Raw genomic sequence first — 230,686 nt, 5'->3', positions numbered from 1 at the left:
CATGCAGCTCGCGGCTCCCTTCTGCATCGGAATGCTCGGCTGGTACGCCTGGTATGAGACTGGCAAAAAATTCTGGCTCTTCGATCTCTACTTCTTCGGCGCAGCTGCCACCTTGGCAAAAGGCCCCGTAGCTCCCTTCCTCGCGCTGGCCATCATCCTCCTCTTCGCTGGCCTCCGTCGCGAGTGGTCTCTTCTTCGCCGCACCATCTGGATTCCCGGAGTCATCCTCTATCTGGTCATGGTGCTGCCTTGGTACATTGCGGTTCAAAAGCGCAACCCAACCTTCTACCGCCTCTTCTTTCTTGAACACAATCTCGAACGCTTCGCCACCAACCGCTACCAGCACCACCAGCCCTTCTGGTATTACCTAGCAGTCCTCCTCATCGGCCTCATGCCATGGACCGTCATCGCCATCCGCGCCCTGGCCGACTCCATCGAAGTCTCCATCGCCGAGTGGAAGGTACGTCACAACCCCCAGCGCTACCTCGGCCACACCCGCGCCGGCGACGCCTTCCCCGAGTTCCTGGTCCTCTGGGCACTCTTCCCCATCGTCTTCTTCTCCTTCTCCGGCTCCAAACTTCCCGGCTACATCCTTCCCTCCATTCCTCCACTGACCATCCTCACCGCCGACTATCTCAACCGCAGCCGCCGCCAGGGCCTCCCGCAATGGCTCATCTGGGCCCACGCCGCCACCTGCGGCCTTCTCGTGTTTGTCCTGGCTCTCGCCCCTCAGCACATGAAGTACGAGACGTTCGTACCCTCCGCGCAGTGGCTGCTGATCGCAGGCGCCGCCGCTCTCGCCTTCGGAGCGGTAGTCTTCCTCACCATCCGTCGTTGGGGAATTCCGCAGGTCTGCTACGTAACCCTGCTTCCAGTCCTCGCAACCCTCGTCTTTCTCCTAGGCTTCTACGGCAAAGAGCTCGACATGAACTATTCTGCCCGCCCCCTCGCCCGCGAGATCCAGCTACAAGCACCCGAGGTGAAGCTGGTAGCTACCGACATCAAGCGCGACATGGACTACGGCCTTGCCTTCTACCGCGACCAGCCTATGATCCACTACAGCGCCGATGGCGTTCCCGATGCGGAGCACATCCTCGTCATCCGCTCCAGCGACGCTGGCGATCTCGACCGCTGGCTCGCCGGGCGCGTCTACAAACCCTTATTCCTCTACGAATCGCAAGGGATCGAAGTCTACCGCGTCTACGCTCGCCCACCGGTCTCCCCTGACATCGTCCCTCCCAACCAGCCGGAGAACCATCCCCACCACCCACCCAAGACCCGGAGACACATCACCGGCTGACCACACTCTACACAGAGGGTTGATCCGGCATGACACCCGGGGTGCCCGCACTAACACTCACCCATCCCACCAAAATTCCTATAAGCTCGACGAAAGACCTCCCACAGGTATGGCCGTCGCGACCCAACTCGAGATACTGGACCTTCGCCACTTTTCGGCGCGCCAGCTTCGTCCTCTGCTCGAAACCGAGTCGCGTGTCTGGGAGCAACGCCTTCGCTGGAACTATCAAAGCTCCACCGAACTCCTCCTCCAGTACCTCGACTCCCGCATCCTGCCCGGCTTCGTCGCACTCGACCGGGGACGAATCTGCGGCTTCACCTTCTGCGTCTACGAAGGCCAGAAAGCAGTTGTCGGTGACGCCTTCGCCATCGCCAACGATACGGCGCAGATGCTTCAAACCACTCACACCCTGCTCCACCAGCTGCTGCAGCTCCTGCAAAACTCTCCCGGCATTCAACGGATCGAGTCCCAGCTCCTGCTCTACGACGCCGGCTCCATCAACGAGGTCTTCCTGACATCCGGCTTCACCATGTATCCCCGCCTCTTCATGGAGTGCGATCTAAGCACATCGACAGACGCCCCCCAAGCTCCCCCCGAACTGAATCTTCCCGCCACCGTTGAGCTGCTGCGCTGGTCCACCGATCACTATCAGGCCGCAGCCGAACTGATCCACGAGTGCTACCTGGGCCACATCGACGCCCGCATCAACGATCAGTACTGCTCCCTCCACGGCTCACTTCGCTTTCTCCACAACATCGTCCGCTTCCCCGGCTGCGGCGTCTTTGAGCCGAACGCCTCCTGGGTTCTTCGCGATCGCCACAACGGCTCCATCGTCGGAATGTTGCTGTGTTCCCGCGTAGCCAGCGACGTCGCCCACATCACCCAGCTCTGCATCGCCCCCGCCTGGCGAGGCCACGGACTTGGACGAACCCTTCTCAACTATTGCATCGATCATCTAACCCGCGCCAGCTTCGCGGCCATCACCCTGACCGTCACTGAAGCCAACCAGCAGGCCGTCAAGCTGTACGAGAACCACAGCTTCTTCACTCGCCATCGCTTCGATGCCATGGTTCTCGACCGGACGAATCAGACATCCTGAAGCGCACGGAAACTCACGCCCGACCAACGGGAGGAGAGACAATGACCACACCACCTAAACAAGGTATACAAGTCACGAAGTGACCGCCCCACGCGGAGTGGGCCCGTCCGGCAGGACACCTCACCAAGATCAAACAGCAAATCTCTCCGCACTCCGAGCCTTCTTCTTCGCAGCCTCTTCCTCTCGATCCTTAGGTGGCGCATTAGTCTCAAGCGACGCCAGCAGACGCCCAGAGATTAGTGATATCTCCTCCACCGCAGACTGAAAAGCATCTTCGTTCGCCTTCGACGGCTTCGTAAAACCGCTGATCTTTCTCACAAATTGAAGCGACGCATCGCGAATCTCTGCGTCCGTCACAGGAGGATCGAAGTTGAACAGTGTTTTGATATTCCTGCACATTGCTTCACCTCATCGCATAGGCGAATTCACTACCGAATTTTATTCCACGTGATAGTTAGGCGCCTCACGCGTGATGATCACGTCATGAACGTGACTCTCTCGCAGCCCGGCGTTCGAGATCCGAATAAACCGGGCGTTCGCCTGCAACTCCGCGATCGTGCCGCATCCCAAATACCCCATCCCTGAACGCAGACCGCCAACCAGTTGATACACCATGCCCTCAAGCGGCCCACGATGCGGCACTCGGCCCTCAATCCCCTCCGGCACAAACTTCGCCAGCCGGTTCGAGCCGCCGTTCTCCCGAGCCGTCAGCGACGGCCTCTCCGTACTCGCAGCATCTTCCATATCGCTCTTGCCCTGGAAGTACCTCTCACCCGATCCCTGCGCCATCGCCGACAGCGAACCCATCCCGCGATAAGCCTTGAACGAACGCCCCTGATAGAGAATCGTCTCCCCGGGACTCTCATCTACTCCAGCAAACAGCGACCCCATCATCACCACGCTTGCCCCAGCCGCAATCGCCTTGGTCACATCGCCCGAGTACTTGATCCCACCATCCGCAATAATCGGAATCCCCCGCTCCTTACCCGCGCGATAAGCCTCTGAGATCGCCGTAATCTGCGGCATCCCCGCGCCCGTCACCATCCGCGTCGTGCAGATCGAACCCGGCCCGATCCCCACCTTCACCGCATCGGCTCCCGCATCCATCAACGCAATCGCGCCTTCATAGGTAGCAATATTTCCTGCCATCAAATCAATCTGCGGAAACCGCCTCTTCACCTCACGCACCGCCTCCAGCACCCGCGACGAGTGTCCATGCGCAGAATCAATTGCCAGCGCATCCACCCGCGCCGCAACCAGAGCCTCAGCCCGTTCCAGAAAATCCCCCGTAGCACCAATCGCACCCGCCACGCGCAACCGCCCCTGCGAGTCCTTCGAAGCATTCGGATACTTCAACTTCTTCTGAATATCCTTGACCGTGATCAGGCCCTTCAGCTCATAGTCGTCATTGACCACCAGCAGCTTCTCCACCCGATGCTGATGTAGAATCTGCTCCGCCTGCTCCAGCGTCGTACCCACCGGCACCGTAATCAGATTCGTCTTCGTCATCACCGAGTCGATCGTCAGATCCGTCCGCGAGACAAACCGCAGGTCGCGATTGGTCAAAATCCCCACCAGCCTCTTGTTCTTCGTCACCGGCACGCCCGAGATCTTGTATCGCCGCATCACCTCCAGCGCGTCCGCGATGGTCTGCTCCGGTGTAATCGTCACCGGGTCCACGATCATCCCGCTCTCCGACCGCTTCACTTTATCGATCTCCCCCGCCTGCTGCTCAATCGTCAGGTTGCGATGCACCACCCCTAACCCACCCTGCTGCGCCATCGCAATCGCCAGCCGCGCCTCCGTCACCGTATCCATCGCAGCCGACATCAGCGGCGTACTCAGCGTGATATTTCGTGTCAGCTGCGTCTGCGTGCTCACCTGGGTAGGAACAACATCGCTGTAAGCGGGCACAAGAAGAACGTCATCAAACGTAAGGGCTTCGGGTACGGGGGAGCTAATCATAATTTTTATAGGTTCCAGTTGTGATGGTTGAAAAGCGATAGGCCATGCGGCAGCAAGCCTGAATTTCGCGGGATTTCATCGATTGTAGAGTCGCCTACCGCCCATAGCAAATTGGATGGTCTGATTTCACGAAAGTTTCTTAGCCGTCCGGGCGCACCCCAGTCCCCTTCGGGCCGGGACGCCCATTGAATTACGGCAAAAGGAGATGTATCATTTGAGTTGCAGACGATTTTGTTCCGTCGTAAGAATGAGAGCCGTGACCGCACCGGTGATTTGACGGAAGAGATGAGTGGGCTAAAGCCCACTTTTTATTTGCTCTAAAAACGTTTGTGCACGCGGGACCACTGAACCGGAAATAAGCGCTTATGTCAGTCCAGTTAGACCAAATTCGAGCAACCGCGGAGCGTGTCGCAGCCTCCCACAACCTGGAACTCGTCGATCTTGAGTTTCAAGGAGGGGCCAAATTCCGCACCTTGCGCGTCTTTGTAGAGAAAAACGCAGCAGAACGAGCCAAACTTGCAGAACTCGCCGCAAATGAAGCCGTTGCAGATCTTCCCAAGGGAGTGCCGGTCGAAAGACTCTCCGGCGTCACCCATGAGGATTGCGCTGTCTTTGCACAGGATTTCGGCACCGTCCTCGATGTAGAAGACCTCATCCCGGGCGCAGAGTACACCCTCGAGGTCTCCTCTCCGGGCCTCGAACGCAAGCTGTTCCGCCCCGAGGACTACATCCGGTTTCAAGGCAGTCTGGTCAAACTCCAGACCTTCACGCCGGTGAATAAGAACAGGCAGTGGCAAGGCCGTCTCGCCAAATTTTCAAACGGTGTCCTGACGATCGACCTCTCTGCCGTCAAACAGAAGGGCAAGGCAAAGAAGGCTGTGACAGAATCGACCGTCGACATCGCCCTGGCGAACGTCGAAAAGGCAAATCTAGTCGCAGAGATTTAGAGGCTGCTCGAACGGAAGCAATCCTCTGAATTGGCAAAACCAACAGAGACAAATCCGGATACCTTTCGGACAAGAGCAAGGAAGAGTGAACAATGGCAAGTGTTCTGTATCAATCGATTGAGACGTTGAGCCGCGATAAGGGTATCGAGCCCGCAGTAGTCGTAGGAGCCGTGGAAGACGCCATCGCGCTCGCCACGCGCAAGTACTACAAGACTCAGGAGAACATGCGCGCCGAGATGGACCGCGAGACCGGCGAGATCCGCGCCTACGTCTTCAAGACCGTCGTCGAGACGCCCGAGCAGGTCGAGGATGACATCAACCAGATGACCCTCGAGCAGGCCCGCGAGCTCGCCCCCGAGGTTGAAGTCGGCGGCGAACTGCGCTTCTACAAGGACACCACCCCGCTGGGTCGCATCGCCGCCCAGATGGCCAAGCAGGTCATCTTCCAGAAGGTCCGCGAAGCCGAGCGCGACACCGTCTTCAACGAGTACAACCATCGCGCCGGCGAGGTCCTCAACGCTACCGTCAAACGCCTCGAACCGATGGACGTCATCTTCGACCTCGGCAAAGCCGAAGCCCGCATGCCTAAGCGCGAGCAGTCTCGCCTCGAGCAGTTCGCCGTCGGAGAGCGTGTCCGCGTCGTCCTGCTGCGCGTCGACCGCGCCGCCAAAGGCCCGCAGGTCATCGTCTCCCGCGCCGCCCCCGCCCTTGTTCAAAACCTCTTCCAGTCTGAGGTTCCCGAGATCTACGACGGGACCGTGACCATTCGCGCCATAGCACGCGAAGCCGGCGAGCGCACCAAGATCGCCGTCATGAGCCGCGATAAAGATGTCGACCCAGTCGGCGCCTGCGTCGGCATGAAGGGCATGCGCGTTCAGTCCATCATCCGCGAGCTGCGTGGTGAAAAGATCGACATCATCGAGTTCTCGGAAGAGATCACCACCTTCGCCGAGAAGGCCTTACAGCCCGCCAAGGTCAGCCGCGTCTCCATCACCGATCTCGCCGACAAGCAGATCGAGGTCATCGTCGACGACACCCAGCTCTCTCTCGCCATCGGCAAGAAGGGCCAGAACGTCCGCCTCGCCGCTAAGCTCCTGCAGTGGAAGATCGACATCAAGAGCGAAGAGGAGAAGCGTCAGGAGGTCGAGAGCCAGATGCAGGCCATGAGCGGTGGTCCCACGACCCCGATCGAGCAAGTCTCCGAACTCGGCGAGACCATACTCGAAAAACTCATCGCCGCCGGCATCACCACCGTCGAAGCTCTAGCCGACATGACCCCCGAGCAGCTCGAAGAGGTCCCCGGCATCGGCGAAAAGACCGTCGAAAAGATCTCGGTCGCCGTTCGCCACTACTTCGGCCAGTACGAAGAAGGCGAAGAGCGTCCTGCTGTCGCCGCCTCTACCGCATCTGATGCTGAAGCAACAATATCCGAGGAGGACACCATGGCAAAGACACCCGAAGCGATTCTCGCCGAAGAGGCTGGAATCGGCACCGCCCGCGAGGTCAACGACCTCTCCGCCGAAGACATCGCCGACGCCGAAGAGGCCGAATCGGCCAGCGATGCCTTCTCGGACAACGATGCACGCGAAGAACAGATCGAGTTGGATAACGACAGCGTGGACAGCCTGGTAGAAGAAGCCCAGGAGCACTCCGATGAAGGTATCGACGATGGAAACGATCGTGGTTAGCCAGTTCAACCACGCGCCACAGCACTCCCTGGATCACGGACTCTCGAAATCCAGTGAGAGCACTTACAATAAAGATTCCTGCAACGATGAGGCTGCTATGAACAGCTAACCGCGCAGGGCAAGCGAAAAGGGACGGATGAGCAAAGTTCGAATTAACGATCTGGCACGAGAACTGGAAGTAAAGAGCAGGCCAATCCTGGACGCGCTCGAAGCCATTGGCGTGTCTGGAAAGACCCACTCCAGCTCGATTGAAGCCGATCAGGCCGAAAGAGTTCGGGACTACTTCAAGAACGGCGGAAGAAGCGGTGCCAGCCGGCAGCAGCAGGCCGACAATAAGCCGAAGTTCGACCTCTCCAAGGTCTCCAAACCCGGCGATGCCCTCAAGGCGATCCTCGAGCGCAAGCAGGCCGAGGCCACAGCCAAAGCCGCGCCCCCGCCGCGCCCAACCGCCGTCGTTGCGCCGCCTCCCGCCTCAGCCCCGGTTGCAGCCGTACCGCCTCGCGTCGTCGCAGCACCACCCACGGCCCCGGTCTCCTCTGCGGCACCTGCCCAGACTGGACCGGCAGCGCCTCGCCGCATCGTGCCTCTGCCTCGCCAAGGCGCAAACATCGTCGCTCCCGCGCGTGGCCCGGCTATCGCCAGCAAGCCGCCCGTCGGCCCTGTCATCGCGCGCCCGCCAGCCGCTGCTTCTCCAGTCGCCGTCTCTCCAGCCACGGCACCACCATCGGCTGGCCGCTCGGTAGTAGCAGCGGCCCCCGTAGTGGCTACCCCACTAGTAGCAAAGCCTGCGCCTCCGTCTGCCCCAGCCGCAGAAGCGGTGCCGACGCCAATCCCGGCAGCCCCGCCAGTCGAAGCGGCTCCCGCTGCACCAGTCATTGAAGCTTCAGCGCCTCTAATTGAACCCGAGGCCGAAGCCGCTCCAGCAGCGCCAGCTCCGCCTGCCGGCCCCCCAGCCCGTCGCGTCATTATGCCGCAGACCGGCCCGCGCCCCATCTATACCGCGCCTCCAGTGGCCCCTGGCACGCCTCAACGCGGCCGACCTATCTTTGAGCGTCCACGGCCGCAGTCGCCCGGCGCTCCCGGCTCCCGTCCCATGTCCTCGACGGCTCCCGGCGCACGCCGTCCGATGCACCCCACGCGCACCTTCCCAGGCGGCCCGTCCGGCCCCGGCGGTGCACCAGGACGTCCCGGCTTCACCCCCGGTGCCCGTCCCGGATTTCCTGCGCGTCCCGGCTTCGGAGCACGCCCAGGCGGCCCCGGTGGGCCCGGCGGAGCACCTGGCGTAATGCCCGGCCCTGGCGAAAAGCCAGGAATGCGCCCAGCAGCACGCCCAGCCTCACGCCGCGGCGGACAGCGCTACGAAAAGACCAAGGAAGGCCCGATGAAGGGCTTTCAGCCGCCACCACGCTTCGGCAGCGCGCAGATCTCCCGCGAGCCGGTGCCGATCACCCGCACCATCACGGTCACCGAAGGTATCAGCGTTAAGGACCTCGCCGAGAAGCTTGACGTACGCGGCAAGGACCTCATCGCTACCCTCCTCATGAAGGGCGTCTTCGTCACCGTCAACCAGTCGCTCGAAGGCGAGCTAGTCAAGGACGTTGCCCGCCAGTTCGGCGCCGACGCCACCATCATCTCGGTCGAAGAGCAACTCGAAAACGAGGCCATCGAAGGCTTCCTCGAAGACACCACCGGCATGGTCGAAGTCGTCCGCTCACCAGTCGTAACCGTCATGGGCCACGTCGACCACGGTAAGACCTCGCTCCTCGACGCCATCCGCTCCACCGACGTCGCAGGCGGCGAAGCCGGAGGCATCACCCAACACATCGGCGCCTACAAGGTCAAAATCACCAAGCCCGACTCTCCCGCATTCGGTCGCGAGATTGTCTTCCTCGACACCCCCGGCCACGAGGCCTTCACCCGCATGCGTGCCCGCGGAGCCAAGGTCACCGACATCGTCGTCATCGTCGTCGCAGCTGACGACGGCGTCATGCCGCAGACCCTCGAAGCCATCGACCACGCCCGCGCCGCCAACGTGCCGATCATTGTCGCAGTCAACAAGATCGACAAACCCGAGGCCAACCCCTCGAAGGTCATCCAGCAGCTCGCCACGCGCGGCCTGCAGCCGGCCAACCAGGGCGGCGACACCGAGTTCGTCGAAGTCTCCGCGAAGAAGCATCTCAACCTCGACAAACTCGAGGAGATGATCTGCCTCGTCGCCGACGTCAACGAACAAAAAGCACAGCCCGACCGTCCCGCCGTCGGAACCGTCATCGAAGCCAAGCTTGATCGCGGTCGCGGCGCGGTTGCCAGCATCCTCGTGCAGAACGGAACCCTCCGCACCGGCGACAGCTACATCGTCGGCAACACCTTCGGCAAAATTCGCGCCATGTTCGACGATCGCGGACGTCCCATCGTCGAAGCAGGTCCTTCCACCCCGGTCGAGATCCTCGGTCTCGAAGGCATGCCCGATGCAGGCGATACCTTCCTTGTTATGGCAGACCGCGACAAGGCTAAGGGCATCGCCCAGTACCGCAAGATGAAGGAGCGCGAGGCCCAACTCGCCAAGAGCTCCCGCGTCTCGCTCGAGGGCCTCGCCGAGCAGATCAAGCAGGCCGGCATGAAGGATCTCAACCTGATCCTTAAGGGCGACGTGCAAGGTTCGGTCGAGGTCCTGGCCGACTCGCTCCAGCGCATGTCCACCGAGAAGGTTCGCGTTCGCGTCCTCCACTCCGGCGTCGGCGCTATCACCGAGTCCGACGTCCTCCTGGCCTCGGCCTCGAACGCCGTCGTCATCGGCTTCAATGTACGTCCTGACCGCAAGGCTGCCGAAGTTGCCGAGCGCGAAAACGTCGAGATTCGTCTGCACTCGATCATCTACGAGCTGCAGGACGAGATCACCAAGGCGATGTACGGCCTCCTCGAGCCAGTCTTCAAGGAGAACTACGCCGGCCGCGCCGAAGTGCTCAACGTCTTCAAGATCACCAAGGTCGGCCAGATCGCCGGCTGCCGCGTCACCGACGGCCTCATCAAGCGCGACCAGCAGGTACGTCTGCTTCGCGAGGGCGCCGAGGTCTGGAAGGGCAAGATCGCCTCGCTCAAGCGCTTCAAGGACGACGTCTCCGAGGTCCGTCAGGGCGTCGAATGCGGCATCGATCTAGCCGGTCACAAGGACATCCGTGTCGGCGACGTCATCGAGTCCTTCACCACCGAAACCCTCGCCGCCGAACTTGGCCAGAACTCTGCCGCAGCCAGAAAAGCAGAGAAGGCCGAGAAGGAACGCGAAGCCGCCGCAGCAGCTGCGGCAGCCACCGCAGAAAACTCAGTCAACGCATAACCGATTCATCACGCAACACACGCGAAAGGCCGGGAGCAATCCCGGCTTTCGCGTTGGTCGTCCCGCGCAGGATCCTCGGACAATCGCACATCTCACTTTAGCGATCGTCTTGTACTATGAAGCCATACATGGCCCAACAACTCCGACGCCTCGCCGACGACGTAATTCAAACCTGGCACACCATGCCAAAGTCCCAGGCGCTGCGCTGGTATGGCGCTGTCCTTCAGAATGCTTCCACCGTCCTGCGTGAGCGCAAATTCTACTCCGCAGACCACGCCATGCACGGCGTCCTGCGTTTTCACCTGCTCGGCCGAGACCTCGACATTGATGTAAACGCAATCAACACTACGGGAGGCAATGGCTACGCCTTCCTGCGAGAGTTTTTCGTCCGCCGAATTTATTTTCGGGAGTTCAAACAGCTCAACTTCGACACATGCCTCGATCTTGGTTGCAACACCGGCGTCGTCGCCAGCCTCTTGAAGCAGTTGGCAGGTCCCGGCGGTAAGGTCGTCGGCATCGATCCCCTCACCTACCCGGACAACACCTTTCGCACCAAGCTGGACACAGTACCGGGGCTGACGATTCATCAAGGCGTCCTCTGCGGAGAGTCCCTCCGTCACGACTCCGCCGCACTCCTCGCCATGTGCGACCCCTATGACTTTGATGCCAGCCTCGCAATCACAGTAGAAGAACTGATGAAAACCTACGGCATTCAACACGTCGACTTCCTTAAGATGGACATCGAAGGCGCCGAGTTCGCCATCTTTCGCGACTCCGTGCAATGGCTCGACGAGGTCGACAACCTCGCGATGGAGGTGCACAACACCGTCGGAGACCCAACCGAAATTATCCAGCGCCTCCAGCAAAAGGGCTTCCGCGTAAAGTGGCTCGACGATGCCGGCTACCCCGCAGATCAGCGCAACGCAGGCTATATCTACGCCTCTAAAATCGGTTCGCTCAAAGACTAGAACTCAGCGTCTTGCCCGCATTCTTTTGCAACTAGCGAACTCGCCGCATTCCATAGCAAACCGTGACAAGCCTGACAACCTTGATAATCTGCAAAGGAAGCCCGGCCATCCGCCGGGCCTTTGCATTTAAACCGCGTAGACTTGACCAGTAAGTCCAGACTCATGTCTTCTGGTTTGAAGACTTTGCACACTTTTCACTCAGAGGTGGAGGTACCATGCCGAATATCGTCAGCGAGACCCAGAGCCAGACCAGATTCGACCTCTCCGCCATCCAGCAAGCCCTCCTGGAAGATAAAATCGACGGCTGGCTCTTCTACGATCATCATCACCGGGACCCCCTCGCCTACAGCATCCTCGGCCTCGATCCGAACGCCCACGTCACTCGCCGCTGGTTCTATTTCATTCCAGCGGCGGGCGAACCGAAAAAACTCGTCCACCGCATCGAAGCCGGACGGCTCGACTCCCTGCCCGGCACCAAGTCCGTCTACTCCTCCTGGCAGGAGCTCGAAGCGCAGATCCAAGCCCTCCTCGTGGGCCAGACGAAGCTCGCCATGCAGTACTCGCCGCGCAACGCCATCATGTACGTCTCCATGGTCGATGCCGGCACCATTGAACTCCTTCGTAGTCTGGACAAGGAAATCGTCAGCTCTGCCGATCTCGTCAGCCACTTCGAAGCTGTCCTTACCGACGCACAACTCGCCACCCACTACGTTGCGCAGAGGCACATCGACGAGATCCTCGCCGCAGCGTGGAATGAGATCGGCACCCGTGCACGCTCCGGCGGCGGCCGCTCCGATGGAACCGACGAGCATACGATGGTCCAGTACCTGCAGCAGGCGATGGCGCGCGCCTCGCTCGACTGGGAGCACGGCCCCAACGTCAGCGCCGGACCCAACTCCGCCGACTCCCACTACGAGCCCACCGCCGCCAGCTCCCGTCCCATTGGCAAAGGCGACTTCGTGCTCATCGACATCTGGGCCAAGCTCAAAGACGACCCCACCGCCGTGTGGTACGACATCACCTGGACCGGTGTCGTCGGCCGTGAGCCCACCGAACGCGAGCACCTCGTCTTCAACACCGTCCGCGACGCCCGCGACGCCTCCATCAAAGTCGTGCAGGACGCCTTCGCCGCCAACCAGCTCATCGCTGGCTGGCAGGCCGACGACGCCTCCCGCAACGTCATCCGCGCAGCTGGCTTCGGCGAGTGGTTCACGCACCGCACCGGCCATAACATCGGCACCGTCCTCCACGGCAACGGCGCTCACCTCGACAACCTTGAAACCCACGACGAGCGCCTCATCCTCCCCAACACCTGCTTCTCCGTCGAACCCGGCCTCTACTTCCCTGGCCCCGCCAGCGATCCGAACGCATTCGGCATTCGCAGTGAGGTGGACATGATCGCGCGCAAAGGCAAGGCTGAGGTCACCGGCCGCATCCAGACCGAGCTTGTCCGGGTCTGACCTCCACTTCACCTGAGTAGTTTTCGACAGCCCCGTTTTTCGCCAGCTACATGAGTCACTTCTCAGACTTGCCGACTATTCGACCAGGTGATGAGAGACGCGTTTGTAGGACTCATCTCGCCTCGTTCGCGAAAAGACGAAGGCGCGTATGCGACCCAATACTAAGCATGGTCTGCGACAAGGAATGTCTGATTCTTCTCCATCGACTTCGTCAATTTATGAAGATCGGCCTGAGTGAGATGAGCAGGCAGAAAATCTGTCCTGCCCTCCGGATGCACAGCATCCTTCATCATCCGCTCGTGGTGATACGTTGACACACTCAGCATGCGGCACGGATGTTCACTCTTATTGAAGAATGTATGAGGCGCATTGGGCTGCACCATCAGACTCTCCCCGGCTTTACACACGTCCCACTCAGTGACACCCTGGTTGTTCCAATACCCGATCGACAGATTGCCTTCCAGGACATAGAAAAACTCTGGAAAGGGGTGTCTGTGAAGTGGAATACCCATGCCCGGCGCGAGCGTGCTCTCGAAGATAGAGAACGTGTAGCCTGTGTTCTCTCCCAAGGCCCTCCAGAGCAACTTCATTTGCCCGACATCAAGCGCCGGGCCGCCTGTTTTGTTGTTCTTAATAACGTTGTGATGAATGACTTCTTCAAGCGGAGTGGGGAAGCTTGACATAAAACGATCCTTTCTTAGACCGAAGGTGATGCTCTGATGCGAACGCCAGAGCTTGTGAGTTGCGCAGTTAGCACTCCGCTAGAGCAAATCTCCTGTCACTTTGGAGGGGGAGATTCTGCGGAGTGCCGTTTTTCTTGGGAAAAACGGCCATAATATTTGTGCCTCCCTAAACACCTCCAGGAGATTTGCTCGAGTCCCGTGGGCTTCCACAGTTATCTGTCGCATGAATCGCTATAAGGCCTTTACACAGCCGATCGGATCGCCTCGATGAGAGAGGTGATTGATTCTCGTGGAGGCTTTGCTATGTGGTCGTCACTGTCACTGCCTGACGCACATACCGGCCGCTTTCCAGTTGCTGCACCATGAAGGCTGCCAGATCGGCCCGCCCGATCTTGTGTGCCTTCTCGCCGCTCTCCGTGCTCAGCACCCTGGCAATGCCTGTCTTCTCGCCGTCGGTCAACATCGGCGGCCGCACGAGCGTCCAGTCCAAGTTGCTGCCTTCGATCTCGGCCTCCATGCCCGCCTTGTCTACCAGCAGACCCCGCAGAAACGTCCGCATGAGCAGGTGCTCGTTAAAGAAGCCGGCGTTCTTGACGCTCTCGCCCGCACCCACCACCGAGATCTTCAGCAGCCGCCGCACGCCATTGCGCCGCATCGCGTCCACAATATTGTGTGCTGCGCTCGTTTCCATCGTCGTCACTTTCCACGGCGTCTTACCGCCGAGCGCGTCGATGACCGCATCCTGTCCGGCTACCGCAGCGTCGACTGCAGTCGCGTCCAGCACGTCGCCCGCAACAACTCTGACATTTGCCTTCTTGTACTGCGTGGCACCACGCACGAAAGCCGTCACCTTATGTCCGGCCGCCAGCGCCTCATCTACCAGCGCCTCTCCGCTCTTGCCCGCTGCACCAATCACCAGATCTTTCATCGCATCTTCCTTCTACCTCGTATTTGGCCGCCCATCCAAATGAGCGACCTGACGATTAGAGGCCTATTCAAACCATTGGTTGCAAATTATTCATTGGTTTTATAACCAATGGTTATAAAACAACAATCGGCCGCAAAAATCATCAAACGGGCTAAGCTATTCAAGTGACATCCACATCACCAAGTCGCCGGATAGAGCGCAAGGAAAGGCTGCGAAGCGAAATCCTCGTTGCTGCAAGCAAAATGTTTGCCGATCGCGGCTACGAAGCCGTGACGCTTCGTGCGATCGCTAAAGAGATCGGCTATACACACGCCGTGATTTACCAGCATTTTCCGGACAAATGGCACATTCTTGCCGAGTTGAGCAACGAGACGATCGGGCTGCTGATTCAGAACTTCGACGCGATTGCCGCTAAACATCCTGCACCGAAAGAGCGTCTTTTTGCGACGTCACGCGGCTTGATTCAATTCTGCACTGCCCATCCCCAGCAGTTCCGCAACGTCTTCTTCGGGCCTGAGAACCGCAACGGCATCCGCGCTGGAGAATACATCAACGAGATTGGCACGCCGTTGTTCGAACGTTTCGTGCAGCTCTTTTTCGATGCTGCCAAGGATGAAGGATTGCCAAGCAGGGATGACATAGTGGTAGCCCACACCTGGTGGTACACGATTCTCGGCCTCGCCACGCTCATGGTCATCCAAGGTGTTGTGCCCGGCTTGACTGACCAGACTCTCTTGGTCGAGCAAACGATCGCAACGCTTTGGGCGGGCGTACAGGCTGTTCCGCGATTGCCGAAGAGCGCAATCCCTAAACGATCCGGCCGATCCAGTGCCTCAAAGCAATAACAGCTTCTGTCTACTTGGAAGTCGTTGGAGGTAACCATGACGAGTGCGAAGATCTGAACACTATGAAGTATTGAGACCGGTCGTCGAAGATGAAACGCAATCAAAGCCTGTGCATGCAAGATACATTGGCCTTGATCGCTTAGGCGCCTTGGTATTCAATTGATAATGCTAAGTCGGCGTGTGTTTACCGATCCGCTCCATTTCATGTGGATGCAAAACCGGCGTATCGGACAGTGCCTGCAAAGGCCGGCCTTCGGCAACTTCGCGTGCAACTTCCTAGACCTCGTCTTCTCGAAGTTGGCTACAGCTTCCATCCAGTGTTGCAGCGCCCTGTTATCATCAAAGTAGCAATGGCTACTAACGTTTCGGCACAAGCGCGCGCGCAATCCACCTCATTTCCGGCGATGGCTCTTATCGCTGGATGGCTCATCCCCGGCGCAGGTCATTTTCTGCAGCGTAAATGGATTCGCGGCGGCCTCCTGATGGTCTCCATCGTCGCGATGTTCATCATCGGCCTCGCTCTCAAGGGCAAGATCTACTCGCCCAACACCGGCGATCTGCTGGACATCCTCAACTTCGCCGGCGACCTCGGCAATGGCCTTCTCTACGTTCTTGCACGCATCTTCGATCTCGGCCAGGTGACGGTGCAGGTAGCCACCGCCGACTACGGAACCAAGTTTATGGTCGTGGCCGGCCTTCTCAACATCATCTCCGCCGTCGACGCGCACTCGCTGGCCACCGGGAGGAAGCGCTCATGACCATCTCGCACTTCGGAGCAGTCCTGCTCTTCGCTCTCTTCACCTCCATCGTCTTCGGCATAACGCAGCGCTCCGAACCTCGCACCATGATCCGCTTCGGCGCCTTCTGCTTTGTCCTCTTCGTCGGCGGCACCATCGCGGCCAGCTGGATCATGTGGATGATCAAACATTGAGCGGGCACTGATCGCCTCTTTTCCCGCTGGCAACGTTGCAATCAACATCCCTTTGCCATAGGCTGATTGTGGCACTCAAGTTCTTCGCACACCACACGGTGTCGCCCACGAAGAATGCGGGAGTGGCGAAATGGCAGACGCACTTGGTTTAGGTCCAAGCGGAGAAATCCGTGGGGGTTCGAGTCCCTTCTCCCGCACCAATATCTAAAAAGCAACCCAACCCCGAAAGAGATTCGATGAGCCAGCAAAACCCCAATCAGCCCCAGGACAAACAGCCACAGCTCAAGCTCACCAGTACCCAAGACTATCGCGACGGCTATGCCAACAGCGTACAGGTCCGCATGAGCGTATGGGACTTCTTCCTCGTCTTCGGCACCATGAGCCAGGACAACCCCGACGAGCTGAACGTGAAAAACTTTCAGGGCATCTATCTCAGCCCGCAGCAGGCAAAGGCTCTCTGGAACGTGCTCGGACACAATCTTGGTCAATACGAGCAGACCTTCGGCTTCATCACGCTTGAGCAACTCCCCCAGCCCGAAGGTCCCGTCAACTAAAGCGTGCGACCCCAACGCAGCACCGACAAAGATGGGCAGCAAGCTTTCGAGAATATCCCTCTCTGGATGCTCTATCCGCTCTTCTTCGTTGCCGTCTATCTCTCACACTTTCGCCTCCTTCGGCTTCCCTATTTCTGGGACGAAGGAGGCTACTACATTCCCGCCGCGTGGGACTTCTTCCGCACCGGCACCCTCATCCCGCAAAGCACCGTCACCAACGCGCACCCGCCGCTGCCTTCGATCCTCCTCGCCGCCTGGTGGCACCTCTCCGGATATGTCGTCAGCGGCACGCGCACGCTGGTGGCAATGGTCGCCGCAGCCGCTCTGCTTGGCGTCTTCAAACTAACCAGAACGCTGACGACCTCCGCAGTCGCTGCAGTCACGGTCGTACTCACCGCGATCTATCCCGTCTGGTTCGCACAGAGCACGCTCGCTCACGCTGACATCTTCGCCGCAGCCCTCACCCTCTGGGGCTTGGCCTTCTACTTCAACCACGACTCCGCAGACACGGGATCAAGTCTCGTCCTGAATCCGATCTACTCTGCGCTCATGTTCTCTCTCGCCGCGCTGTCGAAAGAAACGTCCATCGTCACGCCCATAGCGCTTGCTCTTTGGGAGATAGCCCTTCTCCTCCAGAATCGCCGCGCTCCTCAATCACGCAGACTCCACCTCTCTTGGATGGCCGCACTCCTCGCCCCCATCTTGCCACTCGCTGCCTGGTATGCGTTCCACTACCACCGCACCGGCTTCGTCTTCGGCAATCCGGAGTTTCTCCGCTACAACGCCACCGCAAACCTCGACGCCTATCGCATCGCGCTCTGTCTCTGGCATCGTCTCCTCCACCTCTTCGCCCACATGAACATGTTCGTGCCTGTCGTGTGCATGATCGCCGCAATGTTTCTCCCCATCGCCGCAACTAATAAGCGACTCCCCATCTCCCGCCCAGCCCTCAAAGCCATCGGCGTAGTTCTTCTTGCTAACTGGATCGCCTTCTCCATCCTTGGCGGCGCTCTCCTCACACGCTATCTGCTGCCGATGTATCCGCTGATCCTGCTGGTCGGCGTCAACACCTGGCGCCGCCGTCTTTCCGAGCGATGGCTCCTCCTCGCCGCCCTGAGCGCAATAGCATTCCTCGCAGGTATCTGGATCAACCCGCCCTACGCCTTCGCCCCCGAAGACAACCTCACCTATCGCGACTTCGTCGTTCTCCATCAGCAGGCGGTCCGCTTCATCGACCTCACCTACCCTCAAGCCACAGTCCTCACCGCGTGGCCAGCAACCTCAGAGCTCAACCGTCCTGAGCTTGGCTACACCAATCATCCCGTCAAGACGGCGCCGATCCTGAACTTTTCGCTGGAGCAGATCGAAAAAGCAGCCGCCGATCCGGGGAGTTACGACGTAGCGCTCGTCTTCTCGACCAAGTGGGCACCGCCGGCCAACCGCGTCGATCTCAGTCGGCAGCACGAGTCCGTAGACACGAAGTACTTCGACTTCCACCGCGACCTCTCCCCCTCCGAAATCGCAACGATCCTCCACGGCGAAGTCGTCTGGCAGGCGCATCGTAAAGGCGAATGGGCCGCCGTGCTCCACTTCCCCCGTATCGTCGAAGCATCCTTCCACCCGCTGGAAAACCCTGACCCTCTATACTCATATCTGTGACGAAGCGCCTTCAAGTTCGCTCGATCCTTCAACGGCCATGGCTCCTCTCGCTGCTTCTGCTCTGCAGCATCGCCGGAGTCTCCCAATCCGCTGAGACAGCCGACACCGGTGGCCGCGTCATCCTTGTTCTTCCCTTCGACAATCGCTCCGGACAGCCAGCCCTGGCCTGGGTCGGTGATTCGTTTCCCGACACGTTGAACCAGCGCCTCTCCTCTGCCGGCTTCCTCACCCTGACCCGCGAAGATCGCCAGTACGCGCTCGACCATCTCGGCCTGCCCATCGACTTCAGGCCGTCTCGGGCCACCACCATTCGCATCGCACAGAATCTCGACGCCGACTTCGTCATCGTAGGCAGCTTCAACGTCATCAATGGCCGCATCGCAGTGCAGGCGCAGGTCCTCGAGGTCAAAAATCTCCGACTCTCCGCGCCCTTGCAGGATTCGAGCGAACTCAACCGTCTCTTCGACGTCGAAAACGCCGTTGCGTGGAAGGTCGCGAGACAGATCGATCCTCACTTCAATATCGCCCAGCAGACCTTCCTTGCAGCCTCAGGCGGAGTCCAGCTAAGCGCCTTTGAGAACTACATCCGCGGCACCGACGCGCCAACCTCGCAGGAGAGAATCAAGCGACTCCAGGCAGCCATCGCGACCAATCCCGACTATCCCGCCGCCCTTCTCGCCCTCGGCAAAGCCCAGTACAACGAGCGGGAGTACGACCAGGCCGCGGCGACCTTCGCCAAAATCCCCCAAACCGATCGGCGCGCTCTCGAAGCAGGGTTCTATATTGGCCTCTCCCGCTTCAACACTGCCAAGTACGCCGAGGCCGAATCAGCCTTCTCCTTCGTCGCCAGCCGGCTACCGCTTCCGGAAGTCGTCAACAACCAGGCCGTCGCCTCCAGCCGCCAAGGCCATAACGCCGTTCCGCTCTTTCAGCGCGCCTCAACGGCCGATCCCAATGATCCCGACTATCACTACAATCTCGCCGTCGCCTTCTTTCGCCAGGGAGACTTCGCAGGAGCCACCCGCGAAGTCAACTCGACCCTCAAGCTCCGCCCAGCCGACTCCGAAGCAGCACAACTCAAGACCAGCATCAGCGAAGGCCGGAAACCTCCAACCGCCACCCCAGCGGCGACAGACCCTGCAGCATCAACGAGCGACTTCGATCCCCTCGAGCGCATTCGCCGTACTTACTCAGAGGCCTCCTTCCGACAGGCTGCCTTTCAGCTCGACCAGATGCGTGCCATGCGCCTCGCCACCCTGCCTCCAGCGGAACAGGCCGCAGAATACACCCGCCAAGGCCACGAGTATCTCTCGCAAGGCCTGGTTCCCGAAGCCGAGCAGGAGTTCCAGACCGCGATTGCAGCAGACGCTTCCAGTGCAGAGGCTCACGCAGGCCTCGCGCAGGTACGGGAGCGAAGCGGCAATGCAGCCGATGCCCGCACCGAGGCTCAGAGTTCCATTATGCTGCGCCCAAACGTCACGGCCTATCTCGTTCTCGCCCGTCTCGATCTCCAGACCAGTGACGCGTCAGCGTCAGCAAGCAACGTGAGCAAGGCGCTACAACTGGACCCGAAGAACTCTGCAGCGCAAGGCATGCGTCAGGCCCTGCAGGCACGTGGACAGAGCCTGCCATGACTTCCTACGCCAGAGTCGCCCTCCTCCTCCTGATGGCGACCCTCTGCGCACGGCCCACATTAATCTTCGCCGCTCCCGTCGCCTCCGGTACCGTCGTCAAACTCACTATCCACGACACCATCCAGCCCATCACCGCGGACTACCTCCAGCGCGGCCTTCGCGAGGCGGCCAGCCAACACGCCGAAGCAGTCCTGATCTCGCTCGGCACCCCCGGCGGCCTGCTCGAGTCCACCCGTGTGATGGTGCAAGCTATCGAAAACTCACCCGTCCCGGTCATCATCTTCATCTCACCAACGGGCAGCAGAGCAGGTTCGGCCGGCTTCTTCCTCCTCGAATCAGCTGACATCGCCGTAATGGCCCCCGGGACCAACGCAGGTGCGGCTCACCCTATCGTCGAAGGCCGCCAGCTGGATCCCATTCTCAAAGAAAAAATTGAGAACGATGCCGCGGCCTTCCTCCGCTCCTATACCTCTCGCCGCGGCCGTAACGTCGCTGCCGCCGAGGACGCCGTTCGCAACTCAAAGTCCTACAGCGACGAAGAAGCTCTCAATCTGAAGCTCATCGACTTGGTCTCCGCCGACGACGCCTCCCTGCTCAAAGCCCTCGACGGCCGCGCGATCCACCGCTTCGACGGCACCACCCAGACCCTTCATCTCCAGGGAGCGCAGATCATCACCACCGCCCCCTCCCAGCGCGAGCGCCTGCTCAGCAAACTCACCAACCCTGACGTCGCCGTGCTCCTGCTCATTCTCGGTGCCCTCCTCATCTACCTCGAGTTCAACGTTCCCGGCACCGTCGTCCCGGGCTCCATCGGCACGCTCTTCGTGCTCCTCGGTCTCTTCGGGCTGAACCTTCTCCCCATCCGCCACACAGCCATCGTTCTTCTCCTCGCAGCTTTGGTGATGATGGTCCTCGAGGCCAAGTTCAGCAGTCACGGCGTATTGGCAGCCGTCGGCATCGCCGCACTCATCTTCGGCCTCGCCACTCTGGTCGACGGCCCCATCCCCGAGCTCCGCGTCCATCTCGCGACCGCCCTGGGCGCAGGCCTCGGCTTTGGCACCATCTCCTTCGGCCTCGCCTGGATCGCGCTACGTGCCCGCCGCGGCAAGGTCCTCACCGGCCCGCAGGCCATGATCGGCGGCACCGCTGTCGTCCGCACCCCACTCTGCCCCACCGGCCAGGTGGAGATACGCGGCGAGCTCTGGCAGGCCTCTCTCCAGGGCCAGGATTCGCTTTCCGTAGGCTCTCTGGTCTCTGTGCGCGGGTTCGACGGCCTCACTCTGGTCGTCGAACCCGCCAATAAGCCCGTTTGACCGGCCTTCGAAGCCCCATCAGGCAGCCCCCATCAAATGCCGCGCCAGAGTAGACTGAAAGAACAGTAGTTTTTGAATAAGGGAGTCTTTTCTTGATGTTGAATGTGTCTCGCCCGATCTGGGTTCGGAACGTTGTACTTTGCCTGCTGCTCTCCGCGGCTGGATCAATCGCCAAAGCACAGGCCACCCCGCAAACGGGCCTGGACCGTCAGCTCTCCCGCCTCGACATCGGCGTGGTCGCCTCCGCCATCCTCAACAGAGACTCCAACGGCACCGTAGCCATCAACACCGTGCCCACCGCAGTCAATCTTCATCCCGGCAACACCGTAGGTCCACTCGTAACCATCCGCTACACCAAGTCCCCATACCTCGGATTCGAGTTCAACTACGCATACGCCCGCTACACGCAGACCTTCACACCCTTCGGAGCCACACCTACTGGAGGCGTTCAGCAAAACGCCTCGGAGTACACGTTCGGTTACGTCGCTCACTTCCGCCGCGAGTTTCACGGAGTCGCACCCTTCGCCGGCGGCGGCGCCGGGACAACCGCGTTCCGTCCAACGCCCGGCGGCGGCGAAGGCCTCTCACCCCAGGCGCGCGCCACCTACTACTACAACGTCGGTGGCGACTACATGCTCAACAAACACTTCGGTGCACGCGCTGAGTTCCGCCAGACGTTCTTCAAAGCACCAGACTTCGAGACCAACTACCTCACCATTCAGAAGCGCACCACCGAACTTCAACCCGGCTTCGGCTTTTTCTTTCGCTTCTAGCCAGTAATGCCGGCTGCCGCTGCGCCTGCTTTACAATCGCAGCGGCGGCTGCAATCTGGCCGACAGAGGTCTTACCCATGATGTCTCTCCCGCTGCTCTTTGCCATCGTCATCGTAGTTCTCTACCTCGTCAACTCCCTCAACATCCTCAAAGAGTACGAGCGAGGCGTCATCTTCCGTCTTGGCCGGGTCAAGCAGGCCGCAGCAGGACCAGGCCTCATCTGGATCTTCCGCCCCCTCGACCAGATCGTCCGCGTCAGTCTCCGCCAGGAGGCGATGGAGGTCCCCCCTCAGGACGTCATCACCCGCGACAACGTCACCCTGAAGGTCAACGCCGTCATCACCCTCCGCGTCGTCGACCCCACCAAAGCCGTCATCGAAGTCGCCAACTACATCTACCAAACCTCGCAGTTCGCCCAGACCACCCTGCGCTCAGTTCTCGGCGAGGTCGACCTCGACGGCCTCCTCGCCCACCGCGAAGCCCTCAACATCCGCATCCAGACCATCATCGACGGCCATACCGCCCCCTTCGGCGTCAAAGTCGTCTCCGTCGAAGTCAAGCAGGTCGACATGCCCGAATCCATGCTCCGTGCCATGGCCAAGCAAGCCGAGGCCGAGCGCGAACGAAGGGCGAAGATCATCCACGCCGAAGGTGAGTTTAATGCCGCAGCCAAGCTCGTCGAAGCCGCCCAGCTCATGGCCACCCAACCCATGACCCTCCAGCTGCGCTACCTCCAGACCCTCACCGAGATAGGTGTCGAGAAAAATACCACCATCGTATTTCCCCTTCCAATGGAGCTGATGAACCTGTTCAATAAGACATTCACGCCCGACACGGCGTTGGAGAAGAAGGTCTGACCGTGAACAGCCGCGACCAAACCGACGACGACTTGCAGGATCTTCGCGACTCTCGCGGACAGGATCGCGAGATCTCGCTTGGCACCACCACGATCCTTGGCATCTTCTTCGCATTGGCTCTACTCTGCGCGGTCTTCTTCGGCTTCGGCTACTCCCTGGGCAGGCGTTCAGCCCCGTCTGTGGTCAGCGGAGCGGAGAACACCAGCACAAGCTCCGAGTCCAGTGCCTCAAAACCCTCTCCTGGAAGCCTCGCAGCTCACGCAGCATCCACCTTGCCCGCTACCGCCTCCGAGGACGCACGTCAAAGTGCCAACCCTTCGGACGCTTCTGCAACAGAACCTACGGATGCAAGCCAACCCGCTCCCGCACTCACCAGGGTCAAGGCCGTAGCGGCAGACTTTCGCCCCGAACCAGCAATCAAGCCAACCGCAAAGCCCGCAATGGTGATTCCCATCACACCCGCCGGACAAGGAGTAGCCGTCGTCCAGGTAGCCGCCGTCTCCCACCAGGAGGACGCCGACGTTCTCGTCAATGCTTTGAAGCATCGCGGCTACAGTGTGGCCATCCACAAGGAGCCGCAAGACAAGCTGCTCCACGTTCAGATCGGGCCCTTCTCCACCAAGAAAGATGCCGACGTCATGCGGCAACGGCTCCAGACAGACGGTTACAACGCCATCGTCAAGTAGTCCGCCGGCTGCATTTCAGGAGGCAGCGCCGCTGCAATCGCGTTCCTGACCGCCCGCATCAGCTCCTCACGTGTCGCATAGTCTGACGGCTCGATCGCCTGAAGCAATAGAACCCGCGCCACTCCGGGCGTGATGGCGTTGCTTCCCTTCCGCATCATCGTCTGCGTCCCCGAGATAGCGATGGGGACAATCGGAGCCTGCGTCTCCTTCGCCAGAAAAAATGGTCCCTTTTTGAAGGCAGAGAGCCGCCCATCCAGCGAGCGTGTTCCTTCCGGATATACCAGAATATGTAACCCGGACAGGAGCGCATCGCCCGCAGCGGCGACCGTAGCCTGTGCAGTATCGCGACGGCTTCCCCTCTCAACCGGTACAAACTTCGCCAGCCGCATCGCCTTGCCCAGAATCGGAATATTCATCAGCTCCTGCTTCAGCAACACCGAGCTGCGCCCCGGCAGTAGCGGAATCGTCACCGGCGGATCCAGGTTCGAAACATGATTGCTCATAAAGATACAGCTGCGCCCGGCTGGAATATTTTCAAATCCGCTGATGTCGATCTTAATTCCCGCAGCGCGCACCCCCGCGTTCGTAATCCACATTGCAACGCGATAGAGCCTGGAGACGTCTCCGACTAGCAGTGTGTAAGGAATGCCGATGATCCCGGAGATTGGACCGAGGGCAAGATAAACAAAGACGAGCTTCAGGGTTGCGAGCATACCAACTTCAAGAATAACAGCCGCAAATGACCTCTCGACCGGACGCAGCCTTACCTGCTTGAAGCTCGGCCTGCAATCGCCGCCGGGAGCTTCCCGTAGATATTCCCGAATCCGCCATTCGAGAGAATCGCAACCACGTCTCCCTCGCACAACTCCGGCACCACAGCTTTCACAATCGCATCAGCATCCGCCAACAGACTTGCGGGAACTCCGCGCGCATTCAACGCACTCACCACATGCTCAGGGTGCAGTCGCTCGCTCGCCGGAATGCTCTCAGACTTGAAGACCGAAGCCAGCACAACCCGGTCTGCCAGCGCCAGACTATCCACAAGGTCAAGCTCAAAGACATTCCTCCGCAGCGTATTCGACCGCGGCTCCAGCACCGCCCACAGTCGTCGGTTCGGGTACGACTCCCGTAGAGCCCGCAACGTCTCACGAATCGCTGTTGGATGATGCGCAAAGTCGTCGATCACGGTTACACCCCCCACAACTGATCGCACCTCCAGCCTGCGCTTCACACTCTTGAACGTAGCCAGCGCCTCAACGATCGCCTCAGTTGGAACTCCCTGCCCCGCAGCCAACGCCGCAGCAGCCGTAGCGTTGAGCGCGTTATGCGCCCCCGCCATCGGCAGGCTCAACTCAGCAAACGGAGCACCCGCGCGCGTTACCGTCCAGCGAGTCAACGTCCCCTCATGCCGCAGATCCGCAAGACGCCAGTGCGACAGAGGATCGAAGCCATAACGTTCCACCGCGCAGAATGCCTTCTCGATACACTCACTCACGTTCTCGCTGCCGTCGAACGCAACAATCCGCCCCCGCCCCGGCACAAGATTCACCAGTCGCTTGAACGCAGTTTTGACCGCAGGCAGATCGGCATAGATATCCGCATGATCGAACTCGACGTGGGTCAAGATCAACGCGTCAGGGAAGTAATGAAGAAACTTCGGCCCCTTATCGAAGAAGGCGGTGTCGTACTCATCGCCCTCCAGCAAAAACGGCCTCGTCGAACGAACCTTAAAGCTCGTCCCGAAGTTCTCCGCAACGCCGCCAATCAGAAACGACGGCGCCAGCGCAGGGTTTTGTCGCGACGCAACCTCATAGATCCACGCCAGCATACTCGTGGTCGTCGTCTTGCCATGCGTTCCTGCAACGACCAGCGACTCCCGCCCCGGCAAAAACTCATCATGCAAAATCGCTGCCATCGAACAAAACGGGATCCGCGTATCCAGTACATATTCCAGCTCGACGTTCCCCCGCGAGATCGCATTTCCAACCACCACCAGGTCCGGCCTCTGCTCCAGATTGCTCTCCGAAAATGGCTCGTGAATCGGAATCTTGAGTGATGCCAGCAGATCGCTCATCGGCGGATAGGCCGCTGTATCGGACCCCGTCACCCGGTGCCCCTGCAGTTGCAGCATCCCAGCCAGCGAAGCCATCGCCGTGCCGCAGATGCCGATCAGATGAATGTGCTTGGAATTTTGCATGTCGCGAGACTCCAGCCTAACCGCTCACCGCTGCTTCGAGAAGGTGCATCCGCGGATTCCTCGCGTCGGCAAGATCCAGTCTGGCAGCAACACCCAGCGGCAGCGTGACGTTATACATGCTCACATGCCCGCATCGCAGCCCGACGGCGATTGGCCCATCAAACTCACGAAGCGCATGAAGAATCGCCCGCTCCAGATAGTCCTGCTCGTCCGGCGAAACGTTTTGCTCCATATCCCCAAAGACGATCCCGGTCACCTTTTCAAGCACCCCCGCATAGCGAAGATGAAGCAGCATCCGATCCCACTGATACGGCTTCGTTCCGATGTCCTCCAGAAAAAGAATGCTGTCCCTCTCAACACGCGGAGCATACGGCGTACCCAGCGCCTCCACGAAGATGGAGAGACACCCGCCAACGACCAAGCCCTCGGCCTGCCCGCCACGCAAGACGCGAAGCCCCTCCGTATCACCAAGCGACCATGCAGGATCGCCCGTCAGACTATGCTGCCAACTCGCGAGGTCCACGCCATCCTCTCGCGAAAAATCCGCCGCCACCATCGGCCCATAGAACGTCGCAAGATTCGCCTCATTGTGAAGCCAGCAATGCAGCGAAGTATGGTCGCTGTACCCAATAAACGGCTTTGGATTTGCTCGAATCAGCTTCGCATCAAGATGCGGCAGCAACTCCGCCGATCCCCACCCGCCCCGCGTGCAGATGATCCCATCGATCTCCGGATCCGCAAACGCCGCATGAAGGTCCCGCAGCCGATCTTCCAGTTTGCCCGCGTAGTACAGCGGCCCGCTGTCCAGCGCATGTGGACTAAGTACGGCCTTGTACCCAAGCCGCTGCAGGTGCGCCATGCCACGCTCCACCAACTCCGGCTTGGGAGTACTCGCCGGCGACAAGACCGCAAGCGTAGCGCCCGCACGCAGCGCACGAGGCTTGAAAAGTGGTGCCGTCACAGGGCCGCAACCTCGCCGCGGCAGATAATCTCCGCCGGCCCCGTCAATCGCATCACCGCATCGTTTGACGGCCACACAGTTCGCTGCGGCCCGCCCTCTGCAATCGCAGTCAACTCCCGTTCCACCCTGCGAAGCACCATCGCCGCAGCCGAAGAGGCACACGTCCCCGTACCCGAAGAGGTCGTAGGCCCGCACCCTCTCTCAAAGATACGAAACGCAATCTCGGTCTGCGAAAGAACCCGAACAAACTCAACGTTGGTGCTATGCGGAAACAGCGGACTCACGCTAATCTGCGCTCCAAGCTCCTGCCAGCTCAGGCCATGTGCGCTGAAATCGTCGCTATCCACAAAGAGAACAAAATGAGGGTTGCCGACATTCACCATTGCGCCCGGCACCTCACCAACTCTTGGCAGCACAATCGTGCGCTGCATTACACGTGGAACGCCCATCTCGCTCTCGATCAGATAAAGCGGATCGTTCGACTCAATCACATGACAAGTACGCAAGCCACCATGAGTGCCCAGCCCAACCTCCGGCCTACCCTCGCTGCTCGCCAGCCAGGCGGCCACACAGCGCGTTCCATTGCCGGAAAGCTCCGCTTCGCTTCCATCAGCATTGAAGAGCCGCAGAAAATATTCGCCATTGGCCTTTCGATCAAGGAATTCAATACCATCGGCACCAACACCGGTGTTCCGCGCACACAACTTGCGAGCAAGCTCAGCGTGGCGACGCTGTGCCACCGGCTCCTCGATGATCAGAAAGTCATTACCGCAGGCATGCGCTTTGACGAAGAAAATCATGTGCTCCTATTGTGCCTCAATGCTAGTTGCAAGTCGGCCGGCTACTTCGGCAGCGCAATGCTGGATCGGTCAGACTTATAAATTCGCGCGCAGGGCTGGCCGCTTGTGCACAAAATCGTCAACTCGTTAAGCCCTTGAGGATGCATTGCAACGGCTGCCGCCACCGGATCTCCGGCGATCGCGACAACGTATCCCGCATGCTCAGCAGGCACGGCCAGCGCAGCCTGAAAACTGTCGTAATCTCCTTCATTGACAGTCTGCCGCAAAGGAATTCCAGCATCCTGCAGCGCCCCTATGTGATCGGAGTTGTACATCAAAATCGTCGAGCCATAAGGAAACTGCCCCAGCTGACGAGCCAGCGCCGTCTCAAATGCAACCCGAGTCGTTGAATTCACCAGCGCCTCTTTGAGCACCAGCGGCGTGCGGTACATCATCCCAACCGTATTCAAGGCAATCAACAGAAGCACCACAGGCTGCATCAGTCTCCTGGCAAGCGGCTGCGTCTCGCTCCATCTCCGCTCCATCCACTGCACGGCCACAAACGTAAAGAGCGCCAGCGCCGGCAGCAGTTCCATTCCATAGCGCGAGTTGTAGTAAGAGTGCGGCCAGAGCTGCGGAATAAAGATCGGCACCGAACCATAAGCCACCGAATAGATATAGAACGGCAGCGGCATCCATAGCAACAGCGACGACAGAGCGAGGCGGCGACGTACCGTCAGAATCAACCCACCCACGGCCGCTGCCATCAGCAGAAAACCCGTCTCCCAAAAAGCCGCGTCCACCTGTGCCGTGCGCGTATAAAACAACAGCGCCCACGCAGGGTTATGCCATCCACGGTGGTGATGGCCGTTAGGCGGCATCGTCTTCCTTTCAATCGCTGCCGCAGAATAAGGCCCACGCAGAAAGTCCAGCGGATCATGAAAGAAGTGCTGGTTATAGGCCAGCCAGCTCACCGGCCCTGCAATCAACAACACCGTGAAGACAACAAAAACCAGAGTGACCTCACGCCACACCTCACGCCTGCGCGCCAGCGAGAACGTCACTACACACCACGCTGCCGCGCCTAAAATCCAGCCGTCGTAGCGCGTAAACACAGCCGCCACAAGGAAGACCGCAAGCAACACCAGACGGCGCTTAACCGCACTCACCCGCGAGTCCTTAATCGCAGCGATGCATTCAACAGTAAGCAACGTCGTCCAGATGAGAAGCATTAGGAACAACGGCTCCGTCATCGCAGTCGTCGCAAGATAGAGCAGATTCGGGTTGAGCGCATAAAGAGCCATCGCCGCCAGCGCCCACCGCGGAATCATCATCCAGCGCGCCAGCCGATAGATACCCGCAACACTGGCGATATAGCAGATCAACGAAGGCCACGCACCAGCCAGTCCGTTCTGCCACCACTCCACCTTTTGCACAAAAGGAAGCATCAGCAGGTGGGGCAACGGCAACCAAACCCCGCCAAGCTGGACGAGCCCCGGATTCCGCGAATCCAGGATGCGCCGAGCAATGCCAAGATGCGCAACAGCATCACCGTACAGTAGGAGATATCCACGCGAATACGATAGAAGCAATGCGATAAAAGACAGCAACACCGCACCCAACGCGACCGGAAAGGTCTCCTGCCGCGTCGCCGGCCTCACCTCTTCCGGATCGAACTCCGCGACACCCGAACCAGCAGTTCGGCCCGCTAAGGCCGATGCCGCTGGCTTGTTAAGCCGCGAACTCCGGGACGACTTAGACGCCCGCATGTTCAAGGTGCGAGATCTCCAGGAAGAGTTTGAATCGTTCATCGATCTCTTCACGAGACACATTCTGCAGCCGCTCAGTCCCAAAACGCTCCACGGCAAACGAACCCATCACCCCACCATAAAACATCGCAGTGCGAAGAACTGCCGGCGTCAACTTAGGCTGCGACGCGAGGTATCCATAGAAACCTCCAGCAAACGAGTCCCCCGCACCCGTGGGGTCAACTACCTCCGCAAGCGGCAGCGCCGGCGCGCGAAACGGACGCAATGCCTTGCTACCACTAGAAAACGAGCGATCGCTGAAGAAAGCGGTGGCGCCATACTCACCATGCTTGACCACTAGCGTCTTCGGTCCCATGGCAAGCACCTTCTCCGCGGCCACAACCAGGTTGCGCTCCCCAGCCAGCATGCGCGCCTCGCCGTCATTGATCAGCAACACATCCAGCTCGCGCAGCACCTTCGCAAGATTCGCAGAGTGATCGGCAATCCAGTAGTTCATCGTATCGCCGCAAACCATGCGGACATTTGGCATCTGGCTTCGCACGCGCGACTGCAGCACTGGATCTATATTCGCAAGAAACAGATACTCGCTGTCCTTATATGCATCCGGAATCTTTGGCTCGAACGTCTCGAAGACATTCAGGTCTGTACCGAGAGTCTTGGCCTCGTCCATATTGCCCGAGTAAGAACCGGTCCAGTGAAAGCTGAGTCCCTCCGACCGTTCGATACCCTTCGTGTCGATGCCGCGGCGAGTAAAGATCGCCTCATGCTCAGCAGTAAAGTCCTTCCCGACGACACCAATAACGCGTACCGATGTAAAGTAACTGGCTGCAAGCGAAAAATGTGTTGCCGCGCCGCCCAGGCAATCCTTCACCGCGCCATGGGGCGTTTCAATGCTATCGAACGCTACCGAACCTACAACGAGAATTGCCATAAACTCCTTCTACACACTACGATCTAATTAATATTAGCAACTAATCAAGTTACAAAATCTTGAGACACACAAAACTATTACCTTAGAGATATCTACTAAGCAGCAGAGAAAGCTTCTGCTTAGTCTCTTCTGGAATCACTTTACGATCAGTAAGAATGGCGTACTTCAAAGCATCGACACACGCGCAGCCTTTTGTCATATCCACCGGCATCGCCGCAACAGCCGCACGTACTACCTTTGAGGCGTTGTCCGCATTCTGATGCATGACAGCAACAATCTGATCCACTGTAACGTCGTCGTGACCTTCGCGCCAGCAGTCGTAGTCGGTGACCATCGCCACGGTCGCATAGCAAAGCTCGGCCTCGCGAGCCAGCTTCGCCTCCTGCAGGTTCGTCATCCCAATCACATCAGCTCCCCAGCTTCGATAAAGATTCGACTCCGCGCGAGTCGAGAATTGCGGCCCCTCCATACAGACATATGTTCCGCCAAGCTTGCCGACGACACCAACCGTGTCGCAAGCCTTCTTCAGCACCTCGGCCAGTGGTGCGCAGATCGGGTCACCAAAGGCGACGTGAGCAACAATCCCTTCGCCAAAAAACGTGGACGCGCGAGCAAAGGTGCGGTCGATAAATTGATCCGGAATCACAAAGTCCGTCGGCTTGTGTGCTTCCTTCAGCGAACCCACCGCCGAGACAGAAAGAATCGTATCAACTCCAAGCATCTTCATCGCAAAGATGTTGGCGCGGAAGTTCAACTCGCTGGGCAGAATGCGATGACCGCGTCCATGACGAGCAAGAAATGCGACGTTTCGGCCTTCGAGTTCACCCAGAACAAAAGCATCGGACGGCTCGCCGAACGGAGTTGTCACGCGTTCCTCGCGCACATTGGTAAGTCCAGGCATGGCATACAGGCCGCTGCCCCCTATAATTCCGATCTCTGCCTTCTTCAAAATATCCTTGCTCCCTTTAGCGAACACATTCCGCGTGGCTACTTCGCCCCTCTAGAAGTATACCGTTGTAGCGCGCTCTCATTGACCGCGCCGAAAGACGCCAAAACTCGCGACATCGAGAGCGCTGGCTCGTTGACTGGCACAATGACCGGCACAACCGCCTGCTGCATCCGCCCTTCAGGCTGTATGCTCCCGATCATGTCGCGCAGCTTTCGTGCGAGCGCCAGATTGAAACCTTCGCCGATAAACACCGAATCGCCCGCGCGAGAGATCACGACATCTCCCTCATTAGTGGAGTACACCAGCTCTTCCTCGTCAGTCTCATCGCTCTTGCGCTCCACAATGTTCGAATATTTTCTCGGAATCTGCGCCGCATAGATACGCAGAAAAGACCGCGCCGAATCAGCGTTCTTCCATCGCGAGTAGTAAAGCAGCGCAATGGATGCCGTTGACTCCTTCTCCGCCTCGGTCACAGCCGACTTGCGTTGCGCTGCATAGTAGACACCACCATTCCACTCTGGCGCGAGTGCAGCTGCCTGCTCCCGCCCGCCGAACAGCTCCGCAAGAATGCGAACGTCCAGCTCCCCCATCACGCCGACATCGTAGGGGGTGTACTCCGCATCGAGCAGCGGATGAATATCCGGCAATCGGACCAGAGGCACCGGCGCATGCGCCATGTAGGCCTCCGGATTCATGATCTCGAAGCTCGAAGACGGAGGGTTCGCGAGCACGCCATGAAACGCCGCCTCTTTGCCGGCCTTGACCAGAATCGCCTGCTCGAAGCCAAGTCCTTCGCCATACGGAAACAACAAAGACTCCTGCAACAGCAGCGGAGCACGCGCCATCACAGGCGATCCGCCCGCGTCTGTCGCCTGGTCCTTCAACTTATTCGCAAGATCCGGCGCATCGGCGATCGTCCTACCGGTGGACCGCAGTGTGTAGTCGATGAAGACCGCCATCGCCTGCCCCTCCGCCACAGCCGTGCGTGCGGTATCTGCCTCGTCCATCTGCAGGTGATGATTGTCTTCCTGCACGCTATGCGAGGTGCTGGACAAACTAACATCCGACCACTTCGTCAGGTCGATGTTCTGATCCTGCAGAGCGTGAGTTAGCTCATGCGCCAGCACCGGTTTCTGCTCGTCAGGCTCAATCCAGTCCAGCAGATTCACTGTCTTCGTCTTGTTGTCATAAAAACCGGCAACCTGCTCGGTCAACAGAGACAGCAAAAACGTACGCAAGTGAAAATCGCGATCGAGCAGCCCGAACTTTTTAAGCACAACCTCCGACCGCTCCATGCGCTTGGCGCCCTCATCTTCGTCAAACTTGTCTTTGAGGTAGTGATTCACCTGATCGCGCGAGATAAGTTTGCGCTTCACGGTATGTTCAATCGGCAACTTGGTGTCGCTACTGACGAAGCTGAGAATCTCATCCACAGACCGAAAGAGCTCCTTCGCCTGTTGCTTCGTCATCGGCTGTTGAGTCGCAGCAGGAGAAGCCGGCTGAGCAGCACCCGGCGCCGACGTCTGCGCGGCTCCAAAACTGGCCGACCACAGCGCAAAGGCCGCGATCATCCCCGTCGAACTTCCGCTCCCGACCCAAAGCCTTCCCAGCAACATAACCCTCTCGATCCACCGCTATAATCAAGTGTACGCAAGTTTTTTGCATCAATCCGTCATGAGTTCATCAGCACAATCCGAAATCTCGATCCCGTCAACTTCGACTCCCGCCTTGCAGCTCAAGGCGCTCCTCCAGAACACCGGCATATCCGCTCTGCACAACACCGGCTGGATTCGAGCCACCGGAGAGGACCGCGTCCGCTGGTTGAACGGGATGGTAACCAACTCCATCCAGCAGCTACTCCCCGGCGAGGGCACCTATAACTTCCTCCTCAGCGTTCAAGGCCGCATCCAGGGCGACGCCACCATCTTTGCCCGCCCGGACGATCTCCTCATGGAGACAAGCTCGCCGCAAGTCCCAACCTTGATAACGCTGCTCGACCGATTCATCATCATGGACGACGTCGAACTCGCAGACATCAGCAGCACGCGCTCCGGCCTCCTGCTCGCCGGTCCCAAAGCCGCCTCGCTCCTGCAACAGATCGGCCTCCCCGCGGATGATCTCGAACCCCTCGCGATGCTTTCGCTCAGCTGGAACAACGCCGCAGTAGACATCCTGCACGCATACAGTCCCCTTGTACCGCGATTTGAGCTGTGGGCCGATCACGCAACTACGGCAAAGCTCGCCAACACACTTCAAAGCCTCGACGCAACACCCTGCGAGGTTCAAAGCCTCGAATGGCTCCGCATCCTCGAAGGAACTCCGCAGATCGGAACCGACATCCGCGACCGCGAACTCCCACAGGAGACCGGCCAGACCCGCGCCCTGCACTTCGCCAAGGGCTGCTACCTCGGCCAAGAGATCGTCGAGCGAATCCGCTCCCGCGGCAATGTCCATCGCATCTTCAGCGGCTTCCGGCTCGACGGCGATCTTCCACCCGCCGGCATATCGCTCGAAGCCGACGGCAAGCAAACAGGCGAACTCACCAGCGTAGCCGCCATTCCTTTACCCGGCGAATCTCAATCCATCCACTTCGCACTTGGCTACCTCCGCCGCGAGGCTTTGGACCGTGGCCTACCCATCGTTTACGCCGGCGGTATCGCACAACCGGTCTCGCTCCCCTTTTCGCAACCTGCAGCCTCTGCGCCATCGGTTGCATCTGAACCTCCTGAAAGAGTGTGAACATGCCTGAACAGAAAAAGCCCTTCGTTGTCACCGACCGCCGCAAGTTCACCATGGACGGCGAGCTGCGCCCTGACGCCGATCCTTCGCCAGAGAGAGAAGAGCGCGAGGCGCGGCCGGCAGAACCAGTCGCTGCAACGCCATCCCAGCCCGTCGCACCCGAGACACCGCAGGAGCCCGAGCTCCCGCCAGCCCTAACCGCAGAGCAGACCGAGCAGGCCAAGCGCGCCTACGAGATGACAGCCGATCGCCTCGACACCGCAATCCGCTCAGCCAACCCCGGCATGGACCATCCGCCCACCATGAGCTTTGATCAGCTCGTCCAGTCCGTCTACATGACCTCCATCCTGCAGCTCGGCGGCACCACGCAGGAGGGCCAGCAGCCCCAGGTCGACATTCTCGGAGCACGCCAGAGCATCGACATGCTCCAGGTTCTCGAAGAGAAGACCAAAGGTAATCTCTCCACCGAAGAGTCACGTCTGCTCGAAAGCGCTCTCTTCGAACTGCGCATGGCCTTCCTCGAAGTCACGCAGGCGCTCGCCCGTTCCGCAGCCTCCAAGGCCCCCGGCGGCCCAGCCCGTCCTGGCCCAGGCGGCCCCAGCATCGTCCGCTAACGATGGAGGCGACCCTCACCTTCCTCGGCACCGGCACCTCCATGGGGGTGCCAACCCTCGGCTGCGACTGCGCCGTCTGCACCTCCGCTGTGTCTTCGCATGGCGACCCACGCAATCGCCGCACCCGCCCCTCCCTTCGTCTCGACTACAACCACCACACCATCCTCGTCGACACCGGCCCGGACTTCCACGCCCAAGCCATCCGCGAGAACATCCGCCGCGTCGATGCCGTCCTCTACACCCACGGCCACGCCGACCACGTCCTCGGCTTCGACGACCTGCGCCCCCTCAGCTTCCGCGGCAACGGAAACCTCCCCATCTACGCCGACGACGCCACCGCAAAGACCCTCGAGCGCATCTTCGAGTACACCTTTCGCAAAGAAGACCGCTATCCTACCAGCGCCCGAGTTGAGATTCATCGCATCGACCCAACGCCAGGCTCTGGAGTAGATCTCTTCGGCGCATGCATACGTCGAGTCCCCGTCACCCACGGCCGCGAGCAGATCACCGGCTATCGCTTCGGCAACGCCGCCTACCTTACCGACATGAGCGACATCCCCGCCGAGAGCATCCCGCTCCTCCAGAATCTTGACGTCCTCATCCTCGACGCCCTCCGCCGCGACCCCCATCCCAGCCACTCGCATCTCGACAAATCTGTCTCCCTCGTCGAACAACTCAAGCCGCGCCGAGCCTTCTTCACCCACATGAGCCACGACCTCGACCACGAAGCCACAGAGGCCGCCCTCCCATCCCACATCCGTCTGGCCTACGACGGCCTCAAGCTCACCTTCGAGATCGCCTGATGCAGATATTCCGCCAACTCGCCGACATCCCCGCCGACTTCGGCCCCACAATCGCCACTATTGGAAACTTCGACGGCGTCCATCGCGGCCACCAGTGGGTCATCGCCGAAGTCGTAGCCCAGGCTCGTGCAAAAAACCTCCGCTCCGTAGCCATCACCTTCGACCCGCACCCCGCACGCGTCCTCCGTCCCGAATCCAGTCAACCGCTCATCACGCCGCTTGCGCAAAAACTCGAGCTGCTCGCAGGCACGGGCATCGACGCAGTGCTGGTACTTCCCTTCACCAGCGAACTCTCCCGCATGACTGCCCGCACCTTCGCCACCGAGATTCTCCAGCGAGCCCTCCGTGTCACTCAACTCCACGAAGGCGAAAACTTCCGCTTCGGCTATCAGGCCGAGGCAGGCATCGAAAGCCTCGAAGCTCTCGGCCGCGAACTAGGCTTCACCGTGCGCGTCTACGCGCCGCGTCATCTGCGCGGAGAGACCATCTCCTCAAGCCGCATCCGCCAGATGATCGCCGAAGGCGACGTCACCCACGTTCGAGCCCTGCTCGGCCGCAGCTTCGCCGTCTGCGGCACACCAGCATCAGGCCGCGGCTACGGCACCCGCTACACCGTCCCCACCATCAACCTCGCGCCCTACGCCGAGCTGCTTCCCGCCAACGGCGTCTACATCACCTCACTCACCGTAGGCACAGAGTCATCAAGCGAGACCTTTGAAGGTGTGACCAACGTAGGCAACCGCCCAACCTTCGGCGCAGACTCCTTCACCGTCGAAACCCATCTACTCAACTTCCACCCAATCGAGCTGGACGAATCGACGCCGCTTGTTCTGACTTTTCTTCGTCGCCTCCGCGCCGAGATGCGCTGGCAAAATCCCGAAGCGCTGAAAGAGCAGATCGGCCGCGACGTCGCCAAGGCAAAACGCTACTTCAATATATGTCGGGTGGTGGATTCGAAACTCCACTCCGCTCATCCGCAGGCTTAGCCGACATAGCTGCCGGCTTCACACGCGCAGCAACCGCCTGCGGCACCGCAGGCTTCAACGGCAAATAAATCGCCTGCGGTGCCGCCCCGTTCGCCTTTGGTTTCTCCACCGGAACCGATGGCGTTGAGCTAGCCTGGGGAGCAGTGGGAAGAACATCCTTCGGCCTTACCCCGCTCGTCGCCCCTGAATCTTCTGCCTGCACCTTCTTCACCTGCGGACGAACCGGATTAGCCTCGCTCACGGCACTGCCGGGCACATCCAGCCTCTTCTTCGCAGCACCCGCAGCTGGAAACGCCTCATCCGGCCTAGTCGCGATCGCGGCCCTCATAAAATCCATCCACATCGGAAGCGCCGCGCGTGCCCCTGTCTCTTTTTCCCCAAGCGACTCGCGATCGTCAAATCCAATCCACGTCCCACAAGTGATTGATGGAGAAAATCCTACAAACCACGCATCCGTATAGTCGTTCGTCGTCCCGGTCTTGCCGCCCAGGGGATGCTTCAACTGCGAAGCCGAGGCCCCCGTCCCATAGCGAACCACCGCCTGCAGCAACTGCATCATCGTCCGCGCCGTATCCACCGAGACGACCTCCGACACCTGCGAAGGAGCCGGATCCAGCGGCAATCCATCTGCCTGAGTAATCCTCCGAATGTATCGCGGCTCAACACGGATGCCGTCGTTCGGAAAGACACTGTACGCGCTCACCTGCTCCGAGAGAGATATATCTGCCGAACCAATTGCCACCGGAAGAAACGCAGGAATATTGCTCGTAATCCCGAAGCGGTGCGCCGTCTCAATCACCTTACGGATTCCATAACGGTCCGCCAGCTTCAGCGCGGGAATATTCCTCGACTCGGCGAACGCGTTGGTCAGCGACATCGCGCCCTTATAGTCGCCCTCGTAGTTATGCGGCGTGTAAGGCCCATTCGGCGTAGGAAACGTCGTCGGTCCATCAACGATGATGTCCGTAGGCTTAGCTCCACCCTCAATCGCCGTCGTATAAACATAGGGCTTGAACGACGAACCAACCTGCCGCTGCGACTGCGTAGCGCGATTGAACTGCGACAAGGCAAAGTCCCTTCCGCCCACCATCGCCAGCACCTCGCCGGTCGAATTGTCCACCGCCATCAGCGAAGCCTGTGCGCCCGAATCCTGCTCCAGCGAAGCGTTCAGCGTTCCATCCCCTGCAAAGCTCATAACCTTGACGTACACGACATCCCCTGTGCGCAGGAAGCTGTCCCCATCCAGGTTCTGCGTCCATCTCCAGTCCTGCGGCGTAAGCACAACCAGCCGCGCACCAAGCTTTACCGTAACTTTCTTCGCAGAGACCGTCGTCACCACGCCGTGGACGTAGCTTCCAATATCAATCGGCTGCACCCAGTCCGGATGCCGATAGCTCTCCACATCCGCCCCGTCCAGCACCACGTTCGGCAGCCTTCCCTTCCACCCGCGCCGGCGCTCATACGTCGCCGTGCCATCCAGAATCGCCTTATTCGCCACCTGTTGCAGATCCAGATCAAGCGTCGTATAAACCTTCAGCCCTGCGCCATGCACCTCTTCCACGCCAAACTGCTTCTCCAGCTGCCTGCGCACCTCTTCCACAAAATACGGCGCGACACTATTCGCCGGCGCCTCCAAGTGCAGCCCCAGCGGTTCGGCCTCCGCCGCCTCCGCCTGCTTCTTCGTGATCTTCCCATCGGCCAGCATCTCGCTCAGTACAAGATTTCTGCGCTTCAAAGCGCGGTCAGGATACTTGATCGGCGAATAAGCCTCAGGCCCCTTCGGCAGCGCAGCCAGAAGCGCAGCTTCGGGCAACGTCAGATCACGCACCTTCTTGTTGAAGAAGTACTCCGACCCAGCCTCAAATCCATACGTCCCATGCCCCAGGTAGATCTGGTTCGCATACAACTCAAAGATCTGTTCCTTCGTAAATCGCCGCTCAATCTGCACCGACAGGAAGACCTCCTGCAGCTTGCGGCCATACGTCTTCTCCGACGAGAGAAACAAGTTGCGCGCCAGCTGCATCGTCAGCGTCGACGCCCCCTGCGCCTTACCGCTCGAATGCAGATCCCGATACGCAGCCCCCACCGCCCGCACCAGGTTCACCCCCCAGTTGCTCTCAAAACTCTTGTCTTCAATCGAAATAATCGCCTGCTTCAGAACCGTCGGAAACTCCGAGTACGGCAGCACCACACGACGCTCCAGCGCAAACGAGCCAAACGGCTTCCCATGCACATCCAGCAGCTCCGTCGTAGTGTTCGGACGATACCGTGCCAGGTCATCCATCTGTGGCAGATCGATCGAGTAGACCAGCATCAGCCCGCAAAGCGCCCCAAAAACCGCGGACAGCCCCAGCAGCACATAAAACGTAACTCGTCTCGCAATGCGTCGGCTCGGATAGTCAGGCCCGTTCAGCGTCGCACGGCGAAGCGCACGTTGCCAATCGGGGATCTCGTCATCAGGCGTTGGCGGCCTTTTTTCGGGACTGTGTAGGCTCTGCACGAAGTCTCACCATAGCACGGCAGAGGAGGCGTTTCTCTCCCACAAAAGGGCCAATCACACCCGAAATAATCAGCCTAAGCAGACTTGCTCTTCAACAGGTCCAGCGCCTTCGTCAGTTGTTCGTCCACCGTCACCGCCGGTTTCTGCAGAGGCTGTTGCGCCTTCTCCGCCGGAGTCGTCGTATCCTCTTCCGCCACAGCATCCTCTGCGGCTGAAGCCACCAGAACGCCCGGCGTCACACCATCATCCTGCAGCTTCTTGCCCGAAGGCGACTCGTACTTCGCAATCGACAGAATCAACGCCGCACCATCCGGCAGCTCAAACGTCTTCTGCTGAGCGCCCTCGCCAAACGTCTTCTCCCCCACCAGGTCCGCCCGCTTGTTATCCAGCAGCGCCGCCGCCACCAGCTCCGCCGGTCCCGCCGTCCCACGATTCACCAGCACCACCACCGGCGCCGTCGTATTGATCGCTTTCGAAGCCTCTGCCGTAAACGTCTGCTTCGCAACCTTCTGCCCTTCAAGCATCGCAATCGTGCCATCTTTCAGGAAGAAGTTCGCCAGCCGCGTCGCCTCCGGCATATCCCCCGCAGCAACGTCGCGCAGATCCAGCAAAATCTTCTTGTTTCCCACCTTCGGCATCGCCTTCAGCTTGGCCTCGATCTGCTGCACATGGTCATGATCCAGCACGCCCGGCTTCAGATACAGGATCGAAGAGTTCTCATACATCGTCTCCGCAACCGGCGCCGGCGGCGTCGAAACCCGCGTCATCACAATCTTGTCCGGAGCAGCCTTCCGCGGCCGCACCACCGAAACCGTCAGCTCACTACCCGGCGCTCCCTCCAGCAACAGCTGAATCATCGCTAGCGAAATATCCCGCGTATCCTGCGGCCCGATCGCCTCAATGATGTCGCCATCGGAGAGATTCGCCTTATCCGCCGGGCTTCCAGGCACCACCGAGACCACGGTCGCATACCCAAACCGCTTCGAAACATTGATCCCCACCTGCGCCTTGCCGCCCTTGTCCGCCTTGAACGCCTTATAGTCCTCCGGCGTCAGATAGCTCGAGTCCGCATCCAGCGACTCCAGCAGCCCGCGCAGCGCGCCATTGGTGACCGCATTGATATTCGGCTCTTCCACATAGTCCGTTTGAATGTGCCGCAGCACCTCGCTATACACGTTGATCTGGCGATACGCCCCATCCTGCGGCTCACTCGCAGCGCTCACAGGGTTAGAGTTCACCCCCAGAAACACGGTGACAACCAGAACAACCGACACGGCGAGCAACAGAATCTTCGAGATCTTAGGCATAGTTCGGAGCAACTCCAAGGGGTATTCGGGGTATTCCTGGCGCAACAAAAGTTAGACGCACCCGCAGGCCAAATGGCCCCGCAGGCAAAACAGTATAGACAAAATGATACTCTCGATCCATACAGAGTGCGCCAGCAGTCGCTATAACACTTTGGTGGCGGTGGGCAGAATCGAACTGCCGACCTACGGGTTATGAGTCCGTCGCTCTAACCATCTGAGCTACACCGCCGATGTGTGTAAGGGGTATGCCGGCGCAAAACTCCTCTGTAGTCAGAGTGAACCATCGCCACAGCACAGCCATCTCCAATCATACTTGATTCCGGCCACAGCGAAAAGCCAGTCAGTGACAGCGCTCCGCACGTCGGCGAGATCCCTCAGCAAGTCGGCCAAGATCCAAAGCCGATCATCCTCGGCGTCATCCCCGCCCGTCTCGCCTCCACGCGTCTCCCCCGCAAAGTCCTCCGCACCCTCGCCGGACGCCCCATGCTCGCCTGGGTCTACGAGGCCGCCAGCGCCTGCCCCCAGCTCGATCGCGTCCTCATCGCCACCGACTCCGACGAGGTAGCCGAACTCTGCCACCGCAACCAATGGCCCGTCCAGCTCACCTCGCCCGACCTCCCCAGCGGCACCGACCGCGTCCACGCCGTCGCCCGCCACCACCACGCCGACATCTACGTCAACATCCAGGGCGACGAGCCCCTTCTCAAACCCCAGCACCTCACCGCCCTCCTCCGCCCCTTCACCCAGCATCATGTCCAAGTCTCCACTCTCAAAGTCCTCTGCACGCCCGAAAACATCGCCAACCCCAACGCCGTAAAGGTAGTCACCGCCGCCGACGGCCGCGCCCTCTACTTCTCCCGAGCCACCATCCCCTACGATCGTGATGCACAAGCCCGCGACGGACAATCAAGTCAGAGCCGAACAACTGAGGCACAAGCAGGAATTAGACAGTACGTCGATGGCACCGCCCCGCAGTACTGGAAGCACATAGGCCTATACGCCTACCGCAAGTCCACCCTCGAGCGATTCCCCAACCTACCCCCCAGCCTTCTCGAACAAACCGAACGCCTCGAACAACTCCGCTTCCTCGAAAACGGCATCCCCATCCATGTCGAGCCCACCGAATTCGACACCATCGGAGTAGACACCGAAAAAGACCTCCAACGCGTAGAGTCCCTCCTCCTGCGCCAATCATCAATCCTCTCTTAGCCGATAGCTATCTCCCGTTCCCTTCTTTACGCACGCATTTGCGCCGTCAACACCACAACCCACGACACACAACCGACGACGACACACAACCGATGACACCACCGACGACACGTCATCCCATGCCATCGTCATCCTGAGCGAAGTGACTCACGGCACTTTGTGAGTCACGCAGTCGAAGGATCCCCGTATTTTGCAGTTGCAGTTGCAGTTGCATTTGCAGTTGTAATTCTTGTTGTCATCCCCGAAGGGGATCTGCGGTTGCGGTTGCACTTGCCGTCGCCTCCACAACACCCAATCACCAACATCAAAGAAGCAGTAAACTGATCCCACCCAAGGGAGCAGGAGCATGTTGCTCGAACTCGTCAAACCCGTAGCTCTTTTTCTCTGCCTCCTCTCCCTCCTCATGGTCTTCCACACCGTCTTCTTCACCCTCGAAGACCCCCATCTCCTGCACCAACCACATCAGGCCCTCAACGACCGCATCCTGGACTCGCTCCTCCTCCTCGCCCTCTCCGCCGGCATCTCCCTCATGGGCAGCCTGGTCTTCCGCGAAGCCGAGCCCCTCCCCCGCCCATCCCTCTCCTCCACCCTCCCGCTCCAGATCTTCTACTGGGCCACCAGCATCATGCTCCTCCTCTACCCCCTCGCCTCCTTTCTCGAAACCCACTACATCTTCACCCCCGCCATCCACTGGTGAAGAAGAAGAGTGGCAAAAATCGCTGTCAACCCCCTTAAGCGCATAAAGCAAGCGTATTCAACGATATCGGCGTGGCATATCAGTTACCCTCAATCCTCTATAATTGAAGCAAAGGAACAAAAAGCTCCACGAAACCCGTGGAGTTTTTGCGTTTAAGACGAATAATCAGCCATAACTCCTTTGTTTGCAGGAATCTGCGGGTAAGCCCTTTGTTATCTCATTTTTACGGACAATGCTTTCGTCTAAATTATTGAAAATAAGCAATTTACGCGCCGGTAATAGGGGGGGTACCCCTACACCAGGAGAGAGGAGATAAGACGTTGCCAGAGACATCATGCAGACGGCAGATCCAGTTGTCACCAGACTCAGCCTACTGGGGTGAACCGCACTTCCAACCCATCCACGCCCACGCCCACCGAAACCCCCTCAAGCGACCGGACAACACACTGCGCCCCCTCCAGCTCCTCTACGCTGTGTGTCCCGGCAACGCCCAGCACCCGGCACCCGGCGGCCAGCCCGGCATCAACGCCCGAAGGAGCATCCTCCACCACCAGGCAATCCTCAGGCCGCAGTCCAAGCAGCTCCGCACCACGCCGGTAAGGCTCCGGGTCGGGCTTCCCCCGCTCCACCATATCTGCACTGATAATCCGCTCCGGCACCGGCAGCCCAGCCGCCTTCAGACGCCCCAGCAGCAGCCTCCGCGTTGCAGAGGTCACAATCGCCCACCGCTCCGTCGGCAGACTCTCCAGCAGCCCCCGCACCCCCGGCAGCACCACCAGGTCCGCCACATCATTCATCTCCAAATCCTCGATATACCGCAGCCCTTCCTCAGGATCGATCTCAGGAACCAGCGACTTCACAATCTCAATCGCACGCATCCCATGCGGCACCTCATAGATCTCCGCGTTCGGAATCCCGTAGTGCTCCGCCCACTGCCGCCAGCAACGCACCACCGAACCAATCGAGCTGACCAGCACCCCATCCATATCGAACAGAATGCCCTTCACCTGCACCGAATGCTCTTCACTCAAGCCCCACGCCCCTGCAGCACAAACGTCTTCGCCGCCGCCAGCACCCGCTCCACCGACTCCATCGAGCAGCTCTCGCAGTACACCCGCAGCAAAGGCTCAGTCCCCGAAGCCCGAAGCAGTAGCCAGGTCTCCGCAGCGTTAGGCTTGACCGCGCAGTCAGGATTCTCCAGAAAGAACTTGATCCCATCCAGCGTCTCCACCCGAAGCACCTTCAAACCCGCGAAGTCCGCGCCAGCCGCATCCTGCAAAGCCTTGGCCCGGGCAATCGCAGACTGCTTCAGCTCCTCATCAATGTGCATATCGATGCGCCCATACTGGTGCTCGCCGAACTCCTCCTGCAACGCAGCGACGAGTTGGCCGAGCGTCTTCTTCTCATCCGCCATCACATTGGCCAGCAGCAGCGAGTTCAGCATCCCATCCCGCTCCGGCAGATGCCGGCTGATGCCGATGCCACCCGACTCCTCGCCACCGATCAGAATCTCCTGCTCGAGCATCAGGTCGCAGACATATTTGAACCCGATCCCATGCTCATGCAGCCGCCGCCCATACTTCGCCGAGATCCGGTCCAGCATCTTCGTCGTGTTGAACGCGCGCGTCACATCGCCCGGCCACCCCTTGCGCTCCAGCAGCCACTTCAAAATCACCGCGAAGATCTTGTGCGCATCGACCACGTTGCCATGCTCATCGACCGCACCGATCCGGTCCGCATCCCCATCCGTAATCAGCCCTGCATCGCACCTCTCCGCTACCACAGCAACCTGCGACTCCTTGATGTGCGGCAGAATCGGCTCAGGATTGATCCCCGGAAACGCAGGATTGATCTCGTTGCGAATCTCGACGAACGGAACCCCAGCCTTCGTAAAGATCCCCGCAACCACCCCACGACCTGCGCCATACATGCAATCAATCAGAAACTTATATCCGGAGGCACGAATCGCATCAAGATCCACAAAGCGCGCGATCGCAGCGATGTAGTCCGTATTAAAGTCGACCGTCTCGATCGAAGCGGCCTTCGCAGCCTTCACCAGCGGCTTGTCGAGATAGCTCTCAATCGCCGCCATGATCGAAGGCTTGCCAGAGCCGCCATAGCTGGCCTTATACTTCACCCCGTTCCACTCCGCCGGATTATGGCTGGAAGTGATCATCACACCACCCGCCGCCCTGCGCTCTCGCACCGCATACGAGAGTGCCGGTGTCGGCGTAATCTCCGCGGCCATCGCCACCGGAATACCCGCCCCCGCGAGCACTTCGGCAACAACCTTCGCGAAGGAGTGCGAGCCGAACCGCGTGTCGTAAGCGAGGCACACCCCGTCCGCCGCATCCTCCTGCGCTAAAACATAGTTCGCAATCGCAGACGCTGCAACCCGCACATTAGCGTAAGTAAAGTCATCCGCAATGATTCCCCGCCAACCGTCGGTGCCAAACTTTACAACTGTCTCTGCCATATGTTGTTTGATTTTTCCTGAATGAATTGATGCAACGACAAGACAACGAGTTGACGATCTTTACTGACGATTCTTAGAGGGCGATTCTCAGATGAGGTCTTCTCGACCAGCACTCTTCAGCTGAGCAACAACCTGTCCCACTTCCTGCGATCGTTCGCGAGTCGTAATTAGCAGAGCGTCCTTCGTTTGAACTACCACAAGGTTTGTAACACCAACCAGCGCAATCACCTTACCAGGCGCGTGAATATAGTTTCCGGTGGAGTCAATCGAGATGCAAAGCGGATCTTCACCCTCAAACACATTCGCCACCGAGACGCTCTCCGGCGGACAACCAGCCGCATGCTCATGCAGCGCCGACCAGCAGCCCAGATCGTTCCACTCAAAGTCGCCTGGAAGACTGTAAATCTCAGCACCCGCTTCGCCCTTGGCTGAGCGCGGCTCAAGCACCGCATAGTCGATGCTGATGTTCTCGCACTGCGGATAAACCTCCGCAAACACCCGCTCAAACTCCTCCTTCGACACGCGATGTGCAGCAGCGATCTTCTCCAACAGCGGAGCCATTGCAGGACAGTGTTCGCGAATCGCATTGGCCAGAGTTCGCGCACTCCACAGGAAGATTCCTCCGTTCCAAGCGTAGTTCCCCGACGCAACGAACTGCTCCGCAACCTCAGCGTTCGGCTTCTCCGTAAACCGCTTGACGCGCCGAACCACAACGCCGGAATGTGGGACCTGTGCAGGATCTACAGTCTCTCCCAACTCAATGTATCCATAACCAGTCTCTGCCCGCGTGGGAGGAACACCAAGAACTACAATCTTCTCTCCACTCGCAGCCAGCGCAATCCCGGCGCGAATCACCTCGGCAAACCTGGCCTTATTCTTCACCACATGATCCGACGGAAAGATGCCAATCACCGTCTCTGGAGCAGTCGACTCCAGCAGAAACGCAGCAAGAGCACACGCAGGCGCGGTATTTCTGGCCGCTGGTTCGCTCAGGATATGTTTGCGAGGTACTTCCGGCAGCTGCTCGGCGATCAGGTCGTCAAGAAGGCTGTTCGTAACCACCCAGACTTCGGAAGGATCAACCACGGAAGTCAACCGCTCCACCGTCTGCTGAATCATGGTGCGCTCTCCATCCAGAGCCAACACCTGCTTCGCCCGAGCCTTCCGGCTTCGAGGCCAAAACCGTGTTCCGCTGCCGCCTGCAAGAATCACCGGAGCGAACTTCTGCTCCGTCTTACCGCCTTCAATGGACATAAGCCTCCGTCTTAGTGAAAAGACCGCACCGTAAAGCAGCAGTGCGGTCCAGACGCAAGATCAACAGCTAACTCAGCGTTGCAAAGTAGTCCCGCATTCGTTTCACACCTTCATCCACGACGTCGTGCGAAACGGCATAAGACAACCGAATATGCTCCGAAGTCCCGAAGGCCTCACCCGGAACGACGACAACGTGCGCCTCGCTCAGCAGCTTCGAAGCCAAGTCCGATGCCGACTGGACAGCGCCTCTACCGATGAACTTGCTGATATTCGGATATACATAGAAGGCTCCCTGCGGCACCGTGCATGTCAGCCCCGGAATGGTCTTGAACCCAGCCAGAGTCTGATCGCGCAGCTTGATGTAGTCAGCACGCATCTCCGTGACACACTCCTGCGAACCGGTGAGTGCCGCAATCGAGGCTCGCTGCACCATGCTGGCCGTGTTCGAGGTGCTCTGCGATTGCAGCTTACTCATCGCAGCAATGATCGGCTTCGGTCCCAGCGCAAAGCCAGCTCGCCAACCTGTCATCGCGTAGGTCTTCGAGAGCGAACCCAGTACAACGATATGTTCCTTGCAATCGGTGAAGGAGCCACCGCTGACGACCTCCCCGGTAAAGGTCAGGTAGACGTAGCACTCGTCGAGCAGCACATAAATGCCGTGCTTGTGGGCGAGACGAACGATAGCTTCAAGATCCTCCGGAGCGACCACAGCGCCGGAAGGATTCGACGGAGTATTGAGAATGATCGCCTTGGTCTTCGGGGTGATCGCCGCCTCAATCATCTTCGCCGTGATACGGAAGTTCTCCTCCTCTTTGCTCCCGACCAGAACGACCTTACCGCCTGCGTACTGGATGATGTCCTTGAAAGAGACCCAGTAAGGGACAGGAAGAATTACCTCATCTCCGTGGTCAACCAGAACCTGAATCGCATTGAACAGCGCCAGCTTGCCACCGGTGGTGAAGACGCACTCGTCAGGCGTGTAGTTCGAACCAAAGTCACAGGCGTGCCGATCGACGATGGCTTTGCGCACCTCTGGAATACCAGCCACGTTGGTATAACGGGTGAAGTTATTCTCGATCGCTTCAATGGCCGCGTCCTTGATGTGACGCGGAGTGGAGAAGTGAGGTTCGCCGGCTCCGAAGTCCGCGAGATTCACGCCTTCAGACTTGAGCTTCAGCGCTGCGGCTGTAATAGCCATGGTTGCCGAAACTTCGATGCGGCCGATACGGTCTGCGAATATCTTCGTCGCTGTCGCTGTGGTCATATCTCTAGTTTGGCAGATTTAGCCAGCGAGATAAAGGAGCAAGTCTTCTCAAACCCTCAGAGCCGGTTCGGCACCTTGGCTTTGAGGCGCTCGACAACCAGAGGAGGTACGAGAGCTGTAACGTCGCCGCCGAGCTGGAAGACGCCTTTTATCAGTCTTGAACTGACGTAGGTGTACTTTTCCGCCGGCATCATGAAGAGCGTTTCGAGCTCAGGATCGAGCTTCCGGTTCATCATCGCCATCTGAAACTCATACTCATAGTCGCTGATTGCCCGAATGCCCCGAAGGACAGCCTTGGCACCCTGCTCCCGGGCAAAGTCGACCAGGAGACCATTGAAGGTGGTTACCGAGACGTTGCCAAAACTACGAGTCGCTTCGAAGATCATCTCTTCACGCTCCGGAACAGTGAAGAGCGGCGTACCCTTTTCCGAGTTGCGAAGAATCGCTACGACCAGCTCATCCACAATCTTCGACCCGCGGGCTATCAGATCGAGGTGACCGTTCGTCAGTGGATCGAAGGTTCCGGGGTAGATTGCTTTTACCGTATGCATGCATCAGCAGCATACCTTGCTTTGCGGGTAAAAAATAAATCGCGGCAATCCTGTAGTCTTGCGGGGCCACCCGGGCGTCTCTTTCAACAGTAAACAATGCCGCAGCAGCCTGAATACGGGTCACAAATGCCATCACAAGCTCTCAGCTCCGATAGTCTTCCCATGACGCGACAGACCGTCATCGCTCACGCGCCGGCCACTCCTCTCGACGATATGGACTCGATTGTGGCCACCTATGAGCAGCGGATCTTCCGCTTCCATCTGGTCTCGATCCGGGACCGCGATGTGGCCCAGACATTGACTCAGGACACCTTCATTCGAGCCTGGTCGGCGCGCAGCAGCTTCCGCGGCGACTGCTCGATGCTGACCTGGCTGATGCGGATTGCGCTGAACCTGGTTCGCGATCACACTCGCACCGACCGTTTCCGCTTCTGGAAGCGGGTCTCGGATACCGCCGTCGATGTATCCGATATCTCGTCCTACGTTCCGCATCGCGACAGCTCCCTGGAGTCGCGCCTGATCGCCAGTGAGCAGATGACGCTGGTATGGCAGAGCGTTACCGAACTCTCGGAGCGCCAGCGAAGCGTCTTCCTGCTGCGATTCCTCGAGGAGCTTGAGCTCTCCGAGATCGCGAGCATCACAGGTTTACCGATCAGCACCGTCAAGACCCATCTTTACCGAGCCCTCGCGACCATCCGGGCTCGCCACAACGCCTCTCTCAAGGATTCCCTATGAACCTCCACCTGACTCACGAGCAACTCTGCGATGTTCTTCTCGCTGACTCGTCGCTTCCGTCTGCCGGCGTCGATCACGAGACCGATGTGATCGATCAGCACCTTCAGGCTTGCCTGATCTGCGCGGCGGAGCTGAAGAGCCTGCGCGATTCGCTCTCTCACTTCCGCGATGCCTCGGTTGCTTACTCGCAGCAGGAGTTTGCACACAGCTACGCGCGGCGCTCATCCATTGCGCCTCCGCACAGCATGCTCTCGCAACCACTTTACTGGGCAGCAGCGGCGGTAGTCTTCGTCGCTGCCCTCTTCCCGATTACCTTGCACCAACAGCAATCTGCCGCTCGTTCCGCGGCGAAGGCCGCTGCGGCGGCGTCTTCGCAGACTGCGGAGTCGGATGAGGCTTTGCTCTCGGATATCGACCAGAAAGTCTCTGCCGATGTGCCTTCTCCGATGGAGCCGCTGGTTGATCCGACCGACAGCACGACTTCACTCACCTCTACTTCAGATCAAAGGACGAACTGACATGGGACGAACTGATATGCGTCTGAAACCTGTACTTTCGATTGTTTTATTCGCGACGCTCTCTGGAAGTTTTTTGACGGCGCAGCCGCCTGCGGGTTCACCACCTCAGCCGGGTATGGGAATGGATAGGGATCGCGGCGGATGGGGCGGGATGCGCGGGGGTTTCCGCATCGGGCCTCCAGGAATCTGGTGGCACAATCCCGACCTGATCCAGAAGCTGAACCTGACTCCGGACCAGCAGAAGAAGATGGACGACATCCTGCAGCAGAGCAAACTGCAACTGATCGACCTGAGGGCCGCGGTCGAGAAGCAGGAGGTTCTGATGGAGCCGATGCTGGCGGCTGATCCTCCGGATACGAACAAGATTCTGGCGCAGATCGACCACGCGGCCCAGGCGCGAGCGGAGCTTGAAAAGGCGAACGCCAAGATGCTGCTGGGGATTCGCAATGTGCTGACGCCGGACCAGTGGACCAAACTGCAGGCCGAGATGCGGGACCATCGCCGCATGAGGATGCAGGGTGACCCGGGCGGACGGGGCTCCGAGGGTCAGGCACCCCCTCCGGGCGGTCCAGGCGGCGAGGGGATGGAGTAGGAGGCAGCTCTGTTGCCGATTTGACTCCTCCCCTGACAGGGGCACCCCCCCCCCTATTACCCGCGCGCAAATCCTTTATTATCATATACTTAGACGCATCATTGGCCTGCAAAAACCTCATTCTAAATGAGTTACGTGCAGATTCGTGCAGGCGAAGGAGTTACGGGCGTTTGTGATGTTTCTTTCGCAAGAAAGCCTCGGTTTCGTCCGGGGCTTTCTCGATCTAATTCCAGTATAAGCTTTTTGATATAACTCATACGCCACGTCTATGTGGTTTGGTTGCATGGATTTAGCTTTGATAGGGGCTTGACAGCGAAAAATTGCTTTGTCCAGACCTGGAGAAAAGCAAACGCGGGGGTCTCTCCACTGCGCAACGAATGATGAAGCTGTTCGCTGCTTCGGTCGAGATGACGCCTTGTAGGTGGTTGATGGGGGTTTGAGCCAGATGACGCGTTGTAGGCAGGAGAAGCGCCGGCAAACTCTTATGCCGGCGCTTCCTCTAGCGCTTCCCTGCTGTGACGATTTACTTTTTGGCGCGGACGGCTTCCTTGGCTTGAACGGGACCGTCTGTGGGGACTGGCGGAACGTCGGCTGAGGCTACACCGGAGATGCCTAGCTTCTTGCGGAGTTCGGCGTCGACGCGGGCGAAGACGTCCTTGTTGTCCTTCATGAAGGCGCGAACGTTTTCGCGGCCCTGGCCGATGCGTTCGCCCTGGTAGCTGTACCAGGCTCCGCTCTTGTCGACGATGTTGTGCAGAACGGCGAGGTCGAGCACATCACCTTCGCGGGAGATGCCTTCGCCGTAGAGGATGTCGAACTCGGCGTCGCGGAAGGGTGCGGCGACCTTGTTTTTGACGATCTTGACCTTGGTACGGGAGCCGACGACGGAATCCCCGTCCTTGACGGCGCCGATGCGACGAATGTCGATGCGAACGGAGGAGTAGAACTTGAGCGCTTTGCCGCCGGTGGTGGTCTCGGGATTGCCGAACATGACGCCGATCTTCTCGCGGATCTGATTGATGAAGATCAGGCAGGTGCGTGACTTCGAGACGGTGCCGGTGAGCTTTCTCAGCGCCTGACTCATCAAACGTGCCTGCAGCCCCATGTGAGAGTCGCCCATCTCGCCGTCGAGCTCAGCCTTGGGAACCAGCGCGGCGACCGAGTCCACCACGAGGACGTCGATGGCGTTCGAGCGGACGAGGGCTTCAACGATCTCGAGGGCCTGTTCGCCGTAGTCGGGCTGTGAGACGAGGAGGTTGTCGATGTCGACGCCGAGTTTGGCGGCATAGGCGGGGTCGAGCGCGTGTTCGGCGTCGACGAAGGCTGCGAGGCCGCCGGCCTTTTGCGCCTCGGCGATGATCTGGAGGGTGATGGTGGTCTTGCCCGAGGACTCAGGGCCGAAGATCTCGATGACGCGGCCGCGGGGGACGCCGCCTACGCCGAGCGCTGCGTCGAAGGAGATGGAGCCGGTAGAGATGACCGAGATGGGCACGACGTCTTTCGAGCCGAGCCGCATGATGGAACCTTTGCCAAACTGCTTTTCCAGCCCGGAGAGGGCCAGTTCTATTGCCTTGCTGCGGTCATCTGCCACGTGATTTCTCTCCTGAGGTGTGGGTAAGAGGGAGGTTGATGTTTCAATTTGGGATTCTAGCATTCAAAACGGGAAAAGCAAATAAAAGGCGAATACAACTTGCAGGTGATTCTAGAAGATCATGTTCTGCCGGACGGGCGCCCTGCTTGGTCACCCCACAAACGAAGACCTGTTTGTGGGGACCCCGATTCGGCAGCGGTCACTTCGTGACTGGTATACCCCTTCGGTTGGCGCTCCCGTTGGTCGCGAAGAAACATCTTGTGCCGACCAACGGAAGGCCTGGGCGAAGCCGGTATACAAGTCACGAAGTGACCGCTCCACGCGCAGTGGGCCCGTCCGGCAGGACCTCTTTACTGAGTGCTAGTGGTGGTCGTCATGGTCATGATGATCATGATCGTAGTGGTCGCCATGGTCTTCATGGTCCCAGTGGCCTTCGTGCATACGCCAGCCTTCCTGGTAGTGGTCGTAGTGTGGATGGCTCCAGTAGGCGCCGGCATAAGGCGGACGATCCCAGCGGCCGGGAACCCAGACGTAGCGGCCGTCGTTGGCTCCCCAGTAGCCATCGACCCAGGCATACCCATCTCCGGGCATTGGTGGACGTGCTTCATAACGCAGCGGGGGCGGTGTTCTGCCGATATAGATGCCAACCTGCCCGAACGCTGGCATGGTCAAGGTAACTGACGTTATTGCAGCAATTAGCCATTTCGTCTTCATATAAATTCTCCGTACCCGAACCTTAGCTGCGACGGCAAGATTGTGTCAATGACCCGTATGACTGTTCGACAGGAGGGGATTCAGTTTCACGAAACAGAAGTGAATGAGGCGAGGGTGAGAGAGTTCTGCGTGTGCGTGCCGTGTTCAGGGGTGCTGGCTCTCCGCTTTGTAGAGCAGTTTGCCTGGGACGAACTCGGTGGCGATGCCGAAGAGAGCGCCAAGGAGGCCGCCTGCACGAGCGAGTCCGCCAGTGAACTTTGCGTTATTGGTGGCGCCGGGATTGTTGATGCGCGAGTCGACAAGGGCACCGATTCCGGCACCGACGCCTGCGCCCAAGGCGGCCCCTGCGATGATCGATCCGGTTGCGTTGCGGGCTCGGATCTGATGGATGTCCGCTCTGAGGAAGGAGAGCGAGCGATCAACTCCGGCTTGTCGCTTGTGGCAGACGATTGCTTCTTCACTGACCGAATCGAAGGCACAGAGAGTTCTTTGCCTGGCGAGCGTGATTCGGATCGAGGCACCGGGCTTGAGGGTCTCGAGATCGTGCCAGTCTTTGACAGGCTGCTGGGCAAGGCCCACCGCGGAGGCAGAGAGGAGGAAGGCGAGGCAGAGCACAAGGTTTAAAACGCTGGCGCGGATTCAGCCACCCCCTCAGTCGCGCCCCAAACTATAGCTCTGCGCGTGGAGGCTGGCAAGCACTGCGTTTCTACACGGTATCCGCTCTCTGCCTAGACCCAGCTTCCAGCAGCTGTTCGTTGCTCAGCTTTTCGTTGCTTTTGGTGATCTGGTTCGAGTACGCTCGGCTGCGCGCCGCCTGGCTCAGGTCACCTGGCGCTGAACGTTGGTTGCTTAAACCCTCGGAGCGTCAGTTGACCCAAACTTTCCGTAGCAGCCTCCCCGGTTTTCTGCTTAGAGGTTCCCTGCTTAGTTCCCTGCTTAGAGCGATGGGATTTTTTCTTCTGGCAACCGCCACGCACGTTTGCCCTGCCGGCGCTGCTGGACCGAAGGCAGAGGGCCCGGTTGGGATTGGGGTGCCGTTTGATTCTCTTCCAAATGCTCCGGTACCAAGCGCAGCTTTTATGCCAGGTGTGACCGGCTCTAGTTCTGGCGATGACGTCGCCGATGGCCTGATGGTTGCTTCTTCCGCAAGCACACTAAGGTTCAGGGGGGCGGGCGGCGGAACGGGCGGCGGAACGATTAAGGCTCCTGCCTCGGAGCGGGAGATGGCCAGGGAGGAGCTGACCGAGGGCTGCGAGAGCGGCAGGATCAAAGGCAAGCCGTGCAGAGTGCACTGGCTGCCGATGCTGTGGCAGTCGTTCGAGTTTCTTACGGCGCAGCACTCGGGAAACATTCTGCTGGACTCGGAGACGCGGAACGATCTGACGTCGAATCCTTACTGGTCGACGTATGTGTTTTGCGTCGAACACTACCGCTGGTACCAGTGGTCGGACGATACGACGTTCATCGTGCATGACATCGGGCATCCGATGATGGGAGCGATTACCAGCAGCATCTTTGAGCAGAACGATCCGAAGGCGCGGGGGCTGGTGTTTGAGAACAATGGCAACTACTGGCGCAGCCGGCTGAAGGCGATGGCGTGGTCGGCGGTGTACAGCGCGCAGTGGAAGGTGGGGCCGGTGAGCGAGGCTTCGATCGGCAACAGCGGGCGGAACACGTATTATGTCGCGCATCTGGGGCGCACGACCAACGAGACTGGATTTCAGGACTTCGTGATCACTCCGGTGTACGGCTTCGGCTGGAATGTCGGCGAGGATGCGATCGACCGCTACCTTATGCCGAAGATTCGCGCGCGGTCGAAGAACCGCTTGTACCTGACGGCGTTTGCGTGGATGACGCCGTGCAAGTCGACCGCGAACTTGCTGCGGTGGAAGCCGACCTACTACCGGGACATCGCTATTTCCCCGTCGGGCAGCAACTAGCTCAGGCCGCGAGGTAGTCTTATCGCCGCAACAGATCCACGGGCTCGTTGACGTCTTCGATGCGGAAGTACTGGGCCAGCGAAGGGTGCTTTTTGGCGACCGCTTTGTACATCTCCCAGGCGACGCGGCGATAGCTGAAGTGGCCGGCGATGCCGCTGCGGAGTTCGGAGATGTAGAGGGCCTCGGCGAAGTCCATCTTGAAGAGCGAGCGGCAGCGGGTGGCCAGCGGGAGTATGTACTGGGCGGATTGCGCGGCCTCGGGGACGCTGCTGTCGCGCAGGCTGCGGTAGGTCGCGTAGGTGGCGGCGAGGGTCTCGCTGTAAAGGGTTTCGAGGCCGGCTTCGGCGAGAGTGGGCTGGCCGGGGCAGATGGGCTCGTCGTAGCCGTGGAGGTCGGTGTAGGGCTGCAGGAGCTGGACGCAGCGGCGATGGCGATGCATGTCGCGGAAGCCGCCGATGTCCATGAGGATGTCGAAGCGGAGGCTGTGTCCGGAGGAGAAGCTGCGAAGGAGTTCGTCGTGGCGGCCGCGGTGTTTGGCGCCAAGGGAAATGATCTCGCCGCGCTGGTTAGCGCTGAGGGCGGCGACCTGATTACGGAGCTGGCGGTAGGGGTAGTGGCTGTGCGGGTAGAGGAGCGAAGTGGCGAGTTCGACTTCAAGGGGCTCGTCGCCGTCGAGTAGATCGACGACAGGCGCGGAAGCGATGGGCTGGCTGCCCATGAGGAGCTTCGCGGCGTGGGCGAGTTCGCTGCGGGTCTCGCGCTGGTAGTCGTTGGGGGTGGCGTATTTGACCAGCGTGGGCGCAGCTTTGACGGGGCGCAGGAAAGCTTCGTGGGCGCGCTCGCCGCAGTCAGCGTCAAGGGAGGCGATCTCTTCGCAGAGGACCTCGCCGGCAGCATGCTGGACGTTCCATGCGGGCTCGGAGGCTGCGGTGCGAAGCTTTTCGCCTAGCTGGCGGATCTCGGCGAAGTCGCTGGTGAGCAGGCGGGAGACCTGAGTTTCGAGGGTGCGGGCGTTGACGATCTGGCCGAGCGAGGTGTTGGTCGCAAGGGGGAGGAAATAGCGGGCGACGTCAAAGGCGCGGGCCTTGAGGGTACGCTCATAGGCGTCGGGCTTCATCGATTCAGGCTGCGGGATGGCGGCCTTGAGCGTGGTGAGCATGCCGGCGCTGACCTTGTCGTAGGTGGTGAAGAGGCGCTCGACGGCGGCGGTGAAGGTTGAGGTTTCGTCGCCGAGGGCAGGAGTGAACCAGCCGGAGAGGCGGAAGTTCTGGTAGCGGGTGGAGCGCTCCTGGCCGTCCCAGCGTGTCTCGTCTACGAGTTCGATCGCAGCGAGCAGAGAGAGACGCTCGATGGCGAAGGGGATGTGGGCGAGGTCGGCGATGGAACGATGGCCGTAGGCGAAGTAGAAGGTATTGAGGAACTGCTCGGCGCGCTGGGAGCTGATCTCGGCGAGGGACTCCTTCATGGTGAGGGCGGAGCGGGAGTACTTGGCCATGGCGTAGGCGAGGACCTCGGGATCGGCGCCGTGGATGGCGTAGACGTCGGTCTCGCTCGCGGGGGGGTGCGCGGCCGGGGCATTCGCGGGGGAGGAGGTCGCGTGGCTATCGATTTTGTTCTCTGGGTTGTGGGTCGCTGGCATGGTGAGACTCAGGATACTTGATCCCGTGAAGCTGGGCTTCCGACGGGTGTTTCGGGGACGACTATGCTTGGGAAATGGATGTTTTGAAGGCGCTGGATCACCGTCCCTATGAACTGCCTGCAGGGAGATGGCGCATGGCGCAGCGGTGGAACGACCTGCTGTTCGCGCACTGGCCGATTGCGGTGGACGCGATGGCGCGGCTGCTGCCAGCAGGGCTGGAGGTTGACAGCTTCGACGGATGGGCGTGGGTGGGTGTAGTGCCTTTCTGGATGGATCAGGTACGGACGCGGGCGGTGGGCGAGAGATGCGTCGCTGTTCCGAGTGCTGGGAAGTTTTGCGAGTTGAATCTGCGGACCTATGCGCGTTCGCGGGTCACTGGCCTGCGTGGCGTATATTTTTTCTCGCTCGATGCCGCGAGTGCGCTGGCTGTGATGGGGGCGCGGACACTCTTTCATCTGCCGTACTTTTTGGCCAACATGCAGCGAGAGGTTTCGGCGAATGGAACGATCGATTACAGAAGCAAAAGGCTGATGTCGAAGCAGAGCGTACGGTTTGAAGCAAGCTATCGCGGACTAGGTAAGGTCGCAGGGCCGAGTGTCGACGGCACATTGGAGCATTTTTTGACGGAGCGCTACTGCCTGTTTACTCCGCATGGAGGGAGGGTGCTGGTGGGGCACATCCATCATCTTCCGTGGCCGCTGAAGCGGGCCGAGGCGGAGATTCGTGTGAACGAACTGCCTGCGGCCCATGGCATCGCGCTGTCCGATCGTGCGCCGGTTCTGCACTTCGCCCGGGAGCTGCATGTTTACATCTGGTCGCTGCGGGAAGACCGCTCGGAGAAGGCCCAGGCCGATTCGTATAATGAGTGAGTTTGCTGCAAGGAGAGTCATGAGTATTTCGGCAGGACGTGTTGCGTTGGTGACGGGAGCTTCGCAGGGGATTGGGCGCGCATGTGCGCTGGAGTTGGCGCGGGCGGGAGCGACGGTGGCGCTAGCGGCGAGGAATCTCGAGAAGCTGGGCGACGTTGCCGCGGAGATTGCGGCTGCCGGTGGAAAGGCGCACGCGTTTGCGCTCGATGTTTCAAACGAGGAGTCGATCAAGGAGTGCGCGAAGGCGGTGATTGCGCACTTTGGCGCCGTGCATATTCTGGTGAATAACGCCGGCATCACGCGGGACATCTTATCGCTGCGCATGAAGCGGAAGGATTGGGACGATGTGCTGACGACCAACCTGACGGGCGCGTTCCTGATGACGCAGGCGGTGATGTCGCAGATGGTGAAGGGCCGGTGGGGGCGAATCGTCAACGTGACCTCGGTGGTGGGGGAGACGGGACAGGCGGGGCAGGCGAACTATGCTGCCTCGAAGGCGGGGCTGATCGGGTTGACCAAGTCGCTGGCACGCGAGTTGGCGAGCCGGACCATTACGGTGAATGCGGTGGCGCCAGGATTTATCGAGACGGCGATGACCGAGGTCCTTACCGCCGAGCAGAAGGCGATGAATGCGCAGTTCATTCCGCTGGGACGAGTTGGAACCGACGTTGAGGTGGCTCATGCGGTTGCGTTCCTTGCGTCGGAGGAGGCCAGCTATATTACCGGGCACACGCTGGACGTAAACGGCGGAATGTACATGGGGTAACCCGTCTATGGGTACCCTTGGCAGCGACAAAATTTATTCATAGTTTCGCCGAGTACTTGCTGTAAAGTCTTTCCAGTACGTGATTTATGGTTCGATTTTCTTTTTTGAGTTTTGAGGTTGATCTTTTGCACCCCGTCCAGAGCTGTTTGGGTTGCCTCTCTCAAAGAGGTTGCAGGGAGCCTTTGAAGCAGGTCCGGGTCCAGAGTGATTGCCACAATTGTTGAATCAGAGATCCAATCTGATTGATTCGGCGTAAGCCTTTCAGCTATCGCGTGATTCGTCTCCCGAAAAATGTCTTTGATTTGTTTCAATCAGCAACTACTTGGAACTGGCAAAAGCCTGTTCCACAGACTGGACTGCCTTATCACCAGAGACCAGATCCTATCTGTCGTACCGCAAGTAAATACCTGACGTTCGAGTACCAAGATCCTCGGTTCACGAAGTAACTTATGCTGTCGACCAGAGATGAAGCAAAAGACCTATTGGGGAGTGATCTGGATGCTGCGCACCTTCTCGTTCTGCGTGGGCGAGAGGCGATTCTGCGCATGCAGCCAGTCCTAATCCGTTTGAGCGCGCTCTGCGAACAGACCGGAGCGATGGATTACCTGGAGTACTTCCTGACCGGAACCGACAATCTGAAGAAGATTCCCTACCTAGTGCTGGCAGGAAAGCGTCGGGACTTAACCGTTACTGAGCTGCGGGCCGAAGACCTGAAGGGCGCCGTGCTGGTCTATGAGTACAAGGTGCTGGGGATGCCGTCGCGGGTCTTCACCACAAGCGACTTCAACGGCAGCAGGGCCGTGATTGCGCCGCCTGCCGAGCGGACCAGAATCTCCGCCAACGTAGGCCGCTACCTAATGACCAATGGCGCGCAGGTGGTGATGCTCAGCTACTCGGGCGAGGGCGATGAGACGTGGTCGGCGTGTTTCGACGGCTCGGTTCCCGGGGATGAGAAGCGCCTGTGGACGACGCAGACCCGCGAGGTGGGGGCGACCATTGTGCTGGAGAAGACGGTGGATGAGACGCTGGCCGCCATGGGCAAGCACACCCGGCGAAATCTGCGGTACTACCGCCGCAAGGCCGAGGCTGAGCTGGGATGCATCTTCGAAGGCGACGTGAAGAGCATGCTGAACAAGGCTCAGCTGATCGAATTGAACGAGGCGTCGACCCATCCCATCTCCGAGGACGTGCTCGAGCGGCGATACAGCTCCATGAAGGCGCTGGACGGGTTGTTCTGCGTTGGTGTGAAGCGGCCGGACGGCCAGTGGATCAGCCTGCTGGGCGGCAGGAGACATCATGGCGTGTCGGAGATTGACTGGCAGATGAATCGCGGAGGGCTCGAACGATACTCGGTTGGAACGGTGATCCGCGCGTACCTGATCGAGCACGAGATTAAAATCGGAACCGGCAGGCTGTACTTCGAAGGAGGAACTCCGCACTCGATGCGGCACGCGTTCGTCTCCGAGAAGGCGGTCGATATTGTGGTGGCGAAGCGGTCGCTGTTTGTCTCACTGCTGCGCCGGGTGGCCCACTGGTCGCCGCCAAAAAATAACTTTCTGCTGCAGACGCTGGTCGATCCTGCGCTGCATTGGGAGCTGCACTAAACTTCTATCGAGAGATGAAGCGGCCGGCTCATCGTTTCGTAGATCCTGACGCAGACACAAAATTCAATGACGAGACTCAACACCGCATGGTCGAAGCTGCGATGGTCGCTGGCGCAGCGCGGGCTGGCGGGAACGATGCGTACCGCACTGGGCCGCCTGCAGCATCAGGAGGGCGCCGCGGGTCTGGAAAAGCCGGTGCTGCATCCCTTCGATCAACGCTACGGCGTCGACACCAGCGGCCTGATCGGCGGTGGCGACCTGCGCACGGGGCATAAGAACGACGTCTTCAATACTGCCTACTACGGCATGGCTCCCTCGCGGTTTCGGCGCGTGGTCGAGGATTGGATCTCCGACTCTGAGCACGCCGCGATCTCTCAGTACAGCTTCGTCGATCTGGGCTGCGGGAAGGGTCGCGCGGTGATGATGGCCTCGGAGTTTTCGTTTCGGCAGGTGATCGGGGTGGAGTTGAACGCCTCGCTGGCCAAGACCGCGGAGTCGAACCTGGCCGCCTGGACTGGTGCGATCGGTGCGGGGCGAGCGGTGTGTCCGGTGCGGATTCTCCACCAGGACGCGATAGAGTTCTCGTTTCCGGACGGGCCGTGCCTGCTCTACCTCTTCAATCCGTTCGCGGCTCCGGTGGTAAAGCGTCTGATCGAGCGGCTGGAGGCTGAATTTGCGGGCAGGCCGGGTCTGCTGGACGTCATCTACTTCAACCCCGAGGCAGGCGAGCTGCTGGAGGCTCATGCCGGCTTCAGGCTTCTATGGACCGGGACCGTGGAGCTGTCAGAAGAGGACGCGGCGGCGGACCACGTAGCCTCGCCGGAGGATCTGTGCAGCGTGTACCGATGGGTCGGGGTGTAATTGGCCTTCGCAAGGGCCGTCCGCGACGAGACTAGGTTAGTAACCGATTCGATAATGCCGGGGGCGGTTCCCTGCCTGGGCGAGGGTTCAAGTAAGGCTTCAGGGTTTGGCCGGTAACTGCCTGTCATGAACCTGGGATGGTTCGGAGTTGCCCTGATCCCCAAAGTTAGCCATTGACCAACTCGTTGCGGCTGTTTACTTTGTGGCTAATGGCTGACATGCAAACAATACCTGTTGATCTGGCGAACGAGTCGATTGAGGCTCTTTCCATCTCGATGAATATCGGTTCTACGATTCGCGGATATCGGCTGCAAAAAGGCATGTCGCAGGGCGACATCGAGAAGCGGACCGGGCTGCTGCGCTGTTACCTTTCGCGTGTAGAGAATGGGCACACCGTGCCGTCGCTCGAGACACTCCAGAAGATTGCGCGAGCACTGGATCTCCAGCTCTCGGAGTTCTTCGCCGAAGAGACGATGGCCAAAGAGATGTCGGGGCTGAACCTGGGCGAGGAAGAGATCCGTTTTTTGACCCAGGTGCAGCGTTACTCGGCGCACTTGTCAGAGAGCGACCGTAGGCTGCTGCTGGCCATGGTGCGGAAGTTCGCCCAGACGACGCTTAGCTAAGTCTGACGCTCATCGAAAGACGAGGTTCGCCTTACTCTACTCAGACCGAGGGAATCAACTGGTGCCGAATAGCGAACTTCTGAATAAGCTCAGGAATATCACTGCTGAAAAATCCGATCGCTCCACCAGAGCGAAACGGATCGCGGATGCCATTCGCAAGGAAGGATCCTGGCGTTGGGTGGGAATCTATGATGTGGACTTTGAGCGCGGACTGGTCGTGAATATTGCGTGGAGTGGGTACTCCGCGCCGTCTCAACCCGCTTTTCCGATTACACAGGGCCTAACCGCGAGAGCGATTGCCGGAGTCAGAACGGTCAACGCCGGCAATGTGGCCGATGACTCGGGCTACATGACGACGTTCGACAGCACGCGGGCGGAGATTATCGTTCCGGTTCTGGCCCATGGACATGGCGATCTCGTCATCGGGACGCTGGATGTAGAGAGCGAGCATCTGAATGCCTTCGATGCCGACGCGCAGGCTCTCCTTGAAGAGTGTGCCCGCGTGCTCGAGGCATTTTGGGCCGAGTCCAGGTTGCGATAGCGTCTCTTGTTTGGCGTGCAGCCGCAAAGGCTTATAGCAAGTAAGCGAGTTAGCCAGCCAGCAGTGAATCAGTACAACTCCCCGCTGACTCGCTGACTGGCTAACTCGCTTACCGCAGCTTGGTGATGAAGTACGCAAAGAGGAAGAGCAGAAACGCGGCAGCGGCAAAGGTGAGCTTCTGGCGCGCGAGGTAGCGGGTGCGGCCTGAGGTCATGCGCGGCACCAGCGGAACCCCCAGCGCCAACCCGCTCAGAAAGCCGCCAATGTGGGCGTGGTTGTCGATGCGGACGATGCTGGTAAAGTTCGCGCCGATGCCGATGATCAGGTTCAACACCGCAAATTGGATGACGGACCGGCGGAGGCGTTTGAGCTCGAACGCCGGGATGGGAAGCTTCTTGTTCGACAACAGGACGATCAGAATGCCCGCAATGCCGAAGACCGCACCTGACGCCCCGGCGCCCACCGAGCCGTAGTCGTGAAAGATGACATTGGAGCAGAGACCGAGTAGGTTCCCGGCGACACCAGTAAGGACATAGACCGCAATTAGCCCGAAAGGGCCAAGCAGCGGCTCGCCCAGCAGGCCGAGGTTCCACAGGCACCACATGTTGGTCGCGATATGCAACAGGCCCACATGAACGAAGGTGGCCGTCAGCAAGCGATACCACTGGCCATGCAGAATGAACTCCGTGTTCGTAGCTCCGAAGTAAAGCAGCTGGCCGGGCGTTGGGTTACTCGGCGAGACGCCGCGGAGGATCATGTAGCAGAAGACGGCGATGTTGATGCCGAGCAGAATGTAGGTGCCGGGGGTGACAAGGATATTCCAGCCGCGCGCGCGGGAGTTGGGCCGTGAGGCCTCGCGCTCATAGTCGGGGATTGGCTGAGCGGGGGCAGCGTCGGTGTGCGGCGGCAGGACTTCGCCTTCAGGGGTGGGGAAGGACATGATGTTGTACTACGCTATCAAATGCCGTACGGGAGTGGGGAGTGGTTCGCCAAAATCAGAGGCAGCAGGTGACCGGCAGTGCCGCAGATAAAGACCCGTGACTCTGCTCAGGCGGCGTTCTTGGTAAAGCGGTCGCGGAGGTCCGCTGGGATTCGCTGCTGAACGATGCCGCCGATAAAGCCCGGCAGCGGAGTCGCAATGGCAACCAGCACCCAGAGCAGAGTCGAGAAGACAAGGCCGACGATCGCGACTGCCTCAAGTGACACGGCAACCGCATGAGCCTGGTTCAGATGAACCCGAACGGTGTTGATATGGGTGACAACCTCAACCCGGTGAATGACCACGGCAGCCAGCAGAAACGCAACGATCGAAAGGGAGCTGACGCTGATCAAAAGTACATCGATGGTGCGCGCGATGCGCTGGCGGCGGAGGCAGTGACTGCAGTCGGAGAGATGCTGCTCATAGTCCGTGCGCATGGCCGGAGAGAGTCCCGAGATGTCGTAGCGCCAACCGGAGAGAATGTCTCCCACCACCTGATCGATGCAACCGAGGCTATGGGCTCTGCGGTTGACTGGAAATGCTAACGCTGTCTTTTTCATCGGTTTATAGTCACCATTCTACCCTGTTTGATAGCTCGAAGAAAAGAAAGGATTCATCGAATCGTAACCGTCAGAATACCCTCCCTAAACGACTGAAAAAGAAGCATTAAAGAGTGATGGGATCGAGCGGAACGGACTGTCCGGCCAGAACGATCCGGTTACCGAGCAGCATTGGCTGGTTACCTAGCGCCTGTTCAGCAGAAAGACGCGCCAGCTCAGGAGCGTTATTGGACTCCGACAGGTGCCCAAGAACGATCCAGGCTGCCCCGCCGTCGTAGTCTTTTTCGAGAAACTCAGCCGTCGCATGGTTGGAGAGGTGGCCAACCCGTGACAAAACACGCTGCTTGACCGACCAGGGGTATGGGCCGTCGCGCAGCATCTCGAGATCGTGGTTGGACTCCAGCAGAAGCACATCAATGCGTTTAAGAGCAGCCTTGACGTTAGGAGGCATATAGCCAAGGTCGGTCGCCAGCGCCATTCGGATGCCCTCGGCCTCGAAGACAAAGCCGCAGGGATCGGCCGCATCGTGCGGAATAGTAAAGGGGGTGATGTCGATGTCGCCGATGGAGAACTGCGTGCCGGCGTGGAAGTACTCCACCGCAGGAAGATGGGTGGGGTCTGCCTTTTGTGCCGCCGGCTCCGGGCTGCAAAGCTCCTCCTCCTCATCGGGGTCGACGGGCAGCTCGAGGGTGGCGTTAGGGTCGTCGGAGCGGTTGAGGGCAGCAGTCTTGGAGGAGACGCTGGCGATCGCCTCGGACTGCGCGGCAAGCTGGGCGACCAGGCCCGCAGTCGAAGTACTCGCGGCTATGGCAGCGGCGCGGGATTCCTTCTCGCGCTGCACATGATCGAGCCATTTGGCGTAGGTCATCGTGGTGCGTGGGGTCAGCATGCGAACCCAGGCACGGTGCGTCGGCTCGGTAAAGAAGACAGGGATCTTCAGGCGTCGTGCAAGAACCGCAAGGCCTGCAATGTGGTCCTGATGCTCATGCGTAACGAGGATGGCGTCGAGCTTGGCGGGATCTTCCCCCGCGACGGCCATGCGCCGCAAAAGTTCGCGGCAGGAGAGGCCGGCGTCGACCAGAACGCGCGTCCGAGAGCTGGCGATGACTGTGCTGTTGCCTTTGGATCCGGAGGCGAGCACTGTCATACGCATCATCACGTTAGGATACGCCGATTGGTTGTGAGTATGTCGCCAGGGTAACCAGATTGGTTCCCCCCAGATGCTGTCCTGCCGGACGGGCCTCCTGCGCGGAGGGCGGGCGTTCGCACGCCTTTTTAAAGCTTCGCTCGCTCCTCCCGTTGGTCGGAATCAACTTCTCCTCCGACCAACGGGAGGATCAGGCGCAGCGGTACACACGTCACGAAGTGACCGCCCCACGCGTAGTGGGCCCGTCCGGCAGGACAGCTTTTCAGGACTCCAGACGATGAACCGCGGCGATATCCGCCAGCAGGGTCGAATGACCGCCAGTCCCTATCGGGACGAAGTTGCCGTTGGGACCGGGCTCAACCTTCAGGTAAAAGACATCGGGGGTCTCTTCGGCATCGAAGACGAAGAGAATTTGAGCCGGAAACCGCTCGCCTTCGACCGTCTCAAGCGTGACGACGAGGTCGATACTCGATTTGAGAAGAGCCAGATCCTCGCTGGTCATTGAAAGCTCGTTCTTTTACTAGACGGTGGGCCGGACGGGGGCCAGGAAGTTGACTGTGGAGCGCATCACCACCTCGTTGCGTTGATTGAAGGCAAGCGTGCGGGTGCGAACCACACCGAACTCCTTGCGGGAGTTGGAGTGCCGAACGCCGACAACCTCGATCTCGGTACGAAGCGAATCGCCCGGGCGAACCGGCTCGGTCCAGCGCATCTCTTCCACGCCTGCGCCGATCATCCCGCCCGCAACCGTGATCGACTGCACGCGAAGGCGCATCACGATCGCAGCGGTAAGCCAGCCCGAGGCCGCGAGACCCTTGAAGAAGGAGTTTTCCCCGGCAGCCTCGTCGAGGTGAAACGGCTGCGGGTCATACTTGCTGCCGAACTCTTTGATCTCTTCGGCAGTCACCTTGGCCTGGCCAAGCGAATTGAACTTCTGGCCTACGTAAAAGTCTTCGTAATAAAACTCCTGGGGCATTGTCTCTCCTGTTCCTTTGGATGCTGCGTCTAGCTTCAGGCTTCGGCTGATCTCATTAGTGTAGAACCGCAAGAGCCGATCTTGCTCATGAGGTGGGATAGGTGTAGAAGCCGCGTCCTGATTTCCGTCCCAGCCAGCCGGCGTCGACCATGCGAACCAGCAGCGGACAGGGGTTGTACTTCGGGCTGCCAAGCCCGTCGGCGAGGACCCGCATGATATCGGCGCAGACGTCGAGCCCGATAAAGTCGGCGAGAGTGAGCGGACCCATCGGATGTGCCATGCCGAGCACGAAGACCTGATCGACGGCCTCGGCAGTCGCCACGCCCTCCATCACCGAGTAGATCGCCTCGTTGATCAGAGGCATCAGCACGCGGTTTGAGATGAATCCCGCGGCGTCATTGACCTCGACCGGCTTCTTGTCGAGTTGCAGCGAGAGTGCATGCACCGCGTCAAAGGTAGCCTGCGAGGTCGCAAGGCCGCGAATGACCTCCACCAGCTTCATCACCGGTACGGGGTTGAAGAAGTGCATCCCGATCACCTGCTCAGGACGCTTCGTCACCGCGGCAAGCTTCGTAATCGAGATGGAGCTCGTATTCGTCGCGAGGATGGCTTCAGCAGGAAGGATGCGGTCGAGATCACGAAAGATCTCCGACTTGATCGCAAACTTCTCCGTCGCGGCCTCGATGGCAAAGCTGCAACTGCCAAGCGCCTCACGGTCGAGCGTGGGAGTGATACGCGCTCTGGCCTCGTCGGCCTGCTGCTGCGTGAGCTTGTTCTTCGCCACTTCGCGGGCAAGATTTTTCTCGATGGCAGCGAGCCCGCGATCCAGAAACGGCTGCTGTAGATCGTAGAGGATAACGTCGAAGCCGGAGCGGGCACAGACGTGCGCGATGCCGTTGCCCATGGTTCCGGCGCCGAGGATTGCAATGGTCTTAATAGCTTTCAGATCAGACATAGTGGAGTTTCAAACGACTTCGCAGTGTAGCAGCTTGCGTGGGAGGTACGGAATCAGGGGCAGCTAGCATTGGGTCAATCTGAAATCCGGGGCAACCTAGTTACCTATAACCCCGTTTGCGGGAACAGCGGCAGGGCTTCCACACAAGCAGCGTACCTAATCTTCACTTCGTCTCCATGAAAGCGTGTGTCATTCGCTCACATCCATTCCAAACGCTTTGACAGCTTTCAGAATTTTGCCGGCATCGTGGGTTCCTAGACCGGGGAGAACGCGCTCTGATCGTCCTCCTGCTTTAAAGCGAAGGCCGTAGACAGCGCCTCCTTTTGCTGTTGCTACTGACTTATATTTGATCCCTGTGATCTGGTTAAGAGGGTAGGAGCGAATCCGCCAGTCTTTGTTGTGAATGTCCAGCCAAGGCACTTTCGAGATTGTCAGCGTCGACTGATCACAGTAAAAGATCTCGTCCGAAGGATATGCCATCACGATGTAACGCCAGCTGATAAGCACCATCAAAGCCGAACAGCCGAGTAGTATGAGCAGCGGGACGATGAAGCCTGAAGAATTGATCGGATACGTTGCGAAGTCATGCCACATACCCGGATTCCCGTGCTTGCCGTTGGAAAACACGAGCAGGCAAAGCGCTGCTATCCAGAGCGCCACGAAGAAGGCAGCCCAATAGAATCTTCCTCGTGGAGACTTTATTGATGCGTTCAGGCGGACGTTGACAGATTGACTGGTGACTTCGACCTCGAACTCTGCCTGATTGAGCCTCTCTCCACTACCGTCCAACCACATTCCCAAGGCATCTCTCCTGGACAACACTCTATCCGAGATCGTTAGTCTAGATGATCCCCGCCCACGAGAGCGACTAACGCCTCTATACGTACGTAAAGTCACTTTTCGGCAACCTCAGTCATTCATTACAAACTGACCCACCACCGGCTGCTAGGGAGCGACGGCGACCAGTAGCACAGTGATGTTATCGTTGCCGCCGTTGCGATTGGCCGTCGTGATCAGATCTTCGCATGCCTTGGTGAGCGCGGCCACGGTCTGCGGCCTGGGGATCGCAGTCAGAATCTCCGCGATCTCTTCGTCAGTCACCTCGTGGGTCAGACCGTCAGACGCAAGCAGGTACACATCGTTCGCCTGGGGACGATGGCTTTGAATCTCTGGCTGTACCGTGGCCTGCGAACCGATGGCGCGTGTGATGAGGTTGCGCATGGGCGAGTGTGCCGCCTGATCGAGCGTGATCTGCCCGGCGCGAAGCTGCTCCTCGATCAGCGAATGATCGATAGTGAGCTGCTCCAGCTTGCCGCGGCGCTGGCGGTAGCAGCGGCTGTCGCCAACGTGGCCCAGCCAGAGCGTCGGAGGATCGGTGACGCGGGAGTTCAGATGACTGGCCGGCGAACGGCGAGTGGCTGCCTTGCCATTCTCCCCCTTGCTCTCGCTTTTGACCACTGGCGCGTGCAGCAGGGCAACCAGCGTCGTGCCCATACCGTTGTACTGCCGCTGCTGGCGGGACTGCTGATAGACCGCATGATTGGCTGCCTGAATCGCGGCATTCATACGCGTCTCCGGCGTCAACGACGTTTCGGGCCCACCTGGCGGCGAAGAAAGATTCGCGAGAAACGTATCGGCAGCCAGATTGCTCGCAACTTCGCCGGCGGCCGCTCCGCCCATGCCATCGCAGACGACGAACGCCCCGATCTCAGGCGCCGCAGCGCAGGTATCTTCATTGCCCTTACGGACGCGGCCGCGGTGACTGAGCATGGCGTAGATGAGGTGAGTCGCAGACATATTCGTGCGGGGGGCCGTGTGCAGCAGAACCATCCGAGGAGAACAATACACGTCGCAGCCGAAGAGACCAAGGGTACGTTAGTGTTAGGAGCGGAGACCGTTGGCATGAACCGGATCGTGCAGGGAGATAACCTCACCGTTTTGCAGTCGTTGGCAGCCGCCTCCGTAGAGCTGATCTACGTTGATCCCCCCTTCAACACCGGCAAACGCCAGAGCCGCACCCAGATGAAGACCATTCGCGACGAGGCAGGCGACCGCGTCGGATTCGGCGGCCGACGCTACCGCACCGAAGTGCTGGAGCAGCAAAACGGAGGCACAGGCTACGGCGACCGCTTCGACGACTTCCTCGGCTTCCTGCGCCCACGCCTGGTCGAAGCACACCGCATCCTCTCGCCCACCGGCTCCCTCTTCTTCCACATCGACTATCGCGAGGTTCACTATTGCAAGGTCATGCTCGACGAGATCTTCGGACGCGAGTGCTTCCAGAACGAGATCATCTGGGCCTATGACTACGGCGCACGCGCCACCAAACGCTGGCCCGCCAAACACGACAACATCCTCTGGTACACCAGGGATCCGAAGCGCTACACCTTCAACCTCAATGAGAGCGACCGCATCCCCTACATGGCGCCCGGGCTGGTCGGCGCCACCAAAGCAGCCCGCGGCAAGACCCCCACCGATGTCTGGTGGCACACCATCGTCTCGCCCACTGGCAAGGAGAAGACCGGCTACGCCACGCAAAAACCACTCGGCATCCTCGAGCGGATCGTGCGCGTCCACTCCAACCCAGGCGACACAGTGCTCGACTTCTTTGCCGGCAGCGGAACGACCGGAGCCGCCGCAGCCAGACACGATCGCAGCTTCCTGCTCGTTGACGAGAGCGCCGCGGCCATCGCCGTGATGGAAAAACGTCTTACAGCCTACGCCCCCCGAAGAGAGGACATGCCGCTCCCGAGAGTCAAAAAAACCGAGGCCAGAAGATCTACCCGCGCGCCTGCTTCTCGGCGAAGTCGCCAATGATCGGCAGCTTGTACCACTCGCCCTTGCTGGCCTTGATGATGAGGAACAGCCAGATCAGAAAAAGGCCGAGCGCTATCACCAGATGCACCAGCGAGAACAGCAGAACAATCCCCGGAATGAAGTGCAGGAGTATCTCCCCAAAGGAGATCAGCAGCTGCAGCACAAACGCCGCCACGCAAAGACCGATCGACTGCCACGAGTGAAATCGTACCAGCGGCATCTTGTTGAAGGGCTCGAGCACCAGGAAGATAATCGCCGGAATAATCGTGAGATACGCGATGGCCGCCGCTGCATTCTCCGACAGCCCTGGGTTGGTTGCGGCTGGCGGCGCTGCAACATAAGCAGGCGGTACCGTAGAGTAAGCCGGCGGAACATTCGTATAGTCCGGCGGAGGGGGCACCGTTGAACTCGCAGCACTACCCGCGGCAAGGGGCGCACCGCAATGGTTACAAAATGCATTTTGGGTTGCCACCTCGTTGTGGCAGACGGGACACTGCATGGCATCACTCCTGAAAGATGGAATTGGGGCCTAAGTGCAGAACGCAAGTCAGCTCGAGACAGCTCGGAAGTGGACCTCGTCTGAAGTGCTACCCAGCATACCCCGGAATCGGGGCGATTCAATCGATTTTTTCGATGCCCTGCAAAATCGAGAGGTCGAAGTCTAATTCCCCGGCGCGGTTACCGAGATCTCGGATCGCCTCAACAGTATCCAAGAATCGCGAGAATTCGATTTGCCTCAGCCAGCGGAAGAGCCTCGCTCCCCACACACCGCTCACAAAGCGCCTTGGTGTCCGTTGAGTAAACCGGGCTGACGAGTAACTCTCGATGCGCTTCCAACGCCCTGCGAATCTCAGCCACCGCCGTCTCGAAACTCTCCGGACGATGTGCTTGTCTATGATCCTGCCAGGCCGATTCGACAGCCTCCGTCGTCGAAAGCTCCATCAGTCTAAAAAAATCTCGAACGTACTTGGGAGCCACGGGCTGGCCTTCGCAAAGATTCCAGCTTAGCGTGGCCGCTCGTGCCGTCAGATCTTCCATCGAGATCATTGGAACTGTTTCGAACTTCCCATCGATCGGATGAACACGGTTCATCACCGATCCGTAGGCACGAAACACATCCACCCGAACCCCGGTCTCTTCGTCCACGCATTGCAGCAGCGTCTTCCCCGGAGGATCGCCTGGATGAACGTGACGCAGAAGGAAGTCTTTGGAAAGGCTCTTCGGTATGCAATCGAACGACGGCACAATGAAGTCGATATCGTGCAGCGGACGAAGCTCGAACGGTCCGCCACACCGCACTATGTAAATCTCAGTGGCAAGTCCACCAGTCAACGCCCACCGGGAGATGTCGTGCCCGGCAAGTTTGCGGATCGTCCGCTCGGCTCGAGCTTTATCGATCTCAGAAAGAGCAACCCCGAAGATCACTGCGTCCTCCGGCTACGGCTTAGCCTGTCGCTCTGCGGCGAGGCACTCCTCGATCGACCTCTGCCACTCCGGCCCGCTCTCCGCGTCTTGCTTCCCCATGGCCAGCACGTCCTCATTCGCGGCTGCGTCGAGAGCAGTCCGAACATAGGTCACCTCCACCTTCGTGCTCGAGGGCGCAAGAACAGAGAGTCGCACCTCGACCGTAAAGACCAGCGCGTCGGGAATGAAGGACACATACTGCATACGGCCAACAATCGGATCAAAGACCGTATTTACCCACACGCTCTTATGCAGACCATGCTGGACCGTAAAGATGGCTCCCTGGACGTCCTGCGCCGGTTGAGGATGAACAAACTCGGGCTTCCAGTGCTTGCCCGCCCAGCACCGCTCTCCCTCCGGACCGAAGAGAGCCGAGGCGCGGCTCAACGGAGCCGGCACAATGAACTTAAAACTATTGCTGACATGAGCCGGCAACGCCGCTGTTTGCGCCATCGCGATAGGCTGCCCTGCGCTCACCACGCCGGTGGCCAGTGCGAGAGGAAGTAACGTGGCTGCTCTCATCTGCGCTCCTTCAAGTGATGGCTATCCAACGCGCGCAGCGTCAGGCCATAGATATTCTTCAACTTCTCAATCTCTTTCAGAGTCTGCGGAGAAAACGCGGACTTGCCCTCAAACGCATGAAGCACAATGCCCTCCAGCAGATCGCCCAGACTCATATCCTTCAACTCGGCCACGGCTTTCAGCACCTTTAGCAACCGCTTCTCCATGCGGACCCCGGTCTGAATCCGCTCAACCTCGACCAGGTTCTTCGATGTCGCCATGTGTACCAATGTACCACGGTAATAAAATGAAGAAATCAAACAATAGGGGGAGCAGACCTCCCAGAGCAATTGTTCTTTAGGTGTTCTGCGGAGCGACCGACTGAAAGCCCGAAGGCTCATAGTGCGTGGTCAGCTTATTGTCTGCGACGGTGACGATCGTAAAGCCCTCCGGCGTGCCCAGACGCGTGCCATGCCACCAGTTGCCGCACACCGCTCCACTCGTGATGTACGGCACGCCCTTCCACTGAACCACTTCGTTGACATGGGTATGCCCCTGCAGAACGCCCAGCACATTATGTCCCGCGAAGAGATCAAGCACCTGGCTCGCATTGGCGACACTCAGGCCGTGGTGAGGCGGCGCAACCGCTAGTTCGGGCATGTATGCCGCGATCGCTGTGACGAGAGGAATATGAACCGAGACGATGACCGGTGTGCTCGGCGCGAGCACAGCAAGATCGGCCGTCAGCCACTGCAACTGTGCCGCGTCAATGCGGCCCTCGTAGGCGCGATCCGGCGTGATGCCGATCGAGTCCAGCACGATGAAGTGATGGCCCTTGTGGTCGAAGGAGTAGTACAGCTTGCCGAAGCGCTGCTCAAAGAGCTTTTTGCCGTAGAGCGGATCGTCCTGCGCGATACCACTGGCCGGGTAGATACCGAGAACGTCGTGATTGCCGACGGTGTGGTAAACCTTCACGCCCAGATCCTGTTCGGTCTTGTCGTAGAGGTCGAACAGGGTCAGCGCACGCTGCTTCGGCACGGCGAGCGCATCGAAGACGTGATCGCCCCCATTGATGGCAAAGTCGGCTTTGACCCCGCGGGCCTTCTTGAAGGCCATATCCGTACCGACAACGCCATTCAGTTCAGGCTGAAGATGCGCATCGGTAACGAACAGAAAAGTGAACGGCTCGCGAACCTGCCCACCGGCAGACGCTGATGCAGCAAGAAGCGAAGGCGCAACGGCTGCCGAGAGGCTAGTGGCGCCAAGCATCGTGAGAAACTGTCTGCGGCTGGTCGAGTTCACCGCTTCATGATAAATCTACGGAATAACTCAACGATAAAAGTTTGACATCTTCTCCACAGCCCGCAGGCAGCGCGCCACGAACTCCGCCGCTACCGGGAGGGTTGAGACCTCCGCCGGGCCTGGAAGATCAACTTTTTCTTTGGACCTCGAGGACTGAGCTTGGTCGGCTTCTTCGCGGCAGCCTTCTTCGCTGCGGCCTTCTTTGCCGCGACCTTCTTGCCTGTTTTGGCAACAGTCTTTCTAGCCGCCGCTTTTTTGGCCGCCAGAACTGGTGCGGCCTCTTCGGCGTGCGGAACATCCCCGGAGACCTCCTCCGCAGCCCTTCCCCTCCGTCCGAAGAAGGTGGTCAACAATCGCTGCATCTTTCCCAGGGCCGCCCCAACTGCGGACTCCGTCGTCATAGCGACTGCGTTCGCGCTCACCGGCTTGTCCCCGGCGGGGCGAACCTCAACCAGGCAGCGTTTGTCCGCTTTACCAGTCTTTTTGTTATCCACATCAGCGAGATGGACCTCGACTCGCGTAAGCCTCTTGGCAAACCGGTCCAGGACACGGCTCACCTCCCCTTCGACAAAACCCGTCAAACTCGCGTCTACGTCAATTGTCTTGTCGCTATTGACCTGAACCTTCATCTGATCCTCCGGTAGAGTCCCTCATTGAATCGGCTCAGTGTACCTCGATAGAAAGCACTCTGTGCGTGAATATCGGGGCTTTGGGAGCAATGCCCTGCCCTCGTGCTGAAGGATCAGACACACGAACCCAAAGGTTCAACGTCTCAGGAGATCTTCAGACGATCCACGCTCTGCATCTTCGCCAGTCGCAACCCTCCGCAGCTAATTCCTGCGGCGGCCACCCATCAACTGCAGAACCGCCATAAAAATGTTGATCGCATCGAGGTAGATCGAGAGCGCAAGGGACACCGCCGACCGGCCATCTCCGCCTGCCCGGATGCGGGCAAAGTCACCAACCGTTAGCAGCGTAAAGACCCCCAGCGTCAACCAGGAGTAGGTATCCGGCGTCATGAAGCGGAAGAAGATGCTGGCGATACCGGCAAGCATCAGCAGCAGCAGAGCGGCGAAACCAATTCCGGCGATGCGCCGATAGTTGATGTTGAACAGATACGCGACGCATCCCATGGCCGCCATGCCCAGGCCGGTGGTTGCCGCCGCGTTGAAGACAACCGTCGAGCCTACAGTCTGAACGTAGCGGTGAATCAGCGGGCCGATCTCCCAACCCATGAAGTACGTCAGCGTAAGGAACAGCCCCAGCGCCAGCGCCGGACTCGCCTTGCGCGTAAAGGTAATCGCCAGCACGAGGACAAGCACCGCGATCATTCCCGGAAGGGTGCTCCACGGGGGAGCCGTTGCAACGCCGAAGGCCGTAATCAAAAAGCCGAGCGAGGTAATGCCCAGCACCTTGGCCAGCAGCGAGGCTGTCTCCTCGCGTGCGCCCTCAATCGTGGTGGGATACCCGTTCATATTCAAGCGGTTGTCGATCATCGTTTTTCTCCGCGGCAAGCCCTCAGGGGGCGCGTTCTATCGGCCTATCCCGCAGGTCCTGCCTGTCTTCCTGACTTCAATGATACTCGCCCCCAACTGCCCCGCCCGCAACAACAGGCGATGAATGATCCGTTAGGGAGCGCGAAAACATGAACTGTAAGACGAACGATAGAGACAAACGATTACAGCCGGTTGCGTCCAACCAAGTAAAATCAGACCATGAAGTATCTGATTGCGTTGCTGGCAGTTGCAGGCATTGTCGTTTCCATCATGGCGTTGCGCGTCCACTACATGGACCCTGCCCTTGCGCCCCCCTGCGCCGTGACCGAAAAGTTCGACTGCGGCGCGGTCAACCACAGCCGGTTTGCCGTCTTTCCTCCCCGCACCTTCGACGAAGACCCTAAGGCCGGTTCACATATTCCCGTGGCGATGCTGGGCATCGCAGGCTACGCAGCCATCGGGGTTCTCGCGCTGATGGGCCGCTGGTGGCTGGTCTTCGAGTTCGCTCAGATCGGTTTTCTCTTCGCCGCGTTTCTTAGCTACATCGAGGCATACGTTCTGCAGAAGTGGTGCATCTACTGTCTTTGGTCGCAGGGCATCGTAACGGCCATTCTGCTGGTAACGATCGTCGCGCTCGTCATGCGGTGGCGGCAGAAGCACTCGTCGCTCACGCCGTAGTGAACTCGAAGAGAAAGACTGTTTCAGATCAGCAGATATTGCGCCTGAACTAGGATTAGGCATCGGGTTGAGTTATTTCGTCGCAAGAAACAAGAAGAAGAGCAAAATCGGGAGCAGTGTATGTGGCCAAAGGTATTCGCGCAGTTAGTTGAGTTGCTGCCTCACATCTCGCGGCTGGTGCCGATGGCGGACAAGTTTTTCAACTCCAAGGCAGCCGCCGAAAAAGCTAATGAAGCTGCGATGGTGGCCATGGCCGAGGGCGTTCGCGGCGATCTGGGACAGGTCACCAAGGCGCACCTGGGACTCTACCGCCAGCTCCAGGACCAGAGCGCGCAGATCACCGAGATAGGAGAAGTGGTAAAGCATGCGCAGGCGTCTATGGAGCAGCACGAACACCGAATGGAGGCGCTCGAGAGACAGGTCGCCTCGTTCAGTCTATGGCTGAAGGCCGGCATTCCTATTTTGATTGCGCTGGTTTCGATGGTCGTCGTCCTTCTGGTCCGGCTACTCCAGCGATAGCACTCTCCGGAATCGTCTCTCAAAATAAATCTGCAAAATGTGGCGTATTTTTTGGCAGCGAAAACGTGGCGGCTAAAACACCACGTCAGCCACACGTATCACCACAACCTCACCACGTTTTCACCACAGCAAAACACATCAAAATCACAAATACCTCTGAAAAACCACCATTCTCGCCTCCAGATTGTTTTACGTAAAAACCGTAGAATGGAAGCATGGGAATTAGCCGAACCGAAGCGTTGGACTGCTTTCGCAGCGATGATCTGATTGGAATTGGAATGGAAGCCGACGCCGTACGCCGCCGTCTGCACCCCGAAGGTGTCGTAAGCTACGCGATCGACGGAAGAGTCTCCTACACACAGTCCGCGACTGGCGCGGGTTTTGATCAGCTCTGCGAAGAGATCTCCCACATCCTGGAGAGAGGCGGCCACGGCGTGACGCTGCAGGGCGAAGTAACCCCGGCGCTCACAATCTCCTGGTTTGACGGGCTCTTTCGTAGCATCAAGAGACGCTTCCCTACCCTCTGGCTGCACTCCCTCTCGGCCAGCGAGATCCTCTCCATCGCGAACCAAACCGGAGCCACAGTAGAGGACACGATCGCGCGCCTGCACGACGCCGGACTGGACTCAATCCCCGGTGATGACGCGGGTATTCTCGACGACGCCGTACAGCAGGGTACGCGTACAAAGTGGACCACAGCAGACTGGCTCGCAGTCCATCGCGCCGCCCATAGGCTCGGCATGCCAACCACTGCGACGATGGTCTTCGGCGGTGGCGAAACGATGGAGCACCGCATCAATCACCTTGAAGCACTGCGCAGTCTGCAGGAAGAGACAAACGGTTTTGCCTCGTTCACGCCGTGGAGCTTCGCGCCAAAAGCCGCGTCCATGCCGGGGTTTGAGGAGGCAACGGCAGTCGAGTATTTGAAGACGCTGGCCATCTCGCGCATGGCCCTCGACAACATCGAGAATGTGCAGTCGAACCTCGAAACGCAGGGACTCAAAGTGTTGCAGGTCGGACTTCGCTTCGGTGGCAACGATGTAGGCAGTGTCCTGCACGCTGAGGGCGCCAATGCGGCGACTGAGGAGCAGTTGCGGCATGTGATTCGTGACGCAGGATTCAAGCCGGTGCAACGCGATACGGCCTACCGGACAATGTTCTTGAACTAAGAGCAGTCGTTGTCTCTTGCTGAAGTACAGCCGTCTTAACCCGATTTCAAGCGGTGATTCGCGTAGAATCGGTTGGGTACCCCCGAACCTTTCGTGGAGCAACGACCCTGCAATTCTCTCTTCAAACACTGACGTCCCAACTCGGGTTGCTGGTCGGTCCAAAGGGCTTCGGTCACTATTGGAAGACCCACTACGCAGACAAGACGTTCGAGCATCTGTATCGATGGAATGCCTTCGATACGGCAATGCTGATTCCCTACTTCATCGTCATGATTATTCTGGCATTTTATGGGATTCACCGCTATCAGCTCGTGTGGCTCTACTTCAAAAACAAGAAGAACGCTGCGAAGTGGAGTGAGCCGCCGATGCGGTTCGCAGAGGGGCAGCTGCCATTTGTCACGATTCAGCTGCCGATCTTCAATGAACAGTTTGTGATCGAGCGCCTGATCGAGGCGGTATGCAGCCTGGACTATCCGCGAGACCGGTTTGAAGTTCAGGTGCTGGACGACTCGACCGATGAGACGACCGAGGTGGCACGGGAGATAGTCGAACGCTATGCGCGCGGATTTGTCGGCATGGACCCGCAGCCAATTGTGTATCTGCATCGCAGCAACCGGCATGGGTATAAGGCGGGAGCTCTGGACAAAGGACTCGACGTTGCCCGGGGCGAGTTTGTGGCCATCTTCGATGCGGACTTTGTGCCGCCGCGCCAGTGGGTCATGCAGGTGATTCACCACTTCGCGCAGCCGGAGATCGGTATGGTGCAGACGCGGTGGACGCACCTGAACCGAAACTACAGCTTCCTGACGCAGGTCGAAGCAATTCTGCTGGATGGGCACTTTGTGTTGGAGCACGGAGGCCGAAGCCGGGCTGGAGTCTTCTTTAACTTCAACGGCACGGCTGGGATGTGGCGGCGAGAGACGATCTCAACCGCAGGCGGCTGGCAACACGACACCTTGACCGAGGATACGGACCTGAGCTATCGGGCTCAGCTGGTGGGATGGCAGTTCAAATATCTGCAGGACGTCGAATGTCCCGCTGAGCTGCCGATTGAGATGACTGCCTTCAAGACGCAGCAGGCGCGATGGGCGAAAGGCCTGATCCAGACGGGGAAGAAGATTCTGCCGCGAGTGTTGAAGAGCGATGCACCCTGGCATACGAAACTCGAGGCCTGGTATCACCTGACGGCGAATATCAGCTATCCACTGATGATCGTGCTGAGTGTGCTGTTGATGCCGGCGATGATTATCCGCAGTTGGCAGGGTTATATCCAGATGCTGCTGATCGACTTTCCTCTGTTCATCGCAAGCACCATGTCGGTTTCAACGTTCTACATGGTGAGCCAGAAGGAGCTCTATCCGAAGAGCTGGTACAAGTCGATCATCTACGTGCCGTTCGTCATGGCGCTGGGTGGAGTTGGATTGACCATTACAAATACCAAGGCTGTAATGGAGGCGCTGTTTGGAGTGAAGAGCGCATTTGCAAGGACACCGAAGTACAGCGTGAAGAAGAAGGGCGAGAAGAGTCAGGCGAAGGTGTATCGCAAACGGCTGGGCATCATTCCCTGGATCGAGATGGCGATCGGATGCTACTTTGCCTGGACGGTTTACTACGCAATTTCGACGGAGAACTTCTTTACGGTGCCCTTTCTCGTGCTGTTTGTCTTCGGGTACTGGTACACAGGCTTATTGAGCCTGCTGCAGGGTCGTTTCGAACGGAGCCGCGGTCCCGATCAAGAGATGCACGAGAAGCCTTATCCGGTGGGCGTTTAGACGATTGAGGCTGATAGACTGACTGGCTGATAGACTGACCATCAAGTCTCCAGAAGATCTGCAGGCAACATCGCGGCGCAGGAGACCAAAACAGGCTCATGATCACTGGCGCTTTTCTTCTCGTTGCAATCGTTCTTGGGTATCTGCTGACGGTGGGTCTGTCGATGGCGGCCACGTTCTCCATTGCCAGGTTTTTGCCCGATCTGGTCGCGCGGGACCATCGAATCACATCGACGTACAAGCTTCTTCAGGATGGGGTTTGGCTGGTGTGCACAGCGGTGGGAGGCTTTGCGGCGGCGCTCGTTCTGGGCACGGATCACTCTCCGTGGATTGGCAGCCTGTCTTTGATGGCCGTTCTCATGGGAGTCTTGTGGACAAATACCTGGGAGATGCGTCAGCGCGGAGTCGGACATCAGATGCTGATGAGCCTGGCAACGGTGGCCGGCGTGGGTGCAGGATTTTTTCTTCGACTACGATAGCCCTTTCGGAAACGGGCAAAGAACCAGCGTGTCTTGATCGTCACAAGATCAGGATTTAAACAAAAGGAGAGAGGCGGCGTGCCTCTCTTCTTTTGCCTTTTGCAGCTGCACCCAGCAGATAGCCGCTAAAAGCGAACACCAAAGGTAACCGGAATATATGTCGTCCGCGCGCTGGCCTGCGGAAACGCATTGAAGTAGCTTGTAGTGCCGCTGACATCGAACGGGCGCTTCTGATTGTCAGTCCAGACATACCGAGCCTCAGCGTAGAACTTCGTCGAGGCAAAACGCGAGAGCTTGTAGGTAATGCCAAGGCCGCCGTTCACACCGAAGGCATTGCTCGTATACCAGTCGATGGATTGATTGGCCGAGCACTGGTAGTAGCCATAGTATGGGTCGAAACATGTGCCAGTCACAGGAGTCGTGAAGTTGGTGTATTTGTGATAGAAGCCAAGGCCACCGACGACATATGCCCCAAAGGTATCGGACGTATAGTAGTTCACGATTGGATTGAGCGTGAAGGACCATTGGTGGATGTTGCCGCCCAGTTGAGGGATCAGCGAGCAGTTGCCGGCGGCTTGGGCCGCCGAGGTGCACAATCCGTTGTAGATGGCAAGCTGGTTATTGAGAGTACTAGTCTGAAAGCCGAACTTATCGTAGTCGAACTGGGCGATGACTCCGAAGGTCTTGTTGAAGTTGCGCCCAATGCCAGCCTGGATCTTCCAACTTGGCGTTGCGTAGTTGTGGGTTCCGCCGGTCGGTAATGTGAAGCCACCACCTACAAGGAAGGTGTACTTCGCGGAACCGTCAGGATTGGTATGGCTATCGCTGTAGTTTGGACGGCTGTAACGGCGACGCGGCGGGGGCTGGTTTGCATCACTGCTGAGATTGAAGTCCACGGCGCTGGCGGTCTCGGAGCTGCCCGTGCTACTGCTGTAGCCAAGATCGTCCGGAGTGGAAAGATTGAGCGGTGCAACAAGACTCGCTTTTAAATTAACCGGCGGCAACGGCGATGCGGTACCGGCAGACTGTTGCGCGTGAAGGCCCAGGGTCCCTGCAGCTGCAAAAAAAGCGACTGCCGCGGTACGGCCAAGGATACGGTGTAGGCGATTCCCAATGATCGTGGTGTGCATCTTTGTGTGGCTCCCTTGGTGCTGTGAGGTTCTTCATGGGCTTGAACCCGACTCTAGCGCGCTTGTTGTGTAAGACGCAGGAAATGTCGTTTAGGATGACACTCCGGTGGAGTTTTTACATTTTACGTTGGCCAGAAGATACTGAGGAAAGAATAGTTACGGGCGCCCTGATGGTTTGGACGCCCGTAGTATCTCATGCCTTGGTTCGATCTTGTTTTTGGAGTTTCGCCACAGGCTGAAGCCCGTAATTGCTCTCCGAAACAGCGGTCTAGTGAATGTCGAACTGCTCAGGGTGCAGGCTGGGATCGGATTTGACGAGGATCGTCTTGCCGACCATCTCCTCCATCTCCTGAAGCCACTTGGTGCCTGGAGCCTTGAGCTGTTTGACGACCTCCGGGTTGACGCGAAGCATCACATCGCCGCGGTCGAGATGCTTCTGCATCTTGCGCATCTCGATGTAGATGTCGTTGCACACGGTGACGGGCGATTTGACCATGCCGGTACCGGTGCAGATGTTGCAGGTAGTGGACAGCGTACGCTCGAGCGACTGCTTCACTCGCTTGCGAGTGATCGCGACCAGGCCAAAGTCGTTGAACTGAAGAACCTTCGAAGGAGCGCGATCGGTCTTCAACTCCTCTTCGAGAGCAGCCATCACCTTGTTACGGTTCTTGCGCTCGTCCATATCGATGAAGTCGATGATGATGATGCCGCCGAGATCGCGCAGGCGAATCTGACGAACGATCTCCGGGATCGCATCAAGGTTGGTCTTGACGATGGTGTCTTCGAGGCGAGCCGTCTTGCCGACGAACTTGCCGGTGTTGATGTCGATTGCAACGAGCGCCTCGGTCTGGTTGATGACGATGGAGCCGCCGGACTTAAGCCACACCTTGGAGCGGAGCGCCTTGTTGATCTCTTCGGTGATGCCGAACTGCTCGAAGAGTGGAGTCTCTTTGGTGTAGAGCTTGACGCGACGAATCAGCGATGGCTGGAAGCGCTGCAGGAAGCGCAGAACACGCTCGTACTCGCTCTCGCTGTCGACCCAGATCGCGGAGAAGTTGTCCGTAACCTGATCGCGAAGGATGCGTTCAACGAGATTCAGATCATGATAGATCAGCGCGGGAGACTTCGAGGACTCGGAGCGCTGCTTGATATCAGCCCAGAGGTTGAGGAGGAAGCGGAGGTCAGACCGAAGCTCCTCTTCGCTAGCTCCCGATGCGGCAGTGCGAACGATGAACCCGCCCGAGGCCTCGCCCTTTTCGCTGAGCAGAATCTCCTTCAGACGTCGGCGTTCGCCATCGGATTCGATCTTGCGGGAGACGCCAGTGTGATTGACGGTCGGCATGAAGACGAGGAAGCGGCCAGGCAATGCAATGTGCGACGTGATACGCGCACCCTTCTTTGCGATGGGTTCCTTGGCGATTTGAACCAGGATCTCTTGTCCCGGCTTGAGGAGTTCGCTGATCGCCGGAAGATTAGTGGACTGCATCGAGCTGCGGCCACCACGTCGATCGCGGCCACCGCTGGCACGCTCGCGGTCGCCTGCGCCGCCGGTGTTGCGGGGGCGGTCGTTTCTATCACTGCTGCGGCCATAGCGGTCTCCGCGGCGGCCATCACGTCGACCATCGCGTCGGCCACGACCACGGTCCTGGTCGCGATTGCGATCAGTTGTGGGAGCTGCAGTACCAGCCTGCGCTTGATCGAAGCCATTGGCAGCTGCTTCGTCGCCTTCCACGAACTCTTCATGCAGAACATCCTCTTCGGTGTCAGACTCGTCGAGATCTTCTTCCTCCGTGTCCTCAAGATCCCCGACGAGAGGATCGTAGATGGCGTCCTCTTCTTCGAGGTCGTCCTCCTCTTCCTCGTCCACGTTGCCGGAGCGCGTGATCTGGTCGATGGACATCTCGCGGATCATGGTGCCAAGATCGGCTGCGCCTTCAAGAGTCTCTTCTTCCTCAAAGTCGTCCATCTCTTCGATGGAGCTGGCGTGAAGGGTGGTGCTGAAGTCTTCCTCGTCGAGCGTCTCCTCCTCCAGCGAGCCGATGCCAGGCGCGAAGTGCTGCGGAGCCGCCTGGTCTGCGACGACGTTATCGGCTGGATTCGCGACGGCAGTCTCGTGCTCAATCGGTGAGACAGTTTCGGTGGCATGCTCGGGCGTAAAGATCGCGACCGGAGCCTCAGAGTGCATCTCGCCGGTGGCGTGAAGCGTGGTCAGCTCGTGCGGCGCGGGAGCCGTCTCGGCGAAGACTTCAGGCTCAACATGGGTTGCGGCCGGGGTCTGCCAGTCAAATGGTTCGTAGGCGGCGTGCGCAGGCTCGGTGTGAAGCTGCGCAACATGCTCACCCGGAGCAGGCGTGATGCTGTGGGCCGCGCTGTGATCGTGAGCTTGCGGCTCGGCATGAGTCTCTGCGAGAACCTCCTCAGGCGCATCGAGCACAGGCGCGCTCTGGCGATACTCGCTGGGAGCTGCGGGATCGAGGCGGTAGGAGGCAGAGGCGTCGGTGGGTTCATACTCGACGGGCACGGCTGGTGTCTCGTGCTGTGGTTGTTCGTTCGAGGTGTGGTCGGGATGCGCTGCGAAAAGAACCTCCGGCTGCTCCTCAATCGTCTCGCCAACGCTGAATCCATCTGCTTCGCGAATGACTTCGGCGCGAGGCAGAGAAGGCGCAGGACTGTTATTTCGGTAGTCGGTGCGAGCCACCTGGCGATGCTCTGCGCGGGGCTGGTTGCGGCTCTCTGTGCGGGGTTCATTGCGACGATGGCGTGAGAGAGACTCGCCCGGGAGAGTCGAACCGCCGTCCCAGCCTTCCGGGATGCTGAACTCAGGCGCGGATGGAATGATGACGTTGGTCTCAGTAGGCTTGGACGATGTGACTACTGGCTCCTCGCCGCCCTTGCGGTACTTTGAGAGCGACTCGCCAGGGAGAACGATGGGCTCGGGCGCATTGGCGTTGAGCTCCGGAGCCTGATCGTAGGCGGGTGCGTCGTCCACGCCGTAGAGCGCAGTCTTGGGAGCAAAGCCGCGAGGGACGCGTGGCTCGCGGTCACGTCCGCCGCGATCTCCTCGGTTGCCGCGGTCGTTGCGGCCTCCACGATTACGGTCTCCGCGATCATTGCGCGCACCACGGTCGTTACCCCGGTCGCGATTGCCACGGTCCGCGTTCTCCGGAGTAGAGGTGCTTGTCTCGGCGTCATAGGCAGAGGCGATCGGCGCAGTCGTGCTGCTGGCAGGCGCGACAGGTGCGGCAGTTCCGTCGATGTCGAAAGATTCTTCGTCATAGGCGGCTTCACTGGTGACGTTATCCGGAGTGGCACTGGCGACGTTCGGCGACTCGTCGCGTTGACCCGGCCCACGGCCACGGCGACGGCCACGACGGCCACGCCAGCGACGGCTGCCGTCAGCGCCAGGCGCTCCTTCGCCAATCTCGCCCGCGTCGTTTCGGTCGATGGCATTTTCAGTCGGCTGATCGGCAGAGAAGTAGTCGGCCACAGGGGCGTTGAAGCTGTCATCCTGTGAAATAGGGGCAGGGGTATCGGCAACAGGCTGGCGGTCACGGTTGCCACCACGGTCACGACGGCCTCTGCCGCCACGACCACGGTCGCTACGTCCACCTCGATCACCCCGCTCGCCGCGGTCTGTGCGCTCGGAGGTGCGGACACTAGAGTCGCTGGTTTGGTCGAGCCGGCCCGGAGGGCTGGCTACCGTGCCTTCGATGGTGGTGGGGCTGCCGTTGCGTTCGCCACGGTCGTTGCGGCGCGCTTCGGAGCGACGGCCGGAGTCGCCGTTGGTATCGAAGTCAGCCGAATCGCCGGCCTCCTCCATAAAATCCGTGATGTAAAGGAAGGCGTCGCGCTCGAGGCCAATATCCACGAAGGAGGACTGCATGCCTGGCAGAACGCGGGTGACTTTACCGTTATAGATGGATCCAGCGAGAGTGTATTCGTTCTCGCGCTCGTAATAAATTTCGGTTAGATCGTCATTTTCGACGATGGCGAGACGAGTCTCGTGAGGGGTACTGGAGATGTAAATTTCTTTCGACATTCGCTGTGCTCTTTCTGCCCGGCCTCTATGAGGTTCGAGCGGCAGACGCGACAGAGAACAATCAGGAGTTCGCCTGACCCGGAGGGCAGGTGTGGCTCACCGTAGAGCGGACAGATTACGGGCTGCGGAAGCTCGTGAACAAGACTCGACAACCGGTGCGAGGTAGGAGTGCAGCTCTGCCCTAGGCGCGCTCAAGGGGAGCGCGCCTAGGGCAATACCGGGTAGATCGGGGACACGGGGGAGTGCTTCAAGCAATTCGAAACATGCGGAGTTTGTGGCCAGAACAACCTCAAAATCAAAGACTTGAGGCGGGGCCGTTCGCCATCCGGATGCAATCATTCCCTAAAACCTGTCCGGCCAACGGATCGATGTCTCTGGCTGGCCGGCCTTTTCTTCTAAAAAGTCTTTTGTTGCCGCTGACTGGCGACCGTGCGCCCGAGTAGCGGGGTACACTGAGCGGCATCTACAGCCGAACAGGTGTTGCTAACAGTATTGCACTAAAGCTGCTGCAAAAGCCACACGGCATTCACATTCCTTTGTTGACAAGCTGTAACTCCTTGCAATCCGCTAATTCACGAACCGCCGCATGCGGATGTTCATCACGATTCCAAGCGACAGAAAAGTAAACAGAACCGACGAACCGCCATAGCTCAGCAACGGCAGAGGAATGCCCGTAACTGGCATCAGGCCCACGACCATGCCAACGTTCACGGCGATCTGAAAGACGATTACTGCGACCACCCCCATGATGATGAAGCTGCCGGGAAGATCGGAGGCGGTCTGGGCGTTCTGAATTAAACGCATCAGAATCAGAAAGTAGAGCAGCAGAACCCCGATCGCGCCCACGAAGCCGTGCTCTTCGCAGAAGGCCGCAAAGATAAAGTCTGTGTAAGGGATGGGAAGAAAATCGCCCTGCGTCTGGGTACCCTTGTTCGCGCCCTTGCCCCAAATGCCGCCTGAGCCAACTGCGATGAGAGATTGGCGGATCTGGTAGCCGGAGCCGCGCGGATCGGAGTCCGGATCCATGAACGCGTTGATGCGCGCCTGCTGATACGGCTTCAGATGTTTACCGCTCTTCCACGCGACGCCACCGATAAGCGCAATCGCCAGCACGACCAGGCCAACCTGCTTGACGCGGATGCCGCCCAGAAATAACCCGCAGATCAAGATTGGCAGATAGGTCAACGCAGTCCCAAGATCCGGCTGCTTGAGCACGAGCGCCATCGGCACCATAACCATAGCCGCAGCCTTGCCGATATCGCCCCACGTAAGCTCCTTCCCTGCCAGCCCCCAGAAGTAGCGGGCCACCGCGAGGATTAGAACCAACTTCACCCACTCAGACGGCTGAAAGTGAATGCCACCGGGAAATTTAATCCAACGGCGACCGCCCAGAACCTTGGTCCCAACGATCAGGACAGCAATCAACGACAGTACGCTGACGCCATAGGCCCAATGGATGATATCGATCAGCCGGTGATAGTCGATCAGCGAGATGACAAACATCAGGAAGATGCCACCAGCAAGGAACTGGATCTGCTTGTGGTCGAAGCCGTGAAACTTGGTGTGCAGCGTAGCCGACTTGATCTCAAGTACCGAGATCAGCGAGAGCAGCAGCACGAATCCAAGAAGGACCCAGTCGAAGTCGCGATATGAGGAGAGGCGTGGCATGTCTGGTCTGTCCTATTCGGCGCTCGGTACAGTTGGCGATTCGCTGGTGGGAGTCGTGGGCTTGGCAGGTTCAGGCTTGGCAGGCTCAGGTGTCGCTGCGATACGGATGTTGTTGTCCAGTTTGCGCTGCTTGTTCACATACGCGTCAATGATCTGGGAGGCGAGCTTGGCCGAGTTGTTGCCCCAGTTGCCATGCTCCCAGAGCACAGCAACGACGATGTCAGGATTGCGTCGCGGAGCCATGCCGACAAACCAGGCATTGGGTTGGGTATTGTGACCTTTATTGGTTTTGGCGAGAGCGTCATGGCCGATGACCTGAGCAGTCCCGGTCTTGCCCGCGAAATCAATACCTTCCAAGTGAGCTTCGGCGGCTGTTCCCGTGGTAGTGACCGCTGCCATGGCATTGGTAATGAGCTCCCAATTCTCCGTCGTCAGCGGGATGGTCGCATTACCCGAGCCAGGGAAGGACTCCTGAATCGCCTGCTGCATCTCCGGCGGAACCTCGTCAGCAAATACAACGTGAGGACGGCGCAAGACTCCGCCGGATGCAATGCCGCTGAGCGCACGCGCCAGTTGCATCGGTGTCGCCGTCACCGCGCCCTGACCGATGCCGACCGAGATGGTCTCGCCAGCGAACCACTTGTCATGCTGAGTCTTCAGCTTCCATGCGGTAGAGGGCATCGTACCGGCAACTTCATCTGGCAGGTCGATGCCGGTCTTCTGACCCAGGCCGACGGAGGTCGCATACTTCGCGATCGTGTCGATGCCGAGACGATTAGCGAGCGTGTAGTAGAAGGTGTCGCAGGAGTACGGGATCGCGTTGTTGATGTCCACCGCACCGTGATGTTTGTCGCAAGCGTAGAAGTGGCCGTAAAACTCGGCACCGCCGTTGCAGCTTACATGCATCGTCTGCGCCACATTCTCCTGCAGGCCCGCGACTGACATGATGATCTTAAAGGTGCTGCCCGGAGCAAGCTGCGCCTGAAGGCTCTTGTTCAGCAGCGGGTGGTCGGGATTGTTGATGATCTCGTTCCAGTAGTTTTTGGTGAGCCGGACAGAGAACTGATTAGGATCATAGGTCGGGCGAGAGACCATCGCGAGAATCTCGCCGGTGTGAGGGTCCATCGCGACGATCGCGCCGTTCTTGCCATCGAGAGCTTTTTCCGCGGCGATCTGGAGGTCAAGATCGATGGTGAGTTTCAAGTCTTTTCCGGGAACGGCAAGCTCTTGCCCAAGGTGCCCAAGCTCCTTGCCGTGGCTATTGACGATGACATCGCGGCTGCCATCTTTCCCGCGAAGCAGAGAGTCGTAAGTCTGTTCCACGCCGGAGCGCCCGACCACATCGCCGGGAGAATAAAACGCATAACGCGGGTCGTCGAGCATCTGCTCCGAAACCTCGCCAACATACCCGATCAGGTGCGCGGCAAACCCGTCGCGAGGGTAGAGGCGGCGCTGCTCGTCGAGAGTTTCGAGCTCGGGGAGTTCATCGCGATGCGCGGCGATGAAGGCCTGCTCGTCGGGAGAGATGTCCTGTTTCAGCGGAATAGGCTGATACTTCGGCGCGATCTGGTAGCGACGCAGCGTGGCCTGAATCTGCTCGATGGGAATGTGCAGACCCTGCGAGATCAGAGGCAGATCGGCGTCGAAGTCTTTCACCTGCTCACGCAGCAGGTAGCAGGAGACCGAAGGATAGTTGTCGACAAGCAGCCGGCCCTCGCGATCGAAGAGGCGGCCACGTGGAGCGAGGATAGGAACCTTGCGAATGCGATTGGCTTCGGCGAGCGCGCGGAAGTTGTCCGCCCCCAGAACCTGCAGGCGCCAGAGCCCGGTAATCAGCACGATCAGAATGCCCGCAACAATATATTGGGCCGCATGAAGCTTTCCCGCAGAGACCTTCTCAGCCCTTCCGTTGGGGCCGAGGTCGTTCGGGTCGATATGGTGGCTCATTTGCATGGCTGAACTCAGTTTACGGCGAGAGCTGACGATCTGTGTCTACCACTGTTGTGTCGTAAGCACTGTGTAGACGGTTGATTTCGCATTTCAGTCGTTGCGCTTGGTGTTATCCAGCAGAAAAAAGATGGGAAGCGCGACCACCGTGTTGATCGCGGCACGGATAAACTCGTGGCCCCAATAGATGTGGAAGTTCGTCAGCCCCAGCAGGCGGCGATTGATGAGAAAGAGCAGAAAGCTATTGATAAGAAAGAAGCCAAAGTTGATGAGGATACGCGTCGTGAGGTTTTCCACGTCAACCTGGATGCCGATGCTGGCCGCAATGTAGCCGATAACGGACTTCGCCATGCCGTTGACCCCGATGGGCTGTGCGGTCAGGGCGTCCTGAAGCAGCCCAATGGCCGCGCCGGTAAGAGTTCCGGCGACGGGGTTGCGGCGCGAGACGGCAAAGAAGATGGTCACAATCAGGGGGAGGTCGAGGATGGCAAGCCGCGGAAAGGGCCGAGGTAGCAGCGCCTGCAGAAGGATCGCCCCCAGCGGAACCAGCAACGCAACGGCGGAGGGAAAGCTGTGCTGCTCTAGCTCTCGGCGGGATGTAAAGCTGCGGGTAGCCATGATGTTTTTAGCAGACTGCTACGGCTGAGGGTTAGGGGACTGGGTCTGTGGCTGGGCCGAGTCCGGTGGAGGCTGAGGTTTGCGAGGCTTCGGCTGGACCGGCTTCGGTGTCGCGGGTTGAGTCGTAGTGTCTGGCGTCGGCGTCTGTGGCACAACCGGATTAGCCGCCTCTGGAGCCCCGGGTTTGAGATTGGCTGCCGATGGCGTTGCTCCCGGCGAATAACGATCCGAGTGGAGGGTCGGAAGGGGCTTCGGAACCACGCTGACGGGCGGAGTCTTGGCAGCAGGTGTTGTCGCATCCCCCTTCTTGGTCGTGTCGTCGTCGCCCTCATGGATGCTGGGCAGACGGTCAGCCACGATCTGAGCCGCCGACCGCGCAGCAGCCTCAGCCGCCTGCTGATCCGCAAGCTGTTTGGCAGTTGCCTGCGCCTCGGCCGTCTCCACTCCTGCGACCAGATCCCTCTGGGCCGCCACGGGCAGCGTGGTCTGGGTCCCGGTGATCACCAGAACCTCCTCAAGTTGATTCAGATTAGCCGCGGGTCGAAGCTGGATGAGTGTGTAAGGCTGGTGATCCGGGTCCACCTTGATCGACTCGATAGTGCCGACGGAAAGTCCGCGCGGATAGACCTGGTCGCCGCCTGAACTGAGCACCTGTTCGCCGGGCTTGATGCGATCGTCCGGAGTTAGATTATTGATGAGGATCTGGCCGGTAGTGCTGCCGCGAAGAATCGCACGAATCCGCGTGGTCGCAAGCAGCACGCCTGCCCCCGAGGTCTGGTCGTTGATCAGCAGCACCTGCGAGGTATGCGGGAAGACGTCGCGGATCTTGCCGACGATACCGTCCGGAGTAATCACCGCCTGATCTGCCTTGAGACCATCCTTCGCGCCTTTATCGATATAGACCACGCGAGAGAGATCGTTGCCGCTCGTCCCGATCACCTGCGCCGCAACGGTAGTCGAAACATAGTGCTGCTGAAAGTCCAGCATGGCCTGTAGCCGATGTCCCTGCATGGCGTCTTCGGCGAAGGAGGCTTGCTCCAGCCGCAGCCGCGCAATCTGCTCCTGAAGATCGTGGTTCTCCTGCTTGGTATGGCGAAGATCCACATAGTTCGACCAGCCGTGGCGAAAGGTATAACCGATCCCATGAAAAAACCGCTCAAACGGCGTCACCACCGAGACAGCCCAGTAGCGAATAAGCGTAACCTTGCTGCTGTCCGGTGCGCCCGATTCGACCGGACGGCGAACCTGCACCGCGAGCCCGATCGTCTGGGCCAACAGAATCGCCACCAGCACCAGGACGTTTTTAAACCGTGTGAAGAAAGATTCCATGCGCTAGCACTGATTATCCGCGAAGTTAAGCGCAGACGGAGGTGGCGTGCTGGATGCGGAGGCCAACTTTTCTCTTCTCCTCAAGAACGAAACCTGCTGCCCGAACCGCAGGAGGACATGAGACCCTGAATCCGATTTATCGAGGTTAACCCATGCTGCGTTCCGCGCTTCTACTACTTTTGGTTACCATCCTCCCCCAACAGGAGACAGTCCGGTCCTACCCCGACACCGTTGAGGCAATCGGCCAAAACTACACGGCAGACGGCCAGTTCAAGATGCCCGAGCACTACCGCGAGTGGGTCTTCCTCAGCTCTGGCCTCGACATGAGCTACAGCCCTAAGCCGTCCATGCCGGGCCACTCCATGCCGGGCCACTCCACCTTCGACAACGTCTTCGTCAACCCCAGCTCCTATCGAGCCTTTCTTCAAACCGGAGCCTGGCCCGACAAGACCGTGCTCGTGCTCGAGATTCGCGGTGCTGAAGGGGCCAGCTCGATCAACCAGAGCGGCCACACCCAGTCGTCAGAGATCATGGGAATCGAGCTGCACGTCAAGGATGCAAAGCTCGAAGGCGGCTGGGGCTTCTTCGAGTTCGACGCCCCTAAAGGCACCGCCAAAGTGGTGGCTCGACCCGGCTCCTGCTACCAATGCCACGAGGCGCACGCCGCCGTAGACACGACATTCGTCCAGTTCTACCCAACTCTTCTGGCACTCGCAAAGACTAAAGGCACACTAAGCCCGGCCTACCTCAAAGAGGTCAACGCATCTCCAACAGGCAAATAACGCTCTCCCAGCAGCTTACTTCGACTGAAACAGCGGCGGCGCAAACTGGCTCAAGTTATCCCGCCACACCATCCACGTGTGATACCCAGGAGTCTCAATCTGCTTGACCGCCATCTTCTTGTTCTTGAGAAACTCCACCAGCTTCCGGTTCGGCTCGATCAGCGAATCCTCCGTCCCACACGCCACCCACAGCAGGCGAAGGTCCGCCGTCCTGGGATCGAGCGCAGCCAGTTTGGTCTCGTAGTTAAGATTGTGCACGGCCGAGCTGAATCCCCCCACCCACGCAAACTTGTCCGTATGCGACAGCCCGATCGACAGGCTTTCGAGCCCGCCCATGGACAGTCCAACGATAGCCCGATCCTTCCGATCCTTCGACACGTGGTACTCCGCCTCGACACGAGGAAGCACCTCCGTAAGCAGCGCCTTGGTAAACAGATCCGTGTTGCGATCGATAGCGGCAGGATCCTCCCATACATGAAACTGGTGCAGGAACGACATATCCCCGTAGCCCAGCGGCATCACCACCACCATCGGCTTGATCTTGCCCTGCGCCAGCAGATTGTCGAGCATCAGATCCGCTCGACCCACCGCCGTCCAGCCCGAGTCCGAGTCGCTCCATCCGTGCAGCAGATAGAGCACCGGATAAGGTTGAGGAGCCTTCGGATCATAGCCCGGCGGCGTGTACACGTAGTACCGGCTCTGATTTTGCGGCAGCCCCAGAACAATATTCGTCGTGTAGTTGTAGTGGTGCAGAACGCCGTGCGGAACGTTGGTCATCTCCCACAGCTGCGGCGTATCGCCCGGTACTATTAGCTCATTCGCTATATCCACTAGGTTAATCGTCGTATCCGGATTGGCAGGGTCCAGCCGGAAGTCGCCGTCCGCCTCGAAGTGATATCCATAGATCTCGGGCGCCAGCGCCGGCGTCGTCACCGTCCAGGTGCCCGCCGCATCCTTCTTCATGGGCAACTTCTTCGGCAACCCGCCCACCACGAGCTCCACCTTGCCGGCCGCGGCATCCTTATAGGCGAAGGTCACCGTCCGGTCCGAGTGAACCTCGATTGAAGAGAACGGTTTGACAGCTTGAGCCGAAAGAAACAGCGGCGCGGTGACAGTGGATAACAGGGCCAGACCTCGAGCGAATCTGCGAGCAGTCCGCAGTTTGGTGAAGTTCATACGAGTCAGTTTAGCCGAGCTTACGAACTACGGCACCGCAACAGCGCATAATAAGGAGAATGGCCTTTCGCTCCGGTTTCGTCTCCATCATCGGTCGCCCCAACGCGGGCAAATCCACTCTGCTGAACGCCCTGCTCGGGCAGAAGCTGGCTATCGTCACACACAAGCCGCAGACGACGCGCACCCGCATCCACGGCGTTCTCGAAGTTCCCCTGAAGAAGAAAGCCAAAGGCGAGCCCGGACATCCCGCCGCGCAGGTCGTTCTGGTCGACACACCCGGCATCCACAAGCCCGACACGCAGCTCGACAAAAGGATGATGCAGGAGGTTCACGATGCGCTGGAGTCGCGCGACGCCGTCCTGTTTATCGTCGACGTGACCCACCGCCTGCCAAAGGCCCTGGGAGAGAAAGACAGCGGAAAAGCCACAGGCCGCATGGGCATGTCCGCCGCTGAAGACGACTTCGCCCTCTCGCTGATCAAAAAGCTCGAATGTCCCGTCATCCTCGTCCTTAACAAGATGGACGCGATCCCCAAGAAAGACCTGCTCCCGCTGATCGCGCACTGGTCCACGCTTCATCCCTTCGCCGATGTGATTCCCATCTCAGCCCGCAAGAAGGAGGGCCTCGATCTTCTCCTCGAGAAGATCGTCGGCCAACTCAAAGAGGGCCAGCGCTACTTCCCCAAGCATCAACTGACCGACCAACCGGAGCGCTTCCTCGTCGCTGAACTCATCCGCGAAAAGATTCTCATGCTCACCGGCGAAGAGGTCCCCTACGCCACCGCAGTCGTCATCGAGAAGTTCGAAGAGCCCGCGTCCATGAAAAAGACGAAGGACGGCAAACTGCCAGTGACGAAGGTCTCAGCCGCGATCTTCTGCGAACGCACCGGACAAAAGGCGATCCTCATCGGCAAGCAGGGCGAGATGCTGAAGCGCATCGGCACCGCAGCCCGCAAAGACATCGAATCGCTCCTCGGCACCCGCGTCTTCCTCGAACTCTTCGTCAAAGTTCAGGAAGAGTGGCGCTCCAGCCGCGGCTTCGTCGAAGACCTCGACTGGCGCCGCCAACTCGAAGAGATCGCCGCAAAGCAAGCCGCAGAAGAAAAGTAACAGCAGACAAAGTATCATTCCCGAATAAATCTGCTTCAGCCGCTGCCCCTCTTGTTGTCATTCCCTAAGGGAATCTGCTTCTGCCATTGCCTTTTCTGGTTGTCATTCCCGAAGGGAATCTGCGTTTACAGTCTCTACCCCCTCGCACAAACACTCACTCCTTCACGCTAACGCCCAGAGCCTTCATCTTGCGATACAGATGGCTACGTTCAAGACCCAACCCCTCGGCGGCGCGACTGACATTGCCATGAAACTCATCTAACTTTTTCAAGATGTAGTCGCGCTCATACGCCTCACGCGCCTGCAGCAGGCTGGTGAACTCCTCGCGTCCATTAGCCTTGTTGGAGTCCTTAGCCGAGTCACGATAAACCAGCATCGGCAGATGTTTGCGCTCAATCCGCTGCGTCTTCGGGTTCAGGATCAGCACGCGCTCGACGAGATTGCGCAGCTCGCGCACGTTGCCCGGCCAGTGGTACTGCTTCAAAGCAGCCAGCGCATCCTCGGTCATCTCAACATGAGGACGGCCATACTCCGCACCGAACTGCTGCAGAAACTCTTTGACCAACAGAGGAATATCCTCCTTGCGGTCGCGCAGAGGCGGCACAAAAAACGGAATGACATTCAGTCGATAGAACAGATCTTCGCGAAAGTTACCGCGAGCAATCTCCTCTTCAAGGTCCTTATTCGTTGCTGCAATAACCCGCACATCGACGTGCACAGGATGCGACGCGCCAACCGGCAAAAACCGCTGCTCATCGAGCGCCCGCAGCACTTTGGCCTGCGTCTTCAAGCTCATATCGCCCACCTCATCGAGGAAGAGTGTGCCTCCATCCGCGCGCTCAAACGTTCCGCGCTTCTCGGTCGGACCGCCAGGCACCGCACCGTGGCGATAGCCGAAGAGCTCGCTCTCGATGTAATCCTCCGGGATCGCCGCACAGTTGAGTTCCACAAAAGGCCGGTCCTTGCGCAGGCTCTCCGCATGCATCGCCCTGCCGACAAGCTCCTTCCCTGCCCCGGACTCTCCATAGATCAGCACGCGCCCGTTTGTGGGCGCCATCAGCTTGATCTGCTGGCGCAGCGCCTTCATCGGAACAGAGTTCCCCGTCACCGTCCCCTTTGTAAGCTGGCGCGAAAACTCCTGGTTGTCCTCGCGCATTTGGCGAGCCTTCATCGCATTCTTCAGCACGATCAGTGTGCGATCGAGCGAGAGAGGCTTCTCAAGAAAGTCATAGGCCCCAAGCTTCGTAGCGCGCACCGCAGCTTCGATCGTGCCGTGGCCGCTGATGATGACAACCTCTGGCACGTTGCTCGACTCCATCTGCCGAATCTCGGTCAAAGTATCGAGACCGTCACGATCCGGCAACCAGATATCGAGCAGAACCACGTCGTAGGCAGCATCCCGAAGCAGTTCGAGAGCTTCACGCGCAGTAGCAGCAGTGGTGACGAGGTAATCCTCTTCACGAAGAATGCTTTCGAGCGACTCGCGAATCTCGGCTTCGTCGTCGACGATCAGTACATGGTTCATTGGGGGCCTCTGGGGAGGGTGGAGGCTAAGTCGTCCTGTGCTTTTGTGTCGCCGTGAACTGGAAGCTCTATAGCAGATTCAACTGCAGCCACTGCAGCATGGCCGTTCTGCGGCGTGGCGAATCCACTGAAGGCCGCCGGCGCGTCCGGGTCGCTGTCGGTCGAGAGGGCCGGTCGCAGTTCGATGATGAATCTTGCACCCGCAGGCTCATTCTTCTCCGCGCGGATCGTGCCCTGGTGCTCCTGGATTATCTTCGCGGCAATCGCCAGTCCAAGTCCCGTGCCGCGCTGCTTGGTAGAAAAATACGGCAGAAAGAGGCGCTCGCGCATGTCATCGGTGAGACCGGAGCCGCTGTCTGCAATGGCAAGCTCGACCATCCCGTTCTCCAGCAAACACGTGCTGATCTGCAGCTCGCGATAGAGGCTCTGCTGCATCGCCTCGGCGGCATTGTCGATGAGGTTGCCAAGCGCCCGCTTCAGCGCCTCCGGGTCCGCCATCACCAGCGGCAGGTCGATGCTCATCTTGCGCACGATGCGGACCGTCTGCATCCGTCCAGCAAACAGCGCGAGTGAGTTCTCCACAATCGTGTTGAGGTCCGCAGGCTTTGGCCGAGCCGTCGGAAACTCCGCGAGCGCGGCAAACTGATCGACCAGCGACCGCATACTCTCAACCGAAGAGGTAATGACCTCCGAGCATCGGCGAATGACAGCGATCGACGGCGACTCCGGAGCGCTGACAGACGTGGCCTCAGCGACAGCGCGCGCAAGGCGGTCAATATGCCGGCGAATCTGTTCTGCGCTAAGACTGATCGGAGTAAGCGGATTCTTAATCTCGTGCGCCACACGCCGCGCCACCTCCTTCCACGCCGACTGCTTCTGCGCTCGCAGCAGCTCCGTCGCGTTTTCCAGCACAATCACATAGCCCTGATGCTCCCGGCGCATCCGTTCCGTAGCCGCCGGCATCTCCAGCAGAGCAACCGTAGCCAGCAGGTTCATCGTCCCGCCAAACCTGTCGCCCGAGCTTTGAGGAAAACCAGGAATCTCAATCTCACTCGACGCCGACCCCATGCGATGACTGCGTTTAATCAGACGATCAAGCACCTCAGACACCTCAGGCGGAAAGACCTCCTCCATCACCAGCCCATAGAACGGCCTCTGCCCGCCCGGGTCCATCATCTCGCTAAGCGCCCGGTTGGCAAGAATAATGCGCCGATCGGTATCGAGCGTCGCCACACCATTCGGAATCGTCTCGAGCATCGTCTCAAGCTCGCCGCGCCTGGCCTCCAGCGCCGTATTCGCCGCGCTGAGCTGCACCGTCGACTCCTCCACCGCGCGTCGACTGCCCTCAAGATCGGCCGCCATGTGGTTGAAGCTGCGCACCAGCTCCCCCAGCTCTTCGGTCGCGCTCTCCTGCACGCGATGGCCGTAATCCCCCTGCGCGATCGCCTCCATCGCATCCGCCAGCGCCTCCACCGGCTTAGTCACCTGCTTCGACAGATGCAGCGCCAGCCAGCACGACGCAAACAGCGCAAGGCTCGTCATCATCATCAGCAGCAGCATATAAAGATCACGGATCTGCCGCCGCTCGCTGTAGAGCACCCAGTACGCATCCGCCGCCTTGCGCAGATTCGTCATCGTCGCCGCCATCCCAAACGGCATCGGCAAACCAACCACCACAGTCTCGCCCTGTTTTAATGTCGTTGCGCCTAGCGCATAGTCCGTAGCGCCAAGAGAAAAAACCGGCTGATCCACGCGCTGCGCCGCAGTCAAAATCGCAGCATCCACAGGATCAGCTTGTCTCTGGGCGCTCGACTCATCCGTATCGGCCCCGGCCACCTGATCAGGAAGCCACACCTTGACCTGCGCCGTCGTCCCAGCCCGCTGCGGCATATGAAACGAAGCCACTACGCGGCCCTCGCGATAGACGATCGCAAAGCCATTCTGCAGTGTGATCTCATGCTGTCGCAGCACATCATGGATCGCCTCGCGATTCCTAGACACAGCTAAAGACACAGCCGATGGTGCCGCCGCATGCGCAGGCAACGCCCCACGGTTCGAGCGCCGGTCAGAACCCCGGCCCGAAGCACCCGCCCGACCGCCACCCGCCGCCTTGGCCACAGGAGCAATCACCGGCGCAGCCGGCAAACTGGCAGCAATTGAATCCGCCTCAGCGCGAGCATTCGCCGTCGTATAGTGCGCCAGCTCCAGCGCCATATTATTGCTGTCTTCGCGCATATCCGTCACCGGCTGCGTAAACCAGCGATCCACCGCGCGATTCATCAGCTGATAACTGAACGCAAACATTGAAGCAATCGGAACCAGGCTCACCAGCACCGCGCCCCACAACATCCGCGTGCGCAGACGCGTCCCCATCACCCGGCTGCGCTGGTCCGCATACAGCTTCAACACATTGCGGACCAGCAGCAGCAGCACCGCAACAAACAGAAGAAAAGCCACAATCGACAGCCCCGTAAAGATGACCGTCTGCTGCGTACTCGCGGGCTTTGGCAGCTGCGTATTAAACGCATTCAGCGTCGCCAGCGCCACAAAGAGGATAAGCAGGCACGTCCCCAGAGCCACGATCCAAATCTTTCGCCGGTTCGCAGTCGCGCCCATGCCCGCCCTCCTAAGTCCCCCGATTATATGCGGCCACACGCTCGTCGATCGCCCATACCGCAGCAGCTAAACGAGCTTCGCAACCGCCTGCCACTCACGCTTCTGCGCTTGCGCCACCGCACCATACGTCAGCACGCCGTTGAACGTATTCACGCCCTCGGCAATGCCCTTGTCTTCGCTGATCGCCGCATTCGCCCCCAGCCGCGCCAGCTTCAGCACACAAGGAAACGTCGCATTCGTCAACGCAAGCGTCGAGGTATTCGGCACCGCGGCAGGCATATTCGTCACGCAGTAGTGCACCACGCCGTTCACTTCATAAGAAGGATTCGAGTGTGTCGTCGGGTGCGCCGTCTCGATGCAGCCGCCCTGGTCGATAGCCACATCCACGATCACCGCGCCCTTCTTCATCTTCGCCACCATCGCCTTAGTCACGATCTTCGGCGCAGCCGCACCCGGAATCAGAACGCCGCCGATCACCAGATCAGCCTCCCGAACCGCATGCTCAATGTTGTAGCTGTTCGACGCAACCGTATAGATCCGTCCGCCAAAGATGTCATCCAACTCGCGCAGCCGATTCAAATTCAAATCGATCAGCGTCACCTTCGCGCCCATGCCCAGCGCAATCTTCGCGGCGTTCGTCCCCACAATACCGCCGCCAATAACGCAGACATTCCCCGGAGGCACACCCGGAACGCCGCCCAGCAGAACTCCGCGCCCACCATGCTCCTTCTCAAGATAAGCTGCGCCAACCTGCACGCTCATGCGTCCAGCAACCTCGCTCATCGGAGTCAGCAGCGGCAGCGTGCCCGCGCGATCGCGAACCGTCTCATATGCAATCCCCGTCACCTTCGAGTGAAGCAGTGCGTCCGTCAGATCGTTCAGCGGAGCCAGATGGAGATATGTGAAAAGTACCAGCCCCTCGCGAAAGTTCTTGTACTCCTTCTCGACCGGCTCCTTCACCTTGACGACCATCTCCGCCAGCCGCCACACATCGTAGGCCGAGCCAACAATCTCGGCGCCCGCGGACTGGTACTCGTCGTCCGGCATAGCCGACAGCGCGCCTGCATCATGCTCCACGAGAACCTTGTGTCCTGCCTCGACCAGTGCTTTCACGCCCGCCGGGGTCACCCCGACGCGGCTCTCGTGATCCTTAACTTCCTTTGGCACACCAATAATCATTCGTCTGTCTCCACTTTGCTTGATGCTGCCTTCGATTGTATCTATTTGCGCCGAAACGATGTCACAGCAACATGAGAAGCTTCCCATAGTTCGCTTCCACAAGCGAACCCAGGCGAGGACCCCATCAGGAAAGCGGAGACCAAACGTAGCATCCGGCTCAACTTCGATTAGATTGGGCAGATGCGGGCAATCGTCCCAGGCGATTTAAACTCAATCGAGTTATACCAGACCAGGCGAGACCGTCGTCTGCTGCTGGTCCTGCTCCTCGTTCCCGTACTCCTTTCGCTGGCCACAGTATGGGCACTCGATCATACCCGCGCAAACAAGTCGCTCTTCTCTATTACCAACTTCGTCGGGCCAACCACGCGCAGCCTGCTGACCGGCGGCGGTATCACAGTCTGCACCGAAGAGATGGGAACCCGCGGCAATCCCATCTGCTTCCACGCCGCGCGCATGCCGGCTACCGCAGTCGTCGTTGCCTCAGGCATTCGACTCCTGGGCGATCGCTATATTCCAGTCGTCTGCTTCAAGACAATCCTCCTGTTGTTGCCGGTCGAGTTCGCCCTCTATCTCGCATGGTGTTGTCTGCCGCAGCCGCCCGGTCGCAGAGCGTTGACGATCCTGCTGCTTCTCGTTCCGTTTTTGATTCCGGCGTTTCTGGCCGACGTAACCAATCTGCAGGTAGACGAAGGCTTCTCCTACAGCTTTCTGGCGCTGGGCGCGGCAATTCTGTTCTTCGGCCAGCCCGGACGGAGAACCGTTGGAACGGCAAGCCTGCACGGCACTCACAGGGCTCTATTGTTCGCGGCGGCGCTCGATGGGCTTTACCTCTCGAAGAGCGGAATGCAACTTGCCGTGCTGGTTCTGTTGGCAGGCTTCCTCGCTTTAGAGAAGCAGACAAGCCTGCGTTGGCTCGTCCTCCTGCTGGTTGCGGCAGCTCCTCTCGGGTGGGCGCTGCATCAGCATCACGCCAGCGGCCGATACAGCTTGGGAACCAGCTTCGACGGAATCAATCTGCACAAAGGCAACAACGCAGGCTTTCTACGAAACTACCCGCCGCCGCACGGCGACTCGCTCGACTGGTACGACTTTGAACTGAACCGCGGAGTAAGTTTCCCGGACGAGTGGAGCTTCAACGACTATCACCTGCGATCGGCGTTCGAGTACCTGCGGACTCATCCCCAGGAGACGCTGTCAGGAGATGCTCGCAAGCTGAAGATCCTCTTCTTTTCACTCGAAAAATACGGTTCCACCGCAAGTTTAGGGGGTCGACGGCTGATCGAAATCGCCGGAATGCTCGCCTTCAGGTTGATCTTCTGGATCGCGACCGCCAGTTCAATCTTTCTTCTGCTTCGACACCGTCCACCAGCAGACCGATGGTTGCGCGTGGAGGCGGCTACTTTTCTTGCCCTGGTCGCAGCCTCCACACTTCCCTTCCTGATCGGCTTTGCCTACACCCGGCACGTCAGCATCCTCATCTATCCTTCGGCGCTGTTCTGCTGTCGGCTGCTGTGTGAACCAGAACGGGACTAACACAGAAGAGGCATGCTTACTGGTTAGGTTAGGTGCTGAAATAGCGCTTGCTAAAGGAATACACTAGTGTGAGTCTCTTTTTAGGATCGATCGCAAACACCTATGTCTTCGAATAGTTTTCAGATGCGTTACTCCCGCATTCACAATATGCGGTCTCTTTTCAGCCTCTTTTCCAGCGACCTTGCTATCGACCTCGGCACGGCGAACACGCTCGTCTTCGCACACGGCAAAGGCATCATCGTCAACGAGCCCTCCATCATCGCGGTGAACAAGATCACCAACGAGGTTGAAGCCGTCGGCAAAGAGGCCAAGGAGATGCTCGGCCGCACGCCGGGAAACATCGTCGCCATCAAGCCGATGAAGGACGGCGTCATCGCCGACTTCCGCCACACCGAAAAGATGCTGAACTACTTCATCCAGAAGGCGCATAACCGGAAGATGATGGTTCACCCGCGCATCGTCATCGGCGTCCCCTCCGAGATCACCCAGGTTGAAAAACGAGCCGTCATGGACTCGGCCTATCGCGCCAAAGCCTCTGAGGTCCACCTGGTCGAACAGGCCATGGTCGCCGCCATTGGCGCGGGTTTGCCCATCACCGAGCCAGGTGGCAACATGGTCGTCGACATCGGCGGCGGCACCACGGATATTGCGGTGATCTCGCTCGCAGGCATCGTCTACTCCCGCTCCGTGCGCATGGCCGGAAACCAGATGGACGAGGCCGTGATGACCTACCTCAAGCGGAAGTACAACCTGCTCATCGGCGAGCGCACCGCAGAGCAGATCAAGATCTCCCTCGGCTCGGCCTATCCGCTCGACAAGCCCCTCTCCATGGAGGTCAAAGGCCGCAACCTCATCGAGGGCGTGCCGAAGACCATCACCATCGAAGACTCCGAGATCCGCGAAGCCCTCTCGGAGAGCATCGCAACCATCATCAATGCCATCCGCGTAGCACTAGAGCGGACCCCGCCCGAGCTCTCCGCAGACATCTCCGACCGCGGCATCGTCCTCACTGGCGGCGGCGCGCTCATCAAGAACCTCGACAAGCGCATCCGCGAGGAGACCGGGCTTCCCGTCTCCATCGCCGATGATCCCCTCGCCTCGGTGGTGCTGGGAACAGGAAAGATGCTCTCCGACTTCAAACTGCTCCGTAAGATCTCTATCGACTAGTCAACTCACGGCTATAGAGAATGTCCTGCCGGACGGCCCCTGCTTGGTCACCCCACAAACGAAGACCTGTTTGTGGGGACCCCGATTCGGCGGCGGGCGTTGGCACGCCTTTTTAGAGCTTCGCGCGGTCCTCCCGTTGGTCGGAATCAATCTTCCCTCGCGACCAACGGGAGCGCCATGCGAAGCGGTATACAAGTCACGAAGTGACCGCGCTCCGCGCAGGAGGCCGTCCGGCAGGACAGCGTCTCTTCCCAAAAAATAAAGTTGAAAAACGTGGTGCATTTTTAGCGCCCGAAACTACGACTGCTTAAACACCATCTCAGCCACGCAAACCACCACACTCCCACCAGCAAAACACCACGTCAAAACACCCAATTTTCGCAAAATCCCCTTATTTTTCGCCCATTCCACCACACAAGAAAAAACACTCCAAAAAATCCTCTAAGAAAGGTCCGGAGGATCCGTAAGACTAACCCGAATCCGGTCGATCCGCCGGTCCGTACTGGCCAGCACCTCCAGCCGCAGTCCATCCTCTTCCACCACCTCCCCGGGCAGCGGAATATGCCCGGCGATCTCTGAGACCAGTCCCCCAAGTGTCGTAGATTCATAGTGTTCCGGGAGCCGCAACGCCGTGGGATCGTCCCGCGTATCGCGAAGATCCGTCACCTCCCCCTCACCTGAATCCACCCCCTCCTCCTCAGGCTCATGCGGCTCCCCATCCTCAGCAGGCCGCGTAACCCGTTGATTCGGCTCGAATTGATCGGCAAAAAGGTCGCGCAGACGCGAAAGCTCAAACGCTCCCGAGACCACATAAGCGCCATTCGATTCGCGGATCGGTTGGTCATCCGCTTCAGGCTCATCATGCTCATCCGCAATGTTTCCGACGATCGCCTCAAGCAAATCCTCAATGGTGACAAGGCCTGCAACACTTCCGTACTCGTCGATGACGATGCGCATGTGCTGTTTTTCGCGCTGCATCTCGCGTAGCAGCTCAGCCACTTTCTTGGTCTCAGGAACAAAGGCGGCGGGGCGCTGAATTTGAGCAACCGTGCGCGTATTTGCCTCAGCGTCAAGTACTTTGAGCAGGTCATGGGCAAAGCCGATGCCGGTGACGTGGTCAAGCGAACCGTTGAAGACCGGGACACGCGAGAAGGCATGTTCGTTGATCGTCGCGGTGAACTCCTGCAGCGTGAGGGTGCCGGGAACGGCGAAGATCTCAGGGCGAGGAGTCATGACCTCAAGGACAACCTTGTCACCAAACTCCACGGCAGAGCGGACCAGTTCGCGATCAGACTCCTCGAGGATGCCCTCCTCTTCGCCGGCTTCAAGAAGAGCATCCATGGCTTCGGAGGGATGATCTTCTTCAGTGGTGTCTTCCGGCTCAGCGAGGGCAGCAATAGAGAGAAGCAGCTGCAGCAGCATAGTGACCGGAAGAATGAGATAGAAGAGCGCCTGCAGAAGAGGAAGGATGCGCGCGATCCAGAGGCCGCGGGTGCGGGAGAAAAGGAGTTGCGGGAGCAGGCGGTCGAAGATGAGGATGAGAAGAATGAGCTCGAAGACTGCGCGCAGAACCTCGCCAAGACTGGGTGTACGTGCAAGGGTTGGAACCAGGCTGGTGTGGGTGTAGAGGCGAAGGCCCGAAAGCAGGGCCAGGGTTGCCAGCGTGAGCTGGCGAAGAACCGAGGCGGAGAGTGCGATGGACTCGCGACCAAGACGAAGACGAGGTTCGACGACACTCTCCCAGGCGTCGATGTTGTCCTGATATTCGCGGGCGAGGAATTTGCCCATCTCCGAGTAGACACGATCGACGTAGGCAGCTAACGCAAGGATAACGAGAAGAAGAATGAGCGCAATGGTATACGCGTAGGCGGGAGTCATCTAGAACCTCGCGCGATTGTTTTCTTTTTTATTGCGCTGCGTTTTGTAGCGGGGCGAGTGGATGCTGTCGGTGCCCTCTTCATGGGCGGCGATGTCTTCGTCGTTTGGTCTAGCCGCGCCTTTTGCGGCAGTGTGGTGGTGCGCTCGATTAAAGTGTTAGGGAGTTTGAGCTTACAGCGGAGAGTAGCCTCGCGAGCGGCCATCTCGCCGTTGTCGGTCTCGTGGTCAAGACCGGAGAGATGGAGCAGGCCGTGTAGGAGGAGTATCTTCACTTCGTCGCACAAAGAGTGGCCGTAGGTGGCGGCCTGGCGAGCCGCGGTCTCAAGCGAGATCGCCAAGTCTCCAGCGTGCGCGTTTAAGATTTCGGCTGGAGTGGGGAAGCTGAGGACGTCGGTCGGTTTGTTTTTGCCCCGGAAGGACCTATTGAGACGGCGCAGCGTAGCGTCGTCCGCGAGCAGGACCTCGACTTCGCCTCTAAGGCCGACGGCGAGTCGAGCGCGCTTGAGAAAGCTGGTTAAACCGGAGCGGGACAGCGTCGCTTCCAGGCCTGCCGTTGGTTCGATGGCGATCATTGGATTGGCTTCGGCGTCTGGGGTGCTGAGGAGGCCGCTTGGTAGACGCGGACGTAGTCAACGAGCATCTTTTGAGGAAAGATAGTGGTCTCGTCGGGGTTGCCGGGCCAGCCGCCGCCTACGGCCAGGTTGAGAATGACGAAGAAAGGATGGTCATAGACCCAGTGAGTGCCGGGGGGCAGGTCGGCTGGGGTCCGCTCGACGATGAGGTGATCATCAAAGAAAAACTTGATGTCGTTAGGGGTCCACTCGACGGCGTAGAGGTGGTAGCCGGCGGTGACGGATTCGCCCGCAGGGAGCGGGAATTTTGCCGAAATGGGTTTGGCACCGCTGTATCCGGGGCCGTGGAGGGTGCTGTAGACCGTAGCCGGATCGCCGATGTTTTCCATGATGTCGATCTCGCCGGACCTTGGCCAGGGATTGGTGTCGATGTCGTCGCCCAGGAGCCAGAAGGCTGGCCAGATACCTTTGCCGGTGGGAAGTTGGATGCGGGCTTCGAAGCGTCCGTAGGCTTGGGAGAAGAGCCCCTTGGTGTTGATGCGGGCGGAGGTGTAGTGGCGCGGGATGCCATCCAGGCCGGTGAGGTCTTCTTTGCGGGCCGTGATGATGAGGTGGCCGTCCTGTTGATGGGCGTTGACGGGCCGCTTGGTGTAGGACTCGAGCTCGTGGTTGCCGTAGCCACCACCGCCTATGTCGTAGGTCCATTTGGCGGGGTCTGGTGAGGAGCCGTTGGGGCCGTTGAACTCGTCGCTCCAGGTGAGGCGCCAATTTGGGTTTGGAGTTGCCGGGGATTGTGCGGCGAGGGTCACTCCTGCTGCGAGAAAAATCAAGCATGCGCGGGTGAAGGTGCGCGTCAAACCTGAGCGGAGAGGCGCGGGGATGGAGTTGGCACTTGGGGGTTCGATGGTGATCATCGTGCGGAACGGTTACTCAATATCAACAGGGGGCTGGATTGGCCCCCTGTGATTGATTATCGCAGATTGGTTGAATTTATTGGGGTTTAGGTATGGGTTTGGCTGTGGACGCGAGGTTCGGGTCCGGCATGGCAACTTCGCCGATGGGAAGAGGGAGTTGCTGCTGGGCCTTGCCGTAGATGTCGTAGGCTCGAACGATGCGCTGGACGAGTTGGTGGCGAACGACGTCGACGTCTTCAAAGTGGCAGAAACGAATGCCTTCTACGCCGTCAAGAACGTGGAGCGCCTCAAGGAGGCCGGACTTCTTCGGGTTGGGCAGGTCGGTCTGGGTGAGGTCGCCGGTGATGACGGCCTTGGAGTTGTTGCCGAGACGGGTGACGAACATCTTCATCTGTTCCATGGTGGTGTTCTGGGCTTCGTCCATGATGATGAAGGCGTCGGAGAGGGTGCGGCCGCGCATGAAGGCGAGCGGGGCGACTTCGATGACGTTGGACTCGAGAAGCTTGTCGACCTTGATGGGGTCGAGGAGATCGTAGAGGGCGTCGTAGAGGGGGCGCAGGTAGGGGTCGACTTTTTCCTGGAGGGAGCCGGGTAGGAAGCCGAGGCGTTCGCCGGCTTCGACTGCGGGACGAACCAAGATGATGCGGCTGACTTTTTTGGCCATGAGAGCGGACACGGCCATGGCGACGGCGAGGTAGGTTTTTCCGGTGCCGGCGGGGCCCAAGCCGAAGGTCATGTCGGACTGCTCGATGGCTTCGACGTACTTACGCTGGTTGGGCGAGCGGGGCTGAACCATACGCTTGACGCCGGCGGAGCGCTGTTTGCCTGTGTCGACGAGGGATTTGAGGGTGATGGAGGGATCGGCGACGACGAGCTTGAGCATGCCGTGGAGTTCGCCGTTGTGGAGATTAACGCCGGATTTTCGGAGGGTGTCGAAGTCGGTGAAAAGTTGTTCGACGCGGGCTACGTTGGTGGCTTCGCCGGTAACGTGGATAGCGTCGGAGCGGAGATCGATCGTGACGTTGAGTTTGTCCTCGAGGAGGCGGAGGTTTTCGTCGTGGGTCCCGTACAGGGGCTCAATGCCAGGTGTGATTTCCAGGGATTTTTTAATCAAGTAGTGTGCTGACCTCCGTCAGGGGGAGCTGGGTTGGGTGCATGGCCGTTGACTTGGGAGTTTTTGAGGGGAAGAGCAGACAGTAGCTGGTAGCGCATTGGCTGCGCCCTTTGACTGCGACCGGGATGGCGGAAGGTGCCAATCTAGTGTCGAAGATGGGCAAAGAGTAGAACGTCGGGAAGATGGCGTCAAGGGGCAAATGATGAATAGATTTTGGTGCAAAACCGGGATGGGATCGCGGTGCGGCATGTTTTCTGTGGATTGGATGCTTTTGGGGGCTTATACGCCGTATTTTCGGTTGGAAGATAGGTTGACCGAAGGCCCAGGTTTCCGTAGACTTAGATATTGCAGGGCGTGCGGCGGGCTTGTTTAGCGCTGCTGGCTCAAGGCTATGGCTGGTACAAAGTCGTTTGGCCGTCAGCCTGCATCCCATTTTCCCCTACAAATGTACGGGCTGAGAGAAGAGAGTTTATGGCAAATCATGTTTCGTCTTTGAAGCGCGCACGTCAGACCGTAGCCAAGACCGCGGTAAACCGTTCGAACAAAAGCAAGCTGGGTGGCACCCTGCGTCAGCTGCGCGAGTCGATCGCGAATGGCGACCACGCCGCTGCAACCACCCAGTACCGTGAGACCGCGTCGATTCTGGATAAAAGCGTGCAGAAGGGCGTTCTGCACAAGAACACCGCGAGCCGCTACAAGAGCCGATTGAACGCGCGTGTAAAGGCTGTCGCGCCGAAGAAAGCTGCTTAGTTTTCGGGTTTTGATGGGAAGCTGAAGTTTTGGCGTAGAGATTAGGAAGAGGCTGGCTTTCGGGAGACCGCGGTCGGCCTTTTGCGTCTGTCTTATACTTTCGCGTTTCGCAGCTGTAATTTTTCGCGGAGAGAATCTACTGAGGCGTGTCCTTTGGACGGTCGGAGTTGGAAGGTCTGTCCGACGGTTTGTCGGTGGGGAGGGTGTAGAGAGTAGGTGGTTTGCGATGCTCCTCAGGTGTGGGGTCGCCCGAGGCTTGAGCGGTATCGCCGGAGGGTTTCGCTGCGGGGGCCGCGTCTGCAGGTGAAAGTGTTTGGGTGGAGTCGGGAGCGGTTGTGTTCGACGCACTGGGCGCGACGGCGTTGGCCGGCTGGGCTTCGGGTTGAACGGTGGAATCGGCTTCTTCCGCAGATGGGGAGAGTTGGCTGGCGAAGCGGACCGGCAGATCGTTCTCGGCTGGCGCAGAGGTTTGCGCCAGTTTGATCGCGTTTTCTTCCTTAGGGGTGAGAGGCGGGAGACGATAGATCTCGATGGCGTCAGCGTGGATGATGGCAAGAGAGAGGCCGTCCGGCGCGAGAGCGAAGTTCTGGCCTGCGCGCTCAACGGGGGTGCAGTCGGCATGGAGGATTTGCTTGCCGCTGTCGGTCTGATAGACAACAACAGTTTGCGCCGAGATCTCGTCCGCGCTGACGGGCTGATCGGCTACAGCAGAGGAATGGAGGAGAACGCGGCTGAGCGCGAATCGTCCGCTGGATGGAGCGTAGACGAGCGACGGAGCGATGAAATCGCCGAAGAGACCCTGCTCCCACATCTCCTGCCCCCGCATATTGAAGCCACCGACAGCACCGATGGTGTGACCCGTGCGACAGCCGAAGACGATGAACTGGCTATGGCTGACAAAGAGTGGAAAGGGCGGACAGGTGGAGTCGAAGGGCGAGAGTTCGTCGACCTTGCCGGCGTAGGAGTGGAAGTCGAAGGCATAGTGCTGATGTCCTTGATCGACGGTGGAGAGGTATCCTGCGACCGAGACGGGAAGGCCTCCGGCACCTTTGGAGCGGCCAGCACCGGCAGGACTTGCTTTGACTTGTGCGCCGGGTTCAGTTGGCACGTAAAGACGATAGAAGTTGATTTGAACGACTTGCGGCTCTGGAGCCGGTTCAACCGGGGTAGGGCCGAAGAGAGGAGCCTTTGGCTTGGGAACGGGTGGGGTACGTTTGACGGTCTCCACCGTGAGGAGATCAGCATCTGGGGAGAGGATGACGACGGCGATGCGGCGATCTTCTGTGGCAAGAAATGGATGCTCTGTAAAAGGCTGGCCGGTCGCCAGGTTAGCGAGTGGAGCGAAGGTTGTGAGAGTGTCACGGATGCGCAGGAGGAAGTGGCCGTGGCCGAGGCTCCAGAGATATTGGCCATGATCGTGGGTACGCCAGGTGGTGCGCGCCAGAACGTGGCCGGAGGGTAGCTCGAGCAGGACGGCGTCGATGGTGCGATCCATGTCGTCCTCGGGCTCGTCGGGCAGGCGCTTGAGCAGGTGGCGGGCGCTGAAGGTGAGCAAAAGATGCTGGTCGTCGACGTAGTGGATCGTCAACATGGAGCTGCCTGCGAGAAGGAACTGCTGGGAGAGGGGTCGGAAGCCGAACGGTTCCAGCGGCAGGCGCAGCGGAGGTTCTGGCCCGCGGGCGGCGAAGACAGGGAAAGCGAGGGCAAAAAGCAGAACACCCATGAGCGAGAGGCGTCGGCAAAACGTCGAAATGAGGGATATGGGAACCGTCATGGGGGTAGATGCGTATCTCTGCTCACCGAGAACGCTCGAGTAATGCTTTCACAGACGCGCGGGCGACGCCAATGTATGCGGACGGCTGGACGAAAATAACAGCTGCGCTGGGTTGGTGATACAAAGGCTGCAGAAATTCCGCATGAAAAAGGATAATTAAATGTTGAAAGCATGGACGTTGGAAGTTCCTGGCAGGATGAGGCGGCGGGCTGGACTTGGTGCAATGATTGCGGTGGCTATGACTGGCACATGGAGTGTTGGCTGGGCACAACAAGCGAAGCTGGTGAGCGATAGCAGCAAGCCGACTGAAACCTATCTCCCGATTCCGGGATTCGATACCACCTCCCTGGATGCCTCGGTCGATCCATGTAATGACTTTTACAAGTTTGCCTGCGGGAAGTTCGCGGCAAACCATCCGATCCCTGCAGACCAGGCCGGCGTCGACCAGTTTTACGCGCTGTACAACGTGAACACCCAGTCGCTGTATGGAATTTTGACCAAGGCGGCTGCCGGTGGCGCGGGCCGTTCGCCTGACGAACAAAAGATCGGCGACTTCTACAAGGCGTGTATGGATACGGATGCGATTGAAGCGAAAGGAATTGCTCCTACGGGGCCGTTGCTCAGTGAGATCGATGCCGTGAAGAGCAAGGAAGAACTGTCAGCCTTGGCCGGCAACCTGCAAAGGATCGGTGTGAATGTGTTCTTTGGTTATGGGGAACAGCAGGACTTCAAGGACGCAACCAAACAGATCGCATCTGTGCAGCAGGGCGGGCTCGGATTGCCGGAAAAAGACTATTACCTGCGAACGGGAGCGAAAGATGTTGAGCTTCGGGATCAGTATGTCGCACACGTCGCGAAGATGCTTGAGCTGGCGGGGAGCTCGCCGGAAAAGGCGACAAAGGATGCTCATTCGATTCTGACGTTCGAGACGGCACTGGCCAAGGCATCAATGGGCGTGACCGAGATGCGCGACCCGGAGAAGACTTATCATCTACAAACTATTGCCAAGTTTGAAGCGACAGTGCCGGGGCTGAACTTTAGAGAGTTTCAAGACGCAATCCATTCGCCGAGGGTGAGCGAGATCAATAATGCGACGCCGCAGTTCTTCCCTGCGCTGACTAAGGAGATTGATGCGACGAACCTGGAGACGCTGAAAGCTTACCTGCGATACCAGGTGTTGACGACTTATGCGGGCAGATTGCCGAAGAGATTCGATGCCGAGAATTTTGACTTTTACGGACGCAAGTTGAATGGGCAGCCGGAGCAGGCCGCGCGTTGGAAGCGTTGTTCGAACTCGGTGAATGGCGCGCTGGGAGAGGCTTTGGGTAAGGTGTATGTGGAGCAGTACTTCGCCGGAGACAGTAAGGCGAAGATGATGGAGATGGTCGCTGACATTGAAACGGCCATGGGACACGATATCGATCAACTCGACTGGATGTCGGCTGCGACGAAGACGCGGGCGAAAGAGAAGCTGCACCAGGTTACAAATAAGATCGGCTATCCAGATAAGTGGCGAGACTACACCAAGCTGGAGATCAAGCCGGACGATGCGCTGGGGAATGCACGACGTGCGGATGCATTCGAGAATGATCGGCAACTGGCGAAGATCGGGCAGCCTGTCAACATCTTCGAATGGGATATGACGCCACCGACGGTGAATGCGGACTACGACGATAGCCAGAATACGATCAACTTTCCTGCAGGAATTCTGCAGCCTTCGTTCTATGACCCGAAGCAGGATGACGCCGTGAACTATGGACATATTGGCGCAGTGATTGGTCATGAACTAACGCATGGGTTCGATGATCAAGGCAAGAAGTTTGATGGGAAAGGCAACCTGAGCGACTGGTGGACGGCGGAGGATACGAAGAACTTCGTGGCTCGGACGGACTGCCTGGCGGATGAGTATGGCAGCTTCGTTGCCGTCGATGATGTGAAGGTGAATGGCAGGCTGACGCTAGGCGAAAATACCGCGGACAACGGCGGTTTGCTGCTGGCTTATATGGCTTACCTCGATCGCGCAAAGAAGGAGGGCGTCGATCTGACAGCAAAGAAGGACGGATACACGGCCCCGCAGAGGTTCTACATCGGTTACGCGCAGAACTGGTGCGAGAATCCGCGGCCGGAGCAGGTGCGGACGCAGGTGTTGACCGATCCTCACTCGCCGGACCACTTCCGCGCGAATGGTGCGATTGTGAATCAGCCTGGATTTGCGGCGGCGTTTGGCTGCAAGAAAGGCGCGCCAATGGTGCCGGTGAAGAGTTGCCGCGTCTGGTAAGCAAGTTGGCATAACCTTTCCGGTTCGGATTGCTGCGGGAGAGAGGCTTCGGCTTTCTCTCCCGTTCGCTTTTAATTGTGCGAGAGTGGAAGGATGGTGGTTTTAGAGAAACGACGGGCACTGGGGTTTGCGGCTTGTGCGCTGGCTAGTTCGCTGTGGGGGTGCGGGTTCTTCTTCGGGAAGATTGCGCTGGCGGAGATGAGCTTCGCGCATATGGTGCTGTACCGGTTTCTGTTTGCGATGGTGGTGCTGCTGCCGTTGCTGGTGACCCATCGCCCGGGGTTGAACCGGCGGGAGTGGGGAATGCTGCTGGCTGCCTCGTTTCTTGGGGTGCCGCTGCAGTTTCTGATTCAGTTCTATGGGTTGTCGATTACTACGGTGAGCCATGCCTCGCTGATGGTGGGGACGATGCCGGTGATTCTTGCGGTAGGGGCGGCGGCGTATGCGCATGAGCGGATGGACTGGGTGGGGTGGGTGGCTCTGGCGGGATCTACCTGCGGGGCGGCTCTGATTGCGCTGGGTGGTGGATTGCACGCCAAGGGGGGCGCTACGCTGGCTGGGGATGCGCTGGTGGTGGTGTCGTTGCTGATTGCGCTGTTCTGGATTCTCTTCAACAAGCAGTTGATGGGGCGGCACTCGCATATTGTGGTGACGGCGTATGGGTTGCTGCTTGGGACCTTGATGCTGATGGTGTGGGTCCCGGTGCGGTATGGGATGCCGCCGATGGCGGGGGTGTCGGTGAAGGCTTGGCTGGCGCTGGCTGCGAGTGGGGTGCTGTGTACGGCTACGACTACCCTGTTGTGGAACTGGGGGATGACGCAGGTTCCGGCTTCGCAGGCGGGGGTGTTGCTGAATATGGAGCCGCTGATTGGGAGTTTGTTGGGAGTGATTGTGCTGGGGGAGCGGCTGGGGCCGAGCGCCTGGGTTGGGGGCGGGTTGATTCTTGCTTCGGCGGTTACGTTGACGACGCGGTCGAAGACCAGGGTGCGCGAGGAGACGGTGGCTTTTAGCCTTTAGCTTCTAGCTAAAGGCTGAGAGCTAAGGGCTAAAAGCTGTTTTTTGGTGGTGTGGCGCCAGATGAGGGTGAGGGTGGTGCCCGCTACGATGAGGCCCGCACACAGGCCCATCCAGAGGCCGACGGCTCCGTAGTGGAGGCGGAAGCCGAAGAGGTAGCCGATGGGGAGACCGATGATCCAGTAGCCGACGATCTGGACGATGAGGCCGGCGTGGGTGTTCCCTGCGCCGCGGAGCGAACCGGTGGCGGTGATCTGGAGGCCGTCGAAGAACTGGAAGATAGCGGCTACGAAGAGCAGGGGGATGGTGGCAGCGATGACGTCGCGATCGGCGGTGAAGCTGCTCGCGATTGCGTGGGGCATAAGAAGCAGAACAGCGGAGAAGCAGGCCATGACGCCTGCGCCGAGTAGGATTGCGGCCCAACCTGCGGAGGCCGCTTCGCTGGGAGCTTTGCGGCCGATGGCCTGGCCGACGCGCACTGCGGCTGCGGCGGAGATGGCGAAGGGGACCATGAAGGTGAAGCTGGCGCAGTTGAGGGCGATCTCGTGTCCAGCGAGGGGAAGCCGCCCCATGACTCCGATTAGAAAGGTGACCATGCCGAAGATGGAGATTTCGACGAAGATCTGACCGCCGGCGGGTGCTCCGAGGAGGGCGAGGCGGCGGAGGCGGCGGGGCTCGAAGTGGCGGGCCATGCTGCGGAGGCCGTAGTGGTGGCGGCGTTCGATGCGCCAGAGGGCGATGACCATGAAGAGGGCGAGATAGCAGCGGGAAAAGGAGGTCGCGAGGCCTGAGCCCGTGACCCCGAGGGCCGGGATGTGGAGGGGACCGAAGGAGTGCCCATAGATAAGGAACCAGTTGCCGACGACGTTGACGAGGTTTGCGGTGACCAGAGCTGCGGCGATGGGCCGGACGTGGTTGAAGGCCTGAAGGTAGCGGCGGAGGGTGAAGTAGAGGAAGAGGGCCGGGGTGCCGTAGTTGAGCGCGTCGAGGAAGGCGACTGAGCCGGTGAGGACGGCGTGGTCGATGGGGAGGCGGAGCATGAAGGACGGTGCGCAGAGGATGATGAGGATGAGCGTGAGGGCGAGGCCGGCGGCGAGGAGGAGGCCGTGGAGGAGCCAGCGGTTGGCCTCGTCGAAGCGGCCGGCCCCGTGAGACTGGGAGAGGTAGGTGTCGAGGCCGAGGAGGACTCCGGCGATGCCGAAGGCGATGGTGTTGTAGAGGACCTGGCCGAGAGCGGCAGCGGAGATGGCGAGTGCCGGATTGGCCATGTGGCCGACCATGATGGTGTCGACGATGCCCATTGACATCCAGCCGAGTTCGGCAAGGATGAGTGGGAGGGCTAGGGTGAGCACGGGCTGGATCTGCTGGCGGATGGACATCGTGCTCTCTGGTACCCCCCTCCCCCCTCTCGGGGTATCTTGTACGCAAGTTCAATCGAATCTGCGGGTTAGAAGCCTATGGTGTCTGCAAAATATTCATTTCAAATGGCTTACGGCTAAAATACTTGTTTTGTGCAGTTTAGCGTGTGATTACATGGAAAAGATAAAACCCCGGAGTTGCGCCGGGGTCTTTTTGAAGCCTGTTACCAGTATAGCTGGTTGAGTGAAACTAATACGCCACGCGAATCTCCTTGTCTGGCGCGGGGATTAGTGAGTTTGGGGGTTGACAAAGAAAGAGCGGTACTGCCAGCTCAGGGCTATATAGATTCTTGTAAGGGGAAGAATACGTGAGTATGGGCTGAAAGGGACGAGCCCGGTTAAGATGGTTTCGAGTTTGTCGGGATCCTTCGCTCCGCTCAGGATGAGAAATGTATTATAAATAGCTAGAAATAAAGCACATAATTTTCTATAATCTTCTGTACAAAGTATGCACAGCTACGAAGAATCAATGGCTTGCACGAGTAATTTACACGGAATCTGCACAGAACCAGTCAAACGATGGAGGCGAATATGGCCTTTGTTACCGAGAAAGAGGAGCTGAAACCCGGCCTGATTCTTTTCCGGCGCGGCGACGTGGACCACCGGATGTGGTACTGCCGCATGAAGATGCCGAAGGCCGACCGCTACAAGACAGTTTCGCTTAAAACAACCGACATCAGCGCGGCCCGCGAGCGGGCCTTCGATCAGGACGCAGACGTTCGATTCCGCATCAAGCATGACGTTCCTGTGTTCAATCGCCCCTTCCGCGACGTGGCGCACGAGTATTTGCTGACGCAGGAGGCGCGAGCGAAGCGTGGAGAGATCAGCGCCGCCCGGCCCAAGAAACTCCGTGCCGTCATCGAGGGCACCTTAGATCGGTACGCCGGTTCCGCGCAGGTCCATCTTATCGGTGACGAACGATGGGGCGGCTATCCGGCATGGCGGCGGGAGAACGGCGCGGGACGCCACCGGCGCAACGGCGTTCGAGAAGTTACCGCCGACGCAGCGCAAACCTTCGCAGACCATGAAGCCGAGCGCCGCACCAAGGTTCAGCAGACTTTGGGCATCCGAGTGTTGAAACCGATTGAAGTCAAACCTTCCGAAGAACGGGTGGTCCCTTTCATCAGTGATTCCACCATCCGCTTCGAGATGTCCATCTTCGGCGCGATCATGAATTATGCGGTGAAGAAACGATATGTTCCCGCAAGCCAGCGTTTCGACGAGCGCCCCAAGCTCAAGACGATGCGGCGTGACGAGTTCACGCTTGAGGAGTATCGCAAACTCCATACCGTAGGCCGCAAGTGGATTGCCGAGGCGGATAAGCCGTCAAGCGTTTGGTATCGTACCGTCACCTACAACTTGATTCTGATTGCCTGCAATACGGGCATGAGGCCAGCGGAGATGAAGAATCTTCGCTGGCGCGACATCATGCCCGCAAAAGACCGCGAGGGCCGCGAGATCGTTGTCTTGTTCGTGCAGGGCAAGGGCAAATCGCGCAAGTTGGTTGCGCCCAAGAGCGTCGGAGATTATTTGGAACGCATTCGCGCAATCTCCAAAGCCACGGAACCGTACGACAGAGTATTTACCAACGTCACCGGCAAGCCCGCGAAGACGCTGTATAGTTCCTTGATTGCCGATCTTCTGAACGAAGCGAATCTGCGCGAAGGCACGCAGGGCGTGCCGCGCTCGACTTATTGCTTCCGGCACACGTATGCCACGCTCCGGTTGCAGGAAGGCGTAGACGTGTATTTCCTTGCTGAGCAGATGGGAACTTCCGTCCACATGATTGAAAGCCACTACGGGCACGTGAACACCATCAAGCACGCCGACCGCGTGTTGCAGGGCATGGCGGGATGGGAGTTGCCGCAACCGGACGATACCAGGGCCAAGGCGTCGAAAGCAGCAGAGACGCATGACAAAGGCAAACGAGGTCAACGCCACAAGCCGCGCTGACCGTGAACCTCCAAAGCCGTTTTTAGCCGGAGCCGCTGGCGGAGGCTGGCGTAGGAAGTTCGATATTCAAATCCCTCTTCGGATATTGATTCTGATTTGCCGCAGCCCCGCCGGGGCGTTCTCAGCGGCAAATCTCCACGCACGAGCCGCCGCTGGCGGCTGCACGTCGTGCGGTTGCAACCTTCTTTGTCCCGGAAGGATGCTTAGCGGCGAGGGCCGAGCCGCGATCTAACCAAGACAGTGTGGGATTGATTTCGGAAAGAATTAAAGTTGCGATGGCAAGCGTACGATTGTGGCAGGTCAAGGCAGCCATTTTCCGGACTCTGGCCTTGGATTGACGCTCGGACCTTGGGCACAGGCAATCAGTTGCCTTAGCAAGAGTTTTGGGTTACATCGCAGCTTTGCCGATATGAAATCAAGATATACATCCCCCAAATTGCGGACGGAAGTTAAAGGAAATTGCCTTGACGAGCAACAAAAACCGCAAGTCAGCTCCCAAAAAGGTCGGACCAAATCGGATCAACTTCAGCCCCGCTGTAAAACGCACAGTTGCCTCCCGGAGCGGTTACGAGTGCAGCTTTCCAAACTGCTCAGCACTTACGATTGGGCCTGGACGAGGTGATAACCTCATTTCCATAACTGGGGTCGCTGCACATATATACAGTGCGGCTCCGAGTGGGCCGAGGGGCCAAGGATTTCTTTCCCAATTTGAGCTTTCCGCCCCATCGAATGCAATTTGGCTATGCGAGACTCACGCAAAGTTGATTGACAACAATCGTGGTACCGATTACCCGCCTTCAGTATTGGTCAGCTACAAGGGTCTCCATGAAACCGCGATTATGAGGCGACATACAGGATTGAGCGCCCCTTTAGGGTGGTTCCATGAAATGCGCGTATTAAATGGTCCAGTGTTTCGCACACCTACCACGGTGCGGTTCGGGAAGTTTACGATTTTGTCTGGACCGAATTCGACGGGGAAGACAGCTCTTTGGGAATGGCTCTCATTGGCTTCTACTTCGATGTGGGGCATGAATAGGTGGAGACGCAGGTTCGGGACATATCCACCACTTGATATTCAAATCACATACTTCACTCCTATCGAAACTGTCGTACGAATTGCGATGGGTGAGAACGGAGAGGTTTCTTATTCCTTTAATCATTCCCCTGTGCCATATATTCCATTGCAGACTCGTTTTGTTGTTGTCAAACACCCCAAGGATGCAAGTCTTAGTGATTCAGAGAAAGAAGAGTGGAAAACTTGGGAAGATACCCGTCGAATTGCACGATCATTTCAGATTGACGAAATGGAACTCGTGAACATTCTCCCTCTTGTTGGTGACTCAGAGCGATTCGTACAGAAAGTATGGGTGGAAGAGGCCGAGCCTTTAGAATCGGATGAAGACGATGATGAAGATGAACCGCCTCGTAACAAGATCAAGGTCAAATTACGGTCACACGGGGATTTTCATCCAAGCTTCGGTATGTTGTCAGGAGGCGAACAGGTATACGTATTGACTGAAATCGGTATTGCTATCGCTCGCTTTTCGGCACAGTATGTTGCCACTGTCTTAGTTATCGAACCATTTCGCTCGTTGGATTCTGCTGGACAGAGAGATTGGGCAATCTATCTGTCTAAGTCAGAACACTTGTTTCAAACGGTGGTAGAAGCACACCTAGATACAAAACTGGCTGAAGTAGTGTCGTCGCCAGATTTTGAAGTCATCACGCTTGATGGAGAAACCCCGTCTGTTGAGATTCATCAAATTGGCGCGAACGCATAGCATCAACTGGTCTTAGCGCCGCGCTAGTCCCATGCCATTATTTCTACGGTCGAGTGAAGGCTATATCGCTCGCCAGATGTATCCCAATAACTCTTGGTCGTTGATCGACTCTGTTTCCCCATGCCGGGTTCGTGTCGTGGTGGTAACGATTGGAATCCTCTTTCAGGTCAAACAGTTCATCTATTTTGTGGCGGTTGAGAATCTGCGAGGGGTGTCCGTATTCTCGCTCGCAGCGAGCATAGAAAAGCCCCAGCAGCGTTCCGGAAGGAAACGTCGCAGGACACGCGGTACGCAGATATGCCTCCAAGTGTGGACGAATAGACCGTGTAACCTCAGGGCTGTTACCCTTCGGACCATTGGCGCGGTACTCGTTGAACAGCGCATCGCGCCGGTCATGCTCTGTGATGGCATCCTGCCGGACATCCCAGGCGGCGAGTGTTAAGCCATTTCCATTCTGCTCGATTTGGAACGCAGAGCGGGCGTTCGGGTCCGTCCCCTCCCACAAGCAGCAGAGGAATGATTTGCTATGCGACAGCACAATCATCTGGCCGACTCTGAGCGAAAAGCGCCGCGCTTATTATCGGCCCTCTACCGATTCCGTCCACACGCCTGTCTTTTCATAGACTGTCAAGAAACCTCATCAGCTCGCTATCATCGCGCCACCGCCTTTTGCCTCGCTTTGGACTGAGTTTATTGAGTTGCGCTCGAAAGCGCTCTGGAGTCAGACGTAGATAACGTTCCGACGCGCTGAGGTCATGCTGTCCCATGTAGGCCGAAAGCGCCGGAATCATTCGCCCCATGTCTGCGCCGTTCTTGAACCATGCAGTTAATCGGTGGACAGCGAAGGTATATCGCAGATCTTGCATCCTCGGCTGGTAGCGGGCTCCGTCATAGCGAGCAACGCCTGCTTTCTTGCGCACCTTCTGGAAAGTCTTGCTCGCCGTGCTTGCTTTTATCTGTGCCCCATCCTTGGTTAGGAAGAATTGTGGGTCTCTTATTGCCTCTTGTTGATGATGTGCTCGGTGATACTGCAGCAATATCTCGTAAAGATCAGAACCTATCGGAATCTCGCGCGTACAGCGAGCGACACTACTGCGAAGGGTAATTCGTCTCCTGCGAAAGTCCACGTCACCGCGCTCCAGTTGAACAGCTTCGCTGAGGCCCGCGCCGGTTCCATAAAGAAACAGAAGCAAGGTGCGAAAGGTGCGAGGGCCAATCACAGAGTTCAAGTCTCGTTGAGTGATTCCGGCTGCTACCAGCAGCCGCCGGAGTTCAGTTCGCGAATAAACGTAGGGGACAAATGTCTGTGCGGGAAAGCGCCGTGGGGGAGGCAGAGGCAACCCGTATATCTCATTACGGGCCTTCCAGTAGCAAAAGAACTGGCGCAGGACACAGTATTTGTTGTACCAAGTTGCAGCAGAGGTGTGAGGACCATCCAGAAAGGGGGCAATCTGGTTGACTCGGATTCGATTCAAGGGCATATTCCCGAGGCTTCGGCAAAGGGAACGCAGGCTTTGCGCACCTTTCATCCAGGGCGCGCCTTCGGATTGTCTCGCCTCGATATAAACGTCAATTCCTTCCTGTAGCTTCATCGCAACCCGCCCAGACGAAAGGCGGCAACCTTGCGAAGAGCGGCGATGTCGCACTTTGCATAGATACCAACAGATTTCGTGTTGCGGTGTCCCAGGAAGTCGGCGATTTCCTTAATGGATGACCCTTTCTGGAGCAACCGGGTTGCACATGCGTGACGTAAAGCGTGAGGTCCCTGATGACGGAGCTCTATTCCAAGTGCTTCCAACCGCCTCGATACGGTCCTCCACATAGTGGTGTGTTGGAGTGGTCCCCAGGGGCGTCGTTCTCCAAGGAAGACGTGCCGATCATCGACACGCGGTCGGACATATCGAAGATATTTGAGAATCGCCTCCCCCACTTCGTATTGGATCGGATATTGCTGAGTGCCGCCATGCTTGGCGCGCCGAATGGTGAAGACTTCACTCTGCCAATCAAGATCCTCCAGACGCAGGTTGATGACCTCACTCGCGCGCAGTCCATAGATCGTAAACAGAAGCAGGAGGGCCCGGGCGCGAATATGCTCAGGGTCATTCCCTTCGGTCAGTTTTAGCAGTTGGCGGACCTGCGTCCACGTTGGTCCCGTGGGGCGCGGCTCGTTTTTGGGAATACGGGGGATTCGGATGGTGAGTGCGAGATTCGGCACACACCATCCGCGCATTTCAGCAAAACGGAAGAAACTGCGCAAGGCCTTGCATTGGTTAGCAATGCCGCGGGGCCTGCATCCTTCTGCACGCTTCGCGACAACGAACTTGTCAATGTCGGCCAAGGAAACGGTTTCCATATTTCCACCTTGAGCCGCCAGCCAAGTCAAGAAGCCTTGGGCACGGTTCGAATAGCCGCGAGCCGTCACTGCGGCGAGGCCATAGGTAGATCGTAGGGCATCGGAGAATGCGTGCGTCTGTTCGTGGAAAGGAGGATCTGGTGACAGCGCCAATTTGCCATTAAACCGAAACCATGCGCAGACATACTTGATAAAGGATCTTGGCGATCCATATTGGCTGTGACCGGGATCTCGAAATGGGCCCCGATACTCCGCCCAGAATTCCGCCGCTTTTTCGATCTCCTCCTCGTGAACGACACGAAGCTCACACAAGCCGAGGATTTGAATGGCGTGGAGCATATAACTGGCCGCATTGGTCAATGTGCGGTGGCTGTAGCCCTCTTCGAGCATGTGTCTCAGATACTGCTCGCGCTCCGCACACAGAGGTGCGAGGCGATGTCTTTCAATTACTTTTGACGATTTATAGACCTGTTCAAAGATCATTTCTCTGCCTTAATTGGAGATGTCTTGGGAGCGTTGGAGCCACACTCTTTGGGTCGACTCGAATAGAAGTGCTTCCATTCAGGCGACGACTTTTGCCGCTGTCGTCCGACAATGCAGACAGAAACTTCATGAGTTCAGGATCGTCACGCCACCTTTTCTTTCCGCGCTGGGGACTCAGCTTGACGAGTTGAGCGCGAAAGCGCTCCGGCGCGAAGGCGAGGTACTTTTCGGTCGACCTAAAATCAGTCAAGCCCATATAGATCGCCAGCGCAGGCAACATACGGTTCAGGTTCGCGCCGTGTTTAATCCATGCAGCAATTCGGTGCGTCGCGAATGTGTGCCGCAGATCATACATGCGAGGCTGATAGCAGCCACCATCGTCACGTCGTCGAATCTCAGATTTGTGGCGTAGTCTCCGGAACATTTGTTCAAGCTTCGTATAGCTCAGACGTTCTCCAGCCTTGTCCTGAAAAAAGTAAGGATCATTCATTTCTTTCCGTCTCGAAATCGCGTACGCCTCTAGCACCTTCCTCAGGTCTGGGCCGATCGGAATGATCCTTGAACGATTGAAGCGATTTCCATGGACACTGATTGCGCCTTTTTTGAGATCCACATCCTCTTCCTGTAATCGAAGAGCTTCCCCCACTCGCAGACCTGTTCCGTACAAAAAGATCAGAATAGTGCGCAGAGTTGTGTGGTCTATCTTGCTACGTTTCACCTTCCGAGTATTTCGCGCTCCATTCAACAAAAGGCGGATTTCCGCATGAGTGAAGATGTAAGGAAGAAAGGGACGATCACTGACTTTTCGCTTCACCGGCATCGGCAGAACGCCGATCTCGCCGCGTGCTAACCAGAAATCAAAGAAGCCCCTGAGCATGTGATATTTTTCGAGCCAAGTGCTCGGAGAAGTTTTGGGTCCTTCGAGAAATGTCGCGATCTCGCGACTGGTGATCTGGTCGAGTGAGACATCTCCTACCTGCCTGCATAGAGCCGCAAGATAGCCTGCGGGCCAGCTATAGACAAGGCCCTCGTCTCGTTTTCTTCTGACATAAATATCTGCTGCTACATTGAGCTTCACAGTATCTCCGCCAAACTGAAGGCCGCCACCTTTCGTAAAGATCTTCGGTCGTATCTCGCATAAATGGCAACGCATTGAGTGCTTCGATGTCCAAGAAAGTCCGCGATCTCCTTCAATGAGCTGCCCTTTGTTAACAGACGGGTAGCGCATGCGTGGCGTAGAGAATGGGGACCACGATGCTTTGATTGAATTCCCAGTCTATTGAACTGTCTTTGGACGACACTGCATATTGCTCCCTTGGAGAGTGGCCGATATGGAAGCTGCGCAGTTAAAAAAAGGTGCCGGCAGGCGCAGCGTGGACGTCCATAGCGTAGATAGTCAAGGATGGCTTCACCCACTTCATACTGAATAGGGAACTGTTGGACTCCACCGCGTTTGGAGCGCAGGACGGAAAACGTCTCGCTTCGCCAATTGAAATCCTCCAAACGAAGGCGCGCTACTTCGCTGACCCGTAGACCGTAGATCGCACAGAGGAGAAGCAGGGCGCGAGTACGCAAATCCCTAGAGGTCTTGCCCTGCGTCGAACGGATCAGGCGCCGCACGTCGACCCAACTCGGTCCGGCGGGAGGTTCCGTGTACATGGGGATACGTGGACCGACGATACCGCGCCAGATACCAGGTGGAGACCAGCCTTGCTCTTCCGCAAAGCGGAAGAATGCACGAAGTGCGATACAGTGACCAGAAATCGTCAGAAGGTGGACCCGAGCGTCACGCTTAGAGGCTAGAAAATCGTCCACGTCATAGACCGAAACGAGGGATAGGTCACTGCGACGCGCAGATAGCCATCGCAAGAAGTTCTCTGTTCGGGTGACGTAGGTATTTATGGTGGTGGACGCGAGCCGTCGCACTTCCAAGGCGTCCTTGAATTCGGCAACCTGAACATCGAAACATCCGGTTGGCCGACAAGGTAAGTTCAAAACACCAAGGAAGCGCAGCCACTGGCGGGCAAATTTAGCAAAATGTACAGGAGAGGTCTCAGGGCGTTTGCCTACTCGTTCAGCTCCCTCATCATTGGCCCAGCGCACTCCAGCTTGTTCGATTTCGGCAGTTTCAACGCACCGCAAACTGACAAGTTCCATCATACGGACGATGTGAACGAGGTATGTTGCAACTTCTAGGACACGATGCGCACTCCAGCCGATTTGGAGTAGATGGGCGAGATATTGCTCTCGCTCTTTCAGGAGCGGCGCTGCGCGATGCCGTCGCTGAGTGCTTAACCTGCTAGAGAGATTCTCGATCATCTGGCCATCTCCTTGAGGTCATTGGAGTTCCAGTTGGTCCCACAGAAAGTACGCTGAGCCCGGTGCAATGCGTTGTAGCGCGTGAACGGTCATCTCAAGTCAGAGAGCCGCCGCATAGCAGCCTGTCATCTTACTGCTTCAATCCCAGCTTTGGATACTCCAGCCTTGGCTCGTTTCTTCTGCCGCTTTGATGTGGTTTCTCTTGATGAAATCTTGATGGCAGGGATCGCAGTAGGCCAAATGGATTTGCAGCAAAGCCCACTCCTCATCTGAAAGCTCTCCTGAGAAAAAGCGGGAGCATAGCGCAGCCAACTCCTCGTGCAATGTTGCGGTCATAGTTCGCCTCCTCTATCTGGTTACCCCAACCTCTCTTACAAAATTGCCTTTCAGGGTATTTGGAATCAATACAAAGATGCGAGTTTGGCCAAACTTACTCTTCGGGAGCTGGATCAGGGCAATTCAGGCGAGGTAAGCGGTTAGCCGACTCATCGTTGATGCCGCTGCCAACGCGCAGAGAGCCGGGGATTGCATCCTTGGCAACACCTTTGAGGAAGAGAGGGAGACAGCGGAAGATGCAGCAATGCCGTTTGTAACGGCTTGCTGAGACCGCAGCATTCAGTTGGCCGTAACCTGGCAGCAGTCGTGGAGGTATTTATGACTTGCTGTTTGATGGGAGGAAGCCATTTTATGGCGGGCACCGGCAGTCTCGCCAACACAGACCTGGGAAGTCACAAACTGCCAGTGCCCTAGGACGATCCCCTATCGGAACCGCCCATCTTGGAGGTCCTCTCTTTCTTGTTGTTTATGAGCCAAGGGGGCGGACCTACGCTTGTCTCGGTCATCTCGTCCACGCGTTTGTAGAACTGATGAATCTCCATGACGCCGAAACCCAAAGCCTGAACCATTTGCATTTGAAGGCGCATGGAATAGTTCGTTGTTAGCCGGTTCTCCTCAAACTTCCGGAGCCAGGGAACGGAAATTCCTGTCTCCCTTGAAAAGTCTGCAAGGCTCCAGCCCTTTTCGGTGCGGAGCTGACGAACCAGATCACCGCAACAACGGTGGTACTCCTCTCTGTACCGTTGCATCGCGGCATTGTTCCGTGGCCTCATTTCCTAGACCTCTTCCCAGGCTTTTGCTGTTTCGGTGGTTGCTTAATCTGGTCGTACCGGGGGCAATAGTCTGGATGATCCGGTAAGAACATCTGTCCGCTGTCGGCGATGGGGTCTTCTTCGGTGGAGACAAAGTGCGAAACCCTTGCTGTAGGCAGGGAAAATGGCTCGATGGAGATGGACCACTCGGTGCGATCAGCAAACAGCACGGTCACATAGACTACGCTGCGCTCCGCTTGAGAAAACCTTATGTGATCGACTTCCTTCCCCTTCACGCTGTAATCGAAGAGCGTGCCGTGCTTATGCTCTAGGCGAATCGTCTTCACCCGCGCTCTGCTCATGGTTGCTCCCCCTCTTCGTTGGCTTCGTTCTCCAGAAGCACTTCATCGGGAATGTCCGATAGCTCTTCAGCCCGGTGCGCAAATTCTGTAAAGGAAAGATCGAAACCGATGCTGAGGCAGTAGAGAAAATAGAAGTCCGGATTGGGGTCTTTTCCAGCTTCGAGACCGCACACGAATTCAACCGGCACCTGGCTATGCTTTGCCAGTTCTTCCTGCGTCAGACCCTGCTCGTTCCGCAAAATGATAGAGAGAGCCGCGTAAGCAGCAACAGCGCGTGTGCTCCGCTCTTGCCTGTCAACTTCGGGAATCGCGTTGATGCCCTCCGCGACCTCTGCTTGCGAGAAACCACGTTCTACCCGCAAAGCACTCAGAGCTGCCCCTATGGCTTGGTTGAACTCCTCACGGCTGATTCTCATATTCCCTCGGTTTCCAGCTCGGCGAACTGTCGTTCCGCATAAAACTTCAGGCCAGCGTAGAGGTTCTTCACCAGCTTGGCATCATTCTTGAATGGGACAGACCTGTCACCAACCAGCTCAATACCTGCTCTTCTAGCCCAGGTGTAGGCCGCCGATACCATCAACTGCCTCGCGCGCTCCCCACTGATGCCGTGCATGGCTCCGATGGTTCTTTGCGATTCGCCGTCATGAACGAACTGCACCAGCATCCTGTAAGCCCGCGCGAATTGCTGTCTTCCCTCCGGCGTAGACTTCGAGCTGCTGTGAGAACCAAAACTGAGGCGTGGAGTTTTGCGAGGGAGTATGTCTGCATATTTCTCACGGATGATGGTCATAGGAGAGGGGTCAGGGGGAACTCGATTGGCTGGAAGCCGCGCAATCCGAGAATGTTGCCGCCAGTGGCGGTACGCTCGTTGCCTGATCCACTCCACCGCGTCTTTGTCAGACAGGCGTGGCGGCACTCGCAAGCCACACGCAACAGCCCATTGTTCGGCCAGAACTCGCGGACAAATGCTGAGGGCTTTGGCAAGCTGATAGAAGTCGCGTTCCAGCAAATGAATCTTGCCAGCAACATATCGGGCGAGATAACGTTCCGTTACATCTCCCAGCTTCTTGCTTAGCTGTTCGTGGGAAATGTCGCCACGCAACATTTCAATCTGCGTGAGCAAATGAACGCTGAAATCGCCTCGGGTGCGCGGAGAATGTTGAGAACCTAGCATGGGCAGAATAATCTCATAGTTGATTATCATAATCAACTACTTGTATATATTATTTATATACTTGGGCTTATGCGGCTGCGCATGTTAGCTTTCCCTTGTTTTGATTATCACGGGAAGACAATTACGGGCTGCACGCGCTCTGCTTGGCATGGAGCAGATTGAGCTGGCAAAGCGCTCGCGCGTGGCGGTAGGAACCATCCGAAGGATGGAGTCCTTTGATGAAGAGGTTGGCGCGCGCACGTCAACGCTCTCTCAAGTGCAGAAGGCATTGGAAAAGGCTGGAGTCGAATTTCTCAACGACGGACAGCCGGGCGTCCGGTTGAAACGGCAACCTCTGTAGAGTTTCGCTTGATCCGTCACACCCGTTCGGCCTAGCACTTAGCGGATCAGAGGGCGCTCTGGCCCGTATTGATCTGCTGTTGTCTCTGCATAGGAACGTATGCGGAGTCCCTGTGCAAAGTAAAGGCTCTGAAGTTTCGACAGGGTAGCTCAGTGGTCAGTATCCTTATATGTGAAAGTGTTTTGCTTCCATGTTGGGCCAACCCAAACAGAAGAGTAAATCCGAGGAAGGTTTGCCCCATTGAACGCCGTTGAAATTGAGGAAGCTATATCGCAGCTCGCAGAACAGCCTTTCGATGCTGCGAACTTCCCGTATGCCTTCCTTGAAGCCTTTGGCAACAAGGAGGCGACGATCAAGCGGCTGCGGGCCGGTGCGACGAACAAGTCCGACCTCGGTGGCGTTCTCCAGACCGGCAATATCCACATCGCCACCTGCGACCAGGGCGGCATCACGGAAGCTCTCCGGGCGGTGAAGGAGAGTCCCGCGACAGCCAAGGCAAAGGCGAAGTTTGTTCTGGTAACCGACGGCGTCGACTTCGAGGCAGAGGACATCGCAAGCGGCGAAACCGTAGCTTGCGCTTACCCCGACTTCCCAAACCACTTCGGCTTCTTCCTGCAGTTGGCCGGTATCACCACGGTTCAGCAGATCAAAGAGAATTCGTTCGATATTCGGGCAACGAGCCGCATGAACCGGCTCTATGTTGAACTCCTGAAGGACAACCCGGAATGGGGCAAGTCCGAGCGCCGCCATGACATGAACCACTTCATGGCACGGCTCATCTTCTGCTTCTTTGCTGAGGATACGGACATCTTCATCGGCAAAGGGCTGTTCACCAACACCATCGCCCAGATGAGTGAGCGTGACTCCTCGAACACGCACGAAGTCATCGGCGCGCTCTTCCGGGCCATGAGCACGATGGTTGGAGAACGAAAGAGCGCCGGACTCCCCAACTGGGCTGATTCGTTTCCTTACGTCAACGGAGGCCTGTTCTCCGGCAATATGGACGTACCGCGCTTTAGCAAGATCGCGCGCTCCTACCTGCTGCACATTGGCGGCCTCGACTGGACGAAGATCAATCCCGACATCTTCGGCTCCATGATTCAGGCGGTCACAGAAGATGAGGAACGCGGCGAGCTTGGAATGCACTACACCAGCGTGCCCAATATCCTGAAGGTTCTCAATCCGCTCTTCCTCGACGACCTGCGAGCAAAGCTTCAGGAGGCAGGCGATAATCCTCGCGCGCTGTTCAACCTGCGCAAGCGCATGGCGAAAATTCGGGTGTTCGATCCGGCTTGCGGCTCTGGCAACTTCCTTGTAATCGCGTACAAGCAGATGCGCGAAATTGAGGCAGAGATAAATCGGCGGCGCGGCGAATCCGAACTGAAGAGTGACATTCCGGTTGAGAATTTTCGTGGTATCGAGTTGAGAGATTTTCCTGTAGAAATTGCTCGCCTCGCTCTTGTCATTGCCGAATACCAAGCCGATGTCCTATATCGTGGTCCAAAGCTAGCATTGGCCGAGTTCTTACCTCTGCGTTCTGAAAATTGGATCACGTGCGGCAATGCGCTCCGTCTTGACTGGTCAAGCTTGATGGACGTTGGAGGGACAGGTGTTAGATTGGTCGCCGATGATCTCTTCAGCACGCCCTTGAACCAGGCTGAAATCAACTTCGTGCATGATGGCGGAGAGATATACATCTGCGGAAACCCACAATTCAAGGGTGCCAGGAAACAATCAAGGGCGCAGAAGGAAGATATGGCGTTCATCTTCAAAGGCCATAACGATTTCAAAGATTGTGATTACGTAACAGCATGGTATCTGAAGGCCTCTGAACTTTTACAGAGTTGCAATGCAACGTTTGCATTTGTTTCAACGAGCTCAATTAGCGAGGGTGAGCAAGTCGCACATCTTTGGTCACGCCTCTACGAGGCTGGTTGCCACATCAACTTTGCACACCAGGGATTCAGATGGCGAAACAATGCGTCGAATAACGCTGTGGTCCAGTGTGTCATTGTAGGGGTTGGTCGAAGTAAGCCAGCCCGATGCATCTTGTTCGATGGAGATGTCAAACGAGAAGTAGATTCAATCTCCCCTTATTTGATTGCTGGAGAGGAACTGTACGTCGAAACTCGCGATTCAACTCTCTGCTCTGAATTCGGCACTATGGTGTCCGGCAGCATGGCACGTGATGGCGGCAATCTCATCATGACCTACGCCGAATCAATGGATTTACTCAGGAAGGAACCCTTGTCGCGGCGACTACTTCGCGTCTTTCTTGGATCGCAGGAGCTAATCCACTTTCAAGATCGAAGGTGTCTCTGGATAGAAGATGACCATCTGGAGCTTGCCAAGTCGGTTCCAGAGATCAATGAGAGGATTGAGAGGGTCAGATCCTTCCGGGACGCGTCTTCAGCAAAGACAACCAAGGGCTACTCCAGCATTCCTCATAAATTTGCTCAGCGTGCTCACAGAGAGACCCTATCCATTGCGATTGCTAAAACGTCATCCGAGACGCGGGAGTATCTTCCGGCGAACCTATGCGATGAGAGCATGATCATTTCGGACGCAGCATTTGCGATATATGCGCCGTCATTATGGGAACTCGCATTGCTGTTATCGAAGCTACATCTCGTTTGGATTACAACTGTATGCGGCAAGCTAGAGAGTCGCCTTCGATATTCATCGACTCTAGGGTGGAATACTTTTCCCGTGCCAACATTGACGGAAAAAAATAGGGCCGATCTAACGCGCTGCGCCGAAGAGATATTGTTGGTACGGGAGCATCACTTTCCGGCAACAATAGCCGACCTCTACGCGCCGAATGAGATGCCCCAAGACTTACGCCAGGCTCATGAGCGTAATGACGAGGTGCTAGAGCGCATCTACATCGGTCGTCGCTTCAAGAACGACACGGAACGGCTGGAGAAACTGTTCGATCTCTACGCAAAGACGACGGCTTCAGGCTCACCAATCGGAAGACAAAAAAGGAAGACCGGAGAATGACCACATTGCACTGGCCATCTTTTTTCCCGAAGGCCTGCCCTCCCCCAGACGCTTCAGAGGCTTCTACAGAGGTATTTCGACTTGTCGCGTTCGAGCCGCCATCGGCAAGCGACTTTGAGTCTCACGCGGAACGGTGCCCCGAAAAGTGGATGGGCAACTGCAAAGCGTCAGGGCTATCTGTGTTCACTGATAAGGACGATGCAGCGCGTTTGCTTAGACGGGTTCCAGGTATGCGTCCTCCCGGAAGCTTGCTCGCAAGTGCAATTCTTACACCTGAAGCTGGTAAGCTCATGCACACGCCTAGAAACGGCAACTCGCACCATACGTGGTGGGCACCTGATGGCTTCAATCACGCTTCAGTGTTCAAGGTGTTGGCCTGATGGAAACATTCGCTAATGGAACAATCCTCGGACGTTTGAAGGTACTCGAGATCTACGAGTACTACGATGGCCCACGCCTATTTGCATCCTCAAATCAACTTGGCTCAGTATTCCTTGTGTTATGGATCAGATCTATCGAGGCCGTCGATGAATACTATGTGCAGACCATGTCGCTTCAGCTCTTCCAGAAACTGCGTAACGGGCAAGTGAGCCTGCGAGACGTGTTCCTTGGTGGCGAAAATGGCGGCTTGATTCTTCTGGAAGTATCTCGACAATCCGGCAAAGAAAAAACTGCCTATATAACCGGGGAGCAGATCGAAAAAGCGCTACTACCTTTTCAAGGAGAGTTGGTCAAAGCGACGCTACCGATGCCATTCATCGAATCTCGAACCGAAATTCCGATGGTGTCTGTTTCCTATGCCCGAAATGGAAGTTCGACCAGGGCGAATGCTCTTGGCATGCGACCTATGCAGGAACGCGCTTACGAAAAGCGCGGTGAGCAGTTCCTTCTCATCAAATCACCTCCAGCCTCTGGCAAGAGCCGCGCGCTCATGTTTATTGCCCTCGACAAACTCGAACATCAAGGCTTGAAGCAAGCAATCATCGTAGTCCCCGAGCGGTCCATCGGAGCGAGCTTCAACGATGAACCGTTGACCAAGTTTGGCTTCCGGTCGGATTGGCATGTTGAGCCGAGGTGGAACCTCTGCAATGCTCCAGGTGGCGACAACGGAAGTAAAGTGCAGGCTGTTGGGGCATTCCTTGAGAGCAGTGATAAGGTGCTGGTTTGTACGCATGCGACCTTCCGCTTTGCGGTCGATCAGTACGGTGTGGAGAAGTTTGACGACCGGCTGATCGCAGTCGACGAGTTCCATCATGTCTCCGCTAACCCGGACAACAAGCTCGGCGCACATCTCGGCCAGTTCATTGCACGCGAGCGCGTCCATATCGTCGCCATGACAGGATCGTATTTCCGCGGCGATGCAGAGGCCGTATTATCTCCGCAAGATGAAGAAAAATTTGACACCATCACTTATACCTATTACGAACAGCTCAATGGATACGAGTATCTGAAGCAGCTCGACATAGGCTACTTCTTCTACAGCGGGTCGTATATCGAGGACATCCCGAAAGTCCTGGATGTTTCTGAGAAAACCATCATCCACATCCCCAATGTCAACTCGCGTGAAAGTACGAAACGCGGTAAGACGACGGAAGTAAGCGAGATCATGGGAGCACTGGGAAGCTGGGAGGGCAAAGACCCTGCGACAGGCTTTGACTTGGTGCGGTTGGCGGATGGCTGCATCCTGAAGATAGCTGATCTTGTTGATGATGGGCCGGATAGGCACGCCAAGGTGCTGGCTTCCCTGAAGGATGCTTCGCAGAAGAACAATCGCGACAACGTGGACATTATTATTGCCCTCGGCATGGCGAAGGAGGGCTTCGACTGGATTTGGTGCGACCACGCGCTGACAATCGGATATCGTTCAAGTCTGACGGAGATCGTGCAGATTATTGGACGCGCTACACGTGATGCTCCCGGCAAAATACGTACTCGGTTCTCGAACTTGATTGCAGCTCCAGATGCCTCCGATGAGGCTGTCAACGAAGCGGTGAACGACACCTTGAAGGCCATTGCCGCCAGCTTGCTTATGGAACAGGTGCTTGCGCCGCGCTTCGAGTTCAGGCAGAAGAACTCGGAGAATCGGCCTGCGGACGGCTACGATTATGGCGAAGGTGGATACGACCCTGATAAGTGTAACGTCGGCTTCAATGAGCAGACGGGGCGCTTCCAGATTGAAATCAAGGGACTCACTCCGCCGAAAAGTGTAGAAGCCGCGCGTATCTGCCAAGAAGATTTGAACGAGGTGATTGCTGCTTTCGTTCAGGACAAGACTGCTGTGGAGCAAGGGCTATTCAATGAAGATTTGGTGCCTGAAGAACTGACACAGGTTCGCCTGGGCAAGATCATCAAGGATAAATACCCGGAACTCGATACCGAGGATCAGGAAGCGGTGCGCCAGCACGCGATTGCTGCGCTCGCTCTGACGCAACAGGCGAAGAAGGAAGTTCTTGGTGGTGGGGGCACGGAACCGTCGGCTAATACTGCATTGATCGACGGCGTTCGCAGGTATGTGATGGATGTGCGGGAATTGGATATTGACCTGATAGACCGCATCAATCCGTTTGGTGAGGCCCGGGCAATCCTCGGTAAGACCATGAACGAGGACAATCTAAGACAGGTTGCCGCTGCCATTTCTGCGAAGAAGACGAAGTTGACACCGGAAGAGGCAAAGGAGCTAGCAATTCGCGCTGTGAAGTTCAAGAAGGAACGTGGCCGGATTCCATCGATTGATTCGCAGGATGCCTGGGAAAGGCGGATGGCGGAAGGTGCTGCCGCCTTTGTACGCTACAAAGATGAGGGCCGTTATGAGCGAAATTGATCTCGATGAACTGCGCGCGGAACTCAGCGATTTTGCAGAGTCGGAGAAGAAAGGTGGCCGCTCGCCGCGAGACGAGCGCGTCATCGCTGGTTTCGAAGAGATTCAGCGGTTTGTCGAGAAGCATGGCCGCTTACCCAAACACGGCGAAGATCTCGATATCTTCGAGAGGTTGTATGCTGTGCGTCTCGACCGGCTGCGCACGCTGCCGGAGTTCCGCTCGTTGCTTGCGGCGCTCGACCATCAAGGGTTGCTCGCTGGTGGGGAGATTATTGTGGACGTTTCGCATGAGGCGATTGATGACGAAGAGTTGCTAGCCGAGCTGAAAGACATTCCAGACGCGGGAAGCATCACTGAGCTGCACCACGTTCGTAAGAGCGCAGACAAACGTGCTGCCGAAGAGATTGCCAACCGTGCCGTCTGTGAGGATTTTGAAGTATTCAAGCCGCTCATCGAGAAGGTTCAAAGAGAGTTGCAGTCCGGCGTTCGTGAGTCGATCCCTGTTCAGACGATGGATCAGATCAAGATGGCCGAGATTCAGAAAGGCCAATACTTCATCGTTGGCGGCCAGGTTGCCTACGTTGCTGAGGTCGGAGAGGGCTTTAGAACTGGGTACGACCGCAGGGACAGCCGCTTGCGCATCATCTATGACAACGGGACCGAAAGCAATATACTCATGCGCTCGTTCCAACGGTCTCTTTATCCCGATAAAGAGCAGGCGGGCCGCATCATTACAAACCCTGACGCGGGGCCTTTGTTCGCGGATGAACACGACGCGGACGATCTTGCTAGCGGGACCATTTATGTTCTGAGAAGCAAGTCAGACAATCCAATCGTTGCAGCCCATCGTGAGGTATTGCATAAAATCGGCGTCACCGGAGGAAAGATTGGAACGCGCGTCGCAAACGCAAGCCTGGACCCCACCTTCCTGATGGCCGAAGTGGAGGTTGTCGCTACTTACGTTCTTTACAACGTCAACCGCGTCAAGCTCGAAAACCTGATTCATCGAGTCTTCGATCCCGCGCAGTTGGACATCGAAATTAAGGACCGCTTCGGCAATCCAATCAAACCTCGCGAGTGGTTCCTGGTCCCGCTGTTTGTGGTGGACGAGGCGGTCAAGCGCATCAAGGACGGAAGCATTACCCAATTCGTTTATGACCCGATGGCGGCGCGTCTGGTAAAGACAGGCCTAGCGAATGTCTAGTCGGGTACGGCTTTCGCGCAAACCTCTTCCTTTGGGTCGCTTCAGCAGCTAATCTGTACCATTGAGTTTGTACTCCGAAATGAAGGTTCACCATGAATTACCGCCAGAAAACGCTAATTGGACTGCTCAGCGCCTTCGGCGGCCATTTGCTTAGCACGGACTTCCAAAAATATTTATTCCTGTTTACGCGGGAATTCCAGCAAGAGCCGTCCTTTGAATTCGTGCCTTACAGATTCGGCAGTTTTTCGTTCCAGTCCTATGCTGACAAGCGCCGCCTCGTCGAGATTGGCGCTTTGGCCGATACCGATGACTGGCAATTACAGGAAGGGTTTTCGACGGAAGGGTTAGTCGACGGGGCAGCGTTTGACCGCTGCTACGCCAAATACTCGCACCTGAAGGGTACGAAGCTGTTGCAGGACGTTTACCGCCGCTATCCTTATTACGCCATCAACAGCGAACGTGCCGCGAAGATCATGAACAATCAAGAGGTCAGCGCAATTACGGCTGCGCGCCCCGCCGCCGCTGCCGCTTGCTTTTTTACCATCGGCTACGAGGGATCTTCCCTTGAAGGCTATTTGAATCGCCTCATCAAAAACAGCGTCAAGACGCTCGTAGACGTGCGCCGCAATCCCCTAAGCCGCAAATATGGTTTCTCCAAAAAAGCGCTCTCCGATACTGTCAAGAAGCTCGGAATTGGCTATGTGCATATCCCGGAGCTTGGGATTGCGTCGGACAGACGGCAAGAGCTGAATACCCAAGCCGATTACGACCGCCTGTTCAATTCCTACGAAAAAGAGGAATTGAAGCAGAACGGAAAGGCGCTACAAGATCTGTTCGACATCTTCCTGAAAAACAAGCGGATTGCGATTACCTGTTTTGAGGCAGATGTCTGCATGTGCCATCGGGGGCGCGTTGCAAAAGCAATGTCCGCGCTCCCAGGCTGGAAACACGACATCCATCACATCTGAAGTTCTCTAAGAGAATGCCAAAGTGAAAGTCCTAATCACCGTCAAAACCTATCCGACCATCTCGGAAAAATATAAGGAACTGGCCTGCACGGCGGGTTTTCGTGAGGATGGCTCGTGGATTCGCCTCTATCCCATTCCCTTCCGGCTGCTCGACGAGGGGCAGCAATACAAGAAATACCAATGGGTCGAGGTAGATATCGCTCGTAACAAAGGGGACCAGCGACCCGAAAGTTACCGTGTTCTCAGCACGAGCGACATCAAACTCCTTGATGAAATCGGCACCGAGCGTCAATGGGCGGATCGCCGAAAGCTAGTTCTCGGCAACAAGAAAATCTACACCAACCTGAAAGAGATCATTGGTCTTGCGCACCACAACAAAATCTCGCTTGTTGTGTTCAGGCCCGCCGAGGTCTTTGAGTTTGTCGCAGAGGTCGCCGAGCCCGAATGGCCGCACGACAAAATCAACGGAATTCTCAACAGCATGAAACAAGGTCATCTTTTCGAGGATCAGAACCTCGAAGATTTCAAGATCATGCCAAAGCTCCCATACAAATTCTCGTACCGCTTCAAGGACGATGCCGGTGTCGAGAGCAAGCTGATGATCGAGGATTGGGAAATCGGCCAGCTATATTGGAACTGCGAAAAATACTACGGCAAGGATCAGGCCGTCCAGAAGGTACGCCAGAAGTACATGGATGACTTTGTCAAAACCAAAGACCTGTACCTATTCCTTGGCACGACGTACGAATGGCACGTCCGTAAGGCAAAAAATCCCTTCGTCATCATCGGCACATTCTATCCCCCGCACTTGACACAAGAGAGTCTATTTTAGATTTGGCTTTAGGTCGGTTCGGTGCCCACCTTCGGTTAGGATGTCGCGGTAGGGATCGCAAGGGATCGATTAGAGGTTTCAGTGCTCCTTGCATATAGAGTTTGTTGAACATGCCAATGATGAATCTCCTAAATTTCCGACCTTGGTCTCTCAAAGGGATCACGCCGCCGTGGACCGGCCAATCTCTCTTTGCCTACGTTCAGGCTCAAGGAGGAGACGCTGACCTTCCGGATAAAACAGACAGGGACGAAAACAAGATTGGCTGGACCGCAGGTGCTTTGGACGGTGTAACAAGTCACCATCTATTCGACCCAGAAGCCGTCGGCCCAGAGCAAAGGAGGACCGAACTCCTCAGCGCGCTGGAGAGATTCCTGAATCGCGCCACTGCCGAAAACCTTTCGGCGTTGTACTCCTCTGTGCGAAGGGAACCATTGCTTTCCGAAGCAGATGGCCTTGAGCAAGCGATCGGCGCAGGTCTTCTACGGCGTTATAAATCCCGAGTTACTGAAACCGGCCGCTACCTAGCAAATGAAGCCGATGAAAAGGAGAACGTAAAGCTGGGGCTCATGCTGATTGAGCTAGCGGGCAATGAAAGCGACCTGCCCGTTTTGGAGTTGCTAGCGACTCACGATGAGTTCACCTTGTATGCGGCTAAAGCTGTCGCCCGCCTTTCAACCGATCCTGAACAGAAATTGTGGAACATCGCTAAACGAGTTCACGGATGGGGCCGAGTTCAGGTGGTCGAGAGGCTTAGCGGCACCCAAAACCGCGACATTCAGGCATGGATGCTGCGCGAAGGTTTTCGAAATAATGTGATGTATGAGTACCTTGCTGGTGTCTGTGCGAAGACTGGCAGACTGCATGAAGCCCTCAGGCCAACGCACATTGATACAGAGCTTTTGGATGGAGCCGCCGCTATCCTCAAAGCACTTGTCTATGGAGGGCCAGCAGACTCCATCGATGACTATCCTCAGGCTCCAGAATCAGTTCGAGAGTATCTAAGACATGTGACCGGCACTGCGGATCTCGACCTTGAGCACTTGCTCTGCCTCGCTTGTTTGAAGAACTTCCTTTTCAACGATGACGGGTGGAGAGAGCGATTGTCGAATGGATGGGATGATGGACTGCGCGTTCGACTACAAGCCCAGTGCGACGATCAGATAGGACGCCCAGAATGGCGAAACAAAGTGGATCAAGGTCTCCTGTCAGAGGAAGACCGAGCCTTCTATCAAGCTGATGCAGCAGCCCAACAGCTCGGCATCAGCACACGGAATGTTCATTTCGCAAAGGTCAAAGCTGCGCCATTGAAATCGTCCTCCTGGTATCGGCTTCTTGAACAGACAGACGAAGCGCAGATCGAAGAGGTACTGCGGTTTGCAGACGGAGTTTTTCCGTTAGAGCAGATCGCAACCGGGCCGACAGACTCGCTTGGTTTTGGAGAGAAGTATGAGGCGCATCGAGCGCTCGATTGGGTATTGCAGGATTTGAAGAGGTTCCCAGAGCATGGCTGGAAATTTCTCAAGGCTGGCATTCAAAGTCCGGTTACCCGGAATCGGAATATGGCTCTTAATGCTCTTCTTGAGTGGCCTCGATCAACTTGGCCTGAGGGGGCTGAGTGGTTGCTCGGGACAGCTCTCCAAGCTGAACCAAACAAGGACTTACGGGAACGTCTGAAGAACGCGTTGCATAGTACAAAGGCCTAGGATTTATGCTTTCCATCTCCTCCAAACCGCTCTCAGCCGACCATGCGCGGACGTATCACGCACGCGAGTTCGCGTCCGAAAAGCAGAATTACTGGAGCCGCGACCAGCAGGGTCACTCGGAGTGGCAAGGCAAGCTGGCCAGCCAATGGGGCCTACAGGGTGCGGTCGGCTCCGAGCATTTCGCTCGGTTGAGCGAAGGTCAGCATCCTCAGACAGAGGCGCAGCTCGTCCGGCACTCCGTATCGAAGACCTACGAAGGCAAGAACGGTAGGGAGGTGGCTTCAGTCGAGCACCGGGCCGGGTGGGATGCGACGTTTTCCGCGCCGAAGTCGGTCTCGGTGACGGTATTGGTGGGGGTGATGCCCCGCTCATTCCCCTTCCGCCAGTTTCCACTCGGGGAGCGATTTGTCGCACGCGAGCCTACCGTGCGCGTCCACGAATGCCCGGTTGCGGTTCTGTTGCAGACCTAAAGGCTGTCGCCGTGGATGCGTGGAGGCCAACAACCCGACGCTGCTACGCAGCGGTTGTAGAGCTGACACATCACCCCCAAATGGGAGATGTAAGTAAACCGGAAGTTCCCGGCGGTAAACGCGATTACCATCAGCTACTTAGCCGTTCCGCGTTTACGTCCGTAAACGCCAGTTGCCGCCTGGACTCACTTTGTCGCTTTCGCGTAAACGCATTGAATACTAAAGCACTTGACTGGCAAGTGCGGTTTCATGGGTTGACTATTGCCGTCGTCGGATGCACTCTGTTTTTGAGGTGGCCCTCCCCATGACCACTCCTCGCATCCCGGCCCCGGCGCATCCTCCATCGCCACCCGACGATGAAGTTCGCCCTGGCCTCCGCGCCAAGACGGTAGCAACCAGACTTACTCCGGAAGAGCTGCGCGAGGTCGAAGCCGCCGCTGGGCGCGACGGGAAGTCGCTTGCGGAATGGCTGCGCGAGTTGGCCCTGAAGACGGCGCGGCAACGTCCAGCGGACCCGATGGAGCTGCTGCTTTCGGAGGTCTCGGCGACCCGATATCTGCTCCTGAATCTCTTCCACGCGACCGCCCAGGCGAACGCTGAAGGCAAGCATCTGCTCCCTGATTCCGTGCTAAAAATCCGTGACCAAGCCGACGTGCGGAAGCTCGAAAGCGCGCGGAAGTTGATGGCGGATTTTCTCGCCCAGGGAGGGCAGGACGGGAGTCAGAACGGGGGCAAGCCCTGAGCCGCCCGATGCAGTTTCCGAGCCGGACAGGGAGGCTCTTCTGGCTACTTGTCTGGATCACCCTGGGGCCGCTCGCGCTCATTGTTTCGGTCTCCGCCTGGCTCGCTTGGACACTCCCGCCGCTCCAGAAAATCTATCTCCCGGTATACTCTGCGAGCACTGTAGGTACTCGCCTGCCCGGCAATCTGATGACCATCCGGTGGGTGATGAAGGCCGCTCCCGGACGAAAACCCGAAATGCTTTTGCCAGAGGATGCGGTCTCTGGGCCGAGTCCAAAACTGCCAGTCAGCCTCTCGCCCAAAGCCATCGAGGAGGGTTGGCGCGAAGTGGTTCAGACCCCTCCGGAGAAGGTTCGCTCCTCCGAGCTGGTTCCGTATCTACAGGCTACGATCTACGACGGCGAGAGCGTTTTGTGGCTCTTCGCACGGCCCATGATCTACGGCTTGGCTGGGATTTTGTTGCTGTACGCGCTCCGGCTTCAGCTTAGACGAGGACGCAGTGGGCAGCATGAGGAGCGGCACGGACGGCGCACCAAAGGCCCCGAATTGCTGTCGGGCAGCTGGCGTCGCCGACTCGGAACGGATGGGATTTCTTTCCACTTGCGCTTTGAAAAAGCTCCTTGGAGTTGGCTTCCGTTCGGGCCGAGTTTCCGGATTCCGCGCCGTTTGGAGTCCAGCCATATCGAGCTGATCGGTGACACCGGTTCGGGTAAATCGACGGCCATCCGGCAGATCCTGCGTCAAGTACAGCAGCGCGGTGAGACGGCCATCGTCTATGACCCGGCGATGGATTTCGTGGGGGAGTTCTATGACCCCAGTCGCGGCGACCTGATCCTGAATCCTCTCGACGCCCGGTGTCCCTACTGGAGTCTTGATCAGGAGATCGTGCGCGATGAGACCGCCGCTACGATTGCCGCAGCTTTTCTTCCAGAGAAGGAGTACGAGAAGGCATTCTTCACAGACGCCCCGCGCCGTTTGCTTGCCGCGATGCTACGGCGTCGGATGCCGACGCACTTCCTTTTGCAATGGATGAGCGACCCGGAGGCGTTGGCTTCCATCGTGGAAGGAACACCTTTGGCTGCGTTAATTGATCCAGCAGCTCCGGCGCAGCGTGCCGGGGTACTGTCGAGTCTCAACTTGGTAGCGGATTGCTTCGAGCTACTGCCCGAGGGAGGCGGCGGACGTGCGAGTTTCGCCACAGCTGATTGGAGGAAGGAGCGCAAGCGCTGGGTGTTTCTGACCTCCGGCCCCGACTATCGGGAAAAGGTCTTGCCGCTCCATTCGGTGTGGCTCGATCTCTTCATCCTGCGGATGCAAGGCCCCTGCGATGATCCCGCCGCCAACCCGGTATGGTTCGTCATTGATGAGCTGGCCAGCTTGAACAAGCTGCCCCAGCTTCACACTGCGGTGACTGAAAATCGCAAGTACGGCAATCCCGTCGTGCTCGGCTTCCAGGGGCGCAGCCAACTCGAAAAACGCTACGGCCATGACGCCGAAGTCATGCTCTCCCAGCCCGCTACGAAGGTATTTTTCAAGACCTCTGAGCCGCGCGCGGCCAAGTGGATTTCCGACGCTATCGGCGAGATCGAGGTCGAGCGATTGAAGGAGTCACGCAGCATGGGGCTGCTCGGCAGCAAGAAGTCCTATGCGATGGAGATTGCCACCAAAGCGCTCATCATGCCTTCGGAAATATCTGGGCTTAGGCCGCTGCACGGTTTCATCAAGCAAGAGAATCGCGTTGTGCCGGTCGTCTTCCGATTGGCAAAGAAACGCTCGAAAGAACCTGATTTTATAGAGCGGAAGACTCCGCAGGCCGTGCCTGGGCCGACTTCCTCGGTGCCAGCGCCGTCGGCACACACGTCGCCTCCGAAACACGCCAAGCCGACGGCGGCAGTCCAGGCTTCGCTACCTCTCGCCGATCCGCCGTCCACTAACGGAAGACCCAGGGAAGGGTTTGTGTGGGATGAACGCAAAGGGATTGAGTGACGAGATGCGTGTTTATGAGGACTAATATCTGCTATCGACAGGGCACCCTTGCTCGAAAATGTGTTGCGCTGTCGGTATCGGCTGAAAACTTCAATTGGCGACAACCTGTGAGAAGAGCCTAAGATACTTTCTGACAACAATCGACTGCCATATATCCACGAGGAAAACTTGTCCCTTGAGCCGAGCGCCATATCTGTGAAGAACTTCATACACGAGGCGGCTGACAGAGAACTAGACGAACGCGGGCTAACGGCATTCACAAATCCGAGTGCCTCCGCTTTGGGTAACTTTTTTGCCGGGTTAGACCAGAGGTGGACAGGCAATCCGTTCGAACGTGGATTTGAGGAACTCATTCCTATTGGTCGAGCAGCTGCTCGGCCAGGCTCACTGTCCTCCTTTACAGGCGCGGCTGCGCAACCCATGCACACGGATGCCGCCTACTTAGCAAGCCCTCCACGTTACCTTGTTTTCGAATGTGTTGATCCGGGCGAGGTATCTTGCAAAACGGAAGCGTGGGTGACGAACCAGGCAAAATTGTTAGAGGAGAGGCCCCACCTTCTGACGAACCCCAGATGGGTGTTTTTAGGGGGCGGGCGGTCAAGATTCTATTCTCCCGTGTTGGATACAGTACTTGGAATCGCAAGGATTCGTTACGATCCGTACTGCATGTCGGCGGCTGGTGAAAACAAAACAACGCTAAACGACGTTTCTGGGCTTCTTGCTAGCTATACTCGGCAGGTATCTTTCGAATGGACCCAGGGAGCATTTTTAATAATCGACAACTGGCGCTGCATGCACGCACGTGGTGTCGGAGGAGAATCCGCTCCATCGCGTCGGCTGCGTCGTTGGTATCTTGGAGCGAAAAATGGATTGGGCATCTGACTCCCTTTACAACAAAGCGAAGTTATTCGCGCAGCGGGCGCATAACGAACCAGTTAACTCAGCGCTTTTTGCTTTCTGGATGAGCTTGTCCCTTGAGCTTCTGGCCCGTTCCGCCCTCTCCCACGTCCACCCCGTACTGCTTGCGGACCCCAAGGAGCCGGACAATCTTCAGTATGCCTTCGGCATAGTCCCAAAGGGAATACCGAAGTCAATCGCAGCTAAAGCCCTCTTTGCGAGATGCAGCATATTCGTCAAGGACTTCACCGACAAAATGTCTGGCCACTGTCTGATTGTTGCAGACAGGAGAAACTCGGAACTCCATACGGGAGCGGCAGCATTCGAAGGCATTGACAATGCCAAGTGGCTTCCAGCGAGTTACGAAGTCATTCAGGTTCTACTCGCACATCTTGGCAGGGACTTTAGAGACTTTCTTGGAGATCACGGTGAAGTCGCGCTAGAAGCGATCAAAGATCGACGCGACACACTCAAGAAGGAAGTTCAAGACAAACTCTCAGCCGCGAAGAAGGCCTATGAAGCTCTTAGTCCTGAAGACAAAGTTGCACGGGACGGTAGGGCCCCCGCAGCTATAGCATCGTGGATGCACGGAACCAAACTACGTCGCGAGTGTCCGTGTCCGGCGTGTAAGAACGTCGCTGTCATGGGCGGGGAGACAGTTAGTCGAAGCCCTGTGAAGATCGATGAGGATGACAATGTTATCCGCCGTGAAGTTCGCGTTCTACCGAATAGGCTACGATGCGCCTACTGCGACCTTTCTCTCGTCAGTTACCAGGAATTGAAAGAGGCTGACCTTGGAGGAATTTACACAACTGCAGAGGAGGAAGATCCCATAGAGTTCTTTGGTATCGAACCAGAGGACTACATCGACGTCGAGGATGTTGTGCGCCGTTATGGCGAAGACATGGGAGCGGACTACCAGAACGAGTAGCGTCGTTATCAGAGGCCAAGGGTTCCGAATCGGGTTTGGTAATGATAAGTCGCATTGTGTTTACCAACGTGGCATAAAATTTTGCTGTGGCCCATCTAGTCGTTTGGAGCAAACCCCATGCTCTCGATGTCTCCCAAACCGTTATCGGCAGGCCAGGCACGGACGTACCACGAGCGAGAGTTCGCGTCCCAGGGGCAAAACTACTGGAGCCGGGACCGGCAGGGCTACAGCGAGTGGCAGGGCAAACTGGCCGAGAGGTGGGGCCTGCAAGGTCCGGTCGGCAATGAAGAGTTCGCCCGGCTGACAGAAGGCCAACATCCTTTGACTGGCGAACAGCTCGTTCGCCATCAGCCACAGAAGACCTACGAAAACCAGATCGGCAAGGAAGTCACCAGCGTGGAGCACCGTGCTGGATGGGATGGAACCATCTCCGCGCCGAAGTCGGTTTCGATCACCGCGCTTGTGGGCGGCGACGATCGCGTAAGAGAGGCACACCGTGAGAGCGTCCGTGTAGCCCTAGGGGAGTTAGAACAGTTCACCCAGGCGCGGATCGGCAACGTCCATAAGCCGGAGACGACGGGGAAGTTCGTTGCCGCGACCTTCGAGCACGACACCGCGCGGCCCGTCGATGGCTATGCCGCGCCTCAACTCCACACCCATGCCGTTATTTTCAACGTCACCGAACGCGACGCCGGTCCCGGCAAGCTGACCCGCTCCGTGCAGTCGCATGAGCTGTACGCCGCCCAGAAATACGTGACGGCTGTCTACCGATCTGAGCTGGCGACACGGTTGCAGGGTCTGGGGTATCAGTTGGAGCGTGGGGACTACGGGCAGCCCGAGATCAAGGGCTATACGAAGGAGTATCTCGAAGCCTCCAGTCTGCGCCGGGAACAGATCCAGGATTACAAGCGAGAGCAGGGCTTGGACGGCTCCTCGGCGGCGCAGATCGCCGCGCACCGGACGCGCGATCGCAAGGAGCTGCTTTCGCCCGAAGAGGTATTGCAGCGGCACCGGGATCTTGCCGCGCAGTATGGCCATCAAGCGGATCGCATCGTTGCCCAAGCCAGGGAGCAAGGCCAGCAGCAGACCCGGGAACCGGAACGGGGCGTGAGCCAAGCGCAACAAGCCGTGACCTACGCCCGCGATCATCTTTTCGAGCGGGGTGCGGTCCACGCCCGGAAAGACATCCTCGCAGCGGCCCTTGACCGTGGCATGGGCCAAGCGACTTCCAGCCAAGTGCGGGAGGAATTCGAGCGTATGGCGCAGGCTGGGGAGTTTCGCCATGTTGAGAATGTGGGGACGGGCCCTCAGTACACGACCGCCGCGATGCTGCGTATGGAACGCGAGACCATCGCCCACATGCAAGCGGGCAACCGGCTCGGCTTCGAGGACCCGATGCTGGTTTCTCCAGACATTCGAATTGCGACGGAGGATCGCCACCGGGAGCTGAACTCCGGTCAGCTCCGCGCCGTCGATGAAATCTTTCTTTCGCGCGAGAAAATCGTCGGTTTGGATGGAGTCGCGGGCGGGGGCAAGACAACGACCCTGGCAGTCGTGCGCGAGGGTGCGGAGAGTGCTGGATATACCGTGGAGGGTTTTGCGCCCACATCGAGGGCCGCGCAGAAGCTCGGTGAGGCCGGGATTGAGACCAGGACCTTGCAGTCACATCTTGCCCAGGGCCGGAGGGTAGACACCGGCGAGCACCGGCTCTATGTAGTGGACGAGAGTTCGCTCGCATCCACCAAACAGATGCACGAGTTCGTGTCCCGCCTGCATCCGAACGACCGCGTTCTCTTAGTGGGCGATACCCGGCAGCATGAGTCCGTCGAGGCGGGACGGATCTTCGCCCAGCTTCAGGAGGCGGGTATGAAGACAGTCAAGCTCGATGAGATCGTGCGGCAGCGCGACCCGGAGTTGAAACAGACGGTCGAGCAACTCGCGACAGGCGATGTCCGAGCGGCGCTGGCAGGGTTAGAACAGCAGGGCCGCATCCATGAGGTACAAGGCCATGACGAACGCATAGCAGCCATCGCAAAGGAGTATGCGAGGTCGCCGGAGAGCACGCTGGTTGTTTCACCCGACAACCGCTCCCGCGTGGAGATCAATCAAGCGATTCATGCGGAGATGCAGTCTAAAGGCGTTGTCGGTCGGGAAGAGCATCGCATGCACGTCCTCGTTCCCCGGCAGGATCTCACCGGCGCAGATCGTACATGGGCCCAGCGGTACAACGTCGGCGACGTGCTGCGCTACTCGCGCGACTCCAAAGAAACTGGCATCCACAAAGGCGAGTACGCAAAGGTGACGGAGACCGACCCAGCCAGCAACCGGCTTTCCGTCAAGATGAAGGACGGCATGGAGAAGACTTACGACCCGCGCCGTCAACAGGGTGTCTCCGTTTATCGCGAAGAGGAGCGAGCCTTCTCCATCGGAGATCGGGTGCAGCTAACCGCGCCTTCCCATGAGCTGAAGGTTGCCAATCGGGAGCTGGGGACGGTGGAGGGTATCGGCGAGGATGGGAGGCTATCCCTCAAGATGGATGGGGGCCGTGCCGTCGAGCTTGATCCGGAGAAGCACCCGCATCTCGATCATGGCTATGCGGTGACCAGTCATTCCAGTCAGGGTCAGACCGCCGATCGCGTGTTGATCCATGTCGATACCGAGCTGGGGGCCAAGGACCTGCTCAACAATCGCATGGCCTACGTGGCCGTCTCGCGCGGAGCGCAAGACGCGCAGCTCTTCACCAACGACCGGGAGAAACTCTCCTCTGCTCTCGGACGCGATGTATCGCACCAAAGCGCCCATGCAACAGAGATCACTACCTCCAAGTCGATTCAACAGGAGATCGCATCGAAACATAAACAGCAATACGAGCATGGAATCAGTCTGTAGCCTGCCTGCCCAGATATATTGAGTCTGCGATTGTCGTCACCGCCGACCTCACGACCGTCTGAGATAAATTCATGCCAGCGATCAGCGCATTCGCCGGGTTCGAACCGAGGCAGGGTTTCGGATGGGAGATCGGGCTATCCTATCTTGGAGACTAGTGATAGAACTCCCTCGCGTAACAAGGTCCTTATGAAAACCACGATTATGGTCATGGATGTATTCGTGAGATTCCGCTTAGTCGCCATCGTGCAATCGGAGCAACAGACGCAGGCATGGGAAATGCAGGTAATGGTCATCCAACAGGTTGCAGACATCCTGATTTCCCTTGGCTTTTTGGATTCCAAAGCTGCTGCGCTGCTTACGGAAGCTAGTACCACCATCACGCCTCAGCCAGGCATCAAAACGATTCCGTTTTCGGATTTCGTCACTTTAGCCGAACTCGTCTACCCTGACTCCGAGCCAGTAAGCCTGGAGGCTCAACAGGGCCACGCACTCATCGCTACTGGCGAAACGACAGAAGAAGCTCTCGCCTCCGCAGGCTTCGTATTGAAGATGGACGGCCCGTTGCAGTGACGCTGTCTTGAACAAGGCGCAATTTCTTCTAGGCGAAGAATTTGTCCGACCTACAGTCTCGCCAGAGACTTCATTAATGCCATATCGTCACGCCATCTCCTCCGTCCGCGCATCGGGCTCAGCTTGTTCAGTTGTGTCCTACATCGTTCCGGCGTAAGCGATAAATTTCTGTCCGTTGAGCCGACACCCGTCTGTTCCATATACGCGGCAAGGGCAGGGAGCAAGCGATTGAGGTCCGCGTGATGGAGATCTATCCTTCTTTCGTGGGAGGAGGCTTCCTCCCGCGCTACGACCGCTACGCGTTCTCCCCTTCCCACCTCTGCGGGCCTTTCCCGCCCGCAACGCCCACCCTATAAGTTGGGTGCGCTTAGGCGCACGTATAAGGAAACCAAGCCTCCCTAGTGGGCTCCGCCCCCCGCGCGGCGACAAGGGCTTCCCCAATCTTCCGCGCTTCGCTTGTGCAGACCTTCGCTGCGCTCGCCCTCCGCTTTGCTCCGGGTGGGGAGACCCCTCCCTTGCACCTTGCTACCCCCGCCTTCGCCAGGTGGCGTTCGGCATGTACATGCCGCGTTTCTACGCGGAAGTGCAAAAGCCAAACCAGGGAGCAAACACCATGAAGACCATCGCCATCAACGAAAGCAAGAAGCCCAACACCAAACAGGAAGTCATTGCCGCCAACATCAAGCTGCTAATTGAGCAACTGGAGGCCGGACACTCCGAAGCCCTTACCAACTACCTCACCGCCATGAGCCGATTCCATAACTATTCCTTTGGGAACGTGCTGGAGATCGCGCGGCAAATGCCCTCGGCGACCAGAGTAGCGGGGTTCTGGACATGGAAGAGCCTTGGCCGTTTTGTGAAGGCCGGACAGAAAGGCATCCGTATCCTTGCTCCCATCGTTGGCGTTCGCCGCAAGAAGGACGAGGTAGCGCAGAAGGACATCAACACGCAGAACGAGCGCGTCTTGCTTGGCTTCCGCAACGCTTACGTCTTCGATATCTCGCAGACCGAAGGCGTAGAACTGCCTTGCTTGCGGCAAGTCACCGGCGACCCCGGCGAGAACATCGAGCGGTTGACCGCCTTCCTCAACAGCAGGGGCATTTCTGTCAGCTATAGCGCGAACATTGCGCCAGCCCTCGGCATGAGTTACGGCGGACGCATTGCCATCCTGCCTGGACAGTCGAAGGCGGAAACATTTGCCACGCTTGTCCATGAAACGGCTCACGAACTCCTGCATCGCAGCGAACGCCGCACGGTCACTACGAAGACAGTGCGTGAAACAGAAGCCGAGGCCGTGGCGTTTGTTGTCGGCAAAGCCGTTGGGTTGGTCAACGAAGAAGCCAGCGCGTCGTATATCCAGCTTTATAAGGGCAACGCCTCACTGTTGGCCGAATCGCTCGAAGTCATTCAGCAGACCGCCAGCGTCATCCTTGCCGCACTGGAGCCGCCCTCTCCGAGGACGTAACCAGCGAGGAGCTGGAGGCAGTTGCGGCATGAAAATCGAGCCCTCAACCATGTAACAATCGGACGACAAACGAGAGACCGACAGACGGGATGCGTAGGCTCCCGTCTGCCATTTTCAGCGGCGCGGGAGACACCCTGCGGGTTTCTCCCGGCCCTCTTCCGCAACGAGAAAACTGTCATTCAGACTGAATTCTGCACATTCGCTCTGCACAGTTCCTACACAGCCAAAATCTACAGAATTATGTCAAATAAAATCAGCAGCTTCTAAAAGTTTTCTCACCCGCTCAGGATGACGGCAGAGGCTTGAGCGTTTAGGGTGATGGCAGGCTTGAGGCTCAGGATGACGGCAAAGCTTGAGCGCTCGGGATAATGGCGATGGCTTGAGACTAGACATGACGGCAAAGGATTGAAAGCTCGGGATGACGTTGGTGGACGCATTTTGGAAGCGGGGAATCAAACGTTTGTGAGCTTCCGATGGTTGGGACAGGTCAGCTGCAAAATTGCTTACAGGATAGGGAACTGAATGCGCGCTTATGTTGTGGAAGGTCCCGATGCAGGGTTTACGTAGGGCGAGCTTCCCCGCCCTGTTCCGTTGGCAGGCCAGGTGTTGGTTCGGGTGCATGCGAGCGGGGTGAATCCGCTGGATACCAAGGTTCGGGCTGGGAAGGCGGCTCATGCGAAGCAGCCGCTGCCTGCGGTGCTGGGACTTGATATGGCTGGCGTGGTGGAAGAGGCCGGTGAGGGCGTGACGACGCTGCGGTCCGGCGATGAGGTGTATGGCATGGTGGGCGGCGTGGGGGGATTGCAGGGGACACTGGCGGAGTTTGTGGTCGCCAGCGCGGATCTGGTCGCACTGAAGCCGAAGTTGCTCTCGATGCGCGAGGCTGCGGCGCTTCCGCTGATAACGATCACGGCGTGGGAGGGGATGGTCGATCGCGCGAAGGTGCATGAGGGCCAGAGGGTGCTGGTGCACGCCGGGGCGGGCGGAGTGGGGCATATTGCAGTGCAGCTGGCAAAGGCGTTTGGGGCGGAGGCCTTCGCTACGGTCTCGGCTGAGAAGCAACACTACGTGGAGGAGTTTGGTGCAGTGCCTATCGACTACCGCACGCTTTCAACTGAGCAGTATGTCGCGCAGTACTCCGATGGGGAGGGCTTCGATGTGGTGTATGACACGGTGGGAGGAGCGACGATTGACGCATCTTTCGTTGCGGTGAAGCGGTATACCGGCCATGTGGTGAGTTGCCTGGGGTGGAGTACGCACTCACTGGCTCCGCTCTCGTTTCGCGGGGCGACGTACTCTGGTGTGTTTACGCTGATGCCTCTGCTGACCGGGCGAGGACAGGCGCATCATGGGGAGATTCTTCGCGAGGCGGCGGCGCTGGTGGATAGCGGCAAGCTGCGGCCGTTGATGAATGAACGGCGCTTTAGTGGGGCAGATCTAGATGCTGCGTATGCGCTGGTGGAGTCTGGTGCTGTGGGCAAGGTGGTGGTGGAGCTTTAGTGCAGTATTTGCTGCTGGTGTGGTGAAAGGCAAACCGCAGATTCCCTTCGGGAATGACAACCAAAAGGACACGCAGACTCTACGCCAACTGCTCTTTTGCTTTAGTTTCTTCTGGCGTCGCGCCGTGGGTGCATTTGGGCAGGTGAGGATCGGCAGGAGGGATGCAGGATTTACATGCTTGTAATCTTCAGCGTTGGGGGCTTGCTACACTTTCAAATATGCTCGAGCAACCTTTGACTCATAGCTTTACGGATGGAAAGAGCGCGGGAACGACGATCCTGAAGCTCGTTGGGCCGCTGACTTTATCTACGATGTTCGGGTTTCAGAATGAGTTTCGCGCGAAGACGCCGCAGGTGATGATCGTGGATCTGAGCGAGTCGCCGTATATGGATTCTGCCGGGCTGGGGCTGCTGATGAACTACTACGTGTCGGCGGAGAGCCATGGGCGGAAGCTGCTGCTGGCGGGTGCGAATGAACGGATTACGGCGGTGATGCAGATGACCAAGGTCGATAAGATCTTGAAGAACTTTCCTGCTGTGGATGCGGCTGAGGCTAGTTTGTAAACTCCGCTTCGCTGCTCGTGAAAGGCTAACAAACAACTGTCCTGCCGGACGGGCTCCCTGCGCGGGAGGCGGTCACTTCGTGACTTGTATACCTTGTCTTGGTTGGTCAGATGCCTGGGGCCTCCCTTCGGTCGGCGTGTGGGCTTATTGTGGCGTGATGATGCCTCCTACTGGCATGCTCTTTGGGAGAGCGGCTTTCTTCTCGTTTGGTCGCTTCAGATGCATGGCTTCGGCGGTCATGTCGGTGTACTTTAGGCCGGCGCCGGTGTTGAAGAGGACGACCTTGTCGGTTGGCTTGAGCTCGCCGGTGGCGAGAAGCGCGTCGTAGGCTGCGGTGGCGGCGGCGCCTTCGGGCGAGAGGAAGATCCCTTCGTGTTTGGCCCAGTCTAAAATGCTGCTTAATATCTCCTCGTCTGAAAAAGCCAAGGCTTTGCCTCCGGATTGGCGGACGATGTCGAGGATGATGGCGTCGCCGTAGGGCTTGGGAACGCGGAGGCCGGCGGCGAAGGTGGCGGCGTTCTGAAAGAACTCGCTGGCGGGCTTGTTCTCTGCGAAAGCTTTAGCTACGGGGGCGCAGCCGGAGGCCTGGAGGGCGTACATCTTTGGTCTTTTTCCTGACACCCACCCCAGGGCTTCCATCTCTTCGAAGGCCTTCCACATGCCGATGAGGCCTACGCCGCCGCCCGTGGGATAGAAGACGGCGTCGGGATACTGCCAGCCTAGCTGCTCAACCAGTTCGTAGCCCATGGTTTTTTTGCCTTCGACGCGGAAGGGCTCCTTGAGGGTGGAGATGTCGAACCAGACCTGGTGGGCGGGGGTGTTGGCTTCGCGCTGAGCCTTGATGTTTTCGGCAACCATGCGGGCGCAGTCGGAGATGAGGCCGTCGACCATGGTGACGTCGGCTCCGTAGAGAATGCCTTCGAGGTAGTTGGCGAAGGGGACGTCCTGAGGCATGAAGATGTGCGAGGCGATGTCGGCGGCGGCGGCGTAGGCTGCGAGTGCTCCGGCGGCGTTGCCTGCCGAGGGGACGGCGAGGTGCTGGAGGCCGTAGTGTTTGGCCATGGTGACGGCGAGCGAGAGGCCACGGGCTTTGAAGGTGCCGGTGGGATTTGCTCCCTCTTCTTTGAGGTAGAGGCCGGGGTAGCGCTTGCTGTGGAGCATTGGGGTCCAGCCCTCGCCGAGGGTGACGGGGGTTACGTCGGGCAGCACGCTGGAGTAGCGCCACATGCCGAGGCTGGCTGGGGAGGCTGCCGCGCGGGCGGCGATGTCATCGCGGCTGACGGTCTGGCGGAGCTTGTCCATGTCGTAGCGGACGTAGAGAGAGCCGGCGCAGAGGGGGCATAGAGTTTGCGGCGTTTCGGCAGAGACGTGGTGGTGGCAGCGGGAACACTCGAGCGACGCAATGACGGCCATATATTAGATGCTAACGGATTTTGGTTACAAATAGATGGCCTTCCGGCTAGATGGCCTTCCGGCCGGGACCGCTACGCGCGGCGCGGTCACTTCGTGACGGGTATACCCCTTTGGGTGGCGCTCCCGTTGGTCGCGAGGAATATCTTTGCTCCGACCCTCGGGAGGCTTTGGCGAAGCCGGTATGTCACGAAGTGACCGCTGCCCGCGTAGGGCGAGCCTGAGGCAGTTAAGCGTCAATGGCGCTGGAGCCAGCGGCGGGAGGTGAACTCCGTGACGATGCTGGCGACCAGAAGCGCGATGCTGATGGCGAAGGCGCTGATGACCCAGTTGAGCTCCATCCGGCCCTTGAGCATGAACCTGTCGAGCAGGGCCAGAACCAGGACGAGGACCGCCGCCTCTGCGAAGAACGAGGAACAGCGCGGTGCGGCGATGGCGATCAGGTCGAGGATCGGGGAGGGTCTCTTGTGGGGTGGAGCTTCGCCTCCGGGTGGAACCAGCGCGATTCGGTGGGTGGACTGAGGACTAGAAGCTGGAATTTGCTGCGGTGAGATGCTCCCGAAGGGAGTTAGTACATTTTTGTGAAACATAAACAAGCCTTTGTGGTGCCTACTTCAAGTGTCTCCCGGGAGGTGCGTTAATGTCACGTGAATATCCGGTAAATCAAAGAAAATAGATGCTTTATGGATATGTCTGCGCTGCAGGTGAGAGAATATGCAGGTAAATCGAGGTTTGGAATGCGTTTGATTGCGGTGGATATGGACGGGACGCTGGTGGGGCCGGATGGGCGGGTGAGTTCACGGAATCTGGCTGCGATGAAGTCGGCTGAGGCGGCCGGGTTGACGGTGGTGGTGGCGACGGGGCGGCGGCACTCGTATGCGATGAAGGTGTTGCGGGGGTTAGGGCTGCGGGAGGAGGATGCGCTGATCAGCTCGAATGGGACGGTGACACGGACGATTGGGGCGCAGTTGCTGGAGAGGACGTTGCTTCCGGTGGAGACGGCGCGGTGGCTTTGTGGTCATGTGGCGGAGTTTCGCGATGCGCTGGTGGTGACCTTCGATAAGGTGGGGGAGGATGGGGAGGATGTGCGCGGGGCGCTGGTGGTGGAGCATCTGGCGGAGCTGAACGCGAGTATCGGCAGGTGGGTGGTGGCGAATGAGCCCTATATCGAGTGCGTGGTGCCGATTGAGAAGGCACTGGAAGGAGACGCGCCGATCCAGATGATGCTGTGCGGGACGGTGGAGAGGATGCGGAGGGCAGAGGCGCGGCTGCTGGAGCATCCGGGGGTGTCGGCTGTGGGGATGACGCCGCTGCGGAGGGATGAGGTGCAGCGGCTGGAGAATATTGGATTGACGAAGGGCGGGATTGCGCTTCAGGAGAGGGCCGCTGGGGCGGAGGCGGCGCTGCATCGGACGGAGTATCCGGAGCGTGATTTGAGTATTGTCGATATTTTGCCGGCGGGGTGCAGCAAGGGGTCGGCGCTGCTGCGGCTGGCGGAGAGGCATGGGGTGAAGACGGAGGAGATTCTGGCGATCGGGGATAACTGGAATGATGTTTCGATGCTGGAGGTTGCGGGGCAGGCGGTGTTGATGGGGAACGCTCCGGAGGATTTGAAGGCGATGGCTGCGGAGAGAGGGTGGGTGATGGGGCGGCGGCATGACGAGGAGGGGGTGGCGGAGGCGATTGAAGCGGTGTTGAACGGTCTGCCAGTGACACGATAGTGGGAGTTTTGAGTGAGCGGGCGGTGGACTGGGGATGGTAGGCTTTAGGGGTGGCATTCTGTCTTAAAGCGTTTGCGTTTGGGCTGGCGGTGGTGGCGGTGTGTCCGCTGGCGCGTGCGGCCGAGCATGTGACGCTGAAGAACGGGTTTGAGGTGGACTGCGTTCGACGTGAGGCGGTTGGGGATAAGGTACGTCTCTACTTCGTTGAAAAGGGTAAGCCTGATTCCGAAGCGAACTATATGGAGGTTGCGGCGGACGCGGTGGTTCGGGTTGAGACTGTGGCCGATGTGCCGGAGCCGGTTGCCGAGGTGAAGGTGCCGGATGTGAAGGCACCGACTGTAGTCACCCTGATGACTGCGCCGACGAAGGAAGAGATGCATGAGATGTTGGCGCATGCGGGTACAGCGCACAATATCGATGAGGATCTGCTGGCGAGCGTGGTGCGGGCGGAGAGCGGTGGGCAGGTGCGAGCAGTTTCGCGGACGGGCGCGCAGGGGCTGATGCAGCTGATGCCGGGCACTGCGAGCGCGATGGGAGTTGAGGATTCGTTTCGTCCGGAGCAGAACATCTCGGGCGGGACGGCTTACCTGGATATGCTGCTGACGCGATACCACGACAATGTGGCGCTGGCGTTGGCGGCCTACAACGCTGGACCTGGCGCGGTGGATCGGTATCATGGGGTGCCTCCGTATCGCGAGACCCGGGCGTATGTGGCGCGGGTGATTCGAGAGTTCAATCGGCGGAAGCAGATAGCAATGGTCGCGCAGGCCCGATAGAGCACGATCTACAGACCAAGAGAGAGATGAATGACCAAGCGTAATGGAGTGGTGTGGGGAGTGGGCGCGGTTGCGCTGGTGTTGCTGGTCTGGTTGTTTCGGACGAAGGTGCAATTTGACTGGGCCAACTTCTGGCAACAGCTTCGGTATGTGAGCCTGGGGCATATTGCTGCGGGAATTGTGCTGATCTACGTTACGTTCTATCTGCGGTCGGTGCGGTGGGCGGTATTTCTGTCGCCAACGAAGAAGGTTGCGGCCACTTCCCTGCTGGGTTCGCAGTTCATCGGGTTTACCGCGGTGGCATTATTTGGGCGGCTGGCCGACTTCACACGGCCTTACCTGATCTCGCGGCGAGTCAACCTGTCGTTGAGCTCCCAGATAGCGGTGTGGACGATTGAACGGATGTTCGATCTGGGAGCGGCAGCGCTGATCTTTTCCAGTGCGCTGGCGTTTACTCCAAGGGGGCTTCCTCACCACGAGGTGTTTGTGAAGGCGGGCGTTTTGAGTATGGGAGCTACGCTGGCGATTGCGATCTTTGCTGGTGTGGTGCGGGCGGCGGGTGGTACGGTGGCCTCGTTTGCGCGAGGGACGGTGGGGCTGGTTTCGAAGGCCGCTGGCGAGAGCATTGCGACGAAGATTCTTGGGTTTCGCGATGGGTTGAATGCGTTGTCATCTGCACGGGACTTTGGTGTGGTGACGGTGCTTTCGCTGACGATGTGGGTGATGATCGGGTTTGCGTATCTGGAGACGGCGCATGCGTTTGTGCATACGCCTGAGTTGGCCGGGGTGACCTTCTCCAGGACGATGCTGCTGATGGCGGCTAGTATTGGCGGGTCGTTGCTGCAGCTTCCGATTATTGGATGGTTTACGCAGATTGCGATTACGGCTGCGGCGATGCATACGTTTTATGGTGCGCCGCTTGAGGCTGCTACGGCTTGCGGGGCTTTGTTGCTGGTGGTGACTTTTCTCTGCATCATTCCTGCTGGATTGATCTACTCGCGGGTAGAGCATGTTAGCTTGAAGAAGGTCGCCGAGGAGAGCGAGGCGGCTGGGGCGGCGGTGGATTTGGGGTAAGGATGGATGTCCTGCCGGACGGGCCTCCTACGCGGAGGGCGGTCACTTCGTGACTTGTGTACCTTGTTTCGGCGAGAGAGAGGGTATGGGTCCTCGCGATGCTCGGGCCGACCAGCGGGAGGACCTTGGTTGATGACGATGCCACGACCGGTAGACGCGTCACGAAGTGACCGCCCTCCGCGTAGGAGGCCCGTCCGGCAGGACACGCGCTGCTAGAATCGATGTATTCCGATGAAGTGCCCCTACTGTGGTTTTGCCCAAGACCGAGTTGTCGATTCACGCGAGAGCAAAGACGCAGACTCGATACGCCGGCGACGGGAGTGCGAAGGCTGTAACAAGCGATTTACGACGTATGAGCGGATCGACGAGATCCCCTACATGGTGGTGAAAAAAGATGGACGACGGGAGAAGTTCGACCGGCAGAAAGTGCTGAGCGGGCTGCTGCATGCGTGCGAGAAGAGGCCTGTTGCCGCGGTGAATCTGGAAAAGATTGTGGATGAGACCGAGGCGTATGTGGTCGACTCGCCAGAGCGCGAACGGACGACCAACGAGGTTGGCGAGCTGATTATGTCGCGGCTGAAAGATATCGATACGGTTGCATATATTCGGTTTGCTAGTGTGTATCGGGACTTCAAGGATGTGCGGGAGTTCAAAGAAGAGCTGGAAGAGTTGTTGAATGGAAAAGATGCGAGGAGAGTGTCGAAGCGCTGAGATGACCGCGGATCTTCGCGGATAGGACGGATCTTTGCAGAACAGACAACGACGAATATGGGGATTCTTCACTGCGTTCAGGATGACAACCAAAACAAACCAATCTGAAGACAGTCTTTTAATGACGGTCTTTGAGTTACTCCAGAAAAGGCGGTAGTGGATGACGGCAGCGAAGAAGACACACAGGATTACTTTGATTCCGGGGGATGGGATTGGGCCGGAGGTATCTGGCGCGGTGGTGAAGATTCTTGAGGCCGCGGGTGCGGCGACGGGCGTGGCGTTTGAATGGCATCCGTATGATGCGGGGGCGAATGCGTTCGAGAAGACGGGCGAGTACATTCCGAAGGCGCTGTATGACTCGATCGAGAAGAATCGTGTGGCGTTGAAGGGTCCGGTAACAACGCCGGTTGGAGGAGGGTTCGCTTCGATCAATGTGACGCTGCGGAAGAAGTTTGAGCTGTTTGCAAACTTTCGGCCGGTGAAGAATCTGCCGGGTTTGAAGACGAAGTATCCGGGGCTCGATCTTGTGATTGTGCGCGAGAACATGGAGGATCTGTACGCCGGGCTGGAGCATGAGGTGGTGCCGGGGGTGGTGCAGGCACTGAAGATTATTACTGAGAAGGGTTCGACACGGATTGCGAAGTTTGCGTTTGACTATGCGCGGAAGCATGGGCGGAAGAAGATTCATGCGATCCATAAAGCGAACATCATGAAGCTGTCGGATGGTCTGTTTCTGCGGTGTTGCCAGACGGTGGGGAAGGATTTTCCGGAGGTCGCGTATCACGAGCACATCGTGGATAACACCTGCATGCAGCTGGTGATGAATCCTTATCAGTACGATATTTTGCTGACTGAGAATTTGTATGGGGATATTCTGAGCGACCTTTGCAGTGCGTTTGTGGGTGGGCTGGGATTGGTGCCGGGGGCGAACCTTGGGACCGAGTGCGCGATCTTTGAGGCCGTGCATGGATCGGCTCCTGATATCGCCGGGAAGGATATGGCGAATCCTACTGCCCTTCTGCAGAGTGCGGTGCTGATGCTGCATCACATTGATGAACCGGCTACGGCGGAGCGGGTGCAGGCCGGGCTGGAGCAGGTCTATCGCGAGGGTAAGACGCTGACGAAGGATGTTGGCGGTACGAGCGGAACGAAGGCGTTTGCGGATGCGGTGGTGGCGGCGATGGAAGCTCCGTTGGCAGCGGCTTAGGCCTGAATGTTTTGTGCAATGCTGAAGTTCTCAGTCGATGGTTCGTTGTGTGAGGTGGTATGAGGCGGATTTGTGGTTGGTTGATGGCGGCGGCGATTGTCAGTGCGGGGTTGAGCGGGCTGATCGGATGTAAGCCGAGCGATGCGGTGAAGCATAGCGGCGATGCGAGTACGGCGACGGTGCCGGCGGCTCCTCCGGCTTCGACGGTGCAGCTGGATAAGGCGATGCTGGGGATGGTGACGGGGACGATCCGTTTTGTGGGGAAGACGCCGGAGCCGGTGAAGATCGATATGTCGATGGATCCGGTCTGCTCGATGACGGCTGGGGACAACTTTGCCGAGCAGTATACGGTGAAGGACGGCAAGCTTGGGAACGTGTATGTGTATATCAAGAGCGGGCCGCCGGCGGCGATGCTGTCAGGTGGGTCTACGCCTGCCCCGGTGGTGCTGGACCAGGTGGGATGCAAGTATGTGCCGCATGTGATTGCGCTGGTACGGGGCGGGTCGGTGGAGTTCAGGAACTCGGACTCGACGATGCACAACATTCATACGATGCCGACGGTAGCGGGAAGCCAGCCGATCGATATCTCGCAGGGGCCGAAGGGTATGGCACAGGTGAAGCAGTTCAATCAGTCGGAGGTGATGATTCCGGTGCGATGTAACAACCATCCGTGGATGAATGCGTTTATTAACGTGTCGGCTACGCCGTTTTTTGCGGTGACGGATGCGGATGGACACTTTGGGATTAGCGGATTGCCGGCGGGGACGTATACTTTGGCGGCAGTGCACGAGAAGCTTGGCGAGCAGACGATGACGGTGACGGTTGAGCCGAAGGGAACGTCGAAGGTGGACTTCAGCTTCAGCGTGAAGTAGATTCGTCGCGAGACAAATACAGGGCAGCCACGGAGGCGGGATGATTGCAGGATTGGTATTGTTGGCAGCGATGCAGCATACGGCGCAGTTCACGGTGGACTTGGCGTTTGTGGTTCATGCGCTGCCGCTTTGGTTTCTGGTGTTTGCTCTGTTTCTGCCGCGAATAGCGATGCTGGTGGCGTGGTTTCAGGGTTTGCTAGGGCCGTTTCACTTCGATCTGACGCCGCCGCACTTTCAGGGTGTGCTTCCGCTGCTCTTCTGGCTGCTGCTGCCGCGGGCGCTGGTGCTGTATCTGATCTATCAGGATCAGGGGATTCACTTCTGGTTTTTGCTTCATCTGCTGGTGGCGCTGCTGGTGTGGGCCGGTGGTGGGCACCGGATGACAAGGTCACGGCGGCGGGATAACTAGATAGCGTCCTGCCGGACGGGCCTCCTGCGCGGAGGGCGGTCACTTCATGACGCGTATACCTTTCTTGCAGCTGCAATTTATCGTGATCCTCCCGTTGGTCGGCATCTAGGGGTCGCCTTTTCGGCACTTCTCGTTTGTCTGGAGGTGCGGGTGTTGGGCCGGCGCGTTATTCTTAGGGGATGGAACGACGCAGGGTTGGCATTCTTGGCGCGACCGGGATGGTCGGGCAGCGATTCATTCAACTTTTGAGCAATCATCCGTGGTTCGAGATTGCGTGGCTGGCGGCGAGCGATCGCAGCGCCGGGAAGACGTACGCCGAGGCTTGCAGGTGGAAGCTGGAGACTCCGCTGCCCGCGCGGATCGCGGCGATGACGCTGCAGCCGAATGTTCCTGAGGGATCGGCGATCGAGTTGCCGAAGATTATCTTTGCGGCACTTGAGGCGGATATTGCGCGGGAACTGGAGCCGAAGTTTGCGGCGATGGGATGCGCGGTGATTTCGAACTCGAGTGCGTTCCGGATGACGGCGGATGTCCCGCTGGTAGTGCCGGAGGTGAATGCGGATCATCTTGCGCTGTTGGAGACGCAGAGCTCGAGGAAGGAGCACGGTGGGCGTGGTGGGTATATCGTTACGAATCCGAATTGCAGCGCCATTGGACTGGTGCTGGCGCTGAAGCCTCTGGAAGAGAGGTTCGGGATTGAGAGTCTGTTTGTGTCGACGATGCAGGCGGTGAGCGGCGCGGGGTATCCGGGGGTGGCTTCGCTGGACATTCTGGGGAATGTGGTGCCGTTCATCAAGAATGAAGAGGAGAAGCTGCAGGAGGAGGTCGGCAAGCTGCTCGGCCGCCTTAGCGGCGCGAAGGTCGAGATTTTAGACGCGAAGGTGAGTGCGCATTGCAACCGGGTTGCGGTGGAGGATGGGCATACCGAATGCGTGAGCATCAAGCTGAAGAAGAAGGCTACGCGGGAAGAGATTCTGGCGGCTTGGAGAGAGTTTCTCCCGTTGGAGGGACAGCATCTGCCGACGGCTCCCGAGCAGCCTGTCGAGTATGACGAGGGAGTGGATCGGCCACAGCCCCGGCTGGACAGGATGCGCGGGCATGGAATGGCTGCGACGGTGGGTCGGCTGCGCGAGTGCGCGCTGCTGGACTGGAAGTTTGTAGTGCTATCGCACAATACGATTCGCGGCGCGGCTGGAGCGGCGGTGTTGAATGCGGAGGTGCTGGCGCTGCTGGGCAAGCTCGATAAGCTGGGTGTGCCGCTGGAGAAGTTTTCGGCCAGGGCTGTGGCGGTGACGGCTTGAGTGTAGCGCGAGAGAAGCTGGTGGTGATGAAGTTTGGCGGCACGTCGGTGGAGGATGCGCCGGCGATGAAGCGGACTGCGTCGATCGTTCGGGGACGACGAGAGAAGGGTCTGGAGGCTGTCGTTGTGGTGTCGGCGATGGCGAAGGTGACGGATCTGTTGTTGTCGGCTGCGGCTGCGGCTGGGCGCGGGGATAAGGCTGGGTCGCTGGCGATTGGTGCTCGGCTGAGACATCGGCATATCGATACATCGACCGCGTTGCTTGAGGGGGAGCGGTGCGTTCGAGTTCAGCAGGTGTTGCATCAGGAGTTCGATGCGCTGGATGATCTGCTGCGCGGGATTGCGGCTGTGGGCGAGTTGACTCCGCGTACAAATGATCTGGTGGTGAGCTTTGGCGAGAGGCTGTCGAGCAAGATGATGGCTGAGGCGCTGGAGCAGCATGGCTTGCAGGGTGCGCATGTGGATGCTCGAAGCTGCATCATTACCGATGCGAGCTACGGCAAGGCGGTGCCACAGGATGCTGCGATCGAGGAAAAGCTGGCCGCGATTGTGCTGCCGCTCATTGAGGTCGGGAAGACGCCGGTGATGGGCGGGTTTATTGGATCGACGGTGGAGGGTGTGACGACGACGCTAGGGCGCGGGGGCAGCGACTTCACTGCCGCTCTGGTCGGCGGCGGGATGCACGCCGGCGCGATTGAGATCTGGACGGACGTGAATGGGATTATGACGACCGATCCGCGGATATGCCCGGATGCTTTGCGGGTGAAGACGATCAGCTTTGAAGAGGCGGCGGAGTTGGCTTACTTCGGCGCGAAGGTGCTGCATCCGGCAACGATATTGCCTGCAGTGCAAAAGAGCATTCCGGTGTGGGTGCTGAACTCGCGCAATGCGGAGAATGAGGGTACGAAGATTACCGCGATGGCGGCGAAGTGCGCGAGCCCGTTCAAGAGCATTGCGGCGAAGAAGCGGCTGACGATTATTGACGTGGTTGCAAGCCGGATGCTGATGTCGCATGGGTATCTGAAGGCGGTGTTCGATGTCTTCGATAAGTGGAAGTGCGCCATTGATATGGTTTCGACGAGCGAGGTGAGTATCTCGCTGACGGTGGACAGCAATCAGCAGCTGCCGGAGATCTGTGCAGAGTTGGCGAAGATTGCGGACGTAAAGATGGAGGGGCATAAGGCTCTGGTGTGCCTGGTTGGCGAGGATATTCGCGGGCACAACGGCATTGCGGGTCAGGTATTCTCGGCGATCAGCCATGTGAATGTGCGGATGATCTCGCAGGGGGCGAGCGAGATCAACATGAGCTTCATGATTGATGAAGAGGATGTAGAGGAGGCGGTGCGGAGTCTGCACAACCACTTCTTTGCGAACCCGGATGAGACGGTGTTCGATGTTGCGAACCGGGTTCAGCTCGAGAGCAAGGCTGGATAGTAGAGGCGGAGAAAGGGAGACATGCGGGTTCTGGTTTTGGGGATGGGGAAGACGGGCAAGCTGGTGGCATCGGTTGCAGCGGAGCATGGGCATAGCGTTCATGTGCTGGATGCAAAGGAGAATGCGGGGGCTTCGGCGCTGACGCCGCCGTTTGTTTCGGGGTTCGATGTGGTGATTGATTTCACTACGCCTGAGGCGGCGGTTCAGAATATGCGGGCGTGCCTGGCGACGGGCGCGAAGATGGTGGTTGGAACGACGGGTTGGTATGACAGGCTGCAGGCTATGCGGGCGCTGGCTGAGCGGAAGCAGGCAGGGTTATTGTATGGGACGAACTTTTCTGTCAGCGTGCAGGTGATGTTGAAGCTGGCTGCGGCGATGGGCAGTGAGTTGAAGAAGGCAGGGTATACGTTTTCGATTGCGGAGACGCATCATGCGAGCAAGCTGGATTCGCCCTCCGGCACCGCGATAAGTTTGGCGAAGGTGGTTGAGGCTGCGGCTGGTGTGACTGCCGTTCCGGTAGAGGCGAAGCGCGAGGGGGATGTGATGGGGCTGCATTCGCTGACTGCTGCGAGCGACGCGGACCGGCTGGTGCTGACGCATGAGGCGTTTTCGCGACGCGGATTTGCCGAGGGCGCGGTGAGGGCGGCGGAGTGGCTGTCATCGCGGACTGGATGCTACGACTTTCAGAGTGTTTACAGCGAGATTTAGTGAGGTAGAGACATGAGCATCGATATAGATGCCCAATTTGTGTCAAAGGGCATCATGTTTCATGGCGTTTTGCTGTTGCCTCCATGGGCTGCCTTAGAATTTGTCCGGGAGTGCTCGGATAGAAATTGAACTTTTAGGATTCGATGGGTTTCGGCTCTTACCAGAGGGACAAAGACAGCCAATAATGGCCGATTCCCTAAATCTGACTGCCGAACCGTTTTTACATTGCACTCCATTTGAAGGAATTGACATAGCAGAGCGCTTCATAGAGGAACGATTGGGGAAAGACATCTTTTTTGAAATGGTCACAGAGTCTGATTAGGGAGTCGATATGAGCGTGATGGAAGCAGTAGCGAAGACAAAGTTTGCGGATCTTACGTTTGAGGAGAAGCTGGACCGACTGGCTGAGGTTGCGGTGAAGGTTGGGCTGGGGCTGCGTGCGGGGCAGGAGCTGATCATGTCCGCTCCGATGGAGGCGCTGCCGCTGGTGCGGCGGATTACCGAGCACGCGTATAAAGCGGGGGCGCTGCTGGTGACTACGTTCTACGCGGATGATCCGAGTGTGCTGGCGCGATTTGAGCATGGGGCGGATGCGAGCTTTGACTATGCGCCGAAGTGGCTGCAGGATGGGATTGCCGAGGGCTTTCGGAGCGGGGCCGCGCGACTGGCGATTGCGGGGACTAACCCTGCGCTACTGGCGAAGCAGGATCCGGCGAAGGTGGCGCGGGCCAATGTTGCAGCGTCGAAGGCGGGCAAGCCGGCGATGGAGTTGATTACGCGGCACGAGATCAACTGGACGATTGTGGCGTGCGCGACGCCGGAGTGGGCGAAGCTGGTGTTCCCGGGAGAGCCGGTGGAGATCGCGGTAGCGAAGCTCTGGGAGGCGATCTTTGTGGCGTCGCGGGTTGCGGTGGACGATCCGGTGGTCGAGTGGCAGGAGCATGGAGCGCGGCTGAAGAAGCGAGTGGACATGTTGAATGCGAAGCGGTTTTCGGCGCTGCACTTCAAATCGCAGGATGGGGCTACAGATTTGAAGGTGGGATTGGCGGATGATCATCTGTGGGCCGGTGGTGGGACTACTGCGGGGAATGGAGTGTATTGCCAGCCGAATATTCCTACTGAGGAGTGCTTTACGACTCCGCATAAGGACCGCGTGGATGGGACGGTGAGGGCGTCGAAGCCGCTGTCGCACCAGGGGACTCTGATTGAGAATATTGCGGTGCGATTTGAAGGCGGGAAGATCGTTGAGGCTACGGCGACGGCTGGAGAGGATGTGCTGAATCGGTTGATCAGCACGGATGATGGGGCGCGGCGGTTGGGAGAGGTGGCGCTGGTGCCGCACTCGTCGCCGATTGCGCAGAGTGGGGTGCTGTTCTGGAGTACGCTGTTCGATGAGAATGCGGCGAGCCATATTGCGCTGGGGCAGGCTTATTCGACGTGTCTGATTGGCGGCGAAAAGATGGATGCGGAGCAGCTGGCGGCGTTGGGTGCGAATGCGAGTTTGATCCATGTGGACTGGATGATTGGGTCGGGCGAGATGGATGTGGATGGTGTGACGGCAGATGGGACGGCTGAGCCGTTGATGCGCAAGGGCGAGTGGGTTTAGGGGTATTGTCCGGTGATCGGCTCGATGGCTCAGCGGGCTACTCGGCGGCCTGATTGCACTGCTTTCGTATCGAGCCGCATAAGGTAGGCGCCGCGTCCTGCATAGGCTGAAAGCGATAGAACCGCATACGATAGCCAGATCCATGGCGACTGGTCTAGAAAGAAGGTCCAGTTCAAAGCTCTGTGGCTCGTCATCGGAATCACCACGATGTAGGTTATGGCATCGAGGGAGAAGGAGAGGACGATCCACACTGCAACGAGAATAGAGGCCTCGCGGAACGTGGCGTCGCGGCTGACTTTCAGCCTCTGTAAATAGGCGTAGATCAAGCCAGCACTAACGATCGGCATGAGCGTGAAGACACAGATCCACATAGCGCGAACGCTCAGAAGGAAATAGGTGGCGAAGCCCACTATGGTCGCTAAGAGATACATCGCCGCGAAAGTTCCGACCATCCACATGATTCTCTTCATAGAATTTTTCTCATTTTGGAGACGAGCTGGAGGTTGGGCTAGTGGTTTTTGCCAATTAGAAACTCCGCTAGAGACGGTATGTAGAAGGGGAATGGCATGTAGTCGTGCCATCCGACGAGCAGCGAGAAGACGATGTGAATTGCCGGCGCCATGAGGAATGCCATGGGTATGTATTGGGCAAGCTCGGTGCGGGACATTCGTAAGACGAGCGGCGCCAGAGTGAGTGTGAGCAGGGCTGGGAGGCCGTAGTAGATCTGCCAGGGAAGTGTGGGAATCCAGAGGTGGGAGTATCTCGCGAAGATCATTCCTACTATTACGACGATGGTCGCAAGGACCAGAAGTAATGCAGGGTTAGGGATTGCCGTTCGTTTGCGCGTGACGAACAGCAGGACGGCGATAAAGAGAAGAAATGCCGCAATCATGAAGATAAAGAACCGGGCGATGTCTGGCATCTAAACTCCAAATTTCAATTTACGAACCTTCGAAGGGCGCAGCTCGACTGTTGGTCGTGCAGGATTACGAAGGAGACAGTGGAGAAGTTCCTCACAGTTTTTTTGTATCGATCTCGGAAATTTTCCTCGCATTTGCAGGAAATTCGCTGTAGATTGATGTTCAACCGTACTGCGGTTCGTTCAAACATCCAAGTTCTCAAGAGTAGTTCCAGCAAGGCGATCTGGTTTTGCAGGAAACCTTTAGCTGATCTTCCCTTCCCTCAGTGGGCTTATTCCTTCTGTTGCCGCGGCGTTGCATCTCTACTAATCGACTTTCGAGGAGAACTTCTATGAATTCCGATATGACGCAAAGCGTTTCCCGCAGATCGTTTCTGCGCATTGTTGGCGCGGCCTCGGCGGCAGCCACCACGTTTCCGGCGTTGGCTGCGATGACACCAGCTGCTGCTCCTGCTGGACAGGCTGGACGACGAAGCGGAACGCGTACGATGCATCCGCTGTCGGCTGACACGGTGGTGATCAGCTCGAATGAGAATCCGCTGGGGCCGGCGCAGTCTGCACTGACGGCGATATGTAGCATGGGCGTGCAGGGCGGCCGGTATCACTGGGATGAGTATGTGAAGACGATCGATGTCTTCAATGGGGAGTTTGGGTTGAAGAAGGACTACTCGGCTTTATTCCCTGGGTCGAGCGGGCCGCTGGATCTGGCGCTGATGTCGAACCTTGGCCCGGATAAGCCGCTGGTGTATGGCGACCCTAGCTATGAACAGGGGCCTCGCGCGGCGGAGGTGATGAAGGCTCCGAAGTATCCTGTGCCGCTGACTGCGACCTATGCGCATGATGTGAAGGCTATGTTGAAGGCGCATCCTTCGCCGGGGGCTTACTACATTGTGAATCCGAATAACCCTACGGGGACGATTACTCCCAAGGAAGACATTGTCTGGCTGGTAAAGAACAAGCCCGCGGGTTCGGTTGTGATCATCGATGAGGCGTACACCCATTTTTCCGACAATGAGTCGTGCATCGATCTGGTGAACCAGGATAAAGATGTGATTGTGATGCGGACGTTCTCGAAGATCTATGGGATGGCTGGGTTGCGTGCTGGATTCGCTGTGGCGCGGCCGGATCTGATTGAGCGGTTCAACAATGTCGGTGGCCCTAGTCAGAGCCTGGCGAGCATCTCGATTACGAGCGCTGCTGCTGCTCGTGCGAGTCTACAGGATAAGGATCTGGTGCCTCTGCGCAAGAAGATCAATGCAGATATTCGGACGGAGACTGTGGAGTTTCTGACTAAGAATGGCTACAAGGTCATTCCGGGATCGCAGGGCAATATGTTCATGGTGGATGTGAAGCGGCCTGGGAAGGAGTTTCAGAACGCCATGCTGAAGGAGAACGTTGCGATTGGCCGGACGTGGTCGGCGATGCCGAACTATGTGCGCGTGACGGTGGGGACGAAGGGAGAGATGGAGAAGTTCCAGACGGCCTTTGTGAAGTGCATGGATATGCCGGCTGGCGCAGCGAATGGGGCGGCGGAGCTGCATATGCCGGAGTTTCACGTGCCGTCGGAGCTCTATCGAGGCTAGTTATTCAGAGTGCTTTTGAGGCCCTGGCGAGAGATCGCTGGGGCTTTTTTTGTTTTGCGGAGTTGCGGGGACGGTTGTTCTGAAATCAAGGCCGCCGGCGCGGTAAACTTGCAGACACTATGGAATTGATGGGTTGTGGAACGGCGCTGGTGACTCCCTTTCGCAGGGACGGCAGCGTTGACGAGCCGGCGCTGCGTGCGCTGGTGTTGTGGCAGATCGAGAGCGGGATCGATTTTCTTGTGCCTTGCGGGACTACTGGCGAGGCTTCGACTTTGACGGAAGTCGAGTGGTTGCGGGCGATTGAGGTGGTGGTTGCTGCTGCTTCGGGACGGGTGCCGGTGTTTGCGGGGTGCACGCATAACTCGACGCATGAGGCTGTGGCGCGGGTGCAGAAGCTGTCTCAGGTGCATGGGTTGACGGGTGTTTTGTCGGCGAATCCTTACTACAATCGGCCGGGGCAGGAGGGGCAGTACCAGCACTTTCGCGCAATCGCCGAGGCAACGGAGCTGCCTGTGCTGCTGTACAACATTCCTTCGCGGACGGGTGCGAACCTGGAGCCGGCGACGGTGCTTCGGCTGGCGGAGCTGAGGAACGTAATTGGGGTGAAGGAGTCGAGTGGAAATATTGCGCAGATCACGGAGTTGCTGACGACGGCGCCGCGGAGCTTTAAGGTGTTTGCCGGAGACGACGGGCTGGCGTTGCCGGTGCTGGCGTTGGGTGGGGCTGGGTTGGTTTCGGTGGCTTCGAATGTGATTCCGGGGCAGATGGCGCGGATGGTGGGGGCTGCGCTCGAGAACGACTGGGTGCATGCGAGGCGGATCAACCGGCAGTTCTTCCGGCTGATGCAGGCGCACTTCTGGGAGGCTAGTCCTGCTCCGGTGAAGGCGGTGCTGCATATGCTGGGGAGGGGCGAGGACGTGCTGCGGCTGCCGATGGTGCCGGTGTCGGATGCGACGCGGAGGCGGCTGGAGCGGATGGTTGGGGAGTTGGGGATGCTGGTGGGGGTTCCGCCTAATGGCGACGATCTACGGATGTTTTAGTTGTGCTTCGATTCTATTTATGACAAGGGAAGAGATGAGGACTGAGTTTTGAACGGAGATTTGCAGGAGCGGATTGAGCATTGGTTTGCGCAGGGTGCGGCGGCGGTTGGGAACGCTGAGGCGGAGGCTTGTTTTGTTGAACTGCGCGGCAAGCTGGAGGCGGGGGAGTTGCGGGCTGCGGAGCCGGATGCTTCGGTGCCGCTGGGCTGGCGGGTGAATGGGTGGGTGAAACGCGGGATTCTGCTGGGGTTTCGCATTGGAACGATGATGGAGATGGGTGGGGAGACGCTGCGGTTTATTGATAAACATACTTATCCGGTGCGGCGATTTGTGGTTGCCGATGGGGTGCGCGTGGTGCCGGGTGGGGTGAGTGCGCGGAGTGGGGCGTATGTGGCTAAGGGAGTTGCGTTGATTCCGCCTTCTTATGTGAATGTTGGGGCCTATGTGGAGGAGGGGACGATGGTGGACTCGCATGCGCTGGTGGGGAGTTGCGCGCAGGTGGGGAAGCGGGTGCATCTGAGTGCGGCAGCGCAGATTGGCGGGGTGCTGGAGCCGGTGAATGCTTCGCCTGTGATTATTGAGGATGACTGTTTAATTGGCGGAAACACTGGAGTTTATGAGGGGACCGTAGTGCGAAGGCGCGCGGTGCTGGCGGCTGGAACCGTGTTGACGCGGGGGACACCGGTGTACGACCTGGTGAAAGGCGAGATCTACAAAGCTACGGCGGAGATGCCACTGGTGATTCCTGAGGGTGCGGTGGTGGTGCCGGGGTCTCGGGCGGTTTCCAAAGGCAAGGGCGCGGAGTGGGGGCTAAGTTTGGCGGCTCCGGTGATCGTTAAATATCGGGACGAGAAAACTGAGCTTTCTTTGGTGTTAGAGGAGATTTTGCGCTGATTTGTGGTGGTAGATCGTGGTGAGTTTGTGGTTAGTTGTGTGGCTGATGTGGTGTTTTAGATGCTGCTTTTTGGGTGTCTAAAAATACGCCACGATTTTGAAGTTTATTTTTGAGGGCCTTGTCCTGCCGGACGGGCCCACTGCGCGTGGGGCGGTCACTTCGTGACTTGTATACCTTTTTTCGTGACAACTTTCTGCGGAGGCCCTCCCGTTGGTTGGGATGGGCTACGACTGCGGCTTCGTGTTTATGCTTGCTGCTTTGGGATGGTGTTGAAGAGGTTGATGAAGCCCTCGGAGAGGGTGGGGTGGGTGAGGATGAGGTTGTGGACAGCGGTGTAGGGCAGGTTGGCGGACATGGCTAGCTGGATGACGGGGAGGAGTTCGCCAACGCCAGGGCCGATGGCGGTGAAGCCGAGGATGCGATCGCCGGAGCCGATCAGGACTTTCATGAAGCCGCGGGTTTCATCGAGGGTGCGGGTGCGGAGCGCGGCGGCCATGGGGATTTTGCCGAGACGGTAGGCGATTCCCTGCTTCTTCGCGTCGTTTTCGGTGAGGCCTACGTGGGCTAGCTCGGGATCGGTGAAGGTAACGGAGGGGATCTGTCGGTTCGTCGTGGTGCGGCTGGCTCCGGCCGCGTTGGGTTCGGCTAGGTTGTCGCGGATGATGCGGAAGTCGTCGAAGGAGATGTGGGTGAAGTGGGGGGAGCCGGCGCAGTCGCCCATGGCCCAGACCCCGGGGGCGGTGGTTTCGAGGCGATCGTTGACCTGGAAGTGTCCGGAGGGGGTGGTCTTGATGCCGGCGAGATCGAGGCCCATATTTTGCGTGTTGGGGGTACGGCCAGTGGCGACGAGGAGATGAGTGCCTTCGAGGCTGGCTCCGTCGCTCAGGTGCACGATGACGGATTTTCCGGACGTGCCTTCGACGTAGGTGACGCTGGCGTTCGTAACGATGTCGATGCCTTCGTCTGTGAAGAGTTGATGAAGGGCTTCGGTGACGTCGGAGTCTTCGCGGTGGACGAGGGTGGGGTTGCGCTCGATGATGGTGACGTTGGAGCCGAAGCGGCGCATGGCCTGGGCTAGCTCGAGACCGATGAAGCCGCCGCCGAGGATGAGGAGATGCTCGGGAAGGGTGGTGAGCTCGAGGAGTTCGATGTGGGTCATTGGGGCGGATTCGGCCAAGCCGGGGACGGGGTCGATGGTGGCGCGGGAGCCGGTGTCGAGGAAGATGTAGTCGGAGCGGAGGGTGCGGGTGCCACCGGCGTTGAGGGCGACTTCGACGGTCTGGGGGGCGACGAAGCGGCCGAAGCCCATGACGATCTCGGCTTTGGATTTGGCGTAGTTAGCGAGGTGCACGTCGCGGAGGCCGTCGATCATGCGCTGGCGGCGGGCGCTGACGGCTTCCATGTTGACGTGCCAGTCGCCGTGGACGATACCGAACTCGGCTCCGCGTTGGAAGAAGGAGGCGACCTTGGCGGAGTGGATGACGTTTTTGCTGGGGAGGCAGGCGATGTTGGGGCAGGCTCCGCCGATGCGCTTGTCTTCGATGTTGGCGACCTTCTTGCCTTGCGTGCCGAGGTGCCAGGCGAGGTATTTGCCAGCTTCTCCGCTGCCGATGATGATTGCGTCGTACTGTTCGGGGGTGGACATAGGAGTTCTCCGTGGCGAGTGGACTATGCGAGTGGGTTTTCAAGGCCCACGTCTCAGATGCCGTGAAGGGCAAAGATGGCTCATGGTTATCGCCGCTTATATAGGCCGACTGTTGGCACCTATCTACATCGATGAGTGCTTTAGAGAATTTGCGCGAACCGAGGAAGCGGTCTTGTGCGCCAATTTCCAGAGTTACGAGTTCTTGCGTTGATCCGCTGGTTGCCAAATTGATTCGGGCTAGCTGGTTTGCTAAAGTCGTCGTCATGTCTGAGCGTTCTTCGGAGCCAGTACGCGAACTGCTCGACTCCCTTTATCGCGCGGATTCGCGACAGATACTGGCAACCCTGATCCGCTTGCTCGGTGATTTTGATCTTGCCGAGGAGGCGATGCACGAAGGCTTTGCGGCTGCGTTAAGCGGGTGGCCGAGCAGCGGAGTACCCGATAAGCCGCGACCATGGCTGATCTCAACAGCCCGATTTAAAGCCATTGATACTTTGCGTCGACGGGCACGATTTGATGCGTCTCAAGACGAGCTCGTGCGATATCTCGAAGCACAAGGGAGCGCGGCGGAAATATCCAATGAAGAGGATAGCTTTGAGGATGATCGTCTACGCCTGATCTTTACCTGCTGTCATCCTTCTCTGCCGTCGGAGGCGCACGTTGCGCTCACCTTGCGTGAGGTGTGCGGGCTGACGACCGAGGAGATTGCCAAGGCCTTCCTCATCGCTCCGAGTTCTCTGGCGCAGCGCATTGTGCGTGCAAAGGCAAAGATCCGAGACGCACGGATTCCATACCAGGTGCCGTCGCCGCAGGAGTTGCCAGAGCGACTGGACGCGGTGCTTCAGGTCATCTATCTCGTCTTCAATGAGGGTTATTCGGCTGCGGCAGGGGCGGAGGTAACGCGGGCCGAGCTAACCGCCGAGGCGATTCGACTGGGCCGCTTGCTAAGCGAACTCCTGCCAGAGCCGGAGGTCCTTGGGCTGCTTTCCCTGATGCTGCTTCAGGAATCTCGTCACGCCGCGAGAACATCGCCGATCGGAGAGCTGGTTTTGCTGGAGAATCAAGACCGCTCGCTCTGGAACCGAGAGCAGATCGCGGAGGGAGTGGCCTTGGTGGAGAGAGCCCTGAAGTCTCACCGCTTTGGGTCTTACACACTGCAGGCTGCGATTGCGGCCGTTCATGCGGAGGCGGAATCGGCCGCTGCGACCGACTGGCGGCAGATTGTTGCGCTTTATAACCGGCTGGTACGAATTCAACCTTCGCCAGTTGTAGAGCTAAATCGTGCCGTAGCAATTGCAATGCGCGATGGTCCAGAGGTTGGGCTGACGCATATCGACGCGGTTTTGGAAGATGGCGAATTGGAAGATTATTACCTGGCGCATTCAGCCCGAGCGGATATGTACCGCAGGCTCGGCAGGACATCTGAGGCGCGGTCCTCCTATGAGAAAGCCCTTGCGCTGACCCAACAGGAACCGGAACGGCATTTCCTACAGGAGCGGATTCGCCAGTTGAAATAAAGATTGTAGTGGCTGTCGATTTTCGGTCTCTCGAACGACTATCTAATAACAGAACAATGAGCTACGGCTCTTTGAGTACAGAAATGAGGAGAAATTTATGAAATACATCTGTTTTGGCTACTACGACAAAAGCAAATTCGCTGGGATGCCGGAGAGCGAGCGAAACGCCATGTTCGACAAATGCTTTGACTATGACGACCATCTTCGCGCCAGCGGGCACTGGGCCGGTGGAGAAGCGCTCCAGGGTACGGAGACCGCCCTGACCCTATATTGGAAGAACGGCAAAGTAGCAACGACCGACGGCCCCTATGCCGAAACCAAAGAACAACTCGGCGGCATTCTCATCCTTGAGGCGCGGGATATGAATCAAGCTGCACAGCTCATGGCGCAGCATCCGGCGATGACGTATGGCAACATCTTCGAGATTCGGCCAGCCGGAGACATGAACGAAATCATCAAGGCAAGTGAGCAGCGACGGCGAAAGGACACCGCGCGATGAGGTCAGCCCCGGCCATGATCTTGATGGTGGGGGGCTGACGTGGTGGTAATCATGCTTTTCAGCTGGCTTGGGCAAATCACGCTGGTGCAGCCGTGAGGTCAATGGATAATTCCGTCAGGTCAACGTTCGCTCAAAACCTGATGGCGTCACCGAGCGCGGGGCTAATTGAATTTCGAAAGCGAGGAGCATACATGTCAAAGGTTCGTGTCGCGGGATTTGGTATTTCGTTGGACGGTTTTAGCGCAGGGATAGAACAGAGACTGGACGACCCGCTGGGCAAGCGCGGTCCAGAGCTCTTTCAGTGGTTCTTTCATACCAAAACATTCTGTGCCATGCACGGTAAAGAGGGCGGATCTATCGATGTGGACGACGCGTTCGCACGGCAGGCGATGGAAAACTTCGGCGCCTTCATCCTTGGCCGCAACATGTTTGGTCCGGTCCGTGGCCCGTGGCAGGACGACTCGTGGAAGGGATGGTGGGGTCCCAATCCGCCATACCATGCTCCGACCTTCGTTCTGACGCACTACGAGCGTGAGCCGCTCGTGATGGAAGGCGGGACGACCTTCTACTTTGTCAGCGGCGGAATCGAAGAGGCGCTGAGGCTCGCGAAAAAAGCAGCGAGTGATAAGGACGTCAAGATTGGAGGCGGTGTTTCCACCGTGCGGCAGTATCTGCAGGCTGGGTTGATCGATTCCCTCCACTTTGCACTTGCACCTGTTGCCCTCGGTCAAGGTGAGGCATTGCTTGCCGGTCTTGACCTGCCCGCGATGGGGTTCTCTGTGGCAGAGCATAAGGCTACGGAGCACGCGACACACGTTGTGCTGGAAAAGCTGCGAATTTGAACGCGATGATAGAGGAGAGCGAGCAGCGGCGGCGAAAGGACATCCTGAGGTAAGGCGATGGTGATTGGCACGCTCTCAGTTAGCGGTAACAGGCCAATGCGCTCGTCCAACTGGCCTAAGCCTGATCGCGTGGCGGTGTCGTGCAGATTTTTGCTTCCCGTGATATCAAGGAAGGCATGAGTTCTCCTGAGAGCAATGCAACCGATGCAGCCAAGCGCCGGGCTGCGGTGTGGGCGGCAGCGCAGATTGAAGATGGGATGGCGGTGGGCCTGGGGTCGGGGTCTACTTCGGCGCTGGTGATTGAAGAGGTGGGGCGAAGGGTGGCGGAGGGGTTGCGGATCAAGGCGATCGCGACGTCTGAGGCCTCGCAGAAGCTGGCGCTGGAGTTGAAGATTCCGATGAGCGACTTTGCGCATCTGACGCACCTGGATCTGACGATCGATGGCGCGGATGAGGTGCAGGAGGGAACGCTTTATCTGATCAAGGGGCATGGCGGGGCACTGCTGCGGGAGAAGATTGTGGCGATGGCGAGTGGGAGGCTGCTGATTGCGGTGGACCCACGGAAGCTGGTGAAGACGTTGGGGTCGGTGTTTACGCTGCCGGTGGAGGTTGTGCCGTTTGGCTTTGAGACGACGGTGAAGCGGCTGCGGGATCTGGGGTTTGAGTCGGAGCTGCGGATGACGGATGACGGCAAGCCTTATGTGACCGATGGGCAGCACTATATTGTGCATTGCAAGCTGCCGCAGGTTGGGTTTGATGCGGTTGCGGGGGGGGAGGAGTTGAAAGGGACAGTGGGGGTGGTGGAGCATGGGCTGTTTCTGGGGATGACGAGTAAGGTTGTGATTGGCAGGCCTGAGGGGATCGAGGTTTTGTAGGCGGCGGGGTAGTCAAACTAAATTTCGCGCTTTTCACGCCGAACACTACGTAGCAGCAAGATACCTAAGAGACCAGGAATTGCAGCCATGAAAAGTGCGAACCCTAAATCTCGCGGCAGCGATCGGTACTCTTTTGCCGGGCCAGCTTCCTCAAGTATTTGGTAGATAAATCCAAATACGCTGATAAAAGCTAAAGCGATAAGCCATATGGCTGTCGGCTTTCTATACCAAATTGCCAAAATGCACGCGGGTAGAAGAGTGAATCCATACAGAACGAGCCCTACGATCTCGGGAGCGGTGTCATTGGCTCCAATCGTGAACGAACCGATGACGGTTGCTCCGAGGGCATAAAGCCCCCAAATAGAGCCGAGACCTATAATCACTTTGGTCGAGTCACGCATACGCCAGAGTCTACATTGTGCTTAGTCGACGCCGGAGAGTGTCGCATTTCGTGGAAAGAGCTGTTTGCCATGAGAATAGGCAAAGGCAAATGCGGGGGCCTCTCCGCTGCGGCGGCAAAAGCGCCGTCTTCGGTCGAGATGACGCTTTTTTGGCTTGAGGAACGAACGACAGTAAAGGCAACGACGAAATAGGGGGATCCTTCGCTGCGCTCAGGATGACAGCAGTGGGGAGGCAATGACGATGGCAGTGGGGGGCAATGACGATAGCCCTGGGTGGATGACAGTAGGGTGTGGATGACGGCAGATGGTGAGGCAGCGACAACGCAGCGACATTCTCGTGCCGAGGACGCTGTGTTTGCCTCGTTCCAAGGGCAGTTGGGCTTGCGATGGTAAACTTAAGAGTTGATGGCACAAGATAAATTGAAGATGATTCCGCTGGGTGGCCTTGGTGAGTTCGGTATGAACTGCATGGCGATCCGCTGGCAGGATGACATTATTGTCATCGACGCCGGTCTGATGTTTCCTGAAGAAGAGTTGCTGGGTGTGGACATTGTTGTCCCTGATATCAGCTATTTGACTGAAAACCGCGAGAAGGTTCGCGCGATCCTTTTGACGCATGGGCATGAAGACCACATTGGCGGACTGCCGTGGATTCTGTCTGAGTTGAACGTTCCGGTATATGGGACGGAGTTTACGCTGGCGTATGTTGAGGGCAAGCTGGAAGAGCACCGGCTGCTGGATGACGCGGATTTGAACGAGATGATTCCCGGGCATCGGATTACGCTGGGGCCGTTTTCGATCATGCCGATCCGGGTGACGCACTCGCTGGTGGACTGCGTGGCACTGGCGATTCATACGCCGGTGGGCGTGGTGCTGCATACGGGCGACTTCAAGATTGATCTTTCGCCACCGGATAACAAACCGTTCGATCTGCATGCGTTTGCCGAGCTGGGCAAGCAGGGCGTGCTGGCGCTGTTGCAGGACTCGACCAACGTGGACCGCAATGGGTACACGCCGAGTGAGCGGGCTGTGCGGCCGAAGCTGGATGAGATTTTTTCGCAGACGAAGAAGAAGCTTTTCTTCAGCTGCTTTTCGTCTTCGATTCATCGGATTCGGCTGGCGATGGAGCTGGCGCATGAGCATGGGCGCAAGGTTGCGGTGATCGGGCGGTCGCTGGATAACTCTACTGAGATTGCGCAGGATCTTGGGTATCTGGATCTGCCGCAGGGTCTGGTGATCAATCCAGGGCAGATTCGTGATTTTCCTGCGAATAAGTTGCTGATCATGATCAGCGGCACGCAGGGTGAGCCGATGAGTGCGTTGAGCCGGGCGGCGGTGAATAATCACAAGTTCGCGCATATCGATGCGGGTGATACGGTGCTGCTGAGTTCGCGGGTGATTCCGGGGAATGAGAAGTCTATCTACCGGATGATCGATCACCTGGAGCGGCGCGATGCGAAGGTGATTCATGACGATGGGCAGTCGGGTCTGATCCACGTGAGCGGACATGGGAGCCAGGAGGAGCTGAGGTTGATGATTAATCTCGTTCGTCCGAAGTTCTTTATTCCGATTCATGGAGACTATCGCCATCTGAAGCGTCATGCAGAGTTGGCAGGGTCGATGGGCGTGGTCGAGAAGACGATTCTGATGGAGGACGGCGACGTTCTGGAGCTGGATAAGGGCTCGGCTACGAAGACCGGGAAGGTTACGGTTGGGCGAGTTTGCATCGATTCGGGTGGAACCTCGACCGACGTGGTGGAAGACATCGTCATTCGCGACCGGAAACACTTGAGTGAGGATGGCATTGTGCTGCCGATCATTGCGATCAACAAGCAGACGGGCTTGCTCGAGAATCCGCCTGAGATTGTGATTCGCGGTATGGCGATCGCGACCGAAGAGGGTTTGATCACTGAAGCGCGACAGGTGGTGCAGCGGACTCTTGAGGGATCTTCGGCGGAAGAGAAGGCCGACTACGGCGTGATCAAGGAGAAGATTCGCAACGATCTGAAGCGGTATATCCAGAAGAGCACGAGTCGGCGGCCTTTGATCATGCCGGTGATTCTGGAGATTTGACGAACGAACGAGAAGAAGAAGAGAGCGCTCCTGATGGGGCGCTCTTTTTTTTGCTCTGGAGTTGCGGGTGTCAGAAGAGCTACTGCTACTGCCTGGGACTACCTTTAGGGATTTGATTCCGCGCTGTTGATGCGGGTTAGGGCGGTGGTTACCCCTTTGAGTTAGCGGTCGAGATGAGGGTGTGGGATAGTAGGCTGGAGATTGAGCGAAGCCTCTCAGGGAGTGGTATGCGCAGTTTCAGGCCGGCGGTTTTTTTGCTGGAAGCCGCTTTTTCTCGATGTGCTGTTGCGGCGGTGTCGATCGCGATGGTGTGGGCGGCGGGGGCGGCTTGCGCCCAGAAGCCGGTGATTGCGCCTCCGACCCGGCAGAGGATTGGGTTGGTGCTGGAGGGTGGCGGGGCGCTGGGATTTGCGCACGTCGGCGTAATTGAGTGGATGGAAGAGCACCACATTCCAGTCGATGAGGTAGCCGGGACGAGCATGGGCGGCCTGATCGGCGGGCTGTATGCGTCTGGGAACAGCCCGCAGGATATCGAGGAGTTTGTCGGTGGGATTAATTGGTCGTCGGTGTTGAGCGGGCAGGTGCCGTTTCCTGCGTTGAGTTATCGCCGGAAGGAAGACAAGGTGGCGTTTCCGAATCGGCTGGAGTTTGGGTTGAAGCATGGGCTGAGTCTGCCGAATGGGTTGAACTCGGGGTCGGCGGTGGGGTTGCTGCTGGATAGGGAGATGCTTCCTTACTACGATTTGAAGAACTTCGACGATCTGCCGATTCCCTTCCGTTGCGTGGCGACCGATATAACGACGGGAAAGGAGCATGTGTTCAAGGACGGATCGCTGGCCCGGGCGATGCGATCGACGATGTCGATTCCGGGTGTCTTTGCGCCGGTGGTGTATGGGGATCAGATCTATTCGGATGGCGGTGCGGTGAATAATCTGCCGGTAGATGTGGCGCGGGGGATGGGCGCGGATATTGTGATTGCGGTGTACCTGGATACGGGTCCGGTGGATAAGATGAGCTTGAACTCGCTGGTGGGCGTGGCGGGAAGGAATGTTGCGATCATGGTTTCGGCGAATGAACTGCTGAGCATGAAAAACGCCAATATTCTGCTGAAGGCGGATGTGAGCAAGTTCAGCGCCGGCGAGTTTGAGAAGAGCGCGGAGATTATTCCGCAGGGCGTGAAGGTGGCAGAGGAGCACTCGGCTGAGCTGATGAAGTATGCCTTGAACGATGCGGACTGGCAGGCGTATGTAGCCCAGCGAGATGCGCGGCGAAGGACACAGATTCCAAATCCACAGTTTGTGAGTGTGCGTGGAGTAAAGGGCGCGCAGCGTGCAGAGATTGCGAATGAGTTTACGAAGTATGTCGGTAAGCCGGTGGATCCGAAGAAGATTGAGGAGACGATTGCGGATCTACAGGGCACGGGAACTTACTCGAGCATCGGCTATAACCTGGTCGATGAGAAGGACAAGACCGGGTTGCTGGTGCGACCGCAGATCAAAGACTATGGGCCGCCGTTTTTGGATGTTGGACTGACGCTTGCTTCGAATGATTCGAACGATATTCAACTGGGACTGGGCGGACGGGTGACGTTCTTTGGGCTGACGGGGCCGGCGTCTGAAGTAAGGGTCGATGCCTCGGTGGGGCAGGTAGCTGGGATTACTGGGGAGTTGTATCAGCCGCTGGTTGCGGCGAAGCGGTATTTTGCTGCGCCGCGAGCTTACTACACGCATACGATTACGTCGTTCTATTCGGGAAGTCAGGAGCTCTCGCAGTACACCGAGGAGCGTAATGGATTTGGGTTGGATCTGGGGTATCGGTTCAGCTCAAAGGCGGAGTTGAGAGTGGGCGAGGACTACCAGTGGTATGGCGAGACGCTGCGCGTGGGACAGCCGATTGAACAGATCTTTCACCTGACGCCGTTTGTGAGCAATGTGCGGTTTCAGTATCTGGGACAGGACAATGTACAGGTGCCGACGAAGGGTTCGGAGCTACTGACGAAGTTTACGCATTCGACGCAGAGCCCGTTTGAGCAGGGAGGGTATTCGCAGTGGGATACGCGCGTGGCGCACTTTCTTCCTACGGGGAGGAAGGGGATACTCTTCGGCACGATGGAGGGAGGAACGAGCTTTGGAGCGAAGAACCTTGGGCTGGCGGGATTTTCGCTGGGAGGCGCGCTGCGATTGAGTGCTTACGATCGTGGAGAGCTGCTGGGGAGTGATTATTTTCTGGGGCAGGTGGGTTATCTTTACCGGCTGACGAAGCTGAATCCTGTGATCGGGGATTCAATCTACGCGGCTGGATTTTATGAGATTGGGAAGGTGTGGAATGCGGCTGCGGGGACGCCGACACTGCCGAACGATATCTCGGGTGCGGTGGTGGTGAAGACTATCTTTGGGCCGTTTTATGGTGGGGGAAGTATTGGGGATAGCGACCACCGGAAGTGGTTCTTTGGGTTGGGGCGGGTGTTCTAGTTCAATTGGGCGGATAGAATTATCTCTGCGGCGATGAGCTGAGGAGACGTGGGTTGATGAGTGAGTTTGTGACGTTGGAGGAGATTCGGGCGGCGAAGGAGCGGATCGCCGGGGTTGCGGTGAGGACGCCGCTTTATCGAGTGGAACGGGCTCGTTTGCGGATGGGGGAGTTTCCGGAGCCTGAGTTCGATCTCTACATCAAGGCAGAGAGTGAGCAGCCGATTGGGAGCTTCAAGCTGCGCGGAGCTTACAACATGGTGGCGCAGTTGTCGCTTGAGGCGCTGCGGCGTGGGGTGATTACTTACTCGAGCGGCAATCATGCGCAGGGGGTGGCGTACGCGGCGCGGGCGCTGGGGGCGAAGGCGGTGATTGTGATGCCTTCGAATGCTCCTGAGGTGAAGAAGGCGGCTACGAGGGCGCTGGGCGCGGAGATTGTGGAGGTGGGGCCGGCTTCGTCGGAGAGGAGACTGAAGGCGGAGGAGCTGGTGGCGGAGTTTGGATATGCGATGATTCCGCCTTATGACGCTCCGCAGATTATCGCGGGGCAGGCTACTTGCGGGTTGGAGATTGTGGAGCAGCTGCCGGGGGTGGAGTTGGTGATCTCGCCGGTGAGCGGCGGTGGATTGCTGAGTGGGACTGCTACATCGGTGAAACTGGCGGCTCAGGCTGGGATGGTGAGTGCTGGGGTGCAGGTGTGGGGTGCGGAGCCGGAGCTGGCGGCGGATGCGAAGGAGAGCTTTTACTCGAAGACGCTGGTGGAGTGGTCTGCGGCGAAGACTACGCGGACGATTGGGGATGGACTGCGGACGCAGAGTCTGGGTGTGTTGAACTTTGCTCATGTGATGAAGTTTGCGGATGGGATTGTTACGGTGTCGGAGGAGGAGATACTGGCGGCGATGCGAGTGATGTTGCGCGCAACGACGCTGGTGCCGGAGCCTAGTGGGGCGGTGACGCTGGCGGCGGCGTTGTTTCATGCTGAGGAGCTGCCGAAGGTAAAGAAGGTGGCGGTGATTTTGAGTGGGGGAAATCTGGAGCCTGCGCTGCGGGAGCAGTTGGAGGGGAGCTGGCTGCGCGGTAGCGGGTAGGAACACAAAGACTGGCTAGAGATTTATACATTCCCACTCATCGCATACGACAAAGACGCGATGAATGGGGCACCCGATGATCTGTGGCTCAGTAGGTAGAACAAGCAACGGCAAAGACAAATGCGGGGGTTTCTCCACTACGCGGCCCACGATGAAACTGTGGGCCGCTTCGGTCGAAATGACGAGTCACTTATCTTGGTGGGGGAAAAACGAAAAAGCTTGCCTTGTCTAGTGTTTTTGGTAGCGGGTCAGGACGTCGTGGAGGGAGACTACGCCTTCCAGGGAACCTCGCATGGCTCGGTTGGTGATGGGGAGGAGAGGCCAGCGCTGGAAGTGCGGGAGGGCACTGGATAGAGGCTGGTCGGGGAAGAGGACGGGTGTGCGCTCAGGGCCTAGATGTTCGCTTAGTGTCGCGGGTGGGGGCTTGGGTGTGGCTGCATCTTGTTCTTCTGGCTGATTCGCGGTGAGGGCTTCCAGCTCTTCTCTTTTTGCAGCGTACCAGAGGCCGTCGCTGCAGTGGATGAGGAAGACTGGGATGGATTTTAAATCTTCGTATTGGGTTAGGGATCGGAGAGTGTCGGGGATGGTTTCGCTGCCTTGCAGGATGGGGACGGTGACGGGCTGCATGGCGTCTTCGAGGTGGAGGTTGCTCTCTTCGCGTAGCTCTTCCATGGAGGGGAGGTCGAGGCCGTCCTGGTGGGTGAACTGCTCGAGGATGGGGACGGGCTGGAGGATGCGGGAGATGAGGTAGGCGATGGTGTTGGCGAGGATGACGGGCAGGACGATGGAGTAGTTGCCACTGACCTCGAGCACCATGAAGACGGAGGTGAGGGGGGCGCGGAGGAACGCGGCGAAGAGCACACCCATGCCGACCAGCGCGTAGGAGCCGATGGAGCCGGTGAGGTGGGGGAAGTAGATTTTTTCGAAGGTGCCTACGGCGGCGCCCAGCATGGCTCCGATGAAGAGCGTGGGTGCGAACATTCCGCCGGGAGTGCCGCTGGAGAAAGAGAGCGTGGTGGCGATGATCTTGAAGAGTGCGAGGAGGAGGAGCATCTTCCAGGCGAACTGCGCGTGCATAGCCTGGTCGATGGCTTCGTAGCCTGCGCCCATGACTTGTACAAAGCCGAAGTAGCCGATGGCTCCTACAAGAAGGCCCGCGGCGGCGGGTTGGAGGAGTTGCGACCACTGGGGTTGGCTACGGAGTTTTGGGCGGAGATAGCTGAGGGCTTTTGCGAAGACGAGAGAGGCAAAACCGCCGGTGACTCCGAGTGCGGCGTAGGCTAGGAGCTCGCGGGAGTCGCGTAGGTCGATGACCGGGATGCGGAACATCGGCTGGGCGCCCCAGAAGGAACGGGCGACGACGACGCTGGCGACTGCGGAGAGGACGATGGAGCCAAGGACAGCGGCGCTCCATTGGCCGATGACCTCTTCGATGACGAAGAGGATGGCGGAGATGGGTGCGTTGAAGGCTGCGGCGAGGCCGGCGGCGGCTCCGATGGGTGCGAAGATGCGGAGTTTTTCCTTCGACATGCCGAAGCGGCGGCTGATGAGGGAGGCTACTCCGGCGCCGATCTGGAGGGATGGGTCTTCGGGGCCGAGAGAGTGGCCGCTGCCGATGGCGAGTGCGGAGAGAAGGAACTTGCCGATGACGGTTCGGAAGGAGATGTAGCCGTTGCTGATGTAGAGGGCGGCTTTGGTCTGGTTGATTCCGCTGCCGCGGACCTTGGGGAAGACGTAGCGGGTGAGGACGGCGATGACTAAGCCTGCCGCGGCGGGAATGTAGAGCAGGCGCGGCTGGTGCGGGTTTGGCGAGGAGCCGAGGAGGAGGACGCTGAGCCACTCGATCGCCATGCGGAAGGAGACGACGAGAAGGCCGGAGACGACGCCGATGAAGATGGAGAGGAGAAGAAAGACGCGCTCTTCGCGGCCGGGGGCGATGCGGGCGATCATGTCGTCGCGCAGAGTACTCGGTGTACTCGGTGCGACTGGCTCCGTCTCCGCCATTGCTGTTTGATCTTCCATTCTGGCTTAGGGCTCCATCGCTTTGGGGAACTTGGCGAGCTGCAGGAGGAGGGCGTCGTCGCCTGTGGGAGGGCCGCAGATCTTGCTGGTCTGGGTCTCGGTGTCGAAGACGAGCTGCATGGTGGCGTCCTGCTGGGCGGGATCGTTGAGGAGAGCGGCGCGGTTGCTGGTTGCGTCTTTGGTCGACCATTTAGCGGCAAGGTCCTGAAGCGGAGAAGACATGCCACTGGCGACGGAGAGTTGTGTGCTGCAGGCGTCAAAGCGCTTCTTTGCCAGGGTGCGAGCTTCGAGGATGCGGGTTACGCGTTCGTTGTTCGGGAGTTTTTTGAGGGGAGCGAGCTCGAGGATGCGCGCGGAGTCTTCGAACATCTCTTTATCACTGTGCGTGATCGTCTCGTGCGTGGCGGTGGAGGCTTCCTGCTGGTGTATGGACTGCTCCATGAGCCGGTGGGCTTCGTCGAAGTGGCCGGAGTCGTATTCGAGGCGGGCAGCAGATTGGAGGGCGAGCTGGTTTTTTGGCTCGTGCGCAAGAACTTTGCGGTAGTAGGTCAAGGCGTCGTGAGGGGCCTGGGCCTGCTCGAGAAGCTGCGCGAGGGTGAGAGAGAGGGGAATGTCTTCGGGTGCGTTGCCACCGGCGATGAGGAGTTCGGTGCGGGCGCTGCTGAGGTCTTGATGCGCGATGAGGTACTGCGAGAGCTCGAGGCGAACCTCGCGGCGGCGGAGGGTTCCATCTCCTTCCCAAGTGCCGTAGATGGAGGCGCGGTAGTAGTTGATCGCGGCCTGCACATCGTTCTTCTTTGCGGCGAGGCGGGCGAGGCTTAGGTTGATGAAGCCGTCGCCGGGTTGGGTCTCCCAGAGGCCGAGGAAGTAGTTGAAAGACTCTTCGGTGTGGCCGGCGTCGCCGAGGGCCTGGGCGAGGAGAAGCTCATAGGAGCGCTGGCCGGGGGCGTAGGAGAGGGCGGTGCGGAGGGCGACGATGGCCTGGTCGGGGTGGCCTGCGTTGATGGCCGCCTGGCCTCGGGCTGACCAGCGCTGGGCCAGCTCTTCGCGGTGGGAGGTGAAGGAGCGAAAGAGGAAGAACGTCATGAGGAACAGGACGATGGTGACGAGCAGCAGACTGAAAAAGGTCAGGGAGTCGCGGAGGATCAACTTCCGCTTGAGGCTCGAATAGTCTTCTGTTTGCAGGGTCATCATGCGATTTTGTGCGTTTTTATCTTGCCGCAAGGTCTTTCTCTAGTCTATGGATTTGATGCGCTTAGAGATAGTGGCGGAAGTCTGAGGAGTCATATGGGGAGTCGTGGACGATATTGGTTCACTTGGTTGAGGAGCGAAAAGTTTAGACTGGACCCTGTTTGGCTTTCCAGAGGATTGTGGTGGCGTCTAAATGAGGTCTATGCGGATTTCTTCTATGCGATGTGCGGCAGTTGGTGCTGGGGCGATGCTTCTGGTAGCGAGCGTCGCTGCAATGGGGCAGAAGAAGGGAAAGGACTACGACGGGACGGCCATTGCAACAGTGCTGCATGATGCAAATGTGTATGTTGCATCGGACGCCGAGGCGCAGAAGATCTCGCTGGTGACTCCTGGCCATGAGATACAGATTGTCGAGCGGAGTGGGCCCTGGGTGAAGGTGTTTGCGAATACCGATATCAACGATGATGCAAATGAGGATGACCGTAACAAGCCTGAGTTTGGCGAGGACGCGAATGTGACTCCGGCGTCGGGGTGGATTCGGGATAAGGGGATTCTGGGGCCGGGGACGGCTGGCGGGGATGTGATTCTGTTTGGGTCGGCGGCGAACTTTGAGGATGAGGCGGAGCGGCCGCATGCACCGAAAGGTGCGGCGGAAGAGGCTCATCTGCTTTATAAGCGCGTGGCGGAGTATTTTCCGGATTCGCCGCTGGCGGCAGAGGCTGCCTGGCGAGCGGCGGATATTCGCTGGCAGTTGGATAAGGTCGATATCAGCACGCTGCCGAGCGCGAAGGAGCAGGAGGCTTATTTGCGGCCTCAGATCTACGAGGGCGAGCTGAAGAAGGTGATGAAGACGTATCCGGGAAGTGAGTTTGCGGCGCGGGCTGCGTTCGATCTGCTGGACAACAAGATGTGCGGGGACTGGCAAGGGTTGCCGAAGTGTCCGGAGATGGAGACTGGGCTGTATGTGAAATATGCGCAGCAGTATGGGGATGGGCCTAAGGCTGCGGAGGCGCTCTACAACGCGGTGTATCGGCAGGGCGTGGTGGTGACGATGTACCTGGTGCAGGAGGATAAGAAGCGGTCGGAGGAGGCGGCGAAGAGGACGCAGGCGCTGGCGATGGATTTGAAAGCGCGGTATCCGAAGTCGGAGTTTGCGGCGCGGGGGGCTAGTATTGCATTTCGAGTTTCGCAGGGGATTGCGATCTATGGGAGTGATCGGGATTAGGGGCAATGTCCTGCCGGACGGGCCCACTACGCGTGGGGCGGGCGTTCGCACGCCTTTTTAGAGCTTCGCGTGGTGCTCCCGTTGGTCTGGATAATCATAATTCGCGACCATCGGGAGCGCCTTGCGAAGCGGTATACGTGTCATGAAGTGACCGCGCTCCGCGCAGGAGGCTTGTTCGGCAGGACCTATCTTGTTTACCGTTTATACAAGCGGACACTTTAGGATAGAAGCATGTCGATTCTTCATGTCATCATCCTTGCCATTGTGCAGGGGCTCGCTGAGTTATTGCCTGTCTCGAGTTCCGCTCACGTTGTAGTCGCCGAAAAGCTGTTGGGGCTGGACCCGACGACGCCGCAGATGACGCTACTGCTGGTGATGCTGCATACAGGCACAATGTTCGCCGTGATTGTCTACTTCTGGAATCAGTGGAAGAAGACCTATTTTTCCAGCGGCGATGCGTTCAAAAGATTTTTGATCCGGGTCGTATGGGCTTCACTGCTGACGGCTGTGATTGGCGAAGTGATCATCAAGCTGATCGAGAAGACAGCGTTCAAAGGGGCTTCGAAGGGTGAGATTGAGCTGCTATTTGGGCGGCTGGATCTGATTGCTCCTGCGTTGTTCGCTGCCGGTCTGTTGATTCTGCTTGCGGGGCTGATGGAGAAGCGGCGCATGGGCGCGCATGAGCAAGTCTATGGCGACAGCGTGACGATGCGGCAGGCGGGTTGGATCGGCGCGATTCAGGGACTGTGTCTGCCGTTCCGCGGATTTTCGCGGTCCGGCGCTACGATCTCGACGGGAATGTTGGCAGGTGCGAGCAAGGAGCGGGCTGAGCGGTTCAGCTTTGCGCTGGCCGTGGTGCTGACACCTCCGGCGGTTGGGCGCGAGGTGATGCGGCTGGTGAAGGCATCCCATGAGGCGACGGCGGCGGGTGTGCCGATTGATCTGCACGGAAGCGTGGTGATGGGGTTGCTGGGTGCGGTGTTTGCGTTTCTGGCAGGACTGTTGGCTTTGAGGTGGTTGAGCAGCTGGCTGGAGGAGGGACGCTGGTATCTGTTTGGGATCTATTGCCTGGTGGCCTCGGTGGTGGTGTTTGGGCTGTATCACGCGGGGTACTAGATTGCGCAGTTAGTTATCGGTGGGTGTAGAGCCAGGCCCAGTAGATAAGTGGGATCTGCAGGGGGACGCGCAGCCACTGCGCCCAGCTTTGTCCCATGATGCCGGGCAGGCGCAGATGTGACGTTGCCATGTAGATGTTGGCCGGCAGAACGGCGATCAGCAGAAGGACCAGACCCCAGGCCGCAGCTTGGCGCGTGGTGGGGATTAGCAGGCCGATGGCGCCGAGTAGCTCTGCTGCGCCGCTGATGTGGACGAGGAGTGTGTGTGCAGGGAGGTAAGGCGGCATGATGCGGAGGTAGACGCCTGGAGCGAGAAAGTGAAGGACACCAGAGATGAGGAAGATTGCGGCGAGAAGAATGCGTCCGATCATACTGAATCACTTCCTTGTTTTCGCATGCTTCACGCTAACAAAAAAAATCGGGCAGCGAGGTCAAACTCGCTGCCCGTCGTCGAATTGGTACGCCCTTGGTTACTTCTGACTATTTGGATACGAGTGCGTCGCGGTGGCTCTTCACGTAGTCGTGGGAGGTGATGACGTGGGCCTGTTGCTCTGCGACGAGCTGGCGAACGGGAAGCGGAAGATCCTGGTTGAGGGCGTCTGCGTAGGCCTTCTTGGCCTCGTCTTCACCTTGTTCGGCAGTCTCGAGAAGAGTGTGGTCTCCGCCGCCTAGCTTCGCTTTCAGGTCTCCCCATACGCGGTGGATAGCGCCGGCGGTCGTGCCGGACTCTTTGATGTCGTGTACGCCATTCTGGTGGAGGATCTCTTCTAGGTCGCCGCGGAAGCTGGCGCGCTTGAGAGATTCGGCGAGGAAGTAGCGCTTCAGGGTGTCGTCTTTCAGATGTTCGCCGATGTCGGCAAAGCCTTTCTGGCTGTCGAGAAGGGTGCTGATGAGGGAATTTAGAGCGCGCTGCATTTCGTTCTGCTTACCTGTATCTGTTGGCATGATGACCTCAATCCTGGGTAAAGTGTGGGTCCGGTTGGAGCAGGGTCCGTCGGCTGTGCGCGATTCTCCTCTGCCGACGGCAAGCAGGAGAAATCGCGAAAATCCCGCTCCCCTGCCAACCGGTTCTAAGGACCGCCGAGTGAAATTTGGCTCGGCGGTGAATATGAAAGAGTAGATGCGGAGAGTGCCCGTGGGTTTGTATGTGGGTACCCCGAAGTGAGGTTTTTCGACATTTGTGCAGGGGGGAGGGAAGGGTCTGGGATAATCGAAGGTGCTCTGGTGATTTGCGGGCTCGGTTTGGATCGGACGGCGTGAGGTTGTGCGCACCGTGACGAATGGGCCCGCGCGTCCCCCTCACATGAAGGCTCCCCAATGAAAACTCTGAGACTTGTTTCGACCCCGACGCGCAACCGCCGCCTGAATGAGATTCTTGGGATGGTCGTATTGGTGAGCGCGGGCCTGCTGATGCTGGCGCTGGCGAGTTACACGCCGACCGATCCGTCGTTCGATACGGTGGGACAGTACGTGAAGGGGCGGCCGGCGCATAATTGGACGGGGATGGTTGGGGCTTATCTCGCGGATGCGATGCTGCAGCTGATTGGGGTGGCTGCGTTCTTTTTGCCGCTGGTGTTGGGACGGCTTGGAATCTGCTGGATGCGTTCGCGGCCGGCTGGGTCTCCGCTGGCAAAGATGATTGGGCTGGGGATGTGGGTGGTGTTTGGGCCGGCGGCGATTGCTTTGTTGCCGGGGGAGATGATGTGGCGTGGTTCGCTGCCTATCGAGGGGACGACGGGGCGACTGCTGACGGATCTGCTGGTGCACTATTTGAATTTGCCGGGCGCGGCCATTGTGCTGTCGCTGATGGTGGCGGTGTCGCTGTATCTGGCGACGACGTTTACCTTTAATACGGCGCGTGAGTGGGCGACGATCCGGTTTGGATTCTTGCAGCGGCTGTGGGAGTGGTGGTCGCAGCGGCGAAGTCGTCGTGCTGGCGCCGAGGTTGATCTTGAGGAAGGCTATGGAAGCAAGCGGGAGCAGGCTGATGCGAGGGCGCGGCGTGCTCGTGAGCTTGCGGAGGCGGCAGAGCGTAGAAGGCTAGAGCCTGAGCCGGAACCAACGACACTGCTGGGTGGTTTGTTCGGCTGGTTAAGTAAGAAGAAGAAGGTGCAGCCTATCTCGATTGTGCCTGAGGAGGTTGTTGCGGGTGGCCATCATTCTTCGATCTTCGAGGCGATGCCGCGGACTCTGGTGGATGCTCCTCCGGTGACGGCGTTTGGCACAGCGGCTGCGGCGGTTGCGCCGTTTGCTGAGGTGCTGGCGAAGGCTGCGGCCCCGGTGCATGGGCTGGATGATGAGTCGAATTTTAGAGAGTTTGGCGGTGCTGAGGAGTGGCGTGAGCCGGCTTCGATGAAGGCTGCGGCTCCAACACGTGCGCCGAAGAAGGTGATGGAAGAGCCGCGAGCTTCGTATGCTGCTCCGGGCGCTCCGGCATCGCAGCAGTCGCATACGCTGCCGGATGGCATCTCGTTCGGTAAACGTGCGGATGCGGATATCAAACCTGTGACGATTGTGCCGAAGAGTGTGCGGGGGTATAAGCTTCCGCCTTCGTCGCTGCTTTATCGGAGTGAAGAGCATGCTGTGGTTCGCGAGGATGCGCTGCGTGAAGAGGCGCGCGTACTGGTGGAGAAGTCAGCTGAGTTTGGCGTCGATGGGCAGGTGACCCAGATCAATCCCGGGCCTGTGGTGACGACGTTCGAGTTCAAGCCGGAGGCTGGCGTGAAGGTCGCCCGGATCACGGGGCTGGCAGATGATCTTTGCCTGGCGATGGCGGCTGAGTCGATCTTGATTGAGCGGATGCCGGGCAAGAGCACGGTTGGGATTCAGGTGCCGAACCATGAGCGGGAGACGATCTGGCTGAGGGATGTGGTCGAGTGTGAGAGCTTTGCGCAGAGTAAGAGCAGGCTGGCGATTGCACTTGGGAAGGACATCAACGGGCGCATCGTCACTGCGGATCTGGCGAGTATGCCGCACGTTCTGATTGCGGGTTCGACTGGCTCGGGTAAATCGGTTGCGATCAACGCGATGATCATGAGTGTGCTGTTCAAGTCGACTCCGGAGCAGGTTCGCATGATACTTGTGGACCCGAAGCGGGTGGAGCTTGGGATGTATGAGGGAATCCCGCATCTGTTTACGCCGATCATCACGGAGGCGAAGCTGGCGGCGAATGCACTGCGGAATGCTGTGCGTGAGATGGAACGAAGGCTGAAGCTGCTGGCTGCGAATCATGTGAGGAATATCGATCAGTTCAACAAGCTGTTCGACCATGGCAGCGAGTACTTGTTTGAGGATGTGAACCAGGAGCCGCTGCCTTACATCATCATCATCATTGATGAGTTGGCTGACTTGATGATGCTGGATCGGGCGAATGTCGAGGAGTCGATTACGCGGCTGGCGCAGATGGCGCGCGCGGTGGGCATTCATCTTGTGCTGGCGACGCAACGGCCTTCGGTGGATGTGATTACGGGATTGATCAAGGCGAATGTGCCGACTCGTATGAGCTTCCGGTTGGCGACGAAGGTGGACTCGCGGACGATCATCGATTCGAATGGCGCGGAGAGTTTGTTGGGGCGCGGCGATATGCTGTATCTGCCGCCGGGGACCAGCCGGGTGCAGCGGGTGCATGCGCCGTTTGTGACGGAGAAAGAGATCTCGGCTGTGACTGAGTTCTGGAAGGCGCAGGGCGAGGCTGAGTATGTGCATGGCTTCCTGGAAGGACCGAAGGAAGATACCGGTACCGGCAAGGATGGCGATGGCGGCGTCGATGGGGACAATAACGACGAGCTGTATGACGATGCGGTTCGGCTGGTGTTTGAGTTTGGGAAGGCGAGCACTTCCCTGCTGCAGCGCAGGCTTCGGATCGGTTATGGACGGGCCGCTCACCTGATCGACATGATGTACAACGATGGTCTGGTGGGGCCTGCGGATGGGTCGAAGCCGCGTGAGATTCTGAAGTCGGCGAATTGGATCAGTGAAGTGGATGCGGCGATTCGGTAAGCTCAAAACCTTCTGTCCTGCCGGACGGGCCCACTGCGCGTGGGGCGGTCACTTCGTGACGCGTATACCTTTTCCGGGTGGGATGAGCGGCGTTGATCCTCCCTTTGGTCGGAAGATATGCGACAGCTAGTGGTGGACTGTCTTCGACGAGCGGATGGCAACGATCGCTAGGATGCAGATCACGATCAGAAGAGCGATCCAGAGCAGATGGGGATGGCGGTCTGTGAGTGGGCGCGCATCGGGGCGGTCGCGATAGGCGGGATTGAACTGCTCTGGGCCTAAGTTTGCTGCGTGGAACTCGGCTGAAGAGAAGAAGAGGCGCGTGTAGTCATACTGCGGCGCGGTGAGGGCGGCGTCTCCATAGAAGAGGGTGAGAGGCTGAGCCGTGGGGGCGTCGAAGCAGATCTTGCGCTGACGCATCTCGAGGCGAATGGCGGTGATGGGAAGCGGGGCGTCGTCCCCGTTGTTGACTGCGACTTCGACTGTAGCTGCGCTCTGCATGTTGGAGCCGAGCGTGGCGGGAACGCTGAGTTGCTCCTGACGGATCTCGCGGCCAGCCTGGGTGAGGTGGACGCGGAGAATGGTGCCGGCGAGGGTTTCGCTGAGTGCGTCGGCCGGGTTGGGGGCGGTGGGGTGGTCCGTAATGCTGATGTCGCGGCTGAAGTTCGCTTTGAAGGTGGGCGAGATGGAGAAGGAGACACGCTCGATAGGGATGCGTTGCGGCAGGGCGAAGGTCGCGACGGTTTTGCGGCCGCGCGGAGTGATCGTGGCAGTCTGGACTGCTGTGGTGTAGAGGGACTGAGCTTCACGGCTGGGAGGGACCGTGATGCCCTGCACCATCTTTTGCAGGGCCTGGGGAGAGGTGTCTAAAGTGTGCGTGCCGGTGGCCGGGGAGACGGCTAGTTCGATGTGGAGATAGGGGAGGCTGGTCTCCTGCAGGTGGATCGTCGTGCTGCGCGAGAGATGCTGGCTGGTGAGGTCGAAGATCGTGAACTCGCCGAGATCGGTCTGGTTTGCGTAGTTGGGGTCGCGGGTGCCGGAGACGGTGGCGGTGGCGATGAAGTCGTGTCCAGCCAGATCGAGGGTAAGCTCGGTGTAGGGCCGGTTCGGCATCTCGAGATCGAAGACGATGTTGCGACCGCGGAGGCCGAGGTTGCGGATGGTGGCAGAATCGCTGTCAGGCTGCTGCGGCTCGCTCAGCGTGATGGCGTAGGGAATCTCGCGGTTGTCCTGGAAGAGGCGGAGATCTTTGAGCGATGGGCCGGCGTGCGGAAAGAGGGATGGGTCGATGATGGCGCAGCTTTGACCTGCACCTGACGCAGTGATGGTTCGTTCATAGCGTAGGTAATGCGGGTCGGTGGGCTCCGGAGTTGCGGCTGCCTGCCAGAGAATAAGGGTCAGAAGGATCGCAGACTTCACTGATCGCCTCCGTCGTGTTTAGGCAGTTGAGGTTCGGATGTTGGGTTGGGGAGGCGGAGGGCCAGCCAGTCTTTCTGGTAGGCGAAGCTGATGGCCATCAGCAGGGCTCCTAGTCCGAGAAAGCTTAGAACTCGGTAGCCCTGGCTAAGGTTGCGCAGGTCGTAAAGGAAGGCCTTGCCGATGGTGAAGACCAACAGCAAGAGCGCCTGCCAGCGGATGAAGGCGGAACGCTTCCAGAACCCGATGGCGAGCAGGCCGGCGCCGTAGAGCATGAGGAAGGCGGAGATGGCGAGAGCCTTTTGCAGGTCGGCTTCGGGATTGCCCGCATTGACGCTCCATGCGGAGTCAAGCTCGCGGAGGCAGGCGAGGATGGCTATGAAGTTGAACGCGACGATGGAGGATCCCGCGATGGTGAGCCAGTTGGGGAAGGCTTTGTTCTGCTGGCCGGAGTAGCGAATGGGGCCATGCGCGAAGAACGCGGAGAGGCCTAGAGCGGCGAGTCCGAAGAGGGCGGTGGCGAAGCGGAGATTGAGGAATGCGGTGTCGATTCGTTCGTTGAGCCAGAAGGGTTCGACCAGGAGGCCGCAGATGCCAAGGATGAGAGCAGCGGCGGCGAGGCGGCGAAGGATGAGCGGGGCTGGCTCAGGAGTTTTATCAGGTGCGGGGCTGGACAGACGGGCTGCGATCCATAGCAGGGCTGCGCCCTCAGCGAGCCAGCCGACGATGATCCAGCGGCCACTGGCCTTGAGGGGGATGGCGATGGTGAGGAAGACGATTGCGAGAGAGAGATGAACGGCGGAGGTGACGCGGGGTTGGGGCAGGCGCATGAGGCCTAGATAGAGTGCGGCGAATAAGACCGCGAGCCATGGGAGCAGATCGTGATTGCCGGTGTCCTGGAGGACGGAGTAAAACGCGAGTGCCGCGAAGGCTGCGTTCGCTAGCGGGAGGAGGATTTCGGTAATTGGAGTCGATGGGTGCTCTTCGTTTTGCCGAGTGCGAAGGGATGGGGCCAGGAACGTCAGGAAGAAGAGGCCGATAAAGATTTCGGTGACTACAAGAGGTTTCGCGGTGTTGTAGACATCGAACCATTCGATGTACCAGCCGATGAAGAAGGCTACGGTGAGGGGGAAGGCTCCGAAGAGGAGGCGCGGCCAGGGCTTGAGGCGGACGAGTAGGACGGTTGCTACATCGATTGCGAGGATGTAGGTGAAGAGAAAGACTTCATGGTTGCCGCCGGTGGAGAGGAGCAGAGGAGTTGCAAAGGCTCCGGCGAGGGCGTAGGCGGCGAGGATCTGGCTGTTCTGCGACCAGGCCATGTAGGCGTTCCACGCAGTGACCAGGATCATGGCAGAGAGAGCGACGCCGGCGGGTAGCAGATGGTAGAGCTGGAAGGCCGCCCAAAGGGACAGGTAAAGTGTTCCGCTGCCGATGGCCTTGAGGGCGTAGGAAAAGGCGTTGAAGCCCTGGCGGCGAAAGCGCTCGGACCAGACGACGACTGCGACTCCTGCGATCAGGCCTGCGAGGATGCGGCCTGTGGGGCCGATCCAATGGTTGTCGATGGCCCACTTGAGAAAGAGAGTGGTGGCAATGAGAAGCGCGACGATCCCGATACGGCTGAAGAGTTGGGAGCCGATGCGGTCTTCGAGTGAACCGCTGGCTTTGGGAAGATTGCGGGATAGGTTTGGTGGGGTGGGCTCTGGAAATGGGGGTGGCGGAGGGGAGGAGAGTTTGCGTGCTCGCAAGGATGGGGTGGAGCGCAGCTCTGCCAGTTGCTGCTCGAGGCTTTCGATACGGGCGGAGAAGGCTGCGAGGGTCGCGGCCAGCTGGGCTTGCTCGTTGGGCTTCGGCCGGTCCTGATTCTGCTCGTCCTGATTCTGCCCGTCCTGCAGATCCCCTGAAGCCATGGCAACTACTTTACCGCTATCGTGCGTCGGAGTGGTACTGAAGACTGTCAGTTGATAGTCTTTGCGGTAAGGATGAGTGAAATACATGCCGGTTCGGGTTTTGATTGTGGATGACGATGAGTTGAGCCGCGAGGTGCTTACGCTGCTGGCAGAGGGGGCAGGATACGAGGTGGAGGCGGCGGAGTCAGGCGATGCGGCGTTGGTGCATGTGCAGCGAGTACGTCCGTTGCCAGAGGTGGTGTTGACGGATATGCAGATGCCCGGGATTGCGGGGGATGAGCTTGCCCGGCGGCTGCGCGGATTGTGCAGGGCGGAGACTTTGCTGCTGGCGATGAGCGGGAGCGAGTTAGAGGATGGGATGGGGCGGGAGTTCGATGGGTTCCTGTTAAAACCGTTTACGATGGAGGCCCTGGCGCGCGCGATTTCTGGGGGTTCGGCTCGGGGTGAAGGGAGAGCAAGCGGCGCGAGTGGAGCGGTGTTGGATGAGGTCGTGTACGCGAAACTGCAGGAGTCGATGCGGCACTCGCGTTTAGAGGAGCTGTATGCGCTCTGCCTGAAGGATACGGAGGCGAGGGTCGTGAGGATGCGGCGAGCAACATCCGAGGGCGACGATGCAGCGTATACAAAGGAGGCCCATGCGATCAAGGGAGGATGCGGGATGGTGGGTGCTGTTGAGCTGCAAAGACTTGCAACGTCAATGGAGGAGCGGGGTTTGTGTGATGACGATGTAGCTACACTGAATGAATTCATGGTGGCGTGCGAACGGCTGCGGCGTATTCTGGTCGCACGCGAAAGCAACTAGTGTCGGATCAACGAGTTGTCGGGAGATGAGGCACGATGAAGGAATCGATAAAGAAATCTAACGATGCAGTTGTTGCGGCGACACCGATCCGTATCGTTGTTGCCGATGATCATCCTGTGGTGCGCTTCGGCGTGAAGAACATGCTGGAGAATGAGGCCGGCTTCGAAGTGGTAGGCGAGGCCGAAGACGGCGATGTGGCGATTACGCAGACGCTGGAGCTGGAGCCAGATATTCTACTGCTCGACCTGCAGATGCCGCGCCTGCCTGGGCTTGAGGCTCTGCGTGCAATTATGAGCAAGTCGCCACGCGTGAAGATCATCATGCTGACGAGTACGATCTCGACGCAGCAGATTATCGAAGCGCTGCAGATCGGAGCTCGCGGCATTGTGCTGAAGGATGCTGTTGCTGGCGATCTCTCACGTTCGCTGCGGGCTGTGCTCTCCGGGGACTACTGGATCGGCGGCGAGCGTGTCGTAAATCTGGTGACGGCGCTGAATGAGTTGATGAAGAAGGCTGCGGCGGTGCCGGAGCGGAAGACCTATGGGTTGACACCGCGTGAGCTCGAAGTTGTGACCTGCATTGTGGAAGGGTGCAGCAATAAGGATGTAGCGAAGCAGTTCACCATCAGTGAGGAGACGGTGAAGCGGCATCTTTCAAATATCTTCGATAAGACCGGCGTTTCGACGCGACTGGAGCTGGCGCTGTTTGCGATTGCCCATAAGCTGGTGGCGCTGGATAACTAACTGTTGGAATCTGACGCTCCGAACCTTCAGTAGAATGAAGGGATGAGTGAGGGTGCGACTTCAGAGATTGTAGATTTACTGGTGATTGGCGCGGGCCCGACCGGCATGGCCTGCGCGATTGAGGCCCAACGGGCTGGCTTTAGCACGATGCTGGTCGATAAAGGCTGCCTTTGCAATTCGCTGTTTCATTATCCGGCACATATGACGTTTTTTACGACGCCGGAGCTGCTGGAGATCGGGGACATGCCCTTCTCCAGTCCGAATCAAAAGCCCAATCGAAGCGAGGCGCTTGAGTACTATCGCAAGGTAGCGGAGTTCTACAGGCTCGACGTTCGACAGTATGAGAATGTCGAGCGGGTGGATGGCGGGGACGGAAACTTTACCGTTCATACGATGGATCGCTTTGGGCGGGCGGTTCAGCATCGTGCGCGGAAGCTGGTGATCGCCACCGGGTACTACGACCTGCCGAACTACCTTGGAATTCCGGGGGAAGATCTCAGCAAGGTGAAGCACTACTATCATGAGCCGCATCCGTATTATAGGCTCGAGGTGCTTGTGATCGGAGGCAAGAACTCCGCGGCGATTGCTGCGTTGGACCTTTGGCGGCATGGGGCGAAGGTAACGCTGGTGCATCGCGGTAAAGAGATTCAGAAGAGCGTGAAGTACTGGATTCTTCCCGACATCAATAACCGGATCAAGAACCATGAGATCGAAGCCTACTTCGATAGCGTCGTCACAAATATTACGGAGGACAATGTGACGCTCGCGACTCGGAGAGGAAAGGTGACGATTGCGAACCAGTTTGTCTTTGCGCTGACGGGATATCATCCGGACTTTGAGTTCATTGAACGGCTGGGGGTGAAGCTGGATAAGGCGAATGACCGCTGCCCAGTATGCAATCCGGCTACGCTTGAGAGCAATGTGCCAGGGATCTATGCGGCTGGGGTTATTGTTGCGGGCGAACGGACAAGTGAGATTTTTATTGAAAATGGGCGCTTCCATGGGAAGTTGATTGCGGAAGACCTGCGGAGGAAGGGAGTTGCGGCTTAAGCATTGCGGGAATCGGCCGGAGCAACAACTCCGCGCAGCCTGTCCTATTGTTTGACTCGTGACGGATGGTAGTCTGGAACCGACATTAGGCGATTCAGGGAACGCGTGCTAAGCCCGGAAGTTCACAGCTCCCTGTTGTTGCGAACTGTCCGTAGCAAAATCATTTCGACTTCGCGCTTTGCGCAGACTTCAGGAGAAGGTGCCTTATCGCTCACGTTGTAGTCATTGGATCAGGGGCAATGGGTCTTTCCGCAGCGTTCCACGCCACTAAGGCAGGACACACAGTGGAAGTGCTGGAGGTGGCGCCGGAGCCCGGTGGCATGGCGGCTCACTTTGACATGGGAGGGCTTTCAATTGAGCGCTTTTACCACTTCGTCTGTAAGAGCGATGTGCCGACGATGGAACTACTGGAAGAACTTGGCCTCCGCGATCAGTTGAAATGGAGGACAACCACCATGGGCATCTTTACTGGCAACAGGATGCACGAGTGGGGAACTCCCTTTGCGCTGCTGAAATTTCCCGAGATCAGCCTACTCTCCCGGCTTAGATATGGCCTGTTTGCGTTCTTGTCTGTGCGCAGGGAACGGTGGGACGCGATTGAGACTGAGGCAGCACACTCCTGGATTACACGATGGTGTGGACCGGAGGTGTTTGATCGCCTCTGGAGGCCGCTGTTCGCGCTGAAATTTTATCAATATGCGGATAACGTTTCGGCGGCCTGGATATGGACTCGGATCAAGCGGATTGGTCGCTCCCGCAAGTCATTCCTGCAGGAGGAACTCGGCTACATTGAAGGCGGAAGCCAGACACTGGTGAATGCTCTGTGCTCGTCGATTGAGAAGAGCGGTGGCAGTATTCACACGCGTTGCGGCGCGAAGAAAGTAGTAGTGGAAGGCGGGAGGGTAACGGGTGTAATGACGCCTGATAAGTTCGTGCGAGCGGATGCGGTTATTTGTACGGTTCCAACACCGCTGGTTGCAACGATGATCCCCGACCTTCCCGACGATTGGAAGGCGCGTTACGAATCGATCATAAATATGGGCATCTGTTGTCTAGTCTTCAAACTCAGGCGATCGGTAAGTCCGCACTTCTGGGTCAATATCAGTGAACCCGACATCTCGGTTCCAGGGATCATTGAGTTTTCAAATCTTAGACCTGTCGGCGGCGACACTGTAGTGTATGTGCCTTATTACATGCCAAACGACAATATCAAATTTACCTGGACCGACGAAGAGCTCCTTAACGAGTCCTTTGGCTATCTCCAGAGGTTGAATCCGCAGCTTACACGAGACGACATCATCTCTCAGCATGTGGCCCGTCTTCGTTATGCGCAGCCTGTCTGCGAACCTGGATTCGCAGCGAAGATTCCACCGATTCAAACCCCGATTCGAGGGCTTCAGGTTGCCGACACTTGTTTTTACTATCCCGAAGACAGAGGAATCTCCGAGAGCGTTCGACTCGGCCGTCAAATGGCGGAGCATCTTTCGACGGTTGAATCGCCATCAGCCTGATCGAGATGAACGTCCTTTTGTCACAATTTTATTTCAGGTGCAGGCAACGCTCTTCCTGGTTTATGTCGGTGACCGGTGCCGCGGTCGGCACGGAATAACGCCCTTTTGATAATAGAATAGATCCTCATGCGGATTCACAGTCTTGATGGTCTTCGGGCAGTCGCAGTGCTGGCGGTGATCCTGCATCATCATGAGATTCTGCGAGGCGGATGGGTTGGAGTCGATCTTTTCTTTGTGCTCTCTGGTTATCTGATCACACAGATCCTTCGCCGAGACCGGCTGTTGCCCCATTACTGGAAGCGTTTTTACATTAAACGCGCGACACGAATTCTTCCGCCAGTCCTGCTTCTGATTGCGTATGTTGCGATGGCCTTCAAACCGCGAACGCTTTCCGTTCTGGCGTACCTGGGGTTTATGGGCAATTTTGCCAGCGCTTCCAACTGGGTCATCCCAAACCTGATTATGTTGTGGTCGCTGGCGGTGGAGGAGCATTTTTACCTAATGTTTCCAATAGCGGTTCGCTACATGCAGCGGAGACATCTGAAGATTTTGTTACTGGGACTGCTACTGATTGAGCCGATGCTGCGGTTTCTTGCAACTCCTCACGTACGGGATTACGAGCAAATTTATTTCTTGACTCCATTTCACCTTGATGGCTTGGCTATGGGCTGCCTGCTGGCGATCTGGAGCGAGACGGAACGGGGAAAAGCGCTTCTGACTCGATGGTCAGGTACTACCCTTCTTGTCTCGTGGGCTTGGTTCACGTTGATGTCGCGGGCGTGGCCCCATGTCTTTGATCGCGAAGCGAATACGCAGATCTTCAATACCCTTGGCTACAGCCTTCTCGGTGTTTGTTGCGCCAGCCTGGTGGCTTACGTCCTGACGCATCCTGATGGCGCACTAAACCGCGCGCTATCGTGGAAGCCGCTCACCTTTATCGGCATCATCAGCTACGGCTTGTACCTCTGCCATCAGCCCGTCCGAAGCGCTTTTACAGGAGCGACCGGGTTGAGTTCCAGAGTGGCGTTCCCTATTACGCTATCACTCGCTATTCTCGTAAGTTGGATATCGTTCCGGTGGTTTGAAGCCCCTCTGATACGATGGGGCCACAAGCTTGCATCGGTATGGCGTGCCGACAGACTGGACACAACGGTGACGGTTGTGGATGCGTAGACGCGCAGCTATTTCCTAGATCGCACGATGATCATGCAGCGGGGGACTGCTTTCTTGCCAAAGAGAGAAGACGGATTTCTGAAACGAACTAACTGGCGTTGGGTGGTGTTAGTGGCTGTGCTGCTGAGTGGTGTAGTAGCGCGTACTTATCGACCCATTGCTGTTCCTGCCGGCTTTGATCAGGACGAAATATCAGAAGCGTACGAAAGCTATTCTCTGCTTAAGACGGGCGCCGACCGTTGGGGGTACCATCTTCCCGTTTATTTTGTTGGCTGGGGCTCAGGTCAAAACGTGCTTCAGGCCTACGCCACGGTGCCAGTCATTGCGCTTTTTGGGCTCTCGGGGTTTTCCGTACGCTTTTTCGATCTAGCGTGCGGACTTCTGACACTGCCTCTTTTCTACGCTGTGTGCCGCAGGAACTTTGGAGCACCATCCGCATTGCTAAGCACTATTTTCTTAGCGCTGTCCCCATGGCACATCATGGTTTCGAGGTGGGCGGTCGAATGTAACAGCTTGCCTTTCTTTGTTTTGCTCGGGATTTTCTGTTTTCAGGAGGCCCTTGAAAGAAGATCTGCCCTGCTGACCGCTATCTGTCTAATTCCGTTCGCGATTGCGTTCTACGTTTATGGAATCTCGCTAGTGGTTGTGCCAACTCTAATGCTCTTACTACTGGCTAAAGAGTTTCGACGAATAAAGGCTGATTGGCATATTTGGACAATTGGAGCTGCGGTGTTCCTCGCAATCTCTAGCCCTTTTATCTTCTTCGTGTGGAAAAACTATCTGGTAAAGAGAAGCTACGACTTTGAGAGGTATCTTCCGGTCTCCGTTCCATTAATTCCTGTGAATCGGTTGCATCAGTTATTGAAGCAGGAGAGCGTCATCTCCACTAATATTCACTTCCTGACGCATGCGTTGCAGGATCACACGACATGGAGCCAGGTGAAGCTGTCCCCTCCGATTCCTTTGACTGTGCTGGCGATGGCAGCAATTGGGATCCTCTTGACGATATCGCGGGCGATCCGATCGCGAAGAATCCCAAACCCGCTCGTTCTCTGGTTGGTGGCCGCTCTTCCTGTTTTCTTGATTGTGCCAATACAGATTAATGAAGCGATCAATGTTTACGCTCCGCTGCTTGCTCTTGCCGGCGCAGGGGCCATGGCTCTTTGGTACAAGCTGCGGCACGTGCGCCTGCGGCCGGTAATGGTGACCGTTTTCTGGTGTCTCTTCGCGTTCGAGTCAGGTTGGTTTCTGACCAGTTACTTTGGAAAGAGATACGCTGCGCAGAGTGCTCCTGACTTTCACCCCGAGATGAAGGAGGTTCTCGTAAGACTGCAGAACATCGCTCATCCAGAGGACACGGTTTTTCTTTGTAACCTTCTGCGGCTGAACTATGTGTATGTGCTCTATTACAACCGTATCGATCCAAAGCAGCTTCAAAATGCACACGCGACGTATGCGAACCCTGATTTTGCGCAGTATGTCTTTACCCGAATGAGGCTCGCACAACGAAGCGGACCGGTTACCTATGCCATCTATCTAGGTGAGACTCCCATTTGCGAGAACCCGTCGGAGGTTAGCGTGATTGGGATGTTCGAGACAGGTCGGTGCCTTGAGCCTTTACCGTTTATCGGTCCCGAAAATTCCCCCCTCTATTAGCCGATGACGCGGCGGAGGAAGCCCTTGATGCCTAGCCAGGTGAGGAGACAGAGAGAGGCTATCAGCATCCCTACGATTAGATAAGGGTTCATGTGTGGCAGCGTGGGGGTGAGGGCGGCGCGTAGTCCCTCGCTCATGTAGACGATGGGATTGATGAGAACGCCGATCTGAAGCCAGCGGATGTGAGTGAGCGCGGCCCAGGGATAGTAGACGCAGCCCAGGAACGTGATTGGGATGACGACCACGCCGAAGATGAGGCCGATCTGTTGCGGTTTGACGCTGGTGCCGATGGTGAGGCCGAGTGCGCCCGCTGTGAGGCTGGCAAGGGCTACAACAAGGATGAGGAATGGCCAGTTGCTGATATGGGTCGTAGGATGCGTCGCTGGGACGTAGTAGGCGAGCGGGTAGACGATGCAGGCGGCGATGACGCTCTGGACCGCGGAGAAGCAGATCTTTTCGATGGCGACGAAAGGCACCGGTAATGGACACATGACCCGGTCGTCGATCTCTCGGGTGATGCCGAACTCCTGCGCGAGAGGCAGCGCGACAGCGGCGATACCGGAGAACATGATGGCAACTGCCATGAGACCAGGCAGCAAAACTGTAGAGAAGGCGTTGCCGGCCATGGATGCTGTTGGATTCATGGCGGCGCCGGCGTTCATGTGTGGAATGACGTAGGTGAATACGAAGAGAAAGAGCAGCGGGTTCATGCAGACGCGGATGACGAAGGGGAAGAGTTCGCGACGTAGAACATGCAGATCACGGCGGAAGAGACCGACGAAGGCGCGAGTGTACTGCGTGAGCTTTGGGCTTTGAGTGCCTCTGGCGGATTGGCGATTCTGCGGCGTTCTCGGTTTTGCGGCTTCTGCCAGTTGGGTCATAGATATCTCAATCTTGGTACGGTGCTCCTAGGAAGCGCTCCTGGCTACTCGCGAAGGTCGCGGCCCGTGAGACGAATGAAGACGGTCTCGAGGCTGGTTTCAGTGATGGTGAGGTCGCGGAGTCCGTACGGGTTTGCCTCGCGAACAACGTCGGAGAGCAGGCCTTCGGCTCCGTGGGCAAGAACGCGAACGCCCTTGGGAGTGGGTTCTGCGCTGGCTACTCCGGTGAGTTGCTGGAGCTGTTGCACTAGGGTTGGGATGTTGTCCTGACTGCGTAGGTAGAGCTCGTAGACCTTCTGCGCGCCGACGGAGCCTTTGAGCGCTGTGGGGGTGTCCTGCACGAGGATCTTTCCATGGTCGATGATGGCAACGCGATCGCAGAGTTCGTCGGCCTCCTCCATGTAGTGGGTGGTGAGGACGACGGTAATTCCCTCTTCGCGGAGGTTGCGGACGGCGTCCCACATGGCGATACGGCTTTGCGGGTCGAGGCCGGCGCTGGGCTCATCGAGGAAGAGAACCTTGGGGCGGTGTGCGATGGCCCGGGCGATCTGGACGCGTTGAGCGAGACCTCCGGAGAGTTGCGCGGGATAGGCGCCGGCACGCTCGATGAGGTGGAACTGGGCGAGGAGTTGATTGGTGCGCTCTGTGGCCTCGGGGCCGGAGAAGCCAAAGTAGAGACAGTGGAAGTTGATGTTCTCGTAGATGGTGCAGGCTCGGTCGAGCGTGTTGTACTGGGGTACAACTCCGATGAAACGACGGGCCACCGCGGGGGTTTTGACGACATCGATTCCTGCGATGCGGACACACCCCGAGGTAGGCAGGGCGCGGGTTGTGCAGATGCTGATGGTGGTGGTCTTGCCCGCACCGTTCGGGCCGAGAAGTCCGAAGAGTTCGCCCTCGTGGACGCTGAGATCGATGCCGTCGACGGCGACGACTCGTTGCTTGCCTTCATAAATCTTCTGGAGGGCTTCGATCTCGACTATCACTTTGGCTTAGCTCCTTGTAGCTGCGATTATATGCAACGTGATGAAGCGCTCTGGGCGGGAAGTGATGGACTGTTTGCAACGTGAACAACTCACGCCCTCCGGTTGTTAGCGCTTTTAACCCTGCTACGTAACGCGAATGACAATCTTTCCGAAGTGCGAGGCCGACTCCATGTGAGCGAAGGCCTCGGCGGCATGAGAGAAGTGGAAGACCTTGTCGATGACAGGACGAAGTCCGGCTTTGGAGATGGCGGCGTTCATCTGCTCGAACATTACGCGGGAGCCTACGTAGATGCCCTGCACGCGAAGCTGCTTGTGAAGGATGGGCGTGAGGGCGACAGGATCCGGGGTGGCAGCGCCGGAGAGTACGCCTATCTGCGCGATCGTGCCGCCAACGCGGGCTGCTCGCAGGGATTGACCGAAGGTGCCGCCGCCGCCGACTTCGATGATACGATCCGCTCCTTTGTTTGCGGTCGCCTCAGTGACCCATTTGGACCAATCGGGGCGCAGTTTGTAGTTATATCCTTCGTCCAGACCAAGGCTCCGGGCGCGGGATAGTTTTTCCTCACTCGAGGAGGTGCCGAGGACTCGGGCTCCGAGGAGCTTTGCGAATTGCAGCGCGAAGATTGAGACGCCGCCTGTGCCCTGGATGACTACGGTCTCTCCTGGATGTGTTGGATTGGTTGGGTCGCCGGCATGATGGAGGGCGTTCCACGCCGTGACGCCGGCGCAAGGCAGAGTGGAGGCTTCTTCGTAGGTTAAGTGCTCGGGGAAGCGAACGACTCCCTCATGGTCGAGGAGAGCGTACTCGGTGAGCATGCCGTCTACGTCTCCGCCAAGGGCAGCCTTTGATTTGTCGGCGGTGAGCGGCCCGTCGAGCCAACGCTGCATGAAGATGCCGCAGACGCGGTCGCCGGCTTCGACGTGAGTGACCCCTTCGCCCGTGGCAACCACCTCTCCCGCTCCATCGGAACAGGGAATGCGCGGGAGGGCCATCTTCGGGTTGTAAAGACCCTTGACCATCATGAGATCGCGGTAGTTAAGAGAGACGGCGTGAACTTTGATCAAAACCGTACCCGGGGTTGTTTGGGGAGTGGGTAGATCAATCTGCCGAAGTTTATCGATGCCAAATTGCTGGACCGGGAATGCGTACATTTGGAGCCTCTGGACAATGTTAGTTGTTGGTCAAAATTGGGATGCTGAAGGAAGAGGAAGTGGCAAACTATTTATATATTGATATGTCGCAGCGTAGAATTGGCAGTATGTCGCGAGGATGGGAGAGTAAATCCGTGGAAGAACAGCAAAATCAGGCTGCCGCTCCGAAACCTGTCACCGCAAACGATAATGCTGAGGTGGCAGAACGCAAACGTAGACGGCAGGCGTTGGAGTTGCAGCGAGAACGCATTCTGTCGGAGCGAACCTCAAGCCCGCATCGTCGGTCCGCGCTTACGATCGCGTTGGCGGATATCGAAGAAAAGCTCTCGGAGCTTGGGTGGTCGATCCACCTGTAGGCTTCGACTGCTGGCTGTGGCAGTTGTGCTCAGAGGGGCAGCGTCCTTCGCTGATTTGATCGGTCGCCGACCTTACAGTCTGGCCGACGTTTGACCGCTGGCGTGCAGAAGACCTCCATACTTGAAGAAGTTCATCGTTAGTGTTTCAGGAAATGAGAAAGGGCCGCGGTTGGCGGCCCTTTGGTTTTGTGCGAAACGAATTACTGTGGTGTTGCGGAGGGAGCGGGATCGGCGTCGGGGTTGCTCTGCTGAACCCCGATGGCGTCGCCTGAGACGACGAGATTGACGCGCCGGTTTTGGGCTCGGCCCTGCGAGGTAGCGTTGTCGGCTACAGGCTTGGCTTTGCCGTAACCGGTGGCCGTGATGTTATCCGGCTGGACGCCTTGAGTTTCCAGGAAGTCGCGAACGGCGTCGGCACGGTTCTCCGAAAGCTTCTGGTTGTACTGGTCGCTTCCCACGCTGTCGGTGTAGCCCTCGACCTGAAGCTTCAATCCAGGATAGGCCTGTAGAATTCCAGCCACCTTGGCCAGACTGATCTGGGTGTTGGTCTTGAGGGTATAGCGACCGGTGTCGAAGAGCACATCGGACATGTTGACGATGAGACCGCGGGCCGATTCGCTGGTGGCGAGGACGCTGTTCAGCTGAGCGCGAAGCCTCTCGCGAACGGCGTTGGCGTCGGTTGCGCTCTTGTTGGCAGCGGCGGCACGAGCCTGGGCTTCGGCAGCGGCGGCTTCGGCACGGGCGCGATCGGCATCGGCTTCCGCCTGGGCGGCGCGGGCGCGCTCGGCTTCAAGCTGAGACTGTTGAGCCTGAAGCTGCGACTGCTGGGCCTGCGCCTCTGCATCTCGCTTGGCGTTGTCAGCGTTCAGTTGGCGCTCAGCCGCTTGCTTGCGCAGAGTGACGAGACGGGCATCTTCAGCACGCTGTACAGCCTGGCGCGCGAAGGTGATCTCCATTTTGCGATCACCCTTCTTGTTCTGATCGATGTCGGTAGCGTTGCGAAGGTCCTGCATCGCCTCGGCCATAATGTCGGGAGCGTATTTGTCGGCTCCCGCGGCCTGCGCTATGCGGATGGCGTTGTTGGCCTGATAGAGCTCAAGCGGTGATCGTTCATCCCTGGTAATTGGGTTCAGGTTCGACCTGGAACCATCCGTCTGGGCATATGCGCCGCGCGCCAGCAGGGAGTAGTGCGCATTCACTTTTTCGAGAACACCGGTGGTTTTATCGTTGAGGATCACGTTCTGCAGCACGACGACGTCGCTTGGCTGCGTTACCGAGAAGTAAGGCTCGGCGGTGACGATCATGCCAAAGGACTGCAGGGCGGTAGTCACTTCAATGTTGTTCTTGTTGTTCGCAGGAAGCACCTCGCCCAGGTTGTTGGGGCGGCCATCCGGGGTGATCGCCCACAAGACGTAGGTCAGGTACTCGGGTCCAAAGCCATTGGCTGGGGTTAGCCCCTGGAACCGGGCTGAGATGTGAATTCCACCACGCTCACTGGTGACTTTGGCCTCTCCCTTGGCGAACGGAAGAAGCGGCGTTCCCTTGAAGCCAATATTGGTCGAACCGCTGCGATGGAGATAGTTCACCGCATCGAGGTCGCGCTGGACGACCTTCACGCGGTAGAGATAGATCCCGTTATCCTGCTTCTTGATGTCATTCGCGTCCTGTGGGGGATTTGTCTGGGAGGTCGGGTTAGGTTCCTGCGCGTCAAGCTTTGCAGATCCAGCTGCGAAATATCCGAGAATCCCAGCAGAAAACACCAGGGCAGTAAAGATGTTCTTGGTGCGATTCATTCACGATCTCCTTGCCAAATACTAGTTAGTGGCACAGGCGCAGAACTTCTCTTGCGTCTGGCGGCTTTACATATGCGATGCGCAGGACTGGGTAAAGGGTGTCCGGCAGCGCGTTCCCCGAGGCACTCCTCAAAAGATACACAAACACAACACTCAGAAAACAGGCAAGTTGCAGACACCCGGCTACGCATGACCTGCCGGACGAACGACGGCCCCCCACGAAGGAGGGCCGCTGGTATCGTCTGGTGCTATGCGCTGTGCTGATGTTGTGGCGTGGTCTTATGCACGAAGTGATAGGGAGGCCAGGGGCCGGAGAGCTGCATGCGGCAGTCTTTGAGCTCGAGCGTGGCGGAGGTGTACTTGTTCTGATAGCGCTCCACGGTCTTGTTGTCGATCAGGTGGGCGATATCGAGAAGCATCTTTCCGGTGTCCATGCGTTTGCAGGTGATCTCTTCGGCCAGCGGCAGGAACATGCGGTGCATCTGGATGGAGAGGGCGCGAGCCTTCGACTGACGCTCGCGTTGGCGGCTGGCGCTCTCGCGCAGGCTGGTCAGATACTGCTGGCCGACGGTCATGTCGCGAGCTGAGTTGCCGGGGCAGATGTCGTCGACGAGGACTTTGAGATGCATCTCGGCCTTACCACGGAGGCGTTCGACATTGGCCTGGAAGTGTCGCTGATTGGAGCGGACAGAGCGGCGCAGGGCGTCGTCATCCTGGAAGGTGGTGCCGAAGCGGAAGGGCAGAACGGTGGAGAGCTTGAAGCAGTCTGCGACGACACGTGCATGGTCTTTGGCGGCCTGCTGGTCGAGTCGGGCGGTGTCTTCGGGGCTATGCTCGGAGACAATCACTGCTAAATCACTGGCGGGAAACAAGAACGTCTGGTTCCCGAAGAGTCCCGAGACATTCGTCAGGGGCATCGGGCGGCGGTGGCGACAAAGCTCCGGAAATGCTTGTCTCTCTGCGACGCAATACGCGTACCATGCCATAGCTTTTATCCTTCCGAGCGCGCTGAGGGGTCTAACTGCCCCATCAGGAAGTTGGTTATGTAACTCAAACCGATACGGAAATTTTGGAGGAACTCTTCATTTCAATAGGTTTTTGGTTCTGAGAAGCAGGCGATTTTACCGCGAACTCCGCCGAACCGAAACGGATAGTATGCCTATTGAAGTACGGTTGGCAACACTTTCTTCGCCGAAAAGATGCACTATTTCATGGGCACGTCATCTTCTGGTCAGGAGATCGGATGAGAGGTCGGACCAACGAACATAGCCCTCGACTGGCTGAGGCCAGAGACACGAAATCTACACCTCTGGGGAAGTCCTGTCCCGGTTTGGTGGGGGAGGTGCCGAGGTCGGCCAGGACGGAGGATCCGATGGACTTATCGGCCTCGGAGCAGATCTTCAGGGCTGGAGATGCCTACCAGACGCAATACTTTTCCAATGACACGAACAACGGGTAGCACATTTACCTCATGGCTGTCTCGACTTGCGTCTACGCTACGCTATTTTTAAGGGATGAGCTCAAACTACCAATTGAATCCCGGCAAATGGCGCGGTAAGTGGTACAGCCTGTTTGCCTTGAGCCTGATTACAGGCGTCGTGTTTCAGCAGACAGCGATGGTATGGGCCCAGAGTGCACCGGCAAAACCGGCACCTGACGTAATCGTATTTACCAATGGCGATCAGCTGACGGGAACCCTTGAGCGGGCGACAGGCGACTCTTTTGTCTTCAAGAGCGATGTGGTCGGCGAGATTACGGTTACGGCGGACAAGATCAAAGAGCTGCACACCGGGGGTAAGTTCGTGGCCCTCAAGAACGGCGAAAAGGTGACGCGTACCTCGAAGACGCCCGCAGGGATCACGTATCAGGACAGCGTCATCACCTTGGCGGATGAGTCCTCCTCGCGCGTGGTGGATACGGTGCCGGTGAAGGATCTTGCCGTCCTGATCGATGGAGCGACCTACTCCAAAGAGGTGACTGGCAATCCGGGCATCTTCCAAGATTGGACCGGGGGAGTGTCCGGCGGAGTGACGCTGATCGAATCCACACAGATTGGGCGGACATTCACTGCGGCAGTCAACCTGATACGCCTGGTCCCTTCAGTCGAGTTTTTGCCGGCCCGGACGCGTGACACGATCAACCTGCTCGAGACTTATGGCAAGTTGACCCAACCCGTGATTCCCCAGACCACGCCTCCTACCCCTGATTCGGTGGCGAAGACGAATATCTTTCATGCGGACGCAGAGCACGACAAGTACCTCACGCCTCGACTCTTTGGTCTGGTTGGCTTGTCCTACGACCATAACTATGCGCAAGGCCTGAACCTGCAGCAGATCTATGGTGCTGGTATCGGCTACACCGTGTTTAAAACGCCAGTTCAGGAGTTCGACGTCAAGGCAGATTTGCACTATGAGAGGCAAAACTTTGTGCCGCCGAGTGTGAGTACAGATCTGATCGGATCAAGCTTTACTGAGCTGTATCATCGCGTCCTGCCGAGGAAGATCCTCTTCACGGAGAGCGGAACGTTTATTCCGTCGTGGAACGATCCGAGCATCTACTCAGCGATCTTCGAAGCTGGTTTGCAGATGCCTACCTACAAACGGCTAAGCGTCAGTCTCAGCCTGCAGGATAACTATCTGAGCAATCCGGCGTTTGGCTATAAAGACAATAGCTTCCAGTTTGTGACTGGCGTTACCTACTCGCTGAAGTAGCCATCGTTCACGATCACGGCCTCGACGTAGCTGCTGCGTCGAGGCCGTTCCTTTTTAATTCTTCGAGGACTGCTTATGGCGCTGGCGCGTCAAGGATCTGGGTGACGGGGCCGGGGAGCTCCTTGTCGGCGTTCTTTAGAAGCAGGCTAACCTGCCACATCTGGGTATCGGAGAGGACATGCTTATAGGAGGGCATACCGGAGAGGCGGATGCCGTTGGCGACCTTCCAGTAGGTCTCACCGGCCTCATCGTCGCTGACGCCGACTACTTCGCTATTCGAGTGCTTCTTCCAGAGCTGGGGAGCTGAGGGAAACATGGATTTAGCAAAGGGCACATCTCGACCGGGAGTGCCGTGACAGCTCGCACACTCCGTCCGATAGACGTGTGCTCCGGACTCGAAGACATCCTCGCTGGTGCCGAAGGGAGGGGTCTTGGACTCGCGTTCGATGCGGGCGTTGAGGGGAACCTTGACGATCTGTTTTTCGAACGGCAGGGGTGCGTCAGCCACCGCGACGGGCAGCGGTCCGAACTTGAGGTAAGCGAAGAGTCCCAAGGCAACGGCGACGATACCGATCAGAAAACCGAGAACGACTTTGCCAAAACCTCCGTTGCTGCTGCCTTTTTTCGCCATCTTGAGCAAACTCCTTTAGGGTGAAGGCCGCTTTGAGGGGCGGCGGATGTTCTAATAAGGGATGGCCGCAGTTGGGGTTCCAGCCAGCGGATCTTGAGTTCCACAATAGCAAAGCCAAGCTTGTGCAGGAGTAATCGTTGATGTTCGGTTTTCGTTCGAGTGTAAAGAAGGTAGCAGGATTGTTGCTGGTGGGGCTGATGGCCAGCGGAGTTGCAGCACAGGCGCAAGTGACGCGCAGGACGCGGCGAGAGTCGAGCGCAAACCGCAAGGCTCGCATTGCGAGGACGACGGCAGAGACCTACGACCACCGGTATGAAGTTGCGGGTGGTGGAGGGTACATGCGGTTCAAAGCCGGATCTTCGCTGCAGAAGAGCAATGAAGTGACGTTCTGGGGGTCGGGAACGTACTTCCTGAATCCGAAGCTGGGAATCATCGGTGAAGTTCGCGGGGCGTATGGGAATGCGAAGATCGGGAACAACCTTGGTTCGCCCGTGACCCTGCCCTTCAATCCGCAGATCTCGGAGTATCCGTTCCTGGGCGGAGTGGCGTACAGGGTGTATGCGAAGGAGAAGGTTGCGGTGACGGTGACGGGCGAGGGCGGAGCAGCGCTGGGCAAGTTCGACGGCGGCGCCAAGGGCTTTCAGTCGAAGGACATTGGGGTGTGGCAGGATGCGACCAAGCCGGCCTTTGCTCTGGGCGCCAACTTCGATTACAACTTCTATCCGAACATCGCGTTCAGGGTCTCGCCAACCTACGTGGGTACATTCTTCCGGCTGGATCCGCTGGATCTGACGCATGGGCCGCAGAGCACGATCCAGAACAACTTCGGGGTGAACGTTGGCCTGGTGTACAGGTTCGGAAAGATCAAGTGAGCGTTGGGCAATTTTGAACGGGTGCGGCAAAAGACTTCGCTGCACCCGTTTTGCTTTGCGATGATTTGATTCCGAGTGTAGGTGAAGACAAGACGCATTCGGCCAGAGATGCCGCAGCGCAAGTAAAATGCGGTAGCAGCGGAATGATCCGTAGGAGGCAGTTCGTAATGGCGACGATCAGGCAGGACGACTTTATCCGGAGTGTGGCGGACGCGCTGCAGTACATCAGCTTCTACCATCCGGTGGACTACATTACGAACTTGGCACGAGCCTACGAGATGGAGCAGAGCCACGCCGCGAAGGATGCGATGGCGCAGATTCTTATCAACTCGCGCATGTGCGCGGAGGGACATCGGCCGATCTGCCAGGACACGGGAATTGTGACAGCGTTCGTGAAGGTCGGGATGGAGGTTCGTTGGGAGCCCGGCATCGGCGGCATGATGTCGATGCAGGAGATGGTCGATGAAGGCGTGCGCGAGGCATGGCGGAATGCCGATAACGTGTTGCGGCCGAGCATTCTGGAAGACCCTGCGTTTACGCGGAGAAACACAGGCGACAATACTCCGGCGATGGTGGTCGTCGAGTTGGTGGAGGGCGGCGAGGTTGACGTTACGGTGGCGTCGAAGGGAGGAGGATCGGAGGCGAAGAGCAGGTTTGCGATGCTGAATCCTTCTGACTCGGTGGTGGACTGGGTGCTGAAGACGGTGCCGGGGATGGGCGCGGGGTGGTGCCCTCCTGGGATGCTGGGGATTGGGATCGGAGGAACTGCGGAGAAGGCGATGGTGATGGCGAAGGAGTCGCTAATGGACCCGATCGATATGCAGGAGCTGATCGCACGGGGAGCAAAGACGAAGATCGAAGAGCTGCGGATCGAGCTATATCACAAGGTCAATCGACTGGGCATTGGGGCGCAGGGGCTGGGCGGATTGACGACTGTGCTTGATGTTAAGATCATGGACTTCCCGACGCATGCGGCTAATCTGCCGGTCGCGATGATTCCGAACTGCGCGGCGACGCGGCATCTGCACTTCCATCTTGATGGCAGCGGGCCGGTGATGGTCGATCCGCCGAAGCTGGATGCGTGGCCGAAGCTGGAGTACGACGTACACACGGCGCGACGGGTTGATCTGAATACTGTGACGCACGAGGACGTGAAGACGTGGAAACCGGGTGAGGTACTTCTGCTCTCGGGCAAACTGCTGACCGGGCGCGACGCGGCACACAAGCGAATGACTGACATGCTGACGCGGGGCGAGAAGCTTCCGGTCGACTTCAAGAACCGTTTTATCTACTACGTTGGGCCGGTGGAGGCGGTGCGCGACGAGGCCGTAGGACCTGCCGGGCCGACGACCGCAACGCGCATGGACAAGTTCACGCGGCAGATGCTGGCTGAGACCGGCCTGCTGGGAATGATCGGCAAGGCGGAGCGCGGGCCTGCCGGGATCGATGCCATTCGCGAGTTCGAGGCGGTGTATCTGATCGCGATTGGGGGTGCCGCTTACCTAGTCTCGAAAGCGATCAAGAGCTCCAAGATCTTGGCGTTCGCGGACCTCGGGATGGAGGCGATCTACGAGTTCGAGGTCCAGGATATGCCGGTGACCGTCGCGGTCGATACCAAAGGCACCAGCGTGCATACGACAGGACCGGAGGAGTGGTCGCGCAGGATCGCTGGGATTCCGATCCTGCAGTAGATTTTAGCTACGCCGGTTGCTGAGTGTAGCTGCGTTGCAGTTCGGCGTAACGTGATCTATCGAGGAGAAAGGTGTAATCGCCTCGCTTTTTATGAATGAGCCGGTAGCCCGCACGATGGAGCCTTACTATCGTCTTGTACGTCTGGCCAGGCCTGAGCCACGAGTGAAATTCGACGCATAACTGCCGGATCGGGATGCGTTGATCGAGGATCTGATGGACGATATCGAACTCAAATCCTTCGATATCCATCTTCAGCAGGTCGATGTAGGAGTCGTCGTTTGTACTCATGATCGTGCCAAGGTCATAACAGTCAAACCGGATAGTTTCGACGCCCTCCTGGACCACGGAATATGACCCTTCGGCAGCGTCTTTCGGCAGCGAAAACTCGATGGACCCGCTGTGAGCTGCAAGCCCGATGGGGAAGAACTTGATGTTCGTGATGTCAGACTTCTCCACGGTGGCTATGCCGGTTGGAGAAGGATCGAAGACAAGAACTGGCTCAGCCGCCATCTTTGCCAACGCCACTTCGAAGCTCATATCGAGACCGACGCCTGCACAGTAGATGACTCTAAGTGGCTCGCTGACGTTTATATACCAACCTCCACTATCTATATCGCCAACCGGACGAACGTCAGGAGAAGATGAGCAAAAGAGGCCGTCCGCGGTGGCGCGCGCTTTATTTCGAAGCTTCTCTACAAGTGTCATTGCATTGATTCTAGACGCTTCGGAAGACCGGAGGAAGTATTTAGGAGAGGCACCATGACGGTTTGTCTATGTTCTTAGGACATGCGTTCAAGGAAGAATTTTGCGACGTTTGAAGATCTGCCGTTTGTTTAGAAGATGCGAGACCATTGTTCATATAGCCGGCTTAGAGGGATGGTCGCGTAGAATTACTGGAATTCCAATTCCAGCAATGATTGAAGTGAAAGGCGTATTGGATGAGTGTTAGTTTTCGGGTAATTCCCCATTTTCTTTTATCGGCGGTAGCATTCCTTATATGTATGGCTTCCCCTTTAAGCGCACAACAAGCTGAGAAAGGTGCAGCAGGCTTACAGGACGTTGGCGCTCAGGCGATCCGCGCGATGCTGAAGCAAAGCCTTCTTGACTCTACAGTCGTCGTAGAGAAAACGGGCAAATCCTTGCCATCCAATGGAGCGTGGTCGGTTGGCAAAGATGCCCCCTCTTCTTGCCCGCAAACGTCAGATGCCTGCGTGCGGATTCTTTATCAAGTTTCAGAAGATGGGGTTTCCTGTAACTGGGTTGTACAGCTGATCGGCGACGGAAATGATGGCGTTATTTTGGAGCAAAATAAGGATGCGACGCGTTATTTCCTGCGGAGGCTCACTACCAGCCAGGCCGCCGATATAGTCCTAACACGAAAGCAGCCTATTTATCCCCCTCTCGCAGCGGCTGCTCATTTAAACGGATCCGTCGTTGTAAGAGCGGTTGTTTCAAGTTCAGGAGCGATCGAGAAAGCTCTTATAGTGAGTGGGCCTGAGATGTTGCGAACTAGCTCAATCGATGCGATACGCGGTTGGAGCTTCAAGCCGCTGATGGTTGGCACGGAGCCCGTTCGCTTCGAAACAGACGTTACCTTCGACTATAAGACGATGGGGCCATCGTCTTCCGGCAGGGTAACGAGTAACCCGTAGTCGCTTTGAACCCAGGGCCGGGACTTAGGAGATGCGGGACGGATGCTCTGCCGGAGGCATCGGCTTGGGCTTGCGGGTGAGGACAAAGCTGCGACGCTTGCGGCGTTTGTCGGAGGCGTGGTCGATCTTCTTCCAGAAGCCGATGAAGTAGTCGACCGCGGAGATGATCGACACGATGGTCATCCAATAGATGGCAGTGACGGCGATGAAGTGAACGCCGACGATGTAACCGCCGCCCAGGTTTGGAAACCAGACCCAATAGTCCCAGCGGTGCGCAAGGATGGCCGCGACGACGGAGACGATCTGAATGACGGTCTTGAGCTTTCCGATCTCGCTGGCTTCTATGGTGAAGCCTTCGGCGGCGGCGATACTGCGGAGACCCGAGACAAGGAACTCGCGGCCGATGACCAGGACCGCGATCCAGGGCGGCACCACGCGGGGGTTATAGGCCACCAGAATGATGTAGGCGGCGGTGACCATGAGCTTGTCCGCGAGTGGGTCGAGCAGCATGCCCATGGTCGTGATCTGTTTGCGGCGACGGGCGAGGTAGCCGTCGAGGCCGTCGGTGATTGCGGCAAGGATGAAGACGATGCTGGCGATAATCTCCTGTTCGCCGCCGCGCAGGCCCACGGTTCCGTGTCCGCCGGTGAACGGGAAGGCGGGCGAGAGGATCCAGATGAGCAGAGGGACGCATGCGATACGGCTCATCGTGATGGAGTTGGGCAGGTTCATCGAGAGGTTACACAGTGCGCATCGAGAGTACGCGACACATTAGCATTCTGCCACAGTAAGACGCGTGAAAGTGGGAAAGGCCAACGGCAGCCTGAGGTTGCGGGGCTACTCCTTGGCGGCTATCGACAAGATAGCGGAGGACTTTAGCGACACAGGCTGTGGTTTCGACGGCTCTGAGACTGCTGTCCCTTTCCCTCCTGAAATTCCCTCCCGAAATAGGAGTTCTACCTGGAGCTCTAACTTCAGATGCACCTCTCTGTTCCTTCGACAACGCCGATAGAGAAGTAGTTCGAGCGTTTCGATATGCCGATTCGTAGTATCTTGCCGAGGACGATAGCCTTCTGCTCGCTAAGCCTGATAGCCCTGGCTGCGACGGCACAGCAGTTTCAACAACCGGCGCAGCAGTTTCAACAATCTCTGATGATTGCTACGGGGAGTTGGCCTTCAGGAGTTGTGGCCGCCGATGTGAATGGAGACGGTCGGGCTGACCTGATCTATACCGACTATGGCGCGACGGCGACCTCGTCAACGACTCATATCCTGCTGAGTAGCGGGGATGGAACCTTCGCGCCCGGCCAGACACTGGCTACCGCGGGAGCTTCGATTGCGGTCGCAGACTTCAATCACGACGGGCATGTGGACCTTGCGTGGGTCTGGGGCGCGGTTGGGCTCGGAAAGGCTTATCTGGCGCTGGGGAACGGCGATGGAACCTTTAGGCCGGCGCGGGAGCTTGGGACCTTCGCCATTCTGGGAACGAATGCGCCGCGGTTCAGCTACTTGATGGGGGCGCAGCTGCACGATAGGGGGTACCTGGATCTATTAGTGGAGGATGCCGCGAACCCTTCGTTGATTACGCTGACGAGCGATGAGAGCGGAGTTCTGGTGAGGATCGTCGGAACGCGTCTGCCGGGCGGGGTTGGGCCGATGGCAACTGCAGATCTGAACGGGGATGGTCACACCGACCTGGTGATTCAGTCTGTCGTCGGCGGAGTGGTGGATGTCTTTTTTGGATCGACCGATGGGCTGCTGACCGCATTCGGGAGCTTTGCCGGTTCAAGCGCGACGCGGAGCATGCTGCTGCATGACGTCGACGATGACGGACATCCCGACCTCGTGTTGGAGGGCGTCGACGGACGGATCGAGATCTTTCATGGACACGCCGATGGAAGTTTCTCGACCAGCCCTGAGGGCGGAAGTGGGAGCGCAGATGCGACGACAGGTTTGGGGGGACACCTGGTCTCGGTGACGGATACCGCAGGGCGCCACAATTTTTATACGGCGACTCCTGCTGGCGTGAGTGTTCTGGTTGAGCAGAGCGATTTGAGTCTGACGCTAAAGGGGATCTACAACGCGGGGCCGGGGCGGGCGAGCTTCGCAGCCGCGGACTTTAACGGCGACGGCGTGCTGGATTTGGCGGTGGATTCGCCTGAGGGAATCGCAGTTCTGTTGGGGAGTTCGGACGGAGGACTCGGGAGTTCCCGTGCGTTTTCGGCAGGACGACCGGCGCTGAGCGGAGCTTTGGGGGAGTTTAGCGGATCGGGCAATCTGGATGCGGTGGTAAATGTTTCGGCTTCGCAGGCGCTGTTGCTGCATGGGAGTGGAGACGGAACGTTCTCCTTAGCGACATCGACGAACGCGCCGGTGAGTGCGGCCACCGGGAGGCAGGTTGATGGCTTGCCGGGAGCTCCGCAGGGAGTGGGACTTGTTCAGACCTCGTCAGTCGCGGTCGATCTCGACGGAGATGGCAATCAGGATGTGATCGCAGCGTACGACAACACGAGCGCTGATCACGCTCACCCGACGGCAGCCGCAGCAAACGCAATTTATCTCTGGTATGGAAACGCCGATGGAAGCTTCTCGACGCCTGTGGTGATGACGCCTTCCCGTAACTTTTACCAGTTGGCGGCGATCGATTTAGACGGCGACGGGCGGCCGGACCTGGTGATGAGCGACGGGTACGTGGTGAGCGTGCAGGGAAATCTTGGCCGGCGAATCTTTGGGGCGGAAGCACACTTCCTTGCTGGAATGGGGATCAACTCAATCTCTGCCGGGGATGTGAACAAGGATGGATTTACGGATCTGGTTGTTGCCAACGGCGGGACGGTAATTGCGAACTCGGCGGTGGGGTCAACAACGCCTGCGAGCGACGATGTCGTTACCGGCGGGATCACGGTGCTGCTCAACACGATCAAAACAAAGCCTACACACGCGGTGACGAGCATCCCGACCATGGTGGTCTTTACGATTTCGACGCCGTCGACGATCTACTTCGGGCAGACGGTCAGTGGGTCTGCGATTGTGACCGCGAGCGATGGCAGCACGCCGACCGGGACGATCTCGTTTTTCGACGGCAGGACGAACATCTGCACGATCGCGGTTACCCAGGCAGCAAGCTGTCCCGCGAGTGCAGGCTCCAGATTCGCGATAGGGAGACATACGCTGTCGGCGGTGTACTCGGGCGATTCAACGCATCAGGGATCGACGTCCGCACCAGTGACGGTGACGGTGCTGCCACTGGCGCCGACAACGAATGCGTTCATTATTTCGGTGACCGGTTCCCCGACGACGACGATTGGCGGCACGATCAGCCTGCAGGTGACAGTGACTCCTCCGTCCGGGTATCTGCAGCCGGTGCAGTTGTCGTGCAGCGATCTGCCCTCGGAGGCGACCTGCGTCTTCGCAGCGTCAACGATTTCTGGAGGTGGCGGAACCACTACGCTGCACGTGAGCATGATGGCTCCCCGGTCCTGCGGGGTCGCGGACTCCCAGTCGCGGACGGCTGGTCTGCCGTTTGCGAGTACGACTCTGGCGACGCTGGTTGTTCTGCTCTTGCCGGGTACGCGGCGGCGGACGATTCGAAACTTGCTGGCGGCGGTGCTTACAATCTGCGGAGCGGCTTCCCTAGCCGGATGCTCGGCCTGCACCGACCTCGGGACCAAGCCGGGCAGTTATACGATTCGAGTTATTGGAACCGCTATAGGGCAGTCTGTTCAAGCCGTATCCACCAAAGTGAAAGTGACAGTGCAAGAGTAGCTGTTCAGACCGGAGCCGTAGCAAGAGACAGCAAAAAGAGACAGCCTTGTGAGCTGCCTCTTTTTGCCGTTGCAGGAACGTCAGGCGTAGATGCCGCGCTGCTTGGTGGTGTAGGCTACGCGATCGATTGCCAGCATATAGGCCGCGATGCGGTTGTTGACGTTGTGGGTCTGGGCATAGGTGACGACGTCGTGGAAGCTCTCGGTCATGATGTTGTCGAGGCGCTGGTTGACCTCAGCCTCGGTCCAGAAGTAGCCCATGCGATCCTGCACCCACTCGAAGTAGCTGGTGGTGACACCGCCGGCGTTGGCGAGGATGTCGGGAATGATGAAGACGCGCTTGTCGGCGAGGATCTCGTCGGCAATGGTGGTCGTGGGGCCATTGGCGCCTTCACAGAGAATCTTGCAGCGGATGCGGTCGGCGTTGCGGCTGGTGATGACGTTTTCGGTTGCTGCGGGAATAAGGATCTCGCAGTTGTAGGTAAGCAGCTCGTGCTTGTCGACAGCCTCGGCTTCGGTAAAGCCTGTGATGGTGCCGGCGCGCTTGCGGTGCTCGATGAGGGCGTGGATGTCGATGCCGTTCGGGTTGTAAAGTGCGCCGTCATACTCGGCGATCCCGATGACGGTGTAACCCTTCTGTGCGAGCAGCTTCGCGGAGTTCGAGCCGACGTTGCCGAAGCCCTGAACGATGACTCGGCAGCCGTCGATGGACATGCCGAGATGCTTGATGGCCTCATCGCAGACGACGGAGACGCCGCGGCCTGTGGCTTCTTTGCGTCCGCGGGAGCCACCGAGGTTGACGGGCTTGCCGGTGACGACGGCGTTGACGGTCTGGCGCATGTGCATGGAGTAGGTGTCCATGATCCAGGCCATGGTTTGCTCGTCGGTGCCCATGTCGGGGGCGGGGACGTCTTTTTCCGGTCCGATGAATTCGATGAGTTCTGCGGTGTAGCGGCGGGTCATGCGTTCGAGTTCACCCTGGGACATCTTTTTGGGGTCGCAGATGACGCCGCCTTTGGCTCCGCCGAAGGGGATGTTGACGACGGCGCACTTCCAGGTCATCCAGGAGGCGAGGGCGCGGACTTCGTCGAGAGAGACGTCGGGGGAGTAGCGGATGCCGCCTTTGGCGGGGCCACGGGCTACGGAGTGCTGCACACGATAGCCGGTGAAGACTTCAATGGAGCCGTCGTCCATGCCGACAGGGATGTGGACGATGAGTTCACGGGAGGGGTAGCGGAGGACCTTCCAGATGCCTTGATCGAGATTGAGTTTTTTTGCGGCGAAGTCGAATCGAGCGGCCTGGGCTTCCCAGGGGTTAGTCTCCTGCTCGAGCGTAAGGGTCTGCATTTTTACGTTCCTTTGTTCTGTTGCTGGTATCAGCGATTCTCCGGCCATCTTTTGCCTCACAAGAAGCAGGATACAGCTTGTGCCAGACCGGTCTGTGGCCAAACTCGAGGAGTATAGGCTCGCGAAACGACGATGTGCAATGAAACCAATGGGGGAGGACCGCCGTAGTCAAGGTTAGCCGATTCGACCTAAAACCTGCATAAAGACGCATTTATGATGGAGGAAGCCATGCCTTCCTTCAACTCCAACTCCCTCCCCTCTGCTAGTGAATTTCTGAAATTAAGCCGCAAACACTCGCTCGTGCCCGTTTATCGCACGGTGACGGCAGATCTCGAGACTCCCGTCTCGGCATTTCTGCGGATTGCCTCCGAGGAGCCAGAGGCGTTTCTGCTGGAATCGGTCGAAGGTGGCGAACATGTTGGGCGTTACACCTTCATCGGCATTCAACCTTATAAAAAGATGGTGGCCCGGGGGACGCACATTACCGTTCGCGAGGGGCGACGGGAGAGCGCGTTCGAGGGGGATATCTTCGAGGAGCTGAAGCGGGCGCTGAGTGGGCATACTCCGGTGCGGTTGCCGGGACTGCCTCCGTTTACGGCTGGGGCGGTGGGGTTCTTTGCGTATGACGTCGTGCGGCAGATTGAGAAGCTGCCCTCGCTGGCGAAGGATGAGTTGGGGGTGCCGGATGCCTGCCTGATGTTCTTTGATCAGGTGCTGGCCTTCGACCATGTGAAGAAGGAGATTCACCTGATGGTGACGGCGGACCTGACGCATGAGGCCCGCGAGGGTGCGTATGAACGGGCGGTTCGAAGGCTGAACAAGATGGAGAGGCGACTGGCGGAGGCACTGCCGGTGCTTCGGAAGAAGAAGCCTGAGGGGAAGTTGAAGATTACTTCGCGGACTCCTCGGCTGAAGTTTCTAAAAGCGGTGGAGAAGGTAAAGGAATACATCGCTTCGGGGGATGTGTTTCAGTGTGTGCTGTCGCAGCGATTTGATTGTGTGCCGGGGGTGGATGCGTTTGAGATTTATCGGGCGCTGCGGATTGTGAATCCTTCGCCGTATATGTATTTTTTGCGGTTTGGGTTGGATGACGCCGCTGGGGCTGGGTTGAAACCCACGTCTGCAAAAGCGAGACGTGGGGCATCCGGTTCTGTGCCGCCACAATCTTCTGTGGCGCATATTGTAGGGTCTTCGCCGGAGCTGCTGGTGAGGGTGCATGGGCGCGAGGTGGAGTATCGGCCGATTGCCGGGACGCGGCCGCGGGGTGTGGATGAGGTGAAGGATCGGGCGATGGAGGCGGATCTTCGCGCAGATGAGAAGGAGGTGGCCGAGCACATTATGCTGGTCGACCTGGGGCGGAACGATGTGGGGCGAGTGAGTGAGTTTGGGTCGGTGAAGGTGAAGGATCTGATGTTTGTGGAGCGGTACAGCCACGTGATGCATATGGTGAGTTCGCTGGAGGGTAGGCTAAAGGCGGGGTTGGGGGCGCTGGATGCGTTTCGTGCGTGCTTCCCTGCCGGGACGCTGAGCGGTGCGCCGAAGATTCGGGCGATGGAGATTATTGAGGAGTTGGAGCCGGCTCGGCGTGGGGTTTATGGGGGGAGTGTGCTGTATGCGGACTTCAGCGGGAATCTGGATTCTTGCATTGCGATTCGAACGCTGTATATGAATGGAGAGCAGGGACACTTTCAGGCGGGGGCGGGGATTGTGGCGGATTCGGTGCCGGAGAAGGAGTTTGAAGAGTGTGGGAATAAGGCGCGGGCGGTGGTAAGGGCGATTGAGCGGGCAAGAGGTGTTTAGGGGTATGTGGTTGAGTCGCGTCGTTCACTACTAGAGTCGATTGTCAAGGTTGCCGATAACCCCGTTTGTTGGGTGGCTATGAGAAACTGGTTTTCGGAACGAGGAACTCGTGAGCGAACAAAATAGGGACGGCTCTCTGCAGACTGAGGAAGCACTGACTAGCTCACTACATACAAGCGCAGGCACAAGAGAGAGAGCTGAGACACCATTGGAGGCGCTGTCCTCTATCTGTGTAGTTCTGGTTGCGGGGCTCTTTGTTATGAACTTCGTCTTCCAGAACTTCGTGATCCCTTCCGGCTCGATGGAGAAAACGCTTCTGATCGGCGATCACGTTCTCGTAGATCGAATCACCTTCGCGCCGCCTATCGGGTGGGCTCCCTTTGTCCACTATCGCGAGCCGCAGCGCGGTGACGTGATCGTCTTTTACAAGCCGAATCCTGAGACGCCTGACCTCATCTTGGTAAAACGCCTCATTGGGGTTCCTGGTGACCGCATTCACCTTATACATGGGGTCGTTTACCTTAACGGAGTCGCTCAAAACGAGTCTTACGCGGCAATGCCGAAATTTTCGGCCGATCCAGATGACGAATACAGTCCTGCGCGTGATGATTTTCCAACACGGGGCACGCCACCTGGCTCCTTTGAAGTCTGGTCCCAGGCATTACCTTCGCATGTACAAGGCGGTGATCTGGTAGTGCCACCGGGGAATTTCTTTGCCATGGGCGATAACCGCGAGCATAGCGCAGATGGGCGCTTCTGGGGCTTCGTTCCACGAGGCAATATCCTCGGGCGACCACTCTTCAACTATTGGTCTTTCGAAGCGACTGCAGCCCAGATGGACGCACAAGGGGCCAGCTTGGGCGCTCGTGCCAGCTCATTTTTCACGACCGCTTTGCACATATTGAATAAGACCCGATGGAGCAGAACTGGTCATCTGATACGCTAGGCTCCCGCAAAGTCGCGTCGTCGGCAATCTCGCCGATGAAGCTGCCGACAACCCCGTTTTAAGGATGCCTCTACATAGCCACGAAAGCTGACAGCAGACTGCCATACCAACCGGCTAAAACTAGATGTTTATCCGCTGCAAAGCCCACCGAGGCGAGACCGAACTGCTTTGCATCATCCCGCATGACAATCTTGTATCCGTCTGCGCTGTCCTCTGCCCGACAAGCCAAGCATCCAGGACCACATCCTTTAGGCTCCCGTCGGAAACTGTTCTGGAGATTAATAAGATTCTCTTGGGTCGCATGACAGCTTGCTCCAGCGTGATTTTGTGGGCATTTGTGACTGAAAGGACCTTGGCTTCCTCGCGTACCAATGATTGAACTTCACTAGATGTCATAGATTCGATTTTGCCGGACGACCGAGGCTCCCGGAAAGTCGGGTTATCGGCAAGTTCCTACTAAGCATCGACAATAGCGCACTGTCTGGAGCGTAGAATTTAAGGATTGCTATGGTCTTTGTTCTGGATAACTACGATTCGTTTACTTACAACCTGGTGCAGTATATGGGTGAGCTTGGGGCCGAGATGATGATTCGGCGCAACGATGAGCTGACGCCGGAGGAGGTTGAGGCGCTGCGGCCGGAGAGGATTTTGATCTCGCCGGGGCCTTGTACGCCGCAGGATGCGGGGATCTCGATGGAACTGATCAAGCGCTTTGCCGCGCTCGGGGAGGTGGGTGGGCGGAGGGTGCCGATTCTTGGGGTGTGCTTGGGGCATCAGGCGATTGGGGCGGCGTTTGGGGGCAATGTGATTCGCGCGCCGAAGCTGATGCACGGCAAGACGAGCGAAGTGGAGCATGATGGGAAGACGATCTTTGCGGGGATACCGTCGGCGATGACGTGTACGCGGTACCACTCGCTGATTGTGTCGGAGGAGGGGCTGCCGGAGGAGCTGGAGGTGTCGGCGCGGACGGCTGATGGGGAGACGGGCGTGAGCACGATCATGGCGCTTCGGCATCGCGAGTTGCCGATTGAAGGCGTGCAGTTTCATCCGGAGAGCGTGCTGACGGTGCATGGGAAGCAGATCATTCAAAATTTTCTGAAGATGTAGGGTGGGTGCGATGGTGTGTCGGCTGATGGTTGTGTTCGCGATGGGGTGTGGAGTGGCGCGAGCGCAACAGCCGATCGGGGTGGTTGGGATTCAGAACGCCAACGTTGCGGGGGCACTTGAGGTCAGCAACGGTCAGGCGATTCTGGTGGGGAATACAACCGTCACGGCGAGAGATCACACGGCTGAGATTGAGTTGAAGCGAGGCGGCACAGTGCGGGTGTGCGCGACCAGTGGGCTGCATGTGACCGCTGGTCAGGGAATGGCGGGTCAAGGAGCGACTGGCCAGCAGCCGTTGATGCTTGCGCTGGATCGTGGGGCGATTGAGGTGCAGATGGCCGCGACGACGCACGATATGGTGTTAACGCCGGACCTGCGTTTTACGATGCGGGGAGACGGGCCGCTCGACCTGCAGCTACGCGTGACGAGGAACGGCGATACGTGCGTTGAAAATCGTGGGACGCAAGCGCCCGTACTAAACATCGCAGACCAGTTTGGTGAGACAAGTTACGTACTGAACCCCGGGCAGCATGTACTCTTCGAACATGGCAGCTTGAAAGAGGTGGTTGACCACGAGAGTTCGTCGTGTGGCTGCCCTCCAGAGCCTGCTCCGGCACCTGCGATGACGGTTGCCGACGCACTTTTGAACCCAGGTGACGCTTCAAAGACTACAGCGGAACAGCATCCCTTCCCTGCCGCCGTGAGCGCCGGATTGGCTCCAGTCGCGGTGCCGCAGGCTCCTACAGGAGATCTGCATGAGCAGGTTGCCGCGACCCTCAGCTCTGGTGAGGGAGCGGATAGCCTGACATCGGCTGCTTCGCCGGATCCAAAGGGAAAGACCGGCGAAGCAACTACGAAGGCGTCCGCGCAGACTCCACCCCCGCCCAATTCACCACCGCCAACGTCTCCTCGTCACGGTTTCGCGCACACTCTGGGCCGGTTCTTTCGCAAGATCTTTGGCGACTGATCAGAAGCCCGCGTCAATAGGCGCAACGAAGCAGGAAACATGCTCTCTGAGCTACAATTATAGGGTTGTGGGGCTGACGGCAGAGATGCCGATGCCTCCACAAAAATTCTCAGTACAGCTGAATTCAGCACAGATCAGGGGTTTTCTTTTATGTCGATTCCCGCAACGCAGATGCGCCCGGGCATGATTATCAAGTACAGGGACGATCTTCACCTGGTGTTCTCGGTAGAACATCGCACCCCCGGCAACCTCCGCGCGTTCATCCAGGCAAAGCTTCGCAATGTGCGCACTGGCGCGATGTTCACGGAACGCTTTCGCTCGCCTGACCCGATTGAACGCGTCTACGTGGACGAGGTGAAGATGGAGTTTCTGTACAACGACGGCGATGAGTACTACTTTATGGATGACAAGTTTGAGCAGACCATGTTGAAGCGCGAGACCCTGGGCGATGCCGTAGATTATCTGCTGCCGAATCTCTCGATCAGTGTCAGCTTTCATGATGGCAAGGCAGTCGGCATCGAGCTTCCGGGAGTCGTCGAGATGACCGTGATGGAAACCGAGCCGGGAATCAAGTCGGCGACAGCGTCGTCGGTCTCCAAGCCAGCAAAGCTCGAAACAGGGCTCGTCGTGCAGGTGCCCGCTTTCATTAATGAAGGCGAAAAGATTCGCGTGGACACCGCAGAAGGCGCCTATATGAGCCGGGCGTAATAACTTCATTCCTGGAGATGGCGGAGTCACCAGCTCCGCCTTTACTTTCGTCTGCTGCGCCTTGCATGGGGGTAGCTGCTCTGCGAAACTGGAGGCTGCATGGTGTGCCATTACCTCGTAAAAGGTCGCGTGCAGGGCGTCGGATTCCGCTGGTTCGTACACCAGGAGGCGGCCGAGATTGGCCTGCGCGGATGGGTCCGCAACACCGACCAGGGCCACGTCGAGATCGTTGCGGCGGGGAAACCAGAAGAGCTTGCCGAGTTGAAGGATGCGCTGCGGAAGGGTTCGCGCGGCAGCCGCGTCGACGCTGTAGAGGAACAGGAACTGGTCGAGAGCGAAGGCGCGCAGCTCGGACCATTTGAGATTGAAGGAGCCTGGTAAGAACTGATGACACTACCGATTAATTGTGAACCCCTGAAGACTCTGATCCGCACCGTGCCGGACTTTCCCAAACCTGGGATTCTGTTCTACGACATTACGACGGTCTTGAAAGATAAGGCGGGGTTCGCCACGCTGATCGACGCCTTCGCACAGTACTACATTGGGAAAGAGATCGACCTGGTGCTGGGCATCGAAGCTCGCGGCTTCATCTTCGGACCAGCGCTGGCGTATCGCTTGAACGCGGGATTTGTGCCGGTGCGCAAGCCAAGGAAGCTGCCCGCACCTACTGCTCGAGTGAATTACGATCTCGAGTACGGGACCGATGCTCTGGAGATTCATCTCGATGCCATCCAGCCGGGCGAGCGCGTAGTCATCGTGGATGATCTGCTCGCGACCGGGGGGACCATGCAGGCGACAGTGCAACTGGTGCGGCAACTCGGCGGCGAGATTGCGGGGCTTGGGTTTGCGATTGAACTTGATTTTCTGAAGGGCCGCGAAAAGTTTCAGGAGTACGACGTATTGAGCCTGCTCCACTATGACGAATAACTGAATCGAGCCAAAGCAACGTCTCTTAATTGCTGGCCGTCATACTGCAACGACAAAGGGGAAAAGATGAAGTCACATGGATATGCGGTGCACGATAAGAAGTCGCCTCTGGTTCCTTTCAGCTTTGAGCGACGTGAGCCAGGCGCGAACGATGTCGTCGTTGAGATCGCTTACTCCGGTGTGTGCCACTCGGATATCCACCAGGTTCGTGACGAGTGGGGTGGTTCAATCTATCCGATGGTGCCAGGGCATGAGATCGTCGGGCATGTGACCGCGGTCGGTGGTGCGGTAAAGAAGTTCAAGGTGGGGGATCTTGCCGCCGTTGGAGTGATCGTCGACTCCTGCCGAGTGTGCGAAAACTGCAAGGCCGACGAACAGCAGTACTGCCTGAAGGGTGCAGTCGAGACCTACAACAAGCGCGACTACGCGGGCGAAGTCACCTACGGTGGCTACGCCAACAATATCGTTGTGAACGAGAACTACGTCCACACGATCTCACCGAAGCTGAACCTCGCCGCAGTAGCGCCGTTGCTGTGCGCAGGGATTACAACCTACTCCCCGCTACGCCACTGGAAGGTTGGGAAGAACAGTAAAGTGGGCGTTGTTGGACTTGGCGGCCTGGGTCACATGGGTTTGAAGTTTGCCCATTCTTTCGGCGCGCATGTGGTGCAGTTCACCACTTCCGAAAACAAGATTGATGACGCGAAGAAGCTGGGTGCCGATGAGGTGGTTGTCACCAAAGACGCCGCAGCTCTAGCCAAACATACCGGAAGCTTTGACTTTATTCTCGACTGCGTTTCGGCGCCCCACGATATAAACCAGTACCTGAATCTGCTGCGATTGAATGGAACCCTGTGCCTTGTGGGTCTTCCTGAAACCCCGTTGTCGGTAGCTCCATTTTCCGTGGTGGCCAATCGGCGCTCGCTGGCAGGATCGGGGATCGGCGGGATGAACCAGACGCAGGAGATGCTGGACTACTGTGCAGAGCACAACATCGTCTCCGACATTGAGCTGACCTCAGTCGACAGGCTGAACGAAGCCTATGAGCGGGTCTTGAAGGCTGATGTGAAGTATCGCTTCGTCATCGACATGGCAACGTTGCCTAAGGGTTAGTCGGCCGCTTGTCTTCGCGGCTTAGGCGATGAGGGTAAACAGCGGCGAATCCAAAGCGACGGTCTGCGCAGGGCCAGCGAGCTTTCCCGTAGCGGCATCGCGGCGAAAGACCGTGACATTCGCGGAGTCCTGATTCGCGCAGAGCAGCCATTGCGCCGTCGTGTCCAGTGTGAAGTGGCGAGGCGTTTTACCACCGCAGGAGATCCGCTGAAGCACCGCAAGGTCGCCGTTTCTTGCAATGGAGAAGACGACCAGAGAGTCTTCCCCACGATTGCTGGCGTAGAGAAAGTTTCCGTCAGGAGAGATAGTGAGCTCCGCAGCGGTATTCTTCTCAGCGGGAAAGTCCGCCGCGATCGTCTTGATTGAGAAGGTGGAATTAACCAACAGGCCCTGCGGCGCATTGCTGAATCGGGTAGCCGTCCACAGACAACGATCAATGCTGGAGTCGATCTCATTGATGACATAGACCCAGCGGCCGTTGGGATGGAAGACGACGTGGCGCGGTCCTGAACCTGGACGCTCGTTGGTGAATAGATGTGGGTCGGAGAGTTGGCCTGTCTCAGGATGAATGTAAAAGACTGAGATATGGTCGGTACCGAGATCGCAGACCAGCAGGAAGCGGTCATCGGGCGAGATGGTAACGCAATGCGGGTGCGAGTTGTCCTGACGAGCAGAGTTAGGACCGAGTGCTCCGAACTTCTGATGATCCTTGAAGTCGAGGCATTCGACCGGATGGCTGAGCGTTCCATCTGATTGGACGCGATAGGAGGCGACAGAACCGCCGAAGTAGTTGGCCACGAAGGCGGCGTGACCGGTAGAGTCTACCGAAATATAAGCCGGCCCGGCACCACCAGAGGGAACCTCCCCGGTCTGCTGAAGATTGCCACTCCCCGAATCCAGCATGAAACTTGTAACGGTGGCTCCAGGATCGTTGATGGCGTTGACCGCATAAAGCGAGCGGCGTCCGGCTCCAGGTGGAGTGACCGCAAGATAAGAGGGCCGGACCGTGGCGGCAATCAGCGTAGGCGGAGTCAGTTGACCAAGAGCAGGATCAAAGGTCGACCGGTAGATACCTTTGCTGACTCCCTTGTTCGTGTCGGTTCCGAAGAAGACATGAATCGGCGGCGGCAAGGCCACTTTCTTCTTTCGAGTGGGCCATGCGGCAAAGGCGCGCGCAGTGGCTGCGAAGGCAGGAAACAAGACAAGGAATCGGCGTCGCGAGAACATAAACCAACCTCCCGTGAGGTTATGCTGGTTCGCCTGGAAGGTGGATGCCCAACTCGTCTTCGGCCCGAAGATTGTCGTTGATGACGGGAAGGCTGGGAAGATTGTCGGTACGGCCAGCCTCTTTGACAACAGCGCTAGCGTGTTCGAGGACCTCATCGACCGTCATGGTGTACATCTCGCGCCCATTGTCGTAGCCGGACTTGACAGCGTGCTGAAGATATCGGCCGGCGGTCTGCGCGGCAAGATAATCCGTAATGACATGCCCCGTGCGTCGCTTCTGCTCGACCCATGCCAGGTTCGGCATGGCGATCCAGACTGGCCTGCCATTGACGGCAAAGCGGATGTCGGTGGCATCGGCATGACGCGTCGCGATGGCCACTATGGTGCCCTTCCATACGCAGTGAAGGTCTTCTCCGGTCCAGCGGTCGGTTACTTTGAAGTCTTCATACATGATTGTCTCTAGATTAGAGCAGGGGGAAAGGATGAGCAAGGCAGAGGCCGAAAACCATTGAAATTTGTGTGGATCTGCTTTTAATTGGGCTAATTTGTTGCAGGTATTCCCACAATAGGAATAAAGCACGAGGTTACTTTCGTAAGCACTTGAAATTGTCTCTGGCTTATGCTGGTGACGGCAGCTATTCTTATCTTGATTTTACGGTGATTGATGAGCGTGCGTCGAACAGAAGCTGAAGCCGCTACCTTAAGGGCGATCTGGACACGTGATTTGTTGGACTCCCAGCCAGAGCTTGAATGTGATGAACTGGTTAGGCTTGCTGCCTGTCTTTGCGGAACTCCACTTGGCCTGGTGACGCTGCTCGATGAGCGGCACCAATGGTATCGTGCGTCTGAAATACTTAAGATGGGCGAGACTCCGCGGGAGGTGGCTTTTTGTGCCCACGCGGTACGGCAGACTGGGCTCTTCATGGTGAAGGATGCCCTGCTGGATAGCCGTTTTTCCAGTAATCCCCTAGTTACTCTTGATCCGGCGATCCGCTTCTTTGCCGGGGTGGGTTTGCATGACTCCGATGGCGAGCCGATCGGGACCTTCTGCGTGGTCGATATGTCACCTCGCATCCTTAGCGAGGATCAGTCCGAGGCTATCGAGATCTTCGGACGACAGATAAGTCTTCGACTGCAAGCGATCGTTCAGCGCCGGGCACTAGAACAGGCACTGGCGGAAAAAGAAAGAGCGAGCGCAGGGCTCCGGGCAAGCGAGGAGCTCTTTCGCGCGTTCATGAATGCCAGTCCGTTTCTGAGCTATATCAAAGATGCTGCCGGGCGACTACTCTTCTACAATCGCAGCTTCGCGCAGCGGTTTGGGGTAAGCGAGTATGCGTGGCTCGGACGAACCGACGAGCAGCTATGGTCGAGAAAGCTGACCAAATCCGTACGAACTCATGATCTCGAAGTGATGGCAGGCGGAAAGATGGTCGAAACCGAGGAGCACATTCGAAACTCTGACGGATCGGTCAGTTCGCTGCGGTCGTTCAAGTTTCCCTGCCATGACTCTGCGGGGAACGTACTGCTGGCCGGGGTGGCCGTCGATGTGTCAGAGGAGGTAGCGCATCAGGCTGAGCTGGAACGCTATCATCGCGAACTCGAAGATGCCAACGACCAGCTGCGCAAGCTCGCTGTCACCGACGAACTTACGGGATTGCGCAATCGCAGATCTTTCGAGGAGCGGCTGGTGATGGAGTTCTCGCTGGCGCGACGGAGGAAGCGGGAGCTTTCCGTACTTCTGATCGACGTTGACGACTTCAAAACGATCAACGACCGCTGGGGTCACGCGGCCGGTGACGAGGTGTTGCGACGACTGGGCATGATTCTGCGAACGACAGTACGGTTGCCCGATCTGCCTGCGCGGTACGGAGGGGAGGAGTTTGTGGTCCTGCTACCAGAGAGCGGCGAAGAGAGCGCCATGGGTCTCGCGCGACGGGTTATGCAGCGGGTCGCGACGGAGGACTGGGAGAATCAGCCGTTGACCATCAGCGTAGGAATGGCTTCGATGAACGAGTCGCTTGAGAATGGATTTCAACTGGTAGAACTGGCGGATGAAGCGTTATATGCAGCCAAGCGTGCGGGAAAGAATCGCGTCGTGGTGCACAGCGGCTAGATTATTGCGTTCTTACAAACACAAAAGAGGCGCATCCATAAGGTGCGCCTCTTTATGTTGCTATCTGTCTGAAGTTTACGCTTCGGCGTTCGGATCGCCGGCTTCGCCTTCGCCGCGCTCTTCCATCTGCTTGGCGAGTTCCTCGCGCTTCTTGGTGCGAGCTTCGGCGCGCTTCTGAGCCTTCTCGTTGAGCTCATGCTCTGCACCGAGAAGTTCGATGTAGGCCATCTCGGCGGCGTCACCTTTACGGGCTCCGAGGCGAGTGATGCGGAGATAGCCGCCCTGGCGTGCAGCGTAACGCGGGGCCACGGTGGCGAAGAGGCGGTCGACCGACTCAGGCGTCATCAGGTAAGCAGCAGCCTGACGGCGGGCATGAACGGTGCCGCGCTTGCCGAGGGTGATCATCTTCTCGATGAGAGGACGAGTCGCCTTGCACTTGGTGATGGTGGTCTCGACGCGGTCCATCAGGATGACAGAGGTGACGAGGTTGCGCAGCATGGCGCGGCGATGGCTGGTGTTGCGGCCTAGTTTGTATCCTGCATTACGGTGACGCATCGGTGATCTCCTTCGACTCGGCTCTGGCCGTGAGTCGGTGGTGCTTAGAATGTGCGCTCGGTGGAGGCTGGCGCGGGTGAAGCGGCCTCAAGTGATTCAGGAGGCTTGTTGCAACGCGGCTTGCATTGCGCTTTCAGGTAAGACTGCGGCGGCAGATTGGACTCCACCGCCGCAAGCCTGGTTAGAAGTTCTCTGGCTCACTGCCGACGAGGTCAAGGTCTTCGTCTTCATCTTCATCTTCATCATCGTCGTCATCAAAGTTGCCGAAGCTGGCGGCGAGGGTGGCTGCGGGCAGAACGGAGGTGGGTCCGGGCTGCGGGTTACCGTTCTCGTCGATCTTCATGCCGAGGGATAGGCCCATCTGCGCGAGAATCTCTTTGATCTCATTCAGGGACTTACGGCCGAAGTTCTTAGTCTTTAGCATCTCGGCTTCGGTCTTCTGGATGAGTTCGCCGATGGTGGCGATGTTGGCGTTCTTGAGGCAGTTGTAGCTGCGGACGGAGAGCTCGAGCTCTTCGACCGAGCGGTTGAGGTTCTCGTTGCGCAGGGCCGGGCCGTCGTGGCTGCCGTCGTGACCGGCTTCCATCTCCTCTTCAAAGTTGATGAAAATGGTCATGTGGTCCTTCAGCAGCTTGGCGGAGAGGCCGAGAGCGTCTGCAGGAAGTACAGTCCCGTTCGTCCAGATCTCGATCGTGAGCTTGTCGTAGTCTGTGATCTGACCGAGACGTGCTGCCTCGACGAGGTAGTTGACCTTGCGAACGGGCGAGTGAACGGAGTCGACCGGAATGAAGCCGAGGCCAAGGTCGCCGTCGAAGTTTTTGTCGGCAGAGATGTAGCCACGGCCGCGCTTGAGGCGCATCTCCATGTCGATCTTGCCGCCTTCGGAGACGGTGCAGATGTAGACGTTTTTGTCGAGGATCTCGACGTCACCATCAGCTTCGATCATGCCGGAGGTGATGACGCCGGCCTGGTCGGCGCGGAGGTAGAGAGCCTTGGGGCCTTCGCCGGCAAGCTTGAACGGAATCTGCTTGAGGTTCAGGATGATGTCGGTCGCATCTTCTACAACACCAGTGATGGACTGGAACTCGTGCAGGACACCTTCAATGCGAACGGCGGTTACTGCGGCGCCCTCGATAGAGGAAAGTAACGTCCGGCGAAGGGCGTTGCCGATAGTGGTACCGAAGCCGCGCTCAAAAGGCTGCGCGGAGAACTTGCCGTACTTTTCGGTGAGTGTTTCGGTGTCGACTGCGAGGCGCTTGGGCTTTTGAAAACCTCTCCAAAGCATGTGTTTCTCCTTTTCCGGCCTAGCCGCGATGCATTCTGCGGACTGACGGGGTGTTGCTATTACGGGTTAGGTTTTGTATTGCTTTCGCATTTGTAGCGCGACAAGGAACAAATGAATGTTCCCCGTCGCGCTGCAAGATGACGAATCTTATCTGTAACTACAGCAGTTACTTGCTGTAGAGTTCGACGATCAGCTGCTCGTTGACCGGCAGGTTGACGTCCTCACGCTTCGGCAGGGCGATGACTTTGCCGGAGAGATTGTCGCGATTAATGTCGAGCCACTGAACTTGATTTTGACCGGCGGCAAAGTTCTTCGCCTCTTCGAGCATAACCAGAGCCTTCGAACCCTCGCGGATCGCGATCTCATCGCCAACCTTCACCTGGAAAGACGGGATGTTGACCTTGCGGCCGTTGACCTGGAGGTGGCCGTGACGGACGACCTGACGGGCCTGGCGGCGGCTCATTGCGAAGCCGAGGCGGTAAGCCACGTTGTCCAGACGGGTCTCGAGCTGCTGGAGCAGGAGTTCGCCGGTGACGCCCGTCTTGTTGGAAGCCTTCTGGTAGTAGGCGCGGAACTGGGTCTCGAGGGTGAAGTAGATGCGCTTGGCCTTCTGCTTCTCGCGGAGCTGCAGACCGTAGCCGACGACCTTCTTAACCTTGCGGGACTGCCCGTGTTGGCCTGGGGGGAAGTTGCGCTTCTCGACGGGGCACTTTTCAGAGAAGCACTTGGTTCCCTTGAGGAAGAGCTTGGTGCCGTCGCGGCGGCAGAGGCGGCAGACGGGTCCGGTGTAACGTGCCATTTTTATAACTCCTGACTTCGGGTGACGATCGCTTTACGCGCGGGCAGCGCTTCTTCACGATCCAGTTGTCGTAATGTCTTGCCTGCGGCGGGGCCTGAGAACAAGCTCACCGCCGCAGTTAGGACAGGTTGCATTCATTGCTTGAGTGCATGTTGTACAGAAGCTGCACTCATAACTGCAGATGAAGGCTACTCCGCATGCATTGAGAGCCGTATTACAGCGCTCGCATTCGGCCTTCATCAAAAGTGCCACAGATCAAACGCGGCGACGCTTCGGCGGACGGCAGCCGTTGTGCGGCATCGGCGTAACGTCGCGGATGCTGCGCACCTCGATGCCAGTGGTGGCGAGAGCGCGGATCGCGGACTCACGGCCGGAGCCGGGACCCGAGACGCGCACATCGACCGAGCGGACACCGTGGTCGCGAGCTGCGTTGGCTGCACCAACGGCGGCCTGCTGTGCGGCGAACGGAGTTCCCTTACGGGAGCCACGGAAGCCAAGCGAACCGGACGACTTCCAGCTCAGCGTGTTGCCAACCTGGTCGGTGATGGTGACGATCGTGTTATTGAACGACGCCTGAATAAAGACGAGGCCAAATGGAACATTCTTGCGCTCGCGCTTCTTGAACTTCTTATTCTTGCCGGGCTTTGCTGCGCCCTTCGTATTCTGTGTCTTCGCCATGTCTTATTTCGTCGCTTTCTTCTTACCGGCAACGGTTCCCTTGCGTGGGCCTTTGCGGGTGCGAGCGTTGGTGTGAGTGCGCTGGCCACGGACAGGAAGGCTGCGGCGATGGCGGAGGCCACGGTAGGACTGAATTTCGATGAGGCGCTTGATGTTCAGCGAGATGTCCTTGCGGAGATCGCCTTCGATCTGGCCCTCGGCTTCAATAACCTGACGGATGCGGTTCAGCGCGTCCTCATCGAGCGTGCCGACCTTCGCGACCGGATCGACGTCCGCCTTCACGAGGATCTTGGCGGCGCGAGAGTCGCCGATTCCGAAGATGTAGGTGAGACCGATGCGCGCCTGTTTGTTATTAGGGACATCGACTCCAGCAATACGTGCCATGGGGTTCCTTTTCGGTTGAGCTGCGCGGGCTTTGCCACGAGAGCGGGTTTCTTGTTTACGGCAGGTCCGTCGGGTTCAACGCAAGCCTTGACTTCGGCTAACTAGCCCGGCGGGGCCGGTGGTGCTGGAAAAGCGATTTACCCCTGACGCTGCTTGTGCTTTGCGTTCTCGCAGATAACACGCACAACACCGCGACGGTGGATAACCTTGCACTTATCACACATCTTCTTTACTGAGGCACGAACCTTCATTGTGATTCCCTTCTTTTGCTGCAACATAAAACCGGAAAACCAAAATTACGCGTTTCAAGGAAACAAATCTCCTTTTTGACGTGCAGTATGAACGCCAGGGTCAAGACCCTGAACTATCCCAAGTGCAAATGCGCTTGAGCAACCCATGATGGAGACGGGATGGGCTCCCGTAGCCGTTGTCTACTTGTAGCGATAGACAATGCGGCCGCGGTTGAGATCGTATGGGCTGAGCTCAATCGCGACGCGATCGCCGGGGAGGATACGAATGAAGTTTTTGCGCATACGTCCGGAGACGTGTGCAAGGGCCTGGTGCTTGTTCTCAAGCTCGACCTTGAACATCGCATTCGGCAGGGTCTCGACAACCACCGCCATCACTTCAATTGCATCTTCCTTCGACAAACGATCTCCTTTGGAAGGTCATGGGCGAACCCCTTTCGTTTCCACAACTTCTTGTATAAGTTGAGAGTTTTCCTCAACCAGAGTTACCATGCGACACACTTGCGCGCACCGCATCTCTTATAGTAACCCAAAATGGGTCGATTTTCCTAGCGGGTAAGCACCAAGGGGCCATCTTTCGTGAGGGCGACGGTGTGTTCAAAGTGGGCGCTGTAGCTGCCGTCAACCGTCACCGCCGTCCAGCCATCCTTCAAAACCCGCACTTCTGGGCCGCCGGCGTTGATCATAGGCTCGATGGCGAGCACCATGCCCGCCTTCAGCCTTGGTCCCTTGCCGGCAGCCCCAAAGTTCGGAACCTGGGGGTCTTCGTGCATCGCGCGGCCAATCCCATGACCCACAAACTCGCGGACAACCCCAAACCCTTCCGCCTCACAGAGTTCCTGAACAGCGGCGGAGATGTCGCCCAAACGCCCGCCAATCTGACATTGCTCGATCGCCTTCTCGAGCGAGGCCTTGGTCACTTCGAGAAGCTTTGTCGTCCCAGCACTCACCTTGCCGATTGGGTAGGTCACGGCGGCGTCCGAGTAAAAGCCGTCGATAATGACCCCGCAGTCGATGGAGAGAATATCGCCTTCAGCGAGGATGCGCTTCGCGTTTGGCATGCCGTGGACAACTTCATTGTTGACCGAGGTGCACAGAGCCGCGGGGAAGCCGTGGTATCCCTTGAAGGCCGCAATAGCACCCAGCTCAGCGATCTTTTTGACAGCAATCTCTTCTAGGTCCATCGTCGACGCGCCGGGGACAACATGGGGCGCAATTGCGTTATGAACCTGACGGAGAGCCTTGCCGGAGATCCGCATCTTCTCGATCTCCTGCGCCGTTTTGATCATGATGGCCATAGTGTGGACTTAGGAGTTCGGATACTGGCGAAGGCGAATCAGGGCTGCTTCGATGTCGGCGGTAACCTGTTCGACGGATTGGTCGCCGTTGATCTCTTCGAAACGGCTCTGGTTGCGATAGTGCTCGATGACCGGGGCCGTTTGAGCTTGGAAGGTCTTCATGCGTTCGGTGAAGACGGCCTCAGAGTCGTCTGGGCGCTGGACGAGGGTGGAACCATCTACGTCACAGATGCCGGGAGTCCTGGGCGGGTTCGAGTAGATGTTGTAGATGCGGCCAGCGGGTGAGATGCGGCGGCCAGTGATGCGGTGTAGGAGCTGCTCGTAGTCAACTGAGATGCTGATGGCGACAACAGGAAGGGTGTTGGGATCGTCGGAGAGCTGGGCATCGAGCCAGGTGGCCTGGTTGAGAGTGCGGGGAAAGCCGTCGAGGATGAAGCCCCGTGCGGTGTCAGGCTGCTTGAGGCGGTCGGCGACCATCTCGTTGACGAGGTCGTCGGAGACGAGAGTTCCCTGGTCGACCAGAGTCTTCGCCGCTTTGCCGAGTGGCGTACCGTTGGAGATGTTCGAGCGGAGGATGTCGCCGGTGGATATTTGCGGGATGCCATAGGCGGCCATAAGCGCCTTCGCCTGCGTGCCTTTGCCAACGCCGGGAGCGCCTAAAAGGAGCACCGGCCCGGGCAGGAAGTTAGCTGCCTGGGCCGTCACGGGTTCAGTCATAGTGCTTGTCGTCAACGGGATCAGTTCCTACCAGCTCTTGCGGCCACGGATGCGGCCACTCTTGGGAGTGAAGCCGTCGTAATGGCGCATGATGAGCTGCGATTCGATCTGCTGGACCGTGTCCATGGCTACGCCGACGACGATCAGCAGGCTGGTGCCGCCAAAGTAAAAGTTGACGCCGAGGCCGTTGGTCATCCAGGTCGGCAGCCGATCGAAGACCGAGCCGATGAGCCAGAGATGGTTGAAGTGGATTCCGCTGATGAGCAGCTGCGGAATGATGGTGATGATGATGAGATAGAGCGCGCCGACAAGGGTGATGCGTGTCAGCACATCATTGATGAAGTCAGCCGTGCGCTTGCCAGGACGGATGCCGGGGATAAAGCCTCCGTACTTGCGCATGTTGTCGGCAATATCGTCCGGGCGGAAGACGATCGAGATGTAGAAGTAGGCGAAGAAGATGATCGCGACCATCTGCAGGAGTTCGTACCAGGGCTCACCGGGAGCCAGAGCACGCAGGATCGGACCAAAGAAGGAGGAGTCCTGCAGCGAATAGCCGAAGATGTGAGCGCCGGAGAAGAGCAGAGGAGCCGACAGGATGGAGCTGGCGAAGATGACCGGCATCACGCCGCCGGAGTTGACCTTGAGTGGTAGGTGCGTCGACTGGCCACCCATCATCTTGCGGCCAACGATGCGCTTGGCGTACTGGACCGGAATGCGACGCTCCGAGCGCTCTACGAAGACGATGAAGGCGACGACGGCAATCATGCCTACGATCAGGAAAGCGACAGCGATGGGAGTCAGTGCTCCCCATGCGTTGTCGCGTACCTTCTCATAGAGATTCTCAATACCCTTGGGCAGGCCGACGACGATACCAGCGAAGATGAGCAGGCTCATCCCGTTACCGATACCGCGCTCGGTGATCTGCTCGCCCAGCCACATGATGAACGCAGTGCCGGCAGTGAGAGTAATGACGCAAAGCGGGATGAAAGCGGCGCGGGAGATGGTGACCATCGTCTGCCCGGTGCTGGTGTTCGTCAGCGTCAGCGCGATGGCAAACGACTGCACGATGCCAAGCAGAACCGTAACGTAACGCGTCCACTGGGTGATCTTGCGGCGGCCCAGTTCGCCTTCCTTCTGCAGCTTCGCCAGCGGCTCATAGATGACTGTGAGAAGTTGAAATATGATCGACGCCGTAATGTACGGCATGATGCCGAGCGCGAAGACGGTGAGCTTGCGGAGGTTTCCACCGGAGAAGAGGTCAACCAGGCCGAGAGCAGAGCCGGAGTTCTGATTGAAGAACTGGGCGAGCATGTCGGCGTTGATGCCGGGGGTGGGGATGTGCGAGCCGAGGCGGTATACGGCCAACATGCCAAGCGTGAACAACACGCGCTTGCGGAGGTCGGGAATTTTGAAGATGTTTGCGATTTTCTCGAACATCGGGAGCTGAAACCTCGGGGGTGAGACTGACGTTCTGGTGAAACGGCGATGCGAGGGCGGTTGCCCTCGCCTGCCAATCATTCTAAATGCTGCCTAGCCGATCAGGATGGCCTTGCCGCCGGCCTTTTCGATCGCCTCCTGGGCGGTCTTCGAGAACTTGTGCGCGTGAACCGTTACGGCAGTCTTGATCTCTCCGTTATTCAACACTTTGATCAGGGCGCCCTTCTTGCGGAGAAGGCCAAGCTCGATGATCTTGTCGAGGGTGAACTCGGTGACGCTCTCAGCGGCAACGATCTCGGCGACGCGGTCGAGGCCAAGCAC

The 230,686-nt window shown here is 58.2% G+C and carries 209 protein-coding genes and 2 tRNA genes (2 of these 211 only partly in view); 111 read left to right on the top strand and 100 right to left on the bottom strand.

The window, feature by feature from the left end; all coding sequences use genetic code 11:
* Both HDF08_RS03685 and HDF08_RS03680 read left to right on the top strand, forming a co-directional pair.
* A protein-coding gene (locus tag HDF08_RS03685; protein ID WP_179637247.1) for an ArnT family glycosyltransferase crosses the window boundary here: on the top strand, window positions 1–1,300 show its 3' portion. The gene continues 596 nt to the left of window position 1, outside the view; the window shows 1,300 of its 1,896 coding nt (coding positions 597–1,896); its start codon lies off the left edge, out of view; it ends in the stop codon at window positions 1,298–1,300.
* A gap of 109 nt (window positions 1,301–1,409) precedes the next feature.
* Window positions 1,410–2,399, top strand: a complete 990-nt coding sequence (locus HDF08_RS03680) for a GNAT family N-acetyltransferase (RefSeq protein WP_179637246.1) — start codon at window positions 1,410–1,412, stop codon at window positions 2,397–2,399.
* Window positions 2,400–2,528: 129 nt separating this feature from the next.
* Here the strand turns inward: HDF08_RS03680 and HDF08_RS03675 are convergent, their stop codons facing one another.
* On the bottom strand, window positions 2,529–2,798 hold the full coding sequence (locus tag HDF08_RS03675; RefSeq protein WP_179637245.1) for a DUF2277 domain-containing protein: 270 nt from the start codon (window positions 2,796–2,798) through the stop codon (window positions 2,529–2,531).
* A 39-nt stretch (window positions 2,799–2,837) separates the two neighbouring features.
* Window positions 2,838–4,364, bottom strand: a complete 1,527-nt coding sequence (guaB, locus tag HDF08_RS03670) for an IMP dehydrogenase (protein ID WP_179637244.1) — start codon at window positions 4,362–4,364, stop codon at window positions 2,838–2,840.
* Between the two features lie 365 nt (window positions 4,365–4,729).
* On the opposite strand from guaB, the gene HDF08_RS03665 reads away from it, so the two are divergent.
* The 5 genes from HDF08_RS03665 (at window position 4,730) to HDF08_RS03645 (ending at window position 12,761) form a co-directional block, all read left to right on the top strand.
* Window positions 4,730–5,311 (top strand): ribosome maturation factor RimP, encoded by a 582-nt coding sequence (locus HDF08_RS03665; RefSeq protein ID WP_179637243.1) that lies wholly within the window; start codon window positions 4,730–4,732, stop codon window positions 5,309–5,311.
* Between the two features lie 92 nt (window positions 5,312–5,403).
* A complete protein-coding gene (gene nusA / locus HDF08_RS03660) occupies window positions 5,404–6,999 on the top strand; it encodes a transcription termination factor NusA (protein ID WP_179637242.1) in 1,596 nt (531 codons plus the stop codon).
* 136 nt (window positions 7,000–7,135) lie between these two features.
* On the top strand, window positions 7,136–10,333 hold the full coding sequence (infB, locus tag HDF08_RS03655) for a translation initiation factor IF-2 (protein WP_179637241.1): 3,198 nt from the start codon (window positions 7,136–7,138) through the stop codon (window positions 10,331–10,333).
* 128 nt (window positions 10,334–10,461) lie between these two features.
* Window positions 10,462–11,301, top strand: coding sequence for an FkbM family methyltransferase (locus HDF08_RS03650; RefSeq protein WP_179637240.1), 840 nt, complete (start codon window positions 10,462–10,464; stop codon window positions 11,299–11,301).
* A gap of 215 nt (window positions 11,302–11,516) precedes the next feature.
* Window positions 11,517–12,761 (top strand): M24 family metallopeptidase, encoded by a 1,245-nt coding sequence (locus HDF08_RS03645; protein ID WP_179637239.1) that lies wholly within the window; start codon window positions 11,517–11,519, stop codon window positions 12,759–12,761.
* 161 nt (window positions 12,762–12,922) lie between these two features.
* Here HDF08_RS03645 and HDF08_RS03640 read toward each other — a convergent pair whose 3' ends face one another.
* Both HDF08_RS03640 and HDF08_RS03635 read right to left on the bottom strand, forming a co-directional pair.
* On the bottom strand, window positions 12,923–13,444 hold the full coding sequence (locus HDF08_RS03640; protein WP_179637238.1) for a cupin domain-containing protein: 522 nt from the start codon (window positions 13,442–13,444) through the stop codon (window positions 12,923–12,925).
* 301 nt (window positions 13,445–13,745) lie between these two features.
* Window positions 13,746–14,372, bottom strand: a complete 627-nt coding sequence (locus tag HDF08_RS03635) for an NAD(P)-dependent oxidoreductase (RefSeq protein WP_179637237.1) — start codon at window positions 14,370–14,372, stop codon at window positions 13,746–13,748.
* Window positions 14,373–14,536: 164 nt separating this feature from the next.
* Here HDF08_RS03635 and HDF08_RS03630 point away from each other — a divergent pair, with 164 nt between their 5' ends.
* The 11 genes from HDF08_RS03630 to HDF08_RS22085 all read left to right on the top strand — a co-directional run bounded on the left by HDF08_RS03630 (window position 14,537) and on the right by HDF08_RS22085 (window position 23,624).
* Window positions 14,537–15,217 carry a TetR/AcrR family transcriptional regulator gene (locus HDF08_RS03630; RefSeq protein ID WP_179637236.1) on the top strand — a complete coding sequence of 227 codons (681 nt, stop codon included), beginning with the start codon at window positions 14,537–14,539 and terminating at the stop codon, window positions 15,215–15,217.
* 350 nt (window positions 15,218–15,567) lie between these two features.
* The gene (locus HDF08_RS03625; RefSeq protein WP_179637235.1) at window positions 15,568–15,975 is read left to right on the top strand and encodes a DUF6677 family protein; all 408 of its coding nucleotides are present in this window, start codon (window positions 15,568–15,570) and stop codon (window positions 15,973–15,975) included.
* Entirely contained in the window at window positions 15,972–16,148 is a 177-nt protein-coding gene (locus HDF08_RS03620) for a hypothetical protein (RefSeq protein WP_179637234.1), read from the top strand. Before HDF08_RS03625 ends, HDF08_RS03620 begins: the two co-directional genes overlap by 4 nt.
* Before the next feature lie 116 nt (window positions 16,149–16,264).
* Window positions 16,265–16,348 (top strand) — tRNA-Leu (locus tag HDF08_RS03615).
* Window positions 16,349–16,384: 36 nt separating this feature from the next.
* Entirely contained in the window at window positions 16,385–16,702 is a 318-nt protein-coding gene (locus tag HDF08_RS03610) for a DUF3467 domain-containing protein (protein ID WP_179637233.1), read from the top strand.
* Between the two features lie 66 nt (window positions 16,703–16,768).
* Window positions 16,769–18,361: an ArnT family glycosyltransferase gene (locus HDF08_RS03605; RefSeq protein ID WP_179637232.1), complete on the top strand. Its 1,593-nt coding sequence runs from the start codon at window positions 16,769–16,771 to the stop codon at window positions 18,359–18,361.
* On the top strand, window positions 18,358–19,995 hold the full coding sequence (locus tag HDF08_RS03600) for a tetratricopeptide repeat protein (RefSeq protein WP_179637231.1): 1,638 nt from the start codon (window positions 18,358–18,360) through the stop codon (window positions 19,993–19,995). The genes HDF08_RS03605 and HDF08_RS03600 overlap by 4 nt, the downstream gene beginning before the upstream one ends.
* On the top strand, window positions 19,992–21,308 hold the full coding sequence (locus HDF08_RS03595) for an NfeD family protein (protein ID WP_179637230.1): 1,317 nt from the start codon (window positions 19,992–19,994) through the stop codon (window positions 21,306–21,308). The genes HDF08_RS03600 and HDF08_RS03595 overlap by 4 nt, the downstream gene beginning before the upstream one ends.
* Before the next feature lie 95 nt (window positions 21,309–21,403).
* Window positions 21,404–22,081 carry an outer membrane beta-barrel protein gene (locus HDF08_RS03590; protein ID WP_179637229.1) on the top strand — a complete coding sequence of 226 codons (678 nt, stop codon included), beginning with the start codon at window positions 21,404–21,406 and terminating at the stop codon, window positions 22,079–22,081.
* A gap of 77 nt (window positions 22,082–22,158) precedes the next feature.
* On the top strand, window positions 22,159–22,938 hold the full coding sequence (locus tag HDF08_RS03585) for a slipin family protein (protein WP_179637228.1): 780 nt from the start codon (window positions 22,159–22,161) through the stop codon (window positions 22,936–22,938).
* A gap of 2 nt (window positions 22,939–22,940) precedes the next feature.
* Complete coding sequence (locus tag HDF08_RS22085) at window positions 22,941–23,624, top strand: SPOR domain-containing protein (RefSeq protein WP_179637227.1); 684 nt, start codon at window positions 22,941–22,943, stop codon at window positions 23,622–23,624.
* Here the strand turns inward: HDF08_RS22085 and HDF08_RS03575 are convergent.
* The 8 genes from HDF08_RS03575 to HDF08_RS03540 form a co-directional block, all read right to left on the bottom strand.
* Window positions 23,603–24,337 carry a lysophospholipid acyltransferase family protein gene (locus HDF08_RS03575; RefSeq protein ID WP_179637226.1) on the bottom strand — a complete coding sequence of 245 codons (735 nt, stop codon included), beginning with the start codon at window positions 24,335–24,337 and terminating at the stop codon, window positions 23,603–23,605. The two genes, HDF08_RS22085 and HDF08_RS03575, sit on opposite strands and share 22 nt — an antisense overlap.
* 50 nt (window positions 24,338–24,387) lie before the next feature.
* Window positions 24,388–25,821, bottom strand: coding sequence for a UDP-N-acetylmuramate:L-alanyl-gamma-D-glutamyl-meso-diaminopimelate ligase (gene mpl / locus HDF08_RS03570; protein WP_179637225.1), 1,434 nt, complete (start codon window positions 25,819–25,821; stop codon window positions 24,388–24,390).
* A 16-nt stretch (window positions 25,822–25,837) separates the two neighbouring features.
* Window positions 25,838–26,782, bottom strand: coding sequence for a S66 peptidase family protein (locus tag HDF08_RS03565; protein WP_373563115.1), 945 nt, complete (start codon window positions 26,780–26,782; stop codon window positions 25,838–25,840).
* Entirely contained in the window at window positions 26,779–27,582 is an 804-nt protein-coding gene (dapF, locus tag HDF08_RS03560) for a diaminopimelate epimerase (RefSeq protein WP_179637224.1), read from the bottom strand. Before dapF ends, HDF08_RS03565 begins: the two co-directional genes overlap by 4 nt.
* Before the next feature lie 41 nt (window positions 27,583–27,623).
* Window positions 27,624–29,330, bottom strand: a complete 1,707-nt coding sequence (locus tag HDF08_RS03555) for a glycosyltransferase family 39 protein (protein ID WP_179638761.1) — start codon at window positions 29,328–29,330, stop codon at window positions 27,624–27,626.
* Entirely contained in the window at window positions 29,317–30,261 is a 945-nt protein-coding gene (locus HDF08_RS03550) for a PfkB family carbohydrate kinase (RefSeq protein ID WP_179637223.1), read from the bottom strand. Before HDF08_RS03550 ends, HDF08_RS03555 begins: the two co-directional genes overlap by 14 nt.
* Before the next feature lie 82 nt (window positions 30,262–30,343).
* A complete protein-coding gene (gene mtnP / locus HDF08_RS03545; RefSeq protein WP_179637222.1) occupies window positions 30,344–31,210 on the bottom strand; it encodes an S-methyl-5'-thioadenosine phosphorylase in 867 nt (288 codons plus the stop codon).
* A gap of 38 nt (window positions 31,211–31,248) precedes the next feature.
* The gene (locus HDF08_RS03540) at window positions 31,249–32,826 is read right to left on the bottom strand and encodes a hypothetical protein (RefSeq protein WP_257030856.1); all 1,578 of its coding nucleotides are present in this window, start codon (window positions 32,824–32,826) and stop codon (window positions 31,249–31,251) included.
* Window positions 32,827–32,884: 58 nt separating this feature from the next.
* Here HDF08_RS03540 and ygfZ point away from each other — a divergent pair, with 58 nt between their 5' ends.
* From ygfZ to HDF08_RS03520, 4 genes are read left to right on the top strand one after another with little or no spacing between them, the layout of a single operon-like run.
* Complete coding sequence (gene ygfZ / locus HDF08_RS03535; protein WP_179637221.1) at window positions 32,885–33,949, top strand: CAF17-like 4Fe-4S cluster assembly/insertion protein YgfZ; 1,065 nt, start codon at window positions 32,885–32,887, stop codon at window positions 33,947–33,949.
* A gap of 2 nt (window positions 33,950–33,951) precedes the next feature.
* Window positions 33,952–34,563 (top strand): DUF1844 domain-containing protein, encoded by a 612-nt coding sequence (locus tag HDF08_RS03530; RefSeq protein WP_179637220.1) that lies wholly within the window; start codon window positions 33,952–33,954, stop codon window positions 34,561–34,563.
* Between the two features lie 2 nt (window positions 34,564–34,565).
* Window positions 34,566–35,366, top strand: a complete 801-nt coding sequence (locus HDF08_RS03525) for an MBL fold metallo-hydrolase (protein ID WP_179637219.1) — start codon at window positions 34,566–34,568, stop codon at window positions 35,364–35,366.
* Window positions 35,366–36,352 carry a bifunctional riboflavin kinase/FAD synthetase gene (locus HDF08_RS03520; protein ID WP_179637218.1) on the top strand — a complete coding sequence of 329 codons (987 nt, stop codon included), beginning with the start codon at window positions 35,366–35,368 and terminating at the stop codon, window positions 36,350–36,352. The genes HDF08_RS03525 and HDF08_RS03520 overlap by 1 nt, the downstream gene beginning before the upstream one ends.
* Here HDF08_RS03520 and HDF08_RS03515 read toward each other — a convergent pair.
* The 3 genes from HDF08_RS03515 to HDF08_RS03505 all read right to left on the bottom strand — a co-directional run bounded on the left by HDF08_RS03515 (window position 36,297) and on the right by HDF08_RS03505 (window position 40,388).
* The gene (locus HDF08_RS03515; protein WP_179637217.1) at window positions 36,297–38,852 is read right to left on the bottom strand and encodes a penicillin-binding protein 1A; all 2,556 of its coding nucleotides are present in this window, start codon (window positions 38,850–38,852) and stop codon (window positions 36,297–36,299) included. The genes HDF08_RS03520 and HDF08_RS03515 overlap by 56 nt on opposite strands.
* 74 nt (window positions 38,853–38,926) lie before the next feature.
* Window positions 38,927–40,159: a S41 family peptidase gene (locus HDF08_RS03510; protein ID WP_179637216.1), complete on the bottom strand. Its 1,233-nt coding sequence runs from the start codon at window positions 40,157–40,159 to the stop codon at window positions 38,927–38,929.
* Window positions 40,160–40,311: 152 nt separating this feature from the next.
* A tRNA-Met gene (locus HDF08_RS03505) sits at window positions 40,312–40,388 on the bottom strand.
* Between the two features lie 173 nt (window positions 40,389–40,561).
* Between HDF08_RS03505 and kdsB the strand changes: the two genes are divergently transcribed.
* Both kdsB and HDF08_RS03495 read left to right on the top strand, forming a co-directional pair.
* Complete coding sequence (gene kdsB, locus HDF08_RS03500) at window positions 40,562–41,368, top strand: 3-deoxy-manno-octulosonate cytidylyltransferase (protein WP_373563168.1); 807 nt, start codon at window positions 40,562–40,564, stop codon at window positions 41,366–41,368.
* A gap of 346 nt (window positions 41,369–41,714) precedes the next feature.
* Window positions 41,715–42,065, top strand: a complete 351-nt coding sequence (locus HDF08_RS03495; protein WP_179637215.1) for a hypothetical protein — start codon at window positions 41,715–41,717, stop codon at window positions 42,063–42,065.
* A 365-nt stretch (window positions 42,066–42,430) separates the two neighbouring features.
* Here the strand turns inward: HDF08_RS03495 and HDF08_RS03490 are convergent, their stop codons facing one another.
* The 5 genes from HDF08_RS03490 to coaD all read right to left on the bottom strand — a co-directional run bounded on the left by HDF08_RS03490 (window position 42,431) and on the right by coaD (window position 47,610).
* Complete coding sequence (locus HDF08_RS03490; RefSeq protein ID WP_306459660.1) at window positions 42,431–43,096, bottom strand: HAD family hydrolase; 666 nt, start codon at window positions 43,094–43,096, stop codon at window positions 42,431–42,433.
* The gene (locus tag HDF08_RS03485) at window positions 43,093–44,541 is read right to left on the bottom strand and encodes a phosphoglucomutase/phosphomannomutase family protein (RefSeq protein WP_179637214.1); all 1,449 of its coding nucleotides are present in this window, start codon (window positions 44,539–44,541) and stop codon (window positions 43,093–43,095) included. Before HDF08_RS03485 ends, HDF08_RS03490 begins: the two co-directional genes overlap by 4 nt.
* Window positions 44,542–44,628: 87 nt before the next feature.
* A complete protein-coding gene (locus HDF08_RS03480; protein WP_179637213.1) occupies window positions 44,629–45,795 on the bottom strand; it encodes a mannose-1-phosphate guanylyltransferase in 1,167 nt (388 codons plus the stop codon).
* 67 nt (window positions 45,796–45,862) lie between these two features.
* Window positions 45,863–47,059 (bottom strand): pyridoxal phosphate-dependent aminotransferase, encoded by a 1,197-nt coding sequence (locus HDF08_RS03475; protein WP_179637212.1) that lies wholly within the window; start codon window positions 47,057–47,059, stop codon window positions 45,863–45,865.
* 56 nt (window positions 47,060–47,115) lie between these two features.
* A complete protein-coding gene (coaD, locus tag HDF08_RS03470) occupies window positions 47,116–47,610 on the bottom strand; it encodes a pantetheine-phosphate adenylyltransferase (RefSeq protein WP_179637211.1) in 495 nt (164 codons plus the stop codon).
* A 126-nt stretch (window positions 47,611–47,736) separates the two neighbouring features.
* Between coaD and HDF08_RS03465 the strand changes: the two genes are divergently transcribed.
* The 3 genes from HDF08_RS03465 to HDF08_RS03455 are packed head-to-tail and all read left to right on the top strand — an operon-like array spanning window position 47,737 to window position 49,455.
* A complete protein-coding gene (locus tag HDF08_RS03465; RefSeq protein WP_179637210.1) occupies window positions 47,737–48,345 on the top strand; it encodes an RNA polymerase sigma factor in 609 nt (202 codons plus the stop codon).
* Window positions 48,342–48,863 carry a hypothetical protein gene (locus HDF08_RS03460; RefSeq protein ID WP_179637209.1) on the top strand — a complete coding sequence of 174 codons (522 nt, stop codon included), beginning with the start codon at window positions 48,342–48,344 and terminating at the stop codon, window positions 48,861–48,863. Before HDF08_RS03465 ends, HDF08_RS03460 begins: the two co-directional genes overlap by 4 nt.
* A gap of 1 nt (window position 48,864) precedes the next feature.
* Window positions 48,865–49,455: a Spy/CpxP family protein refolding chaperone gene (locus HDF08_RS03455; protein WP_179637208.1), complete on the top strand. Its 591-nt coding sequence runs from the start codon at window positions 48,865–48,867 to the stop codon at window positions 49,453–49,455.
* Between the two features lie 523 nt (window positions 49,456–49,978).
* On the opposite strand, the gene recA is transcribed toward HDF08_RS03455, so the two are convergent.
* The 3 genes from recA to HDF08_RS03440 form a co-directional block, all read right to left on the bottom strand.
* Window positions 49,979–51,046: a recombinase RecA gene (gene recA, locus HDF08_RS03450; RefSeq protein WP_179637207.1), complete on the bottom strand. Its 1,068-nt coding sequence runs from the start codon at window positions 51,044–51,046 to the stop codon at window positions 49,979–49,981.
* A gap of 360 nt (window positions 51,047–51,406) precedes the next feature.
* Entirely contained in the window at window positions 51,407–51,712 is a 306-nt protein-coding gene (locus tag HDF08_RS03445) for a YXWGXW repeat-containing protein (RefSeq protein WP_179637206.1), read from the bottom strand.
* A gap of 192 nt (window positions 51,713–51,904) precedes the next feature.
* A complete protein-coding gene (locus HDF08_RS03440) occupies window positions 51,905–52,375 on the bottom strand; it encodes a hypothetical protein (RefSeq protein WP_179637205.1) in 471 nt (156 codons plus the stop codon).
* A gap of 329 nt (window positions 52,376–52,704) precedes the next feature.
* Here HDF08_RS03440 and HDF08_RS03435 point away from each other — a divergent pair, with 329 nt between their 5' ends.
* The gene (locus tag HDF08_RS03435) at window positions 52,705–53,700 is read left to right on the top strand and encodes a hypothetical protein (RefSeq protein ID WP_179637204.1); all 996 of its coding nucleotides are present in this window, start codon (window positions 52,705–52,707) and stop codon (window positions 53,698–53,700) included.
* Window positions 53,701–53,719: 19 nt separating this feature from the next.
* On the opposite strand, the gene HDF08_RS03430 is transcribed toward HDF08_RS03435, so the two are convergent.
* On the bottom strand, window positions 53,720–55,339 hold the full coding sequence (locus HDF08_RS03430; RefSeq protein WP_179637203.1) for an FAD-dependent thymidylate synthase: 1,620 nt from the start codon (window positions 55,337–55,339) through the stop codon (window positions 53,720–53,722).
* A 134-nt stretch (window positions 55,340–55,473) separates the two neighbouring features.
* Here HDF08_RS03430 and HDF08_RS03425 point away from each other — a divergent pair, with 134 nt between their 5' ends.
* From HDF08_RS03425 to HDF08_RS03400, 6 genes are all read left to right on the top strand, one after another.
* Complete coding sequence (locus HDF08_RS03425) at window positions 55,474–56,208, top strand: YqjF family protein (RefSeq protein WP_179637202.1); 735 nt, start codon at window positions 55,474–55,476, stop codon at window positions 56,206–56,208.
* Window positions 56,209–56,227: 19 nt separating this feature from the next.
* On the top strand, window positions 56,228–56,974 hold the full coding sequence (gene fabG / locus HDF08_RS03420) for a 3-oxoacyl-[acyl-carrier-protein] reductase (protein ID WP_179637201.1): 747 nt from the start codon (window positions 56,228–56,230) through the stop codon (window positions 56,972–56,974).
* Window positions 56,975–57,423: 449 nt separating this feature from the next.
* Window positions 57,424–58,578 (top strand): GNAT family N-acetyltransferase, encoded by a 1,155-nt coding sequence (locus HDF08_RS03415; protein WP_179637200.1) that lies wholly within the window; start codon window positions 57,424–57,426, stop codon window positions 58,576–58,578.
* 66 nt (window positions 58,579–58,644) lie between these two features.
* Window positions 58,645–59,439 (top strand): class I SAM-dependent methyltransferase, encoded by a 795-nt coding sequence (locus HDF08_RS03410; RefSeq protein ID WP_179637199.1) that lies wholly within the window; start codon window positions 58,645–58,647, stop codon window positions 59,437–59,439.
* A 218-nt stretch (window positions 59,440–59,657) separates the two neighbouring features.
* Window positions 59,658–60,062: a helix-turn-helix domain-containing protein gene (locus tag HDF08_RS03405; protein ID WP_179585397.1), complete on the top strand. Its 405-nt coding sequence runs from the start codon at window positions 59,658–59,660 to the stop codon at window positions 60,060–60,062.
* Window positions 60,063–60,123: 61 nt separating this feature from the next.
* Window positions 60,124–60,603, top strand: coding sequence for a GAF domain-containing protein (locus HDF08_RS03400; protein WP_373563114.1), 480 nt, complete (start codon window positions 60,124–60,126; stop codon window positions 60,601–60,603).
* Window positions 60,604–60,712: 109 nt separating this feature from the next.
* On the opposite strand, the gene HDF08_RS03395 is transcribed toward HDF08_RS03400, so the two are convergent.
* The 8 genes from HDF08_RS03395 to HDF08_RS03360 form a co-directional block, all read right to left on the bottom strand.
* On the bottom strand, window positions 60,713–61,543 hold the full coding sequence (locus tag HDF08_RS03395) for a rhomboid family intramembrane serine protease (RefSeq protein WP_218884486.1): 831 nt from the start codon (window positions 61,541–61,543) through the stop codon (window positions 60,713–60,715).
* 107 nt (window positions 61,544–61,650) lie between these two features.
* A complete protein-coding gene (locus HDF08_RS03390; RefSeq protein ID WP_179637197.1) occupies window positions 61,651–62,142 on the bottom strand; it encodes a hypothetical protein in 492 nt (163 codons plus the stop codon).
* Window positions 62,143–62,248: 106 nt separating this feature from the next.
* On the bottom strand, window positions 62,249–63,298 hold the full coding sequence (locus HDF08_RS03385; RefSeq protein ID WP_179637196.1) for an MBL fold metallo-hydrolase: 1,050 nt from the start codon (window positions 63,296–63,298) through the stop codon (window positions 62,249–62,251).
* Between the two features lie 253 nt (window positions 63,299–63,551).
* Complete coding sequence (locus tag HDF08_RS03380) at window positions 63,552–63,791, bottom strand: hypothetical protein (RefSeq protein WP_179637195.1); 240 nt, start codon at window positions 63,789–63,791, stop codon at window positions 63,552–63,554.
* Between the two features lie 18 nt (window positions 63,792–63,809).
* Complete coding sequence (locus HDF08_RS03375) at window positions 63,810–64,265, bottom strand: MaoC family dehydratase (RefSeq protein ID WP_179637194.1); 456 nt, start codon at window positions 64,263–64,265, stop codon at window positions 63,810–63,812.
* 85 nt (window positions 64,266–64,350) lie between these two features.
* Window positions 64,351–65,220, bottom strand: coding sequence for a 3-hydroxybutyryl-CoA dehydrogenase (locus HDF08_RS03370; protein ID WP_179637193.1), 870 nt, complete (start codon window positions 65,218–65,220; stop codon window positions 64,351–64,353).
* Between the two features lie 189 nt (window positions 65,221–65,409).
* Complete coding sequence (locus HDF08_RS03365) at window positions 65,410–66,021, bottom strand: hypothetical protein (protein WP_179637192.1); 612 nt, start codon at window positions 66,019–66,021, stop codon at window positions 65,410–65,412.
* A gap of 144 nt (window positions 66,022–66,165) precedes the next feature.
* Window positions 66,166–67,017, bottom strand: a complete 852-nt coding sequence (locus HDF08_RS03360) for a PP2C family protein-serine/threonine phosphatase (RefSeq protein WP_179638756.1) — start codon at window positions 67,015–67,017, stop codon at window positions 66,166–66,168.
* 105 nt (window positions 67,018–67,122) lie between these two features.
* On the opposite strand from HDF08_RS03360, the gene HDF08_RS03355 reads away from it, so the two are divergent.
* Window positions 67,123–68,037: a DNA-methyltransferase gene (locus HDF08_RS03355; RefSeq protein WP_179637191.1), complete on the top strand. Its 915-nt coding sequence runs from the start codon at window positions 67,123–67,125 to the stop codon at window positions 68,035–68,037.
* Here HDF08_RS03355 and HDF08_RS03350 read toward each other — a convergent pair.
* The 7 genes from HDF08_RS03350 to HDF08_RS03320 form a co-directional block, all read right to left on the bottom strand.
* Window positions 68,000–68,437, bottom strand: a complete 438-nt coding sequence (locus tag HDF08_RS03350; protein ID WP_179637190.1) for a DUF4870 domain-containing protein — start codon at window positions 68,435–68,437, stop codon at window positions 68,000–68,002. The genes HDF08_RS03355 and HDF08_RS03350 overlap by 38 nt on opposite strands.
* Window positions 68,438–68,736: 299 nt before the next feature.
* A complete protein-coding gene (locus HDF08_RS03345) occupies window positions 68,737–69,462 on the bottom strand; it encodes a hypothetical protein (protein WP_179637189.1) in 726 nt (241 codons plus the stop codon).
* A gap of 12 nt (window positions 69,463–69,474) precedes the next feature.
* Window positions 69,475–70,023, bottom strand: a complete 549-nt coding sequence (locus HDF08_RS03340; RefSeq protein WP_179637188.1) for a hypothetical protein — start codon at window positions 70,021–70,023, stop codon at window positions 69,475–69,477.
* The gene (locus HDF08_RS03335) at window positions 70,020–70,283 is read right to left on the bottom strand and encodes a hypothetical protein (protein WP_179637187.1); all 264 of its coding nucleotides are present in this window, start codon (window positions 70,281–70,283) and stop codon (window positions 70,020–70,022) included. Before HDF08_RS03335 ends, HDF08_RS03340 begins: the two co-directional genes overlap by 4 nt.
* A gap of 76 nt (window positions 70,284–70,359) precedes the next feature.
* Window positions 70,360–71,304 carry a metallophosphoesterase family protein gene (locus HDF08_RS03330; protein ID WP_373563113.1) on the bottom strand — a complete coding sequence of 315 codons (945 nt, stop codon included), beginning with the start codon at window positions 71,302–71,304 and terminating at the stop codon, window positions 70,360–70,362.
* Between the two features lie 89 nt (window positions 71,305–71,393).
* A complete protein-coding gene (locus HDF08_RS03325; protein WP_179637186.1) occupies window positions 71,394–71,933 on the bottom strand; it encodes an HPF/RaiA family ribosome-associated protein in 540 nt (179 codons plus the stop codon).
* Window positions 71,934–72,134: 201 nt separating this feature from the next.
* Window positions 72,135–72,800 carry a Bax inhibitor-1/YccA family protein gene (locus tag HDF08_RS03320; RefSeq protein ID WP_179637185.1) on the bottom strand — a complete coding sequence of 222 codons (666 nt, stop codon included), beginning with the start codon at window positions 72,798–72,800 and terminating at the stop codon, window positions 72,135–72,137.
* A gap of 219 nt (window positions 72,801–73,019) precedes the next feature.
* Between HDF08_RS03320 and HDF08_RS03315 the strand changes: the two genes are divergently transcribed.
* From HDF08_RS03315 to HDF08_RS03295, 5 genes are all read left to right on the top strand, one after another.
* Window positions 73,020–73,478, top strand: coding sequence for a vitamin K epoxide reductase family protein (locus HDF08_RS03315; protein ID WP_179637184.1), 459 nt, complete (start codon window positions 73,020–73,022; stop codon window positions 73,476–73,478).
* 120 nt (window positions 73,479–73,598) lie between these two features.
* Complete coding sequence (locus HDF08_RS03310) at window positions 73,599–73,997, top strand: hypothetical protein (RefSeq protein ID WP_179637183.1); 399 nt, start codon at window positions 73,599–73,601, stop codon at window positions 73,995–73,997.
* Window positions 73,998–74,212: 215 nt separating this feature from the next.
* Complete coding sequence (locus HDF08_RS03305) at window positions 74,213–75,166, top strand: radical SAM protein (protein ID WP_179637182.1); 954 nt, start codon at window positions 74,213–74,215, stop codon at window positions 75,164–75,166.
* Window positions 75,167–75,435: 269 nt separating this feature from the next.
* Window positions 75,436–76,938: a glycosyltransferase gene (locus HDF08_RS03300; RefSeq protein WP_257031029.1), complete on the top strand. Its 1,503-nt coding sequence runs from the start codon at window positions 75,436–75,438 to the stop codon at window positions 76,936–76,938.
* 98 nt (window positions 76,939–77,036) lie between these two features.
* Complete coding sequence (locus tag HDF08_RS03295; RefSeq protein ID WP_179637181.1) at window positions 77,037–77,417, top strand: hypothetical protein; 381 nt, start codon at window positions 77,037–77,039, stop codon at window positions 77,415–77,417.
* Window positions 77,418–77,542: 125 nt separating this feature from the next.
* On the opposite strand, the gene HDF08_RS03290 is transcribed toward HDF08_RS03295, so the two are convergent.
* The 6 genes from HDF08_RS03290 to mreC all read right to left on the bottom strand — a co-directional run bounded on the left by HDF08_RS03290 (window position 77,543) and on the right by mreC (window position 88,148).
* The gene (locus HDF08_RS03290) at window positions 77,543–78,547 is read right to left on the bottom strand and encodes an outer membrane beta-barrel protein (RefSeq protein ID WP_179637180.1); all 1,005 of its coding nucleotides are present in this window, start codon (window positions 78,545–78,547) and stop codon (window positions 77,543–77,545) included.
* Window positions 78,548–78,815: 268 nt separating this feature from the next.
* Window positions 78,816–82,586: an Rne/Rng family ribonuclease gene (locus HDF08_RS03285; protein ID WP_179637179.1), complete on the bottom strand. Its 3,771-nt coding sequence runs from the start codon at window positions 82,584–82,586 to the stop codon at window positions 78,816–78,818.
* A gap of 567 nt (window positions 82,587–83,153) precedes the next feature.
* Window positions 83,154–84,254, bottom strand: coding sequence for a rod shape-determining protein RodA (gene rodA, locus HDF08_RS03280; RefSeq protein WP_179637178.1), 1,101 nt, complete (start codon window positions 84,252–84,254; stop codon window positions 83,154–83,156).
* 12 nt (window positions 84,255–84,266) lie between these two features.
* Window positions 84,267–86,207, bottom strand: coding sequence for a penicillin-binding protein 2 (gene mrdA / locus HDF08_RS03275; protein WP_179637177.1), 1,941 nt, complete (start codon window positions 86,205–86,207; stop codon window positions 84,267–84,269).
* Between the two features lie 87 nt (window positions 86,208–86,294).
* A complete protein-coding gene (gene mreD, locus HDF08_RS03270) occupies window positions 86,295–86,819 on the bottom strand; it encodes a rod shape-determining protein MreD (RefSeq protein WP_179637176.1) in 525 nt (174 codons plus the stop codon).
* 18 nt (window positions 86,820–86,837) lie between these two features.
* Complete coding sequence (gene mreC, locus HDF08_RS03265) at window positions 86,838–88,148, bottom strand: rod shape-determining protein MreC (RefSeq protein ID WP_179637175.1); 1,311 nt, start codon at window positions 88,146–88,148, stop codon at window positions 86,838–86,840.
* Window positions 88,149–88,300: 152 nt separating this feature from the next.
* Here mreC and HDF08_RS03260 point away from each other — a divergent pair, with 152 nt between their 5' ends.
* Entirely contained in the window at window positions 88,301–88,930 is a 630-nt protein-coding gene (locus HDF08_RS03260; RefSeq protein WP_179637173.1) for a cytochrome P460 family protein, read from the top strand.
* A 15-nt stretch (window positions 88,931–88,945) separates the two neighbouring features.
* Here the strand turns inward: HDF08_RS03260 and HDF08_RS03255 are convergent, their stop codons facing one another.
* Window positions 88,946–90,106: an alpha/beta hydrolase gene (locus tag HDF08_RS03255; protein WP_179637171.1), complete on the bottom strand. Its 1,161-nt coding sequence runs from the start codon at window positions 90,104–90,106 to the stop codon at window positions 88,946–88,948.
* Between the two features lie 59 nt (window positions 90,107–90,165).
* Between HDF08_RS03255 and era the strand changes: the two genes are divergently transcribed.
* On the top strand, window positions 90,166–91,215 hold the full coding sequence (gene era, locus HDF08_RS03250) for a GTPase Era (protein ID WP_179637169.1): 1,050 nt from the start codon (window positions 90,166–90,168) through the stop codon (window positions 91,213–91,215).
* Window positions 91,216–91,369: 154 nt separating this feature from the next.
* On the opposite strand, the gene HDF08_RS03245 is transcribed toward era, so the two are convergent.
* From HDF08_RS03245 to ald, 3 genes are all read right to left on the bottom strand, one after another.
* Window positions 91,370–92,740, bottom strand: coding sequence for a sigma-54-dependent transcriptional regulator (locus HDF08_RS03245; protein ID WP_179637168.1), 1,371 nt, complete (start codon window positions 92,738–92,740; stop codon window positions 91,370–91,372).
* The gene (locus tag HDF08_RS03240) at window positions 92,737–95,355 is read right to left on the bottom strand and encodes a sensor histidine kinase (RefSeq protein WP_179637166.1); all 2,619 of its coding nucleotides are present in this window, start codon (window positions 95,353–95,355) and stop codon (window positions 92,737–92,739) included. Before HDF08_RS03240 ends, HDF08_RS03245 begins: the two co-directional genes overlap by 4 nt.
* A gap of 66 nt (window positions 95,356–95,421) precedes the next feature.
* The gene (ald, locus tag HDF08_RS03235; protein ID WP_179637164.1) at window positions 95,422–96,534 is read right to left on the bottom strand and encodes an alanine dehydrogenase; all 1,113 of its coding nucleotides are present in this window, start codon (window positions 96,532–96,534) and stop codon (window positions 95,422–95,424) included.
* A gap of 180 nt (window positions 96,535–96,714) precedes the next feature.
* On the opposite strand from ald, the gene HDF08_RS03230 reads away from it, so the two are divergent.
* Both HDF08_RS03230 and HDF08_RS03225 read left to right on the top strand, forming a co-directional pair.
* Window positions 96,715–98,067 carry a hypothetical protein gene (locus HDF08_RS03230; protein ID WP_179637162.1) on the top strand — a complete coding sequence of 451 codons (1,353 nt, stop codon included), beginning with the start codon at window positions 96,715–96,717 and terminating at the stop codon, window positions 98,065–98,067.
* A gap of 102 nt (window positions 98,068–98,169) precedes the next feature.
* A complete protein-coding gene (locus HDF08_RS03225) occupies window positions 98,170–99,234 on the top strand; it encodes a rod shape-determining protein (RefSeq protein ID WP_306459659.1) in 1,065 nt (354 codons plus the stop codon).
* A 441-nt stretch (window positions 99,235–99,675) separates the two neighbouring features.
* Here the strand turns inward: HDF08_RS03225 and HDF08_RS03220 are convergent, their stop codons facing one another.
* The 4 genes from HDF08_RS03220 to HDF08_RS03205 all read right to left on the bottom strand — a co-directional run bounded on the left by HDF08_RS03220 (window position 99,676) and on the right by HDF08_RS03205 (window position 103,712).
* Entirely contained in the window at window positions 99,676–101,112 is a 1,437-nt protein-coding gene (locus HDF08_RS03220) for a hemolysin family protein (RefSeq protein WP_179637160.1), read from the bottom strand.
* Window positions 101,109–101,684 carry an rRNA maturation RNase YbeY gene (gene ybeY / locus HDF08_RS03215; protein ID WP_179637159.1) on the bottom strand — a complete coding sequence of 192 codons (576 nt, stop codon included), beginning with the start codon at window positions 101,682–101,684 and terminating at the stop codon, window positions 101,109–101,111. The genes HDF08_RS03220 and ybeY overlap by 4 nt, the downstream gene beginning before the upstream one ends.
* Complete coding sequence (locus HDF08_RS03210) at window positions 101,681–102,598, bottom strand: glycoside hydrolase family 16 protein (protein WP_179637157.1); 918 nt, start codon at window positions 102,596–102,598, stop codon at window positions 101,681–101,683. Before HDF08_RS03210 ends, ybeY begins: the two co-directional genes overlap by 4 nt.
* A gap of 76 nt (window positions 102,599–102,674) precedes the next feature.
* A complete protein-coding gene (locus tag HDF08_RS03205; RefSeq protein ID WP_179637155.1) occupies window positions 102,675–103,712 on the bottom strand; it encodes a PhoH family protein in 1,038 nt (345 codons plus the stop codon).
* Window positions 103,713–104,183: 471 nt separating this feature from the next.
* Here HDF08_RS03205 and rpsT point away from each other — a divergent pair, with 471 nt between their 5' ends.
* The gene (gene rpsT, locus HDF08_RS03200) at window positions 104,184–104,462 is read left to right on the top strand and encodes a 30S ribosomal protein S20 (RefSeq protein ID WP_179637153.1); all 279 of its coding nucleotides are present in this window, start codon (window positions 104,184–104,186) and stop codon (window positions 104,460–104,462) included.
* 136 nt (window positions 104,463–104,598) lie between these two features.
* Here rpsT and HDF08_RS03195 read toward each other — a convergent pair whose 3' ends face one another.
* On the bottom strand, window positions 104,599–106,185 hold the full coding sequence (locus HDF08_RS03195; protein WP_179637151.1) for a hypothetical protein: 1,587 nt from the start codon (window positions 106,183–106,185) through the stop codon (window positions 104,599–104,601).
* Window positions 106,186–106,396: 211 nt separating this feature from the next.
* Here HDF08_RS03195 and HDF08_RS03190 point away from each other — a divergent pair, with 211 nt between their 5' ends.
* Both HDF08_RS03190 and HDF08_RS03185 read left to right on the top strand, forming a co-directional pair.
* Window positions 106,397–108,514 (top strand): M13 family metallopeptidase, encoded by a 2,118-nt coding sequence (locus HDF08_RS03190; RefSeq protein ID WP_257030855.1) that lies wholly within the window; start codon window positions 106,397–106,399, stop codon window positions 108,512–108,514.
* A gap of 93 nt (window positions 108,515–108,607) precedes the next feature.
* The gene (locus HDF08_RS03185; protein WP_179637149.1) at window positions 108,608–109,531 is read left to right on the top strand and encodes a DMT family transporter; all 924 of its coding nucleotides are present in this window, start codon (window positions 108,608–108,610) and stop codon (window positions 109,529–109,531) included.
* On the opposite strand, the gene HDF08_RS03180 is transcribed toward HDF08_RS03185, so the two are convergent.
* Window positions 109,528–110,907 (bottom strand): MATE family efflux transporter, encoded by a 1,380-nt coding sequence (locus HDF08_RS03180; RefSeq protein WP_179637148.1) that lies wholly within the window; start codon window positions 110,905–110,907, stop codon window positions 109,528–109,530. The two genes, HDF08_RS03185 and HDF08_RS03180, sit on opposite strands and share 4 nt — an antisense overlap.
* Before the next feature lie 570 nt (window positions 110,908–111,477).
* Between HDF08_RS03180 and HDF08_RS03175 the strand changes: the two genes are divergently transcribed.
* Both HDF08_RS03175 and HDF08_RS03170 read left to right on the top strand, forming a co-directional pair.
* Window positions 111,478–112,899: a tyrosine-type recombinase/integrase gene (locus HDF08_RS03175; protein ID WP_179637146.1), complete on the top strand. Its 1,422-nt coding sequence runs from the start codon at window positions 111,478–111,480 to the stop codon at window positions 112,897–112,899.
* A gap of 1,121 nt (window positions 112,900–114,020) precedes the next feature.
* Window positions 114,021–114,680 (top strand): hypothetical protein, encoded by a 660-nt coding sequence (locus HDF08_RS03170; protein ID WP_179637144.1) that lies wholly within the window; start codon window positions 114,021–114,023, stop codon window positions 114,678–114,680.
* A 43-nt stretch (window positions 114,681–114,723) separates the two neighbouring features.
* Here HDF08_RS03170 and HDF08_RS03165 read toward each other — a convergent pair whose 3' ends face one another.
* The 10 genes from HDF08_RS03165 to HDF08_RS03120 all read right to left on the bottom strand — a co-directional run bounded on the left by HDF08_RS03165 (window position 114,724) and on the right by HDF08_RS03120 (window position 122,489).
* A complete protein-coding gene (locus tag HDF08_RS03165; RefSeq protein WP_179637142.1) occupies window positions 114,724–115,224 on the bottom strand; it encodes a hypothetical protein in 501 nt (166 codons plus the stop codon).
* 73 nt (window positions 115,225–115,297) lie between these two features.
* Complete coding sequence (locus HDF08_RS03160; RefSeq protein ID WP_179637140.1) at window positions 115,298–115,900, bottom strand: tyrosine-type recombinase/integrase; 603 nt, start codon at window positions 115,898–115,900, stop codon at window positions 115,298–115,300.
* 368 nt (window positions 115,901–116,268) lie between these two features.
* Window positions 116,269–117,516, bottom strand: coding sequence for a site-specific integrase (locus tag HDF08_RS03155; protein WP_179637138.1), 1,248 nt, complete (start codon window positions 117,514–117,516; stop codon window positions 116,269–116,271).
* Window positions 117,506–118,594, bottom strand: a complete 1,089-nt coding sequence (locus HDF08_RS03150) for a tyrosine-type recombinase/integrase (protein WP_179637136.1) — start codon at window positions 118,592–118,594, stop codon at window positions 117,506–117,508. The genes HDF08_RS03155 and HDF08_RS03150 overlap by 11 nt, the downstream gene beginning before the upstream one ends.
* On the bottom strand, window positions 118,591–119,835 hold the full coding sequence (locus HDF08_RS03145) for a site-specific integrase (RefSeq protein ID WP_179637134.1): 1,245 nt from the start codon (window positions 119,833–119,835) through the stop codon (window positions 118,591–118,593). Before HDF08_RS03145 ends, HDF08_RS03150 begins: the two co-directional genes overlap by 4 nt.
* A 138-nt stretch (window positions 119,836–119,973) precedes the next feature.
* Window positions 119,974–120,171, bottom strand: coding sequence for a hypothetical protein (locus HDF08_RS03140; protein WP_179637133.1), 198 nt, complete (start codon window positions 120,169–120,171; stop codon window positions 119,974–119,976).
* 410 nt (window positions 120,172–120,581) lie between these two features.
* The gene (locus HDF08_RS03135) at window positions 120,582–120,944 is read right to left on the bottom strand and encodes a helix-turn-helix domain-containing protein (protein WP_179637131.1); all 363 of its coding nucleotides are present in this window, start codon (window positions 120,942–120,944) and stop codon (window positions 120,582–120,584) included.
* Window positions 120,941–121,285, bottom strand: a complete 345-nt coding sequence (locus HDF08_RS03130; protein ID WP_179637129.1) for a hypothetical protein — start codon at window positions 121,283–121,285, stop codon at window positions 120,941–120,943. The genes HDF08_RS03135 and HDF08_RS03130 overlap by 4 nt, the downstream gene beginning before the upstream one ends.
* Complete coding sequence (locus HDF08_RS03125; RefSeq protein ID WP_179637127.1) at window positions 121,282–121,701, bottom strand: helix-turn-helix domain-containing protein; 420 nt, start codon at window positions 121,699–121,701, stop codon at window positions 121,282–121,284. The genes HDF08_RS03130 and HDF08_RS03125 overlap by 4 nt, the downstream gene beginning before the upstream one ends.
* A complete protein-coding gene (locus HDF08_RS03120) occupies window positions 121,698–122,489 on the bottom strand; it encodes a hypothetical protein (protein WP_179637126.1) in 792 nt (263 codons plus the stop codon). The genes HDF08_RS03125 and HDF08_RS03120 overlap by 4 nt, the downstream gene beginning before the upstream one ends.
* A gap of 118 nt (window positions 122,490–122,607) precedes the next feature.
* On the opposite strand from HDF08_RS03120, the gene HDF08_RS03115 reads away from it, so the two are divergent.
* The 17 genes from HDF08_RS03115 to HDF08_RS03035 all read left to right on the top strand — a co-directional run bounded on the left by HDF08_RS03115 (window position 122,608) and on the right by HDF08_RS03035 (window position 145,339).
* Entirely contained in the window at window positions 122,608–122,799 is a 192-nt protein-coding gene (locus tag HDF08_RS03115; protein ID WP_218884485.1) for a hypothetical protein, read from the top strand.
* 240 nt (window positions 122,800–123,039) lie between these two features.
* Window positions 123,040–125,802 carry a class I SAM-dependent DNA methyltransferase gene (locus HDF08_RS03110; RefSeq protein ID WP_179637122.1) on the top strand — a complete coding sequence of 921 codons (2,763 nt, stop codon included), beginning with the start codon at window positions 123,040–123,042 and terminating at the stop codon, window positions 125,800–125,802.
* Window positions 125,803–126,181: 379 nt separating this feature from the next.
* Window positions 126,182–128,623, top strand: coding sequence for a DUF6575 domain-containing protein (locus HDF08_RS03105; protein ID WP_218884484.1), 2,442 nt, complete (start codon window positions 126,182–126,184; stop codon window positions 128,621–128,623).
* Entirely contained in the window at window positions 128,610–129,824 is a 1,215-nt protein-coding gene (locus HDF08_RS03100) for a GIY-YIG nuclease family protein (RefSeq protein WP_179637120.1), read from the top strand. The genes HDF08_RS03105 and HDF08_RS03100 overlap by 14 nt, the downstream gene beginning before the upstream one ends.
* 92 nt (window positions 129,825–129,916) lie before the next feature.
* Window positions 129,917–130,792, top strand: a complete 876-nt coding sequence (locus tag HDF08_RS03095; RefSeq protein ID WP_179637118.1) for a DUF488 domain-containing protein — start codon at window positions 129,917–129,919, stop codon at window positions 130,790–130,792.
* Between the two features lie 22 nt (window positions 130,793–130,814).
* Complete coding sequence (locus tag HDF08_RS03090; protein WP_179637116.1) at window positions 130,815–131,624, top strand: hypothetical protein; 810 nt, start codon at window positions 130,815–130,817, stop codon at window positions 131,622–131,624.
* Between the two features lie 110 nt (window positions 131,625–131,734).
* Complete coding sequence (locus HDF08_RS03085) at window positions 131,735–133,327, top strand: hypothetical protein (RefSeq protein WP_179637114.1); 1,593 nt, start codon at window positions 131,735–131,737, stop codon at window positions 133,325–133,327.
* A 5-nt stretch (window positions 133,328–133,332) separates the two neighbouring features.
* Window positions 133,333–133,797 carry a relaxase domain-containing protein gene (locus tag HDF08_RS03080; protein ID WP_306459658.1) on the top strand — a complete coding sequence of 155 codons (465 nt, stop codon included), beginning with the start codon at window positions 133,333–133,335 and terminating at the stop codon, window positions 133,795–133,797.
* A 304-nt stretch (window positions 133,798–134,101) separates the two neighbouring features.
* Window positions 134,102–134,539, top strand: coding sequence for a plasmid mobilization protein (locus HDF08_RS03075; protein ID WP_179637112.1), 438 nt, complete (start codon window positions 134,102–134,104; stop codon window positions 134,537–134,539).
* 206 nt (window positions 134,540–134,745) lie between these two features.
* Window positions 134,746–136,524: a type IV secretion system DNA-binding domain-containing protein gene (locus HDF08_RS03070; RefSeq protein ID WP_179637110.1), complete on the top strand. Its 1,779-nt coding sequence runs from the start codon at window positions 134,746–134,748 to the stop codon at window positions 136,522–136,524.
* A 420-nt stretch (window positions 136,525–136,944) separates the two neighbouring features.
* Entirely contained in the window at window positions 136,945–137,406 is a 462-nt protein-coding gene (locus HDF08_RS22080; RefSeq protein ID WP_373563167.1) for a TauD/TfdA family dioxygenase, read from the top strand.
* Window positions 137,390–138,352, top strand: coding sequence for a hypothetical protein (locus tag HDF08_RS03060; RefSeq protein WP_179637106.1), 963 nt, complete (start codon window positions 137,390–137,392; stop codon window positions 138,350–138,352). The genes HDF08_RS22080 and HDF08_RS03060 overlap by 17 nt, the downstream gene beginning before the upstream one ends.
* Window positions 138,353–138,469: 117 nt before the next feature.
* Window positions 138,470–141,241, top strand: a complete 2,772-nt coding sequence (mobF, locus tag HDF08_RS03055) for a MobF family relaxase (protein WP_179637105.1) — start codon at window positions 138,470–138,472, stop codon at window positions 141,239–141,241.
* 186 nt (window positions 141,242–141,427) lie between these two features.
* Window positions 141,428–141,811 carry a hypothetical protein gene (locus HDF08_RS03050; protein ID WP_179637103.1) on the top strand — a complete coding sequence of 128 codons (384 nt, stop codon included), beginning with the start codon at window positions 141,428–141,430 and terminating at the stop codon, window positions 141,809–141,811.
* Window positions 141,812–142,424: 613 nt separating this feature from the next.
* The gene (locus HDF08_RS03045) at window positions 142,425–143,276 is read left to right on the top strand and encodes an ArdC family protein (protein WP_179637101.1); all 852 of its coding nucleotides are present in this window, start codon (window positions 142,425–142,427) and stop codon (window positions 143,274–143,276) included.
* 603 nt (window positions 143,277–143,879) lie between these two features.
* On the top strand, window positions 143,880–144,776 hold the full coding sequence (locus HDF08_RS03040) for a zinc-dependent alcohol dehydrogenase family protein (protein ID WP_218884483.1): 897 nt from the start codon (window positions 143,880–143,882) through the stop codon (window positions 144,774–144,776).
* A gap of 161 nt (window positions 144,777–144,937) precedes the next feature.
* Window positions 144,938–145,339, top strand: a complete 402-nt coding sequence (locus HDF08_RS03035) for an STAS domain-containing protein (protein WP_257030853.1) — start codon at window positions 144,938–144,940, stop codon at window positions 145,337–145,339.
* 144 nt (window positions 145,340–145,483) lie between these two features.
* Here the strand turns inward: HDF08_RS03035 and HDF08_RS03030 are convergent, their stop codons facing one another.
* Both HDF08_RS03030 and HDF08_RS03025 read right to left on the bottom strand, forming a co-directional pair.
* The gene (locus tag HDF08_RS03030; protein WP_179637097.1) at window positions 145,484–146,752 is read right to left on the bottom strand and encodes a threonine synthase; all 1,269 of its coding nucleotides are present in this window, start codon (window positions 146,750–146,752) and stop codon (window positions 145,484–145,486) included.
* A gap of 233 nt (window positions 146,753–146,985) precedes the next feature.
* Entirely contained in the window at window positions 146,986–147,339 is a 354-nt protein-coding gene (locus HDF08_RS03025) for a hypothetical protein (protein WP_179637095.1), read from the bottom strand.
* Between the two features lie 147 nt (window positions 147,340–147,486).
* Here HDF08_RS03025 and HDF08_RS03020 point away from each other — a divergent pair, with 147 nt between their 5' ends.
* The 11 genes from HDF08_RS03020 to HDF08_RS02970 all read left to right on the top strand — a co-directional run bounded on the left by HDF08_RS03020 (window position 147,487) and on the right by HDF08_RS02970 (window position 158,567).
* Window positions 147,487–148,470: an HAD-IIB family hydrolase gene (locus HDF08_RS03020; protein WP_179637093.1), complete on the top strand. Its 984-nt coding sequence runs from the start codon at window positions 147,487–147,489 to the stop codon at window positions 148,468–148,470.
* Window positions 148,471–148,520: 50 nt separating this feature from the next.
* Complete coding sequence (locus tag HDF08_RS03015) at window positions 148,521–149,246, top strand: lytic transglycosylase domain-containing protein (protein WP_179637091.1); 726 nt, start codon at window positions 148,521–148,523, stop codon at window positions 149,244–149,246.
* Window positions 149,247–149,276: 30 nt separating this feature from the next.
* Window positions 149,277–150,320, top strand: a complete 1,044-nt coding sequence (locus HDF08_RS03010; RefSeq protein ID WP_179637089.1) for a lysylphosphatidylglycerol synthase transmembrane domain-containing protein — start codon at window positions 149,277–149,279, stop codon at window positions 150,318–150,320.
* A 231-nt stretch (window positions 150,321–150,551) separates the two neighbouring features.
* The gene (nrdR, locus tag HDF08_RS03005; protein ID WP_179637087.1) at window positions 150,552–151,031 is read left to right on the top strand and encodes a transcriptional regulator NrdR; all 480 of its coding nucleotides are present in this window, start codon (window positions 150,552–150,554) and stop codon (window positions 151,029–151,031) included.
* 160 nt (window positions 151,032–151,191) lie between these two features.
* On the top strand, window positions 151,192–152,238 hold the full coding sequence (locus tag HDF08_RS03000; RefSeq protein WP_179637085.1) for an isocitrate/isopropylmalate dehydrogenase family protein: 1,047 nt from the start codon (window positions 151,192–151,194) through the stop codon (window positions 152,236–152,238).
* Between the two features lie 59 nt (window positions 152,239–152,297).
* Entirely contained in the window at window positions 152,298–153,110 is an 813-nt protein-coding gene (locus tag HDF08_RS02995; protein WP_179637083.1) for a carboxypeptidase regulatory-like domain-containing protein, read from the top strand.
* Window positions 153,111–153,150: 40 nt separating this feature from the next.
* Window positions 153,151–153,519, top strand: coding sequence for a hypothetical protein (locus HDF08_RS02990; protein WP_179637081.1), 369 nt, complete (start codon window positions 153,151–153,153; stop codon window positions 153,517–153,519).
* Window positions 153,520–153,698: 179 nt separating this feature from the next.
* Window positions 153,699–154,820 (top strand): aspartate-semialdehyde dehydrogenase, encoded by a 1,122-nt coding sequence (gene asd / locus HDF08_RS02985; RefSeq protein ID WP_179637079.1) that lies wholly within the window; start codon window positions 153,699–153,701, stop codon window positions 154,818–154,820.
* On the top strand, window positions 154,817–156,253 hold the full coding sequence (gene lysC, locus HDF08_RS02980; protein WP_373563111.1) for a lysine-sensitive aspartokinase 3: 1,437 nt from the start codon (window positions 154,817–154,819) through the stop codon (window positions 156,251–156,253). Before asd ends, lysC begins: the two co-directional genes overlap by 4 nt.
* 21 nt (window positions 156,254–156,274) lie before the next feature.
* Window positions 156,275–156,961, top strand: coding sequence for a 4-hydroxy-tetrahydrodipicolinate reductase (locus HDF08_RS02975; RefSeq protein WP_179637077.1), 687 nt, complete (start codon window positions 156,275–156,277; stop codon window positions 156,959–156,961).
* A 331-nt stretch (window positions 156,962–157,292) separates the two neighbouring features.
* Window positions 157,293–158,567, top strand: coding sequence for an aminopeptidase (locus HDF08_RS02970; RefSeq protein ID WP_179637075.1), 1,275 nt, complete (start codon window positions 157,293–157,295; stop codon window positions 158,565–158,567).
* A gap of 29 nt (window positions 158,568–158,596) precedes the next feature.
* On the opposite strand, the gene HDF08_RS02965 is transcribed toward HDF08_RS02970, so the two are convergent.
* Both HDF08_RS02965 and HDF08_RS02960 read right to left on the bottom strand, forming a co-directional pair.
* Complete coding sequence (locus HDF08_RS02965) at window positions 158,597–159,037, bottom strand: hypothetical protein (protein ID WP_179637073.1); 441 nt, start codon at window positions 159,035–159,037, stop codon at window positions 158,597–158,599.
* Between the two features lie 38 nt (window positions 159,038–159,075).
* Window positions 159,076–159,489 carry a hypothetical protein gene (locus HDF08_RS02960; RefSeq protein ID WP_179637071.1) on the bottom strand — a complete coding sequence of 138 codons (414 nt, stop codon included), beginning with the start codon at window positions 159,487–159,489 and terminating at the stop codon, window positions 159,076–159,078.
* A gap of 329 nt (window positions 159,490–159,818) precedes the next feature.
* On the opposite strand from HDF08_RS02960, the gene HDF08_RS02955 reads away from it, so the two are divergent.
* The 3 genes from HDF08_RS02955 to HDF08_RS02945 all read left to right on the top strand — a co-directional run bounded on the left by HDF08_RS02955 (window position 159,819) and on the right by HDF08_RS02945 (window position 163,003).
* Complete coding sequence (locus HDF08_RS02955; RefSeq protein WP_179637069.1) at window positions 159,819–161,069, top strand: pyridoxal phosphate-dependent aminotransferase; 1,251 nt, start codon at window positions 159,819–159,821, stop codon at window positions 161,067–161,069.
* A 119-nt stretch (window positions 161,070–161,188) separates the two neighbouring features.
* Window positions 161,189–162,109: a 4-hydroxy-tetrahydrodipicolinate synthase gene (gene dapA, locus HDF08_RS02950; RefSeq protein WP_179637067.1), complete on the top strand. Its 921-nt coding sequence runs from the start codon at window positions 161,189–161,191 to the stop codon at window positions 162,107–162,109.
* 48 nt (window positions 162,110–162,157) lie between these two features.
* Window positions 162,158–163,003, top strand: coding sequence for a 2,3,4,5-tetrahydropyridine-2,6-dicarboxylate N-succinyltransferase (locus HDF08_RS02945; protein WP_179637066.1), 846 nt, complete (start codon window positions 162,158–162,160; stop codon window positions 163,001–163,003).
* 245 nt (window positions 163,004–163,248) lie between these two features.
* Here HDF08_RS02945 and HDF08_RS02940 read toward each other — a convergent pair whose 3' ends face one another.
* A complete protein-coding gene (locus HDF08_RS02940) occupies window positions 163,249–164,649 on the bottom strand; it encodes a dihydrolipoyl dehydrogenase family protein (protein WP_179637064.1) in 1,401 nt (466 codons plus the stop codon).
* A 263-nt stretch (window positions 164,650–164,912) separates the two neighbouring features.
* Between HDF08_RS02940 and HDF08_RS02935 the strand changes: the two genes are divergently transcribed.
* From HDF08_RS02935 to rpiA, 4 genes are all read left to right on the top strand, one after another.
* Window positions 164,913–166,166, top strand: coding sequence for an RNA polymerase sigma factor (locus HDF08_RS02935; protein WP_179637062.1), 1,254 nt, complete (start codon window positions 164,913–164,915; stop codon window positions 166,164–166,166).
* 97 nt (window positions 166,167–166,263) lie between these two features.
* Complete coding sequence (locus HDF08_RS02930) at window positions 166,264–166,665, top strand: YciI family protein (RefSeq protein ID WP_179637060.1); 402 nt, start codon at window positions 166,264–166,266, stop codon at window positions 166,663–166,665.
* 191 nt (window positions 166,666–166,856) lie between these two features.
* Entirely contained in the window at window positions 166,857–167,507 is a 651-nt protein-coding gene (locus HDF08_RS02925) for a dihydrofolate reductase family protein (RefSeq protein ID WP_179637058.1), read from the top strand.
* A 176-nt stretch (window positions 167,508–167,683) separates the two neighbouring features.
* Window positions 167,684–168,382: a ribose 5-phosphate isomerase A gene (gene rpiA, locus HDF08_RS02920; RefSeq protein WP_179637056.1), complete on the top strand. Its 699-nt coding sequence runs from the start codon at window positions 167,684–167,686 to the stop codon at window positions 168,380–168,382.
* Window positions 168,383–168,399: 17 nt separating this feature from the next.
* Here rpiA and HDF08_RS02915 read toward each other — a convergent pair whose 3' ends face one another.
* Window positions 168,400–168,783: a hypothetical protein gene (locus HDF08_RS02915; protein WP_179637054.1), complete on the bottom strand. Its 384-nt coding sequence runs from the start codon at window positions 168,781–168,783 to the stop codon at window positions 168,400–168,402.
* Window positions 168,784–169,188: 405 nt separating this feature from the next.
* On the opposite strand from HDF08_RS02915, the gene HDF08_RS02910 reads away from it, so the two are divergent.
* From HDF08_RS02910 to HDF08_RS02900, 3 genes are all read left to right on the top strand, one after another.
* Window positions 169,189–170,856, top strand: coding sequence for a ribonuclease J (locus HDF08_RS02910; RefSeq protein ID WP_179637052.1), 1,668 nt, complete (start codon window positions 169,189–169,191; stop codon window positions 170,854–170,856).
* Window positions 170,857–171,083: 227 nt separating this feature from the next.
* Window positions 171,084–173,327: a patatin-like phospholipase family protein gene (locus tag HDF08_RS02905; protein WP_179637050.1), complete on the top strand. Its 2,244-nt coding sequence runs from the start codon at window positions 171,084–171,086 to the stop codon at window positions 173,325–173,327.
* Window positions 173,328–173,383: 56 nt separating this feature from the next.
* Window positions 173,384–174,412 (top strand): threonine ammonia-lyase, encoded by a 1,029-nt coding sequence (locus HDF08_RS02900; RefSeq protein WP_179637048.1) that lies wholly within the window; start codon window positions 173,384–173,386, stop codon window positions 174,410–174,412.
* 228 nt (window positions 174,413–174,640) lie between these two features.
* Here the strand turns inward: HDF08_RS02900 and HDF08_RS02895 are convergent, their stop codons facing one another.
* Together HDF08_RS02895 and HDF08_RS02890 are read right to left on the bottom strand one after the other, a co-directional pair.
* A complete protein-coding gene (locus tag HDF08_RS02895; RefSeq protein WP_179637046.1) occupies window positions 174,641–176,434 on the bottom strand; it encodes a chloride channel protein in 1,794 nt (597 codons plus the stop codon).
* Between the two features lie 6 nt (window positions 176,435–176,440).
* Window positions 176,441–177,628, bottom strand: coding sequence for a tetratricopeptide repeat protein (locus HDF08_RS02890; protein ID WP_179637044.1), 1,188 nt, complete (start codon window positions 177,626–177,628; stop codon window positions 176,441–176,443).
* A gap of 199 nt (window positions 177,629–177,827) precedes the next feature.
* Between HDF08_RS02890 and HDF08_RS02885 the strand changes: the two genes are divergently transcribed.
* Window positions 177,828–178,850, top strand: coding sequence for a hypothetical protein (locus HDF08_RS02885; protein WP_257030852.1), 1,023 nt, complete (start codon window positions 177,828–177,830; stop codon window positions 178,848–178,850).
* A gap of 231 nt (window positions 178,851–179,081) precedes the next feature.
* Window positions 179,082–179,966, top strand: a complete 885-nt coding sequence (locus HDF08_RS02880) for an undecaprenyl-diphosphate phosphatase (RefSeq protein WP_179637042.1) — start codon at window positions 179,082–179,084, stop codon at window positions 179,964–179,966.
* A gap of 13 nt (window positions 179,967–179,979) precedes the next feature.
* Here the strand turns inward: HDF08_RS02880 and HDF08_RS02875 are convergent, their stop codons facing one another.
* Both HDF08_RS02875 and HDF08_RS02870 read right to left on the bottom strand, forming a co-directional pair.
* Window positions 179,980–180,336 carry a DoxX family protein gene (locus HDF08_RS02875; RefSeq protein ID WP_179637040.1) on the bottom strand — a complete coding sequence of 119 codons (357 nt, stop codon included), beginning with the start codon at window positions 180,334–180,336 and terminating at the stop codon, window positions 179,980–179,982.
* A 109-nt stretch (window positions 180,337–180,445) separates the two neighbouring features.
* Window positions 180,446–180,910, bottom strand: a complete 465-nt coding sequence (locus HDF08_RS02870) for a PA2169 family four-helix-bundle protein (protein WP_179637038.1) — start codon at window positions 180,908–180,910, stop codon at window positions 180,446–180,448.
* A gap of 372 nt (window positions 180,911–181,282) precedes the next feature.
* On the opposite strand from HDF08_RS02870, the gene HDF08_RS02865 reads away from it, so the two are divergent.
* Entirely contained in the window at window positions 181,283–183,964 is a 2,682-nt protein-coding gene (locus tag HDF08_RS02865; protein WP_179637037.1) for a DNA translocase FtsK, read from the top strand.
* A gap of 126 nt (window positions 183,965–184,090) precedes the next feature.
* On the opposite strand, the gene HDF08_RS22075 is transcribed toward HDF08_RS02865, so the two are convergent.
* Both HDF08_RS22075 and HDF08_RS02855 read right to left on the bottom strand, forming a co-directional pair.
* Window positions 184,091–185,383 (bottom strand): DUF3999 family protein, encoded by a 1,293-nt coding sequence (locus HDF08_RS22075; RefSeq protein WP_179637035.1) that lies wholly within the window; start codon window positions 185,381–185,383, stop codon window positions 184,091–184,093.
* Window positions 185,380–187,287: a DUF2339 domain-containing protein gene (locus HDF08_RS02855; protein WP_218884482.1), complete on the bottom strand. Its 1,908-nt coding sequence runs from the start codon at window positions 187,285–187,287 to the stop codon at window positions 185,380–185,382. The genes HDF08_RS22075 and HDF08_RS02855 overlap by 4 nt, the downstream gene beginning before the upstream one ends.
* A gap of 85 nt (window positions 187,288–187,372) precedes the next feature.
* Between HDF08_RS02855 and HDF08_RS02850 the strand changes: the two genes are divergently transcribed.
* From HDF08_RS02850 to HDF08_RS02825, 6 genes are all read left to right on the top strand, one after another.
* Window positions 187,373–188,089: a response regulator gene (locus HDF08_RS02850; protein WP_179637031.1), complete on the top strand. Its 717-nt coding sequence runs from the start codon at window positions 187,373–187,375 to the stop codon at window positions 188,087–188,089.
* Window positions 188,090–188,124: 35 nt separating this feature from the next.
* Window positions 188,125–188,832: a response regulator gene (locus tag HDF08_RS02845; RefSeq protein ID WP_179637029.1), complete on the top strand. Its 708-nt coding sequence runs from the start codon at window positions 188,125–188,127 to the stop codon at window positions 188,830–188,832.
* Between the two features lie 42 nt (window positions 188,833–188,874).
* The gene (locus tag HDF08_RS02840; protein ID WP_179637027.1) at window positions 188,875–189,882 is read left to right on the top strand and encodes a YpdA family putative bacillithiol disulfide reductase; all 1,008 of its coding nucleotides are present in this window, start codon (window positions 188,875–188,877) and stop codon (window positions 189,880–189,882) included.
* 206 nt (window positions 189,883–190,088) lie between these two features.
* A complete protein-coding gene (locus HDF08_RS02835) occupies window positions 190,089–191,393 on the top strand; it encodes an NAD(P)/FAD-dependent oxidoreductase (RefSeq protein ID WP_179638747.1) in 1,305 nt (434 codons plus the stop codon).
* 126 nt (window positions 191,394–191,519) lie between these two features.
* A complete protein-coding gene (locus HDF08_RS02830) occupies window positions 191,520–192,566 on the top strand; it encodes an acyltransferase family protein (protein ID WP_179637025.1) in 1,047 nt (348 codons plus the stop codon).
* Between the two features lie 27 nt (window positions 192,567–192,593).
* The gene (locus HDF08_RS02825; RefSeq protein WP_179637023.1) at window positions 192,594–194,222 is read left to right on the top strand and encodes a glycosyltransferase family 39 protein; all 1,629 of its coding nucleotides are present in this window, start codon (window positions 192,594–192,596) and stop codon (window positions 194,220–194,222) included.
* Here HDF08_RS02825 and HDF08_RS02820 read toward each other — a convergent pair.
* The 3 genes from HDF08_RS02820 to HDF08_RS02810 form a co-directional block, all read right to left on the bottom strand.
* A complete protein-coding gene (locus HDF08_RS02820) occupies window positions 194,219–195,103 on the bottom strand; it encodes an ABC transporter permease (protein ID WP_179637021.1) in 885 nt (294 codons plus the stop codon). The genes HDF08_RS02825 and HDF08_RS02820 overlap by 4 nt on opposite strands.
* Window positions 195,104–195,147: 44 nt before the next feature.
* Window positions 195,148–196,089, bottom strand: a complete 942-nt coding sequence (locus HDF08_RS02815) for an ABC transporter ATP-binding protein (protein WP_179637019.1) — start codon at window positions 196,087–196,089, stop codon at window positions 195,148–195,150.
* A 123-nt stretch (window positions 196,090–196,212) separates the two neighbouring features.
* Complete coding sequence (locus HDF08_RS02810) at window positions 196,213–197,241, bottom strand: zinc-dependent alcohol dehydrogenase family protein (protein ID WP_179637017.1); 1,029 nt, start codon at window positions 197,239–197,241, stop codon at window positions 196,213–196,215.
* A 41-nt stretch (window positions 197,242–197,282) separates the two neighbouring features.
* On the opposite strand from HDF08_RS02810, the gene HDF08_RS02805 reads away from it, so the two are divergent.
* The gene (locus tag HDF08_RS02805) at window positions 197,283–197,597 is read left to right on the top strand and encodes a hypothetical protein (protein ID WP_257030851.1); all 315 of its coding nucleotides are present in this window, start codon (window positions 197,283–197,285) and stop codon (window positions 197,595–197,597) included.
* Window positions 197,598–197,797: 200 nt separating this feature from the next.
* On the opposite strand, the gene HDF08_RS02800 is transcribed toward HDF08_RS02805, so the two are convergent.
* Window positions 197,798–199,390 carry an OmpA family protein gene (locus HDF08_RS02800; RefSeq protein ID WP_179637015.1) on the bottom strand — a complete coding sequence of 531 codons (1,593 nt, stop codon included), beginning with the start codon at window positions 199,388–199,390 and terminating at the stop codon, window positions 197,798–197,800.
* A 248-nt stretch (window positions 199,391–199,638) separates the two neighbouring features.
* Window positions 199,639–200,376, bottom strand: coding sequence for a GvpL/GvpF family gas vesicle protein (locus HDF08_RS02795; protein WP_179637013.1), 738 nt, complete (start codon window positions 200,374–200,376; stop codon window positions 199,639–199,641).
* Between the two features lie 528 nt (window positions 200,377–200,904).
* On the opposite strand from HDF08_RS02795, the gene HDF08_RS02790 reads away from it, so the two are divergent.
* Window positions 200,905–202,101 (top strand): DUF481 domain-containing protein, encoded by a 1,197-nt coding sequence (locus tag HDF08_RS02790; RefSeq protein ID WP_179637011.1) that lies wholly within the window; start codon window positions 200,905–200,907, stop codon window positions 202,099–202,101.
* A 73-nt stretch (window positions 202,102–202,174) separates the two neighbouring features.
* Here HDF08_RS02790 and HDF08_RS02785 read toward each other — a convergent pair whose 3' ends face one another.
* Complete coding sequence (locus HDF08_RS02785; RefSeq protein WP_179637009.1) at window positions 202,175–202,732, bottom strand: c-type cytochrome; 558 nt, start codon at window positions 202,730–202,732, stop codon at window positions 202,175–202,177.
* Between the two features lie 140 nt (window positions 202,733–202,872).
* Here HDF08_RS02785 and HDF08_RS02780 point away from each other — a divergent pair, with 140 nt between their 5' ends.
* Both HDF08_RS02780 and HDF08_RS02775 read left to right on the top strand, forming a co-directional pair.
* Window positions 202,873–203,604: an outer membrane beta-barrel protein gene (locus HDF08_RS02780; RefSeq protein WP_179637007.1), complete on the top strand. Its 732-nt coding sequence runs from the start codon at window positions 202,873–202,875 to the stop codon at window positions 203,602–203,604.
* A gap of 167 nt (window positions 203,605–203,771) precedes the next feature.
* A complete protein-coding gene (locus HDF08_RS02775; protein WP_179637005.1) occupies window positions 203,772–205,295 on the top strand; it encodes a fumarate hydratase in 1,524 nt (507 codons plus the stop codon).
* A gap of 7 nt (window positions 205,296–205,302) precedes the next feature.
* On the opposite strand, the gene HDF08_RS02770 is transcribed toward HDF08_RS02775, so the two are convergent.
* Complete coding sequence (locus HDF08_RS02770) at window positions 205,303–206,001, bottom strand: FkbM family methyltransferase (RefSeq protein WP_179637003.1); 699 nt, start codon at window positions 205,999–206,001, stop codon at window positions 205,303–205,305.
* A gap of 233 nt (window positions 206,002–206,234) precedes the next feature.
* Here HDF08_RS02770 and HDF08_RS02765 point away from each other — a divergent pair, with 233 nt between their 5' ends.
* Complete coding sequence (locus tag HDF08_RS02765) at window positions 206,235–206,948, top strand: energy transducer TonB (protein ID WP_179637001.1); 714 nt, start codon at window positions 206,235–206,237, stop codon at window positions 206,946–206,948.
* A gap of 24 nt (window positions 206,949–206,972) precedes the next feature.
* Here the strand turns inward: HDF08_RS02765 and pgsA are convergent, their stop codons facing one another.
* Entirely contained in the window at window positions 206,973–207,680 is a 708-nt protein-coding gene (pgsA, locus tag HDF08_RS02760) for a CDP-diacylglycerol--glycerol-3-phosphate 3-phosphatidyltransferase (protein WP_179636999.1), read from the bottom strand.
* Between the two features lie 303 nt (window positions 207,681–207,983).
* Here pgsA and HDF08_RS02755 point away from each other — a divergent pair, with 303 nt between their 5' ends.
* Complete coding sequence (locus HDF08_RS02755; protein ID WP_179636998.1) at window positions 207,984–210,713, top strand: FG-GAP-like repeat-containing protein; 2,730 nt, start codon at window positions 207,984–207,986, stop codon at window positions 210,711–210,713.
* Between the two features lie 80 nt (window positions 210,714–210,793).
* On the opposite strand, the gene HDF08_RS02750 is transcribed toward HDF08_RS02755, so the two are convergent.
* Window positions 210,794–212,059: a Glu/Leu/Phe/Val family dehydrogenase gene (locus HDF08_RS02750; RefSeq protein WP_257030850.1), complete on the bottom strand. Its 1,266-nt coding sequence runs from the start codon at window positions 212,057–212,059 to the stop codon at window positions 210,794–210,796.
* Between the two features lie 213 nt (window positions 212,060–212,272).
* On the opposite strand from HDF08_RS02750, the gene trpE reads away from it, so the two are divergent.
* The 8 genes from trpE to HDF08_RS02710 all read left to right on the top strand — a co-directional run bounded on the left by trpE (window position 212,273) and on the right by HDF08_RS02710 (window position 219,624).
* Window positions 212,273–213,859 (top strand): anthranilate synthase component I, encoded by a 1,587-nt coding sequence (trpE, locus tag HDF08_RS02745; RefSeq protein WP_373563109.1) that lies wholly within the window; start codon window positions 212,273–212,275, stop codon window positions 213,857–213,859.
* 109 nt (window positions 213,860–213,968) lie between these two features.
* Window positions 213,969–214,805: a signal peptidase I gene (lepB, locus tag HDF08_RS02740; protein ID WP_373563108.1), complete on the top strand. Its 837-nt coding sequence runs from the start codon at window positions 213,969–213,971 to the stop codon at window positions 214,803–214,805.
* Between the two features lie 507 nt (window positions 214,806–215,312).
* Window positions 215,313–215,912, top strand: a complete 600-nt coding sequence (locus HDF08_RS02735) for an anthranilate synthase component II (protein ID WP_179636992.1) — start codon at window positions 215,313–215,315, stop codon at window positions 215,910–215,912.
* Window position 215,913: 1 nt separating this feature from the next.
* A complete protein-coding gene (locus HDF08_RS02730) occupies window positions 215,914–216,876 on the top strand; it encodes a nuclease (protein ID WP_179636990.1) in 963 nt (320 codons plus the stop codon).
* A gap of 150 nt (window positions 216,877–217,026) precedes the next feature.
* Window positions 217,027–217,584: an elongation factor P gene (gene efp / locus HDF08_RS02725; RefSeq protein ID WP_179636988.1), complete on the top strand. Its 558-nt coding sequence runs from the start codon at window positions 217,027–217,029 to the stop codon at window positions 217,582–217,584.
* 99 nt (window positions 217,585–217,683) lie between these two features.
* Window positions 217,684–217,965, top strand: a complete 282-nt coding sequence (locus tag HDF08_RS02720; protein WP_179585594.1) for an acylphosphatase — start codon at window positions 217,684–217,686, stop codon at window positions 217,963–217,965.
* Window positions 217,966–217,971: 6 nt separating this feature from the next.
* Complete coding sequence (locus HDF08_RS02715; RefSeq protein WP_179636986.1) at window positions 217,972–218,511, top strand: adenine phosphoribosyltransferase; 540 nt, start codon at window positions 217,972–217,974, stop codon at window positions 218,509–218,511.
* Between the two features lie 66 nt (window positions 218,512–218,577).
* Window positions 218,578–219,624 carry an NAD(P)-dependent alcohol dehydrogenase gene (locus tag HDF08_RS02710; protein WP_179636984.1) on the top strand — a complete coding sequence of 349 codons (1,047 nt, stop codon included), beginning with the start codon at window positions 218,578–218,580 and terminating at the stop codon, window positions 219,622–219,624.
* A 21-nt stretch (window positions 219,625–219,645) separates the two neighbouring features.
* Here HDF08_RS02710 and HDF08_RS02705 read toward each other — a convergent pair whose 3' ends face one another.
* Both HDF08_RS02705 and HDF08_RS02700 read right to left on the bottom strand, forming a co-directional pair.
* Entirely contained in the window at window positions 219,646–220,851 is a 1,206-nt protein-coding gene (locus HDF08_RS02705; protein ID WP_179636982.1) for a lactonase family protein, read from the bottom strand.
* Window positions 220,852–220,870: 19 nt separating this feature from the next.
* Entirely contained in the window at window positions 220,871–221,302 is a 432-nt protein-coding gene (locus HDF08_RS02700) for a hypothetical protein (RefSeq protein ID WP_179636980.1), read from the bottom strand.
* A gap of 213 nt (window positions 221,303–221,515) precedes the next feature.
* Between HDF08_RS02700 and HDF08_RS02695 the strand changes: the two genes are divergently transcribed.
* A complete protein-coding gene (locus tag HDF08_RS02695; protein WP_179636978.1) occupies window positions 221,516–222,964 on the top strand; it encodes a GGDEF domain-containing protein in 1,449 nt (482 codons plus the stop codon).
* A 75-nt stretch (window positions 222,965–223,039) separates the two neighbouring features.
* Here the strand turns inward: HDF08_RS02695 and rplQ are convergent, their stop codons facing one another.
* The 12 genes from rplQ to rplO all read right to left on the bottom strand — a co-directional run.
* Window positions 223,040–223,519 (bottom strand): 50S ribosomal protein L17, encoded by a 480-nt coding sequence (gene rplQ / locus HDF08_RS02690; protein WP_020715205.1) that lies wholly within the window; start codon window positions 223,517–223,519, stop codon window positions 223,040–223,042.
* A 181-nt stretch (window positions 223,520–223,700) separates the two neighbouring features.
* On the bottom strand, window positions 223,701–224,804 hold the full coding sequence (locus tag HDF08_RS02685; RefSeq protein WP_179585606.1) for a DNA-directed RNA polymerase subunit alpha: 1,104 nt from the start codon (window positions 224,802–224,804) through the stop codon (window positions 223,701–223,703).
* A gap of 166 nt (window positions 224,805–224,970) precedes the next feature.
* On the bottom strand, window positions 224,971–225,603 hold the full coding sequence (gene rpsD / locus HDF08_RS02680) for a 30S ribosomal protein S4 (protein ID WP_179585608.1): 633 nt from the start codon (window positions 225,601–225,603) through the stop codon (window positions 224,971–224,973).
* Between the two features lie 54 nt (window positions 225,604–225,657).
* Window positions 225,658–225,843 carry a DUF1272 domain-containing protein gene (locus HDF08_RS22070; protein ID WP_353070388.1) on the bottom strand — a complete coding sequence of 62 codons (186 nt, stop codon included), beginning with the start codon at window positions 225,841–225,843 and terminating at the stop codon, window positions 225,658–225,660.
* A 15-nt stretch (window positions 225,844–225,858) separates the two neighbouring features.
* Window positions 225,859–226,281, bottom strand: coding sequence for a 30S ribosomal protein S11 (rpsK, locus tag HDF08_RS02670; RefSeq protein WP_179585612.1), 423 nt, complete (start codon window positions 226,279–226,281; stop codon window positions 225,859–225,861).
* A 3-nt stretch (window positions 226,282–226,284) separates the two neighbouring features.
* Window positions 226,285–226,665: a 30S ribosomal protein S13 gene (gene rpsM, locus HDF08_RS02665; protein ID WP_179636974.1), complete on the bottom strand. Its 381-nt coding sequence runs from the start codon at window positions 226,663–226,665 to the stop codon at window positions 226,285–226,287.
* A 137-nt stretch (window positions 226,666–226,802) separates the two neighbouring features.
* On the bottom strand, window positions 226,803–226,916 hold the full coding sequence (rpmJ, locus tag HDF08_RS02660) for a 50S ribosomal protein L36 (RefSeq protein ID WP_158790629.1): 114 nt from the start codon (window positions 226,914–226,916) through the stop codon (window positions 226,803–226,805).
* 180 nt (window positions 226,917–227,096) lie between these two features.
* Window positions 227,097–227,315 carry a translation initiation factor IF-1 gene (gene infA, locus HDF08_RS02655; protein ID WP_013581270.1) on the bottom strand — a complete coding sequence of 73 codons (219 nt, stop codon included), beginning with the start codon at window positions 227,313–227,315 and terminating at the stop codon, window positions 227,097–227,099.
* Between the two features lie 146 nt (window positions 227,316–227,461).
* Complete coding sequence (map, locus tag HDF08_RS02650; protein ID WP_179636972.1) at window positions 227,462–228,211, bottom strand: type I methionyl aminopeptidase; 750 nt, start codon at window positions 228,209–228,211, stop codon at window positions 227,462–227,464.
* Window positions 228,212–228,220: 9 nt separating this feature from the next.
* Complete coding sequence (locus HDF08_RS02645) at window positions 228,221–228,928, bottom strand: adenylate kinase (RefSeq protein ID WP_179636971.1); 708 nt, start codon at window positions 228,926–228,928, stop codon at window positions 228,221–228,223.
* 27 nt (window positions 228,929–228,955) lie between these two features.
* Complete coding sequence (secY, locus tag HDF08_RS02640) at window positions 228,956–230,365, bottom strand: preprotein translocase subunit SecY (protein ID WP_179636970.1); 1,410 nt, start codon at window positions 230,363–230,365, stop codon at window positions 228,956–228,958.
* Window positions 230,366–230,458: 93 nt separating this feature from the next.
* Window positions 230,459–230,686: the end of a 50S ribosomal protein L15 gene (gene rplO / locus HDF08_RS02635; protein ID WP_179636968.1), read on the bottom strand. 234 nt of this gene lie beyond the right edge of the window; the window shows 228 of its 462 coding nt (coding positions 235–462); its start codon lies off the right edge, out of view; its stop codon occupies window positions 230,459–230,461.

This window comes from Tunturiibacter empetritectus, assembly GCF_013410875.1.
Taxonomy (GTDB): Bacteria; Acidobacteriota; Terriglobia; order Terriglobales; family Acidobacteriaceae; genus Edaphobacter; species Edaphobacter empetritectus.
This window is presented reverse-complemented; position numbering and strand designations above follow the sequence as displayed.

Coding starts and splice junctions, on each gene's coding strand:
- HDF08_RS03680 (WP_179637246.1), top strand. CDS start 1,410: ATGGCCGTCGCGACCCAACTCGAGATACTGGACCTTCGCCACTTTTCG.
- HDF08_RS03675 (WP_179637245.1), bottom strand. CDS start 2,798: ATGTGCAGGAATATCAAAACACTGTTCAACTTCGATCCTCCTGTGACG.
- guaB (WP_179637244.1), bottom strand. CDS start 4,364: ATGATTAGCTCCCCCGTACCCGAAGCCCTTACGTTTGATGACGTTCTT.
- HDF08_RS03665 (WP_179637243.1), top strand. CDS start 4,730: ATGTCAGTCCAGTTAGACCAAATTCGAGCAACCGCGGAGCGTGTCGCA.
- nusA (WP_179637242.1), top strand. CDS start 5,404: ATGGCAAGTGTTCTGTATCAATCGATTGAGACGTTGAGCCGCGATAAG.
- infB (WP_179637241.1), top strand. CDS start 7,136: ATGAGCAAAGTTCGAATTAACGATCTGGCACGAGAACTGGAAGTAAAG.
- HDF08_RS03650 (WP_179637240.1), top strand. CDS start 10,462: ATGGCCCAACAACTCCGACGCCTCGCCGACGACGTAATTCAAACCTGG.
- HDF08_RS03645 (WP_179637239.1), top strand. CDS start 11,517: ATGCCGAATATCGTCAGCGAGACCCAGAGCCAGACCAGATTCGACCTC.
- HDF08_RS03640 (WP_179637238.1), bottom strand. CDS start 13,444: ATGTCAAGCTTCCCCACTCCGCTTGAAGAAGTCATTCATCACAACGTT.
- HDF08_RS03635 (WP_179637237.1), bottom strand. CDS start 14,372: ATGAAAGATCTGGTGATTGGTGCAGCGGGCAAGAGCGGAGAGGCGCTG.
- HDF08_RS03625 (WP_179637235.1), top strand. CDS start 15,568: ATGGCTACTAACGTTTCGGCACAAGCGCGCGCGCAATCCACCTCATTT.
- HDF08_RS03620 (WP_179637234.1), top strand. CDS start 15,972: ATGACCATCTCGCACTTCGGAGCAGTCCTGCTCTTCGCTCTCTTCACC.
- HDF08_RS03610 (WP_179637233.1), top strand. CDS start 16,385: ATGAGCCAGCAAAACCCCAATCAGCCCCAGGACAAACAGCCACAGCTC.
- HDF08_RS03605 (WP_179637232.1), top strand. CDS start 16,769: ATGCTCTATCCGCTCTTCTTCGTTGCCGTCTATCTCTCACACTTTCGC.
- HDF08_RS03595 (WP_179637230.1), top strand. CDS start 19,992: ATGACTTCCTACGCCAGAGTCGCCCTCCTCCTCCTGATGGCGACCCTC.
- HDF08_RS03590 (WP_179637229.1), top strand. CDS start 21,404: ATGTTGAATGTGTCTCGCCCGATCTGGGTTCGGAACGTTGTACTTTGC.
- HDF08_RS03585 (WP_179637228.1), top strand. CDS start 22,159: ATGATGTCTCTCCCGCTGCTCTTTGCCATCGTCATCGTAGTTCTCTAC.
- HDF08_RS03575 (WP_179637226.1), bottom strand. CDS start 24,337: ATGCTCGCAACCCTGAAGCTCGTCTTTGTTTATCTTGCCCTCGGTCCA.
- mpl (WP_179637225.1), bottom strand. CDS start 25,821: ATGCAAAATTCCAAGCACATTCATCTGATCGGCATCTGCGGCACGGCG.
- dapF (WP_179637224.1), bottom strand. CDS start 27,582: ATGATTTTCTTCGTCAAAGCGCATGCCTGCGGTAATGACTTTCTGATC.
- HDF08_RS03555 (WP_179638761.1), bottom strand. CDS start 29,330: ATGCGGGCGTCTAAGTCGTCCCGGAGTTCGCGGCTTAACAAGCCAGCG.
- HDF08_RS03550 (WP_179637223.1), bottom strand. CDS start 30,261: ATGGCAATTCTCGTTGTAGGTTCGGTAGCGTTCGATAGCATTGAAACG.
- HDF08_RS03540 (WP_257030856.1), bottom strand. CDS start 32,826: ATGTTGCTGGGAAGGCTTTGGGTCGGGAGCGGAAGTTCGACGGGGATG.
- ygfZ (WP_179637221.1), top strand. CDS start 32,885: ATGAGTTCATCAGCACAATCCGAAATCTCGATCCCGTCAACTTCGACT.
- HDF08_RS03530 (WP_179637220.1), top strand. CDS start 33,952: ATGCCTGAACAGAAAAAGCCCTTCGTTGTCACCGACCGCCGCAAGTTC.
- HDF08_RS03525 (WP_179637219.1), top strand. CDS start 34,566: ATGGAGGCGACCCTCACCTTCCTCGGCACCGGCACCTCCATGGGGGTG.
- HDF08_RS03520 (WP_179637218.1), top strand. CDS start 35,366: ATGCAGATATTCCGCCAACTCGCCGACATCCCCGCCGACTTCGGCCCC.
- HDF08_RS03510 (WP_179637216.1), bottom strand. CDS start 40,159: ATGCCTAAGATCTCGAAGATTCTGTTGCTCGCCGTGTCGGTTGTTCTG.
- HDF08_RS03495 (WP_179637215.1), top strand. CDS start 41,715: ATGTTGCTCGAACTCGTCAAACCCGTAGCTCTTTTTCTCTGCCTCCTC.
- HDF08_RS03485 (WP_179637214.1), bottom strand. CDS start 44,541: ATGGCAGAGACAGTTGTAAAGTTTGGCACCGACGGTTGGCGGGGAATC.
- HDF08_RS03480 (WP_179637213.1), bottom strand. CDS start 45,795: ATGTCCATTGAAGGCGGTAAGACGGAGCAGAAGTTCGCTCCGGTGATT.
- HDF08_RS03475 (WP_179637212.1), bottom strand. CDS start 47,059: ATGACCACAGCGACAGCGACGAAGATATTCGCAGACCGTATCGGCCGC.
- coaD (WP_179637211.1), bottom strand. CDS start 47,610: ATGCATACGGTAAAAGCAATCTACCCCGGAACCTTCGATCCACTGACG.
- HDF08_RS03465 (WP_179637210.1), top strand. CDS start 47,737: ATGCCATCACAAGCTCTCAGCTCCGATAGTCTTCCCATGACGCGACAG.
- HDF08_RS03460 (WP_179637209.1), top strand. CDS start 48,342: ATGAACCTCCACCTGACTCACGAGCAACTCTGCGATGTTCTTCTCGCT.
- HDF08_RS03455 (WP_179637208.1), top strand. CDS start 48,865: ATGGGACGAACTGATATGCGTCTGAAACCTGTACTTTCGATTGTTTTA.
- HDF08_RS03445 (WP_179637206.1), bottom strand. CDS start 51,712: ATGCCAGCGTTCGGGCAGGTTGGCATCTATATCGGCAGAACACCGCCC.
- HDF08_RS03435 (WP_179637204.1), top strand. CDS start 52,705: ATGGGATTTTTTCTTCTGGCAACCGCCACGCACGTTTGCCCTGCCGGC.
- HDF08_RS03430 (WP_179637203.1), bottom strand. CDS start 55,339: ATGCCAGCGACCCACAACCCAGAGAACAAAATCGATAGCCACGCGACC.
- HDF08_RS03425 (WP_179637202.1), top strand. CDS start 55,474: ATGGCGCAGCGGTGGAACGACCTGCTGTTCGCGCACTGGCCGATTGCG.
- fabG (WP_179637201.1), top strand. CDS start 56,228: ATGAGTATTTCGGCAGGACGTGTTGCGTTGGTGACGGGAGCTTCGCAG.
- HDF08_RS03415 (WP_179637200.1), top strand. CDS start 57,424: ATGCTGTCGACCAGAGATGAAGCAAAAGACCTATTGGGGAGTGATCTG.
- HDF08_RS03410 (WP_179637199.1), top strand. CDS start 58,645: ATGACGAGACTCAACACCGCATGGTCGAAGCTGCGATGGTCGCTGGCG.
- HDF08_RS03405 (WP_179585397.1), top strand. CDS start 59,658: ATGCAAACAATACCTGTTGATCTGGCGAACGAGTCGATTGAGGCTCTT.
- HDF08_RS03395 (WP_218884486.1), bottom strand. CDS start 61,543: ATGTCCTTCCCCACCCCTGAAGGCGAAGTCCTGCCGCCGCACACCGAC.
- HDF08_RS03390 (WP_179637197.1), bottom strand. CDS start 62,142: ATGAAAAAGACAGCGTTAGCATTTCCAGTCAACCGCAGAGCCCATAGC.
- HDF08_RS03385 (WP_179637196.1), bottom strand. CDS start 63,298: ATGATGCGTATGACAGTGCTCGCCTCCGGATCCAAAGGCAACAGCACA.
- HDF08_RS03380 (WP_179637195.1), bottom strand. CDS start 63,791: ATGACCAGCGAGGATCTGGCTCTTCTCAAATCGAGTATCGACCTCGTC.
- HDF08_RS03375 (WP_179637194.1), bottom strand. CDS start 64,265: ATGCCCCAGGAGTTTTATTACGAAGACTTTTACGTAGGCCAGAAGTTC.
- HDF08_RS03370 (WP_179637193.1), bottom strand. CDS start 65,220: ATGTCTGATCTGAAAGCTATTAAGACCATTGCAATCCTCGGCGCCGGA.
- HDF08_RS03360 (WP_179638756.1), bottom strand. CDS start 67,017: ATGTCTGCGACTCACCTCATCTACGCCATGCTCAGTCACCGCGGCCGC.
- HDF08_RS03355 (WP_179637191.1), top strand. CDS start 67,123: ATGAACCGGATCGTGCAGGGAGATAACCTCACCGTTTTGCAGTCGTTG.
- HDF08_RS03340 (WP_179637188.1), bottom strand. CDS start 70,023: ATGAGAGCAGCCACGTTACTTCCTCTCGCACTGGCCACCGGCGTGGTG.
- HDF08_RS03335 (WP_179637187.1), bottom strand. CDS start 70,283: ATGGCGACATCGAAGAACCTGGTCGAGGTTGAGCGGATTCAGACCGGG.
- HDF08_RS03325 (WP_179637186.1), bottom strand. CDS start 71,933: ATGAAGGTTCAGGTCAATAGCGACAAGACAATTGACGTAGACGCGAGT.
- HDF08_RS03320 (WP_179637185.1), bottom strand. CDS start 72,800: ATGATCGACAACCGCTTGAATATGAACGGGTATCCCACCACGATTGAG.
- HDF08_RS03315 (WP_179637184.1), top strand. CDS start 73,020: ATGAAGTATCTGATTGCGTTGCTGGCAGTTGCAGGCATTGTCGTTTCC.
- HDF08_RS03310 (WP_179637183.1), top strand. CDS start 73,599: ATGTGGCCAAAGGTATTCGCGCAGTTAGTTGAGTTGCTGCCTCACATC.
- HDF08_RS03305 (WP_179637182.1), top strand. CDS start 74,213: ATGGGAATTAGCCGAACCGAAGCGTTGGACTGCTTTCGCAGCGATGAT.
- HDF08_RS03300 (WP_257031029.1), top strand. CDS start 75,436: ATGATTATTCTGGCATTTTATGGGATTCACCGCTATCAGCTCGTGTGG.
- HDF08_RS03295 (WP_179637181.1), top strand. CDS start 77,037: ATGATCACTGGCGCTTTTCTTCTCGTTGCAATCGTTCTTGGGTATCTG.
- HDF08_RS03290 (WP_179637180.1), bottom strand. CDS start 78,547: ATGCACACCACGATCATTGGGAATCGCCTACACCGTATCCTTGGCCGT.
- HDF08_RS03285 (WP_179637179.1), bottom strand. CDS start 82,586: ATGTCGAAAGAAATTTACATCTCCAGTACCCCTCACGAGACTCGTCTC.
- rodA (WP_179637178.1), bottom strand. CDS start 84,254: ATGCCACGCCTCTCCTCATATCGCGACTTCGACTGGGTCCTTCTTGGA.
- mrdA (WP_179637177.1), bottom strand. CDS start 86,207: ATGCAAATGAGCCACCATATCGACCCGAACGACCTCGGCCCCAACGGA.
- mreD (WP_179637176.1), bottom strand. CDS start 86,819: ATGGCTACCCGCAGCTTTACATCCCGCCGAGAGCTAGAGCAGCACAGC.
- mreC (WP_179637175.1), bottom strand. CDS start 88,148: ATGGAATCTTTCTTCACACGGTTTAAAAACGTCCTGGTGCTGGTGGCG.
- HDF08_RS03260 (WP_179637173.1), top strand. CDS start 88,301: ATGCTGCGTTCCGCGCTTCTACTACTTTTGGTTACCATCCTCCCCCAA.
- HDF08_RS03255 (WP_179637171.1), bottom strand. CDS start 90,106: ATGAACTTCACCAAACTGCGGACTGCTCGCAGATTCGCTCGAGGTCTG.
- era (WP_179637169.1), top strand. CDS start 90,166: ATGGCCTTTCGCTCCGGTTTCGTCTCCATCATCGGTCGCCCCAACGCG.
- HDF08_RS03245 (WP_179637168.1), bottom strand. CDS start 92,740: ATGAACCATGTACTGATCGTCGACGACGAAGCCGAGATTCGCGAGTCG.
- HDF08_RS03240 (WP_179637166.1), bottom strand. CDS start 95,355: ATGGGCGCGACTGCGAACCGGCGAAAGATTTGGATCGTGGCTCTGGGG.
- ald (WP_179637164.1), bottom strand. CDS start 96,534: ATGATTATTGGTGTGCCAAAGGAAGTTAAGGATCACGAGAGCCGCGTC.
- HDF08_RS03230 (WP_179637162.1), top strand. CDS start 96,715: ATGCGGGCAATCGTCCCAGGCGATTTAAACTCAATCGAGTTATACCAG.
- HDF08_RS03225 (WP_306459659.1), top strand. CDS start 98,170: ATGTCTTCGAATAGTTTTCAGATGCGTTACTCCCGCATTCACAATATG.
- HDF08_RS03220 (WP_179637160.1), bottom strand. CDS start 101,112: ATGACTCCCGCCTACGCGTATACCATTGCGCTCATTCTTCTTCTCGTT.
- ybeY (WP_179637159.1), bottom strand. CDS start 101,684: ATGATCGCCATCGAACCAACGGCAGGCCTGGAAGCGACGCTGTCCCGC.
- HDF08_RS03210 (WP_179637157.1), bottom strand. CDS start 102,598: ATGATCACCATCGAACCCCCAAGTGCCAACTCCATCCCCGCGCCTCTC.
- rpsT (WP_179637153.1), top strand. CDS start 104,184: ATGGCAAATCATGTTTCGTCTTTGAAGCGCGCACGTCAGACCGTAGCC.
- HDF08_RS03195 (WP_179637151.1), bottom strand. CDS start 106,185: ATGGGTGTTCTGCTTTTTGCCCTCGCTTTCCCTGTCTTCGCCGCCCGC.
- HDF08_RS03190 (WP_257030855.1), top strand. CDS start 106,397: ATGTTGAAAGCATGGACGTTGGAAGTTCCTGGCAGGATGAGGCGGCGG.
- HDF08_RS03185 (WP_179637149.1), top strand. CDS start 108,608: ATGGTGGTTTTAGAGAAACGACGGGCACTGGGGTTTGCGGCTTGTGCG.
- HDF08_RS03180 (WP_179637148.1), bottom strand. CDS start 110,907: ATGTCCATCCGCCAGCAGATCCAGCCCGTGCTCACCCTAGCCCTCCCA.
- HDF08_RS03175 (WP_179637146.1), top strand. CDS start 111,478: ATGGCCTTTGTTACCGAGAAAGAGGAGCTGAAACCCGGCCTGATTCTT.
- HDF08_RS03170 (WP_179637144.1), top strand. CDS start 114,021: ATGGGTGAGAACGGAGAGGTTTCTTATTCCTTTAATCATTCCCCTGTG.
- HDF08_RS03165 (WP_179637142.1), bottom strand. CDS start 115,224: ATGATTGTGCTGTCGCATAGCAAATCATTCCTCTGCTGCTTGTGGGAG.
- HDF08_RS03155 (WP_179637138.1), bottom strand. CDS start 117,516: ATGATCTTTGAACAGGTCTATAAATCGTCAAAAGTAATTGAAAGACAT.
- HDF08_RS03145 (WP_179637134.1), bottom strand. CDS start 119,835: ATGATCGAGAATCTCTCTAGCAGGTTAAGCACTCAGCGACGGCATCGC.
- HDF08_RS03140 (WP_179637133.1), bottom strand. CDS start 120,171: ATGACCGCAACATTGCACGAGGAGTTGGCTGCGCTATGCTCCCGCTTT.
- HDF08_RS03135 (WP_179637131.1), bottom strand. CDS start 120,944: ATGAGGCCACGGAACAATGCCGCGATGCAACGGTACAGAGAGGAGTAC.
- HDF08_RS03130 (WP_179637129.1), bottom strand. CDS start 121,285: ATGAGCAGAGCGCGGGTGAAGACGATTCGCCTAGAGCATAAGCACGGC.
- HDF08_RS03125 (WP_179637127.1), bottom strand. CDS start 121,701: ATGAGAATCAGCCGTGAGGAGTTCAACCAAGCCATAGGGGCAGCTCTG.
- HDF08_RS03120 (WP_179637126.1), bottom strand. CDS start 122,489: ATGATAATCAACTATGAGATTATTCTGCCCATGCTAGGTTCTCAACAT.
- HDF08_RS03115 (WP_218884485.1), top strand. CDS start 122,608: ATGGAGCAGATTGAGCTGGCAAAGCGCTCGCGCGTGGCGGTAGGAACC.
- HDF08_RS03105 (WP_218884484.1), top strand. CDS start 126,182: ATGGAAACATTCGCTAATGGAACAATCCTCGGACGTTTGAAGGTACTC.
- HDF08_RS03100 (WP_179637120.1), top strand. CDS start 128,610: ATGAGCGAAATTGATCTCGATGAACTGCGCGCGGAACTCAGCGATTTT.
- HDF08_RS03095 (WP_179637118.1), top strand. CDS start 129,917: ATGAATTACCGCCAGAAAACGCTAATTGGACTGCTCAGCGCCTTCGGC.
- HDF08_RS03085 (WP_179637114.1), top strand. CDS start 131,735: ATGCCAATGATGAATCTCCTAAATTTCCGACCTTGGTCTCTCAAAGGG.
- HDF08_RS03080 (WP_306459658.1), top strand. CDS start 133,333: ATGCTTTCCATCTCCTCCAAACCGCTCTCAGCCGACCATGCGCGGACG.
- HDF08_RS03075 (WP_179637112.1), top strand. CDS start 134,102: ATGACCACTCCTCGCATCCCGGCCCCGGCGCATCCTCCATCGCCACCC.
- HDF08_RS03070 (WP_179637110.1), top strand. CDS start 134,746: ATGAAGGCCGCTCCCGGACGAAAACCCGAAATGCTTTTGCCAGAGGAT.
- HDF08_RS22080 (WP_373563167.1), top strand. CDS start 136,945: ATGCACACGGATGCCGCCTACTTAGCAAGCCCTCCACGTTACCTTGTT.
- HDF08_RS03060 (WP_179637106.1), top strand. CDS start 137,390: ATGGATTGGGCATCTGACTCCCTTTACAACAAAGCGAAGTTATTCGCG.
- mobF (WP_179637105.1), top strand. CDS start 138,470: ATGCTCTCGATGTCTCCCAAACCGTTATCGGCAGGCCAGGCACGGACG.
- HDF08_RS03050 (WP_179637103.1), top strand. CDS start 141,428: ATGAAAACCACGATTATGGTCATGGATGTATTCGTGAGATTCCGCTTA.
- HDF08_RS03045 (WP_179637101.1), top strand. CDS start 142,425: ATGAAGACCATCGCCATCAACGAAAGCAAGAAGCCCAACACCAAACAG.
- HDF08_RS03035 (WP_257030853.1), top strand. CDS start 144,938: ATGCAGGATTTACATGCTTGTAATCTTCAGCGTTGGGGGCTTGCTACA.
- HDF08_RS03030 (WP_179637097.1), bottom strand. CDS start 146,752: ATGGCCGTCATTGCGTCGCTCGAGTGTTCCCGCTGCCACCACCACGTC.
- HDF08_RS03025 (WP_179637095.1), bottom strand. CDS start 147,339: ATGTTTCACAAAAATGTACTAACTCCCTTCGGGAGCATCTCACCGCAG.
- HDF08_RS03020 (WP_179637093.1), top strand. CDS start 147,487: ATGCGTTTGATTGCGGTGGATATGGACGGGACGCTGGTGGGGCCGGAT.
- HDF08_RS03010 (WP_179637089.1), top strand. CDS start 149,277: ATGACCAAGCGTAATGGAGTGGTGTGGGGAGTGGGCGCGGTTGCGCTG.
- nrdR (WP_179637087.1), top strand. CDS start 150,552: ATGAAGTGCCCCTACTGTGGTTTTGCCCAAGACCGAGTTGTCGATTCA.
- HDF08_RS03000 (WP_179637085.1), top strand. CDS start 151,192: ATGACGGCAGCGAAGAAGACACACAGGATTACTTTGATTCCGGGGGAT.
- HDF08_RS02995 (WP_179637083.1), top strand. CDS start 152,298: ATGAGGCGGATTTGTGGTTGGTTGATGGCGGCGGCGATTGTCAGTGCG.
- HDF08_RS02990 (WP_179637081.1), top strand. CDS start 153,151: ATGATTGCAGGATTGGTATTGTTGGCAGCGATGCAGCATACGGCGCAG.
- asd (WP_179637079.1), top strand. CDS start 153,699: ATGGAACGACGCAGGGTTGGCATTCTTGGCGCGACCGGGATGGTCGGG.
- HDF08_RS02975 (WP_179637077.1), top strand. CDS start 156,275: ATGCGGGTTCTGGTTTTGGGGATGGGGAAGACGGGCAAGCTGGTGGCA.
- HDF08_RS02970 (WP_179637075.1), top strand. CDS start 157,293: ATGAGCGTGATGGAAGCAGTAGCGAAGACAAAGTTTGCGGATCTTACG.
- HDF08_RS02965 (WP_179637073.1), bottom strand. CDS start 159,037: ATGAAGAGAATCATGTGGATGGTCGGAACTTTCGCGGCGATGTATCTC.
- HDF08_RS02960 (WP_179637071.1), bottom strand. CDS start 159,489: ATGCCAGACATCGCCCGGTTCTTTATCTTCATGATTGCGGCATTTCTT.
- HDF08_RS02955 (WP_179637069.1), top strand. CDS start 159,819: ATGAATTCCGATATGACGCAAAGCGTTTCCCGCAGATCGTTTCTGCGC.
- dapA (WP_179637067.1), top strand. CDS start 161,189: ATGGAATTGATGGGTTGTGGAACGGCGCTGGTGACTCCCTTTCGCAGG.
- HDF08_RS02940 (WP_179637064.1), bottom strand. CDS start 164,649: ATGTCCACCCCCGAACAGTACGACGCAATCATCATCGGCAGCGGAGAA.
- HDF08_RS02935 (WP_179637062.1), top strand. CDS start 164,913: ATGTCTGAGCGTTCTTCGGAGCCAGTACGCGAACTGCTCGACTCCCTT.
- HDF08_RS02930 (WP_179637060.1), top strand. CDS start 166,264: ATGAAATACATCTGTTTTGGCTACTACGACAAAAGCAAATTCGCTGGG.
- HDF08_RS02925 (WP_179637058.1), top strand. CDS start 166,857: ATGTCAAAGGTTCGTGTCGCGGGATTTGGTATTTCGTTGGACGGTTTT.
- rpiA (WP_179637056.1), top strand. CDS start 167,684: ATGAGTTCTCCTGAGAGCAATGCAACCGATGCAGCCAAGCGCCGGGCT.
- HDF08_RS02915 (WP_179637054.1), bottom strand. CDS start 168,783: ATGCGTGACTCGACCAAAGTGATTATAGGTCTCGGCTCTATTTGGGGG.
- HDF08_RS02910 (WP_179637052.1), top strand. CDS start 169,189: ATGGCACAAGATAAATTGAAGATGATTCCGCTGGGTGGCCTTGGTGAG.
- HDF08_RS02905 (WP_179637050.1), top strand. CDS start 171,084: ATGCGCAGTTTCAGGCCGGCGGTTTTTTTGCTGGAAGCCGCTTTTTCT.
- HDF08_RS02900 (WP_179637048.1), top strand. CDS start 173,384: ATGAGTGAGTTTGTGACGTTGGAGGAGATTCGGGCGGCGAAGGAGCGG.
- HDF08_RS02895 (WP_179637046.1), bottom strand. CDS start 176,434: ATGGAAGATCAAACAGCAATGGCGGAGACGGAGCCAGTCGCACCGAGT.
- HDF08_RS02890 (WP_179637044.1), bottom strand. CDS start 177,628: ATGATGACCCTGCAAACAGAAGACTATTCGAGCCTCAAGCGGAAGTTG.
- HDF08_RS02885 (WP_257030852.1), top strand. CDS start 177,828: ATGCGGATTTCTTCTATGCGATGTGCGGCAGTTGGTGCTGGGGCGATG.
- HDF08_RS02880 (WP_179637042.1), top strand. CDS start 179,082: ATGTCGATTCTTCATGTCATCATCCTTGCCATTGTGCAGGGGCTCGCT.
- HDF08_RS02875 (WP_179637040.1), bottom strand. CDS start 180,336: ATGATCGGACGCATTCTTCTCGCCGCAATCTTCCTCATCTCTGGTGTC.
- HDF08_RS02870 (WP_179637038.1), bottom strand. CDS start 180,910: ATGCCAACAGATACAGGTAAGCAGAACGAAATGCAGCGCGCTCTAAAT.
- HDF08_RS02865 (WP_179637037.1), top strand. CDS start 181,283: ATGAAAACTCTGAGACTTGTTTCGACCCCGACGCGCAACCGCCGCCTG.
- HDF08_RS02855 (WP_218884482.1), bottom strand. CDS start 187,287: ATGGCTTCAGGGGATCTGCAGGACGGGCAGAATCAGGACGAGCAGAAT.
- HDF08_RS02850 (WP_179637031.1), top strand. CDS start 187,373: ATGCCGGTTCGGGTTTTGATTGTGGATGACGATGAGTTGAGCCGCGAG.
- HDF08_RS02845 (WP_179637029.1), top strand. CDS start 188,125: ATGAAGGAATCGATAAAGAAATCTAACGATGCAGTTGTTGCGGCGACA.
- HDF08_RS02840 (WP_179637027.1), top strand. CDS start 188,875: ATGAGTGAGGGTGCGACTTCAGAGATTGTAGATTTACTGGTGATTGGC.
- HDF08_RS02830 (WP_179637025.1), top strand. CDS start 191,520: ATGCGGATTCACAGTCTTGATGGTCTTCGGGCAGTCGCAGTGCTGGCG.
- HDF08_RS02825 (WP_179637023.1), top strand. CDS start 192,594: ATGATCATGCAGCGGGGGACTGCTTTCTTGCCAAAGAGAGAAGACGGA.
- HDF08_RS02820 (WP_179637021.1), bottom strand. CDS start 195,103: ATGACCCAACTGGCAGAAGCCGCAAAACCGAGAACGCCGCAGAATCGC.
- HDF08_RS02810 (WP_179637017.1), bottom strand. CDS start 197,241: ATGTACGCATTCCCGGTCCAGCAATTTGGCATCGATAAACTTCGGCAG.
- HDF08_RS02805 (WP_257030851.1), top strand. CDS start 197,283: ATGCTGAAGGAAGAGGAAGTGGCAAACTATTTATATATTGATATGTCG.
- HDF08_RS02800 (WP_179637015.1), bottom strand. CDS start 199,390: ATGAATCGCACCAAGAACATCTTTACTGCCCTGGTGTTTTCTGCTGGG.
- HDF08_RS02795 (WP_179637013.1), bottom strand. CDS start 200,376: ATGGCATGGTACGCGTATTGCGTCGCAGAGAGACAAGCATTTCCGGAG.
- HDF08_RS02790 (WP_179637011.1), top strand. CDS start 200,905: ATGAGCTCAAACTACCAATTGAATCCCGGCAAATGGCGCGGTAAGTGG.
- HDF08_RS02785 (WP_179637009.1), bottom strand. CDS start 202,732: ATGGCGAAAAAAGGCAGCAGCAACGGAGGTTTTGGCAAAGTCGTTCTC.
- HDF08_RS02780 (WP_179637007.1), top strand. CDS start 202,873: ATGTTCGGTTTTCGTTCGAGTGTAAAGAAGGTAGCAGGATTGTTGCTG.
- HDF08_RS02775 (WP_179637005.1), top strand. CDS start 203,772: ATGGCGACGATCAGGCAGGACGACTTTATCCGGAGTGTGGCGGACGCG.
- HDF08_RS02770 (WP_179637003.1), bottom strand. CDS start 206,001: ATGACACTTGTAGAGAAGCTTCGAAATAAAGCGCGCGCCACCGCGGAC.
- HDF08_RS02765 (WP_179637001.1), top strand. CDS start 206,235: ATGAGTGTTAGTTTTCGGGTAATTCCCCATTTTCTTTTATCGGCGGTA.
- pgsA (WP_179636999.1), bottom strand. CDS start 207,680: ATGAACCTGCCCAACTCCATCACGATGAGCCGTATCGCATGCGTCCCT.
- HDF08_RS02755 (WP_179636998.1), top strand. CDS start 207,984: ATGCCGATTCGTAGTATCTTGCCGAGGACGATAGCCTTCTGCTCGCTA.
- HDF08_RS02750 (WP_257030850.1), bottom strand. CDS start 212,059: ATGCAGACCCTTACGCTCGAGCAGGAGACTAACCCCTGGGAAGCCCAG.
- trpE (WP_373563109.1), top strand. CDS start 212,273: ATGATGGAGGAAGCCATGCCTTCCTTCAACTCCAACTCCCTCCCCTCT.
- HDF08_RS02735 (WP_179636992.1), top strand. CDS start 215,313: ATGGTCTTTGTTCTGGATAACTACGATTCGTTTACTTACAACCTGGTG.
- efp (WP_179636988.1), top strand. CDS start 217,027: ATGTCGATTCCCGCAACGCAGATGCGCCCGGGCATGATTATCAAGTAC.
- HDF08_RS02720 (WP_179585594.1), top strand. CDS start 217,684: ATGGTGTGCCATTACCTCGTAAAAGGTCGCGTGCAGGGCGTCGGATTC.
- HDF08_RS02715 (WP_179636986.1), top strand. CDS start 217,972: ATGACACTACCGATTAATTGTGAACCCCTGAAGACTCTGATCCGCACC.
- HDF08_RS02710 (WP_179636984.1), top strand. CDS start 218,578: ATGAAGTCACATGGATATGCGGTGCACGATAAGAAGTCGCCTCTGGTT.
- HDF08_RS02705 (WP_179636982.1), bottom strand. CDS start 220,851: ATGTTCTCGCGACGCCGATTCCTTGTCTTGTTTCCTGCCTTCGCAGCC.
- HDF08_RS02700 (WP_179636980.1), bottom strand. CDS start 221,302: ATGTATGAAGACTTCAAAGTAACCGACCGCTGGACCGGAGAAGACCTT.
- HDF08_RS02695 (WP_179636978.1), top strand. CDS start 221,516: ATGAGCGTGCGTCGAACAGAAGCTGAAGCCGCTACCTTAAGGGCGATC.
- rplQ (WP_020715205.1), bottom strand. CDS start 223,519: ATGCGTCACCGTAATGCAGGATACAAACTAGGCCGCAACACCAGCCAT.
- HDF08_RS02685 (WP_179585606.1), bottom strand. CDS start 224,804: ATGCTTTGGAGAGGTTTTCAAAAGCCCAAGCGCCTCGCAGTCGACACC.
- rpsD (WP_179585608.1), bottom strand. CDS start 225,603: ATGGCACGTTACACCGGACCCGTCTGCCGCCTCTGCCGCCGCGACGGC.
- HDF08_RS22070 (WP_353070388.1), bottom strand. CDS start 225,843: ATGAAGGCCGAATGCGAGCGCTGTAATACGGCTCTCAATGCATGCGGA.
- rpsK (WP_179585612.1), bottom strand. CDS start 226,281: ATGGCGAAGACACAGAATACGAAGGGCGCAGCAAAGCCCGGCAAGAAT.
- rpsM (WP_179636974.1), bottom strand. CDS start 226,665: ATGGCACGTATTGCTGGAGTCGATGTCCCTAATAACAAACAGGCGCGC.
- rpmJ (WP_158790629.1), bottom strand. CDS start 226,916: ATGAAGGTTCGTGCCTCAGTAAAGAAGATGTGTGATAAGTGCAAGGTT.
- map (WP_179636972.1), bottom strand. CDS start 228,211: ATGGCCATCATGATCAAAACGGCGCAGGAGATCGAGAAGATGCGGATC.
- HDF08_RS02645 (WP_179636971.1), bottom strand. CDS start 228,928: ATGACTGAACCCGTGACGGCCCAGGCAGCTAACTTCCTGCCCGGGCCG.
- secY (WP_179636970.1), bottom strand. CDS start 230,365: ATGTTCGAGAAAATCGCAAACATCTTCAAAATTCCCGACCTCCGCAAG.